The sequence below is a fragment of the Mycobacterium sp. NPDC004974 genome, assembly GCF_053600815.1.
In genome coordinates this window covers 1-199266 of record NZ_JBSGAQ010000013.1, presented here as the reverse complement: position 1 = coordinate 199266, position 199266 = coordinate 1, and the positions used below count along the sequence as shown (strand labels likewise).

179 protein-coding genes, 1 tRNA gene and 1 pseudogene are annotated in these 199266 nt (G+C 67.2%); 70 read left to right on the top strand and 111 right to left on the bottom strand.

Annotated features, from left to right (window positions below):
• Positions 1 to 123 precede the first annotated feature (123 nt).
• Both ACWEFV_RS25395 and ACWEFV_RS25390 read right to left on the bottom strand, forming a co-directional pair.
• Positions 124 to 951, bottom strand: a complete 828-nt coding sequence (locus ACWEFV_RS25395; protein WP_450072214.1) for a carboxymuconolactone decarboxylase family protein — start codon at positions 949 to 951, stop codon at positions 124 to 126.
• Between the two features lie 22 nt (positions 952 to 973).
• Entirely contained in the window at positions 974 to 1879 is a 906-nt protein-coding gene (locus ACWEFV_RS25390; RefSeq protein WP_450072206.1) for an Lrp/AsnC family transcriptional regulator, read from the bottom strand.
• A gap of 272 nt (positions 1880 to 2151) precedes the next feature.
• Here ACWEFV_RS25390 and speB point away from each other — a divergent pair, with 272 nt between their 5' ends.
• The 3 genes from speB to ACWEFV_RS25375 are packed head-to-tail and all read left to right on the top strand — an operon-like array spanning position 2152 to position 6192.
• A complete protein-coding gene (gene speB / locus ACWEFV_RS25385; protein ID WP_135456052.1) occupies positions 2152 to 3099 on the top strand; it encodes an agmatinase in 948 nt (315 codons plus the stop codon).
• Positions 3092 to 4696, top strand: coding sequence for a thiamine pyrophosphate-binding protein (locus ACWEFV_RS25380; RefSeq protein ID WP_450072205.1), 1605 nt, complete (start codon positions 3092 to 3094; stop codon positions 4694 to 4696). Before speB ends, ACWEFV_RS25380 begins: the two co-directional genes overlap by 8 nt.
• Before the next feature lie 14 nt (positions 4697 to 4710).
• The gene (locus ACWEFV_RS25375; RefSeq protein ID WP_450072204.1) at positions 4711 to 6192 is read left to right on the top strand and encodes a sodium:solute symporter; all 1482 of its coding nucleotides are present in this window, start codon (positions 4711 to 4713) and stop codon (positions 6190 to 6192) included.
• On the opposite strand, the gene ACWEFV_RS25370 is transcribed toward ACWEFV_RS25375, so the two are convergent.
• The 4 genes from ACWEFV_RS25370 to ACWEFV_RS25355 are packed head-to-tail and all read right to left on the bottom strand — an operon-like array spanning position 6149 to position 10323.
• Positions 6149 to 6844 carry a YwaF family protein gene (locus ACWEFV_RS25370; RefSeq protein ID WP_450072203.1) on the bottom strand — a complete coding sequence of 232 codons (696 nt, stop codon included), beginning with the start codon at positions 6842 to 6844 and terminating at the stop codon, positions 6149 to 6151. The two genes, ACWEFV_RS25375 and ACWEFV_RS25370, sit on opposite strands and share 44 nt — an antisense overlap.
• 13 nt (positions 6845 to 6857) lie before the next feature.
• On the bottom strand, positions 6858 to 8219 hold the full coding sequence (locus ACWEFV_RS25365; protein ID WP_450072202.1) for a metallopeptidase TldD-related protein: 1362 nt from the start codon (positions 8217 to 8219) through the stop codon (positions 6858 to 6860).
• On the bottom strand, positions 8216 to 9733 hold the full coding sequence (locus tag ACWEFV_RS25360; protein WP_450072201.1) for a TldD/PmbA family protein: 1518 nt from the start codon (positions 9731 to 9733) through the stop codon (positions 8216 to 8218). Before ACWEFV_RS25360 ends, ACWEFV_RS25365 begins: the two co-directional genes overlap by 4 nt.
• Positions 9734 to 9768: 35 nt before the next feature.
• Positions 9769 to 10323, bottom strand: a complete 555-nt coding sequence (locus ACWEFV_RS25355) for an AAA family ATPase (RefSeq protein WP_450072200.1) — start codon at positions 10321 to 10323, stop codon at positions 9769 to 9771.
• A gap of 33 nt (positions 10324 to 10356) precedes the next feature.
• On the opposite strand from ACWEFV_RS25355, the gene ACWEFV_RS25350 reads away from it, so the two are divergent.
• Positions 10357 to 12024, top strand: coding sequence for a sulfatase-like hydrolase/transferase (locus ACWEFV_RS25350; protein ID WP_450072199.1), 1668 nt, complete (start codon positions 10357 to 10359; stop codon positions 12022 to 12024).
• A gap of 150 nt (positions 12025 to 12174) precedes the next feature.
• The gene (locus tag ACWEFV_RS25345) at positions 12175 to 13161 is read left to right on the top strand and encodes an NAD-dependent epimerase/dehydratase family protein (protein ID WP_450072198.1); all 987 of its coding nucleotides are present in this window, start codon (positions 12175 to 12177) and stop codon (positions 13159 to 13161) included.
• A gap of 64 nt (positions 13162 to 13225) precedes the next feature.
• Here the strand turns inward: ACWEFV_RS25345 and ACWEFV_RS25340 are convergent, their stop codons facing one another.
• On the bottom strand, positions 13226 to 14008 hold the full coding sequence (locus ACWEFV_RS25340) for a cutinase family protein (RefSeq protein ID WP_450072197.1): 783 nt from the start codon (positions 14006 to 14008) through the stop codon (positions 13226 to 13228).
• A gap of 198 nt (positions 14009 to 14206) precedes the next feature.
• Between ACWEFV_RS25340 and ACWEFV_RS25335 the strand changes: the two genes are divergently transcribed.
• From ACWEFV_RS25335 to ACWEFV_RS25325, 3 genes are all read left to right on the top strand, one after another.
• On the top strand, positions 14207 to 15079 hold the full coding sequence (locus ACWEFV_RS25335; RefSeq protein ID WP_450072196.1) for a carbohydrate ABC transporter permease: 873 nt from the start codon (positions 14207 to 14209) through the stop codon (positions 15077 to 15079).
• On the top strand, positions 15066 to 15878 hold the full coding sequence (locus ACWEFV_RS25330; protein ID WP_450072195.1) for a carbohydrate ABC transporter permease: 813 nt from the start codon (positions 15066 to 15068) through the stop codon (positions 15876 to 15878). The genes ACWEFV_RS25335 and ACWEFV_RS25330 overlap by 14 nt, the downstream gene beginning before the upstream one ends.
• A 76-nt stretch (positions 15879 to 15954) precedes the next feature.
• Positions 15955 to 17280 (top strand): ABC transporter substrate-binding protein, encoded by a 1326-nt coding sequence (locus ACWEFV_RS25325; protein WP_450072194.1) that lies wholly within the window; start codon positions 15955 to 15957, stop codon positions 17278 to 17280.
• Between the two features lie 56 nt (positions 17281 to 17336).
• Here ACWEFV_RS25325 and ACWEFV_RS25320 read toward each other — a convergent pair whose 3' ends face one another.
• Positions 17337 to 17726, bottom strand: coding sequence for a hypothetical protein (locus ACWEFV_RS25320; protein ID WP_450072193.1), 390 nt, complete (start codon positions 17724 to 17726; stop codon positions 17337 to 17339).
• A gap of 306 nt (positions 17727 to 18032) precedes the next feature.
• Here ACWEFV_RS25320 and ACWEFV_RS25315 point away from each other — a divergent pair, with 306 nt between their 5' ends.
• A complete protein-coding gene (locus tag ACWEFV_RS25315) occupies positions 18033 to 18965 on the top strand; it encodes a DUF4349 domain-containing protein (protein WP_450072213.1) in 933 nt (310 codons plus the stop codon).
• On the opposite strand, the gene ACWEFV_RS25310 is transcribed toward ACWEFV_RS25315, so the two are convergent.
• Both ACWEFV_RS25310 and ACWEFV_RS25305 read right to left on the bottom strand, forming a co-directional pair.
• Entirely contained in the window at positions 18855 to 19697 is an 843-nt protein-coding gene (locus ACWEFV_RS25310) for a CbiQ family ECF transporter T component (protein WP_450072192.1), read from the bottom strand. The genes ACWEFV_RS25315 and ACWEFV_RS25310 overlap by 111 nt on opposite strands.
• Positions 19694 to 21739, bottom strand: coding sequence for an ABC transporter ATP-binding protein (locus ACWEFV_RS25305; protein WP_450072191.1), 2046 nt, complete (start codon positions 21737 to 21739; stop codon positions 19694 to 19696). The genes ACWEFV_RS25310 and ACWEFV_RS25305 overlap by 4 nt, the downstream gene beginning before the upstream one ends.
• 104 nt (positions 21740 to 21843) lie before the next feature.
• Here ACWEFV_RS25305 and ACWEFV_RS25300 point away from each other — a divergent pair, with 104 nt between their 5' ends.
• The 3 genes from ACWEFV_RS25300 to ACWEFV_RS25290 are packed head-to-tail and all read left to right on the top strand — an operon-like array spanning position 21844 to position 24282.
• Positions 21844 to 22320 carry a MarR family winged helix-turn-helix transcriptional regulator gene (locus tag ACWEFV_RS25300; protein WP_135456106.1) on the top strand — a complete coding sequence of 159 codons (477 nt, stop codon included), beginning with the start codon at positions 21844 to 21846 and terminating at the stop codon, positions 22318 to 22320.
• A gap of 18 nt (positions 22321 to 22338) precedes the next feature.
• A complete protein-coding gene (locus ACWEFV_RS25295; protein WP_450072190.1) occupies positions 22339 to 23550 on the top strand; it encodes an MFS transporter in 1212 nt (403 codons plus the stop codon).
• A gap of 54 nt (positions 23551 to 23604) precedes the next feature.
• Positions 23605 to 24282, top strand: a complete 678-nt coding sequence (locus ACWEFV_RS25290; protein WP_286175073.1) for a YoaK family protein — start codon at positions 23605 to 23607, stop codon at positions 24280 to 24282.
• Between the two features lie 107 nt (positions 24283 to 24389).
• Here ACWEFV_RS25290 and ACWEFV_RS25285 read toward each other — a convergent pair whose 3' ends face one another.
• Genes ACWEFV_RS25285 through ACWEFV_RS25275 form a run of 3 tightly spaced genes read right to left on the bottom strand, consistent with a single transcriptional unit; the run spans position 24390 to position 26701 of the window.
• Complete coding sequence (locus ACWEFV_RS25285) at positions 24390 to 24860, bottom strand: hypothetical protein (protein ID WP_450072189.1); 471 nt, start codon at positions 24858 to 24860, stop codon at positions 24390 to 24392.
• Between the two features lie 45 nt (positions 24861 to 24905).
• On the bottom strand, positions 24906 to 25967 hold the full coding sequence (locus ACWEFV_RS25280) for an esterase-like activity of phytase family protein (protein ID WP_450072188.1): 1062 nt from the start codon (positions 25965 to 25967) through the stop codon (positions 24906 to 24908).
• Positions 25967 to 26701 (bottom strand): VIT1/CCC1 transporter family protein, encoded by a 735-nt coding sequence (locus tag ACWEFV_RS25275; RefSeq protein ID WP_135456116.1) that lies wholly within the window; start codon positions 26699 to 26701, stop codon positions 25967 to 25969. The genes ACWEFV_RS25280 and ACWEFV_RS25275 overlap by 1 nt, the downstream gene beginning before the upstream one ends.
• A 108-nt stretch (positions 26702 to 26809) precedes the next feature.
• Here ACWEFV_RS25275 and ACWEFV_RS25270 point away from each other — a divergent pair, with 108 nt between their 5' ends.
• Positions 26810 to 28732: an acyl-CoA dehydrogenase family protein gene (locus tag ACWEFV_RS25270; protein WP_450072187.1), complete on the top strand. Its 1923-nt coding sequence runs from the start codon at positions 26810 to 26812 to the stop codon at positions 28730 to 28732.
• Positions 28733 to 28738: 6 nt separating this feature from the next.
• Here the strand turns inward: ACWEFV_RS25270 and ACWEFV_RS25265 are convergent, their stop codons facing one another.
• Positions 28739 to 29230, bottom strand: coding sequence for an LppP/LprE family lipoprotein (locus ACWEFV_RS25265; RefSeq protein ID WP_450072186.1), 492 nt, complete (start codon positions 29228 to 29230; stop codon positions 28739 to 28741).
• Between the two features lie 135 nt (positions 29231 to 29365).
• Here ACWEFV_RS25265 and ACWEFV_RS25260 point away from each other — a divergent pair, with 135 nt between their 5' ends.
• Entirely contained in the window at positions 29366 to 29680 is a 315-nt protein-coding gene (locus ACWEFV_RS25260) for a hypothetical protein (RefSeq protein WP_135456123.1), read from the top strand.
• Between the two features lie 21 nt (positions 29681 to 29701).
• On the opposite strand, the gene ACWEFV_RS25255 is transcribed toward ACWEFV_RS25260, so the two are convergent.
• A tRNA-Asn gene (locus tag ACWEFV_RS25255) sits at positions 29702 to 29774 on the bottom strand.
• A 140-nt stretch (positions 29775 to 29914) separates the two neighbouring features.
• On the opposite strand from ACWEFV_RS25255, the gene ACWEFV_RS25250 reads away from it, so the two are divergent.
• Entirely contained in the window at positions 29915 to 30178 is a 264-nt protein-coding gene (locus ACWEFV_RS25250; protein ID WP_135456124.1) for a hypothetical protein, read from the top strand.
• Positions 30179 to 30180: 2 nt separating this feature from the next.
• On the opposite strand, the gene ACWEFV_RS25245 is transcribed toward ACWEFV_RS25250, so the two are convergent.
• Both ACWEFV_RS25245 and dnaG read right to left on the bottom strand, forming a co-directional pair.
• Entirely contained in the window at positions 30181 to 30474 is a 294-nt protein-coding gene (locus ACWEFV_RS25245; protein ID WP_450072185.1) for a DUF7155 family protein, read from the bottom strand.
• Between the two features lie 61 nt (positions 30475 to 30535).
• Entirely contained in the window at positions 30536 to 32446 is a 1911-nt protein-coding gene (gene dnaG / locus ACWEFV_RS25240; RefSeq protein WP_450072184.1) for a DNA primase, read from the bottom strand.
• A 60-nt stretch (positions 32447 to 32506) separates the two neighbouring features.
• Here dnaG and ACWEFV_RS25235 point away from each other — a divergent pair, with 60 nt between their 5' ends.
• Positions 32507 to 33631, top strand: a complete 1125-nt coding sequence (locus ACWEFV_RS25235; RefSeq protein WP_450072183.1) for a sensor domain-containing protein — start codon at positions 32507 to 32509, stop codon at positions 33629 to 33631.
• A 34-nt stretch (positions 33632 to 33665) separates the two neighbouring features.
• Positions 33666 to 34634, top strand: a complete 969-nt coding sequence (locus ACWEFV_RS25230) for a sensor domain-containing protein (protein ID WP_450072182.1) — start codon at positions 33666 to 33668, stop codon at positions 34632 to 34634.
• Between the two features lie 13 nt (positions 34635 to 34647).
• Here ACWEFV_RS25230 and ACWEFV_RS25225 read toward each other — a convergent pair whose 3' ends face one another.
• Positions 34648 to 35922 (bottom strand): deoxyguanosinetriphosphate triphosphohydrolase, encoded by a 1275-nt coding sequence (locus tag ACWEFV_RS25225; RefSeq protein WP_135456133.1) that lies wholly within the window; start codon positions 35920 to 35922, stop codon positions 34648 to 34650.
• 59 nt (positions 35923 to 35981) lie between these two features.
• Between ACWEFV_RS25225 and ACWEFV_RS25220 the strand changes: the two genes are divergently transcribed.
• The gene (locus tag ACWEFV_RS25220) at positions 35982 to 38000 is read left to right on the top strand and encodes a TPM domain-containing protein (protein ID WP_135456135.1); all 2019 of its coding nucleotides are present in this window, start codon (positions 35982 to 35984) and stop codon (positions 37998 to 38000) included.
• Between the two features lie 42 nt (positions 38001 to 38042).
• On the opposite strand, the gene ACWEFV_RS25215 is transcribed toward ACWEFV_RS25220, so the two are convergent.
• Positions 38043 to 38495 (bottom strand): winged helix-turn-helix transcriptional regulator, encoded by a 453-nt coding sequence (locus ACWEFV_RS25215; RefSeq protein WP_450072181.1) that lies wholly within the window; start codon positions 38493 to 38495, stop codon positions 38043 to 38045.
• 115 nt (positions 38496 to 38610) lie between these two features.
• Between ACWEFV_RS25215 and ACWEFV_RS25210 the strand changes: the two genes are divergently transcribed.
• Positions 38611 to 39294, top strand: coding sequence for an SDR family oxidoreductase (locus ACWEFV_RS25210; protein ID WP_450072180.1), 684 nt, complete (start codon positions 38611 to 38613; stop codon positions 39292 to 39294).
• Positions 39295 to 39301: 7 nt separating this feature from the next.
• The gene (locus ACWEFV_RS25205; protein WP_450072179.1) at positions 39302 to 39823 is read left to right on the top strand and encodes a DUF302 domain-containing protein; all 522 of its coding nucleotides are present in this window, start codon (positions 39302 to 39304) and stop codon (positions 39821 to 39823) included.
• Between the two features lie 51 nt (positions 39824 to 39874).
• Here ACWEFV_RS25205 and ACWEFV_RS25200 read toward each other — a convergent pair whose 3' ends face one another.
• The gene (locus tag ACWEFV_RS25200) at positions 39875 to 41260 is read right to left on the bottom strand and encodes a glycine--tRNA ligase (RefSeq protein WP_450072178.1); all 1386 of its coding nucleotides are present in this window, start codon (positions 41258 to 41260) and stop codon (positions 39875 to 39877) included.
• A gap of 97 nt (positions 41261 to 41357) precedes the next feature.
• Here ACWEFV_RS25200 and ACWEFV_RS25195 point away from each other — a divergent pair, with 97 nt between their 5' ends.
• Both ACWEFV_RS25195 and ACWEFV_RS25190 read left to right on the top strand, forming a co-directional pair.
• The gene (locus ACWEFV_RS25195) at positions 41358 to 41726 is read left to right on the top strand and encodes an ArsR/SmtB family transcription factor (protein WP_450072177.1); all 369 of its coding nucleotides are present in this window, start codon (positions 41358 to 41360) and stop codon (positions 41724 to 41726) included.
• On the top strand, positions 41723 to 42121 hold the full coding sequence (locus ACWEFV_RS25190; RefSeq protein WP_135456145.1) for a Fur family transcriptional regulator: 399 nt from the start codon (positions 41723 to 41725) through the stop codon (positions 42119 to 42121). Before ACWEFV_RS25195 ends, ACWEFV_RS25190 begins: the two co-directional genes overlap by 4 nt.
• Positions 42122 to 42196: 75 nt before the next feature.
• Here the strand turns inward: ACWEFV_RS25190 and ACWEFV_RS25185 are convergent, their stop codons facing one another.
• The 4 genes from ACWEFV_RS25185 to recO are packed head-to-tail and all read right to left on the bottom strand — an operon-like array spanning position 42197 to position 44759.
• Positions 42197 to 42595 (bottom strand): NUDIX hydrolase, encoded by a 399-nt coding sequence (locus tag ACWEFV_RS25185; RefSeq protein ID WP_450072176.1) that lies wholly within the window; start codon positions 42593 to 42595, stop codon positions 42197 to 42199.
• Positions 42592 to 43035, bottom strand: a complete 444-nt coding sequence (locus tag ACWEFV_RS25180) for a hypothetical protein (RefSeq protein WP_450072175.1) — start codon at positions 43033 to 43035, stop codon at positions 42592 to 42594. Before ACWEFV_RS25180 ends, ACWEFV_RS25185 begins: the two co-directional genes overlap by 4 nt.
• A 40-nt stretch (positions 43036 to 43075) precedes the next feature.
• A complete protein-coding gene (locus ACWEFV_RS25175; protein ID WP_135456149.1) occupies positions 43076 to 43969 on the bottom strand; it encodes a decaprenyl diphosphate synthase in 894 nt (297 codons plus the stop codon).
• A complete protein-coding gene (recO, locus tag ACWEFV_RS25170) occupies positions 43905 to 44759 on the bottom strand; it encodes a DNA repair protein RecO (protein ID WP_135456151.1) in 855 nt (284 codons plus the stop codon). Before recO ends, ACWEFV_RS25175 begins: the two co-directional genes overlap by 65 nt.
• A 63-nt stretch (positions 44760 to 44822) precedes the next feature.
• Here recO and ACWEFV_RS25165 point away from each other — a divergent pair, with 63 nt between their 5' ends.
• The 5 genes from ACWEFV_RS25165 to ACWEFV_RS25145 all read left to right on the top strand — a co-directional run bounded on the left by ACWEFV_RS25165 (position 44823) and on the right by ACWEFV_RS25145 (position 49235).
• On the top strand, positions 44823 to 46310 hold the full coding sequence (locus ACWEFV_RS25165; RefSeq protein WP_450072174.1) for an amidase: 1488 nt from the start codon (positions 44823 to 44825) through the stop codon (positions 46308 to 46310).
• 296 nt (positions 46311 to 46606) lie between these two features.
• Complete coding sequence (locus ACWEFV_RS25160) at positions 46607 to 47794, top strand: EspA/EspE family type VII secretion system effector (protein ID WP_450072173.1); 1188 nt, start codon at positions 46607 to 46609, stop codon at positions 47792 to 47794.
• 18 nt (positions 47795 to 47812) lie between these two features.
• Positions 47813 to 48127, top strand: coding sequence for an ESX-1 secretion-associated protein (locus tag ACWEFV_RS25155; RefSeq protein WP_450072172.1), 315 nt, complete (start codon positions 47813 to 47815; stop codon positions 48125 to 48127).
• 4 nt (positions 48128 to 48131) lie between these two features.
• The gene (locus ACWEFV_RS25150) at positions 48132 to 48791 is read left to right on the top strand and encodes a hypothetical protein (protein ID WP_450072171.1); all 660 of its coding nucleotides are present in this window, start codon (positions 48132 to 48134) and stop codon (positions 48789 to 48791) included.
• 297 nt (positions 48792 to 49088) lie between these two features.
• Positions 49089 to 49235 (top strand): hypothetical protein, encoded by a 147-nt coding sequence (locus tag ACWEFV_RS25145; protein WP_450072170.1) that lies wholly within the window; start codon positions 49089 to 49091, stop codon positions 49233 to 49235.
• A gap of 61 nt (positions 49236 to 49296) precedes the next feature.
• On the opposite strand, the gene era is transcribed toward ACWEFV_RS25145, so the two are convergent.
• From era to hrcA, 9 genes are all read right to left on the bottom strand, one after another.
• Positions 49297 to 50196 (bottom strand): GTPase Era, encoded by a 900-nt coding sequence (gene era, locus ACWEFV_RS25140; RefSeq protein ID WP_450072169.1) that lies wholly within the window; start codon positions 50194 to 50196, stop codon positions 49297 to 49299.
• Between the two features lie 79 nt (positions 50197 to 50275).
• Positions 50276 to 50593, bottom strand: a complete 318-nt coding sequence (locus tag ACWEFV_RS25135; RefSeq protein ID WP_450072168.1) for a cytidine deaminase — start codon at positions 50591 to 50593, stop codon at positions 50276 to 50278.
• Positions 50586 to 51887: a hemolysin family protein gene (locus ACWEFV_RS25130; protein ID WP_135456164.1), complete on the bottom strand. Its 1302-nt coding sequence runs from the start codon at positions 51885 to 51887 to the stop codon at positions 50586 to 50588. The genes ACWEFV_RS25135 and ACWEFV_RS25130 overlap by 8 nt, the downstream gene beginning before the upstream one ends.
• Positions 51884 to 52420 carry an rRNA maturation RNase YbeY gene (ybeY, locus tag ACWEFV_RS25125; RefSeq protein ID WP_135456165.1) on the bottom strand — a complete coding sequence of 179 codons (537 nt, stop codon included), beginning with the start codon at positions 52418 to 52420 and terminating at the stop codon, positions 51884 to 51886. The genes ACWEFV_RS25130 and ybeY overlap by 4 nt, the downstream gene beginning before the upstream one ends.
• A 61-nt stretch (positions 52421 to 52481) precedes the next feature.
• Complete coding sequence (locus ACWEFV_RS25120; protein ID WP_450072167.1) at positions 52482 to 53528, bottom strand: PhoH family protein; 1047 nt, start codon at positions 53526 to 53528, stop codon at positions 52482 to 52484.
• A 140-nt stretch (positions 53529 to 53668) separates the two neighbouring features.
• The gene (locus ACWEFV_RS25115) at positions 53669 to 54430 is read right to left on the bottom strand and encodes a hypothetical protein (RefSeq protein WP_450072166.1); all 762 of its coding nucleotides are present in this window, start codon (positions 54428 to 54430) and stop codon (positions 53669 to 53671) included.
• A 38-nt stretch (positions 54431 to 54468) separates the two neighbouring features.
• Positions 54469 to 55218 (bottom strand): 16S rRNA (uracil(1498)-N(3))-methyltransferase, encoded by a 750-nt coding sequence (locus tag ACWEFV_RS25110; protein WP_450072165.1) that lies wholly within the window; start codon positions 55216 to 55218, stop codon positions 54469 to 54471.
• A gap of 5 nt (positions 55219 to 55223) precedes the next feature.
• Positions 55224 to 56366 (bottom strand): molecular chaperone DnaJ, encoded by a 1143-nt coding sequence (gene dnaJ, locus ACWEFV_RS25105; protein ID WP_135456173.1) that lies wholly within the window; start codon positions 56364 to 56366, stop codon positions 55224 to 55226.
• A gap of 45 nt (positions 56367 to 56411) precedes the next feature.
• Entirely contained in the window at positions 56412 to 57443 is a 1032-nt protein-coding gene (hrcA, locus tag ACWEFV_RS25100; protein ID WP_135456175.1) for a heat-inducible transcriptional repressor HrcA, read from the bottom strand.
• 205 nt (positions 57444 to 57648) lie between these two features.
• On the opposite strand from hrcA, the gene ACWEFV_RS25095 reads away from it, so the two are divergent.
• Positions 57649 to 57963 carry a type II toxin-antitoxin system VapB family antitoxin gene (locus ACWEFV_RS25095; RefSeq protein WP_039322059.1) on the top strand — a complete coding sequence of 105 codons (315 nt, stop codon included), beginning with the start codon at positions 57649 to 57651 and terminating at the stop codon, positions 57961 to 57963.
• Positions 57964 to 57983: 20 nt separating this feature from the next.
• Here ACWEFV_RS25095 and ACWEFV_RS25090 read toward each other — a convergent pair whose 3' ends face one another.
• Genes ACWEFV_RS25090 through ACWEFV_RS25050 form a run of 9 tightly spaced genes read right to left on the bottom strand, consistent with a single transcriptional unit; the run spans position 57984 to position 78764 of the window.
• Positions 57984 to 58196 (bottom strand): MbtH family protein, encoded by a 213-nt coding sequence (locus ACWEFV_RS25090; RefSeq protein WP_135456178.1) that lies wholly within the window; start codon positions 58194 to 58196, stop codon positions 57984 to 57986.
• A complete protein-coding gene (gene mbtG / locus ACWEFV_RS25085) occupies positions 58174 to 59475 on the bottom strand; it encodes an NADPH-dependent L-lysine N(6)-monooxygenase MbtG (protein ID WP_450072164.1) in 1302 nt (433 codons plus the stop codon). Before mbtG ends, ACWEFV_RS25090 begins: the two co-directional genes overlap by 23 nt.
• Complete coding sequence (locus ACWEFV_RS25080) at positions 59472 to 63899, bottom strand: non-ribosomal peptide synthetase (protein WP_450072163.1); 4428 nt, start codon at positions 63897 to 63899, stop codon at positions 59472 to 59474. Before ACWEFV_RS25080 ends, mbtG begins: the two co-directional genes overlap by 4 nt.
• Positions 63896 to 69355: an amino acid adenylation domain-containing protein gene (locus ACWEFV_RS25075; RefSeq protein WP_450072212.1), complete on the bottom strand. Its 5460-nt coding sequence runs from the start codon at positions 69353 to 69355 to the stop codon at positions 63896 to 63898. The genes ACWEFV_RS25080 and ACWEFV_RS25075 overlap by 4 nt, the downstream gene beginning before the upstream one ends.
• A gap of 1 nt (position 69356) precedes the next feature.
• Positions 69357 to 72353, bottom strand: a complete 2997-nt coding sequence (mbtD, locus tag ACWEFV_RS25070) for a mycobactin polyketide synthase MbtD (protein WP_450072162.1) — start codon at positions 72351 to 72353, stop codon at positions 69357 to 69359.
• Positions 72350 to 73678 carry a beta-ketoacyl [acyl carrier protein] synthase domain-containing protein gene (locus ACWEFV_RS25065; protein ID WP_450072161.1) on the bottom strand — a complete coding sequence of 443 codons (1329 nt, stop codon included), beginning with the start codon at positions 73676 to 73678 and terminating at the stop codon, positions 72350 to 72352. The genes mbtD and ACWEFV_RS25065 overlap by 4 nt, the downstream gene beginning before the upstream one ends.
• Positions 73668 to 74414, bottom strand: coding sequence for a thioesterase II family protein (locus tag ACWEFV_RS25060; protein WP_450072160.1), 747 nt, complete (start codon positions 74412 to 74414; stop codon positions 73668 to 73670). Before ACWEFV_RS25060 ends, ACWEFV_RS25065 begins: the two co-directional genes overlap by 11 nt.
• Positions 74411 to 75178, bottom strand: a complete 768-nt coding sequence (locus tag ACWEFV_RS25055) for an AMP-binding protein (RefSeq protein WP_450072159.1) — start codon at positions 75176 to 75178, stop codon at positions 74411 to 74413. Before ACWEFV_RS25055 ends, ACWEFV_RS25060 begins: the two co-directional genes overlap by 4 nt.
• Positions 75179 to 75230: 52 nt before the next feature.
• Positions 75231 to 78764, bottom strand: coding sequence for a non-ribosomal peptide synthetase (locus ACWEFV_RS25050; protein ID WP_450072158.1), 3534 nt, complete (start codon positions 78762 to 78764; stop codon positions 75231 to 75233).
• Between the two features lie 94 nt (positions 78765 to 78858).
• On the opposite strand from ACWEFV_RS25050, the gene ACWEFV_RS25045 reads away from it, so the two are divergent.
• Entirely contained in the window at positions 78859 to 80511 is a 1653-nt protein-coding gene (locus tag ACWEFV_RS25045; protein WP_450072157.1) for a (2,3-dihydroxybenzoyl)adenylate synthase, read from the top strand.
• 43 nt (positions 80512 to 80554) lie between these two features.
• Positions 80555 to 81085 carry an ATPase gene (locus ACWEFV_RS25040; RefSeq protein ID WP_450072156.1) on the top strand — a complete coding sequence of 177 codons (531 nt, stop codon included), beginning with the start codon at positions 80555 to 80557 and terminating at the stop codon, positions 81083 to 81085.
• Here ACWEFV_RS25040 and ACWEFV_RS25035 read toward each other — a convergent pair.
• Positions 81075 to 86285 carry a type I polyketide synthase gene (locus tag ACWEFV_RS25035; RefSeq protein ID WP_450072155.1) on the bottom strand — a complete coding sequence of 1737 codons (5211 nt, stop codon included), beginning with the start codon at positions 86283 to 86285 and terminating at the stop codon, positions 81075 to 81077. The genes ACWEFV_RS25040 and ACWEFV_RS25035 overlap by 11 nt on opposite strands.
• A gap of 169 nt (positions 86286 to 86454) precedes the next feature.
• Positions 86455 to 87654, bottom strand: a complete 1200-nt coding sequence (hemW, locus tag ACWEFV_RS25030) for a radical SAM family heme chaperone HemW (RefSeq protein WP_450072154.1) — start codon at positions 87652 to 87654, stop codon at positions 86455 to 86457.
• A 68-nt stretch (positions 87655 to 87722) separates the two neighbouring features.
• On the opposite strand from hemW, the gene ACWEFV_RS25025 reads away from it, so the two are divergent.
• From ACWEFV_RS25025 to ACWEFV_RS24985, 9 genes are all read left to right on the top strand, one after another.
• Positions 87723 to 88007, top strand: coding sequence for an Ms4527A family Cys-rich leader peptide (locus tag ACWEFV_RS25025; RefSeq protein WP_450072153.1), 285 nt, complete (start codon positions 87723 to 87725; stop codon positions 88005 to 88007).
• A 125-nt stretch (positions 88008 to 88132) separates the two neighbouring features.
• Entirely contained in the window at positions 88133 to 89809 is a 1677-nt protein-coding gene (locus tag ACWEFV_RS25020; RefSeq protein WP_135456204.1) for a nitrite/sulfite reductase, read from the top strand.
• Positions 89806 to 90519, top strand: coding sequence for a phosphoadenylyl-sulfate reductase (locus ACWEFV_RS25015; RefSeq protein ID WP_450072152.1), 714 nt, complete (start codon positions 89806 to 89808; stop codon positions 90517 to 90519). The genes ACWEFV_RS25020 and ACWEFV_RS25015 overlap by 4 nt, the downstream gene beginning before the upstream one ends.
• A gap of 7 nt (positions 90520 to 90526) precedes the next feature.
• Positions 90527 to 91240, top strand: a complete 714-nt coding sequence (locus tag ACWEFV_RS25010; protein WP_450072151.1) for a sirohydrochlorin chelatase — start codon at positions 90527 to 90529, stop codon at positions 91238 to 91240.
• A 144-nt stretch (positions 91241 to 91384) separates the two neighbouring features.
• Positions 91385 to 92764, top strand: coding sequence for an MBL fold metallo-hydrolase (locus ACWEFV_RS25005; RefSeq protein WP_450072150.1), 1380 nt, complete (start codon positions 91385 to 91387; stop codon positions 92762 to 92764).
• A gap of 64 nt (positions 92765 to 92828) precedes the next feature.
• A complete protein-coding gene (locus ACWEFV_RS25000; RefSeq protein ID WP_450072149.1) occupies positions 92829 to 94040 on the top strand; it encodes an NAD(P)/FAD-dependent oxidoreductase in 1212 nt (403 codons plus the stop codon).
• Complete coding sequence (locus tag ACWEFV_RS24995; protein ID WP_450072148.1) at positions 94040 to 94636, top strand: rhodanese-like domain-containing protein; 597 nt, start codon at positions 94040 to 94042, stop codon at positions 94634 to 94636. Before ACWEFV_RS25000 ends, ACWEFV_RS24995 begins: the two co-directional genes overlap by 1 nt.
• Positions 94633 to 95493, top strand: a complete 861-nt coding sequence (locus tag ACWEFV_RS24990) for a sulfite exporter TauE/SafE family protein (protein WP_450072147.1) — start codon at positions 94633 to 94635, stop codon at positions 95491 to 95493. The genes ACWEFV_RS24995 and ACWEFV_RS24990 overlap by 4 nt, the downstream gene beginning before the upstream one ends.
• Before the next feature lie 64 nt (positions 95494 to 95557).
• A complete protein-coding gene (locus ACWEFV_RS24985; protein WP_135456218.1) occupies positions 95558 to 95818 on the top strand; it encodes a metal-sensitive transcriptional regulator in 261 nt (86 codons plus the stop codon).
• Between the two features lie 19 nt (positions 95819 to 95837).
• Here ACWEFV_RS24985 and ACWEFV_RS24980 read toward each other — a convergent pair whose 3' ends face one another.
• From ACWEFV_RS24980 to ACWEFV_RS24955, 6 genes are all read right to left on the bottom strand, one after another.
• Positions 95838 to 96923, bottom strand: coding sequence for a sulfate/molybdate ABC transporter ATP-binding protein (locus tag ACWEFV_RS24980; RefSeq protein ID WP_450072146.1), 1086 nt, complete (start codon positions 96921 to 96923; stop codon positions 95838 to 95840).
• 22 nt (positions 96924 to 96945) lie between these two features.
• Positions 96946 to 97767 (bottom strand): sulfate ABC transporter permease subunit CysW, encoded by an 822-nt coding sequence (gene cysW / locus ACWEFV_RS24975; RefSeq protein ID WP_135456219.1) that lies wholly within the window; start codon positions 97765 to 97767, stop codon positions 96946 to 96948.
• Positions 97764 to 98627: a sulfate ABC transporter permease subunit CysT gene (gene cysT, locus ACWEFV_RS24970; protein WP_135456221.1), complete on the bottom strand. Its 864-nt coding sequence runs from the start codon at positions 98625 to 98627 to the stop codon at positions 97764 to 97766. The genes cysW and cysT overlap by 4 nt, the downstream gene beginning before the upstream one ends.
• Positions 98624 to 99694, bottom strand: a complete 1071-nt coding sequence (locus tag ACWEFV_RS24965) for a sulfate ABC transporter substrate-binding protein (RefSeq protein ID WP_135456223.1) — start codon at positions 99692 to 99694, stop codon at positions 98624 to 98626. The genes cysT and ACWEFV_RS24965 overlap by 4 nt, the downstream gene beginning before the upstream one ends.
• A gap of 131 nt (positions 99695 to 99825) precedes the next feature.
• A complete protein-coding gene (locus tag ACWEFV_RS24960) occupies positions 99826 to 99918 on the bottom strand; it encodes an Ms4533A family Cys-rich leader peptide (RefSeq protein ID WP_353588723.1) in 93 nt (30 codons plus the stop codon).
• Positions 99919 to 100057: 139 nt separating this feature from the next.
• Positions 100058 to 100261 (bottom strand): hypothetical protein, encoded by a 204-nt coding sequence (locus ACWEFV_RS24955; RefSeq protein ID WP_036449190.1) that lies wholly within the window; start codon positions 100259 to 100261, stop codon positions 100058 to 100060.
• A gap of 104 nt (positions 100262 to 100365) precedes the next feature.
• On the opposite strand from ACWEFV_RS24955, the gene ACWEFV_RS24950 reads away from it, so the two are divergent.
• The gene (locus ACWEFV_RS24950) at positions 100366 to 102396 is read left to right on the top strand and encodes a glycoside hydrolase family 15 protein (RefSeq protein WP_135456227.1); all 2031 of its coding nucleotides are present in this window, start codon (positions 100366 to 100368) and stop codon (positions 102394 to 102396) included.
• Positions 102397 to 102571: 175 nt separating this feature from the next.
• On the opposite strand, the gene ACWEFV_RS24945 is transcribed toward ACWEFV_RS24950, so the two are convergent.
• The 4 genes from ACWEFV_RS24945 to ACWEFV_RS24930 all read right to left on the bottom strand — a co-directional run bounded on the left by ACWEFV_RS24945 (position 102572) and on the right by ACWEFV_RS24930 (position 106173).
• On the bottom strand, positions 102572 to 102955 hold the full coding sequence (locus ACWEFV_RS24945) for a hypothetical protein (protein ID WP_450072145.1): 384 nt from the start codon (positions 102953 to 102955) through the stop codon (positions 102572 to 102574).
• Complete coding sequence (locus tag ACWEFV_RS24940) at positions 102952 to 104013, bottom strand: serine hydrolase domain-containing protein (protein ID WP_450072144.1); 1062 nt, start codon at positions 104011 to 104013, stop codon at positions 102952 to 102954. The genes ACWEFV_RS24945 and ACWEFV_RS24940 overlap by 4 nt, the downstream gene beginning before the upstream one ends.
• Entirely contained in the window at positions 104010 to 104534 is a 525-nt protein-coding gene (locus ACWEFV_RS24935; protein WP_210115543.1) for an ArsR/SmtB family transcription factor, read from the bottom strand. The genes ACWEFV_RS24940 and ACWEFV_RS24935 overlap by 4 nt, the downstream gene beginning before the upstream one ends.
• Positions 104535 to 104868: 334 nt before the next feature.
• A complete protein-coding gene (locus tag ACWEFV_RS24930; protein ID WP_450072143.1) occupies positions 104869 to 106173 on the bottom strand; it encodes a thioester domain-containing protein in 1305 nt (434 codons plus the stop codon).
• 304 nt (positions 106174 to 106477) lie between these two features.
• Here ACWEFV_RS24930 and ACWEFV_RS24925 point away from each other — a divergent pair, with 304 nt between their 5' ends.
• Both ACWEFV_RS24925 and ACWEFV_RS24920 read left to right on the top strand, forming a co-directional pair.
• On the top strand, positions 106478 to 107401 hold the full coding sequence (locus tag ACWEFV_RS24925) for a family 2A encapsulin nanocompartment shell protein (RefSeq protein WP_450072142.1): 924 nt from the start codon (positions 106478 to 106480) through the stop codon (positions 107399 to 107401).
• The gene (locus ACWEFV_RS24920) at positions 107388 to 109247 is read left to right on the top strand and encodes a family 2A encapsulin nanocompartment cargo protein cysteine desulfurase (RefSeq protein WP_450072141.1); all 1860 of its coding nucleotides are present in this window, start codon (positions 107388 to 107390) and stop codon (positions 109245 to 109247) included. Before ACWEFV_RS24925 ends, ACWEFV_RS24920 begins: the two co-directional genes overlap by 14 nt.
• A 5-nt stretch (positions 109248 to 109252) precedes the next feature.
• Here the strand turns inward: ACWEFV_RS24920 and ACWEFV_RS24915 are convergent, their stop codons facing one another.
• Positions 109253 to 109843, bottom strand: a complete 591-nt coding sequence (locus ACWEFV_RS24915) for a sensor domain-containing protein (protein ID WP_450072140.1) — start codon at positions 109841 to 109843, stop codon at positions 109253 to 109255.
• Positions 109844 to 110044: 201 nt separating this feature from the next.
• Between ACWEFV_RS24915 and ACWEFV_RS24910 the strand changes: the two genes are divergently transcribed.
• Positions 110045 to 110326, top strand: a complete 282-nt coding sequence (locus ACWEFV_RS24910) for an ANTAR domain-containing protein (RefSeq protein ID WP_135456238.1) — start codon at positions 110045 to 110047, stop codon at positions 110324 to 110326.
• Here ACWEFV_RS24910 and ACWEFV_RS24905 read toward each other — a convergent pair.
• The gene (locus tag ACWEFV_RS24905) at positions 110310 to 110867 is read right to left on the bottom strand and encodes a class I SAM-dependent methyltransferase (RefSeq protein WP_450072139.1); all 558 of its coding nucleotides are present in this window, start codon (positions 110865 to 110867) and stop codon (positions 110310 to 110312) included. The two genes, ACWEFV_RS24910 and ACWEFV_RS24905, sit on opposite strands and share 17 nt — an antisense overlap.
• Before the next feature lie 54 nt (positions 110868 to 110921).
• Between ACWEFV_RS24905 and ACWEFV_RS24900 the strand changes: the two genes are divergently transcribed.
• Entirely contained in the window at positions 110922 to 111836 is a 915-nt protein-coding gene (locus tag ACWEFV_RS24900; protein ID WP_450072138.1) for a zinc-binding dehydrogenase, read from the top strand.
• Between the two features lie 11 nt (positions 111837 to 111847).
• Here ACWEFV_RS24900 and ACWEFV_RS24895 read toward each other — a convergent pair whose 3' ends face one another.
• The 7 genes from ACWEFV_RS24895 to lepA form a co-directional block, all read right to left on the bottom strand.
• On the bottom strand, positions 111848 to 113083 hold the full coding sequence (locus ACWEFV_RS24895; RefSeq protein ID WP_450072137.1) for an acyl-CoA dehydrogenase family protein: 1236 nt from the start codon (positions 113081 to 113083) through the stop codon (positions 111848 to 111850).
• On the bottom strand, positions 113084 to 114085 hold the full coding sequence (locus tag ACWEFV_RS24890; RefSeq protein ID WP_450072136.1) for a GNAT family N-acetyltransferase: 1002 nt from the start codon (positions 114083 to 114085) through the stop codon (positions 113084 to 113086).
• The gene (locus ACWEFV_RS24885) at positions 114082 to 115557 is read right to left on the bottom strand and encodes an APC family permease (RefSeq protein ID WP_450072135.1); all 1476 of its coding nucleotides are present in this window, start codon (positions 115555 to 115557) and stop codon (positions 114082 to 114084) included. The genes ACWEFV_RS24890 and ACWEFV_RS24885 overlap by 4 nt, the downstream gene beginning before the upstream one ends.
• 127 nt (positions 115558 to 115684) lie before the next feature.
• Complete coding sequence (locus ACWEFV_RS24880) at positions 115685 to 117067, bottom strand: LLM class flavin-dependent oxidoreductase (protein WP_450072134.1); 1383 nt, start codon at positions 117065 to 117067, stop codon at positions 115685 to 115687.
• Positions 117064 to 118368 carry an NtaA/DmoA family FMN-dependent monooxygenase gene (locus ACWEFV_RS24875; RefSeq protein ID WP_450072133.1) on the bottom strand — a complete coding sequence of 435 codons (1305 nt, stop codon included), beginning with the start codon at positions 118366 to 118368 and terminating at the stop codon, positions 117064 to 117066. Before ACWEFV_RS24875 ends, ACWEFV_RS24880 begins: the two co-directional genes overlap by 4 nt.
• Positions 118369 to 118448: 80 nt before the next feature.
• Entirely contained in the window at positions 118449 to 119147 is a 699-nt protein-coding gene (locus tag ACWEFV_RS24870; protein WP_450072132.1) for a sensor domain-containing protein, read from the bottom strand.
• Between the two features lie 64 nt (positions 119148 to 119211).
• The gene (gene lepA, locus ACWEFV_RS24865) at positions 119212 to 121086 is read right to left on the bottom strand and encodes a translation elongation factor 4 (protein ID WP_450072131.1); all 1875 of its coding nucleotides are present in this window, start codon (positions 121084 to 121086) and stop codon (positions 119212 to 119214) included.
• Positions 121087 to 121165: 79 nt separating this feature from the next.
• Between lepA and ACWEFV_RS24860 the strand changes: the two genes are divergently transcribed.
• Entirely contained in the window at positions 121166 to 121801 is a 636-nt protein-coding gene (locus ACWEFV_RS24860; protein ID WP_450072130.1) for a type II toxin-antitoxin system PemK/MazF family toxin, read from the top strand.
• Positions 121802 to 121813: 12 nt separating this feature from the next.
• Here ACWEFV_RS24860 and ACWEFV_RS24855 read toward each other — a convergent pair whose 3' ends face one another.
• The gene (locus tag ACWEFV_RS24855) at positions 121814 to 122422 is read right to left on the bottom strand and encodes a GNAT family N-acetyltransferase (protein WP_450072129.1); all 609 of its coding nucleotides are present in this window, start codon (positions 122420 to 122422) and stop codon (positions 121814 to 121816) included.
• 51 nt (positions 122423 to 122473) lie between these two features.
• Positions 122474 to 122905, bottom strand: a complete 432-nt coding sequence (locus ACWEFV_RS24850; protein WP_450072128.1) for a CBS domain-containing protein — start codon at positions 122903 to 122905, stop codon at positions 122474 to 122476.
• Positions 122906 to 123008: 103 nt separating this feature from the next.
• Between ACWEFV_RS24850 and ACWEFV_RS24845 the strand changes: the two genes are divergently transcribed.
• The gene (locus tag ACWEFV_RS24845; RefSeq protein WP_450072127.1) at positions 123009 to 123869 is read left to right on the top strand and encodes a ribonuclease Z; all 861 of its coding nucleotides are present in this window, start codon (positions 123009 to 123011) and stop codon (positions 123867 to 123869) included.
• Between the two features lie 113 nt (positions 123870 to 123982).
• On the top strand, positions 123983 to 125500 hold the full coding sequence (locus tag ACWEFV_RS24840; protein ID WP_450072126.1) for a hypothetical protein: 1518 nt from the start codon (positions 123983 to 123985) through the stop codon (positions 125498 to 125500).
• On the opposite strand, the gene ACWEFV_RS24835 is transcribed toward ACWEFV_RS24840, so the two are convergent.
• Positions 125497 to 126360 carry a TIGR03560 family F420-dependent LLM class oxidoreductase gene (locus ACWEFV_RS24835; protein WP_450072125.1) on the bottom strand — a complete coding sequence of 288 codons (864 nt, stop codon included), beginning with the start codon at positions 126358 to 126360 and terminating at the stop codon, positions 125497 to 125499. The genes ACWEFV_RS24840 and ACWEFV_RS24835 overlap by 4 nt on opposite strands.
• Positions 126357 to 127064, bottom strand: a complete 708-nt coding sequence (locus ACWEFV_RS24830) for a hypothetical protein (RefSeq protein ID WP_450072124.1) — start codon at positions 127062 to 127064, stop codon at positions 126357 to 126359. The genes ACWEFV_RS24835 and ACWEFV_RS24830 overlap by 4 nt, the downstream gene beginning before the upstream one ends.
• An 87-nt stretch (positions 127065 to 127151) precedes the next feature.
• Here ACWEFV_RS24830 and ACWEFV_RS24825 point away from each other — a divergent pair, with 87 nt between their 5' ends.
• Positions 127152 to 127649 (top strand): MarR family winged helix-turn-helix transcriptional regulator, encoded by a 498-nt coding sequence (locus ACWEFV_RS24825; protein WP_135456266.1) that lies wholly within the window; start codon positions 127152 to 127154, stop codon positions 127647 to 127649.
• Here the strand turns inward: ACWEFV_RS24825 and ACWEFV_RS24820 are convergent.
• From ACWEFV_RS24820 to ACWEFV_RS24810, 3 genes are read right to left on the bottom strand one after another with little or no spacing between them, the layout of a single operon-like run.
• The gene (locus ACWEFV_RS24820) at positions 127633 to 128472 is read right to left on the bottom strand and encodes a transglutaminase family protein (protein WP_450072123.1); all 840 of its coding nucleotides are present in this window, start codon (positions 128470 to 128472) and stop codon (positions 127633 to 127635) included. The two genes, ACWEFV_RS24825 and ACWEFV_RS24820, sit on opposite strands and share 17 nt — an antisense overlap.
• Positions 128473 to 129447 carry an alpha-E domain-containing protein gene (locus ACWEFV_RS24815; protein ID WP_135456269.1) on the bottom strand — a complete coding sequence of 325 codons (975 nt, stop codon included), beginning with the start codon at positions 129445 to 129447 and terminating at the stop codon, positions 128473 to 128475. It lies immediately after the preceding gene.
• Positions 129448 to 129460: 13 nt separating this feature from the next.
• Positions 129461 to 130963, bottom strand: coding sequence for a circularly permuted type 2 ATP-grasp protein (locus ACWEFV_RS24810; protein WP_450072211.1), 1503 nt, complete (start codon positions 130961 to 130963; stop codon positions 129461 to 129463).
• A gap of 396 nt (positions 130964 to 131359) precedes the next feature.
• Between ACWEFV_RS24810 and rpsT the strand changes: the two genes are divergently transcribed.
• Positions 131360 to 131620 (top strand): 30S ribosomal protein S20, encoded by a 261-nt coding sequence (gene rpsT, locus ACWEFV_RS24805; RefSeq protein WP_135456272.1) that lies wholly within the window; start codon positions 131360 to 131362, stop codon positions 131618 to 131620.
• 33 nt (positions 131621 to 131653) lie between these two features.
• On the opposite strand, the gene holA is transcribed toward rpsT, so the two are convergent.
• The 4 genes from holA to ACWEFV_RS24785 form a co-directional block, all read right to left on the bottom strand.
• Positions 131654 to 132604 (bottom strand): DNA polymerase III subunit delta, encoded by a 951-nt coding sequence (gene holA, locus ACWEFV_RS24800; RefSeq protein WP_450072210.1) that lies wholly within the window; start codon positions 132602 to 132604, stop codon positions 131654 to 131656.
• A 25-nt stretch (positions 132605 to 132629) separates the two neighbouring features.
• On the bottom strand, positions 132630 to 134162 hold the full coding sequence (locus ACWEFV_RS24795; protein WP_450072209.1) for a ComEC/Rec2 family competence protein: 1533 nt from the start codon (positions 134160 to 134162) through the stop codon (positions 132630 to 132632).
• A gap of 46 nt (positions 134163 to 134208) precedes the next feature.
• A complete protein-coding gene (locus ACWEFV_RS24790) occupies positions 134209 to 135045 on the bottom strand; it encodes a helix-hairpin-helix domain-containing protein (RefSeq protein WP_450072122.1) in 837 nt (278 codons plus the stop codon).
• An 87-nt stretch (positions 135046 to 135132) separates the two neighbouring features.
• The gene (locus tag ACWEFV_RS24785; protein ID WP_450072121.1) at positions 135133 to 135927 is read right to left on the bottom strand and encodes an SPFH domain-containing protein; all 795 of its coding nucleotides are present in this window, start codon (positions 135925 to 135927) and stop codon (positions 135133 to 135135) included.
• Positions 135928 to 136097: 170 nt separating this feature from the next.
• Between ACWEFV_RS24785 and ACWEFV_RS24780 the strand changes: the two genes are divergently transcribed.
• Positions 136098 to 137150: an NAD(P)H-dependent amine dehydrogenase family protein gene (locus tag ACWEFV_RS24780; protein ID WP_135456282.1), complete on the top strand. Its 1053-nt coding sequence runs from the start codon at positions 136098 to 136100 to the stop codon at positions 137148 to 137150.
• Positions 137151 to 137281: 131 nt separating this feature from the next.
• On the opposite strand, the gene ACWEFV_RS24775 is transcribed toward ACWEFV_RS24780, so the two are convergent.
• From ACWEFV_RS24775 to ACWEFV_RS24730, 10 genes are all read right to left on the bottom strand, one after another.
• Positions 137282 to 137770, bottom strand: a complete 489-nt coding sequence (locus ACWEFV_RS24775; protein ID WP_450072120.1) for an SRPBCC family protein — start codon at positions 137768 to 137770, stop codon at positions 137282 to 137284.
• The gene (locus ACWEFV_RS24770) at positions 137770 to 138096 is read right to left on the bottom strand and encodes an ArsR/SmtB family transcription factor (RefSeq protein WP_135456285.1); all 327 of its coding nucleotides are present in this window, start codon (positions 138094 to 138096) and stop codon (positions 137770 to 137772) included. Before ACWEFV_RS24770 ends, ACWEFV_RS24775 begins: the two co-directional genes overlap by 1 nt.
• Before the next feature lie 56 nt (positions 138097 to 138152).
• Positions 138153 to 138995, bottom strand: a complete 843-nt coding sequence (locus tag ACWEFV_RS24765) for a DegV family protein (protein ID WP_135456287.1) — start codon at positions 138993 to 138995, stop codon at positions 138153 to 138155.
• Positions 138996 to 138997: 2 nt separating this feature from the next.
• Entirely contained in the window at positions 138998 to 139762 is a 765-nt protein-coding gene (octT, locus tag ACWEFV_RS24760; protein ID WP_135456289.1) for a diglucosylglycerate octanoyltransferase, read from the bottom strand.
• A complete protein-coding gene (gene gpgP / locus ACWEFV_RS24755; protein WP_450072119.1) occupies positions 139752 to 140429 on the bottom strand; it encodes a glucosyl-3-phosphoglycerate phosphatase in 678 nt (225 codons plus the stop codon). The genes octT and gpgP overlap by 11 nt, the downstream gene beginning before the upstream one ends.
• Positions 140430 to 140436: 7 nt before the next feature.
• The gene (rsfS, locus tag ACWEFV_RS24750) at positions 140437 to 140823 is read right to left on the bottom strand and encodes a ribosome silencing factor (RefSeq protein WP_135456293.1); all 387 of its coding nucleotides are present in this window, start codon (positions 140821 to 140823) and stop codon (positions 140437 to 140439) included.
• Positions 140820 to 141467, bottom strand: a complete 648-nt coding sequence (gene nadD / locus ACWEFV_RS24745; RefSeq protein ID WP_135456295.1) for a nicotinate-nucleotide adenylyltransferase — start codon at positions 141465 to 141467, stop codon at positions 140820 to 140822. Before nadD ends, rsfS begins: the two co-directional genes overlap by 4 nt.
• A gap of 82 nt (positions 141468 to 141549) precedes the next feature.
• On the bottom strand, positions 141550 to 143010 hold the full coding sequence (locus tag ACWEFV_RS24740; RefSeq protein WP_450072118.1) for a vWA domain-containing protein: 1461 nt from the start codon (positions 143008 to 143010) through the stop codon (positions 141550 to 141552).
• Positions 143010 to 143897 (bottom strand): AAA family ATPase, encoded by an 888-nt coding sequence (locus ACWEFV_RS24735; RefSeq protein WP_450072117.1) that lies wholly within the window; start codon positions 143895 to 143897, stop codon positions 143010 to 143012. Before ACWEFV_RS24735 ends, ACWEFV_RS24740 begins: the two co-directional genes overlap by 1 nt.
• A gap of 30 nt (positions 143898 to 143927) precedes the next feature.
• Positions 143928 to 145193, bottom strand: coding sequence for a glutamate-5-semialdehyde dehydrogenase (locus tag ACWEFV_RS24730; protein ID WP_450072116.1), 1266 nt, complete (start codon positions 145191 to 145193; stop codon positions 143928 to 143930).
• Between the two features lie 83 nt (positions 145194 to 145276).
• On the opposite strand from ACWEFV_RS24730, the gene ACWEFV_RS24725 reads away from it, so the two are divergent.
• Both ACWEFV_RS24725 and ACWEFV_RS24720 read left to right on the top strand, forming a co-directional pair.
• On the top strand, positions 145277 to 146137 hold the full coding sequence (locus ACWEFV_RS24725; protein WP_450072115.1) for a ribokinase: 861 nt from the start codon (positions 145277 to 145279) through the stop codon (positions 146135 to 146137).
• Positions 146138 to 146181: 44 nt separating this feature from the next.
• On the top strand, positions 146182 to 147006 hold the full coding sequence (locus ACWEFV_RS24720; protein WP_135456305.1) for an enoyl-CoA hydratase/isomerase family protein: 825 nt from the start codon (positions 146182 to 146184) through the stop codon (positions 147004 to 147006).
• Here the strand turns inward: ACWEFV_RS24720 and ACWEFV_RS24715 are convergent.
• Both ACWEFV_RS24715 and ACWEFV_RS24710 read right to left on the bottom strand, forming a co-directional pair.
• Entirely contained in the window at positions 147003 to 149681 is a 2679-nt protein-coding gene (locus tag ACWEFV_RS24715; RefSeq protein WP_450072114.1) for a S15 peptidase family protein, read from the bottom strand. The genes ACWEFV_RS24720 and ACWEFV_RS24715 overlap by 4 nt on opposite strands.
• A gap of 139 nt (positions 149682 to 149820) precedes the next feature.
• A complete protein-coding gene (locus ACWEFV_RS24710; RefSeq protein ID WP_450072113.1) occupies positions 149821 to 151863 on the bottom strand; it encodes an NAD(+) synthase in 2043 nt (680 codons plus the stop codon).
• 131 nt (positions 151864 to 151994) lie between these two features.
• Here ACWEFV_RS24710 and ACWEFV_RS24705 point away from each other — a divergent pair, with 131 nt between their 5' ends.
• Positions 151995 to 152837: an NAD-dependent protein deacetylase gene (locus ACWEFV_RS24705; protein WP_450072112.1), complete on the top strand. Its 843-nt coding sequence runs from the start codon at positions 151995 to 151997 to the stop codon at positions 152835 to 152837.
• On the opposite strand, the gene ACWEFV_RS24700 is transcribed toward ACWEFV_RS24705, so the two are convergent.
• On the bottom strand, positions 152806 to 154092 hold the full coding sequence (locus ACWEFV_RS24700; RefSeq protein ID WP_450072111.1) for a cytochrome P450: 1287 nt from the start codon (positions 154090 to 154092) through the stop codon (positions 152806 to 152808). The two genes, ACWEFV_RS24705 and ACWEFV_RS24700, sit on opposite strands and share 32 nt — an antisense overlap.
• A gap of 66 nt (positions 154093 to 154158) precedes the next feature.
• On the opposite strand from ACWEFV_RS24700, the gene ACWEFV_RS24695 reads away from it, so the two are divergent.
• On the top strand, positions 154159 to 154794 hold the full coding sequence (locus ACWEFV_RS24695) for a TetR/AcrR family transcriptional regulator (RefSeq protein WP_044522868.1): 636 nt from the start codon (positions 154159 to 154161) through the stop codon (positions 154792 to 154794).
• A gap of 48 nt (positions 154795 to 154842) precedes the next feature.
• Here ACWEFV_RS24695 and proB read toward each other — a convergent pair whose 3' ends face one another.
• The 13 genes from proB to ACWEFV_RS24630 form a co-directional block, all read right to left on the bottom strand.
• Positions 154843 to 155964, bottom strand: a complete 1122-nt coding sequence (gene proB / locus ACWEFV_RS24690; RefSeq protein ID WP_450072110.1) for a glutamate 5-kinase — start codon at positions 155962 to 155964, stop codon at positions 154843 to 154845.
• Positions 155961 to 157409 (bottom strand): GTPase ObgE, encoded by a 1449-nt coding sequence (gene obgE / locus ACWEFV_RS24685; protein ID WP_450072109.1) that lies wholly within the window; start codon positions 157407 to 157409, stop codon positions 155961 to 155963. Before obgE ends, proB begins: the two co-directional genes overlap by 4 nt.
• 90 nt (positions 157410 to 157499) lie before the next feature.
• Positions 157500 to 157766, bottom strand: coding sequence for a 50S ribosomal protein L27 (gene rpmA, locus ACWEFV_RS24680; RefSeq protein WP_003879727.1), 267 nt, complete (start codon positions 157764 to 157766; stop codon positions 157500 to 157502).
• 15 nt (positions 157767 to 157781) lie between these two features.
• Positions 157782 to 158093, bottom strand: coding sequence for a 50S ribosomal protein L21 (gene rplU / locus ACWEFV_RS24675; protein ID WP_135456321.1), 312 nt, complete (start codon positions 158091 to 158093; stop codon positions 157782 to 157784).
• Between the two features lie 165 nt (positions 158094 to 158258).
• Positions 158259 to 161321, bottom strand: coding sequence for an Rne/Rng family ribonuclease (locus ACWEFV_RS24670; protein ID WP_450072108.1), 3063 nt, complete (start codon positions 161319 to 161321; stop codon positions 158259 to 158261).
• Positions 161322 to 161610: 289 nt separating this feature from the next.
• The gene (gene ndk / locus ACWEFV_RS24665) at positions 161611 to 162033 is read right to left on the bottom strand and encodes a nucleoside-diphosphate kinase (protein ID WP_135456325.1); all 423 of its coding nucleotides are present in this window, start codon (positions 162031 to 162033) and stop codon (positions 161611 to 161613) included.
• A gap of 84 nt (positions 162034 to 162117) precedes the next feature.
• On the bottom strand, positions 162118 to 162510 hold the full coding sequence (locus tag ACWEFV_RS24660; protein ID WP_450072208.1) for a DUF4233 domain-containing protein: 393 nt from the start codon (positions 162508 to 162510) through the stop codon (positions 162118 to 162120).
• 23 nt (positions 162511 to 162533) lie between these two features.
• The gene (gene folC, locus ACWEFV_RS24655) at positions 162534 to 163964 is read right to left on the bottom strand and encodes a bifunctional tetrahydrofolate synthase/dihydrofolate synthase (protein ID WP_450072107.1); all 1431 of its coding nucleotides are present in this window, start codon (positions 163962 to 163964) and stop codon (positions 162534 to 162536) included.
• A 7-nt stretch (positions 163965 to 163971) separates the two neighbouring features.
• The gene (locus tag ACWEFV_RS24650; RefSeq protein ID WP_450072106.1) at positions 163972 to 166620 is read right to left on the bottom strand and encodes a valine--tRNA ligase; all 2649 of its coding nucleotides are present in this window, start codon (positions 166618 to 166620) and stop codon (positions 163972 to 163974) included.
• A 100-nt stretch (positions 166621 to 166720) separates the two neighbouring features.
• Positions 166721 to 167341, bottom strand: a complete 621-nt coding sequence (locus ACWEFV_RS24645) for a DUF937 domain-containing protein (RefSeq protein ID WP_135456331.1) — start codon at positions 167339 to 167341, stop codon at positions 166721 to 166723.
• A gap of 115 nt (positions 167342 to 167456) precedes the next feature.
• Positions 167457 to 168707 (bottom strand): saccharopine dehydrogenase family protein, encoded by a 1251-nt coding sequence (locus tag ACWEFV_RS24640; protein WP_450072105.1) that lies wholly within the window; start codon positions 168705 to 168707, stop codon positions 167457 to 167459.
• A 10-nt stretch (positions 168708 to 168717) separates the two neighbouring features.
• Positions 168718 to 170685, bottom strand: a complete 1968-nt coding sequence (locus ACWEFV_RS24635) for an alpha/beta fold hydrolase (RefSeq protein ID WP_450072104.1) — start codon at positions 170683 to 170685, stop codon at positions 168718 to 168720.
• A gap of 74 nt (positions 170686 to 170759) precedes the next feature.
• The gene (locus ACWEFV_RS24630; protein WP_450072103.1) at positions 170760 to 171371 is read right to left on the bottom strand and encodes a hypothetical protein; all 612 of its coding nucleotides are present in this window, start codon (positions 171369 to 171371) and stop codon (positions 170760 to 170762) included.
• 136 nt (positions 171372 to 171507) lie between these two features.
• Here ACWEFV_RS24630 and ACWEFV_RS24625 point away from each other — a divergent pair, with 136 nt between their 5' ends.
• Complete coding sequence (locus tag ACWEFV_RS24625; RefSeq protein ID WP_135456340.1) at positions 171508 to 172656, top strand: FAD-dependent oxidoreductase; 1149 nt, start codon at positions 171508 to 171510, stop codon at positions 172654 to 172656.
• Positions 172657 to 172658: 2 nt separating this feature from the next.
• Here the strand turns inward: ACWEFV_RS24625 and ACWEFV_RS24620 are convergent, their stop codons facing one another.
• The 6 genes and pseudogenes from ACWEFV_RS24620 to ACWEFV_RS24595 all read right to left on the bottom strand — a co-directional run bounded on the left by ACWEFV_RS24620 (position 172659) and on the right by ACWEFV_RS24595 (position 179592).
• Complete coding sequence (locus ACWEFV_RS24620; RefSeq protein WP_450072102.1) at positions 172659 to 173132, bottom strand: transglycosylase family protein; 474 nt, start codon at positions 173130 to 173132, stop codon at positions 172659 to 172661.
• Positions 173133 to 173383: 251 nt separating this feature from the next.
• Positions 173384 to 173617, bottom strand: a pseudogene (locus ACWEFV_RS24615) (transglycosylase family protein); the annotation flags it as partial.
• A 1145-nt stretch (positions 173618 to 174762) separates the two neighbouring features.
• Positions 174763 to 175326 (bottom strand): molybdenum cofactor guanylyltransferase, encoded by a 564-nt coding sequence (gene mobA, locus ACWEFV_RS24610; RefSeq protein WP_450072207.1) that lies wholly within the window; start codon positions 175324 to 175326, stop codon positions 174763 to 174765.
• A gap of 37 nt (positions 175327 to 175363) precedes the next feature.
• Positions 175364 to 176449: a 2-oxoacid:ferredoxin oxidoreductase subunit beta gene (locus ACWEFV_RS24605; protein ID WP_450072101.1), complete on the bottom strand. Its 1086-nt coding sequence runs from the start codon at positions 176447 to 176449 to the stop codon at positions 175364 to 175366.
• Positions 176446 to 178401 (bottom strand): 2-oxoacid:acceptor oxidoreductase subunit alpha, encoded by a 1956-nt coding sequence (locus tag ACWEFV_RS24600; RefSeq protein ID WP_135456345.1) that lies wholly within the window; start codon positions 178399 to 178401, stop codon positions 176446 to 176448. Before ACWEFV_RS24600 ends, ACWEFV_RS24605 begins: the two co-directional genes overlap by 4 nt.
• A 342-nt stretch (positions 178402 to 178743) precedes the next feature.
• Positions 178744 to 179592 (bottom strand): PfkB family carbohydrate kinase, encoded by an 849-nt coding sequence (locus ACWEFV_RS24595; RefSeq protein ID WP_450072100.1) that lies wholly within the window; start codon positions 179590 to 179592, stop codon positions 178744 to 178746.
• Between the two features lie 231 nt (positions 179593 to 179823).
• Here ACWEFV_RS24595 and ACWEFV_RS24590 point away from each other — a divergent pair, with 231 nt between their 5' ends.
• Positions 179824 to 180009 carry a hypothetical protein gene (locus ACWEFV_RS24590; RefSeq protein ID WP_135456348.1) on the top strand — a complete coding sequence of 62 codons (186 nt, stop codon included), beginning with the start codon at positions 179824 to 179826 and terminating at the stop codon, positions 180007 to 180009.
• A gap of 10 nt (positions 180010 to 180019) precedes the next feature.
• Here the strand turns inward: ACWEFV_RS24590 and ACWEFV_RS24585 are convergent, their stop codons facing one another.
• Complete coding sequence (locus tag ACWEFV_RS24585; protein WP_450072099.1) at positions 180020 to 181024, bottom strand: LacI family DNA-binding transcriptional regulator; 1005 nt, start codon at positions 181022 to 181024, stop codon at positions 180020 to 180022.
• A gap of 83 nt (positions 181025 to 181107) precedes the next feature.
• Between ACWEFV_RS24585 and ACWEFV_RS24580 the strand changes: the two genes are divergently transcribed.
• From ACWEFV_RS24580 to ACWEFV_RS24555, 6 genes are all read left to right on the top strand, one after another.
• On the top strand, positions 181108 to 182280 hold the full coding sequence (locus tag ACWEFV_RS24580; protein ID WP_450072098.1) for a phytanoyl-CoA dioxygenase family protein: 1173 nt from the start codon (positions 181108 to 181110) through the stop codon (positions 182278 to 182280).
• A complete protein-coding gene (locus ACWEFV_RS24575; protein ID WP_450072097.1) occupies positions 182277 to 183284 on the top strand; it encodes a Gfo/Idh/MocA family protein in 1008 nt (335 codons plus the stop codon). The genes ACWEFV_RS24580 and ACWEFV_RS24575 overlap by 4 nt, the downstream gene beginning before the upstream one ends.
• Positions 183281 to 184153, top strand: coding sequence for a sugar phosphate isomerase/epimerase family protein (locus ACWEFV_RS24570; RefSeq protein WP_450072096.1), 873 nt, complete (start codon positions 183281 to 183283; stop codon positions 184151 to 184153). The genes ACWEFV_RS24575 and ACWEFV_RS24570 overlap by 4 nt, the downstream gene beginning before the upstream one ends.
• Positions 184150 to 185142, top strand: a complete 993-nt coding sequence (locus ACWEFV_RS24565; RefSeq protein ID WP_450072095.1) for a Gfo/Idh/MocA family protein — start codon at positions 184150 to 184152, stop codon at positions 185140 to 185142. Before ACWEFV_RS24570 ends, ACWEFV_RS24565 begins: the two co-directional genes overlap by 4 nt.
• Positions 185143 to 185277: 135 nt before the next feature.
• A complete protein-coding gene (locus tag ACWEFV_RS24560; protein WP_135456361.1) occupies positions 185278 to 186048 on the top strand; it encodes a TIM barrel protein in 771 nt (256 codons plus the stop codon).
• Between the two features lie 92 nt (positions 186049 to 186140).
• On the top strand, positions 186141 to 186650 hold the full coding sequence (locus ACWEFV_RS24555; RefSeq protein WP_450072094.1) for a nitroreductase family deazaflavin-dependent oxidoreductase: 510 nt from the start codon (positions 186141 to 186143) through the stop codon (positions 186648 to 186650).
• A gap of 47 nt (positions 186651 to 186697) precedes the next feature.
• Here ACWEFV_RS24555 and ACWEFV_RS24550 read toward each other — a convergent pair whose 3' ends face one another.
• From ACWEFV_RS24550 to ACWEFV_RS24535, 4 genes are all read right to left on the bottom strand, one after another.
• Positions 186698 to 187513, bottom strand: a complete 816-nt coding sequence (locus tag ACWEFV_RS24550) for an ATP-binding cassette domain-containing protein (RefSeq protein ID WP_135456365.1) — start codon at positions 187511 to 187513, stop codon at positions 186698 to 186700.
• 4 nt (positions 187514 to 187517) lie between these two features.
• On the bottom strand, positions 187518 to 188576 hold the full coding sequence (locus tag ACWEFV_RS24545; protein WP_450072093.1) for an ABC transporter permease: 1059 nt from the start codon (positions 188574 to 188576) through the stop codon (positions 187518 to 187520).
• A 2-nt stretch (positions 188577 to 188578) separates the two neighbouring features.
• Positions 188579 to 189565, bottom strand: a complete 987-nt coding sequence (locus ACWEFV_RS24540; protein WP_135456369.1) for a substrate-binding domain-containing protein — start codon at positions 189563 to 189565, stop codon at positions 188579 to 188581.
• Positions 189566 to 189789: 224 nt separating this feature from the next.
• Positions 189790 to 190527, bottom strand: coding sequence for a GntR family transcriptional regulator (locus tag ACWEFV_RS24535; protein ID WP_135456372.1), 738 nt, complete (start codon positions 190525 to 190527; stop codon positions 189790 to 189792).
• 197 nt (positions 190528 to 190724) lie between these two features.
• Here ACWEFV_RS24535 and iolC point away from each other — a divergent pair, with 197 nt between their 5' ends.
• The 8 genes from iolC to ACWEFV_RS24495 are packed head-to-tail and all read left to right on the top strand — an operon-like array spanning position 190725 to position 199134.
• The gene (iolC, locus tag ACWEFV_RS24530) at positions 190725 to 191702 is read left to right on the top strand and encodes a 5-dehydro-2-deoxygluconokinase (RefSeq protein WP_450072092.1); all 978 of its coding nucleotides are present in this window, start codon (positions 190725 to 190727) and stop codon (positions 191700 to 191702) included.
• Positions 191695 to 192594: a Cgl0159 family (beta/alpha)8-fold protein gene (locus tag ACWEFV_RS24525; protein ID WP_450072091.1), complete on the top strand. Its 900-nt coding sequence runs from the start codon at positions 191695 to 191697 to the stop codon at positions 192592 to 192594. The genes iolC and ACWEFV_RS24525 overlap by 8 nt, the downstream gene beginning before the upstream one ends.
• Before the next feature lie 2 nt (positions 192595 to 192596).
• Positions 192597 to 193466, top strand: a complete 870-nt coding sequence (gene iolB, locus ACWEFV_RS24520) for a 5-deoxy-glucuronate isomerase (RefSeq protein WP_135460155.1) — start codon at positions 192597 to 192599, stop codon at positions 193464 to 193466.
• A 3-nt stretch (positions 193467 to 193469) separates the two neighbouring features.
• A complete protein-coding gene (gene iolD / locus ACWEFV_RS24515) occupies positions 193470 to 195422 on the top strand; it encodes a 3D-(3,5/4)-trihydroxycyclohexane-1,2-dione acylhydrolase (decyclizing) (protein ID WP_450072090.1) in 1953 nt (650 codons plus the stop codon).
• Positions 195423 to 195441: 19 nt separating this feature from the next.
• Positions 195442 to 196362 carry a sugar phosphate isomerase/epimerase family protein gene (locus ACWEFV_RS24510; protein WP_450072089.1) on the top strand — a complete coding sequence of 307 codons (921 nt, stop codon included), beginning with the start codon at positions 195442 to 195444 and terminating at the stop codon, positions 196360 to 196362.
• An 8-nt stretch (positions 196363 to 196370) separates the two neighbouring features.
• A complete protein-coding gene (locus tag ACWEFV_RS24505) occupies positions 196371 to 197402 on the top strand; it encodes a Gfo/Idh/MocA family protein (protein ID WP_450072088.1) in 1032 nt (343 codons plus the stop codon).
• Between the two features lie 2 nt (positions 197403 to 197404).
• Entirely contained in the window at positions 197405 to 198280 is an 876-nt protein-coding gene (locus tag ACWEFV_RS24500; protein ID WP_450072087.1) for a sugar phosphate isomerase/epimerase family protein, read from the top strand.
• Positions 198277 to 199134 (top strand): sugar phosphate isomerase/epimerase family protein, encoded by an 858-nt coding sequence (locus ACWEFV_RS24495; protein WP_450072086.1) that lies wholly within the window; start codon positions 198277 to 198279, stop codon positions 199132 to 199134. Before ACWEFV_RS24500 ends, ACWEFV_RS24495 begins: the two co-directional genes overlap by 4 nt.
• Positions 199135 to 199266 lie beyond the last annotated feature (132 nt).

Below are 199266 nucleotides of genomic sequence, written 5' to 3'. Positions count from 1 at the left end.
GCCGGCAACGGACCCTCACGGAACGCTTGGCGTCATGGCGCGTCGGGGACCGCGGCCGAGGCTCGAGAATTTCCGCCACCACGTTACGTACGCGGAACTGTGGGACGGCTCGCCGAGCCTGGGCTAGCTGTAGATCGGCTGCCCGTCGGCGCCCAGCCGGTATTCCTCGGTGCCCGCGTCGACGCGCGCGGCATCCGCGCCCAATGCGACAGCGACCTTGTTGCACGCGTTGCGCATCACGTCGAGGGTCAACTCGATCGCCTCGTCCGGCGAAAAGTGTTGACGTAGTTCGTCACCGGACACCTGGGACGGGGTCCAGATGAGTGCGTCGACATAGCGCAGCGCGGCTTTGTGTCGATCGGACAGGTCCGAGTTCTCGAAGTCGTCGATACCGTCGTAGTCGGACTCGGTGGCCCCGGCCTCCAGCGCCGCGGACTCCCGTAGCGACTTGCACAGCCGGCAGTTGTGCTGGCGGGCCCCGCGCAGCCGCACGATCTCGGAGGTCACCGGGTCCAGTTCGCGCATCCGGCCGACAGCGGGAACGAAGGTGTCCAGCACATAGTCCGCCGGATTGGTGTCGTGGTCCCAGTCGACGGGGCCGGCAGGCCAGTCCACGCCCAGGGCGGTCAGCCCGGCGCGCATCCGCGGCACGAAGTCCGCCACATAGATCAGCGTCGTCACCGTGAACACGTCACGCCCGAGAAGATCGGAGAACGCAGCCCGATGCGCGTTGTTGATGCCGGTGACGTCGGTACTGAACTGCTCGGCGAATTCGGTCACCATCGGGTCGACGGCGCCGCCGCGGGTCTCGGCCGGCAGCGGCGGCAACCCCAGCGTCGAGGCACAAACCTCACGCACCGCGGCATTGATAGCGCCCAGCCTCGGCGGCGATACCGCGACCAGACCCGTCAACTCAGTGAGCACATCGGCAGACACACCGGCAGTATCCATCAACACCGGCGCAGTTGTGCGATTACCCGGGCTCCGGTTCCAACACCTCCAGACCGGAGGCGTAACTCTCCTTGACCACGTCCAGATGGACCCAGCTGTCGACGACACCGACGCCGGGCAATGCACGCACGGCATCGAGGATCTCGACCAACTGCGCGGCCGAGAACGCCCGCACCGTGACCAACAGGTCAAACCGGCCCAGCGTGCGGGCCACGAAGATCACCGATCGCATCCCCAGCAGCGCCGACACCACTTCGCCCCCCGCTCCGGTCAGCCGGATACCGAGCCCGAGCGCGCTCTGGCGGTCCTGCCCGGAATGCCGGACCACCGCACCGATGCGCACCACCTGCGATTCGACCAACCGGACCACCCGCCGTCGCGCTCCCGCGGGTGAAAGTCCCACCGTCTCGGCCAGATCCACGTAGGAGGCCCGTCCGTCATCCTGAAGCGCACGCAGCAGGGCCAGATCCAGATCATCCACCTCGACGCTGACATCACCGACCGGACCGACGACGTCACGCAGCACCTCGACGTAGGTGAGCGTGTCGACACCCACGACGCCTGCCATCGCGCGCAACTCGGCGATCACGCCGTCGATGTCCCGGATCGATCCGACCCGCACCTCGGCGATCAACCCGTACGCACCGCTCGTCAGCGACAGGAACGCGACGTCGACGCGCTGCGCCAGCACCCTCGCGATCCGCGCCACCGGTCCGTCGACCATCACGCTGACGTGGGCCAGGGCTCCCCGACCGAGCACCGCCGGATGCACGACACCGCGTATCACCACCTGCCCGCCGTCGATGAGGCGCTGCGTCCGGGCCGCCGCCGCCGATCGTGACAAGCCCACGCGCTGGGCGATATCGCGGTGAGTCAGCCGCCCGTCACCCTCGAGGAGGCTGATGATCGCCTCGTCCACCTCGTCCAACTGGGCACCGCCTGAAATCGGTCGGAAAAATTTTCCTCGCAATTCTACCGGCAGAAAGATCGCCTGATCCATCAGATGCCGAGTCTTGTGCTCTAAACAACACGCGCTCCCGGCATATCAATACTTTTGACCCGGACGTCACGATCGAATCGATTGCATGTCCTGAACTGCGGGTTTACCGTAACGCACATCACATTGACCTCGGGCAAGGATCGTCACGGCCGCAAGTGACGACAGACCTGACCGCACCCCAACACAGAGGAAGTGACAGCATGACCGCCCCGATCGGCCCCGTCGACGCATCGAAGGTCCCGCGCTTCGCCGGCCCGGCCACCTTCGCCCGCCTGCCCCGTCTCGACCAGGTGACCAAAGCGGACGTGGTCGTGGCCGGGGTGCCCTTCGATTCCGGCGTCTCCTTCCGGCCCGGCGCCCGGTTCGGCCCGACTCACGTGCGCGAGTCCTCGCGCCTACTGCGCCCGTACAACCCCGCCATGGACGTGTCCCCGTTCGAGCTCATCCAGGTCGCCGATGCCGGCGATATCGCCGTGAATCCCTTCAACATCCACGAGGCGATCGAGACCATCGAGGGTGCCGCCCGCGACCTCACCTCCGACGGGACCAAGCTGGTGACCATCGGCGGTGACCACACCATCGCGCTGCCGTTGCTGCGCGCCGCCGCGGCCAAGCACGGCCCCGTCGCGCTGGTGCACTTCGATGCCCACCTGGACACCTGGGACACCTACTTCGGCGCCGAGTACACCCACGGCACGCCGTTCCGCCGCGCCGTGGAAGAGGGCATCCTCGACACCGAGGCGCTCTCACACGTCGGCACCCGCGGACCGCTGTACGGCAAGAAGGATCTCGAGGACGACCGTCGTTTCGGGTTCGGCATCGTCACCTCGTCCGACGTGTACTACCAAGGCGTGCGCGAGGTTGTCGACAAACTCCGCCAGCGCCTCGGTAACCGGCCCGTCTACGTGTCGATCGACATCGACGTGCTCGACCCGGCCCACGCTCCCGGCACCGGCACCCCCGAGGCCGGCGGTATGACCAGCCGCGAACTGCTGGAGATCCTGCGCGGGTTCCGCGGGCTGAACCTGGTGGGCGCCGACGTGGTCGAGGTCGCCCCGGCCTACGACCACGCCGAGATCACCGGTGTCGCAGCGTCACACGTCGCCTATGACCTGGTGTCCCTGCTGGCCTTGGGGCCCGATGCGTAACGGCGGCGACCTCGTCGTCGAAACCCTTACCGCGCTAGGTGTCTCGCACGTGTTCGGCATCCCCGGCCAGAACGCACTGGGCTTGTTCGACGCGATCCGGCGCAGTGACCTGACGTTCGTCAGTTCACGGGTGGAGAACAACTCGGCATTCGGCGCCGACGGCTACAGCAGGGTCACCGGCGAGGTCGGCGTGCTGTTCCTGTCCACCGGGCCCGGCGCATTGACCGCGCTCGGCGCGCTGCAGGAGGCCTACGCCACCGGGGTTCCGGTGCTGGTGATCGCCAGCCAGGTCCCGCGATCCGGCATGGGCCTGCGCCGCGGCATGCTGCACCAACTCGACGATCAGAAGGCCAGCGCGGTCAACGTCACCAAAAGCGTTGCCACCGTGCGCCACGCCGCCGAAATCCCCAGCCTCATCGCCGACGCCTACGCGTTGGCACGCTCAGCTCCGGCCGGGCCGACCTGGGTGGAGATCCCGCAGGACGTGCTGCTGGAGCCGACGACGGTGCCGCCGGTGGCGGCGCTCGATGTGACCCCGACGCACCGTGTCCCGCGCCGCGAACTGATCCAGGAGGCCGCGGCGCTGCTGAACTCCGCGCAGCGGCCGGTCATCTTGGCCGGCGGTGGCGTGCGTCGCTCCCCCGGCGGACCGGACACGTTGGTGGCATTGGCCGAAAAGCTGGGCGCCCCCGTGGTTTCCACGGTCGGCGGCAAAGGCGCCATCGACTTCGACCGCCCGCTGTCGGCCGCCTCGTGGATCGAGGACCGCTACACCACCGAGATGCTGGAGAACGCCGACGTGCTGCTGGCCGTCGGCACCGCGATGGGTGAGGTCACCAGTAACTACTTCACATTCGCCCCGAAGGGCCGGCTCATCCACATCGACGCCGAGGCGCGCGTGCTGGAGGCCAACCACCCCGCGCTCGCCATCCACGCCGACGCCGCGCAGGCCATGCGCGCGCTGACCGAGCTGGTCGAATCGCGCGACAACGCCGCGGGTGCTGCCCAGGCCGCCAACTTGCGGAAAGCTGTGCAGGACAGGCTCGCCGGACAGGATGTGGCCACCGAACTGCAGCTGATGGCCGACCTGCGGGCCGCAGTGCCAGCGGGCACCGACACCTTCTGGGACATGACGATCGCAGGCTACTGGGCCTGGTCGGTGTGGGACCCGCAAGGCGGTGGGTTCCATTCCGCCCAGGGCGCAGGGGGTTTGGGTTTCGCGTTCCCGGCCGCGCTGGCCGCGGCGATCGCCACCGGCGAGCGCACGTTCGCGGTGTCCGGTGACGGCGGCGGTATGTACTCCATTGCCGAACTGGCCACCGCCCGCCAGCATGACGCCAACGTCACCTGGCTAATCGTCGACGACGGCGGATACGGCATCCTCCGGGAGTACATGACTGCCGAGTTCGGCACCGCGACCGCCACCGAACTGGCCCGACCCGACTTCGCCCGCCTCGCGGCGAGTTTCGGGATCCCCGCGCACACCGCCACGCCCGACAACGTCGGCGAGATCGTGGCCGCCACATTCGACACCGACGGCCCGGCCGTGGTTGTCCTGCCCGCAGTGCTGAAGATGTTCGCTCCCACTCACCTCTGACCGAAGGAATCATCGTGGGCAAACCAGTCGATATCGCGATCGTCGTGATCTACCTCCTCGCGATGCTCGCCTTCGGGTTCTGGGGTAAGACCCGGACCAAGGACTCCGCTGACTTCCTGGTCGCGGGCCGGCGCCTCGGGCCCACGTTGTACACCGGCACCATGGCGGCCGTCGTGCTCGGCGGCGCCTCGACCGTCGGCGGCGTGGGTCTGGGCTACAAGTGGGGAATTTCGGGCATGTGGCTGGTGGTGGCGATCGCCATCGGCCTGCTGGCGCTGAGCCTGTTCTTCGCCGGACCGATTCAGCGCCTTCGGGTCTACACCGTCGCGCAGATGCTGAGCCTGCGCTACGGCGTCGACGCGACCTCGGCCTCCGGGGTGGTCATGGCCGCCTACACCCTGATGCTGTCGGTCACCTCGACCATCGCCTACGCGACGGTGTTCAACGTGCTGTTCGGCACGGGCAGAACGCTTTCGGTGATCATCGGCGGCGTTGTGGTGATGCTCTACTCCTCGATCGGTGGCATGTGGTCGATCACCCTGACCGACATGGTCCAGTTCGTCCTCAAGACCATCGGCGTGTTCTTCCTGCTGCTGCCGTTCACCTGGCACCGGGCCGGCGGCTTCGACGGCATCCGCGACCGTGCCGGTGACGCCGTATTCAGCCTCACCTCGATCGGGACCGACACCATCATCACGTTCTTCGTGGTCTACAGCTTCGGAATGCTGATCGGACAGGACATCTGGCAGCGGGTGTTCACCGCGCGTTCGCCGCAGGTCGCCCGGTGGGGCGGGACGACGGCCGCGATCTACTGCGTGTTCTACGGAATCGCCGGGGCGTTGATCGGCTTGGCCGCATCGACCTTCATGCCCGACGTCAAGGCCAAGGACGACGTGTACGCCCAGATCGCGGAAGCGATTCTGCCCGTGGGCATCAGCGGCATCGTGCTCGCCGCTGCCGTCGCGGCGATGATGTCGACCGCATCGGGCGCACTGATCGCGACCGCCACGGTGGCCCGCACCGACATCAAACCGATGCTGCTGCGGCTGGCCGGCATGAGCCCCGACAACCAGGACCACGCCGACAACCCAGAGGTGGACGTGCATTCCGACCGGCGCTACGTCGCGGTCCTCGGCGTCATCGTCATCGTCATCGCCGCGTTGCTCAACGACGTGGTCGGCGCTCTGACCATCGCCTACGACATCCTTGTCGGCGGGCTCCTGGTGCCGATTCTCGGCGGCTTCCTGTGGAAGCGCGCCACCGGTGCCGGCGCGTTGGCGGCAATGGCGGTCGGCACACTCGTCACGCTGGGCACCATGGCCGTCGTCGGCGACGTGCTGGCCAACGAGCCCATCTACTTCGGCCTGGTGTCCAGCCTGATCACGTACATCGTTGTCAGCCTGGCGACTCCACGCACTTCCGCGGAGGTGCTCCAGGTGTGGGACGACCGGCTCAACGGCCGCGAGCACTCCGACGCTCCCATGGCCACGTCATGAGCGCCCACACCACAGCCACCAACGCACTGGCCACCAAGACGTAGACCGGCCAGGGCCCCATCAGATCGAGCAACGACGCGGTCGCGGGTTTGGCGTTGAGGAAGCCATAGTTCGTTCCCGCAATACCGTTGAACGCCATGGTGACCCCGGCCCACACCACCGTCACCACCACCACGAGTCGATAGTCACGCCAATGGGGACGCATGCCGCGGCCCCAGGTCAAATAGATGGCCGCCCAGACCACCATCAGGTGAATCGACCAGAACGCCAGGAACTCGTAGTGCGGGAAATCCGGGCTCTTGAGCACCGGTGAGATCAGCGCCTGCGTGCTCAGCACCAGACCCCAGTAATAGGTGAGCACGAATGCCCAGTGCCGCTGCGACCACAGCGCGTAAGCGCCGACGACGGTCGCCAGATCGGTCAGTCGCAACGGCACGGACCGCTCGATCGACGGCGGGATGAGCGTGTAGGCGAGCATCGCGACGTATATCGCGGCTGTCAGCGCGCCCAGGATCCGGCCGAACACCCGTGACTGCCGTTCGTTCTGGCGCCGTCCGAGCCAGACCATCAGCACCGCCCCAACGACGAACACGGCGATCGCGGCCCAGTGCGACGGGCCGTAAACCGTGAATTGCCGTTGGGACAACAACATCGGCCTCCCTAGCTCATTGCGCCTGGCTCACCGAGGACATGTGGAAATCCGGGATCCGCAGCGTCGGCATAGACGCGCGGGTGGCCCAGTCACCCCACTCACGCGGCAGGGTAAACTCGCTGATGCCGGCCTCCGTGGCGCGCCGCAACAGGTCCAGCGGGCTCTCGTTGAACCGGAAGTTGTTCACCGCGGCGCTCACCTCGCCGTCCTCGACCAGGTACACGCCGTCACGGGTCAGCCCGGTCAGCAGCAGCACGGTCGGGTCCACTTCGCGGATGTACCACAGCGTGGTCAACAGCAGTCCACGTTCGGTGCCGGCGATCATATCGGCCAATTCGGTTGTGCCACCGGTCATCAGCAGATTGTCAGCGGGCACCGCAACAGGTGTGCCGTATTCGGCGGCCACGGCCCTTGGATAGGCCAGTGCGTTGACCACCCCGTCGCGGATCCAATCCACCCGGTCGATGTCCATGCCGTTGTCGAATATCGACACCCGCTCCGAGGAACTCGGTACCGCGACGAACGGTTGGCAGGCCAGCGCCTGCGCGAACGGGTCGGAGTACAGCGTCAATCCCAGATCGGTGAGCTGCTCCCCCACCCGGGTCCCGCCGGGTGCCGACAGCGCCGTACGTCCCTCCTGCGCGCCGCGGCCGTCCATCGCCCAGGTCAGATAGATCATCATGTCGGCCACGGTCGAGGGCGGCATCAGCGTCTCGTAGCGGCCGGCCGGCAGCTCGACCGTACGCTGCGCCCACCCCAGCTTCAGCGACAACTCGTCGAGCAGAGAATCCACCCGCACATCAGCGAAATCCGGGGTGCTCACCCCGGCCCAGGCGCTCGCCCCGTCCCGCTTGGCGTTGATCTCCACCGACCCGGTCGGCTGGGTGTAGCGCCGGCGCAGGCCGGTTGAGGTGGCCAGGAACGTCGTCTCCATGACGTGGCGGGCATATCCGTAGAGCTGGTCGGAACCGGCGAACCCCTTGGCCAGATCATCGGCGATGCCGGTGAACACCTGCGCACCGGTGCCCGCGACCGGTGCATCCCAGTCGGCCGGCACCCCGGTGCCCGGCAACGGCGGTGCGGCATCGCGCGCCGCGGGCGACGCCACCGCGGCCCGTTGGGCGGCAGCCACCAGTTCCGGGATCACCGCCGGGTCCACTTCGGTGGAGCGCACCGACCCGACATGTGCCTTGTCACCGCGGCGCACGATCGAGATCACCGCGATGGTACGGCTGACCGTCTCACCATTGGTGGTCATCGAGTTGCCCGCCCACCGCAGCGATGCGTCGGCCCGGTCGGTGACCAGCACGATGGTTTCCGTGCCAGGATCTGCTGCGCCCAAAGCGATGTCGACGACCTGCTGCGCGCCGATCATCGGCCGCCCTCCGTCCGGGTGTTCAGTACGTTGATGCCGCGGAACAGGGCGCTCGGGCAGCCGTGGCTGACCGGTGCCACCTGCCCGGGCTGGGCCTTGCCGCAGTTGAACGCGCCGCCGAGGCGCCAGGTGGACGGCCCGCCGACCGCCTCCATCGCACCCCAGAAATCGGTGGTGGTGGCCTGGTAAGCCACGTCTCGGAGCTGACCGTCCAGCCTGCCGTCGCGGATCCGATAGAACCGCTGACCGGTGAACTGGAAGTTGTACCGCTGCATGTCAATCGACCATGACTTGTCGCCGACGACGTAGATGCCGTCGGACACCCGCGAGATCAGGTCTTGCGTGCTCAGGTCCTCCGGACCGGGCCGCAGTGACACATTGGCCATCCGCTGGATCGGGACATGGTGTGGCGAGTCGGCATACGAGCAGCCGTTGGAACGAGCCTGCCCGAGACGCGGGGCGAACACCCGGTCCAGCTGGTAGCCGACGAAGACGCCGTCCCGCACCAGGTCCCAGCTCTGCGACCGCACTCCCTCGTCATCGAAACCGACGGTGGCCAAGCCGAATTCCACCGTGCGGTCGGCGGTCACGTTCATCACCGGCGAGCCGTAGCGCATGCTGCCGAGCTTGTCCGGAGTGGCGAACGACGTCCCGGCGTAGGCCGCCTCGTAGCCGATCGCCCGGTCGTATTCGGTGGCGTGCCCGATTGATTCGTGAATCGTCAGCCACAGGTTGGACGGGTCGATCACCAGGTCGGTGGGGCCCGCGACAACCGAAGGCGCCTTGGTCTTCTCGGCGAGCAAGGTAGGCAACTCTGCCAGCTCGGACGTCCAGTCCCACACGTCGTCACCGGCCAGTGCTTCCCAGCCCCGCGCCGTCGGCGGGGCCAACGTGCGCATGGTCTCGAATGACCCGGCGGCCGAGTCGACTGCCACCGCCTCCATCGTCGGCATCACCCGCACCCGCTGTTGGGTGATCGAGGATCCGAACGTATCGGCGTAGAAAGTCTGCTCCTTGACCGCATGCACTCCCGCCGACACATGGTTCACGCCGTCGGCGGCCAGTAACCGGCCGGAATATTCGCCGAGCAGACCGATCTTGTCGGCGGCGGGGACGACGAAGGGGTCGACGCCATAGTTCGACACCCAGGTCACGTCGGTGTAGACCGGTTCGCCGGCCAATTCGATGCGCTCGGCGTTCAACGACGCCAGCGTCGTGGCCACCTGCACTGCGCGACGCGCCGTCTCGGCGGCCACCTCGGGCGCCAGCTCGGCGTGGGAGGCGAATCCCCACGCGCCGTCCACGATCACCCGCACCGCCAGGCCGACTTCGCGGTTGACCACGGACATCTCCAACTCACCGTCGCGCAATTGGATGATCTCGGTGGTGATGCGGTGAATCCGCAGGTCGGCGTAGCTGGCGCCGGCGGCGGCTGCCGCGGACAGTGCCGCGTCAGCCAACTCGAACCGGGGCAGCTCCAGAAAATCGGCGTCCACGCGTCGTTGAGCTGTCACGCCCCCACGGTAGCGGCGCCGCGGGGCGACTTGGTTCAGGTGGGAGCAGCGCGGCTCATCCAGGCCTCGACATCACGGTGGCGCGTGAAGCGGACGACGTGCAGATGGGGCACCTGCGATCCCAGCGCAGGGACGGTGTCGCGGAGGTTGTTTCGGGTGCGAAAGCCCCAGCGCAAGATGTGGTCCGGGTCAGTGAAAATTGTGCGCAGCGGCGGTTCGATATTGCCGTTCCACAACTCGACGCGGCCGACGCGTCTGCGAAGGGTGCGACGCGTCAACTGGCGCAGGGCCACCGCGGTCGGTAGGTCAAGCCACAGCAGCGTGTCCGCGCGCGCCACGATTTGGCTGCGCACGGCGCGGTACTGCCATTCGATCACCCAGGAATCCCCCGCGGTGAACTGCTCGACGTCGCAGATGAACGTGGGTCGGGGTTCCCACCCGGGTCCGTGATAGAGGCTGTCGATCTCGACGTACGGAAGGTCGAATTCGTGCGACAGTCGCGTCGCAAGGGTTGTCTTGCCCGACCCCGTTACCCCGGCGACGGCGATGCGCCGCGGCTCCCAGGTCACTGGATCTTGAGCCGTCAACACCCGACCGATCGTAGCGAGGCCTACCGTGAGGACATGGCAGAGCTCAGCAGGCGGACAGTCCTGGGTGGTGCGGCAGTGGCCGCCGGCGCGGCCGCGGTCGGATTCGGCGGCTATGAACTACTGGGCAGACGCGGCCCAGGCACGGCCGGCCAGCCCAACATCCTCGTCGTCATCGTTGACCAGATGCGGGCGCCGCAGTGGTTCCCCGATACACAGCAGCTCGGCGCACTGCTGCCCAACCTCGACCGGCTGCGGTCCCGCAGCACCACGTTCGGTTCGCACTACAGCGCGTCGAACATGTGCACGCCGTCGCGCGGGGTGCTGACCACCGGGCTGTACTCCCATCAGACCGGGTGCCTGTACACCGGTGAAGGCCCCACCGAGTCGACGCTGGCGGCCCGGTTCCCGACCTGGGGGACGATGCTGCGCGACGCCGGCTACCGCACCTGGTGGTGGGGCAAGTGGCACCTGGGCAGCGTGGCCGACAACACCCCCGACGGCCTGGACGTCCACGGCTTCTCCGGCGGCACCTACCCGTCCCCCAACGGCGCACCGAACCAGGGCCTGCAGCAGGACCCGTCGATCGTCGATCAGTTCACCGGATGGTTCGACGCCCATGCCGGCGAGGGCCCGTGGTGCACCACCGTGTCGCTGGTCAACCCGCACGATATCTGCTGGTGGCCGAAAAACCCTCTGCCGGAAGATGTTCCGCACTGGTTCAACGCCAAGCCGGTGAACTTCGAGACCGCCGAGGACCTGCGGCTCCGCGGCAAGCCTCAGCTGCAGATCGACTACATGAACTTCACGTCACCGCTGATGACCGGCGCGATGGACTACACCGGACCAGAGGCAGCCGCGCAGTGGGCGCGGTGCCTCGACATGTACCTGTGGCTGCATCAGCAGGTGGACGCTCAGATCGGCCGGGTGCTCGACACCCTCGCGGCCCGGCCGGAGATCGACGACAACACCGTTGTCGTGTTCACCTCCGACCACGGCGAGTACGCCGGGTCGCACGGCTTGCGCGGCAAAGGCGCAGCGGTCTACGAGGAGAGCATCCGGGTGCCGCTCTACATCCGTGACCCGTCAGGCCGCCTGACACCTGCACCCGGTGACACCCGCACCCAGCTGACTTCCAGCGCCGACCTGGCCCCACTCCTGCTGAGCATCGCGCACGGCGGCTCGGGCTGGCGCACGGACTCTCGCTACTCCTACCTGGGGAGCCGCGCCGACATCGCCGACATCGCTGCCAACGCCACGGCCCCGGGCCGACCGTGGATCGCGCATGCCACCGACGACATGTCCGTGGAGGAAATGGCCGCGCTGCTGAAATCCCCTATCGCGCAGAAGATATTCGGCGCTGCCGGCCCACCGACGAACATCCCGACATCGGCGCCCAGCCACATCGTGGCCGTGCGTACCCCGGAAGCCAAGCTCGGCATGTACACGTACTGGAAGCCCGGCAGCATGGATATCGACACCTCGCGGCCCATCCATCACGAGTTGTACGACTATGCAACCGATTCCGGCGTCCAGGAGCTCGACAACCAGGCCGGCCGCAGCGCCAAGCAGGCCGACCTGCAGGCATTGCTCGACCACGAGGTGCTGCCCGAACTGCGAGCCCGGCTGCCGCACTTCCTCGATGAGGCGCAGGAGCAGGGGTTGGCGAACATGAGGGAACTCGCGACGCTTCGCGGAGGCTGAGCCGACCAAATCAGCACGAGGCTGAGCCGACCAAGCCAGCACGGAGGCTGAGCCGACCCGACAGGCACGGACGCTGAAATCACCTCCCGGCGGCGCCCGACGTACTAGCGTCCTTGCGACAAGTCGTTGGTTCGCTAGGAGGTTGGCGTCATGCGCGTGTTGGTCACCGGCGGTACCGGATTTGTGGGCGGGTGGAGCGCGAAAGCGATTGCCGACGCCGGTCATTCCGTCCGCTTTCTGGTGCGCAATCCGGACCGGCTGCAGACCAGCGTCGCCAAGCTCGGGGTCGATGTCTCCGACTACGCCGTCGGAGACATCACCGACCGCGACTCGGTCATGGGCGCACTCGAGGGCTGCGATGCCGTCCTGCACAGTGCGGCGCTCGTCGCCACCGATCCGAGCCAGACCGCCCAGATGATGAGCACCAACATGGATGGTGCTCGGAACGTGCTCGGCGGCGCCGCAGAACTGGGCCTCGATCCGATCATTCACGTTTCGAGCATCACCGCGCTGTTCAATCCCGACGTGGAGACACTGGATGCGGACCTGCCGGTGTTCGGCGGGACCGACGGCTATGGACGGTCCAAGGCCCAGGTCGAGATCTACGCCCGCGGAATGCAGGACGCGGGCGCGCCGGTGAACATCACCTATCCCGGCATGGTCATGGGTCCGCCGGTCGGCAACCAGTTCGGCGAAGCCGGCGAGGGCGTCGCCGCCGCACTTCAACTCGGAGCGATCCCCGGCCGCAGCGCGGCCTGGACCATCGTCGACGGTCGCGACCTGGCCGCCCTGCATGTCGCGCTTCTGGAGCCCGGACGCGGACCCCGCCGGTATATGGCGGGCGGACATCGCATTCCGGTGGACCAGCTGGCCAAACTACTCACCGAGGTCGGCGACAAGACGATGTTCGCCGTCCCGGTTCCCGACACGGTGCTCCGCGTCGCCGGACAGGTGCTCGACCGAATGGGTCCGTTCTTGCCGTTCCAGACACCGTTCACCGAAGCCGGGATGCAGTACTACACGCAGATGCCGGCATCCGACGACTCACCGAGTGAGCGCGATCTCGGCATCACCTACCGGGATCCACGAATCACGCTGGCCGACACCGTCGCCGGATTTCGAGAGCTCGACGGCTGACAAAGCAACGGCCGGAAGCGGTCCGATGGGACCCACTTCCGGCCGTCGGCCTGTTCGGTTGGTGTCAGTTACCGGTGACCTCGCCCGCGGTCTGCACCAGGGGCGCCGAGGGTGCCGCACCGCCGAGCTGGCGAGCCGCGAAATCAGCTGCCTGGATTGCCATCCCGTTGTCCTTGTAGGAGCTGTGGGCGGCGCGGTTCAGACCCCCGGGGAAGCAGATGGGATCGCCTGGTGCACACATCTGGATAGTCTTGGCCACATAGGGCTGGCCGATGGCGATGGGCGGTGCGCTGCGGTCCGCCAAGCCCAGAACCCACTCGTCAGGCGTCCCGAACAAGGCCACAGCCGCGACATGCGAGGCGACCGATGCAGGCATCGGGCCGCTGATCCCGGCGGGCAGCACGAATCCGGCGGGCACGCTGCCGGCGGTGGTGTAACCGGCCACCGCGGCGCCCTGTGAGTAACCACCGAGCACGATCTTGGTCGCCGGGCAGTTCGCCGCGACCGACTGGATCCGGTTGCTGGCATCGGCGACGCCGTCGGCAGCCTGGCCGAAGTTCAGCGATGCGGGATAGTTCACCCCGTAGACGTCGACCGTCTTGCCGGGCAAGTCGGCGCTGAGTGCGTCGACGAACGCCTGCCCGGTTGCTCCCACACCGGGCGCTTCGTTGGTCCCCCGGGCGAACACGACCTCGACGTCGGCACACCCGTCGTCGGCATTGGCCGAGGCGATCGGGCCTGCCAGCGAGCCAAGGACCAGGGCGGCCGCAGCAAGCACGGTGAAGAGCATGGCCTGTGCCACCCTCGTGATCGAAACGCCCGTTTGGGCACGCTGCGGTGTGCTCATGAGTTGGCCCCCAGTCCGTCTGTCGTTGTTACTTGCTACAAGCGCGAAGCCGGGATTCCGATTCCGAAGCGGTCAAGTGATGTACGTCATCTGAGCAAATTTCCCGCACCGGGATGACCCAGCGGCATTCCGGCGTTGTGGTTGGGCGTTCGGTGCCCGGCGTGGCGTCCGGAGGTCATGACCGGCTTTAATGGCCCCATGGCCACCTCGCGTGTCCGCACCACCGCACTGGGGTACGCGCTTGTCGCCCCCAGCCTGTTCGGCGTAGCCACCTTCCTGTTGCTGCCCATGCTGGTGGTGGTCTGGCTGAGCCTGCAGCGGTGGGACCTGCTCGGTCCGATCGAGTATGTGGGACTGGATAATTGGGCATCGGTACTCACCGATTCGTCGTTCGCCACCTCGCTTGCCGTGACGCTGCTGTTCGTGCTCCTCGTGGTGCCGACCCAAACCGTGCTGGGACTGATCGCAGCATCGCTGCTGGCCCGCGGACTCCCCGGCACCGGCTTCTTCCGCACCGTTTACGTATTGCCGTGGATCTGCGCGCCCCTGGCCATCGCCGTGTTGTGGAAGTGGATCCTGGCTCCCACCGATGGGGCGCTGAGCACTGTGCTGGGCCGGCAGGTGGACTGGCTCACGGATCCGGGCCTCGCGCTTCCGGTGGTGTCGGCCGTGGTGGTGTGGACGAATGTCGGCTACGTGACGCTGTTCTTTCTGGCCGGCATCCTCAACATCCCGGCCGATGTCCACAACGCTGCCCGCACCGACGGCGCCACCGACTGGCAGCGGTTCCGCCACATCACCCTGCCGATGCTGCGCCCGACCATGTTCTTCGTCCTGGTCACCGGAATCGTCAGCGCCGCGCAGGTATTCGACACCGTGTATGCGCTCACCGCGGGTGGGCCGCAGGGCCATACGGACCTGATCGCCCACCGCATCTATGCCGAGGCGTTCGGCGCGGCCGCGGTGGGCCGCGCCTCGGTGATGGCCATCGTGCTGTTCGTCATCCTCGTCGGGATCACGCTCCTCCAGCACATCTACTTCCGCCGCAGGATCAGCTATGACCTCACGTAACGCACTGATCTACGTGGGGCTGCTCCTCGGCGCGGTGATCACCCTGTTGCCCTTCGGACTCGGGCTGCTCACCTCGTTCACCTCGGCCGAGCAGTTCGCCACCGATCCCCCGCCGTCGCTGCCCACGCCGCCGACGCTGGAGAACTACACCGGGCTGGCCGACGCCGGGTTCGGTCGCGCCATCGTGGTCACCGCGTTGATGACCGCCGTCATCCTGCTGGGCCAACTCGTGTTCTCGGTACTGGCCGCCTATGCCTTTGCCCAGCTCCAGTTTCCCGGCCGTGACGCACTGTTCTGGGTCTACATCGCAACGTTGATGGTGCCTGCGACGGTGACCGTGGTGCCGCTGTATCTGATGATGGCCGAGGCCGGATTGCGAAACACCTTCTGGGCGCTGGTGCTGCCGTTCATGTTCGGCTCGCCGTACGCGATCTTCCTGCTGCGCGAGTACTTTCGGTCCATTCCGCGCGACCTGATCAACGCAGCCCGCCTCGATGGCGCTCACACCCTGGACGTGATCACCCATGTGGTGGTGCCGGCCAGCCGGCCGATCCTGGTGACCCTGGCCTTGATCACCGTGGTGAGCCAGTGGAACAACTTCCTGTGGCCACTGGTGATCACCAGTGGCAGCAAGTGGCAGGTGCTCACCGTCGCGACGGCCGGGCTGCAGACGCAGTACAACGCGCAGTGGACGCTGGTGATGGCGGCGACCACGGTGGCGATCGTCCCGCTGATCGTGTTGTTCATCGCGTTCTCGCGCAACATCGTCCGCTCGATCGTCGTGACGGGGATCAAATGAGCGTCGAGATCGACACCAGGGCTGTGAACACACCGCCGCAACGACCCTCACATCGATCTCGCGGTAGGCAGCGGCCATGAGGCGCTCGACGATGGCCGCGATCGGCCTCGCGCTGACCATGGTCGTCCTGCTCGTCGCCGCGGTGCTGCTCGGCCACACCACCGAACCCGAAGGCCGCACCGTCGTCACCGTGCGGTTGTGGGATCCGCAGGTCGCGGCGGCCTACCGGGAGTCCTTCGCCGAGTTCGGCAAGGAACACCCGGACATCGAGGTGCGGGTCAACACCGTCGCGTATTCGGCCTACTTCGACAGTCTGCGCACCGATGTGGCCGGCGGCAGCGCCGACGACATCTTCTGGCTGTCCAACGCCTACCTGGCCGGTTATGCCGACAACGGCCGACTGCTCGACATCGGACAGGCATTGGGCGCCAACGCCGCCCGTGCCTGGGAGCCCTCGGTGGTCAACCAGTTCACCCGCAACGACGCCCTGTGGGCGGTTCCGCAACTGACCGATGCCGGTATCGCGGTGTACTTCAACGCGGACCTGCTCGACGCCGCCGGAGTGGATCTCGCCGAACTGACCACGCTGCGATGGTCGAATGGACCCGACGACACACTGCGATCGCTGGCGGCCCGGCTCACCATCGACGAGCAGGGCCGCTCGGCCGGCACGGATGGTTTCGACATCGGCCGCATCCGGCAGTGGGGCTACAACGCCGCCAACGACCTTCAGGGCATCTATCTCAACTACATCGGCTCGGCGGGCGGCATCTTCAACATCGGTGACCGCTTCGCCTTCGACAACCCGCAGGCCGTCGAGGCGTTCACCTATCTGGTTCGGCTGATCAACGACGATCACGTCGCCCCACCGGCCTCGGCCACCAACAACAACGGAGACTTCTCCCGCAACACCTTCCTGCAGGGTCGGATGGCCCTGTTCCAGTCCGGCACCTACAACCTGGCCGCCATTGCGAATCAAGCCCGGTTCCGGTGGGGTGTGGCGATGCTGCCGGCGGGCCCAAAAGGCCGGGTCAGTGTCACCAATGGCATTGCTGCAGCGGCGAACTCGGCCACCCGGCACCCGGATGCGGTGCGCGAGGTGTTGTCCTGGATGGGCAGCAAGCGCGGCAACGAGTACCTGGGTGTCGAGGGCGCCGCCATTCCGGCCGTACTGGCCGCCCAGCCCGTTTACCACGACTACTGGAAAGCACGCGGAGTCGACGTCAGCCCCTTCTTCCGGGTGCTGCGGGGGCCGCGCATCCCAGCGCCCGGCGCAGCCGGCTTCCCGGCCGGATATCAGGCTCTCAAGCCGTATTTCGATGAGATGTTCCTGGGCCGCCGTGACATCGAGAAGTCTCTGGCCGACGCCCAGTGGGCGGCGAACACGGCCGCCGCACGTTAGGGAACTGCCGACGGCTCTGCCAGGCAGGTGTGCGGACCCCTCCAGTGACCGCGGGATCATGCCGACAACCGACTCGGCACAGGCTCCGGTGCTTCACTCTGGTTGGGCCACCATGCGCGCGGCGCCACCGCCAACTGGCCACGCCGCCGACCGCCGCGATAATTCACGTAGTACTGATCGAGTTCCTCTTGGCTGAGGGGTTCGGCGAAGATGTTCCCGCAATGGAGGGGATGGCGATTCCTTCGGCACTCGGCCAGCTTCAGGACCTGCTTGCGGAAACACATTACGGCTGCGATAAGGGAGCCTCCCAGGGCCACACCGGCGACTGCAGCCCAACCACTTCGGTAGGCCAAGGCCACTTCGAACTGCCCCTGCAGGGCGAACGTGCAAAGCAGAAACACGTATCCCATGAATGCGTATGAAATGTGACGAACAATCTTCAACATCCTGACCTCATAAGACTCTCGTAGCGGCCAACAAGGCGCAGACTTTGCGTCCCTTGTTGATTGGGCATTTCATGCTTTTGATGGTTCGCCGCCCAGCCGGCATTCAAAAGAGGTCTTGACCTTGTGTGGTCACAAAGCTCCCTTGTGCCCAGCACTGCCGGATGCTCTGGTGACCGATCGCTCCACGTCCGGGGCATCAGGAATTCAACACGTGCCTCACAGCACTTCGCCTACATTGGGCTGATGCCCCAGCACACCAGTGCATCCCGCCACCGCCGACTGACGGTGGGACTGTTTGCCGCGGCCATGTTGGCTGCCGCGCCGGCCTGCGCGGCCGGGCACTCCCCCAATTCCTCGGCACCGGCGGCCACTCAGAGCGATGCCGGTTTCGCCCCGGCGGCCCCGGCACCCGAGGCCGGTCCGGGGATGAAGAACGCGCCGATACCCACCGAGGTCAAACGCGACATCGTCAAGACCGCATCGATGTCGATCACCACCGGCAATCCGACTGCGGTTGCGGACAAGGCCGTATCGCTTGCCACCGATGCCGGCGGCCGGATCGACAGCCGGTCCGAGGACGCCGGCTCCAGTTCCGGCCACGCCCACATCTCACTGGCGCTGCGGGTCCCGGCCGCCAAACTCGAAGGCACCCTTGACGAGTTCAAGAAACTCGGCACGGTGCAGACCGTCGAGGTCCGCGCCGATGACGTGACCTCGCAGCGCGTCGACCTCGACGCGCGCATCAAGGCGCTGCAGACCTCGGTGGACCGGCTGCTGGGGATCATGCGGGACGCCAAGGATCCCGAGGCCCTCATCCAGGCCGAGAACGCGTTGTCACAGCGCCAGGCGGACCTCGACAGCCTGCGCGCGCAGCGCACCCAGCTCGGTGACCAGATCGACTACAGCACGGTCAATCTCGATATCACCGCGGAGCAGATCGGCGGCCCCGCGCCGCAGTATCAGGGGTTCTGGGGGCAAGTCGAGCGCGGGTGGCACGGCCTGGTCTCGGTGGCGTCGGGGGCGGTGATGGTGTTCGGCCTGCTCCTGCCGTGGCTGGCGGCCGTCGTCATCGCGGCAGTGATCATCGTGGCCGTCATCCGGCTTCTCCGGTCGCGTCCCGACCGGCCGTCAGCGCCGCGGCAGGCTGGTGGGCAGGACAGTCAGCTCCAAAGCCAGGGCACCGCCGCAGACCAGCACGAGGATGGCGAAGGCGATCCAATCCCGCGCCCGGGGCCCTGACGGTGCCGCCGAGATCTGGCCGGCGCCCCCGCGCGCGGTGATGGCATCACCCATCTCGTCGCCACGGCGCAACGCCACGGTGACCGCGGCCGCCAGCAGATCGATCAGATTGGCGATCCGCTGCCTGCGCCGTGCCCGGAACGTCTCGGCCGGTTCGACGGGGCGCAGCCGGTGCGCCGCATACAGCGTGCGGAACTCGTCGATCAGCATCGGGAAAGCCCGCAGTGCCAACGCAATCGTCACCGCCCAGTCGTGCACGGGGATGCGCAGCGCCCGCAGCGGACGGCCCAGCGTGGCCACCGCCGGGGCGACGTCGGCGACGTTGGTCGTCCACGACACCAGCGCGCCGAGCCCCAGCAGCACGATCGCCAGCGCGGTCACCCGCAGGTAGTTGAGCAGCCCGCCCAGACCGAGTTGCACCGACCCGATGTCGACAAACGGGGAGCCGCCGGCCAGCGCAGCCAGTGCCCCGCCCACGACCAGCAGGATCCACAGGAAGAACGGGATCGACGGCAGGACGCCACGCGGAATGTGCGCCAGTCTCGCGGTCACCAGCACCAGCACCGCGACGGCGCCGATCGGCACCCATCCGGGATAGAAGGTCAGCAGCACACCGATACCCGCCACGGAGAGCAGCTTGGTACCGGCCCACAACCGGTGGATGACGGTGTCGCCGGGCACCGGACGCAACAGCACGACAGGCTTGCGTTGTCCTCGTGTCGGAGCGGTCATCGGGCACCTCCGGCAGCTGTCGGGGCGAGGGCGAGTTCACCGTGATGCAGGTGCAGCGTGCGCGGGCACAGGCCCTCCAGTCCGGTGAAATCGTGCGAGATGACGACGACGGTCAGCCCGTTGTTGCGCCGCAGGTCCTCCAGCAACCGCAGCAGCCCCCGTTGGCTGGCGGCATCCAGTCCGGCCAGCGGCTCGTCGAGGATCAGCGCGCGCGGCGAGCGGGCCAACAATCCGGCCAGTACGACGCGACGCATCTGACCGCCCGAGAGCTGGTCGATACGGCGCTGGGCCAGTGCGGCATCCAGTCCGACCATCTCCAGCGCCCCCGCGACGCGGTCGTGCTCGCGCGCCGAGAAGCCTGCAGCGGAGGCGATTTCACGCCCCACAGTGGGGCGCATCAATTGCAGCCGGGCGGCCTGGAACGAGATCGCCACCGAACCCACCTGCTGCGCCACCGGAACCCCGTCGAGCAGGCAGGCGCCGTAGGTGGGAACCGTCAGCCCGGCCATGATCCAGGCCAGGGTCGATTTGCCGGAACCGTTCAGGCCGTGCACCAGGACTCCGTCGCCCTCGTTGACGGTGAACGTGATGTCACGCAAAGCCGTTTTCGCCCAAGGGGTTCCGCTGGCGTACTCGTGTCCGACACCGGTCAGTTCCAGCACCGGCGCGGCGTTGTGCACGACGGGCGTTGCGGCGACGGGCACCGCGGAGGTCTGCACCATGTCGGTATTGTCTGCGGTGCCGCCGTTGCCGTTGAGCATCACGGTGCGGTCGGCGGAATCGGCCTCGTCGTTGTAGTGCGTGATGTGCACCAACGACATCTGGTGATGATCGGTCAGCCCCGACAAGACGTTCATCAAGGTGTCGCGGCCCTGTTGGTCGACCATGCTGGTGACCTCGTCGGCGATCAGCAGCGAGGGTTCGCGGGCCAGCGCCCCGGCGACGGCCAATCGTTGCAGTTCGCCACCGGACAATCCTCCGGTGTCACGTTCGGCCAGGCCGGACAGTCCCACTTCGGCCAGGAGCCGCTCCACATCGACAGTCGCGCCGACGGGCAGTCCCCACACCACGTCGTCAGCCACCCGGCTCCCGAGTACCTGGCTTTCCGGATGTTGCATCACCACTGCGGTGCCGCCGATGCGACCCAGCCCCACGGCGCCGGCCCGCTCGATGCTGCCCGCGGTGGGTTGGCGCCCGGCCAGCATGAGCATGAGCGTGGTCTTGCCCGAGCCGTTCGGCCCGGTCACCGCGACATGCTCGCCTGGCTGCAATTCCATCGACACCGGGCCCAGCGCGTCGCGCTCGACGCCGGGGTACCGGAACCGCACGTCGATCAACCGGGCCGGGACAGGAGCGATCGGCGCTGCGTCGTCCTCGTCCTCGGCGTCGAGCTTGTGGACGTCGGGGACCCCGAGCAGCCGGGCCAGGATGCGCGAAAGGGCCCACCAGCCGATCATGCTGATCGAGGTGATGCTGGCGATGCCGAGGAACAGCATGAGCACCGGCCAGTAGTCGATCATCGTGGCAAAGATGTTCCTGAGCGGTGCGGCGGCCACGTCGATCACCGGGATGCGCTCGAGCACCTTGGCGATCCCTTCGATGCCTGCGCTCAGCGAGTCGAAGATCAAGCTGCGCAACCTCGTCAACACGGTGAGCGCCACGATGATCGCCGATCCGAACAGCGCCCCGGCCACGATGGCGGCCACGAACGCCGTTCCGGTGCCGCGGCCACGGCGCTTGACCACGCCGGTCAGTCCGCCGATGTAGGCACAGTCGAAGACTGTCATCGCTCCGCCCATGCCGGCGATCAGGAAGGCGATCGTGCCCGCGGCGACGGTGGCCGCGAGCAGCACCCGCAGCCGGTAGCGGTAGGCCAGCAGGCCCATGGGCACCGTTCCGAGCACCGAAAGCCCGCCGGCGAACGGCACCACCACGGCGATGATCGCGGTGGCCGCACAGAGTGCAGCCATCACCGCGGCCTGCGCAAGCTCGCCGGGAGTGAGGCCGCGCCGAGGCGTCGTCGCCGGGGGTATCGCGGTCATCGTTCGATTCTGCCAGCCGCGATCGCGGGTGTCGGGTGCCCGTCATGTGAGCGCGGGCACGCCCGCCGACTAGACTACATAGTAAATCTATGTAATATGGGGGGATGTCGACCCCGACCGAGGATGCCACGGTATCCGACGACACCGAACTCGGCGCTGACCTGTTGGCAGTCGTCGCCCGGTTGAACAGGCTGGCCACCCAGCGCACCCGGCTACCACTGCCCTGGGCTCAGGCCCGGCTGCTGTCCACCATCGAAGATCAAGGCGAGGCACGAATCTCCGACCTCGCCTATCTCGATCACTGCTCCCAGCCGACCATGACCACCCAGGTTCGCCGTCTGGAAGACGCCGGCCTGGTGTCACGCACCACCGATCCCGGCGATGCCCGCGCGGTTTTGATCCGCATCACCGAGCAGGGCCGGCAGACCCTGGAGCAGGCCAGGGCCGATCGCGCCGCCGTGATCAACCCTCGGCTCGAACGCCTGACCGCCGAGGAGCGCAAGACGTTGGCAGCTTCCGTCGACATCGTTCGACGGTTGCTCACCGACGTCGACGAGCATCCACTGCCGCTCAAAAACTAGATAGGAGTTACCGCCCTGATGTGGCGCCAACCCAAGGCCGTATGGGCCGTCGCTTTTGCCTCCGTCGTCGCCTTCATGGGCATCGGACTGGTCGATCCCATCCTCAAACCGATCGCCGACAACCTCGACGCCTCGCCGTCGCAGGTGTCGTTGCTGTTCACCAGCTACATGGCGGTGATGGGCGTGGCGATGCTGATCACCGGCGTGGTGTCCAGCCGCATCGGCCCCAAGCGCACCCTGCTCCTCGGCCTGGTGATCATCATCGCCGGGGCCGGCCTGGCCGGGATGAGCGACACCGTGATGGAGATCGTGGGCTGGCGCGCACTCTGGGGCCTGGGCAACGCCCTGTTCATCGCCACGGCGCTGGCCACCATCGTCAACTCCGCGAAAGGCTCTGTGGCACAAGCCATCATCCTCTATGAGGCAGCGCTGGGCCTGGGCATCGCGGTCGGCCCACTGGTCGGCGGTGTACTCGGCTCGATCTCCTGGCGCGGCCCGTTCTTCGGCGTCTCGGCGCTGATGGCCTTCGCCCTGGTGATCACCGCCTTCCTGCTCCCGGCCACGCCGCGCGCCGAACGCGCCACCACACTTGCCGATCCGTTCCGGGCGTTGCGCCACCGCGGACTGCTCGGCGTCTCGATCACCGCACTGTTCTACAACTTCGGGTTCTTCACCCTGCTGGCCTTCACCCCGTTCCCGCTGGACATGACCGCCCATCAGATCGGGCTGATCTTCTTCGGCTGGGGTCTGGCGTTGGCGTTCACCTCCGTGGTGGTGGCCCCACGACTGCAGCACCGTTTCGGCACGGTGCGGGTACTCATCCTCAACCTGCTCGCCTTCACCGCCGTGCTGGCCGTGATGGCGGTGTGGACGGATTCCAAGACAGTCCTGGCATCGGGTGTGGTGATCGCCGGCCTGTTCATCGGCATCAACAACACGCTGATCACCGAAACCGTGATGAAGGCGGCCCCGGTGGAGCGTGGTGTCGCCTCGGCCGCCTACAGCTTCCTGCGCTTCGGCGGTGCCGCCGTGGCGCCCTGGCTGGCCGGGGTGCTCGGCGAGCAGGTCAGCGTGCACCTGCCGTATTGGGTGGGCGCGGTCGCCGTGCTGGCCGGTGCCGGGGTGCTGACCCTGACCCGTCCGCACCTCGTCGGGATCGATGTCGAAGAGGACGAACTCGACGAGCTGACCGACGAGGCGACTGCGGTCACGGTCGGCTCCGACAGCTGACGCCGGCGGCGAATCCCACCCCGAGCGTCGGCAACGCTCCCCACAATGGGTGACATGTCGCAACAGTTCGACGGCGAGGCCCGGTTGTCATGGGTTCTGGCCGGCCTGGCCGGACTACTGGGGGCAGCGGCGTTCACCCATTCGGCGGGGTACTTCGTCACCTTCATGACGGGCAATACCGAGCGGGCCTTCCTCGGGCTGTTCCAGGACGAGACGTGGCTGGCGATCGGCGCCGCACTGCTGTTGGCATCCTTTGTCGGCGGTGTGGTGATCGCATCGCTGTGCCGCCGCCATCTCTGGGTCAATCACCCGCATGGCGCCACCGTGCTGACGACGCTGGCGCTGGTGGTGTCCACCGTGGTCGACATCCTCGAACGCGGCTGGACCGCCCGCGATGTTCCGTACGTCCCAATCCTGTTCGTGGCCTTCGGCATCGGCGCATTGAACACGTCGTTCGTCAAGGACGGCGAGGTGTCGATCCCGCTCAGTTATGTGACCGGGACGCTGGTGAAAATGGGACAGGGCATCGAACGCCACATCAGCGGAGGCCGGCTGAGTGATTGGCTGGGATATTTCCTGCTCTGGGCCGGATTCGCCGGCGGCGCCGTCGTCGGTGGCCTCATCAGCGTCGTGGTCAGCGGATCCCAGATGCTGCTCGTGGCCACCCTCGTGTGTGGGATCACCGCGGGGTACACGTACTTCTACTTCGATCGTCACGCGTTGTTGAAATAGCGGCCGCTCGCCGAGATTGACGTGAGGGTCGTGATCCGGCGAGATTCACGGCCCTCACGTCAATCTCGATGCGCCACAGACGATCAGACTCCGCGTGTGTAACGCGATCAGGTGTGCCGATGAGTCCAACGAACAGGGTGTCCGAGCGCCGCGCCGACCAGCGCCAGCTTGTCTTCGTCCATCGCGTACACCGGGTCTCGCGCCGCGACCGACCAGGACGCGAAGCCCTGGGGCGCGTCGTACACCAGATCGTTCAATGAAGTCCGAGTGCCATAACACGGCGTCGTCACATCCAGCGGCCAGAACCCCATGGCATCCGTCCACGCACGGTTCAACTGGGCAACCCACCACTCCATGTTCTTCGGGTTCTCGCCCACCAAAGTCCCGCATGCCGGGCAACCGATGGTTTCAAGGCACTCACCGGCGTCCTCCAACACCACCCGGCCGGGCCGGTTCACCTTGATCTCGATATCGCTTCCCATGAGCACCTCGAACACGGCACGCGCGGCGTCCTCGCGATCCAGGCTGGGAACCCATCGCGGATCGGTCGGAAACACGGCATACCATTCGACGCTCACGAAGCAATCGTCCCGCACACCCGAGGCGGGCCAGACCGCGAATTCTCACATCGCGAACAACAGGAACTGCGTCACCTGCGTGGGCGAGAAGTTGTCGTCGCTGACCGCGATCACCGATTGCCGACCGTCGGCAAGCTTGGGCCCCAACGTGATTCCCTCGATGTTGTCCAGCGGCGTCAGGCCTGGCGTGGTGGTCAGATCCGCCAGCAGCGTCTTGGTCATCTCGGTGGAGCCCTCGACGATGCCGGCCCGGTAGATCCGCACCGCCACGTGCGTCCCGAATCCACGCTCGATCACCAGAAAGCTGCTGTCGTCGAGCGCCACCAGATCCGACAATCCGTTGTCTCCGCCCGGCCCGGCGGTGACCGGGTCCAGCGGATAGGTGTACTGGCCGCTGACCGCCCCGGACTCCGCGTCGAAGCGGACGACCCGCGTCACCGCACCGTGCTGCTCATCCGGTGGCGGACCGTCGTCATAGCCGGGCCCCTCCATGGCCGCCCACAGATACCGTCCGTCCGGTGTCAGGGTCAGCCCTTCCAGCGTGCTGTTACGCCGCGGGCCGTGTTCGCCGGCCGACATCCGCAACCCGTCGGGCAACGCGAATTCGCCCAGAAAGCTACCGTCGAGGGCGGCGGTCCGCACCCACGGGTCCAGCAGGATCGGCGCACCCGGCCCCTCGACCCGCCGCTCCCCCTCGCTGGTCCAGTACAACCGTTGTCGGCGGGCATCGAAGGCGATGGCCTCGGGGTCGGGCGGCACCACGGGCGGCTGCACGTTGCTGTTCAACGGGCCGAACGGCTGTGCGTCGCGGTCCAGCCACGGATGGGTGGCGACGAACTCGACGTCACCGATACCGTTTTCCGACAACGTGATCCGCGCAGTGTAGAAGCGCGCCGGCCCCTTCGCGGAACGGTCGTCGCTGATGATGTAGTACAGGTCGTCGGCCGCGTCATAGCTGATCCCTGACAGTCCACCGATCACCGTGCCGTCCAGCACGGCGCCGGAAGCCACCTGAAGCTGACCGAGGTAGTCGAGGCCGGGCGTGGCCTGGGCCGGCCCGCACGCCGACAACACCAGGGCGCCGGCCAGCAGGATTGGACGCAGCATCAGGTGATGACGGCACCGACCAGGATGCCGACGGCGTAGGTGGCCGCGATCGCAACCGCCCCGAACACCAATTGCCGCAGCCCCGCGATGGCCACCGGTTTACGGGTGAACTTCGCCGCCACGCCACCGGCGATCAACAGACCCACCCCACCGCAGGCCAGACCGGCCCACAACGATTCGAAGCCGAGCAGATACGGGATGAGCGGGACGATCGCACCGATCGCGAACAACACGAAGGACGAGCCGCCTGCCACCCACGGCGACGGCTTCTCCGTCGGGTGCACGCCCAATTCCTGCACGAGGTGAAAGTTCAAGGCCCGATTCTGGTCGCGATGGATTTCCTCACTGGCCTTCGTCGCCGTCTCGGCCGTCATCCCCATCTCCTGGAGCATGGCCACCAGTTCGGCCTGCTCTGCCTCGGGATTCTTGCGGAACGACCGCTGCTCAACCTTGACCTCGGAATCGACCTGCTCGTTGGACGTCGTCACCGAGGTGTATTCACCCAGTGCCATCGAGAAAGCACCCGCCAACAGCCCGGCTACACCGCTGAGCACCACAGTCTGAGCCGACGCGCTGGCCCCGACACCGGCGATCAACGCGGTATTGCTGACCAGACCGTCCATCGCGCCAAAGGTCGCCGCGCGCAGCCACCCACCGGTGACATCGGCATGCCGGTGATAGCTCACATGCGGCAACCCGGTGGGAGACAGTGACTTACCGACCGAATCCGGCATGGCGTCAGTCTTTCGCGCCGAGGTCGAGCTTGTCCAGGAAGGCTTGCCTTCCCAACAGATACCGGGTCAACCGTCCTATTACCGCCGCCGCACGCGTTACCGTCGGATATGACCTCCACTGCCGAGCATCTGCGAAACACGCTGGACGGCCGTTGGCGCGACGTCAAGAACGCCATGCGGACCACGTTGTCGGACGAGATCTTCCGGCCGCACTACACCCCCAACACTGCGATCGCCCGGGCCAAGGTGACCGAGCAGCTCAAGATCATGGCGGCGGCCGGCGCAGCCGAGGACGGCTTCCGTAAAGAACACGGCGGCAACGGCGACGTGGGCGCGGCCATCACGCGCATCGAGATGCTGGCCATGAGCGACCTGTCGCTCATGGTGAAGGCCGGGGTCCAATGGGGCCTGTTCGGCGGCGCCATCGAGAATCTGGGCACCGAGCGCCACCACAAGGCTTACGTGCGCCGGCTCATCGACCTGGACCTGCTGGGCTGTTTCGCGATGACCGAGACCGGTCACGGCAGCGATGTGCAGGCACTGGAGACCACCGCCACCTACGATCCGACGACCGAGGAATTCGTCATTCACTCCCCCACCCCCACCGCGCGCAAGGACTACATCGGCGGGGCCGCCGAAACCGCCCGGGTGTCAACTGTTTTCGCACAATTGATCACCCCGGACGGTGAAGGGCACGGCGTGCACTGCTTCGTGGTGCCCATCCGTGACGACGAGGGCAATGACCTGCCCGGTGTGACGACCTCGGACTGCCACTACAAAGGCGGCCTGCCCGGCGTCGACAACGGACGCATCGTGTTCGACCATGTGCGCGTCCCGCGGGAGAACCTGCTCAACCGCTATGCCGACGTCGCCCCCGACGGCACCTACAGCTCACCGATCGAGAACCCTGGCCGGCGGTTCTTCACCATGCTGGGCACCCTGATCCGGGGCCGGGTCACCGTCGCCGGCAGCGCCTCGGCCGCGGCCCGGGTGGCACTGGACATCGCCACCCGATATGCGTTGGAACGCAGACAGTTCGAAGCCCCGAAGAGCAACCAGGAAGTCCTCATCATGGACTACCTGGTGCATCAGCGCCGGCTGCTTCCGTTGATCGCCAAGTCCTACGCGCTGCAGTTCGCACAGAACGAACTGGTGGCCAAGTGCCATGAGTTGCAGACCTCCGACGATCCCGATGCCGAGGAGCAGCGCGAACTGGAGGCCCGCGCGGCCGGACTGAAAGCCGCCAACACCTGGCATGCCAGCCGCGCCATCCAGGAAGCGCGCGAAGCCTGCGGCGGCGCAGGCTATCTCGCGGAGAACCGGTTGATCGCCCTGCGCGCCGACACCGACGTGTTCACCACTTTCGAGGGCGACAACCATGTGCTCACCCAACTGGTGGCCAAAGAGCTGCTCACCGCCTACGCCGACGACATCAAGGGCATGAGCCCGGTCGAATGGGTCCGGTTCGCGGCCAACTACGCCGGTGAGCGGGTGCTGAAACGCACTGCCGCCGAGACCATCATCCAAACCGTCCTGGACACCCGCCAGGACAACGAGGAGGAGGGCAGCCTGTTCAACCGCGGTACCCAGGTCAAGATGTTCGAGGACCGCGAGGAATACATGCTGGCCTCGGTGGCCCGGCGACTGCAGGGCAAGGCCAAGGAGATGTCGGCCTTCGACGCGTTCAACGCCGTCCAGGACCACGTGCTGCATGCCGCGCAGGCGCACATCGACCGCGTCATCCTGGAAGCGTTCGTCGCCGGCATCGACGCCTGCGAGGACGACACCGCACGCGAACTCCTCGACGATGTCTGCGATCTGTACGCGCTGTCGGCGATCGAGCAGGACAAGGCCTGGTTCATCCAGCACCGTTTCCTGTCCACCGAACGTGCCAAGGCCGTGACGCGCGGGATCAACGAACGGTGTCGCTCACTGCGCCCGCATGTCGAAACCCTCGTCGACGGGTTCGGCATCCCCGAGCAGTTGCGCTACGCGGCGATGCTCGACCCCGCCGAGCTGGTCAACGGCTGAGGCGTCTCAGGGCTTCGGAATCGGGTCGACGGCAACCAGTTTGCCGTCGTCCCCGATCCGGAACCGCACGGTGGCGATTCCGGTGGGCGAGGTGGGTGAGTCGTGGCCCTGCTGCCACTGGTAGTTCACCACCACGGTGTCATCGGCATTGGTGACCACGTTGATGTAGGGCCGCGGCTCCGGGGTGGCCGGGCCGAGCGGCGTCTGCCGGTCGAAGAACAGCAGCTGCCCGGCGCTGTTGGGCTCGGGGTTGGTCTGGCCCACCTGGACCCAGTACAGCCGGCAATTGGTGGTGTGTCCGGAGCCGATCTGCGTCCACTGCCTGCCCGCTTCGGGAGCCGGCAGTTTCGCGATCTGGTCGGTGACCGTGTCGGCGCTGGGGCCGTCGGTCGGTGCGCAGGTATCGGGTTTCGGAGGCGGTGCGGATGACGGTTTCCAGCCGCAACCAACCGCGAGGAGACCGACGAAGGCGACGATGGCGATCAGCCGTGAGTGCACCCCCCAAGGGTAGCCAATCAGACCGGCTCAGCGAGTGGGCTGACGGCGGCGCGTCGATAGGCCACACTGTTTGCGATCTCACTCGTGATCGTCGAAGTACCACCGCTCACAACCACTGACCCCAAGGAGACACTGATGGCATGGTTCCTCGCCATGGAAGGCCCCGCCAACAAGGCCGTGCTGTACCAACTGCAGGAATCAGTCAACGTCCAACAGATAGCCGAGGAGATGTCCAGCGCCGCCACCCTCGATCGCGCGGTGCCCGTCCCTGCCGTGCTGGCGAACAACCGGCAACAGGTGACGGTGTACGTGCGGCCGGCGGCCTGGGGCGTGTGGACGTTCTATCAACTGTCCGAAGAGGAGCGGAAAGCTCTCGCGTCGGCGGCCAATCCACTTGTGGAGGCGCTTACCCAGGCGGCCCGTCAGGCTCAGACCCGGCCCCAGTCGTAAGGCTGGGGTTTGGAGAACTTGCTCCCCCGATTGGACTCGAACCAATAACCGCCCGATTAACAGTCGGGAGCTCTGCCAATTGAGCTACAGGGGACTACCTTCCGCGGAAGCCGCGGCCGAGCGTTGACTCTAGCGCATGGACCGCCGCTGCCGCCAACTCGCTCCCAGACGGGCGCGCCGGGGCGTCGGTGAGGCAGGATGGAGGACACAAAGTTGTCGTCTGGGAGGAACGCTGTGATCCGCTATGCCGCCGTGATCGCCGTCGGCTACGTGCTCGGCGCCAAGGCCGGGCGACGCCGCTATGAGCAGATCGCCAGTACCTATCGCGCGGTGACCGCCAATCCGGCCACCAAAGCGGTTCTGGACGCCGGCCGGCGCAAGGTCGCCAAACGGGTGTCGCCGGATCCGCAGTTCCTCACGCTGACCCCCATAGACGCAGAAACGTCGGTGTTCTCCACGAAGGAGAGCACCGACGGTTCAGCGAAATCTCGCTGGTAGAGCTAGCCGATCCCCTGGTTGATCGACGTGCCCGGCAGCAGCGGGCCGGTCACCACGCCGTTTTGCCCAACGCCGACCCACGGCGTGCCGATGTTGGCAGGCGTTCCGTTCGAGTAGGACAGGCACTTGCCGTCCTCCTTGTTCCCGAACCAGGCCAGGCAGGCCGGCTGGGCCGAGACCTCGGGGCCGGGGGCGGACGTCGCGAGGAACGCCGGGGCAGCCGCGGCCGCCCCTGCGACCAGCGCAAATGCGCCGACTGCGGCGTATCGCCGCGTCTTGGAGCTGAACAGTGTCACCGGGTTTGCCTCTTTCGCGTGTAGGGGCCCGACTGCCGTCACCCTATCGCGATGCGGGCAATCACGCAGTCAGGTCGTCCCCGCTGGCCTGTTCGAGCAGGCTGCGCCGGTAGGACTCCATGGCCACCAGGTCACCGAACAGGGCGTGATATTCGTCTCCCTGTTCCACCGGCGACATGCGTTGCAGCTTGGACTTCACCTCGGCGATCTGCCGGCCCACCCAGACTTCCTGGAGGCGGGCCAGCACGCTGCTGATGTATCGCGGCAGGTGCTCGTCGTCCTCGACGTTGATGGCCTCGACGCCCAGTTCGTTGACCAGGCTGGCCGCCGCCGGCGACGTGGTCTGCTCGCGGACGGCCTCGATCCACTGGGCCCCGGATTTGCCCGACGCCATGCCGCCGGCCGCCTCGATCGCCCCACGCACCGCGGCGTACGCGGGGTGGGTGAAGCTCTCGACGGTCAACGAATCGAACACCGGCCCGGCGATCGCCGGATACTGCAGCGCGGCTTTGAGCGCCTCGCGCTGCGGCCACAGTGTCGGATCGCTCGGGTCGGGGCGGCCGACGGGTGCCGGTACCGGGGTCTGCCCGGGTCTCGCCTGTTGCCGCGCGGGCTGACGCCGCGAATCCTTGCGGCCCCCGCTGGCTTCCTCCCGCACCCGGCCGATCACCTGGGCGACGTTGTCCCAGCCGACCCAGCCGGCCAGCTGACGGGCGTACTCGTCGCGCAGCGTCTGATCCTTGATCCGGGCCGCGATCGGCACGCAGCGCCGCAGCGCGGCCACCCGGCCCTCGGCACTGTCGAGGTCATGCTCGGTCAGTGCGCTGCGAATCACGAACTCGAACAACGGAGTTCGCCGCGCCACCAGATCGCGCACCGCGCCGTCGCCGGAGCGCAGCCGAAGATCGCACGGATCCATCCCGTCGGGAGCCACCGCCACGAACGACTGACCGGACAGGTTCTGCTCGCCCTCGAACGCTTTCACCGCGGCAGCCTGGCCGGCGGCGTCACCGTCGAACACGTAGATCAACTCGCCGCGGAAGAAGTTGTCGTCCATCATCAGCCGGCGCAGCATCGACAGGTGCTGCTCGCCGAACGCGGTGCCGCACGACGCCACCGCGGTCGTCACCCCGGCCATGTGCATGGCCATCACGTCGGTGTAGCCCTCGACCACGACGGCCTGATGCCCCTTGGCGATGTCGCGCTTGGCACGGTCAAGCCCGAACAACACCTGCGACTTCTTGTAGAGCACGGTCTCGGGGGTGTTGACGTACTTCGCCTGGTTCTGGTCGTCGTCGAACAACCGGCGCGCACCGAAGCCGATGGTCTCGCCCGAGGACACGCGGATCGGCCACAACAGACGACGATGGAACCGGTCCATCGGCCCGCGCTTGCCCTCCCGGCTCAGTCCGGCCGCCTCCAGCTCCTTGAACTCGAAACCCTTGCGTAGCAAGTGCTTTGTCAACGTGTCCCACCCCGACGGCGCGAACCCACACCCGAACTGGGCAGCCGCGGCGGCGTCGAAGTTGCGCTCGGTCAGGTACTTGCGCGCCTCGGCGGCTTCGTCTGAGGTCAGCGCCTCGGCATAGAACTCCTGGGCCGCGGCGTTGGCGGCCAGCAACCGGCTTCGGCTGCCCCGGTCGCGCTGGACATTGGTGGTCGACGAGCCGGTATAGGTGACGGTGTAGCCGACCCGGTCGGCCAGTAACTCGACCGCCTCGACGAAGCTCACGTGCTCGATCTTCTGGACGAAGGCGTACACGTCGCCGCCCTCGCCACAGCCGAAGCAGTGGAAGTGACCATGGTTCGGCCGCACGTGGAACGACGGAGACTTCTCGTCGTGGAACGGGCACAGGCCCTTCATCGAGTCGGCGCCGGCCCGCCTCAGCTGGACGTAGTCGCCGACGACATCTTCGATTCGGACTTTTTCACGGATGGCCGCGATATCGCGATCTGAAATCCGGCCGGCCACCGGCCTAGTCTATGCGTGCGTGAAAGTCGCGCTGCACAGGTTTGCCTGAGGGAGGCGTCGGTGAGCTTTGGGGGATATGGCGGACCGTCGTCGGATCCATTCGGCGGGCAGCCGTTCGGTGGACAGCCGTTCGGTGGGCAGCCGTCAGGTGGGTGGGCGGGGCCCCAGTCGGGGCCACCTAACTATCAGGTTCCGCCGCCACCGTCGGAGGAGACCAACCCGCTGGCGACGCTGTCGATCGTCTTCGCGTTCGTCTTCGCTCCCGCCGGGGCCGTGCTCGGCCATATTGCGCTTTCACAGATCAAGCGTCTTCATCAGAAGGGCCGCGACCGCGCAATCATCGGGCTGGTCCTGTCGTACTTCATGATCCTGATGCTTGTGATCGGACTGGTGGTGTGGGCCGCGCTGCCCTCGGACACGCCGACGCCGGCCATCGCCAACCCGCCGACCACCTCATCGTCGAGCAGCTCTCCCACCACGGGAGCCACGACCACCACCACTTCGCCACCCACGACCGCGAAACCCAACGTCGTGGCGATGCCGATCACCGGCGCCAACTTCACCGACGTCCTGCTCAACGGCGGCGCCTTGACCACACTGCTCAATCAGAAGTTCGAGGCAGCCGCCAAGGATCGCCAGGTCGGATCGCTCGACACGATGCCCAATGGTTTGGCCAACGAATCCGCAGCCTCACCTCACGAATGCGTTGGTGCCACCAGGGTGGCCCAACGCAGCGTCTTCCAAGGCACCGGCGTCCAGCATTTTGCCTCGGAGAACTGGTGGACCGCCGCTTCCGGACCGGTGATGAAGGTGGAAGAAGCTGTCGTCGTGTACGCCTCCCCCGCCGAGGCGCAAGCAGCGTTCACCGCATTCACCAACCAGTGGCAAGCATGCGAGGGCCGCACCATGACGGTGCTGGCCGGTCAGGCCTCCGACGGCAGCAACTACATCACGACCGCCAACAACGTGCGGGTCACCGATTCGGTTCTCTCCGCCGCACTGGCGTCCGACCGCTCCAGCGGCGGATGGGCCCGTGCCAGCGCACACGCGCTCGGGGTCAAGGGAAACTGCCTCGTCGACGTCGAGGTGGGTTTCTACGGCGTCGCTCCGGGGCAGGACCCGGCGTCGGGTATGAACAACTCAGGAATCGACGTCGCCAAGGCCATGATGGCCCGCATCGCCTGACCGCCGGCCGCGGCTGCCCCAGTAGGATCACGCGATGAGTTACGGGGGATTCGGCGGTCCACACGATCCGTTCGGACAACAGCCAATGGCTGTGCCACCGGTCATTTCGGCGCCCACGCCACCTCCGCCGCAAGCCGAGACCAACACGCTCGCGACTCTGTCGATCGTGTTCGCCTTCATCTTTGCCCCGGCCGGTGCGGTGCTCGGTCATCTGGCGCTCTCCGAGATCAAGAAGCGTCCGCAGAATGGCCGGAGCCAGGCCATCGTCGGTCTCACGCTGTCGTACGTCATCATCCTCGTCGCCGTCGTGGCACTCGTCGTGTGGCTGACCGTTCCCTCGTCGGGCTCGCCGTCACGGGCCGCGCTGCCTGCCGGACCGACCGACCAGCAGTCCGTCCAGCAGTTCCTGCTGACCAAACCCGAGGTCGACCGGGCGATGCAATCGGACTATCAGCTGATGAGCACCCTGACGGACAGCAATGGTGGTCTGCGCCGGGCCAACGTCACCTCGGACGCACCGGAGTGCGCCGGCGTGCCCTTTGCCGCACAAAAATCGAGCTACGAATCCGCACAGGAGAAGGCTTTCGCCGGCTCGGTGTGGCGGTGGGGGCCCAAGATGGGCCCCGCGATGTTCGTGATTCAGAACGTCATCGCGTTGCCCGATGTCGCGTCGGCTCAAACGTTGTTCGATGAGTTCTCCGAAATCTGGAAGCGCTGCGAGGGCAAGACAGTGAACGAGTCGGTGTCCGACCCGAAGCTGAACTCGACCCGCACCATCAACGAGGTGCGGGCCACCCCGGAGACACTGGTGGCGTTCATCGACAACGAAAACAATCTCGATCACACGGTCGACAGCTACAAGCGCGTGACACGTGCGATCGGTCTGCACCGCAACTATCTCGTCGACCTCGAAATCCGCGGCTGGCGCGACAAGGAAACTGAACAGACGGTTGACGACCGCACGACGGCCGTGTTGGACGCGAGCATCGACAAGATCGGCTGATCCAGCCGTCCGCTCAGCCCAACGGCCGGGGCGAGCGCGCCTCGTGCACGCGTTCCAACCGGCTCTCGGTGTAGGACGCAATCTGATCGACCACCACGCGCAGCCGGGCACCATCGTCGGCCGCGAGGTCGAACTCGGGAGCGAATTGCGGGTCGAGACTCCCCGGGGCCTGTGCCCACAGCGCCAGGGCGACTTCGTGGACGAGGGTACGTTGATCGGCCTGGATCTGCAGATGCCGGTGATCGGACATGATGAACTGCAGCGCAAGCATCTTGAGCAGCACCACCTCGGCACGCACCAGCGGCGGCACCGAAAGCTCGGCGTCGAACCGCCGCAGCGGCCCGGCGCCGGCGACTGCCCGGGTCTGGCTGATCGCCGCGTTGGCAAAGCGCCCGACGAGTTCACTGGTCAGGGTCTTCAACGCGACCGAGGAAGCCAGGGTTCCGTCGTAGCGCCCTACCGCGGCCACCACCGGCACCTGCGACAACCGCTCGGCGGCGGCCAACAGATCATCGTGGGTGACGCTGGGAAAGGACCTGGCGCCCAGATCCGCCAGCGAGGCGGCAGCGTCGTGATCGCCGAGCACCCGCAGGTCGATGCGCCCGGAGATCACCCCGTCCTCGACGTCGTGCACCGAATAGGCGACGTCGTCGGCCCAGTCCATCACCTGGGCCTCCAGGCACGGCCGTTCGGCAGGCGCACCGGCTCGCACCCAGGCCGCAGCCTCGGCGTCGTCGTCGTAGAAGCCGTACTTCTTCCGCGTGCCGAAGCTGGGCCACGGATACTTGGCCACCGCGTCCAGCGCGGCCCTGGTCAGGTTGAGCCCAGCCGAACGCCCATCGGCATCAAGAACTTTGGGCTCCAGCCGGGTGAGGATCCGGAAGTTCTGGGCGTTGCCCTCGAACCCGCCGAACGGTTTGGCGATCTCGTCGAGGGCCCGCTCGCCGTTGTGCCCGTACGGCGGATGCCCGATGTCGTGGGCCAGCCCGGCCAGATCCACCAGGTCGGGATCGCAGCCGAGGCCGATCGCCATGCCGCGCCCGATCTGAGCCACCTCGAGTGAATGGGTGAGCCGAGTGCGTGGGGTGTCACCATGCCGCGGGCCGACCACCTGGGTCTTGTCGGCGAGCCGCCGCAGCGCGGCGCTGTGCAACACGCGAGCCCGATCGCGAGCGAAGTCGGTTCGATGCTCGGTGTCAGTTCCGGGCAGCACAGCACCCTTGGGCGCCTCGACCACCAGACGTTGCCGGTCGAAGTCGTCATACCAGGACTGCGTATCCGCGTTCACCGACGCACAGTCTGCCAGGAAGCAACGCGGCAACCCCGCAGCGCATTAGATTGACGGTCATGCGTATCGCCCGTCTGCTGTCCATGCTGCTCGCGATCCTGATGACCGGACTCCTGGTCGCCCCCGGCGCCGCCGCCGAGCCGCCTCTGCGGCTGGCAACCCAACTCACCGACAACGCCGGGGTGTTGTCGGCCGCCCAGCGCGGCAACGTGCAGCGCGCGATCGACCGGCTCTACGACGACCGCCACATCAAGCTATGGGTGGTCTTCGTCGACGATTTCGCCCGGCAGAACCCGGTCGGCTGGGCGCAGAACACCATGCAGCTGAGCGATTTCGGTGACGACGACGCGCTACTGGCGGTCGCCACGGTGGACCGGGCGTTCGCGTTCCAGGTGCCCGACACCATCACCACTTCGGCACGCGCCGACGACATCCGGCGTAACAGCGTCACCCCGGCCCTGCGCCGAGACGACTGGGCGGGGGCAGCGATCGCCGCGGCCAACGGGCTGAACTCCGAACCCGAATCCCCCGCCACACCCGGCGTGTCGTGGCCCGGCATGCTGATCGCCCTCGGCGTGGTGTTGGTGCTGGCCGGGTTGCTGTGGTGGTGGTCGCGCCGCCGCCGGGCCAAGCGACGCCACGCCGAGTTCGAGGCCGCCAAGCGGGTCGATCCGACCGACGCCAACGCGTTGGCCGCGGTGCCGCTGGAGGCGCTCGACGAGCTGTCCCGCTCGATCGTGGTCGACGTCGACAACGCGGTCCGCACCAGTGAGGCCGAGCTCGAACTGGCCGTCGAGGAATTCGGCGCCAATCGAACCGAACCGTTCAGCGCGGCCCTGGAAAATGCGAAAAAGGCTCTGGCCCAAGCCTTCAACGTGCGCCAGACCCTCGACGACGATGCACCCGAGACACCCCTGCAACAGCGTCAGCTGTTGACGCAGGTGGTGGTGTCGGCAGCCAGGGCGGACCGCGAGCTGGACACCCAGAGCCAGGCCTTCGAGCAGCTGCGGGATCTGGTGATCAACGCCCCGGCCCGACTCGACACCATGACCCAGCAGATGGTCGATCTCACCGCCCGCATCGACCCGGCCCGCCAGACCTTGGACAACCTGCACACCCAGTTCGATGCGACCGCCCTGAGTTCGGTGGCGGCCAACGTGGACACTGCCAAGGAGCGGCTGGCGTTCGCCGATCGCAGCATCACCACAGCCCGCAGCCTGGTGTCTCGGCCTGCCACCGATCAGACCGCACTGGTGGACGCGGTGCGGTCGGCCGAGTCCGCGCTCGATCAGACCCGCACCCTGCTCGACGCCGTGGACAGCGCGTCCTCCGACATCAACCGGGCCCTGGCCGGCCTGCCCGCGGCGATCGCCGACATCACCAATGGCATCAGTCAAGCCACCGCTCTGCTCAACGAAGCGTCGACGCCTCAACAGGACGCCCTCACCAAAGCCCGTGACGCCGCCGCCAAGGCGGCCGACGAAGCCCGCTCGGCGGGCGACGCCGATCCGCTGGGCACATTCACCCGGTTGACCAAGGCCGATGCCGACCTGGATCAGTTACTGGCCAGCGTGCATGCGCAGCAGGAGGCCACCGAGCGGCTCGCCCGGGCTCTCGAGCAGGCGCTGTTCACCGCCCAGTCGCGGATCAAGGCGGTGTCGGACTTCATCGAAACCCGGCGCGGCAGCATTGGTCCGGAGGCCCGCACCCGACTGGCCGAGGCGCAGCGGCAGCTTGAGGCCGCCGAAGCCAAGCGGGCCGAGAATCCGAATGAGGCGGTGGCGCACGCGAACGGGGCGTCCACGCTGGCCGCGCAGGCGCAGGGCCTCGCCAACGATGACGTCCGCGCCGCGCAGCGGTCCTACACCTCCCAGTACGGCGGAGGTGGCGGGTCAGATATGGGTGCGGTGCTCGGCGGCATCCTCATCGGCAATGTCCTGCGCGGCGGCGGTGGCGGTTTCGGCGGCGGCTTCGGTGGAGGGTATGGCGGGGGCCGCAGCATGGGCCGTCCGACGTCCTACGGCGGCTCGTCGCATTCGTCGGGCCGCAGCTACGGCGGCGGTGGCGGCCGCTTCTAGTTCGACCCTGCTCGGCAGGAAAGGCTCAGGCGGTAGCGCTCGCTAATCGACTCGGGTCTCGGTGAGAGTGACCTGCCCGGCCGGGACCGCGACGCCGTCAGCGCGGCGGAATCCGATCCGGGTGAGTTCCCCGGTGCCCGTTTCGACGAACCGGTAACCGCTGCTGTGCGGCCGGGCGAGATGTTCGTGACCCCACTGGCCCATGGCCGCCAGAACGGGTACCAGGTCGTGTCCGGCATCGGTGAGAACATAGCGGCTACGGGTGCGATCGCCCGGCTCCCGGTAGTCGACGACATCGAGGATGCCGGCTGCCACCAATTCGGACAGCCGCGTGCTGAGCACGTCGGAAGCCACACCCAGATGTTCGCGGAACTCGGAGAACCGGGACCGGCCCAACAGCGCCTCGCGAATGATCAGGATGGACCACCGCTGCCCCAGCACCGACATCGTGCGGGCGATCGGGCAGGCGGCGTCGGACCACGGTTCTGCGCGCATCCTCACATCATAGCTGGATTGGGAATTCAAACTTAGGCTGCTGCGTTGGCAGACGTGACACCCGGAAGGCCATCGGAGTCGGCCGAGGTCACCGCTCGAATCAAAGGAGTTCGACATGGCAGTAACGGGAACACCGGTCGCGGGTGCAACAGTCGTCGTGACCGGCGGCCAGCGGGGATTGGGCAAGTCGATCGTGGATGAACTTCTGGCGCGCGGGGCCGCCAAGGTGTACTCCACCAGCCGGCGTCCCGACACCGCAGCCGACCCTCGCGTGGTGGTCATTCAAGCCGACGTCACCAAACCCGACGAAGTCGCCCGGCTGGCCGAGGTCGCCGCCGATGCCACCATCGTCGTCAACAACGCCGGCGTGCTCGGTGGCCGATCATTGGCGGCCGACGACCTCGACGAAATTCGGTCAGTACTGGAGACCAACTTCTTCGGCGCGCTACGGGTGACCAGAGCCTTCGCGCCGCGCTTGGCCGGGCGCAACAGCGCGATCGTCAACATCGCATCGGTGCTGTCGTGGCTCCCCGGCTACGGTGCCTACGGCGTCTCGAAAGCAGCCCTGTGGTCGGCGAACAACTCTCTGCGACTGGAACTTCGAGAGCAGGGCACTGATGTGATCGGCGTATATCTCGGCTACACCGATACCTCGATGACCGCCGATCTCGATGTCCCCAAGAACGATCCAGCCGACGTCGCCCGCCAGATCGTCGACGGGATCGTCTCCGGCACACCGGAAGTACTTGCCGACGAACTGACCCGCCAGGTGCACGCGCCCCTGTTCCAGGCCTCGTGACGCCACGATGACGCGGCACAGCGGCACCGTCGACCACTCCAACCGCCGGCTGCTGGTGGCGCTACCCGACAGCTATGAGCAGGCCCGTGAGCGTTACGAAACCCTGGTGCCCGCCTACGATGGCGCAGCATTCGCGGCCGCTTCGAACTGGGACGAGGTACTCGCCATCGCCAAAGTCCAGGCCCCACATGGGTTTCTGCGCTATTTCGGCTTCGACATCGCCCCGAGCATGGCCGGGTCGGGATCCAACGGGCGGGCCACCCAGTATCTGATGGGCAATCACACGATCGCCGAACGCATGTTCCGCCACGATCCCGGTGTCATGTTGCACGCGCCGTTGCGCACGCTGCTCTACGCCGGCCCGGACGGCACCGTGCTCGCCGTCGACCAACCCAGCCTGCTGTTCACCAGCTACGGCAACCCGGCGATCACCGCGGTCGGCGCCGAACTCGATGCCCTACTGGCGACGCTGATCGGCCTGCTCGACGGTGATGTACCCGCACCACTGCTGGGAGAACCCCAACCGTGACGACCATCGCCGCCGCGGTCGACGTCCGCCCCTGAACGGCGCGCGGGAAAACTACGCGCCCTTGAGTCGCACTGCCAGGTAGTCCGACACCTTGTCCAGGGCGATGCGCTCCTGAGTCATGGCGTCGCGCTCGCGGATGGTGACCGCGTTGTCCTCCAGCGTGTCGAAATCGACTGTCACGCAATACGGCGTGCCGATCTCGTCCTGACGGCGGTAGCGCCGGCCGATGGCACCGGCGTCGTCGAACTCGACGTTCCAGTTCTTGCGCAGCTCGGCGGCCAGGTCGCGGGCCTTGGGTGACAGGTCGGCATTGCGCGACAGCGGCAACACCGCAGCCTTGACCGGGGCCAGGCGCGGGTCGAGCTTGAGCACGGTGCGCTTGTCCACACCGCCCTTGGCATTGGGCGCCTCGTCCTCGGTGTAGGAGTCGACCAGAAACGCCATGAGCGACCGGGTCAGGCCGGCTGCGGGCTCGATCACGTACGGCACGTAGCGGGTGTCGGCACCCTGATCGTAGAAGGACAGATCGACACCGGAATGCTCTGCGTGCGTGGACAAGTCGAAGTTGGTCCGGTTGGCGATGCCTTCCAGCTCACCCCACGGGTTGCCGGCGAAACCGAACTTGTACTCGATATCGACCGTGCCATCGGAGTAGTGCGACAGCTTCTCCTTGGGATGGTCGTACAGACGCAGGTTGTCCCGGTCGATGCCGAGGTCGACGTACCACTGCAGCCGGGTCTCGATCCAGTACTTGTGCCACTCGCCCGCGGTGGAGGGCTCGACGAAGAACTCCATCTCCATCTGCTCGAACTCGCGGGTGCGGAAGATGAAGTTGCCCGGCGTGATCTCGTTGCGGAAGCTCTTGCCGATCTGGCCGATGCCGAACGGCGGCTTCTTACGCGAAGTGGTCACCACGTTGGCGAAGTTGACGAAGATGCCCTGCGCGGTCTCCGGGCGCAGGTAGTGCATGCCTTCCTCCGACTCGATCGGGCCGAGGTAGGTCTTGAGCATCATGTTGAAATCACGCGGCTCGGTCCACTGACCCTTGGTGCCGCAGTCGGGGCAGACGATCTCGTCCATCGACACCGAATCCGGGTCATCCAGACCCTTCTTCAGGGCGTAAGCCTCCTGCATGTGGTCCTGTCGATGCCGCTTGTGGCAGTTCAGGCACTCCACCAGCGGATCATTGAAGACGTCGACGTGACCGGAGGCCACCCACACCTGGCGGGGCAGGATGATCGCACTGTCCAGGCCGACGACGTCGTCGCGGCCGGTGACCATGGACTTCCACCACTGCCGCTTGATGTTCTCCTTGAGCTCGACACCGAGCGGCCCGTAATCCCATGCGGACTTGGTGCCGCCGTAGATCTCACCGGACTGGTAGACCAGGCCACGGCGTTTCGCCAGGTTCGCAACGGTATCGATGATGGATGCCACGGTGCATCAGCGTAGCGACCAGCCCGCCGCCAGCGATAATCCGCCGTGGTCACCGGGCCGGTTGACATGCAATATCGCGCATGTATTGTGACCCGTAATGGAAACGATTTCCAATATCAATGCGAATCAACACGACGACGCGCACGAGCACAGCGCAACGCCGGCGTCGGAATTGCCGTCGCGGGAGGTCCTCGACACCGCAGGCGAACTGCTGCGGGCGCTCGCCGCCCCGCTGCGGATCGCCATCGTCCTGCAGCTGCAACAGTCCCAACGGTGCGTGCACGAACTGGTCGACGCACTCGCCGTGCCGCAACCGCTGGTGAGCCAGCACCTGCGGATACTCAAGCAGGCCGGGGTGGTGGCCAGCGAGCGCGCGGGGCGTGAGGTGCTCTACCACCTCGTCGACCATCATCTGGCCCACATCGTCGCCGATGCTGTCGCGCACGCCAGTGAGGAACCGCGGTGACGGGCGCAGTCCGGTCCACCCGGCAGCGTGCAGCGATCGCCGACCTGCTCAACGAAACCGAAGGGTTCCGCTCAGCGCAGGAGCTGCACGACGAGCTGCGCCGGCGAGGTCAGGGCATCGGGCTGACCACGGTGTACCGCACCCTGCAGGCCATGGCCGCCACCGGCAGCGTCGATACGTTGCGCACCGACACCGGTGAATCGGTCTACCGGCGCTGCTCGGAGGACCATCACCACCATCTGGTGTGCCGGGCCTGCGGCGCGACCGTCGAGATCTCGGGCGGCCACGTCGAGGCATGGGCCGCCGATGTGGCCCGCGAGCACGGTTTTTCCGACGTCAGCCACACCATCGAGATCTTCGGCATGTGCCGCGGCTGCGGCGACGGGGTCAACTGACTTGATTTCCGCGTATGAAGCGTGGTGGCGGTCCCAGTGCCGGTTTTCCGCCATAGCGCTTCACACGTGGGGACGCTAAGCCCGATCGCGTGCCAGGGTCAGCACGGGGTCGCGGGTCAACGGGGCAAGCTCGATGTCACCGGGCGTGCGCAGGTCGATCCACGTCATCTCGGCGATCTCGGCCTGCGGCCGCGGTTCACCGTCGAGGCTGATCAGGTAGAGCCACGCATCGACGGTGTGGCCGGGTTCATTGGCGGCGGGTGCGGTGAAGTGGCCGAGTTCTTCGGCCGCCGAAACATCAAAACCGACCCCGAGCTCCTCACGAACCTCCCGGGACAGCGCCTCGATCGGCTGCTCCCCCGGCTCGATCTTGCCGCCCGGCTGCATGAACGCCGTCGTGCCCCGCTTGCGGACCACGAGTAACCGGTTGTCCTCACCGAGCACCACTGCCGCGACGATGCGAATGACCGTCACGACATCAGGTCCCGACGCACGTCGGCGCCGGTGGCCAGAACCATGAGGATCAGCGTGCGCAGCGCGTCGTCGGTGAGACCGGCCGCCGGGAAGTTGTAGCGCAGCATCACGTCGGCGACCTTCTTGGCCGGCCGCTTACGCGTAGCGCCCTTGGGCGTCGCACCGTTGGTGGGCGTCTCGACCAACTTCTCCACCAACACCACCGTGCCCAGCATGGTCTTGCTGGCATGCTCGGACACCCGTTCGCGAATCTTGTTGTTCAGCGGCAGATCCCAGGCCAACGGCTGGGTCAGCGAGACCATTTCCAGGTCCTCGGCGATGGCCACCACCCGCACCGAGGCGACCGAACCATCGACCGTCACGGTCAGCGCGTCGTCGTCTTCCTCGACGACGGTCATCACCTCGCCGAGCGCCGAGGACAACCGTTGCAGCAGTGACATTCCCCGGTCGCTACGCTCCTGCCCGCCGGACCCCGCCATGTCAGGCCCTACCGAATCGACGGTTACGGTTCACGTACTCCTCGCACGCCGCCCACAGGTCGCGCCGGTCGTAGTCGGGCCACAGCTTGTCCTGGAACACGAACTCGGCATACGCCGACTGCCACAGCAGGAAGTTGCTGGCCCGCTGCTCCCCCGAGGTCCGGATGAACAGATCGACGTCGGGGATGTCCGGGCGGTGCAGGTGTTTGGCGAAGGCAGCCTCACTGATCCGGCCCGGATTGATCTTGCCCTCGGCAGCTTCTTCGGCCAGTGCCTGCGCGGCCTCGACGATCTCGGTGCGCCCGCCGTAGTTGACGCAGTAGTTGACCGTGATGACGTCGTTGCCGACCGTCATCTGTTCGGCGATGTCGAACTCCTTGATGACGCTGCGCCACATCTTGGGCCGCGATCCGACCCAGCGCATGTTCACGCCCATGGCGTTCAGGTTCTCCCGGCGGCGGCGCACCACCTCCCGGTTGAAGCCCATCAGGAACCGGACCTCCTCGGCGCTGCGCTTCCAGTTCTCGGTGGAGAACGCGTAGACGCTCAAGTGCTTGATGCCCAGTTCGATGGCACCGCAGGTGATGTCGATCAGCACCGCCTCGCCCATCTTGTGGCCCTCGGTGCGGCCCAGGCCGCGCTGGGTGGCCCACCGGCCGTTGCCGTCCATCACCACGGCGACGTGGTTGGGTACCTGATCGGCCGGGATCCGGGGCGCGACCGCCTTCGACGTGTGTTGGGGCGGGCGCGCAAAGCGGCCGTTGGTGCCGGCCGGGATCTCCGGGAAGACGACGGGCCAGGACGACGTGTCCGGGAAGACCGGATAGTCCTCAGGCGCCGGGGGCAGCTGTGGGTAGGTGGTCTTGCCCTGCTGCTTGTCCCGCTTCAAAACCATGGGTCATATCCTGCCTGACCAGCGTCGCGCGCTGTTCAGCGACTGTCCGATCGATCCGGTACACCCGCTCGACCAGAGGCAATGTCCGCAGCTGACGCTCGAGGTGCCATTGCAGATGCGCCGCGATCAATCCGCTGGCCTGACTGCGATGGCCCGATGAGGAGGCCTCGGCATACTCCCAGTCGCCCTCGTGCAGCGCCGACATCAGCTCCAGCACGGGCTGCGGCGGAGTGCTGGATCCACTGGGCCGGCAGTGCACGCACACGCTGCCGCCGGCCGCGACGTGAAATGCCCGGTGCGGGCCCGGCGCGGCGCAGCGGGCGCACTCGGTCAGCGCCGGCGCCCAGCCGGCGATCGTCATCGCCCGCAACAGATAGGAATCCAGCACCAGTTCGCGGGCCCGGCGACCGTCGGCGATGGCCCGCAGCGCAGCCACCGTGAGCCGGTGCAGGTCGGGCATCGGTGCCCGTTCCTCCCCGGCCAGCCGCTCGGCGGTCTCCAACATTGCGCACGCACTTGTGTAGCGGCCGTAGTCACTGACGATGTCGGCGGCGAACGCGTCGATGGCCTGAACCTGGGTGACGATGTCGAGGTTGCGTCCCGGATGCAGCTGCACGTCGATGTGGGCAAACGGTTCCAGCCGCGCGCCGAACTTGCTGCGGGTACGCCGAACCCCCTTGGCCACCGCGCGCACCAAACCATGGTCGCGGGTGAGCAGGGTGACAATCCGGTCGGCCTCGCCGAGCTTGTGCTGGCGCAGCACCACCGCCCGGTCCCGGTACAGCCGCATCGTGACAGTGTCGCACCATGGCCGGACAGGTTCCGTTACGCACCGCCGATATCCTCGAAAGTGATGGCCAAATCCGCGACTTCCAACTCGACATCGCCTCCGTTCCCCACCCTGACCAACCAGCTCTACCAACTCGCCAGCGGCGCAGTCACTTCTGACGACCTGGTACGTCAGTCTCTGCATGCCATCACCGCAAGCCAGTCCACTCTCAACGCCTTCCGCGTGGTGCTCACCGAGCAAGCACTGGCCGACGCCGCGAAAGCCGACGCGGCTCGCGCAGCCGGCAAACTACTCCCACTCCTGGGAATCCCGATCGCGGTCAAGGATGACGTCGACATCGCCGGGGTGCCCACCCGGTTCGGAATCGACGGCGACGTTCGTGTCGCCCCAGCCGATGCCGAGGTGGTGCGCCGCCTGAAGGCGGCCGGCGCGGTGATCGTCGGGAAGACCAACAGCTGCGAGCTCGGGCAGTGGCCGTTCACCGGCGGTCCGGGCTTCGGGCACACCCGCAACCCGTGGTCACGCAAGCACAGCCCGGGCGGATCCTCGGGCGGCAGCGCCGCGGCCGTGGCTGCGGGCCTGGTGGCCGCGGCCATCGGATCCGACGGCGCGGGCAGCGTCCGCATTCCCGCGGCGTGGACACACCTGGTCGGGATCAAACCGCAGCGCGGACGCATCTCCACCTGGCCGCTGCCCGAGGCGTTCAACGGCATCACCGTCAACGGGGTGCTGGCCCGCACCGTCACCGATGCGGCCCTCGTGCTCGACGCGGCATCCGGCAACGCCGAGGGCGATCTGCACAAGCCGGCGCCGATTCAGGCCGCCGAGCATGTCAGCCGCGCCCCCGGACCGTTGCGGGTGGCCATGTCGACCAAGTTCCCGTTCTCCGGTTTCCCGGCCACGCTGCACCCCGAGATCCGCGACGCGCTGCAGAACATCGCCGATCAACTCGGGCAGTTGGGCCACACCGTGGTCGCCAAAGACCCCAACTACAGCCTGCGGATGTCGTGGGACTTTCTGGCCCGCTCGACCGCGGGCCTACTGGACTGGGCCGACCGGCTGGGCGACGTGCCCTTCGACGAGCGCACGCTGACCAACATGCGAATCGGCAGGCTGTTGTCACAGCACGTGCTGCGCAAGGCCCGCGCACACGAGGCAGCAGCCCAGCGCCGCATGTCCTGGATTTTCAATCTCGTCGACGTCATCATCGCGCCGACGACGGCCCAACCGCCGCCGCTCACACACGAATTCGACCGCCGAGGGTGGTCTGCCACCGAACGCAGCTCGATCGCCGCCTGCCCGGTGACCTGGCCGTGGAACCTGCTGGGCTGGCCGTCGATCAACGTGCCCGCGGGCTTCACCTCCGACGGGCTGCCGATCGGCATTCAGCTGATGGGGCCGGCCGACAGTGAGCCGCTGCTGATCTCTCTGGCGGCCGAACTCGAGGCGATCACCGGCTGGGCCGCCAAGCAGCCCGAGGTCTGGTGGAATGCCCCGTCCCGGACGGACGCATCCCAGGCCGCGGAGGCGATCAACGCGCTCGACGGGTAGGCCGAGAACCGGGGTTCGACCTGGCAAAAAGCTGTCGAATCACTGTGAAAATTGCCGCAATTGACGCCTCATGCTCGTTGTTAGGCTCAAATCCACGGCACGGGGGCCGCAACGAGATTGTTCAAGCTGTCGGGAGGGTCAACAAGCGTGCGCACTGAAGAATCCATGAGCGATACGCGGGCGTCTGAATGACAGGGTCAGAGGGGGATGAGGGAAGCAGGGCGCCCAGCAAAGGCCCCAGCAAGTTCGGTATAGCATCTGCCGCCTGGAGCACCTACGGTGACCTCAAGAAGCTTATGGAAGGCGACCCGCAGGGCGCCGTCGGATTGATCGGCGACGCTGGCAAATGGGCGCAGGCACTCTCGCCCGCAGCGACCGCCACACCGGTGATCAAATGCGGCATGTACACCCTCACGCTAATCAGCCTCACTATGGGCGAGGGAAGCCCGGACGGTGGCGACGACTTCAGCGATGGCGCCAAGTTGTTCCAGACCCACGGAAAAAGCCTCGAAGGTGTCTACCCCACCGAGACATGGTCCGGTTCGGCTTCTGACGCCTATATGTCCCAGAATTCGCACCAGATCCAGCGTGCGACGACCATGCTGGGAGCCGACAACGACATCGTTCGGATCTTGTCTACCCAGGCACAACAGGTGGACCGTGCCCGCAGGGAAGTCGACTGGGCGTCAAAAGGTTTGGCCGCGATGATTCCAGTCGCGCTGGCGTTGGAAGCCTCCGTGTTAGGAGCTCCGGAGTCGATAGCACTCCAGGTCGCTGCGGTGGCTACAGCTCTCACAGCCGCGGGTCTCACGGCAAACAATCTGCGCAACTATGCCAGCGACAATGCCGCCCAAATACAGGAAGCCACAGCCAAGTACCGCGAAGCGGGCGCGGTGAGCACGTCCGGGGCGGGTTCCCCTGCCTCACCGTCCGGCTCCGGCGACCCTGCGGGACCCACAAATCCAGGAAATACGTCCGGACCAGGCAACGCTGATGGCCAGAGCGAACCCACAAGCACTGGGAGCTCAGGTAACCCGTCCGGCGGCGGGTCGGGCGCCGGCAGCAGCGGCGGGTCGGGCGCCGGCAGCAGCGGCGGGTCCGGCGGCGGCGGATCATCGATGCCGCAGATGCCCAGCACCATTGGCACGCCCAGCGGTGCCACGAATGCCGCTAGCTCTGGCGGCGGAATGGGCAGCCTGCCGTCGCTTCCTCAAATGGGCGGCGGTTCCGGTGGTGGCGGCGGCGGGGGGCTCGGCAGTCTCGTGGGCGCGGCCGGCCAAATCGTCGAGACCATGATGCAGGCAGTGGAACAGCCCGATCAGCAAGACCCGAGCGCGCAGAATGGCGAGGCAGGTGCCGCCTCTGAACAGTCCGGCGCGGCGGCGGGTGGCGAATCGCAGGCCGGTCGCGCGCCGATCAATGCTTCGTTCGGCGCCGGCACTGCGAATCAGACTGCACCGCAACGCCACACGACCGAAGTGTAACCACGAAAGGATCAATTCATGTCCGACGAATTGAACGTTCTCACTTCGGATCTCCGAGATATGTCGACCACACATGATGCGGCTGCAGCCGGATTTTCCTCGGCGGGCGATACCACGTCGTTTGTGGAATGGAAAGTGCTGGCAACGCACGGCCCAATCTGCTGGTCGTCGCAACAAGCACTGTGCGAAGCGAACGAAGCCCGCAAATCCGCCTCCGAGGCGATGATGAAAAAGTCCAACGAACTGGCAGAAAACCTGACCACCGCGGCCTCGCAGTACGACCAGACCGACACGCAAGAATCCGGCAAACTCGGCCGGACGATTCACTGCTGATCACATGACCGACCACACCTGGGACGATCACGATCCCGAAGACGAACAGTTCCCGAGCGACCTGGATGCGCTGGGTTTCGACGACGACCAACAAAGCCATGACCACCACGAAGACGACTGGTCGGGGCCTGACGCATTCACCACCGCCGAACAGCGCCCGAGCGGCCTTGATGCACTGGATTTCGGCGACAACCGGCACCTTCACCAGGAGCACGGCGACGTATGGTCCGGGCCTGACGCGTTTCCCGGCGACGAAACTCTCAGCGCCCCAACGGCTGATGGCTCCGCTCCGACCCTGACCGATTACGACGACTCGGACGATGAGTCGTCGGGGCCCGTAACCTTCGGAGTGACCAACCCGGCTGGGACGATCACCGCGCAGGCCACGATCTCGGGCGCGATCAACCGGATCGAGCTGTCCCCGTCGATAACCTCGATGACCGAATCGGACCTCGCACACGACATCATGGCCACTGCCAGGCTGGCGAACTTACAGGGCCGAGCAATTCAGCGCGCGATGGTGCAGAGCCTGCTCATGCATCAGGGGATAGATCAGGACGTCGCAGCGCAGTACATCGACGACATCAGCGATCTGCCTACTCCGGCACAGGCCGAGGCCGCCCAAGTCGAGGCAATGGCGGAGTATCTGCGAGGCGAACGCTGACCGTCAGCAGTTCGTCGGCCAGGTAGGATTTTGCACGCTATCGAATAGGCAAGGGGATGCCGCATGAGCTATCCGGATCCGTACCACCCCCAGCAGCAACCTCCGCCAGGGTCCTACCCGCCAGCGCAGCCTGGACCGTATGGATACGGTTATCCGCCCAACGTCGCACCCAACGGCGGCTACCCGCCCGCTGCACCTTACGCCGCCCAGCCACAGCCCCCGTATAACCCGCCGCCGCCCGTCCCCCCGCAGCCAGAGGCCAAGCGGGACAACGGCAACTCGCGGGGTTGGCGGATAATGGACGCGCTGCTGATTCTCGCCAGCGGCTCCGGGGAGCGGGGCCGTACCGCACGCGACCGTGTCAAGACCCAGCTGATAATCTTCGGCCTCGCTCTTGTCGGGTTCGCGATTCTGATGCTGGTTCTGGTGTTGATCGGCAAATAGCGGGTCACGGCATCGCGCACGAGACCTCCCGATCTACCCAACCGCTGGACTGCTACTCGAGTTAGAACCCCAGCCGCCCCAGCTGCTTGGGATCACGCTGCCAGTTCTTTGCGATCTTGACCCGCAGGTCGAGATAAACCTTTGTGCCGAGCAGCTTTTCGATCTGCGTGCGGGCGGCCGTGCCGACCTCGCGCAGCCTCGCACCGCCTTTGCCGATCACGATGCCCTTCTGGCTGTCACGCTCGACGTAGAGGATGGCGTGCACGTCGATGAGATCGTCACGACCCTCCCTTTCCTCGACCTCCTCGATGACAACAGCCAGCGAGTGCGGCAACTCGTCGCGCACGCCCTCGAGAGCGGCCTCGCGGATGAGCTCGGCCATCAGGACTTCTTCTGGCTCGTCCGTCAGTTCACCGTCGGGGTAATAGGCAGGCCCCTGCGGCAGTTTGGAGACCAGGACATCGGTGAGCACATCGAGTTGTTCGCCCGCGGTGGCCGAGACGGGCACGATGTCGGCATCGGGCCCCAGGAGCTCACTGACGGCCATCAGCTGTTCCGCGACCCGATCCTTCGGCACCTTGTCGATCTTGGTGACGACGGCGATCAACGTGGTCCTGGGCGCCACCGCGCGGATCTGCTGATAGACCCAGCGGTCACCGGGGCCGATGCGCTCATCGGCGGGGATGCACAGACCGATCACGTCCACCTCGGAATAGGTGTCCTTGACCAGGTCATTGAGCCGCTGCCCGAGCAGGGTGCGCGGCCGGTGCAGCCCGGGGGTATCGACCAGGATGATCTGGAAGTCCTCACGGTGCACGATGCCGCGGATGGTGTGCCGGGTGGTCTGCGGCCGGTTCGAGGTGATGGCGACCTTCTGGCCCACCAGCGCATTGGTCAGCGTCGACTTGCCGGTATTGGGCCGGCCGACGAAACACACGAAGCCGGAACGGAATTCACTCATCGCACTCCCCTTGTCACCGACACTGCGGTGAGATCACGATCTGTACCGGAAACGCGATCTGTACGCAGTCTCGGCGGTGTCATAGCGGTGTCCCGGCCCGGTCGGTGACGATCACCGTGGCGGCGGCGGACAGTTCCCGGACCGCGACGACACCGGCGTCGTCGGCCGCACCGCCGACCAGCACCGCGGCCTCCAGCCCGGTGGCACCGCTGGACACCGCGGCGGCCACCGCCGCCTGCAGTGCGGTGAGCTGCAGCGCCGCCAGGGTCACCGGCGCTCCGGCATAGGTACGGCCGTCCTGATCGCGCACCGCCGCACCCGAGGACGCCTCGGCTCGGCCCATCGCGCCTCGCGCCAACACCACGAGCTTGTTGTCTTCTGCGTCGAGCTCAGTCATCGGTACCTCGGGTCTCCTGTTTCTCAGATTCGGCCGGGCTCACCAGAACTGTGCCGATCCGCACCCGCCCACGATGGTCGGAGCCGCCCTCGGCCTGCAACCTCAGGCCGTCCCATGTCACTTCGGCGCCGGGCAGAGGTACGCGGCCCAATTCGAATGCCACGAGACCACCGACGGTGTCCACGTCGAGATTTTCGTCCGCCTCCATCTCGTAGAGCTCGCAGAGGTCTTCGATCGGCAGCCGCGCCGACACCCGGTACCGGCGATCGCCGAGGTCTTCGACCGGAACCACCTCACCGGCGTCGTACTCGTCGACGATCTCACCGACGATTTCCTCCAGCACGTCCTCGATCGTGACCAGGCCGGCGATCGCGCCGTATTCATCGACGAGCAGCGCCATGTGGTTACGGTCGCGCTGCATCTCGTTGAGCAGTTCGTCGAGCGGCTTGGAGTCAGGCACGAACACCGCCGGACGCATCACCTGCGCCACGTTGGTGTCGCGGCCGCCGTTGGTCGAGTAATAGGTCTGCTGGACAAGATCTTTCAGATAGACCACGCCGACAACGTCGTCGACGTTCTCGCCGATCACCGGGATGCGGGAGTGTCCGCTGCGCACTGCCAACGAGGTGGCTTGGCCGGCCGACTTGTCCGATTCGATCCACACCATCTCGGTGCGCGGCACCATGACCTCACGGGCCGGGGTGTCCCCGAGTTCGAACACCGACTGGATCATCCGGCGTTCCTCGTCAGCCACCACCCCCCGCTGCTGGGCCAGGTCGACGACCTCGCGCAATTCGATCTCGGAGGCGAACGGGCCGTTACGGAAGCCACGGCCGGGGGTCAGTGCGTTACCCATCAGCACCAGCAGCCGGCTGATCGGGGTGAGCAACACCGAGATCGCCTGCAGCGGCAAAGCCGACATCAACGCGATGGAATAGGCGTTCTGCCTGCCGACCGTGCGCGGGCCGACACCGATGACCACGAAGCTCGTCACCACCATGATCGCGGCCGAGGCCACCAGTCCCCAGCCCACGCCGAGCAGCCCGTCCAGGAAGGACACCAGCAGGACGGTGGCACTGATCTCGCAGGTGATCCGCAGCAGCACAACAAGGTTGATGTAGCGGGGCCGTTCGGCAACAACCCGGCTGAGCCGGGCGGCGCCGGGACGTTCGTCGCGGACCAATTCCTCGATCCGCGCTATCGAGACAGTGGACAGGGCCGCGTCGATGGCCGCGAACAAGCCACCGAACCCGACCAGCACCACGGCGCCGAGCAGCGGAAGTAATTCGGTCACGGTTCGTCGAAGTATCGGGACTTGTCCAGCAGGCGCTGATCTTTCTGGCTCTGCCGGTCGGCGTGGTACGCCTCGACCTGATCAGCCACCCATTCCTCGAGGAGCTGACGCTGCAGCGCGAACATCTCTTTTTCCTCGTCCGGTTCGGCGTGGTCGTAGCCGAGCAGATGCAGCACCCCGTGCACGGTCAGCAGGGCCAGCTCCTGACCGAGCGAGTGCCCGGCCTTGGTGGCTTGCTGTTCGGCGAATTCCGGGCACAACACGATGTCGCCGAGCATGGACGGACCCGGCTCGGGAGAATCCGGCCGTCCCCCGGGCTCCAGCTCGTCCATCGGGAAACTCATCACGTCGGTGGGCCCCGGCAGGTCCATCCACCGCATGTGCAGATCGGCCATGGCGGCGCTGTCGACCAGCACCATCGACAGCTCAGCCGCCGGGTTCACGTCCATCTTCGCGATGACGAACCGGGCGACGCTGATCAGTTCCTCTTCGGAGACATCGATCCCCGACTCGTTGGATACCTCGACGCTCATGCGGTTCCCTCGCAGGCTCGGGTCCCGGATGCCGTCTGCTGATTTGCTCCGCAAGCGTCGCTCATCGGCGGGGCCGCCCGTTCGACGAACGGCGTTGGGCACGGTTGAGCAATACCGGCTCCTCATGTCGGGCGTAGGCGTCGACGATCTCGGACACCAGCCGATGCCGTACCACGTCGGCACTGGTGAGCTCGGCGAAGTGGATGTCCTCGATCCCGTCGAGGATGCTGATCGCGGCCCGTAGGCCCGACCGCGCCCCACCCGGCAGGTCTACCTGCGTGATATCGCCGGTGACAACGATTTTCGAGCCGAATCCCAGGCGGGTCAGGAACATCTTCATCTGTTCGGCGGTGGTGTTCTGCGCCTCGTCGAGGATGATGAACGCATCATTGAGGCTTCTCCCGCGCATGAATGCCAGCGGTGCCACCTCGATCACCCCGGCGGCCAACAGGTTCGGGATAGCGGCCGGATCCATCATGTCGTGCAGCGCGTCATAGAGCGGCCGCAGATACGGGTCGATCTTCTCGGTCAATGTGCCGGGCAGAAAGCCGAGGCGTTCACCGGCTTCCACCGCGGGCCGGGTCAGGATGATCCGGTTGACCTGCTTGGACTGCAGCGCGCTCACCGCCTTGGCCATCGCCAGGTACGTCTTGCCGGTACCGGCCGGGCCGATGCCGAACACGATCGTGTGCGCATCGATGGCGTCGACGTAGCGCTTCTGGTTGAGCGTCTTGGGCCGGATGGTCTTGCCACGGCGGCTCAGGATGTCGAGCGTCAGCACCTCGGCCGGCGACGCGTCCTCGGTACCCGTGAGGATGGCGACGCTGTGGCGGACCGCCTCGGGTGTCACCGCCTGCCCGCTGGAGGCGACGGCGATGAGCTCGGCGACGACGCGTTCGGCCAGCGCAACGTCAGCGGGCTCGCCGGTGAAGGTGATCTCGTTGCCGCGGGCGTGAATGTCGGCGGTAAGGAGTCTTTCGAGGGCCCGCAGATTCTCGTCGGCGGAGCCGAGCAGGCCCACGATGATGTCGGGCGGAACAGTGATGCTGCTGCGGACCGAGTCCGGTGAGGTGGCCGACGAGTCAGCGGTCGTGTCGCGGGGCGTCACGTGGTGTTTGTGCCTGCTTTCCGTGTTTCCGAACGGCCGGCTGCCGTCGTACTGCTGCCAGTTTACCGCTGGTCAACGACACACCCCAATGGTTAAGCAGGATGGTGGCGCGCCGCAGGTGAGGTGGGTCGCGCCGCCGGTCAGCCGGTGAATCCCGCCAGTTTCGCCGCGACCGCCGCACCGTCCGGCTCGCCGTACAGTTTGTCGGGAACCCAGTCGAAGAACGCCACCGACGGACAATCGCCGGCGGGCCCGTTCACCGTGCCCACATTTCCGATGTACTTGCCCGTCTGGGCTTCGCGGAGCTCGATGTCGTATTCGACGGCGTAGTGATCGATGGTGACGGGCTTGTCCCACGCAGTGGATTCACATTGTCCTGACTTCACCTCAGTGCCGGACTTGCGGGTCAGGCAGGCAACGACGTTTGTTTCAGACACGGCTTCACTGCGCTGGTCGGCCACCTGATACCACGAGCCGTCCTTCATCCCTTGGAAGAAGGACGCGAACTTGTACGGCTTTGCATAGGACCCGGCGTTGCTCACTGAGCCGTCCTTGCACACGACGTCAAATTCGGTCGACCATTCGGCCGTGATCGCGTTCGCCGCACGCTGTTCGTCACTCACCCCACGTCCTTCACCTCCGCCGACCGATTTTGCGACGACAGCCAGGGCGCCGAGAAGCGCGATGACTGCCACGACGACTCCCCCGATGATGAGCCCCGAGTTCTTCGACGGAGGCCGGGGCGGCTGGCCGTACGGCGACCACTGCGGCGGCGGGCCATACGGCGGCGGCGCGCCCGCCTGGCCCTGCCACGGCTGCCCCTGAGGCGGTGGCCAATGCGGGGGCTGCTGCCCGTACGGGGATTGTCCATAGGGCGGCGGGCCTTGCGGCGGAAAACTCACGAATGGAGCGTAATGCCTGGCCAAGGCCGCCGGCGGCGCTAAATCTCCCAGCGCGCCGTCAGCGCACCGATCGCCCCCAACGCCACGGCGGCTGCGGTCGACGTACGCAGCACGGTCGGGCCCAGGCGGACCGCCTTCGCGCCGGCCCCGGTCAGCGCGACGATCTCCTCATCGGCGATGCCGCCTTCCGGACCGACGATGAGCATCAGCGAATCCGCTTGGGCCAGAGGCAGTTCCGTGAGCGGCTCGGTGGCCGACTCGTGCAATGCCAGCACCACCGCTCCGCCGGCGACGGCGTCGGCGACGCGCTGGGTCAGCGCAGACGTCGAGACCACACCGTCGATCACCGGGATGTAGGGGCGCCGTGACTGCCGCGCCGCCGAGCGGGCCACCGCCTCCCAACGCCTCAGGCCCTTGTCCACCTTCGGGCCTTCCCAGCGGGCCACGCACCGAGTCGCCTGCCAGGCAACAAAGCCATCGGCACCGGCCTCGGTCGCCAGCTCCACGGCCAGCTCTGAGCGGTCGGATTTGGGTAGCGCCTGCACCACGGTGACCGGCGGGCGCGGGCCGGCGATGGCGACCCGCTCGGTCACCCGCGCCGACAACCGGCCCTTGGCGGTCTCTTCGACGACACAGTGGGCCAGCGTCCCGGCGCCGTCGCTCAAGTCGATCTGTTCGCCGACGCGGATGCGACGCACGTTGGCCGCGTGGAAGCCCTCGTCGCCGTCGACGACGGCCAGTTCCCCCGCGCCCGGCAGCACGTCGACGTAGAAAAGCGCTGCGCTCACGGGCGTCAGCGGCCGGAGAACGTCTCGCGCAGCCGGCTGAACAGACCGCCAGAACTCGCCGAGGCCTGCGTCGAGCGCACCTCCGCGGCGTCGCGGCTGCGGTTCTCCTTCAGCTTGCGCAGCAGGTCGGTATCGGTGCTGTCGAGCCGCGACGGCACCACCACGTCGATGTGCGCGTGCAGGTCACCACGCACCCCGGAGCGCAGATGTGGCATGCCGTGGCCGCGCAATGTGGTCACCGAACCGGGCTGGGTGCCCGCGGCGATCGTCAGTTCGGTGGGGCCGTCGAGGATCGCGTCGACGGTGACCGTGGTGCCCAGCGCAGCGTCGACCATCGGCACCGAAATGGTGCAGTGCAGGTCATCACCGTCACGGACGAAGATCTCGTGCTGCTTCTCGTGGACCTCGACGTAAAGGTCGCCGGCGGGACCGCCGCCCGGTCCGACCTCGCCCTGGGCGGCCAGCCGGACGCGCATCCCGTCGCCCACACCGGCCGGGATCTTGACACTGATCTCGCGGCGGGCGCGCACCCGGCCGTCACCGCCGCACCGGTTGCACGGATCCGGGATGACCTCACCGATTCCGCCGCAGACCGGGCACGGACGGGTGGTCATCACCTGGCCCAGCAGCGAGCGCTGCACGGTCTGGATCTCACCGCGGCCGTCACAGGTGTCGCAGGTGACCGGCGTGGAATTGCCGTTGGTGCCCTTGCCGTGGCACAGGTCGCACAGCACCGCGGTATCCACACTCACCTGCTTGGTCACGCCGGTCGCGCACTCAGCCAGGTCCAGCCGCATCCGCAGCAGGGAATCGGCGCCGGGCCGCACCCGGCCGACCGGCCCGCGCGATGCGGTGCCGCCGCCGAAGAAGGCCTCGAAGACATCGCCCAGACCGCCGAACCCACTGAACCCGCCGGGCGCACCGCCCACCGACTCCATCGGGTCGCCACCCATGTCCACGATGCGGCGCTTCTCCGGATCCGACAGCACCTCATAGGCGACCTGGATCTCGGTGAACCGGGCCTGCGCTTCCTCGTCGGGGTTGACGTCGGGATGCAGCTCACGTGCCAGCCGCCGATAGGCACGTTTGATCTCCGAATCGCTCGCGCCTTTGCTCACTCCGAGCGAGCCGTAATAATCGCGTGCCACGCTGACCTTGCCTGACCTTTCTGTGCCGGACGTATCCCGGCTGTATTACCGAGTACCTAAGACTTCGCCGATGTACAGAGCAACTGCCGCAACATTGGCGATGGTCCCCGGGTAGTCCATTCGGGTGGGACCGACCACACCCATTCCGCCGTACACCTTGCCCGAACTGCCGTACGTCGTGCTCACCACCGACGTACCCAGCATCTGTTCGGCCTCGGTCTCGTGACCGATCCGCACGGTTACCTTGCCCGCTTCCTGCTGGGCTGCCAACAACCGCAGCACCACCACCTGCTCCTCCAGCGCCTCCAGCACCGACCGCAGCGATCCGCCGAAATCAGCGGTGTTCCGGGTCAGGTTGGCGGTGCCGCCGAGTAGCAGCCGTTCCTCAGTGTGCTCAACGAGTGTCTCGACCAGGACAGTCGCCGACCGCCCGACCGCATCGGCCAGCGCACCGTGGCCGTTGAGATGTGAGGCCAGATCACTCACCGCGATCGAGGCGGCGGTGATCGGCTTGCCTTCGAGCGCCTGCCCCAACGTCTCGCGCAACTTCGACAGCTCATGCTCGTCGATGGCATCGCCGAGCTCCACGATGCGCTGATCCACCCGGCCCGAATCGGTGATGACCACCAGCAGCAACCGCGCCGGGGTCAGCGCCACCACCTCAAGGTGGCGGACGGACGAGGTGGACAGCGTCGGGTATTGCACGATCGCGACCTGTCGGGTCAGCTGGGCGAGCAGCCGCACCGCGCGCCGCAGCACGTCGTCCAGGTCGACCCCGGACTCCAGGAAGGACAGGATCGCGCGGCGCTCCGACGAGGACAACGGCTTGACGTTGTCGATCCGGTCGACGAACTCGCGGTAGCCCTTCTCTGTGGGCACCCGGCCCGAGCTGGTGTGCGGCTGGGCGATGTAACCCTCGGCCTCCAGCACCGCCATGTCATTGCGGACAGTGGCGCTGGACACGCCCAGGTTGTGACGCTCGACGAGGGTCTTGGAGCCGATGGGCTCCTTGGTGGCCACGAAGTCGGCGACGATGGCGCGCAACACCTCGAAACGACGTTCGTCGGCGCTCCCCACCTGTTCACCTACCCTTCGCAGCAGCGATGCGTTTATATTGCTCGGTTCATTTTACTGATCAGCAGCGGGTTTACCGATTCGCGGCGAGCGCCGGGGATCATTGCGCCGAGCGATACCGGCGCAGGCAATAACCCGCGAACGTATTAGCCTGGGCAACTATGCCGATGGCAAGACCGCGGAACACTGCGACGGACGCGGGCCGGCGATGATCTTCAAAGGCGTCCAGGAGGGCAAACCCTACCCGGAGCACGGTCTGTCCTACCGGGACTGGTCCCGCATTCCGCCGCGCCAGCTGCGCCTCGACGAGCTGGTCACCACCACCACGGTGCTCGCCCTGGACCGGCTGTTGTCCGAGGACTCGACGTTCTACGGCGACCTGTTCCCGCACGCGGTGAAGTGGCGCGGCGACATCTACCTCGAAGACGGTCTGCACCGGGCCGTGCGCGCGGCGCTGCGGAACCGCACCATCCTGCATGCCCGGGTGTTCGACATGGACGCGCTCGCGCCCAGCCCGGCGTAACCGCCGTCGCTCAGCTGTCCCTAGTTCGCCATTGCCTCACGCAGGCTGTTGGGCCGCAGATCGGTCCAATTCGCCTCGACGTAGCTCAGGCACTCGGCGCGGCCGGCCTCACCGAAGGCCACCCGCCAGCCGGCCGGCACATCCGCGAACGCCGGCCACAGGCTGTGCTGGTCCTCGCCATTGACCAGTACGTAGAACGTGCCGTTCTCGTCATCGAACGGATTGGAACTCATCGAGTCTCCTCATCGAGGGGTGGGCCAGGTCTGCACCCAGCACCCGGTCGGACAACAGGCCAAGACAGCTCAGGTTCGGGAAGCCCGGGCCCTGGGTGAGCCCGGCCAGCCCCGGAAGGAACAACTTGGGGAAGACGTCGGTCAGCGCCAGGTCGTGGCCGATGTGCTCCTGTAGCGCGTCACCGGTCAGCGGGCCGCCCAGACCCAGCTCGAGCAGATCCAGGGCGTCCTGGCTGAACAACGGGGCGAACCACAACGCATCGGCGCCCGATCCGTCGATCACCAGATCGAAGCCGTGCACGGTCTCGACCGCTTCACCCCCGGTGTTGGTGGACAGCGTCAACCGGATCCGCTCGTCGCGGGCCACCGCGTGGGCGACCCGGCCGCGGAGATGGCGGATCCGGTCGTCGGCCAGCAGCGCATCCTGAACGCGCGCCGAGAACACGCCACGATCGGTGCGGGCCAACGCATCCCGGCGTTCGGCCAGGGTGAGCCCGGTCCATCCGGTCGGATCGGAGAACAGGGTGTTCTCGAAGAATCCCTCGCCTCGGGTGAACAGGGTGACTGTCGGCGAGATCACCGTGATGGTCGAAACCCGGTGGCGGAACAGCTCGTTGAGCATCGACGCGGCGGTCTCACCACCGCCGATCACCGCCACCCGCTCGGCGGTGATGAGCTCGTGCTTGCCGGCCTGGTGCCAGAACTGGGCGATCGACATCACCCGGGGGTTGCCCGGCAGCACCGAGCGTTCGGCCTGACCGGGCCCGGTGACCATCAGACCGTCGGCGCTGACGGTGTCCTCGGCGGTGTGCAGAACCCACCGGCGCGCATCTGCGTCGATTGAGATCTTTTCCACCTCACCGGAAACCACGTTCATCCCGATTCCATCGGCCACCCAGCCCAGATACTGGCTCCAGCGTTTGTGGGTCGGCGCGGGCCTGCCGCGGTCCACCCACTCGGCGAATCCACCGGTGGCGATCAGGTAGGCCTGCCAACTGTGCCGGGTCATGCGCTCGTCGAGTTCGGCGTTGCGCCGCGACACGAGGGACGATCGGTAAGGGAAGCCGACGTCCTTCTCGGGCCCGGTGCCGAGACGATGATTGCCGTCGGTCCAGCCGCCGACGGCCTGCCAGTTGGCGGCCACCCCGGCACGCTCGACGACGACGACGTCGGGAGCCGGCACACCCATCGCCCGCAACTCGGCGGCCTTGGCGGCCACCGAGATGGCCTTGGGTCCGGCACCGATTACGGCCAGCGTGGGGGCCGATGGGGCACTCATTGGGTCACCTCTCGCAACACCTCTCGCAATGCGTCCTGCCACATCGCCTGCAGGGTGGCGATGTCCTCGGCGGACAGAATGTCGGGCAGGGTCCGCCACTGGGTGCCGAGCACGGCTTCCCCGTCGCGGTCGATCACCGCGGCCATGATCGTCAGTTCATGACGCACAGCGACATTCGGTTCTGGCACCGGAGTCACACCCGTCTGCAACGACCGGTCCTGCAGCAGGGCGTGATCAGATGCATCCAGCTCGATCCGACCCAGGTAGTTGAGCAGCACCTGCGGATCCCGATGCGTTCCCAGCCGTTCGGCGGTGTCCTCGCGCAGGTACCGCAGCAGCCCGTAGTCGATCGCGTCGCCCGGGATCGCGGCCACCTGCGCAGCCACCCCGTGGGCGTCATCGGCGGTGAGCCGCAACGGGTAGATCATGCTGAGCAGCCCGGCGGTGTCACCGGTATCGACCTCGTCATGATCTGACACCACCGCATCCGACCGGCCGTGGGTCTCCAGCGCCAGCAACGGCGCCGGGGTCGGCCGGCCTCGGTGACGACGCCAATCGGTCAGGGCGCGCGCCGTTGCCGCGGCCAGCACTTCGGTCACCGGGACCGGTCCGCTCAACAGCCGGGCTGTCACCTCGGGCTCGGCGAAGGCCATCACGATCGTCACGTCGGCCATCCGGTCGATGGTGGAATCGATCCGGCGGGCGCCGATGTCAGGATCGTCGCCCTCGAACTGCTGCTCCCAGAAACCGCACGTGTCGAGTTCGGCCGCCCGATCGGCGAGTAGACGGGACCACTGCCGCAATGGGGTGTGTTCTCGCACCGGCATCAGATCACGCCCGGAAGCCAATGCGTGCCAGGCGTTTTCGAGTTCACCCACCAGGATTCGCCACGATGCCGGGTCCAGCGCCAGCACATGGGCGGTCAGGATCAGCAGACCGCCATCAGTCTGTGGGTGATGCAACCAGACCGCGTCGAGCATCGATCCGTTCTCGGGATCCATACGCTGCACCGAGAGCTCGGCCTGCTCGGCCACCGCGGCGTTGAGATCACCGTCGGCCGTGGCTTCCGACAGCACCTCGCGCGGTGTGTGCGCGACCAAGGCCAGCGCCTCGCGGTCCAGCCGGGTGCGCAGCACCTCGTGCCCGTCGATCACATTGCGCAACAGCGCTTCCAGCTGCGCGCGGGTGACGCCCGCGGGCAGCCGGAACACCTCGGTCTGCGCGAGCCGGCGAGGATCGCCGTACTGGTAGAGCCACCGCCCGTTGGGCAGCAACGGAATCGGGCCCGCCCCTTCGTCGGCCGCATTGTCACCGCGCTCGACGGCGACCGCGTCGGAGTCGATCGCGGCCCCGAGTTCGCGAACGGTCGCGCAATCCAGCATCAACCGGGCCCGCAGCGCCACGCCGCGGCGCCGCACGGCCTGCACGACCGACAGGGCCACGATGCTGTCCAACCCGAGATCGAGAAAGTCGGCGGTGACATCGATACCCGATCCCTCGGGAGTTCCCAGGACTTCGGCCAGCACCTCGGCGAGCACCCGCTCGGTCTCGGTGGCCGGATGCCCGGAGCCCTCGGCAGAGCCGCCGGTGCCGACCGAAGCCAGCGCGGCGTCGTCGACCTTGCCGTTGATGGTCAGCGGGATCTCGTCGACGACGACGATGTGGTGTGGCACGAGATGTCTTGGCAGGGTGGCGGTCAGCATCCGGCGCAACTCGGCGACGTGGGTATCGGTGACCACGTACGCGACCAGTCGCGGCCCGCTGCGGTGCTGACGTACCGCCACGTGGGCACGCCGCACCCCGGGATGGGTGTGCAGTGTCGCGGCAACCTCTCCTGGCTCCACGCGGAATCCGCGGATCTTGACCTGGTCGTCGCTGCGACCGAGAAACTCGATAGCACGCGATTGGGGGTTGCGACGCACCACGTCACCGGTGCGGTACATACGCGCACCCGGCGTGAATGGATCGGCGACGAACCGGCCTGCCGTCTCCCCCGCCCGGCCGAGGTAGCCGCGCGTCAATTGGCCACCGGCCAAATACAGTTCGCCGTACACGCCGTCGGGAACCGGCCGCAGCCAGCCGTCGAGCACATAGGCCGCGGTCGAATCCGTGGGACGACCGATGCACGGTTGCTCGTGGTCGGCGATCGCCGCGACGACGGCTTCCACCGTGGTCTCGGTGGGGCCGTAGCAGTTGTGCGCGGACATCCAGGTGCGCTCGCACTCGGCCTGGATCCCCTGCCAGGTGGCGTTGTCGATGGCCTCCCCGCCGAGCGCGAGCACTGCCAACGGCACCCGGCTGAGCAGCCCGGCCGCGCGCAACGAGGCGAACATCGACGGGGTGGTGTCGATCATGTCGATCGCGAAGCGCCCGATGGTGTCCACCAGCGCCTCGGCGTCGCGCTGTACCTCGTCGGAGACGATGTGCACGGTGTGCCCGTCGAGCAGCGCCGCCAACGGCTGCCAGGCGGCATCGAAGGTGAACGACCAGGCGTGCGCCACCCGCAACGGGCGGCCGAGGCGCTTGGCCGCGGGCTGCAGCACATGGTGGGCGTGATCCGCGGCATAGGCGCGCAGCGCCTGATGGGTTCCGATGACTCCCTTGGGCTTTCCGGTGGTCCCGGACGTGAACACGATGTAGGCGGCCTGGCCGGGCCGAACCCGCGCGGGCCGGTAGTCGGCGTCCGCCTCGGAACCGGCGGATGCCAGGAACGCGTCGTCGACGATGAGCTGTGCGGGCCGGGATGCGCCGATCTGGCGCAGGATCTCGGCAACCCGTTCCTCGGGCATGGCCGGATCCAGCGGCACGATCATCGCGCCCGCCTTGAGCACTGCGAGCATCGCCACCACGTAGTCGGGCCCCCGGCGCGACCGGATGGGGACCGGAGTCTCCGCGCGCACACCACGGCGGATCAGCTCGGCGGCCAGGCGATCGGCGGCATCGTCAAGCTCGCGATAGCTGAGTTCTCCCCCGTCCCAACTCAATGCCACCGAACCGAGCCGCTCCTCGGCGGTCTCACTGAACGCGATGTGAAAGCCCGTCTGGAACCGGTCATCGCCGGCAACGGTTGGCGCCCCGGCCGGCCGCGGATCGTCGTCGAGTGTGACGGCCACCTCGCGCAGCGGACGCTCCCAGCCGTCCAACAGCCGTTGGACGACGGCCAGCACCCGCAGTCCCAGGGCACGCGGATCGAGCAGTCCCAGTGCCCCGTCCAGGGTTTCGACGAGCACCGTGAGCCGGCCGTGGGTCGGATGTGCGGCGATGGTGACCGGGAAGTGCGACAGGCTCTCCAGCGCCGACGGCCGCAGCACCGCCCCGCCGAGATCGAACTCGTCGCTGCCGACCAGCCCGCCGGGCGGGAAGTTCTCGTAGACCAGCAGGGTGTCGTACAGCTCGCCGATGCCGCCGAGCGAACGCAACTCGGTATGGCTGAGGTAGCTGTGCTCACGCAGTTCGGCGGCTTCGCGCTGCAGGGCAAGGCACTGGCTGCCGACCGGCAGGCTGGGGTCGACCCGGACCCGCAGCGGCACCGTGTTGATGAACAGGCCGACCATCGACTCGACGCCCGCCAGCTCGTCCGGACGCCCCGACACCGTGACGCCGTACACCACATCGGTGCGGTCGGTGAAGACTGAAAGGATTGTCGCCCAGGCCATCTGGAACAGGGTGTTGACGGTGACGCCCCGACGCCGGGCTGCCTCGAAGATCGCGGCGGACTGCTGTTCGTCGAGCGTCACCTCGGTGCGCGCGGGCAGGCCCGGCTGGGTTTCCCGCCCGGACAGCACCGGAGACAGCAGTGTGGGCGCATCCATGCCGTACAGATGGGCCTGCCACCGTGCCCGGCTGGCCTGCTGATCGCGCCCGGCCAGCCAGCCGATGTAATCGCGATACGGGCGCACCGTGGACGGCAGCGCGGTGACGTCGCCCTTGGCCCCGTAGAGCGCCAGAAGCTCGCCGACGAAGACCGGCAACGACCAGCCGTCGATCGTGATGTGATGGGCAACGATCACCAGACGCCAATGCAGGCCCGGCTTTTCGATGAGCAGGAAACGGATCAGCGGCCCGCGTCCGAGGTCGAACCGCCGGGCGCGCTCCTCGGCCTCCAGCGTGACCGCCTGCGCTTCATCGGTCTGCACATGCCGCCAGGGCAAGTCGATCGCCGACGGGACCACCGCCACCGGGCGGCTCAGGTTTCCCTGGAAGAAGCTGGCCCGCAGGTTCGGATGACGCACCAGCATCGCCTCGGCGCAGGTCCTCAGCAGCTCGACGTCCAGTGCCCCGTCGACGTCGGCGGCCATCGCGATGACGTACGGATCGGCGCCGTCGTCCCCCTCGGTCAGCCCGGCCAGGGAATACAGCCCCTGCTGCAGCGGGCTGAGCGCCAGGACATCCTCGACGCCGGGCGGCGTTCCAGTTGTCGTCATGTCGAAATCCCCTGGTCCTGGCCCCATCCCGCGGTCAGCGCGGCCAGTTCGTCGGGCGAAAGGCCCGATGCGGACATCGGCGGCTCATGGCGCACGTCGGCCGCTGCAGCGCCGTCGCCCGCCGCGTCGATCGCGGCAGCCAGGTCGGCCAGCCCGGGATGTTCGAACACCATGCGTGCTGTCATCGCCATGCCGGCATCGCGCGCCCGCGCCGCGAGCTGCACGGCCAGGATGCTGTCGCCGCCGAGGGTGAAGAAGTCGTCATACCGCCCCACGTCGGTGGCACCGAGAAGGTCCACCAGCATCGCCGCCAGCGCGTGCTCGGTCGGGGTGGCCGGCGGCTCGGACGGTGCTGAGGCGGTGACTCGCGGACGGGTCAGAGTGGCGGGTTCGATGTCGTCGACCACGGTGAGCACGGCACCGGCGAACTCCTCGGGCAGCGCGGTCCGTGCGTTGTCCAGGAAGGTGTCGGTGTCAGTCACTCCCGGCTCGAGCACCACGTAGCCGGCCAACGTGATGGCGCCACGGCCGTCCCAATGCCTGGTCGCCGCGACCGCCACGCCGTCGAGCGCTTCCAGCGCGGCCTGCAGGCGGGGCTCACCGGTGATGATCGGCTCAAGCCGGCCGTCGGTGGTCCAGCGGCCCCGGTCCCCGGTGCGGTACAGCTGTCCCTCGCCAAAAGGGTTGGGCGCGAAGCGCTGTGCGGCAATCCCGGCGGCAGCCCGGGCGGCCTCGTCCACCGCACCACCGGCGTAGTAGACGTCCCCGGTGACACCGATGGCCGCCGGTTGACGCCACTCGTCGAGCAGGTAGACGCGGTCCGCACCCTCGGTCTGCGGCAGCCCGGCCGGCGGTACCGCCTTGCGGCTCCAGTCATCGACCAGCTGGTCGCGTTCGGCCGCGTCGAGAACCGCAATGTCGCGCACCGTCTGGTCGGCGTCGCAGGCAAAAGCTTCGACGATGCGGTGCAGCCAGCCCACGAGACGCCGCGCGGTGGCCGCCTCGTAGAGCTCGGTGCGGTAGATGACGGTGGCCCGATACCCGGCGCCGGCTTCGGCGAAGAAGTTGAGCGACAGGTCGGCGTGGGCCACATCGAAGGTGGGTTCCAGTGCCGTGAAACGGGTTTCACCGTCAGCACCGGAGTCGATGACCTGCTCGGCCGGCAGGTCCTCACGTACGTGCACCACGACTCCGAACAGCGGGTTGCGCGCCAGCGAACGCACCGGGCTCACCGCGTCGACGACCCGGTCGAACGGCAGGTCCTGATGCTTGTAGGCGGCCAGCGCCATGTCGCGGGAACGGCGCAGCACCTCGCGCAGGGTCGGGTTGCCGGACAGGTCGTTGCGCAGCACCACGATGTTGATGAAGAACCCGATCAGCGCGTCGAGTTCGGGCGCGGTGCGCCCGGCGACCGGGGTGCCCAGCGCGATGTCGCTGCCCTGACCGGCCTTGTGCAGGGCGATGGCGACGGCTGCCTGCAACACCATGAACTCGGTGACTTCGAGTTCACGGCTGAGCTCGACGAGCTTGCCCCGCAGTGCCGCGTCGATGGTGAAGTCGAGTGCCTTGCCCTCACCGGTCGGCACCGGCGGCCTCGGAAAGTCCGGCTGCAGGCCGTTCTCGACGTCCGGCTCCCCCGACAGCCCCGCCAATTGCTTTGTCCAGTAGGCGCGTTGTTCCTCGACACGCTCCTCTGCGCCCGAGAGCACCTCGGCCTGCCAGGCCGCGAAGTCGGCGTACTGCACGGGCAGCGCCGCCCATTCGGGCGCCTGTCCGGCCCGGCGGGCGTGGTAGGCGGTCAGCAGGTCGGTGAACAGCACTGTCCCCGACCAGTGGTCGGCGGCGATGTGGTGCACGATCAGCGAGAGGACATGCGAATCGGGCGTGGACAGCATCGCGGCCCGGACCGGCCACTCGTTCTCCAGGTCGAAGCAGTACCGCCGTTCGGCATCGAGTTCGCCCTGTACCCAATCCTCGCCCGTCCCGTCGGCACGACGCACCGCGACCGGAGCGGCGGGATGGACCACCTGATAAGGCACACCGTCGATCTCGCGATAGGTGGTGCGCAGGATCTCGTGGCGGGCGACCACATCGCTTACCGCGGTCGCCAGTGCCTCGACATCGCAGGGTCCGGTCAGTCGTGCGGCGAAGGGCACGTTGTTGACCGGGTTGGGTCCGTCGATGCGGAACTGGAACCACTGCCGGTGCTGGGCCGCCGACATCTGTGCCGGGCCGTCATGGGTGGTGGCCACGATGGCAGGTAGGCCGGCACCGACGCCCGAGGCGCGCAGTTCGTCGACCTTGGCCGCCAGGCCCGCCACCGTGGCGTTCTCGAACACATCAGCCACGCCGAGTTCGACACCGCAGCGGGCTCGAACGGCGGCAACCAGTTTGGTGGCCAGCAGCGAGTGGCCGCCCAGATCGAAGAACGAGTCGTCAGCGCCGACGCCGTCCCGCTCGAGCAACTCGCCGAACAGTGCGACGATCTCGTGCTCGGTTTCGGTCTCCGGCGCGCGGAATTCGGTGGCCGAGCGGATCTCCGGCTCCGGCAGGGCCCGGCGATCGATCTTGCCGTGCGCGGTGATCGGGATCTCGGCCAGCTCGACGAACGCCGCCGGAATCATGTACTCGGGCAGCGCGGCGGTCACCCTGGCCCGGATGCGGTCGATCTCGACCTGTTCGGCGTCGGCGGCCGGTGTGATGTAGGCGACCAGGCTCTTGCCCAGCGACGGCAGGTCGCTGACCACCACCACGGCCTGCCCCACCGACGGGTCGACGGAGATGGCCGCGGAGACCTCGCCCAGTTCGATTCGGAAGCCACGGATCTTGACCTGCTCGTCGGCCCGGCCGACGAATTCGATGTCACCGTCGGCGTTGCGCCGGGCCAGGTCACCCGACCGGTACATCCGTCCGCCGGGATTGAACGGATCGGCGACGAACCGTTCCGCGGTCAGGCGTGGACGATCGTGATAGCCGTGCGCGACATGCGTTCCGCCGATGTAGATCTCACCGATCACCCCGACCGGAACCGGCTGCAGTGCATCGTCGAGCAGGTGAATCGTGGTGTTGATCTTCGGTGTGCCGATCGGCACGATCCGTGCGCCCTGCTTGCCCTGGACCTTGTAACGGGTGCAGTTGAGCACCGTTTCGGTGGGGCCGTAGAAGTTGTGCAGCAGGGAGTCGAATGTGGCGAGGAACTTGTCGGCGATCTCCCCGGGGAGCGCCTCGCCACCGATCGGGACGCGCTGCAGCGTGCGCCACTCGTTGACACCGGGCAGGGAAAGGAACAGCCCGAGCAGTGACGGGACGAAGTGCATCGACGTGATGCCCTCGTCGCGCAGCAGATCGGTGAGGTACCCGATGTCGCCCAGCCCGCCCGGCTTCGGGATCACCAGGCGCGCACCGGCGGCGAGCATGCCGAAGATCTCGCCGATCGACACGTCGAAGCTCTGCGAGGCCACCTGCAGCAGGCGTTCGTCCTCGGTGACCTGGTAATCGCCGCCGAACCAGACGAAGTACTCCGCGATCGGCCGGTGCGGCACCGGCACGCCCTTGGGCAGGCCGGTGGATCCCGACGTGTAGATCAGATACGCGGTGTTGTCCGGACGCAGCGGCCGGACCCGCTCGGCGTCGGTCGGATCCGTGGCCGGATAGTGCTCCAGGCCGTCGACCGGCTCGCGCAGAACGATTTTCGGATCGGAGTCCTCGAGAATGTAGGTCAGCCGGTCCTCGGGATAGGTCGGGTCGACCGGCAGGTACACCGCACCGGCCTTGACGATGCCCAGCGCCGTGATGACCAGTTCGGGCGACTTCTCCAGCAGCACCGCCACCCGGTCCTCGGTACCGATGCCCTGCCCGATCAGCCAGTGCGCCAACCGGTTCGCCGACTCGTTGATCTCGCGATAGGTGTAGTGGCGGCCCTCGTAGACCACCGCGACGGCGTCGGGGGTACGGGCGGCCTGCTCGGTGACCAGCGCCGCCAACGTGGTCGCCGGCGTCGCGAACTGCTCACCGGTGGACACCGCGCGCACCCATTCGGCGTCCTCGGCGGTGAACAGGTCCAGCCGCGACAGCGGCCGGTCGGGCTCGTCGAGCGCACTGTCCAGCAGCACGACGAAGTGCCGCAGCATCTGTGCGGCCAGCTCGGCATTCATCACCTCGGTGAGATGCTCGGCCTCCACCACTGCACCGGCTGCGTCGAGTTCGATCATGAAACCCAGTGGCAGCTGGGTGTGCTGGCCGCGCAGGTCGGCACGCTCGCTCGTCACGCCCTGCGGGGCGAAACCGCCACCGTCGGGCTCGCGGAACCCGAAGCTCACCCGGGTCATCCGCTCGGCCCCGTGACGGCGGTCCGGGTTGAGCTCGGCCACCACGCGGTCGAGGTTGACCCGTTGGTGCGCGAAGGCACCGATGGCGGTGTCCCGGGTGGACGCGACGAGATCCCGGAACCCCGCCGAGCCCTGCGGTCGCAGCCGCATCGCCACGGTATTGCCGTAATAGCCGACGGTTTCGTCGGTGTCGCGGTTGAGCACCGGGGTGGCGATCAGGAAATCGTCGGTATGGGTGTAGCGGTGGATGAGTGCGCCGAAGGCCGCCAGCAGGACCATGTACGGCGTGGCACCGGTTTCGCGGGCGAGCGCCGATACGCGGGCAACCGTCTCGGCAGACAACCGCACCGCGCTGCGCTGGGACCGAAAACCGTTGGGAACCACCGACCCCGACGGACCGGGCAACTCCAGCGGCTCCGGTGGGTTCGCCAGCACCTCCCGCCAGTACGCCAGGTCCTCGCCGCCGTCCCCGGCGGCGGCCACCGTCACCCGCGGCGTCTCGGCAAGCTGCGCTCCGGAATAAGCCCGGGTCAAGTCTGTGAAGAAGACCCGCCACGATCCGTCATCCCAGGCGATGTGGTGAGCGACGAGCAGCATCACGTGTTCAGCGGGCCCGGTCTTGATCAGCGAGATCCGTAGCGGGGAGTCGCTGCTCAGATCGAAGGCCGTGCCGAACTCGCGCTGCGCCAGCACCTCTAGCCGCAGCATGCGGGCCCGCTCGGATTTGTCGGACAGATCGTGGACCGCCCAGCCCGGGGTCAGGTCACCGTGGACCGTCGCGGTGGGCTCGCCGTTCTCGTCGGCCCGATACGTGGTGCGCAGGATCGGGTGCCGACGTGCCACCGCATTCAGGGCATCGTGCAGCCCCTCGGCGTCGATCACCCCACTGAGCCGGTAGGACAGGCAGATGTTGAGCAGTACCCCGCTCGGGTCGAATCCCTGCACGAACCACATCCGGCGCTGCCCGTCCGTGAGCACAGTCGGATCGACCGGTGCGCCTTCGGAGCCCGAGACCACCTGCCCGGGTTCCGCACCCGACGCCGCCAGGCCCCGTTCGGCAAGCCTGCGCCGCATCAGCTCCAGACGCGCGTCGGAAGTGCGGGGGGCTGCCGAGTCGGCACTAACCATGTCAGTCACGCGAAAATGCTTCCTTTTCAGGTCTTTCCAAATGCTCGATCAATTCGGCAGCGGTGGCGCCACCGAGGATGGTGGCCAGCGGCACTGATCGTCCGGTGGCCTTCTTGAGCTTCTTGCGCAGGTCGATTGCCAACAGTGAATCGACACCGAGATCCAGCAACGACATGTCGAAATCCAGTGCGGTGGTGTCGGCGAGCTTCAACACGGACCCCAGTGCGATCCGCATCGCGCCCGTGGCGTCAGCCCCATCGCTGACGGTTGTTTCGAGGGTGTCGCTGACCGTAACGGCGCGTTCTTCGTTGTCTCCGAGGAACGTCCGCAGCCGGTCGGCGTCGGCGGTGAACACCAGCGGATCGACCGGGTAGTCCCGCAGCCCGGCCTCGACCGCAAGGTCGGCCGGCATGGCTCGCAGCCCGGACCGTTCGACCTTACCGACCTCAGCCGCGTCGATGATGCCGTCGCCGAGCCACAGTCCCCACCGCACCGCGGTGCAGTGCCGGCCCTCGGCCCGCAGCTGCCCGCCGAGCGCGTCCAGCAGCCGGTTGGCGGCCGAGTAGGCGGCGTGGCCGTATCCGCCCCACAGGCCGGATACCGACGAGCACAACACGATCCGGGCGTCCGGGCGCAGCGGCCAGGCGGCCGCCAGGTTGGCCAGCCCGCTCACCTTGGCGGCGAAGGTATCCCGCACCGTCGCGCCGGTCAGCTCGCCGCCGGGGGCGAGGGTGGCGGATGCGGCCGCGTGAATCACCAGCGATGCCGGGCCGATCGCCAGCTCGGCGATGGTTGCGGCGATCTGTGCCGGGTCGGTGAGATCGCATCGGGGCGCGACGATCTCGGTCCTCCCGGCCGCCAGTGCGGCGACCTGCTGATCTTCCAGCCCGCTGCGGCTGAGCAACACGATGCGCCGCGCCCCCTGCTCAGCCAGATGGCGGGCATAGTGCAGGCCCACCGCGCCGGCTCCACCGGTGATGACCACCTCGTCGAAGATCCCCGACTCGGCGGTCCAGGACCGGGCGCCTGAGGTGTCGTCGCGCATCCCCCGCTGCCAGAGGGTTGGCCCGGAACCAGTGTCCCGCAGTGCGATATCGCTCGCGGTGCTGAGGATGGCGGTGATGGCCGCGGCGGCGGCGGCCGCGCCGAGGGTTGTGGGCGGCAGGTCCAGGCGCCGGAAGGTCTGGTCGGGGTGCTCGTAGCCCAGGCTGCGGTGCATCGCGGCCAGGGCGGCGGCCTCGGGCCGCGGCGAGTCCTCGTCGGAGACCTGCTCACCACCGACGGTGACCAGCCACACGTCGCGGGTCTCGGCGGCGATCGCCTCGACATAGCCGATCAGGCCGTCATCGATGCGGCGGCTCAAGGTTTCTGCCGCAGTCACGGTGTCGACCTCGTCTGACACCGGCGCCACCACGACCAGCAGGTCGGCGTCGGCAGGGGCGGCAGCGGTGGTTTCGGTGATCTCCTCGATCGCCCGGTTCAGTGCGGCCGCCGGTCCCTGCCCGGCCGCCAGGTCCAGCACCGCGACGCGGCGCGGCCCGGCCGGTGCGTTGAGCGGGGACACCGTCTCCCAGTGCTCCACACCCACCGTCACGCCGGCGACCGCAGGCAGCGGTTGCGGTGTCGCCCAGAGATGTTCGGCCCGCATCGGCGCGAACGGGAAATCGCGAAGCGATGTGGCGCCGTGGTTCGGGCGGTCGTCCCAGCGGTAGCCGGTGTCGGCCATGGCCACCGTGAGGATGTTGGCACTGAGCCGCTCGGTGATCGGTTCGTCGCGCCGGCCCGACCCGACCATCACCACCGGACCGCCGGTGAGTTCGGCCGCGTCATCGAGCAGATCCCCCATCGCGAACAGCAGCGCCGGATGCGCCGAGAGCTCCACGAAGATCCGGGCCCCGCGCCGGGCTGCCGTCTCGATGGCCCGGTCGAAGCGCACGGTGCTGCGAAGATTCGTGTACCAGTAGTCGGCGAAACCGGTACCGGCCTCGACCACGTCAGCGGTGGCCGAGCCGATGAACTGCACCGGCGACTCACTGAATTGAGCTGCGGGAAGCATCGATTCGAGCTCGGCGCGGGCCGCGTCGAGCGCGGTGGTGTGCGCCGGGAACCACATCTCGATTTCCTTGGCGAACGATCCGCGGCCGGCCACAGCGGCCACGGCAGCCGCCACCGCATCGGTTTCCCCCGACACCGCGACCGATGACCGTGAGTTCACCACCGACAGCTCGAGCCAGCCCGGTGTCTCGGCCACCACTTTCGACGCTTCGTCGGGGGTGATCCCGAGCACCGCGACCCGGTAGGGACCCGTCAACCGGTCGAGTACGGTCGCGCGGGCGACCACCACGGCCACCGCCTCCGGCAGGTTGATGCTGCCGGCCACGTAGGCCGCCCCTATCTCCCCTAGGCTGTGGCCCACGGTGATATCGGGCAGCACACCACAGGAACGCCAGACCGCCGCCAGCGCCACACCGTGGACGAACTGGGCACCCTGAATCTGCACCTGGGAGAAATCGTTGGTGACGGCCCCCGAATCAGGTTCGGCCAGTAGGTAATCCAGCGGGGAGGCCGCACCGGCAGCCTCGAACTCGGCCGCACACTTGTCGACCTCGGCCCGGTAGACCGTCAGCCGGTCGTAGGCCTGCACGCCCATCGAGGGCCACTGGCTGCCCTGGCCCGGGAACACGAACGCGATACGCGCACTCGAACCCGATGCCGCAGACCCGCCCTGTGCCCGGGTGACCAGCGGATGATCGGCGTCCTCGGCCAGTGCACGCAGGCCCGCCGCGAGTTCGTCACGGTCGGCGGCCCGCACGACAGCGCGGTGACGACGCAGACGCCGCGTGGACGCCACGGTGGCGGCGACGTCGGCGGCGCTCACCCCGGGACGCGCATCCAGATAGCGCAGGATGGCGGCGGCATCGGTGCCGATCAGTTCCTCTGCGTGCGCACTGAGCAGGACAGGTATGCGCCCGTCGGGCAGGGCGTCGACTTCGGTCATGCTGCGGCCTCGGGAACCGAGATGATCGCGTGGGCGTTGGTGCCGCTCATCCCGAAGGCCGAGACCGCACCGATGCGCTGCCCGTCGACAGCCGGCCAATGGGTCAGCTTGGTGGCCAACCGCAAACCCTGTTTGTCCCAGTCGATCTCCCGGCTGACCTCGTCGACGTGCAAGGTGGCGGGGATGGACGCATGCTCGGCGGCCAGGATGACCTTGGCCAGGCCAAGCCCGCCCGCGGCGGCCTGCGAGTGACCGACGTTCGATTTCACCGACCCCAGCATGGCGCCGCCACCCGGGGCAGTCGCCCCGTATGTCTGTGCCAGCGAACGTAATTCGGTGCGGTCGCCGAGTCGGGTTCCCGTGCCGTGGCCTTCGATCATGCCGACGTCCTCCGGTCGCACTCCGGCCTGCTCGATCGCCTTGGCGAACAACCGCTGCTGGGCGCCGCCGCTGGGCGCGGTCAGACCGGTGGTCTTGCCGTCCTGGTTCACCGCGGTGGCGCGCACCTCGGCCAGGATGCGCCGACCGTTCCGTAGGGCCGCGGATCGGCGTTGCAGGACGAACATCGCCGCCCCCTCGGCCCACACTGTCCCGCTCGCGTGTGCGCTGTAGGGCCGGCAGTGCCCGTCGTCGGACAACGCGTGCTGTTTGGAGAACTCGACGAAGTACCCGGGTGTGCCCATCACGCAGACACCTCCGGTCAGCGCCATGTCGCAATCCCCCGCCCATACCGCGGCCACGGCGGTGTGAAACGCGGTCAACGCCGACGAACACGAGGTGTCGATGGTCAGCGCCGGGCCGCACAGATCCAGCGTGTAGGCGATCCGGCCGGAAATGACGCCCAGCGAGGTACCGGTGATCAGATGACCGCTGTGGTGGGAGAACTGCGACAGTGCCGGCCCGTACTCCAGGCCCGACGCACCGACGTAGCAGCCCACATCGTGCCCGGCCAGGTCGTCGGGGTTGATGCCGCTGTTCTCCAGTGCGCGCCATGCGATGCGCAGTCCGACGCGTTGCTGCGGATCCATCGCCACCGCCTCACGCGGTGAGATTCCGAAGAACGCGGGATCGAACACTGCTGCACTGGAAAGGAACCCGCCGAGGTCGTGAATCCGCTTGAATCCGTCACGGCGGGAGCCGTCGAACAGCTCGCGCACCGACCAGCCCCGATCGGCGGGAAAGCCGCCGAGCGCTTCACGTTGCTCGGTCAGCAGAGACCAGTAGCCGTCGGCGGTGTCGATCCCGCCGGGAGCCTCCAGCGCCATCCCCACGATCACCACCGGATCGACGGCGTCCAGCCCGGGAAGCTGGTGGCTAGAGCTCATTGACCAGCTCCGCCACATCCTCGAGTTGGGTGTTGAGATAGAAATGTCCGCCGTCGAACATCGAGCACGTGAAGGCCCCGCCGGTGTGAGATTCCCAGCGCCGCAACATGTCCTCGCTGATGCGGTGGTCGCGGTCGCCACCAAGGGCATAGATGTCGGAGGCGATCGTCACGTCGGCCTCACACGAGTACCGGTTGAGCGCCGCGTAGTCGGCCCGCACCGCCATCAGCAGCAGTTCGACGAAATCCTCGTCGGCGAGCAGCGCCTCATCGGTGCCGCCGAGATCGACCATCTCGGCGAGGATCTCGGACTCTGCCATCGGCAGTGCGGGCGCGGCCGCCACGGCCGACGGCGCCTCGCTGGCCGACACCCAGAGGGCGTCGATCGCCACACCGTTGCGTTCTGCGATCCGCGCGAATTCGAAGGCCACCACGGCGCCCATGCAGTGCCCGAACAGCCGGATCGATCCGATGCCGGCCCAATCAGCCGCGTCGAACAGATCTTTGGCGAGATCGCCCACCGTAGGTGCCGCCGGATGCGACAGCCGGTCGCCGCGTTGCGGGTATTGCATGACGTAGGCGTCGGACCCGGCCGCGGCCAGCGCCATCCCGAATCCGCGGTAGGCCACTGCCGCTCCGCCGGCGTGCGGGAAAATCAGTGTGGCTGTTGAGCTTTGAGACCCTGGATAGCGCTTGACCCAGGGTTTGACAGTGATCTGGGTATCCGGCGGCGTCACGACGGCACAGCGGTGTCGAGAGCGGCCACCGCATCCCGATGCCGCACGGCGAGGGCGAAGCCATTCATCCCCCGCTCGAGGTTGCGGCGCGGCGCATCGTCGGCGACGACGACGCCTGCGCCCGCGGTCAGTGCCACCAGCACCATGAGGATCGGAGCCGCAGCACCGGTAGCCGCGAACGCGCCGATGCGGTCTTCGCCGCTGACACCGAGCCGGCCACTGAGTTCCAGGACCGCGTCGCGAGCGGCAGCGTGCGTCACCACCGCATATCCGCTGTCATCGAGCGATCCCAGGAAGGCAGGATCGGCCGGGCCCGAGCGCACCGGGGTGACGTCACCCGCGCGGGCGCCGATCCGCAGTGCTTCGGAGACGGTGAGCGCGGGCAGCCAGTTGGGTGGTCCGTCTCCCGTGAACAGGGCCATGCGCACGCCCGTGTGCTCCAGGATCGGCTCGGCCGGTTCGGCGGTGTCGATCGGAACGCAGACGCCGCCGGCCGCCAGGACGCCCAGCATGGCGATCACGGTGTCCAGGCCGGTGGGCCCCACGACGGCGACCCGGTCTCCGACGCGCACCCCGGCCACCGCGAGCGCGCCGGATACCGACAGCGCCTGCTCACGCAGTTGCCCGTAGGTCCAACGGGTTGTCGGTCCGGTCACCGCGATGTCGTCGGGCGCGACCTGCGCGTGCGCGAAGAACCCCTGGTGCAGCGGGTCGGCCGCCACCGCGTGCATGGTCTGCGTAGTCGTGCGACTCACGGCGTCCACAACGACCTCCTGACGATAAGCAAAGCCTGCCCTAACTGAAGTAACTCTAACCTTAGTTGCCGAACGCGGGTTCTGGGGCCGTGCGTTCCAACTCGGACGCCACATCTGCGCTGTCCATGCCCGCGACCTCGAGATACAGCTCGGAAACCAACTGCAGACGGTCCGATCCCGCCTCCCGGCCGGCCAGCAGCGCGGCCATCTCGGCGACCGTTCGGGCCGCGAAGACATCGGCGACCATGACGGTCGAGGTGTCCAGCCAGTCCCTGATCCGCGCCACCAGCTGAGTACCCAGCACCGAGTCCCCGCCGAGGGCGAAGAAATCGTCGTCGGCACCGACGCCGGACTGCTTGAGAACGTCGCCGACGATCGCGCACAGGGCCGTTTCCAGCGGGTCCGACGGCGCCCGGTACCCCCTGGCCTCGGGGGCGCCGACCGCCGAGAGCATCCGGACTGCCACCGTGCGGTCCGTCTTGCCCCGGGCGTAGGGAATCTCGTCGGCGACCAGAAGCACCTGCGGAACCATGTGCGCGGGTACCAGCTCGGCCAGTGCCGTGCTGATGACCTGAGCGACCGTCTCCGCATCCCTGCCGGCATCCAGGCCGGCCTCGTCCGCCCGCACCACCGCGCCGAGCAGATCGTGGCCGCCCTCGACCGGCACCAGCACCGCCACCGCCGCATCCACACCGGGAACCCGGCACAAGGCGCCCTCGACCTCACCCAGCTCGATACGGAAGCCGCTGACCTTGATCCGGTGATCGGCCCGGCCGACGAATTCCAGTGTGCCGTCGGGCCAGGACCGCACCAGGTCTCCGGTGCGGTACCAGCGGCGCCCGTCGTACTCGACGAACCGTTCAGCGGTCAGGTCAGGACGGCCGCGGTATCCGCGGGCGATGCCGCGACCGCCGACCCACAGCTCACCCGGAACCCAGTCGGGGCAGTCTTGGCCCCGAGCGTCGACCACCCGGCAGCAGTTGTTGGTCAGCGGGACGCCGAACGGCACCGAGGTCCAGTGCGAGGGCAGCGCGTCGTCACCGGATCCGACTTCGAAGATCGTGTTGTGCGTCGCGGTCTCGGTGGCTCCGCCCAGCCCGGCGAAGCGCACCCGCGGCGACGCGGCGCGCAGTGCACGCACCAGGTCCGGACGCACCCAGTCCCCGCCGGTCGGTACCACCCGCAGCGACGACAGGGATTCACGCGCTCCGCCGGCAGCCACGAGCATCTCCAGCCAACCGGTCAGGAGGTGCAGGACGCTGACCTGGTGCTCGTCGATCAGCTTGATCCAGACGTCCGGATCGCGGCGGTGCTCCTCGTCGACGACCACCATCGAGCCACCCGAGCGGAAAGTCCCGTAGACGTCGATCACCGACAGGTCGCACTCCAGGTGGGACAACGCCAGACAGCGATCGGCCGGCCCGATCTCGAAATGGTCGTTGATGAACTCGATGGTGTTCATCGCCGCGTCGTGGGTGATCTCGACGCCCTTGGGCTCGCCGGTGGAGCCCGACGTGAACAACACGTACGCCAGATCTTCCGGCTTGACCTCGATCGGCTCGAAATGTGCCGGATCGCCGATGATCTCGGCGTCGGCAACGGTCAGGTGCGGCAGGTGGGGATGTTCCGACCCCGAACCACAGATCAGCGCGAAGTCGACTCCCCCGGTGTGCAGGATGCGTGCCGCCCGGTCGGCCGGCTGATCCACCCCGACCGGCAGATACGCGGCTCCGACCATCGAGACGGCCAGCAACGCGATGACCTGCTCGACGCTCTTCGGGCCCAGCACCGCGACCACCTCGCCCCGGCACACGCCGCGGGACTGCAGGGCGGCCGCCACGGCCAGCACCTTGTCCTCCAGCTCGCCGTAAGTGAGATTCCCGGCGCTGCTGAACACCGCGGGCGCGTCCGGGGTGGCGGCCGCGTTGGCCAGGAAACCGGTGTGCAGCACATCGCCGCTGGGCGCCGAGGCCGTCGCGTTCAGCTCGGCCCGCACCCGCCGCTGCTGCTCCGAGGCCGCGGGTGCATCAGGGGCGTCCCAGGCCGCGTCGTCGGTGGCCAGGCGGCGCAGTTCGGCCAAGTGGTAAGCGAACATCGCCTCGGCCACGCCGGGTCGGAACGCCTCGACCCGGACGTCCCAGTTGATCATCAGGCCTTCGGCGATGGGGGTGGCCTGAGCGTCGATGAGCACCTGGGGTCCCTGCGAGATGGTCCAGACCGGCGCGCCGAAGTGGTCGGTGACGTCGCCGGCGAACAGATCGCCCAGCCCGAGCGCACTGGTGTAGACGATGGTGGCCAGCGTCTGGCTGCCACGGTGCCGGCTCACGTCGCGCAGCACATCGAGGCCGGACACCGAGGAATGCGCAGCGGTGGCGTGCAGCGTCTCCTGCACCACCCGGGCCCGGGCCGCGGCGGTATCGGCTCCGGTCAGGTCGATGTCGAGCAACAGCGATGAGGTGAAGTCACCGACGAGCTTGTCCACATCGGGGTGATACGGCTCCCTGCCGAACATTGGCAGGTTGAGCAGGAACCGGGACTGGGTCGACCAGTGCGCCAGCGCATTGGCGTACGACGCCCCGACCGCCATGGCCGGGGTGACGCCGCGCCGGTGGGCCGCCGCGAACAATGCGTCGCGGGTCGGCACGTCGAGCGTCTCCCACAGCCGGATGCTGCGGTGCGGGTTGCCCTGATCGGACAGCGGAACCAGTGGCAGCACAGGCGGATCCGGCAGATCGGGCACGCGTTCGGCCCACCACTGCAGATCTTGCTCCGACGGCGGCGGCACCGAAGCCGTCAGCTGGGCCCGGTATTCGCGGTAGGTGTAGTCGAGATCCGGCAGATCGACGCCGCGGTACAACGCGGCCAGATCCGCCATGAAGTTGCGGTAGCTCACCGCGTCCGCGCACTGCATGTCCATGTCGACATGGAGACGGCTACGTCCACCGGGCAGCAGAGACAGGCTCAGCTGCAGCACCTCCTCGTGCAGCATCTGATGGGACTTGGATTCCCTGGTCAGCTCCAACTGCGCTTGTGCCGCAGCCTCATCCAGGTCACGTAGGTCGTACACGGTGACGGGCAGCGGGCGGTCACCGATCCGCTGGGTGCCGTCGGGCAGGATCTCGACCCGCAGCATCGGGTGGCGCGCAGCAAGTTTCGCCGCCGCCGTCTGCAGTCGCTGCGGATCGACACCGGCACCGTCGAATTCGACGTACAGGTGGGCACCGACTCCGCCGAGCTGCTGATCCTGGTTGCGGCCTATCCAGAAGGCGTGCTGGATGGGCGCCAGCGGGAAGGGTTCGCCGTCATCACCGGCGGCCCCACCGATTTCGGGACCGGGGTCCTGGGTCGGGGCGTCCGGGGAATGCTCGGCGACCAGGCCGATCCAGGCGGCGACGGTGGGATTGGCCGCCAGGGCGGCGAATCCGACATTGATGCCCTGCTTACGCCAGCGGCCCGACAGCGACATCATCCGGATCGAGTCGAGCCCGGAGGCGATCAGGTCGGCGTCGGGATCGACATCGTCAGGGCTGACCCCCAGGAGTTCGGCGACCTCGTCGCGGACCGTCCGGGAACTCGTCGCCACCACGCTCACCATCCTTCAAACAATTAGTAAAGGCTGCCCTAACTTAGTGGAGGTTACCCTATATTCGATCTGCCGACACACTTACCCAAGGGGAGTCAGAACACCGATGACCACCGGTTTTGACCACGAACAGGCCGAGCTGGCAAACGGATTCGCACCGTTCCCAGAGGACCGCGCCGAGGTGTACCGCCAGGCCGGGTACTGGCAGGGCAAAGCGCTCGACAGCATCCTGCGCGAGGCCGCGCAGCGTTGGCCGGACAAGCCGGCCGTCGTCGACGCCACCGGTGGCCACACCTTCGCCGAGTTGGACGCACTCGCCGATCGCATCGGCGCGGCACTCGCCGCCCGGGGCATCGCCCCCGGCGACCGCGTCCTGGTACAGCTGCCGAACACGCGCGAATTCGCGGTCGCCGCTTTCGGCTTGCTTCGCGCAGGGGCGGTCCCGGTGTTGTGCCTGCCCGGTCACCGGTCGGCCGAGTTGGGGCACTTCGCCGAGGTCAGCGGAGCCGTCGCACTGGTGATCCCCGACATCATCGCCGGATTCGACCACCGCGAGCTGGCGGCTCAGCTCGTCGCCGAACACCCGCGGTTGCGTCACGTCCTCGTCGACGGCGACCCCGGCAGCTTCCAATCCTGGTCGGCCCTCAAAGATTTCGATGACTCGGGACCGCCGAACGTCACCGTCGACACCAGCGGTCCGGCCGTACTCCTGGTGTCCGGCGGAACGACCGGGCTGCCCAAGCTCATCCCCCGCACCCACGACGACTACCTCTACAACGCCGCGGCGTGCGCACAGGCCTGCGAAATGGTGCACGACGACGTGTATCTGGCGGTACTGCCCGCCGGGCACAACTTTCCGTTCGCCTGCCCCGGCCTGCTCGGCTCCATGACCGTCGGGGCAACGACTGTCTACACCGATGACCCCAGCCCCGAATCCGCCTTCGCTCTGATCAACAGCCACGGCGTCACGGTGACCGGACTCGTCAACGCCCTGGCCAAGCTGTGGACCCAGGCCTGCGACTGGGAACCGATATTGCCGACGTCACTGCGCGTGGTCCAGGTGGGCGGATCACGGATGTCCCCGGAGGAGGCCCGCTTCATCCGTCAGGGGCTGAGCCCGGGACTGCAGCAGATCTTCGGAATGGCCGAGGGGATGCTGAATTTCACCCGGCCCGGCGACCCGGTGGACGTGGTGGAGAACACCCAGGGCCGGCCGATGTCACCGCACGACGAGATGCGGGTGGTCGACGAGGACGGCCATGAGGTTGCGCCCGGACAGGAAGGGGAGCTGCTGGTGCGCGGCCCCTACACACTCAACGGTTATTACCGCGCCGAGGAGGCCAATTCCCGGTCCTTCAGCCCCGACGGGTTCTACCGCACCGGGGACCGGGTCCGGATCTTCACCGACGGGCCGCGCGCGGGCTACGTCGAGGTGACCGGCCGGATCAAGGACGTCATCCACCGTGGCGGCGAGACGGTGTCGGCCACCGACCTCGAGGACCACCTGCTGACTCACCCGGCGGTGTACGCGGCTGCCGCCGTGGCGCTTCCCGACGACTACCTCGGCGAAAAGATCTGCGCTGCGGTGGTTTTCAAGGGCGCACCGATCACCCTGATCCAGCTCAACGAGTTCCTGGACCAACGCGGGGCATCGGTTCACGCCCGGCCCGACGTGCTGGTCCCGATGTCGACGCTGCCCACCACGGCGGTGGGCAAGGTCGACAAGAAGAAGCTCGTGACGTCGCTGCCCCTCGGCTGAAAATGTCTCGCGCCTGGCGCCGCCATGGACGACACTGCCCGACATGACCAGCGAGGTGGTATTCATCGGCGGGCGATCCGGGACCGGCAAGACCAGCACCAGCTTTGAGATGCACGCCCGGTTGAGCGTCGCGGGCGTCTCTCACTGTCTGATCGACGGCGACTTCCTCGACATGGCTTACCCCGCCCCGTGGGAACACAAGCTCGCCGAACAAAACCTCGCAGCGATGTGGGCAAATTACCGCGCACTGGGCTATCGCCGGTTGATCTACACCAATACCGCCTGCGTGCTACCAGACGTCGTCGAACACCTCACCACCGCGATGGGCGACAAACCCACCGTCCTCACCATCCTGCTCACCTGCACCGATACCACAGCCCGAAAACGTCTCAGCCAGCGCGAAATCGGCTCGACACTCGATCAACACCTCGCGTCCAGTTCCCACATGGACGACCGCCTGCGGGCCGGCGCCGCGGCCACAACACACCAGATCCCCACGGACGGTCGCACCGTCTCCGATATCGCCGCGGAAATCATCAGCCTGACAGGCTGGGCGCCCACCGCTACGCCTTGACCTCACAGCCCATCCCAGCCTCCAGCAGCTCGATGATCCTGGCCGTCACGGCGGCTGCGGTGGGATGCTCCCACAACAGGGTCGGCGGCAGCGACAGCCCGGTCTGCTTCTCCAGCTGGCGGCGCAGCCGCACCGTCATGATCGAGTCGACGCCCAATTCCACCAGTGGCAGGTCGACGTTCACGTCGGACTCCGCGAGCCCCAATTGACTTGCCACCGCGGTCAACACATGGGCCGCCACCTGATCGGGATCGAACTCCCCCGTGCTCGACGAGGGCGGCTCCGATGCGTCGTCGGGTTCTTCCTCGGGTGCGACATCCGCAAGGATCGGCACCGCGGCGGCCGCGGGAAGGACCGGTAGCACCACGACGTTGGCCGCATCCTCACGCATCGCCAGGTCGAGCGCGCCCATCGCGTCGTCGGCGCCGACGGTGCCCATGCCGAGTGCATCGAGTTGAGCCGCCACGAACTCCGATGCCGAGCCCATCCCCAGCCCACGCCACGCCGTCCAGGCGACGGCGGTGGTCCGGTCGCCCAGACTGCGCCGGTGCCGGGCCATTCCGTCCAGGAACGAGTTGGCGCAGCCATAGGCGCCCTGCCCCGGGAAACCGGCCAGGTAGCCACATGACGAGAACAGCACCATCCAGTCGAGCTGCTCGGGCGGGAACACCTCGTGCAGCACGAGTGTCCCCTGCACCTTCGGATGCATGGCGGCGGCGAACTGGTCGGATGTCGTGTTCATCAGCAGCGCACCGGCTTCCACGCCGGCGGCGTGGATGACACCGCGCACCGGCGGCAGCGGGCGCAACACGTCCCGCAGGGCGTCGGCCGATCCGGGCGCACCGACGTCGACCGCGGCGACGGTGACCGACACCCCACGATCCTCGAGTGCGGTCACCGCACGGACCGCCGCCGACTGCTCGCCGGCCGACCAGGCCGAACGGTCGCCCAGGCCCGAGCGGGACAGAAGCACGAGACGGCGGGCACCGAGATCGGCCAAACGCTGAGCCATCCGCAGACCGAGCACGCCGGTGCCGCCGGTGATCAGATAGGTGCCTCCCGGTGCGCACCGCATCGGGCTCGCCTGCACCGTCGCGGCCGAACCCGAACCCGAAGCGGAGAGGCGGGCGGCCAACGCCAACCCGTCGCGAACCACCAGCACACCATGTCCGGCCAGCGACCCCAGCGCGTCGAGTGGCAGGCGTCCGTCGGCCACGTCGACGATACCGCCCCACAACTGCGGGTGCTCGGCCGCGGCGACCCGGCCCAGACCCCACAGCGGTGCGTGGGTCACGTTGGCGCCCTCATGGACGCCGACGGTGAGCGCCCACAGCCGCGCCGACAGACCCAGGCGCTGTTGCAGGGCCAACGTCCCGGTCACCAGGTCGACGGCAGCCCCGGGTGAGTCATCGTCGCGCGGCAACACCAGCACGACCGGGGCATCGCCGAGTTCGCTTGGTAATGAGCCGAATTCGATACTCGACTCCAGTTCGGCGGGGTCTTCCACCGCCAGGTAGGGCACGGCGGCCGCGGTCAGGTCGTTGACCGCGGTTTCCAGCCGGTCGACATCTCCGCCGACCAGCACCACCCCACTGGGCGACCGCCCGCCGCGGGCCGACACCGGATGCCACGACACCTGGTGCACGATCCGGCGGACGTCGGTAGCCGACGCAGCGCGCCCCGGATTCTCCAACTCCTCGAAGACCATCCCACCGATCGACAACAGCACCGACCCGGACTCGTCGGTGATCGCCACGTCGGTGGTGGTGGTACCGGGCCTGCGCCGCACCGACAGCATTGCGGTCGCCGGCGGCGCGCCAAGTACGTGCACCCGTTCGATCCGGGCAGGCATCCGCAGCCGCGGCGGGCCGTCGAAGCTCGTCGAGGCGGCCGAGGTGGCCGCGTCCATCAGCGAGGCCCAGGTGCTGGGCTGCGCGCCGTCGGATCCGGAGCTCACCCGGGCCAGCAGTTCGCCTTCACCGCGGCGCAAATCCTTGATGTCCCAACCGAATCCCATGGCGGCAACCCCGAGTTCGGCCAGGGAGTCGATCACATGCCGCGCCGGCAGGGCCTCGGTGCAGCGCGCACGGGCCGCAGCCAGGTCGATGGCCGGTGCGCCACCGTCGTCCGCACCGTCATCGAGGGCGACCACCGCACTGCTGTGCGTCAGCCACCCGCCGCCCTGGTCCTCGGTGGCATCCGCCAACCGCGAGGCCAGGGTCAGCTCGCGGTCGGCCAGCACCACCTGAAGATCGCGGGCGCGGGCCGGGGCCACGGGCGTGCGCAGCCGGATGTCCGTCAGCCCGGCGCCACCACCGGCCGCCGCCAGGAAGGTATTCAGCAGTACTGCGGCAGGCACGATTTCGGTGCCCTGTACCGGGTGGTCGCCGGGGTAGGGCCGATTGTCGAAGTCCAGCCGGGTCTGCCACATCCGGGTGGCGACGGTTCCTGCCACGTCGGTGCGGCCACCCAGCAATGTGTGGCCGGTGGTGTCGTGCACCGCCCGCCCGCCGGGTGCGGCGGACGGCACCCGCCAGAAGTGCCGGTGTTGCCATTGGGTGACCGGGAGGTCGGCGGCCCACGGATCAGTCTCGGCGACACCATGTTCGACATCGGCGCCGTGGCAGTACAGCGAGGCGACCGCGGTCGTGACGGCCGTCGACTCGGGCGCGTCACGACGCAGCAGCGGGATGACGGCGTGGTCGTCGACGCCCAGGTGCAGCAGCGTCTCGACGATCGAGTGCGACACCACGGGATGGGCGGACACCTCAAGGAACAGCCGGTGTCCGTCCTCTGCCGCCGCCGTGACGGCCTCGGCGAACCGGACCTGCCCGCGCAGGTTGCGCACCCAGTAGTCGGCGTCCCTCGACGCAGTGGAGCGGGGATCGGGCAAAGCCGTGGTGTAGAGCGGGATCACCGCATCCCGGGCCGGATCGAGCCCGGCGACGTTCTCGGCCAGGGCGCCGGTCAGATCGTCCATCGCAGGACTGTGGAATGCCACGTCGGTATTCACCCGGCGCACCACGATGCCCTGCTCACCCCAGGACTGGCAGACCTCCTCGACGGCGTCGGTGAGACCCGAGATGACACAGGATTCCGCCGATGCGCTGATGGCCGCCACCACATCGGTGCGGCCGGTCAGCCGCTGCGCGGCCTCGGCGAACGGCAGACGCACCAAAGCCATGGCACCGCAACCCATCACGGATCGGAAGCCGCGGGCCCGGTAGCAGGCCACGGCGGCGCCCTGACGCAACTCGAACACCCCGGAGACCACGCAGGCCGCCACCTCGCCGACCGAGTGCCCGATCACCGCGGCCGGACGCACTCCCCGCTGCTCCAGTACCGCGGCCAGTCCGACCTGCATCGCGAAGGTGAGCGCCTGGATCCGGTCGGTGCCGCCGAGCTCTCCCGTGCTCAACGCCTCGCGCGCGGAGAACCCGAGCTCGCGCCCGAATACCTCGTCGACTTCGTCGATGACACGGGCGAAAGTTGGTTCGGCCGTGAGCAACTCACGGCCCATTCCGGCCCAGTGCGAACCGTGCCCGGAGAACACCCACACCGCGTCGGCGACCTGACCGCCCGGAAGTTCGCCGGTGACCACCCCGGCGCCGGAATCCCCGCGGGACAGTGCGTCGAGGCCGGCGATCAGTTCATGCCGATGTTCGGCGACGACCGCGGCCCGGACCGGTTCGTGCGTACGCCGGGTCCACAATGTGGCGGCCACCGGTGCCAGGTCCTGATGGCCTGCCCGCAGATGATCGGCCAGCGCTTCGGCCTGGCGCGCCAGCCGCTGCGGAGAGCGCGCCGAGATCGGGATGATCACCGGACCGGACGCGTGCCGCGTCATGTTCTGTTGTGCCGGAGCCTCTTCGAGCAGGACATGCGCAATGGTACCGCCGTAGCCGTAACTGCACACCGCGGCCCGGCGCGGGGTATCGGTGCGTGCCCAGGGTTCGACCTCGATGGGCACCCGAAGCCCGCTGTTGGCCCAGTCCACCGCGCCGGTGAGTTGCCGCAGCCCGGCGGTGGGCGGGATCGCCTCATGATGCAGGGCCAGGACCGTTTTGATCAGTCCCATCACGCCGGCGCCGCCCTCCAGGTGGCCGATGTTGGGTTTGACCGACCCGACGCGGCACCGGTCCGCCTCGACCCGCCCGACGCCGTACACCTCGGCAAGAGCCCCCACCTCGGTGGGATCGCCTGTGGGAGTGCCGGTTCCGTGTGCCTCGATATAGCCGACACCGGCCGGGTCGACGCCTGACATCGCGCAGGCGCGGCGGAACATGTCCGCCTGCGCGGCGCCGTTGGGCGACATGATGCCCACCGTGCGCCCGTCCTGAGCCGTGGCACCACCACGCACCACGGCCAGGATTCGGTCACCGTCGCGTTCGGCGTCCGCAAGTCGTTTGAGCACCACCACGCCGGCGCCCTCACCCCGCCCGTAACCGTCCGCGGCGGCATCGAAGGTCTTGCACCTGCCGTCGGGGGCCGTGGCCCCGGCCTCGTCGAGGACCCGGGTCAGGCCCGGGCCGATCAGCGCGCTGACCCCGCCGGCCAGGGCCAGCGACGTCTCGCCGGCACGCAGCATCTGGCAGGCCTGGTGCACCGCGACCAACGAGGCCGCGCATGCGGCGTCCAACGCCACGCTCGGACCACGGAGATCGAGCAGATGCGAGACCCGGTTGGCGATGCCGCACAGCGAGGTCCCGATGCCGGTCCACGCGTCGATCCCGGGCAGGTCTTCCATGATCAATTTGCCGTAGTCGTCGGAGTTGACGCCCATCAGCACCGCGGTGTCGCTGCCGGCCAGCGCCCTCGGCGACACCCCGGCGTGTTCGAGTGCCTCCCAGCTGACCTCGAGCGCCAGCCGCTGCTGGGGGTCCATCACCTCGGCCTCACGCGGTGATACTCCGAAGAACTCGGCGTCGAAGCCGGCCAGATCATCGAGGAAGGTGCCCAGTCGGGTGACCTCGCGCAGCACCGCGGCATTGCGCGGATCACGCCGCAGGTAAGGCTCCCAGCGTTCTTTGGGCACCTCGGTCACGTGGCTGCGCCCCTCGACCAGGAAGTTCCAGAACTCCGCCGGTGTCGCAACATTGCCCGCGACGCGGCAGCCGACGCCGATCACGGCGATCGGTTCCGGAGGCTTGCCGCCGGCGTAGCACCTGGGTGAATGCCGCCCGTCGTGTGTCACGCTCATCCTCAGCGAGCACCCCCGCGGGCAAACCAAGAGTGGCTAGCCTTGCCTAAGTTTTGGAGCGACATGCGCACCATGCTCGCATAACGATGCAAGGCATTGGGACGTCCGCGCGCCTCGCCGGTCCCGGGTGAGCAAGGTCACCCACGGTGCCGCCACACCCGCCCGATGGCTATCCGAGCAGAGTGCGCACCACTCCATCGGCGAGCAGCCTCCCGCGATCGGTGAGAATCAGCCGATCGCCGTGAACTGCCACCAACTCACCGGCGAGCACCTCGGGAACCCGGGAACGCTCATCCTCGGTGAGGTCGGCCAGTGCCAGGCCATGCCGCAACCTCAGCCGCAGCATCACGTCCTCCAGATGCCGGTCGGTCTCGTCGAGCTCCTCAGAATCGGCGATGGGCAATCGCTCATCGGTCAACGCTTGCGCATAAGCATTGGGATGCTTGACATTCCACCACCGGGTGGCACCCAGGAAGCCGTGCGCCCCCGGTCCGGCGCCCCACCACTCGCCACCGTCCCAATAGCCGAGGTTGTGCCGGCACTCCCCACCCTCGCGGCTCCAGTTGGACACCTCGTACCAGTGCAGACCGGCCGCCGCCAGCCGTGCGTCGAGCAGTTCATAGCGCTGCGCGAGCACGTCGTCGTCGGGGCGGGCGATCTCGCCCCGGCGCACCCGGCGGGCCAGCGCAGTGCCGTCCTCGACGATCAACGAGTACGCGGACACGTGGTCCACACCGGCACCCACCGCGACGTCGATCGACCGTCGCAGATCGTCGTCGGTCTCCCCCGGCGTGCCGTAGATCAGGTCGATGTTGACGTGCTCGAATCCCGCGGTCCTGGCCTCCAGCGCCGCCGCAGGCGCCCGGCCCGCGGAGTGCTTGCGGTCCAGCACCGCCAGTACCTGCGGCGCGGCCGACTGCATGCCCAGAGACACCCGGGTGAAGCCGGCCTCACGCAGCGTCGCGAACATTTCCGGGGATGTGGACTCCGGGTTGGCCTCGGTGGTCACCTCGGCGTCGACGGCCAGTTCGAAGTTGTCGCGGACCGCGCCCAGCACCGCGGCGAGGCCGGCACCACCGAGCAACGAGGGGGTGCCACCGCCCACGAACACCGTCTGCACCGGCACGGAACCGACCGTTGCTGCGGCCAACCGAAGCTCGACGCGCAACGCAGCCAGCCAGCCGGCCGGGGTTGCACCCCCGGGCGGGCCGGGCACGTCGGCAGAATCCAATTCGGCCGGCGTATAGGTGTTGAAGTCGCAGTATCCGCACCGAGTCGCGCAAAACGGCACGTGAATGTAGATGCCGAACGGCCGCTCCCGGTCCGACGAAGCCGGCGGTAGGTGGGCCGACTCGGCATGAACCGTCATCCCCCCAGTGTGACTCGGCGGCGGCGGACAGGACCACCCGGATTCCAGCTGGCGGGGTCGAGAAATGGATGACAGCACCAACGACACCGCCGGCGATCCGGGCCACCGTGGGTACCACGAAGTTCCATCGCCCACCCGAGGAGAGCCATGCACACCGGACAACGCCTGTGCCAGGAGCAGCGACGACTTTTGCTCACCCTGAGCGCAAATATGGCCCGGTTAGGGCAGGTGGCGACAATCGTGGCAGAATGTCGGGCGTGACTGCCGCCCACAACAGCTCCACCCGCATTGCGCTGGTGGCTCGTCGGCATGTCGATTTCAAGCGCGTATGTAGCTGTTGCTGTCTGCCTTGATCCCGCGTTGATTTCGGAACCCGCCCGCCCAAAACATTCAGCTGGCCGCCGGATCTGCGCCGCCGGACAGCCCACCCGGTGATCAGCGCATTCCAGCGGCCGGTTCCATAAGAGGAGCCAAAGCCATGACCGAGGTTCAAGCCACACCGCGCCCAGCGAAGACTCGTGATGAGGGCCAGTGGGCGCTGGGTAGCCGCGACCCACTGAACCCCAACGAGGTGTTCAAACAAGAGGACGACGCCCTCAACGTGCGGGCCCGCATCCTCGACGTCTACTCGAAGCAGGGCTTCGACAGCATCGACAAGACCGACCTGCGCGGCCGGATGCGCTGGATGGGCCTGTACACCCAGCGTGAGCAGGGCTACGACGGCACCTTCACCGGTGACGACAATGCCGACCTGCTGGAGGCTCCGTATTTCATGATGCGGGTGCGCTCCGACGGCGGCGCGCTGACAGCGAAGTCGCTGCGCACCCTGGGCGAGATCTCGATCGAGTTCGCCCGCGACACCGCCGATATCACCGATCGGGAGAACATCCAGTACCACTGGATCCGCATCGAGGACGTTCCGGAGATCTGGCGCCGGCTGGAAGAGGTCGGACTGCAGACCACCGAGGCGTGCGGCGACTGCCCCCGCGTTGTCCTGGGTTCACCGCTGGCCGGTGAGTCCCTCGACGAGGTGCTCGACCCGTCTCCCGCGCTCGAGGAGATCGTCCGCCGCTACATCGGCAACCCGCTGCTTTCGAACCTGCCGCGCAAGTTCAAAACCGCGATCTCCGGCCTGCAGGATGTTGCGCACGAGATCAACGATGTGGCGTTCATCGGCGTCAACCACCCCGAGCACGGCCCCGGCCTGGATGTCTGGGTCGGCGGTGGCCTGTCGACCAACCCGATGCTGGCCCAGCGACTGGGCGTCTGGGTGCCGCTGGACGAGGTGCCCGACGTCTGGGAGGGCGTCACCTCGATCTTCCGTGACTACGGCTACCGCCGGCTGCGCAGCAAGGCCCGGCTGAAGTTCCTGGTCAAGGACTGGGGCGTAGAGAAGTTCAGGGAGGTTCTCGAGACCGAGTACCTCAAGCGCAAGCTGATCGATGGCCCTGCGCCCGAGCAGGTGCCCCACAACATCGACCACGTCGGCGTGCAGAAGCTCAAGAACGGCCTCAACGCCGTAGGTGTCGCACCGATCGCGGGCCGGGTGTCCGGCACCATCCTGACCAAGGTCGCCGATCTGGCCGAGGCCGCCGGCTCCGATCGGATCCGGTTGACCCCCTACCAGAAGCTGATCGTGCTCGACGTCCCCGACGACAAACTGGCCGAACTGCGCGCCGGCCTGGATGAGCTGGGGCTGTCCTCGACCCCGTCGCGCTGGCGGCAGAACGTGATGGCCTGCACCGGTATCGAGTACTGCAAGCTGTCCTTCGCCGAGACCCGGGTCCGGGCGCAGAGCCTGGTGCCCGATCTGGAGGAGCGCCTCGCCGACCTGAACTCGACGCTGGACGTGCCGGTGACCGTCAACCTCAACGGCTGCCCGAACTCGTGCGCCCGCATCCAGATCGCCGACATCGGCTTCAAGGGGCAGATGATCGACGACGGCAACGGACCCGAGGAAGGTTTCCAGGTGCATCTGGGCGGCAGCCTCGGCCTGGACAGCGGCTTCGGACGCAAGCTGCGCCAGCACAAGGTGTCGTCCAGCGAACTCGGCGACTACGTCGAGCGGCTCGTTCGCAACTTCGTGAAACAACGCGAGGACGGCGAGCGTTTCGCCCAGTGGGCCGTTCGTGCCGACGAGGCTGATTTGCGATGAGTGCAGAGGTGAGTGGGTTGACTGAGACCGAGCTGAAGGAACTGGCCGAGCAGGGCGCGGCCGAGCTGGCCGACGCCGGCGCCGAGGAGCTGTTGCGCTGGACCGACAAGCACTTCGGTGGCAACTACGTGGTGGCCTCGAACATGCAGGATGCGGTGCTGGTCGAGATGGCGGCCAAGGTGCGCCCGGGCGTCGACGTGCTGTTCCTGGACACCGGATACCACTTCGCCGAGACCATCGGCACGCGTGACGCCGTGGAGCAGGTGTACGGCGTGAACGTGGTCAACGTCCGCCCGGAGAACACGGTTGCCCAGCAGGATGACCTGCATGGCAAGGATCTGTTCGCCCGCGACGCCGCCTCGTGCTGCCGGATGCGCAAGGTCGAGCCGCTGGGCAAGGCACTGGCGGGCTACACCGCCTGGGTCACCGGTATCCGCCGCGTGGAGGCGCCGACCCGCGCCAACGCCCCGCTGATCAGCTGGGACAGTGCTTTCGGCCTGGTGAAGATCAACCCGATCGCGGCCTGGTCCGACGACGAGATGCAGGCCTACATCGAGGCCAACGACATCCTGGTCAATCCTCTGGTCCACGAGGGCTATCCGTCGATCGGATGCGCACCGTGCACGAGCAAGCCGGCGGAGGGCGCCGATCCGCGCAGCGGCCGGTGGGCCGGTCAGACCAAGACGGAGTGCGGGCTGCACGCCTCGTGAGGAAGCCGTGACACTCGTTCTCACCGCACACGGCAGCGCGGACCCGCGTTCGTCGGCGAACGCGCACGCCATCGGCGGACATCTGCGCCGCCTACTGCCGGACACCGAGGTACGGGTCGCGTTCTGCGAACAGAACGCGCCCAACCTCACCGAGGTGCTGCCCGATGTCGAACCGGGCGCCGTGGTGGTGCCACTGCTGCTGGGCAGCGCCTATCACGCCCGGGTCGACATTCCCGAGCTGATCGCCAACTCCGGCGCCGAGGTGACGCAGGCCGATGTGCTCGGCGACGACCCCCGGCTGCTGCAGGTGGTGCGGGAGCGGCTGACGTCGGTGGGTGTGTCCCGGTTCGACGCCGACCTCGGCGTGATCCTGGTCGGGGTGGGCTCGTCCCACCCGGCCGCCAATGCGCGTACCGCCGCCCTGGCCGGTGCGTTGGCCGAGGGCACCCGCTGGGCCGGTACCCAGGTGGCGTTCGCCACAGGGCAGACGCCGGCCCTGCCCGAGGCCGCCGATAGCTTGCGCCGACGCGGCGCCCGCCGCCTGGTGATCGCCCCCTGGTTCCTGGCGCACGGTCGCATCACGGACCGGGTTGCCGAATTCGCCTGCGCCGCAGGCATTCCGATGGCCGAACCACTCGGGCCGCACCGCTTGGTGGCGGCCACGGTGCTGGACCGTTACGAAGAGGCGCTGGCCGCACGCAGCACCGGCTTCGCCGCCTGACCCCGCCATTCTCAGCGCAGTCACGCCCCCGGACACCACCCCGGGGGCGTCTTTGTCGGCTTGACTCCTATACCCCAAGGGGTATATTCGAACTTGTTGGTATACCCCCCTAGGTATGCAGACCGCTCACCGAGGAGTCGAACAATGAAGTTCATCCAGTACTACCTGGACTGCCTGTCGCACGCGTCGTACCTGATCGGCGATGAGTCATCCGGGCGCGCCGTGGTCGTCGACCCGCAGCGCGACGTCTCTGAGTATGTCGCCGATGCCGAGAAGCTCGGCATGCAGATCACCCTCGTGATCGAGACCCACTTCCACGCCGACTTCCTGTCCGGCCACCTCGAGCTGGCCGAAGCCACCGGCGCCAAGATCGTGTACTCGTCAGTCGCCAAGCCGGAGTTCGATCACATGGGGGTCGAAGACGGCCAACGCATTTCACTGGGCGAGGTGGTCCTGGAATTCCGCCACACCCCGGGCCACACCCCCGAGTCGATGAGCATCGTGGTCTACGAGCACGCCGACGACGCAGTGCCCTACGGTGTCCTGACCGGCGACACCCTGTTCATCGGCGATGTCGGCCGGCCCGACCTGCTGGCCTCGATCGGATTCACCCGAGACGAGCTGGCAGACAAGCTCTACCACTCGTTGCACGAGAAGCTGTTGCCGCTGCCCGATGCCACCCGGGTCTTCCCGGCACACGGAGCGGGTTCGGCCTGTGGCAAGAACCTGTCCACCGAGCTGTCGTCCACCATGGGTGAGCAGAAGCAGACCAACTACGCGCTGCGCGCACCCGACAAGGAGTCCTTCGTCGAGTTGGTCACCGCCGGCCAGCCGCCCGCCCCGGGCTACTTCGTGTACGACGCGATCCTCAACCGCAAGGACCGCGCGCTGCTGGACGAGGAGGCCACGCCAGAGGCACTGGACTACGACCGGGCCACCGACGCCGTCGCAAACGGAGCCATGTTGATCGACGGCCGCAGCCCCGAGGACTTCGCGCTGGGCCATTTGCGCAACGCAATCAACATCGGACTCGCCGGGCGCTACGCCGAATTCGCCGGCTCGGTGGTCAAACCCGACGCCGACATCGTGCTGGTCACCGACCCGGGCGAAGAACGTGAAGGCAAAAACCGGCTGGCCCGCATCGGATTCGACCGTGTGCTGGGTTACATCGACAACCCGGAGCGGACGATGTTCGAGCACCAGGACGATGTGACGGTCGCCTCACGGTTGACCGCCACCGCCTTCGGCGAGCGCGCTGCCACGGTCGCGGATCTGCAGATCGTCGACGTGCGCAATCCCGGCGAGACCGAGGCGGGCATGATCCCGGGCGCGGTCAACATTCCGGTGGGCCAGCTGCCGGACCGGACCGGCGAATTGGATCCCGCCCGCCCGACCGTGGTCTACTGCGCCGGCGGCTACCGCTCATCGGTGGCGGCCAGCCTGCTGCGCCGGCGCGGTTTCGCCGATGTCAGCGACATCCTCGGTGGCTACGGCGCCTGGGCGGAAAGCACCCAAACCGCCTGAGCCAACATCCCGCCCAATCTGGATGCAGTACAACCCGTTTGAGAGATAGGAAGACAGAACAGGTATGTCCACCTCACGCAGGCATGAGGTCCTGATCGTCGGCGGCGGCACGGCCGGAATCACCGTGGCGGCCCGGTTGCTGCGCAAGCACTACACCGACGTGGCGATCATCGAGCCGTCCGACAAGCACTACTACCAGCCGTTGTGGACGCTGGTCGGCGGCGGCCAGGCCACGGCCGCCGAAACCGAGCGTGCCGAAGCCTCGGTCATGCCGCGGGGCGCCACCTGGATCAAGAGCGCGGTGACAGCCGTCGATCCGGACGCCAACACGGTCACGTGTACCGATGGTGCGACCTACTCCTACGACGTGCTGGTCGTATGCCCGGGCATCCAGCTCGACTGGGAGCGCACCGAGGGTCTGACCGACACGCTGGGCAAGGACGGTGTGTCGTCCAACTACCGCTTCGATCTCGCCCCGCGCACATGGGAATTCATCCGCAACACCCGGTCCGGCACCGCAGTGTTCACCATGCCGTCCGGGCCGATCAAGTGCGCCGGCGCACCTCAGAAGATCGCTTACCTGGCCTGCGACCACTGGCAGCGGCAGGGTGTGCTCGACAAGATCGACGTGCACCTGGTGGTCCCGACCCCGCGGATCTTCGGCATCCCCGCGATCGCCGACAACCTGGACAAGGTCATCGCCGACTACGGCATCACCCTGCACACCGGAAGCGAAGTGCGGTCCATCGATTCGGCGTCCCGCAAGGTCACGATGACCAGCGTGGCGGATGGCACGGACGCCGTCCTCCCCTACGACGTACTCCACGCGGTCCCGCATCAGTCGGCACCGGACTGGATCAAGACCAGCCCGCTGTCCACGAGCCATGTCGGCGGGGACGCCAACGGGTATGTCGACATCGACAAGCACACGATGCAGCACGTCCGCTACCCGAACGTGTTCGCACTCGGTGATGCGGGATCGTCGCCGAACTCGAAAACCGGTGCGGCCATTCGTAAGCAGGCGCCCGCTGTCGTGGAGAACATCGATGCGGTACTGCGCGGACGCCCGCTCACCGGGTCGTACGACGGCTACGCGTCCTGCCCGATCGTCACGTCCTCACGCGAGATGCTGCTCGCAGAGTTCGACTACGACTTCGCACTCAAACCCTCCTTCCCCCTACTCGATCCGGTCAAACCGCACCGGCCGTACTGGTTGCTGAAGAAGTACGGGCTGCCCGCCATGTACTGGAACCTGATGCTGAAAGGTCTTGCCTGATGTCCGCCTCGTCAATCCTCGATGCCGCCGAACTGAATGAACTCAGGCAGGCCGGTGCCGGCCCGCGGCTGATCGATGTCCGCACCCCCGGTGAGTTCGAAACCGCCCATATCCCGGGCGCCTACAACGTGCCGCTGGATCTGCTGCAGGAACACCGCGACGAGATCGCCCAGCATCTGGACGAGGACGTCGTGCTGATCTGTCGCTCGGGGCAGCGCGCGAGCACCGCCGGGCAGACCCTGCGGGACGCCGGCCTGCCGAATGTCTCGATCCTCGAGGGCGGCATGACCGCCTGGCAGGACAAGGGATTCGGGGTTCGCCGCGGCGCGCAGCGGTGGGATCTGGAACGTCAGGTCCGCCTGGTTGCGGGGTCGATCGTGCTCAGCAGCGTCCTGGGCAGCATTGCGGCACCCAAGCTGAAATGGGTCGCCGCTGCCATCGGGACCGGATTGACGACCGCGGCGCTGACGAACACCTGCGCGATGGGCATGATGCTGGCGAAGCTGCCGTATAACCGGGGTGTTTCCTGTGATGCCCAGAGCGTCGTGGAGCAGCTGATCGGTTCCAAACAAACACCTTCCGGCGCGTTGGCGTGATCGCCGTCGCTGTCGCGCTGGCCGTCCTGGTCGGGGTGTCCCTCGGGCTCCTCGGCGGGGGCGGCTCGATCCTGACCGTTCCGCTGCTGGCATATGTGGCCGGCATGGAGGCCAAGCAGGCGATCGCCACCTCGCTGCTGGTCGTCGGGGTCACCAGCGCGGTCAGCACCCTGTCACATGCGCGCGCCGGCCGCGTGCAGTGGCGCAGCGGCCTGATGTTCGGGGCGGCCGGCATGGTCGGCGCGTACCTGGGCGGGCTGCTGAGTTATGTCGTCGCCGGTTCGGTATTGCTGATCGCCTTCACGGTGGTCATGGCCGCCACCGGGATCGCAATGATCAAGGGCCGCAAGGCGTGCGCACCGACGACGCAGACGATGCCGGTCGCCAAGGTTCTGCTGATGGGGCTCGGGGTCGGGGTGGTGACCGGCGCCGTCGGGGCAGGCGGCGGATTCCTCGTGGTGCCCGCCCTTGCCCTGCTGGGCGGCCTGCCCATGCCCGTCGCGGTCGGAACCTCATTGCTGGTGATCACGATGAACTCGGCCGCAGGTCTGGCCGGACATCTGAGCACCGTGCCGATCGACTGGACGATCGCCGGCGCAATCACCGCCGCGGCGGTGCTGGGCAGCCTGCTGGGCACCCGCCTGACCACGCGCGTCGACCCCGACGCGGTACGCCGGGCCTTCGGCTGGTTCGTGTTGTTGATGGCGTCGCTGATCCTCGGCCAGGAAGTCCACCCCGTCGTCGGGCTCACCGCGGCCGGTCTGACCGTACTGGCCGGCCTCGGCAACCTGACCTGCGCCCGCCTCGGGTGGTGTCCGCTGCGATGGCTTTTCGGTCCACCCGCTACGACAACATGACCATACACACATACCCCCGTGGGTATGATGGTAGTCAACAAGCCCAACTTTGAAGGGGTACAACATGATCTGCGACGAGGAATCGATCTCCGCCATCCTCAACCGGCTGCGCCGTGCCCAGGGACAGCTCTCGGGCGTTATCGCGATGATCGAGCAGGGCCGCGACTGCAAGGACGTCGTCACCCAGCTCGCCGCGGTGTCCCGCGCATTGGACCGTGCCGGATTCAAGATTGTCGCAACCAGTCTGCGCGAATGCATCAACGGCAACAGCGACGAAACCATGGACGTCGCCGAGCTGGAGAAGTTGTTCCTGACCCTGGCCTGACCGGGTGGGCCTGACCGTCTCAGCTGACGGTCAGCGCCTCATCCTCGTCGTTGGTCTTCTCGGAGTCCGTCGATGGCTCTTCGCCACGCGCCGGAATCTGCACGCCCCCGGCAATCTGAGGAACGCGCGTCGCGCGCACATAGACCGTGTCGCCCTCCCGCAGCCCCAGCGCCTCGGCGTCACCGCGGGTGATCTGCGCGGTGAACGGGACATGGGTTGCGGCGCCGGTCAATTCGACCCGCACCTCGAATCCGAGCATCACGATCCGGTCGATGGTGGCCCGCAGCACCCCGGTGGCCTCGGCGGTGCCATCGCCTGCCGCGACGGCCAACTCCGGGTTACGGCCGACACGAATGTCGTGCGGACGCACCAGGATTCCGTTCAGCTCCGACACCGCACCCAGAAACGACATCACGAACGCGTTCGCGGGCTCGTCGTAGACCTCGGTCGGTGAGCCGACCTGCTCGATACGCCCTTTGTTGAGTACCGCGATCCGGTCCGCCACATCGAGCGCCTCGGCCTGGTCGTGGGTCACCAGCACCGTGGTGACGTGCACCTCGTCGTGCAGACGGCGCAGCCAGGTGCGCAGATCGTCACGAACCTTGGCGTCCAACGCCCCGAACGGCTCGTCGAGCAACAGCACCTGCGGATCCACTGCCAACGCCCGCGCGAGCGCCATGCGCTGACGCTGACCACCGGAGAGCTGGTTGGGGTAGCGGGTCTGGAAACCGGCCAGCCCCACCACTTCCAGGAGATTGTCGACCTTCTCCTTGACCTCAGCCTTGGGACGCTTCCGGATCTTGAGGCCGAATGCCACGTTGTCGCGGACGGTCAGATGTTTGAACGCCGCATAGTGCTGGAACACGAACCCGATCCCGCGGCGCTGCGGCGGCACCCCGGTGACGTCGTGCCCGTTGATGGTGATGGTGCCGCTGTCAGGCTGATCCAGGCCCGCGATGGCGCGCAGCAGCGTGGACTTGCCCGAACCACTCGGGCCCAGCAGCGCGGTCAACGAACCTGACGGCACTTCGAAGTCGATGTTGTCGAGCGCCGCAAATTCGCCGTAATGCTTGTTGGCGCCCCGAACCACGATCGCGTCGGTCATAGCTCTTGTCTCCTTCTCGGGCCTACTGCGCGGCCTTGGTTCGGCGTCGGTCGAGGATCACCTGGACAACCAGGACCACCACGGCAACCGCCATGAGCAAAGTCGAGATGGCGTACGCCCCGTACACCGATTCGGCGGTGCCGCGGTTGTAGCGGTCGGCCACCAGCAGGGTCAGCGTCTGGGAGGTGCCCGGCAAGTTCGAGGACACCATGATCACCGCACCGAACTCCCCCAGCGTGCGGGCGATGGTCAGCACGATCCCGTATGTCAGGCCCCACCGGATCGACGGCAGCGTGATCCGCCAGAACGTCTGCCACCAGGTCGACCCCAGCGTCGCGGCGGCTTCCTCCTGATCGGTGCCGATCTCGTGCAACACCGGTTCGACCTCACGGATCACGAACGGGACCGTGACGAAGATGCTGGCCAGCACGATGCCGGGGAAACCGAAGATGATCTTGAGCCCGAGGTTGTTCTCGACGAAGCCGAGCAGTCCCGCTGAACCCCACAGCAGGATCAGCGCGACACCCACGACCACCGGTGACACCGCGAACGGCAGGTCGATGACGGCCTGCAGGGCACTCTTGCCGCGAAACCGGTTGCGCGCCAACACCAGGGCCGTAGGAACGCCGAACAACACGTTCAGCGGCACCACGATTGCCACCACCAGTAGCGACAGTTGCAGCGCCGAGATGGCCGCGGGTGTGCCCACCGATGCGAAGAACGCTCCGACACCAGGGCTGAAGGTCCGCCACAGGATCAGCCCGACCGGGACCACCACCAGCACCGCCACATAAGCCAGGGCCAGAAAGCGCAGCAGGTAACGCACCGACGGTGAGAGCGTCATGCCGAAAGCTCCTGACGTTTGGCCGCACGCGAACCCACCGCGCGCAGCACGAACAGCACCACGAACGAGATCAGCAGCAGCACAATGGAGATCGCCGCGGCACCGGTGCGGTCGTCGTTTTCGATCAGGGTCCGGATCCACTGTGAGGACACCTCGGTCTCGCCCGGTACCGCACCACCGATCAGCACCACCGAGCCGAACTCGCCGATGGCCCGGGAGAACGCCAGGCCCGCACCCGACAGCAGAGACGGCAGCAATGCCGGCAGGATCACCTTCACGAAGATCACCCGGTTATTGGCGCCCAGCGAGGCGGCCGCCTCTTCGGTCTCCTGGTCGAGCTCGATCAGCACCGGCTGCACCGAGCGCACCACGAACGGCAACGTGACGAACAGCAACGCGACGCCCACACCCCATTTGGTGTGCTGCAGGTGCAGCCCGACCGGGCTGGCCGGGCCGTACAGCGCCAGCATCACCAGGCTCGCCACGATCGTCGGCAGGGCGAACGGCAGGTCGATCACCGAGTCGACCAACCGCTTACCGGGGAAGTCATCGCGAGTCAGCACCCAGGCCACCACCAGCCCGAAGAACAGGTTCACCACGGTGACGCCGGCCGAGATGGTCAGCGTCACCCGGAAAGATTCCATCGCCGCGTTGGACGTGACGGCCAGCCAGAAGGCGTTCCACCCGCCACCGGCCGCCTGCCACAGGATGGCCGCCAACGGCAGCAGCACGATGACGCTCAACCAGATCGAAGCTGCACCCACGCGCAGTGAGGTGCTGCCGTAGCGGCCGGGCCGCGCGCCGGGGGTGGAATCCCCCGGCGCGGGCACAGCCGAATCGGGCTGGGCTACAGAAGTCATCCAGTCGCCTGCTTGTAGATCTTGGTGATCGAGCCGTTTTCCTTGTCGAACAACGCCGGGTCGACCTCTTTCCATCCGCCGAGATCAGCGATGGTCCACAGCTTCTCCGGCGTCGGGAAGTCCTTGGCGAAGTCCGCCGCCACCGCGGGGTCGATCGGACGGAATCCGGCCTCGGCCCACAGCTTCTGCCCCTCGGGGGTGAGCAGGAAGTTCGCCAGCGCCTTGGCCTTGTCGGCGTGAGGACTGGTCTTGACGACGGCCACCGGGTTTTCGATCTTGAAGGTCTGAGGCGGATTGATGTGCTCCACATCCTTGCCCTGCCGCTCGACGTTGATCGCCTCGTTCTCGTAGCTGATCAGCACGTCGCCGGTGCCCTGCAGAAACACGTCGGTGGCCTCTCGGCCCGAACCCGGACGGGTCTTGACGTGCTCGGTCACCAGCTTGTTGACGAAGTCGAGACCGGCCGCGGAGTCCTTGCCTCCGTTGCTCTTTGCCGCGTACGGCGCCAGCAGGTTCCACTTGGCCGAACCCGAACTCAGCGGGCTCGGGGTGACCACCTCGAGCCCGGGCTGCAGCAGGTCATCCCAGTCCTTGATGCCCTTGGGGTTACCCTTGCGCACCACTAATGACACCACAGAACCGAACGGGACGCCCTTGGTGTTGCCTGCGCTCCAGTCGTCGGCCACCTTGTCGGCCTTGACCAACCGGGTGACGTCGGGCTCCACGGAGAAGTTGACGATGTCGGCCGGCTTGCCGTCGGCCACGGCCCGGGACTGGTCGCCCGAGGCGCCGTACGACGTCCGCACCGCGACGCCCTTGCCTTCTTCGGTGGCGGCGAATGCCGGGATGATCTTGCTCCAGCCCGGTTCGGGCACTGCGTAGGCGACGAGCGTCAGCGTGGTGTCGGCACCTGCGGCGCCCTGGTCACCGCCGGCGACATCGCTGGCACCGCCGCCGCAGCCGACGGCGAGCACGCCGGTGGTGGCGAGGACGGTGGCAGTTCGCCAGAGCCCCGCACGCGAGGAGGACCGTAGGAACCGGCTGAGGTTGGATCTGTAAACGGGCACTGATGACCTTTCTTGCGGACAGCGGACATTGCGAGGTCCGTCAGGCGGAAAGGCAATGGAGGCGAGGGAGGCAAGAGAGGAGCATCCGGGCACAGAGCCGCCACCGACACCAAACCGCGGACGGGTTGGAGTCAGCGACAACAGGCGACGTCAGCAACAGCGCGTGAACCCACGGCAATGAGAGCCAAGACATGGCTCTCAGTCTTGCCGGACGCTGAATGCATGGCGCGAAGAATAACAGAATTCCGGCGTCGCGCCCGTCGAGCGATGTGTCTCGCGGCTAGCGGGTCAGCAACCACATCACGATGACCAGGACGACCAGCAGAATCAAGATCAACGTGACACGTGAGCGCGGCATACCGTTCACTCGGACTCCACCTCGTCTGCCGGGGCGTGGCGCAGCCGGTGCAACCCCGTGATTCCCCAGCCCAGCGCGCCGTCGAGCACCACTGCGCTGCCATAAGCCAATGCCAACACCACCGGCATCACCACAGCGGTCTGTACGACGAACGGCAGCCCGGTCAGCCACAGTTCGACGCCGTCCCACCAGTTCAGGATTGCCGCCATGGGGCAAGCCTAGGCGATCACCTGATCGGCCCCGTCCCGCCCGTAACATTCGACACGCGTCGCTTGGGTAGACGACACCTGTATCCGCAGATGATGATGTTCGGATGGTCCTGCAACACACCGAGCCCACGGATGTCGTCGCGGCACTCGACAAGACATCTGACACTCCCAAGGCACCCGAGGCACCGCTGACGGTGACCGCCCCGGTGCCCTACACGTCGGCCGGGTCGCTGCGGAACCCGTTCCCGCCGATCGCCGACTACGGCTTCCTGTCCGACTGCGAGAACACCTGCCTGATCTCCTCGGCCGGCTCGGTGGAATGGCTGTGTGTCCCCCGGCCAGACTCCCCCAGCGTGTTCGGCGCCATCCTGGACCGCAGCGCGGGCCACTTCCGGCTCGGTCCCTACGGTGTGACCGTTCCCTCGGCGCGGCGCTACCTGCCGGGCAGCCTGATCCTGGAGACCACCTGGCAGACCCACACCGGCTGGCTGATCGTGCGCGACGCGCTGGTGATGGGCCCATGGCACGACATCGACTCCCGCTCACGCACGCATCGGCGCACCCCGATGGACTGGGACGCCGAGCACATCCTGCTGCGCACCGTGCGCTGTGTCAGCGGCACCGTCGAACTCGTGATGAATTGCGAACCCGCGTTCGACTACCACCGGGTCGGTGCGTCATGGGAGTACTCCGGCCCGGCCTACGGCGAAGCCATCGCGCGCGCCAGCCGCAACCCAGATTCACACCCCACGCTGCGGCTTACCTCCAATCTGCGGATCGGTATCGAGGGCCGTGAGGCCCGTGCCCGCACGCGGCTCACCGAGGGCGACAACGTGTTCGTCGCGCTGAGCTGGTCCAAGCACCCGGCCCCACAGACCTTCGACGAAGCCGCCGAGAAGATGTGGAAGACCAGTGAGTCGTGGCGGCAGTGGATCAACATCGGCGACTTCCCCGATCATCCGTGGCGGTCGTACCTGCAGCGCAGCGCGCTGACGCTCAAGGGCCTGACCTACTCGCCGACCGGAGCCCTGCTGGCCGCACCCACCACGTCACTGCCGGAAACCCCTCAGGGCGAACGTAACTGGGACTACCGCTACTCGTGGATTCGCGACTCCACATTCGCACTGTGGGGCCTGTACACGCTCGGACTGGACCGGGAAGCCGACGATTTCTTCTCGTTCATCGCCGATGTGTCCGGTGCCAACAACGGCGAACGCCACCCACTGCAGGTGATGTACGGGGTCGGTGGCGAGCGCAGCCTCGTCGAAGAAGAACTGCACCACCTGTCGGGCTACGACAACGCCCGGCCGGTGCGGATCGGCAACGGTGCCTACAACCAGATGCAGCACGACATCTGGGGCACCATGCTCGATTCGGTGTACCTGCACGCCAAATCACGGGAGCAGATTCCCGAGGCGCTGTGGCCGGTGCTGAAGAACCAGGTCGAGGAAGCCATCAAGCACTGGAAGGAACCCGACCGCGGCATCTGGGAGGTGCGTGGCGAACCGCAGCACTTCACCTCCAGCAAGATCATGTGCTGGGTGGCGCTGGATCGCGGTTCGAAGCTGGCCGAGCTGCAGGGCGAGAAGAGCTACGCGCAGCAGTGGCGGGCGACCGCCGAGGAGATCAAGGCCGACATCCTGGCCCGCGGGGTGGATTCCCGCGGCGTGCTCACTCAGCGCTACGGCGATCCCGCGCTGGACGCGTCGCTGCTGCTGGCGGTGTTGACGCGGTTCCTGCCCTCGGACGACCCCCGGGTGCGGGCCACCGTGCTGGCGATCGCCGACGAGCTCACCGAGAACGGCCTGGTGCTGCGCTACCGGGTCGAGGAGACCGACGACGGCCTGTCCGGCGAAGAGGGCACCTTCACCATCTGTTCGTTCTGGCTGGTGTCCGCGCTGGTCGAGATCGGCGAGGTGAGCCGGGCCAAGCACCTGCTGGAGCGGTTGCTGTCGTTCGCCAGCCCGCTGCATCTGTACGCCGAGGAGATCGAGCCGCGCACCGGTCGCCACCTCGGCAACTTCCCGCAGGCGTTCACCCACCTGGCCCAGATCAACGCCGTGGTGCACGTCATCCGCGCCGAGGAGGAATCCGACAGTTCCGGGGTCTTCCAGCCCGCCAACGCGCCGATGTAGGCCGGAGGCCTACGTTCTACAGATGTGGGCGGCTAGCTGTCGTGACCTGACACGTTGTTGTCAGGCGCACGCATTCGCCATCCTGGCCCGGCATTCCGAATCCTGTTGGGCCACAGCTAGATGGGAGCCTGGCGGTGTAACCATCGTCGCTGCCCGCTAGTCACCAGGAGACGGCTCAGCTTACGGTCAGCGCGAGGAGTGCAATCGAAATCACAGCGGTTGTCGCAATTTTGGCAAGCCGCCAGCTGGAATGCCGTGCGACCCAGGGCAGATCCGGCAGGCGCCGAATCCTGCCGGCGGCCCCGAGCGCAAGGGTGGCCACGGCGCCGATCCAGATTGCTACGGGCAACTGACTCCAGTCGGCCTGGGCGCGCGCCAGCGCCAGGAGGGCGACGGCGGCGCTGCTCGTCGTAAGCACAGTCAACCGGTCATCGGTGCCGCGTCGGTTTCTCTGTTCGCGCGCGCGTTCGCGCCAGGCGGTGAGGGTGTATGCCGCGGGGATCGCCAGCAATGAGGCCGCTACGGCGAGGTTTACCACCACGGTGACGGTATCTGTCATGCCGCATCGACCAGGATGCGGATGGCGATCTCATCTACGCCGACGGCACTGTTCGCCAGGACGACCACCGCCGCGGCGTGCTCGCGGTCGAGGGCGAGCATGCTGGAGAACCCTGCTGTGCCGCCGTCGTGCCAAGTGAGGTCCACGTCGCCGAACCGGTGAGTGAACCATGCGCGGCCCACCCGGATGTCATTGCCCACCTCCCAGCGTGGGTCGAGCGCACTGAGGCCCGGTGCGCGGCGGTCGAGCAGGGCCTGTGCGTAACGCGCCATGTCCGCCGGTGTCGAGCGCACCCCGCCGGCGGGCGCGTACGCGTTCAGGGGCCACGCCTGCTCGGGTTGGCCTTTCGCGCTCCAACCGGTCGGCGCATCCGAGGACAACTCTGATGCGGAGAGTGGGGTGAAGGAGCGTGTCATCCCGAGCGGTTGGAACAGGTGGCGGTCGAGCATTGCCGGGTAGTTGGTCCCGGCGTGCTCGGCGAGCGCCTCGCCGAGCAGGGCTACGCCCAGGTTCGAATACGAAAAGGAGCCGCGCCCAGAGAGATTCGCTGAGCGCGCCTGGGTGAGCAGCGTCGCGGCGTCGGCTGTGTAGGGATTGCGGTGCCGCAGCACGGCAAGACTGGCGCCGGCCAGATCTCGCGGCCGGTTGGCGATCCGCGGCAGGCCCGACCGGTGGCTGGCAAGTTCCTCGAGCGTTACGTCGGCTACCGCACTGCCGCCCAGGTCGAGCAGGCTCCCCAGCGGGGTGTCGGGTGTCAGCTCACCCGCCTCCACGGCTTCTGCAAAGACCAGAGAGGTCATGGTCTTCGTGATCGATCCGATCTCGTAGACGGTGTTCGAATCGGCGCCGAAGTGTGCCTCTGTCAATGCACGGTCGCGGATGTACACGACGCTAACGCGGTCGCGCAGCCCGTGCAGGAGCGATGCAACCCGGGCGATGAGTTCGGGGTCGCCAGTGGCCGGACCGAGTGTGGGCGGGGTGGGACGGCTGACGATTCCCACCGCGAGGACGATCATCGCGCCGAGGGCGGCGGCACACGTGCGCGGCGGCAGTCTCATGCGATACCCCGCGCCGCGGAGAGGATCACGAGTAGCGGTACCACCCGATCTGCCGGCACCGTGTACCGACCTCGTGTGCTCTGGATCAGCCATCCAACGGCGACCAACGCGTTGAGGTGGTGGTAGACCTGTCCGGTCGTGCCGATCCCCTCCTGCCCGGTGAGATCGGCCACGGTCTCATGGCCTGCCCACACCAACTGGAGCAGCTTCAGTCGTACGGGGTTGCCCAGCGCATCGAACCGCTCTGCAAGAGACGTCCAGTCATTCTCCTCGAGGTCAGTGAGGGTGTGACCGAACTGCCACTGCAACGGCTGCCCGCCGCGTTCGATCCAGCCGGCATAGGTCACACCGCCGGGCGGGTCGAGTCGCGATTTGAGGTCCTCCAGCGCTGCGAGCGCACCCGGTCGGGTGCGCTCCTCCTCCCTGGCGGACCCGTCGGCGACGCGCTCCACAACGACGCGCTCCTCGATGACGGCGAGACGTTGCTCGATGCGTGCGAACCGTTCTTCGAAGCTCTCCACGCAAGTGACGGTAGTACATAATTACGTAATAACGGATATCTGCTGGTAGGCGGCTCACCATGATGACGACGCGATCCGCTGCGCCGCGATGAGCGCACCGACTGGCCAGTGATGGGGTCGATCGCAGACAAATGCGGTACCTGGTGACGGGCCAGGATCCTGCCAACCGTTGAGGGATTGAGACCGAGTTCAGCGGCGAGCGAACAGATTGGTGCGGGCGTTAGCGTGAGACACGAGGACTTCCTACGGGTGAATGCCAGACACATCCACTCCGTCAGGAGGTCCTCCCACTTTCAAGCAGGCACGCCGTCAACAACCTCCCGGGTCACGACAGCTAGGCGCTACGGGTCAGCGGATCCGCCCAGGCGGCGTCGAACTGGACGTCGAACTCGACCTCCAGCTGGGCCGGGGTCACCAGGACCACCGGGGTGAGTCCGCTCGTACCGCCCTGGGCGACTCCGGTGATCACGCGGCCGCCGAAGCCGGCCGGGGTGGCCGGGACGCGCACGGTCACCGTGAGCTGACCGACGCCCGGGGGCACCCGCAGAAAGAACTCGTCACCGGGTTGCACCGCGCCGCTCAATTCCCGACCGGCGGGATCGACGACCGACCCGTGCGACACCGCGAGCGCCGCACTGTCGGTGGCCCGCAACCGGAACGGCCCGATCAGCCCGGCCTCGACCACCGCGTCGTCGGCCGACAGTGCGGTGGGCGCCGTGGCGCGCCGGGCCGCCCTGGCCCCGGCGGTGAGGTAGTTGTACAGGTGCACGACGCGGTCGGAGTTGGCATACACGCCAGATCCGTTGAGCCAGAACCGAATATCAGTGAACCGAACCAGCGCGCCACGGTCAGCCAGGACGGCGAGCCGGTAGTACCGGTAGCCCTGTTGGCCACGGCCGGGCCGGGTCGAGGACACGGTGCTGCCGACCCCGAGGGTCCTTCGATGTGTGCCACGGCCCGCGGCGACATTGAGTCCCGAGGCCGCCACGTCCTCCCACCGCTCGCGGTCGTGCGACTTCTGCAGCACCAACGACACCGCGGCGGTCGATTCCAATTCGACCGTGTAGCCGCCCAACTGGGGGGCCCCGTCGAACTCGAACACGATGGCGTCGGCATCGGGGTAAGCCCTCGTCGGTTCGTTGCGCGGCCGGTTGTCCAGCGCCAGTCCGTTCGTGAACAACCAGATGGCCGCCTGAGTGGCCGCGATCGCCTCGTGTTCGGCCAGGTTGGCCGCTCCCAGCGGCACCCCGGCCGCCCGCACCCGGCGGCTCAGTTCAGCCGTGCCGAGGGTGGGAAACGAGTTGCGGACGATCCAGTCCACCTCGGCCTCATAGGACCGGGCGCGCAGGTTGGGCACAGCTGACCAGGTGGCGGCCTCATACCGCGACGGCCGGGTGGGCGCGATGCCGGCGAAGTCCAGCGAGTAGGCCTCGACATTTGGATTCAGCCTGATCAGGTCGGTGCGCGCCGAGGTTCCGTCGGTGAAAACCACGGTGTCCACGGTGTGCGAATAAGTGCCACCGCGGTAACGCGTCATCGGCGTCGGGTCGGTCCGGCGGGGACGGATCCGCGTGCGCACGGCGACCGGGCCGGACGCCGGGAGTTCGACTCGGGAATCAGCTACAGACAGGACAGACATGACGGGTTGACTTTCTTGAAGGCCGGATACGCGCACATCAACGCACCGCGAGAAAGCGGGCGGACGACGCAGAGGAGGGCGTCAGAAAATCAACAACAACAACGCACGTCGAGGCAGCGCACGATGGCGGCGCGCAGCGATTCGACCTGTTGCATGCGGCCCACCATACGGCAAGTGGGCAGCAATGCCCAGTTCACACATTGGTGACGAGTTTGAATCGTCCACGCGCTAAACACTGTCGTGGATACGTTTCGGCCGTATCGTTGCCGCCCACACCCACTTTGACCGGTTGGAGGTTGGACCCGTGACGTCCGCACAGAACGAATCACAGGCACTCGGCGATCTCGCCGCCCGTCAGCTGGCGAATGCGACCAAGACCGTTCCCCAGCTCTCCACCATCACCCCGCGGTTTCTGCTGCATCTGCTGAGCTGGGTGCCGGTCGAGGCGGGCATCTACCGGGTGAACCGGGTGGTCAACCCCGACCGGGTGGCGATCCACTCGGAGGAAGGCGCGGGTACCGAAGAGCCGCTGCCCGAGACCTACGTGGACTACGAGACCAGTCCGCGCGAGTACACGCTGCGCTCGATCTCGACGCTGCTCGACGTGCACACCCGGGTGTCCGACCTGTACTCCAGCCCGCACGACCAGGTGGCCCAGCAGCTGCGGCTGACCATCGAGACGATCAAGGAGCGCCAGGAGTTCGAGCTGGTCAACAACCCCGAGTACGGGTTGCTGTCGCAGGTGACGCCGGAGCAGACCATCCAGACCCTGCGCGGCACTCCCACCCCCGACGACCTGGATTCGCTGATCACGAAGGTGTGGAAGACCCCGGCGTTCTTCCTGACCAATCCACTGGGCGTGGCGGCATTCGGCCGCGAGGCCACCCGCCGCGGCGTGCCCCCGCCAGTCGTCAGCCTGTTCGGCGCCCAGTTCATCACCTGGCGCGGCATCCCGATCGTGCCCTCGGACAAGGTCCCCGTCGAGGACGGCAAAACCAAGTTCATCCTGGTGCGCACCGGTGAGGAGCGCCAGGGGGTGGTCGGCCTGTTCCAGCCGGGGCTGGTCGGTGAGCAGGCCCCCGGCCTGTCGGTGCGGTTCACCGGCATCAACCGGTCGGCGATCGCGTCCTACCTGGTGACCCTGTACTCGTCGCTGGCTGTGCTCACCGACGACGCGCTGGCGGTCCTCGAGGACGTCGGAGTGGACCACTTCCATGAGTACAAGTGAGTACAGATCGGTAGACGCCGAAGGTGACCTGCCGATCAGCGCGGCCGAGTTGACCGCGCTGGCGTCACAGCTGTTCGCGACGAGCTTCCGGCCGGGTCCAGACAGTCCACCTGCGACGAGTCAGGTCGCCCCGCGCGGGGTGGCGCCGGATACGACCTCGGCGTCATCAGCGGGCGCCGCTGCGGCCGGCTTGGCCCATCCGGCGACTCCGGCCGAATTCGTGTCGGTGCCGGAGGTCTTCGTACCGGCACCGAGTACGCCTGAGCCGGAAGGTATTCCGGGTGTGGTCCCGGTCGCGCCCCGAGGTAGTGCGGCCAGTCCTATCGCACCCATCGGCGGCCTGGAGGCGTTCGCGGTCCCCACGGGTCTGGTCCCGACGGTGCCCGGCGTGCTGGCAAGCGCTCCCCCGCCGGCACCGGTGGCACCCACTCCCTCCCCGTCGCTCCGCTCGCCCCGGGAACGCCGGTCGGCTCCGACCTGGCCGGGCGCGGTCCCCGCGGTGCCGGATCTGGGCTGGTCGGGATCGCCGGCACCATCGGCGGATGCGGGGAGCTACTACTTCCTGCAGGCTCCTGCAACCGATCCTGTTGCAGCCGAGCCGGTTCCGTTCGTGCGTGATGACCACGAGATCTTCGACGTCAACGCGATCCGCGCGGATTTCCCGATCCTGCGTGAGACCGTCAACGGCAAGCCGCTGATCTGGTTCGACAACGCGGCCACCACCCAGAAGCCCCAGTCGGTCATCGACCGGCTGTCGTACTTCTACGCGCACGAGAACTCCAACATCCACCGCGCTGCCCACGAACTGGCGGCCCGCGCCACCGATGCGTACGAAGATGCGCGCGAAGCGGTGCGCCGCTTCATCGGGGCGTCGAAGGCCGAGGAAATCATCTTCGTCCGCGGCACCACCGAGGCGATCAATCTGGTGGCCTACGCGTGGGGCGGCAAGCATCTGGGCCCGGGCGACGAAATCGTCATCACCCACCTCGAGCACCATGCCAATATCGTTCCGTGGCAGCTGATCTCACAGCAGACCGGCGCAGTGCTGAAGGTGGCGCCGGTGGACGACGCGGGCAACCTGCTGCTCAGTGAGTTCGAGGATCTGCTCGGGCCCCGCACGAAACTCGTTGCCGCCACCCAGGTGTCCAATGCGCTGGGCACGGTGACCCCGGTCAAGACCATCGTCGAACTCGGCCACCGCTACGGCGCCAGAGTGCTGATCGACGGGGCCCAGTCCATCCCGCACATCCCGATCGACGTGACCGAACTCGGGGCCGACTTCTTCGTGTTCTCCGGCCACAAGATCTACGGCCCCACCGGAATCGGCGCCCTGTACGGCCGCGAGGACGTGCTCGCCGAGACCCCGCCGTGGCAGGGCGGCGGCAACATGATCGCCGATGTCACCCTGGACCGGTCGCTGTACCAGGGCCCGCCGAACAAGTACGAGGCCGGCACCGGCAACATCGCCGACGCGGTCGGGCTCGGTGAGGCACTGCGCTACGTGGAGCGGGTCGGCATCGAACGCATCGCGGCCTACGAACACGCCTTGCTGGAGTACGCCACCCCGCGACTGGCTGCCATTCCGGGCGTGCGACTGGTCGGAACCGCCGACGAGAAGGCCAGCGTGTTGTCGTTCGTGCTGGCCGGGCATGAACCGCTGGAAGTCGGCAAGGCACTCAACGCCGAGGGCATTGCGGTGCGGGCCGGGCATCATTGCGCCCAGCCGATCCTGCGCCGTCTAGGTCTGGAAGCCACGGTGCGGCCGTCATTCGCGTTCTACAACACCTTCGAGGAGATCGACGTGTTCATCGATGCGGTGCGCCGGATCGCCGAGGGGAGCGCCTAGACCAGCTACCGGGCCGCCGCCCTGTTCGCCAGTTGTATGGCCATGGCGGCGGCCTGGTAACTGATGCCCACTCCGCACGCCCAGGTTTCGAATACGAGATTCGAGGCAACGGCGAGCGCGTGATCACATGGCCACTCGGGCTGCTCCTGTGCGGACGAGAACTGTGTGAACAGCGACTCCTCTGCGACGACGTCAGCGATATCCCAACGCGTCTCCGCGATTCCGGTACCGATCGAGATGGTGCGCCCGCTACAGGATTGCCAGTTCTGCCTCGCCGAGTCGAAGAAACTGCGAGCCGCCTCACCCGACGGATACAGCACCACCGTCTGTTCCACAGACTGCCTGGATTGCGGCGTCGTCAGCACCTGATCACGCACGCCAGTCCAACCTGAACCCGCGTACACCGCCTCCTGTGCCCCGAAAACCGCTGCGCGACAATCCTCGTCAGACACCTCATTGACATTCACGTTCATCGTGTCGCTGGTGTCGCGGGATTCCATGGGTTCCAGTCCGGTCACACCGATGACCTCATCAGCTTCACCGGTCGGCATCAGGACATCCTCGAGGCCGGAATCGGTGAAGGTCTCGTCGACCACAGGGACAGAGTTCTGTGCTCTCACCGCGCTCCCGTCCGCCATCTGTGCGCATCCCGCCGTCAGCACAGACACGGTGGCCACTACTGACATCGCGGTTCGGCAGGACATATCACCATTGTGGCCGACCGGCGACACTCGGCGGACACAATCACGGTGCGCCGATCTCTGGATCCGGCGGCGGCGCGCGAGCACCATCGGACCATGAGCTACAACCGCCTCCGCGCAGACGACACTTCACGCATCAAGATCGACGTGGCGATCGGTGTTCTGGTCGCCCTGCGCGGTTGCGCGCCGGATCAGGCCTTCGCCGAGCTGGTGCGGGTGGTGCAGCGCACCGGCATCGGAATCGGCAGCATCGCAAGGGCTTTGGTCGACCTCGCCGGCGGCAGTTCGGGGACATCGGCCGAATACGCCGAGGCGTTCAACGCCTGGGGCGAGCTGCTCGCACAGGCGCGTCGGGTGCCCGTCAACGCCGCGCCGTAGCGGGCGCCCGAGCGACCAGCCAGGCCTGGCCGTCCCCCTCGGAGGCGGCCAGCGTCTCAAGACCGGCAAAGGCCGTCTCCAGTTCGCCCGCAGCGGCGCGGAATCGACCCACCTCCGCGCCGACTTCGCTCAGGACACAGATGGCCAGCAGGCCGCCCGGTCGCAGACGGGCGGCCAGTGCCGGGTAGAGCCCGGGATCGCGGAAGCGATGGCACAGCACCACGTCGACCGGAGGTCCGGCCGGCAGACCCTGGTCGAGATCCCCGACATCGAAACGGCAGCGTTCCGCCACCCCATGGCGGACGGCCGACTGTCTCGCCTGGGCGATCGCCACGGCGGACACGTCGAGGCCCCACACGTGTAGCCCACGCTGAGCCAGCCACACCGCGCCCCGGCCGGTTCCGCATGCGACGTCAAGTGCCGAACCTGCCACGGGAAACCGGTCAGCCTGGCCGCTGAACACCTGCGGCAGGGCCGGCTCCGCTTCCGACTCCCTATCGGCATAGGCCGCGTCCCACCGGATGCGGTCCTTCTCGCTCACGTGCGCCACCTTATGGGAGGGAATAGCGGAACACCCTCCGGGGTTAGCCCCTTCATGCGAGCCCTCGTCTACGACCCGCACGCTCCTGCCAATCTCCGGTTCGACGACGTCGCCGAACCTTCGGCCGCCGAATCGCAGGCCCTGATCGACGTGCACGCGATTGCGCTGAATTTCGGTGAGCTGCATTTCATCGACCAGATGCGCCGTCCGGGCGAGGTTCCCGGCTGGGACAGTGCGGGCGTCGTGGTGCGGGCCGCCGCCGACGGCTCCGGACCCCCGGTCGGTGCCCGGGTGGTCGGATTCAGCGGCGAGGCCGGCTGGGCCGAACGACGCGTCGTCGCGACCGACAATCTGGCCGAGCTGCCCGAGTTCGTCGAGTTCGAGGAGGCTGCCGCGCTGCCGGTTGCCGGGGTGACGGCCCTGCAGGCACTGCGGGCGCTCGGCCCGGTGGTGGGGCGACGGGTTCTCATCACGGGCGCCTCAGGCGGCGTCGGACGATTCGCCGTGCAGCTGGCCGCCCGGGCCGGCGCTCACGTGGTGGCCGCGGTCGGCAGCCCGGCCCGGGGTGAGGGGCTCGAGGAGCTCGGCGCGGCCGAAGTCGTGGTCGGCCTCGATGCGGTAACCGAACCGGTGTTCGGCGTGCTCGACAACGTCGGCGGGAGACTCTTGGCGCAGGCCTTCAGCCTGGTGTCCGACGGCGGCTCGGTGCAGTCCATCGGGATGGCCTCCAACGAGCCCACCACGATCAACTTCGAGCAGGAGCGCCGCATCGGCAACCGGAAACGGTTGGAGCCGTTCACCGTCCGCGCACCCTTCCAGGCCGATCTGCATTACCTATTGACCCTGTTGGCCGATGGTGAACTCGATCCGCAGATCGGCCTGCGGGACTCGTGGGAGAACACCGCCGACGCCGCCCTGGCGTTGTTGGGCCGCAAGGTCGCCGGCAAGGCGGTGCTACAGGTCGCCTGACCCCGGCGGGCTCAGTTGCCCTGCCCGCCGCGCCCCCGTGACACCAGGTCGGCCACCGGATCCTTGTCGTTGATGAACCAGTCACCGAGGATGCGCGCCTTGTAGACCACCGGATTGTGCGAAGCCAGCGTGCGGGCGTTGCGCCAATGCCGATCCAGGCCAAGCTCTTCGGAGACGCCCGAGGCGCCGAGCGCGTCGAACACCCGCGTGGTGGCCCGCAGCGCCGCGGCCACGATCACCAACTGCGCCTGGGTGACGGCCACCTCGGCGTCGACGAGCAACTGGCGGGCCTGGCCGTCACTGCCCGCGAGCCGGCCGGCCACGATCCGATCCAGGCTGCGTGCGCTCTGCCCCAGTGCGGCCGTCGCGCCGAACGCCTCCGCCGACACCTCACCGATCACCTGCAGCAACTGCGGATCCGCGGCCGGCACCTCGGCCAGCCCCTGCGGGTAATTGCGCTGCCGGGCCGTCAGCGCTGCCGAGCCGTCCCGCTGTGCCGCTCTGATGATTCCGGTCAGCACCGCGAGCATGGCGATCTGGTAGAAGTGCGCCTGGTAGGTGAAGCGTTCGGTCGCCGGGAACACGTTGCCGCGCTCGGCCCGGGCCCGCTCGTAGCGGGCCGAACCGCTGCCCGTCGTGCGCTGGCCGAACCCGCGCCAGTCGTCGATGAGAGTGACGCCGGGATCATCGGCACGCACCAGAGCCGTCCACAGCTCGCCGTCCTCACCGCGACCGAGAACATCGAGCCAGTCGGCGTAAAGACTGCCGGTCGCATAGTATTTCGAGCCGGAGACCAACCAGTGCCCGTCCCCCTCGGTCACCGTCGTAGCCAGATTGGCCAGGGTCAGATTGTTGGCCTCGGTCCAGCCACCGCCGACGAACTCGCCGGCCAGAAACCGCTTGATCCAGGTGGTGTTGTCCTCCGACGCCGGCGCATTGAGCCGGTCCTCGACGAAGGCCAGATGGTTGCGCCAGATGTGGGCGACGTTGGGATCGGCCTCCCCCAGGTCCGCCAGCAGCAGGAAGGTCTGCTCCAGCGACGCACCGAAACCGCCCTGTTCTGCCGGGATCCGCAAGGTGCCGAATCCGGCGTCGCTCAGCCAGCGCACCTGCTCGTGCGGGAACACCCGGTCGGCCTCGCGCTGCCGATTCCCCTCGGCGATCTGCTCGAAGATCGGCCCGAACACCGAGCGCAATTCGGCGTCATAACCTGTGGGGCGCTTCAGATATGTGGTTTCGGTGGACATTTAAGAGTTCTCCTCGGCGTCGATCCGGTACGCGTACTCGTCGCGGACAGTGCGATACCCCAACCGGGCATAGAGCAGATGGGCATTGCTGACATTGGCGATGTCGGTGCCCAACGAGGCATGGGTGAAACCCCGCCGCAGCGCCGCCAGCCAGAGCTTGCGCAGCAGCAGCTCCGCGGTTCCGGCCTTGCGGCGGTCCGCGCGCACACCGATGTAGTCGGTGTGGGCGCTGCGGATCTCGTCCGCACCGGTTCCCGAGGTGTAGGTGGAACCGAGCACATAGCCGACCACCACACCGCCGTCATCCACGGCGGCCAGGCTGAAATCCGGGGCGAATGCCCGGCTGGCCAGATGATGTTCCCAGCGCTGCGGGGTTTTCGACATGTTCCCGAAGTGCTCGCGGAACGTGTCGAATTGCACCTGCCTGACCTGTTCGGTGAGACCTTCCGCTACGACCTCGGGCCACGACAGGATCGTGATCGACTCGATCCGGGCATCGGCCAGAGCGACGGCATCCTCGTTACGCAATGACTTTCGGGTGCTGGAGAATTGGCGTTCCCGGTGGGCTCCGCGGGTAGCCAGCGCATCGATCGCCACGTCCTGATCGGCACCGATGAAAACCCGCAGGTATGCGCCGGGCACGGCCACCCGGCCGAACCGTTCGACACTGTCGCCGACGATCGCCCGCACCGCCTCCGTCGGGGCATTGGGACCGAATACGAAGTTCCCCAACACCTCCGGTTCGGCACCGTCCGGCCGGTGCAGGGCTGCGTATCCGGCCACCGCGCCGACCTCGTCGAGGAGAACGACGGCCGAGCCGGGGTACACACCGCCGAGTTGTTCTGCGATATCGCGGGAATCGGCGGCGAACTTGCGACCGCCGAGCCCCGGCGTGGTGGCCAGGAAGTCGGCGATCAGCGGGTGGTGTCGTGGGGCTACCTCGGCGACGGTCCAACCGGTCACGTCCGACGCCGCAGTCAACGCGTCCTGGGTCAGCGTCACGGCGTCACACCCGCATCGAGCAGCCGCTGCTGTTCCTCATCCGAGATGCTCTGGATGGTGCCGATGCGCTTGGCCACCTCGGGCCGGGTCCGCTTGAGGTACCAGTACCAGGACAGTCCGGCCAGCAGGATGGCGCCGAACACGAAAGGCAGGATGTTGAACGGGAACTCGGGCACCGGGTAGAAGTTGCTGACGATCACGTACCCCAGGCCGATGGTGGCCGCGACCGCCACGGCGAGTCGCTGCGGCGTCAGGGCGCCGATCTTGCGCAGCCAGATCGGCGTGGCGATGACCACCAGCAGATAGCTCACCAGGAAGCCCCAGTTGGCCACGTAGCCGCCGTAGACGTCGAACACCAGCCGGCCCGCGGAGCTGAACGTGGCCGTGATCGAGAACGCGAGGGCAAGGATCCCGACGAACACCACACCGGCCCACGGCGTCTTGTAGGTCGGGTGCACCTTGGTGAACACCTGCGGCAGCGCGCCTTCGTGGGCGAAGGTGAACAGCGAGCGCGCGGCGGCGGTGGTGACCGCGGTGACGAACACGATGAATGCGATCGCGACAGCACCGCTGACGATCTGGTTCACCCACTCCACCCCGACACTGGTGGCCAGCTGCGGCAGCACCGCCTTGTCACCGTCGATCTCGCCGAAGTGCAGGATCTGGGGGTATGTCGCGAAGATGTACAGGGCGCCGATCAGGATCACCACGCGCAGCAGGGATCTGGCGATGTTGCGGTGGGCGTCCTTGGCCTCGGCCCCGAGCGAGGCCACACTTTCAAAACCGGCATAGGAACCCACGGCGGTGACCGCCGCGATGAACGTGGCACTGGAGCCGAGGTGCTGGGGGTTCCACTGCTCCCAGTCGATGCGGAACCCGTAACCGATGTAGGAGGCCACGATGATCACCAGGATCGACGCGATGGCGAGCAACTCGAAGGCCAGTTCGTACTTCGCGGCCAGTGAAACTCCCCGGTACGGCAGGTACACCGCGACCCCGACCACCACGATCACCAGCAGCAGGCGGAACCAGACTGCCTGGGAGCCAAGGCCGATCGACTCCAGGAACGCATCGAGGTACAGCACGCCGCCGAGGGTTCCGGTGGTGGCGAAACCGATGTAACCGAACAGCAGGCTGAACCCGGCGGCGAAAGCGAAGCCAGGTCCCAGACCGTTACCCGTGTAGGTGCCCAGCGATCCGGAGGACACCGTGCGCTTGGCTTGGAAACTGATCGTGATGGCGACCAGCACCACGATGGACAGACCGATCACCGCCGCCCACGCCGCGCCCTTGCCCGCCGCCACGAACAGCGAGAACGGCACCACGGCGAGGGCCACACTGGGTGCGGCGGCCGCCAGGCCCTGGGCGAACACTCCCCACGGGCCCAGCGCCCCTGATTCCAGCCCGGTCGATTCCGCCGAGATCAGGGTGCGGCCGGTAGCCGTCGTCTTCGGATCGTCTGTAGTAGTCACGGCAATGTCCCTTTCTGGACCGCGACGCCTCCCGTCCGGGAACCGGTACGGGTGGTTGATATGTCGGTATGTAGTGCCACACTGCCGCAATCGGATTCGCGCCGTCAGCTATGGAATCGGCGGGATTCTATTGCGAATGAACGGAATTCCTGCGAAATGCGGCGGCCGGGTGCCCGGCAGCCAGTAAACCGTCGTCGCCGCCGAACAGCTTCTGCCGCAACGTGGTCGAATCGGAAGCCTCGCGGGCGCGGCCACGCCGGCGCAGCTCCGGGATCAGGTACTCCGCCACGTCGGCGAAACTGCCGGGCGTGAGGTGATAGGCGATGTTGAACCCGTCCACCCCGGTCCGGTGCGCATACGCGTCCAGGGCATCGGCCACCGTGGTGGCCGACCCGACGAACAACTCGCCGCCGAACCCGCCGAGTCCCCCGACGTAGTCCCGCAACGTCAGGCGCTCACGGACGCCGGAATCGGTGACCGCGGCCAAGATCGACCGGCTGGCGTCGGTGTCGAACTGTCCGATCGGGCGGTCCACCCCATACGTCGACCAGTCCACACCGGACAGTGCCGACAGAAGCACCAGCCCGCCCTCCAGGTCGTGGAAGTCGGCGAGCTCGCGCGCCTTGGCCCGGGCCGCGGAATCGGTACTGTCCGTGACAATCTCGACCGAGGTGATGAACTTGAGCGATTGTGGGTCGCGGCCGTGCCCGGCCGCCCGGCGCCGGATGTCCTCGATGTGGTTGCGCAGGACCTCAGGCCGCGGATCGCTGACGAACACCAGTTCTGCGTTGCGGGAAGCGAACTCCCGGCCGGCCGGTGACGTACCCGCCTGGAACAGCACCGGGGTGCGTTGCGGCGACGGTTCGACCAGGTGCGCCCCGGGCACGGTGAAGTACCGGCCGTGGTGGCCGATGTCATGGACCTTCGCCGGGTCGGTGTACACCCCGCGCTCGGCGTCGCGCAGCACCGCGCCCGGCTCCCACGAACCTTCCCAGAGCTTGTACGTGACCTCCACGAATTCCTGTGCCATCGCGTAACGCTCGTCGTGCGGGATCTGCCGGTCGCGGCCGATGATGTTGCGCGCCGCGCTGTCGAGCAGAGAGGTGACGACGTTCCAGCCGATCCGGCCGCCGGTGAGGTGGTCCAGGGTGCTGAACTTGCGGGCCAACAGGTACGGACTCTCGTAGGTGGTGGACACCGTGATGCCGAATCCCAGGCGCTGGGTCGCCGCGGCCATCGCCGATACCGCCAACAGCGGATCGGTCACCGGCGTCTGCACGGCCCGCGCGAGTGCGGCACTGGCGTCACCGCCGAACACGTCGAGTTGCCCGACCGCATCGGCGATGAACAGCACGTCGAATCCGCCGTCGTCGAGCAGCTTCGCCAGTTCCACCCAGTACCGGACATCGGTGTAGTCGGCCGTGCGGTCCTGCGGGTGGCGCCACAGCCCGAAATTGCCGTGCGACACCGTCGACATGGTGAACGCCGACAGCACATACGGTTCGGTCATGACAGCTGCCGCTGCGGTACGTCGAGACCCAGATGGGATCGCAGTGTGGCGCCGGCATATTCGTGGCGGAACAGCCCGCGCTTGCGCAGCACCGGCACCACCTGCTCGACGAAAAGCTCGTGCTGGCCGGGTAGCCCGGAATCCCGCAGCACGAACCCGTCGGCGGCACCGCTGGTGAACCACTGCTCGATCTCGTCGGCGATCTGCTCGGGCGTGCCCACCACCGCCGCGCCCCAACCGTTGACCGTGCGGTACAGGAACTCTCGCACCGTCGGGTTTCCGTCAGTGGCCAGCAGCCGGTAGCCGGCCAACGCGGTCTGGTGGGTCTCGGTGTGCACCGGAAAGGCCGACTCCGGAACCGGACCGTCCAGGTCCGCGCCGGTGACGTCCACGTCGACCTCGAGCAGCCAACCGGTCTGGTACTGCGGGCTGAAGTACTCGTACTCCTGCTGCTGCGCACGCCGGGCTTCGTGCTCGGTGGAGCCGACCAGATACCGCAGCGACGGGGTGATCAGCGGCGGCCTCGCTCGTCCCGACCGCCGTGACTCCTCGTGGATCTGGGTGTAGAACTCCTGCGCCCGCGCCCGGTTGCCGTGGCTGGTGAAGATCACCTCGGCGTGCCGAGCCGCGAAACCCCTTCCGGTTTCCGATGATCCGGCCTGGAAGATCACCGGCTGACCCTGCACCGACCGGGCCGCACCCAGCGGACCGGCCACATCGAAGTAGCGCCCGTGGTGATCGGTCGGTTGAATTCTGGTGACGTCGTTGAATATCCCCGCAGCGCGGTCTTCGACGATCGTGTCCTCGCCCCAGCCGTCCCACAGCTTGCGGACCACCGCGAGCGCTTCCTCGGCAATCCGGTAGCGCTCGTCGTGGGCCACCACACCGCGGGCACTGAAGTTGTCGGCGGCAGCCTGCGCGAAGCTGGTCACCAGATTCCAGCCCGCCCGACCACCGCTGAGGTGGTCGAGTGAAAGCAACTGGCGGGCAAGGTGATACGGATGGGCCAGAGTAGCCGACCCGGTGACCACCAGCCCGATCCGGTCGGTCACCGAGGACAGCGCGGCCGTCGCGGTGAGCGGTTCGAAGTCCTCGGTGATCTTGTACGGCCACGTCGCCGGCGGGCCGTAGTTCAGGCCGTCGGCGAAGAACAACGCGTCGAACGTACCGGCCTCGGCGGTCTGCGCATAGCTGATCAGCCGACGGCGCACCCCCGCAGGGCTGTTGTCGATGTCGGGATGCCGCCACGGGCCGGCGGATCGAGTGTTTCCGAACGCGAGAAGGTGAAGCTCTCTTGGCACTCCGCCGACGGTACGGTCCGGTCACCTCCCGGCCCAGGATTGCGCTCAGCCCGAGAAAATGGGGAGGCCGTTCGTCACGGTCAGTTGTTCTCGATGTTGGCGACCATCTCACCGGTGATGGCGGTTCCCTCGTCGACCACGGAGTCGCTGCAGGCCCATGCCTCGACCACCACGTTGGACACCACGGACATCGCATGGTGGCAACCACCGCTCCGAGCGTCTTCCGGGGTGGACATCTGACTGATCGTGGACCCCTCGGCGGTCACCTCGTCAACTGTCCATTCCAATGGCGTGGCGTTCGCGTCGTACGTGACGAGCGAGCCCACACAACTGTCCCAGGTCGCCCGTGCGGCGTCGAAGACGTCGCGAGCATCCTCGCTCGTGGAGTACAACACCACCACCTGTTCGAGCCAGGACGCGTTGTCGTCACCCGGTTCGCGCAGGATCTGGTCGCGCACTGCGGTTGCCAGCTCTCCGAACACCACCTCCTGGGCGCCGAAAGCCGCGCCCACGCAGTCCACATCGGATACGGCGTCGAAACTGTCGACGAGGTCGTCGAGGTCGGCGGACACCTCAAGGCCGGATGTGCCCATGATGTCGTCGAGCTCATCAGGCGGCAACAGCACGTCGTCGAGGTCAGCCTCGGTCAGCGTGGTCTCCGGCCGCGGCGCGCCCGGATCACGCTGCGCCGAACCCCCCACTGTGGTCACGCACCCCGACAACAGGCCGGAGGCGACCACGACGACACCGGTCGCAACAAGCCGCCTCCACGTGGTCATCATCGGACCATTGTCACTGAACCGGCCGGGGTTTGCTGGAATTGCCCCGGCGCCACGCCGTCGCCTACTTCTTGGGCTTGTCCGAGGCCGCGTCGGTGGACAGCGCGGCGACGAACGCCTCCTGAGGAACCTCCACGCGACCAATGGTCTTCATGCGCTTCTTGCCCTCCTTCTGCTTCTCCAGCAGCTTGCGCTTACGGGTGATATCACCGCCGTAGCACTTGGACAGCACGTCCTTGCGGATCGCCCGGATGTTCTCGCGGGCAATGATTTTCGATCCGATCGCGGCCTGCACCGGGACCTCGAACTGCTGGCGCGGGATGAGTTCCTTGAGCTTGGTGGTCATCTTGTTGCCATAGGCGGACGCCGAATCCTTGTGCACGATCGCGCTGAATGCGTCGACGGCCTCACCCTGCAACAGGATGTCGACCTTGACCAGGTCGGCTTCCTGCTCGCCGGCCTCCTCGTAGTCCAGGCTGGCGTAGCCGCGGGTGCGCGACTTCAGCGAGTCGAAGAAGTCGAAGATGATCTCGCCCAGCGGCATGGTGTAACGCAGTTCGACGCGCTCGGGCGACAGGTAGTCCATGCCGCCCAACTCGCCGCGACGCTGCTGACACAGCTCCATGATGGTGCCGATGAACTCGCTGGGCGCGATCACCGTGGTCTTCACCACCGGCTCAAAGACGCTGCGCACCTTGCCTTCTGGCCAATCCGACGGATTGGTGACGACCATCTCGGAGTTGTCGTCCTTGATCACCCGGTACACGACGTTGGGTGAGGTCGAGATCAGGTCCAGGTTGAACTCGCGCTCCAGGCGCTCGCGGGTGATCTCCATGTGCAGCAGACCCAGGAAGCCGCAGCGGAACCCGAAGCCCAGCGCCACCGACGTCTCGGGCTCATAGGTCAGCGCGGCGTCGTTGAGCTGCAGCTTGTCCAGCGCCTCACGCAGCACCGGATAGTCCGAGCCGTCCACCGGGTACAGGCCCGAGTAGACCATCGGCCGGGGTTCGCGGTAGCCGGTCAGCGCCTCGGTGGCACCGTTGCGGGCCGAGGTCACGGTGTCGCCGACCTTGGACTGGCGAACATCCTTCACACCGGTGATCAGGTAGCCGACCTCACCAACTCCCAGCCCGTCCGAGGCCTTCGGCTCCGGTGAGACGATGCCGACCTCAAGCAACTCGTGCGTCGCCCCGGTCGACATCATCTTGATCTTCTCGCGCGGGTTGAGTTTGCCGTCCACCACACGCACGTAGGTGACCACGCCGCGGTAGATGTCATAGACCGAGTCGAAGATCATCGCCCGCGCGGGCGCGTCGGCGTCACCGACCGGCGCCGGGATCAGTCGCACGACCTCATCGAGAAGCGCCTCCACGCCCTCGCCGGTCTTGCCGGAGACCCGCAGCACATCACTCGGTTCGCAGCCGATGATGTGGGCGATCTCGCCGGCGTAGCGCTCCGGATCGGCAGCGGGCAGGTCGATCTTGTTCAGCACCGGAATGATGGTCAGGTCCCGGTCCAGCGCCAGATACAGGTTGGCCAGCGTCTGCGCCTCGATGCCCTGGGCGGCGTCGACCAGCAGCACGGCGCCCTCACAGGCCTCCAGCGCGCGCGACACCTCGTAGGTGAAGTCGACGTGGCCCGGGGTGTCGATCAGGTGCAGCACGAAATCTTCGCCGTTGACCTGCCACGGCAGCCGCACGTTCTGGGCCTTGATTGTGATGCCGCGCTCGCGCTCGATATCCATCCGGTCCAGGTATTGGGCCCGCATATCGCGGTCGGCGACGACGCCGGTGATCCCCAGCATTCGGTCGGCCAGCGTCGACTTGCCATGATCGATGTGGGCGATGATGCAGAAGTTCCGGATCTGCGCCGGCGCAGTGAACGTCTTGTCGGCGAAGCTGCTGATGGGAATCTCCTGGTGAGCGTGGTTGTCAAGCATGTGCTGTGCTCCTCCAGGGTATCGAGCAAGCACCGTCACGACACAATCGCCAGGGGTTCACTGACCTATGCTCGACACCATGGCGTCGCAATGGAAGGCGTTCCAACAGGTTTTCAAGGACGTCATGGACGGCGCCGGGAACCTGGTGTTCAACGAGGGACCGAAGTTCGTGCGCCAGCTACAGACCACGGACAACGTGCCGCGCACCGTGCAGCAAGGCATCCAACAGGGCCTTCAGCAGGGTCTCAAGCTGGGCCTGGGCGTGCTCGCCGGTGCCACCGCCCCGCCGCCCCAGGCGATCACCGCCGGCCGGCCGGTATCGAAGAACAGCGCGCCCACCGCACACCGGGCCCGCAAAGTCGTCTACGCCCCCGACCTGGACGGGCAGGCCGATCCCGGGGAGATCGTCTGGACCTGGGTGGTCTACGAGGACGATCCGACCCGGGGCAAGGACCGTCCCGTCCTGGTGGTGGGCCGTGATCAGCGCACCCTGCTCGGTTTGATGCTGTCCAGCCAGGACTACCACCGCGATGATCCGGACTGGATCGCCATCGGCACCGGCACCTGGGACTACGACGGCCGGCCCAGCTGGGTCCGGCTGGACCGGGTGCTCGACGTGCCCGAGGAGGGCATCCGCCGCGAGGGCGCGATCCTGGACCGCAGCCGGTTCGAAGCGGTCGCGGTCCGCCTGCGCGCTCAGTACTCCTGGAGCTGACCGGCGCAGCCGTCAGCGCGGCGCCCGCCACATCGGTGTCATCGTCGGACCGCCGTCCGGCAGCACGATCTCCCCGGTGACCTCGAACCCGAAACGCAGGTAGTACGGGACGTTGTCGGGGTTGCTCGACTCCAGGTACGCCGGCGCATGTTCGGCGTCCACCCGATCAAGGCGCGATTGCATCAGGGCATGCCCGAAACCGCCGCCACGCACCGTGGGATCGCTACCGATCACCGCCAGATACCAGTGCGGCTCCTCGGGGTGATGCTTCTTCATGAGCTCGACGACCCGCTGACCTCGTCGCATATCGCGGCCGAATGCGCGAACCATCGTGGGCAACATGCGCAGTTCCTCACCTGGCTTCTGCCGCCAGCAGCCGGGACCGTCCCACAACGCCGCCGCGCCGATCTGGCCGCCCCGGGCGGCCACCTCGGCACCACCGCCGGCGAGAAAATGGTGGCGCGTGATCGCCGCGAACAACCGAGGCAGCGCCTTCGCGCGGCGGGCGTTGTCGGGCAGGATCCACGACATCACCGGGTCGTCGTGGAAGGCCCGGCCCAAGACCGCGGCGAGCCGCAACACGTCAGACTTGTTCGGAGGACGGACATCGACGGCAGCCACTCGCCCACCATCGCACACGCCTCACGCCGCGAAATTACGGTTCTCGGCGTTTCAACGGCTCTGGGTGATGTAGGCCTGCAGCTGTTCCTGCTCGGCCTCGAGTTCTTCCATCCGGGTCTTGACGATGTCGCCGATGCTGACGATGCCGGCCAGCCGGCCACCGTCGAGCACCGGGATGTGGCGCACGCGGTTCTCGGTCATCAGCGCACTCAGGTGATCCACGGTGTCGCGTGGCGTGCAGGTCGCCACCACCGTGGTCATGATCTCTGACACCGGCTGCGCCAACAGGCTGCTGCCCCGCTCGTGCAGCTTGCGCACCACATCACGCTCCGAGACGATCCCGGCCAGCCCACCCGGACCGATGACCACCATGGCACCGATGTTCAGCTCGGTCAGCCCGGCCAGCAGTTCGGACACCGTCGTCTCCGGCGAAATCGTCACCACCGCCGTGCCCTTGTTTTTCAGCACGTCCGCGATTCGCATCGGCAGCCTCCGATCGTGATCCACCTCACATAAGGCTAGGTCGGTGTTGGTCAGTAAGAAAGAAGCCACGCCTGTCTGTCGGGGGACGGGTAGGAATAAGGCCATGATCGAGGTCACGCTGCTCGGCACCGGTAGCCCGATCCCTGATCCGGAGCGGGCCGGCCCGTCCACCCTCGCGCGCGCGGGCGATCAGATGTTTCTGATCGACTGCGGCCGCGGGGTGCTGCAGCGCCTGGCCGCCGTCGGCTCGGGCGCCAATCAGCTCAGCGCGCTGCTACTGACCCATCTCCACAGCGATCACATCGCCGATCTGGGCGACGTGATCATCACGCGCTGGGTGAGCACGTTCACTCCCGAGGCACCGCCCCTGCCGATCATCGGGCCGCCGGGAACCGCCGAGGTGGTCGACGCGACGCTGCGCGCATTCGGACACGACATCGGCTACCGCATCGCCCACCACGCCGACCTCAGCGGCCCACCGCGGGTGGAGGTCCACGAGTACACCGATGCGGTGGTGTGGGACCGCGGCGGTGTGCAGATCCGTGTCGCCCCCACCGATCACCGGCCGGCGACACCGACCATCGCCTTCCGGATCGAACACGGCGGAGCCTCGCTGGTGGCTGCCGGCGACACCGTGCCGTGCCCCAGCCTGGATGCGCTGGCCGAAGGTGCGGGAGCGTTGGTGCACACGGTGATTCGCAAGGACCTGATCGACAAGCTTCCGCAGCAGCGGATCCGCGACATCTGCGACTATCACTCCTCGGTGCAGGAGGCAGCGGCCACCGCGACCCGCGCCGGCGTCGGGATCCTGATCCTCACCCACTACGTGCCCGGGATCGCCGCGGGCACCGAGGACGACTGGCGCGCGCTGGCCGCTTCGGAGTTCGACCGCCAGATCGAACTGGGCGACGACCTGCACCGGGTCGAAGTTCATCCCGGGGTGTGCACCCGACCACGCAGCTGATCGGCCGCGTGGGCCACGATCGCGCAGCTGATCGGCCGCGCGCGCCGCGAAATCCGATGGCATCGACCGGTCGTTGCGCTCACACTGAACCGCACCAAGCGGGAAGGGGCGCGATGGTGATGCAGGTCCGGCGATCCGGGGACGGCGATGCACTGGACGACCTGGCCTCCGCCGTCGCGGACGCGGACCGCGGAGGCAGCCTCGGCGCGGCCGCGTACGCCCTGGCACAGCTTGCCCTCGAACGGATTGAGCCCGACGAGGTAATGCGGGTGTTGTCGGCCGTACGCCCACGCACGTGGCTTCGGCTGGACGCCGAGCTGCGGAAGGTCCGCCGTCCGGGCTACCGGTGGAGACGGATCACCGACGCCGCGTGGGGCAGATCCGATTCCGTCACCGTGCTGCTCAGCGCCTGCTCCAGAGACGGACGCCGGCGGCAACGTTCCGTGAAGTCGCGGCCGATGCGCCGCGATCCGCGGCTGCTTCCGCTGTTGTTGATCCGCACCGCCGACTGGGTGGAACCGGTTCGGGTCGACGCCATGCGGGCACTCCCCGCGGCGCTTGCCACCGCTGATGCGGGCGCGTTGATTCGGGCGGCCGGCGTGGCGATGGCGATGCGGGACTGGCGTCGCGGCGAGCATGCCGTCGCAGCGGTGACCGAGGCGTTGCGCACGCGGTCGGACGGAACGCTCGACGCGGCCCGCATGAGCGACGAGCTTCACGTGCGCAGGCTGGCTTACCGGGTGTGGCTGGAGCCGGGACGTGCCGACTCGACTGCGGTCGTCGAGGCGGCCCTGACCGAGCGAGACAACGTCTCCCAGAGCCTGTGCGTTGACGCGGCGGTCCGTACCGCTGTACGCCACCGGCAACAGGACACGTTGGAACATCTGCTCGGCGCCCGCTTCTCGCGCGTACGTGTTGCGGCGCTGACCGGGCTGGCCCAGATCGGGCACCCGGAGGCAGGAGAAGCAGCCCTCGCGGGCCGGTCGGCCGCGCTGCGGGCCACCGCGCAGTGGGCGATGCGATGCGCCGGCCGGGACCCGGCCGAGCGCTACCGGGAAATGCTCCTCTCCGTTGACGATTCACAACTACGTGGCGCCGTCACCGGGCTCGGCGAGTGCGGCACGGTCGCTGACGCGGAGCTGATCTCCGGCTTTCTGCGGCACGATCGCCCACGGGTACGAGCCGAAGCGGTACGGGCCGTGCGCCGACTCGGCGGCCCCCTCGACCGGATCGCGGGCATGCTCGCCGACCCGGCTCCGGTCGTGGTGCGCGTGGCGCTGGGGGCACTACGTGGACAGCCAGACCTGCCGCCGACGGATCTGTTGTGGGAATTGCTGCGTGCGGACCAACCACCACACGTACGGCGCGCCGCGTTCGGCCTGCTGATCGCCGGGGATACATGGATACGGGTCGAGGCGGACCTCTGGGGCGTCGCCGATTTCGACCAGACGCTCCGCGTCCATGCCAGATCGGATCTCACCGGATGGCTGGACCGCGACGCCTCCACTGCTTACCAGATGCCGCACTCGTCCACCCTCGATCGCCTGAGCCTGCTCATCGATGCCGCAGAACCGAACATCGGCGTCCCCGAGGCCCGCCTCCTCCGCTGGCACTGCGGCCTGTCGGATTAGGCGGCGAGCTGATTCGCGGCGCCCGCAACACAATTGAGGTCGGTGTCGGTCAGCGGTCGGCCGCGGGCGATCACCACGACATGCTGGATCCCCAGATCGGCCAACGCATGGCAGCGCTCAACCAGCCGTGCGACCGGTTCGCCCGGTTCGAGCCCGGTGGTCACCGTGCGGTGCACGGCCTCGGCCGGTCGACCGACATCCGCGCAGTGCCGGTCCAGCACCTCGAGCTGACGGCGGACGGTCCGGCCACCGTCGGGAACATCGAAGAGGTTGCACGCGTCGCCGTACTGCGCGACGAGCCGCAGCGTCCGGCGCTCACCGGTTCCGCCGATCAACACCGGAGGGTGCGGCACGGTGACCGGACGTGGGCTGCCGATCGGTTGCTTCAGTGCCAAATGTTGCCCCAGGAAGGCAGATTCGTCGCCGCGCCACATGTGGTGCGCCAGCTGCAGCAGCTCGGTCATCCGCTCGAACCGTTCCGCGGTACCAGGCAGGAACAATCCCATCGCGGTCGCTTCAGCCGCGTTGTAGCCCGCACCGAGGCCCAGCCAGGCACGGCCATTGGAGAGGACGTCGAGCGTCGTCACGGCCTTGATCAACAACGCCGGCGCGCGGAAGGTCGCCGCTGTCACCATGGTGCCCAACCGGATCCGGCTCGTCGCCGCGGCGAGGAACCCCAGCGCGGTATACGCCTCCAACATCGGTTCGTCGATGGGACTGGCGGGGTCGGCTTGCAGCAGATGATCGGCCACCCACAGCGTGTCGACAGCGGTGCCGTCGAGAAAGCTCGCGATGGAGGCCAACCGCGCGTGAATCGGGTCCGGCCACGAGTAGTTGGTGACGCTCACGCTCAGTTTCACGACCGGCTCCGCGCGGCCCGACGCGCCGGCAGGAGTGCGCCGACGACGATGAGCCAGATGAGACCCGTGAACCGCGCGATCGGCAGGATCACCGCGGATTCCGGCCAGATCAACACCAACGTGGCCAGTTCGGCCAATGCGGCGATCGCCAAGCCGGTCCAGGCCACCGGCCGCGGCAGCAGCCCGAGGATGAGGCCGGGCACCGCGATCCCGGCGAGCAGCAAGCCGAGCGCGACGATGTGCCCGACACCGCCGGTGAGGAACACCAGGTAGTACAGCGCACGGATCAGACCGTCGTCGACGACCACCTCGGCCCGAGACATGGTCCAGCAGATCAGCCCGGACAACGCGAGTGCCCCGGCCGCCAGAATGCCGCCCGCCAGGGCGATCGTGGCGCCGGGCGCCGTCACACCCAGTTGTCGTAAGCGGGTGCTCACGGTCGCGGCGTAGATCGCCAGCGGTACCGAGGCGGCGAACGTGCCCACCGCACTGGCCTGCACCGCGGAGTGGTTGTCGTGGATGTATCGGACGATCTCGGCCGCCTCGCCGTAGGGCAACGGCATCACCCCGCCGAGTGCAACACCGACGGCAAGTCCGGCCAGCAGAAGCGTCAGGGATACGGCCGCTACGGCGGCCAAGGGCGGTCCACTCTGCCTTCCGGTCGCTCGGTCGGTGCGAATTCGATCTCCCGTTGAATCGTTCATGACTTGAACGATATGCCCGGTCGGCATCGAACTCAACCCTCTGAATATTTTCATTTTTGAACGATTTCGCCGTGATACGGTTTGACCGTGGAGAACGGACGGCCCGACACCGTGGCATTTCTGTTGGCGCAGCTCGGCCACCGGGCCGCGACGCAGTTCGCCGAGCAGATGGCGACGATCGAGCTCACGCCGCCGCACGCCGGAATCCTGCGCGCCATCGGAGCGCAACCCGGGCTCAGCCAGCAGTCGCTGAGCACCCAACTGAGCCTGTTACCGAGTCGCGTCGTCAGCTATGTAGACGATCTGGAGGACCGCGGCTACGTCGAGCGCCGCCGCAACCCCGACGATCGGCGCCTGCACGCGTTGTTCCTCAGCGCCGCAGGCAAGAAGGCGTTACGCCGCATCGGAGAGCTGGCGCGTCGGCACGATGACGGCATGACCGCCGGTCTCGACGCCGGACAACGCGACGAGCTACACGCCCTGCTCCAGATTCTCGCCGATCAGCAGGGGCTGACACCGCACGTGCACCCCGGCTTCCGCAACCTGGGCCGCACGGGCAGCGGCCGCGTCAAGCCAGGCGGGTGACCTCCACGACCACGTCGAGATCGGTCGACCCCTCGCCCGAATAGATTCCCTTGAGCGGGGCCACATCCGAGTAGTCCCGGCCCACGCCGACACTGATGTACTGCTCGGTGATCTCGCTCTCATTGGTCGGGTCGTAGTGCCACCAGCCACCGGTCCACGCCTGAATCCAGGCGTGGCTCTGCCCGTCGATCGTGTCCCCCACCACCGCCTCGCGCGAAGGATGCAGATAACCCGACACATATCGGGCCGGAATCCCCATGGACCGCAACATGATCAGCGAAAGATGGGCGAAGTCCTGGCACACCCCTTTGCCCTCGCGCAGGGCGTCCAGACCCGAGGAGTGGACCCCGGTGGTCCCCGAGACATAGTCGAGCTCGCTGCGCACCCACTGCGCCACGGCCGTCACCGCCTCGAACGGGTCATGTTCCTTGGCGATCCGCTGCCCCACGCGCGCGATGCGCCTGCTGCGCGGGGTGTAGTGCGTCGGGCTGAGCACCTCGTCGAACCGGTCGATCACCGCCTCCGAACGCAGATCATCCCAGCTCACCAGCTCCTCGGGTTTCTCGGCGACCTCGGTCTCGACCACCGAGGACCCCGACACCTCCAGCTCGGTGTGCGGGGCGTGCAGATCGAATGCCGTCACCGCCGTGCCCCAGTAGTCGACATACCGATAGGACCGCGTGGCCGGGATGGTCTCGACCCGGTTCAGGATCACGTTCTGGCGCGAGTCCGAACGCGGCGTCAGCCGTGCCTCGTTGAAGGACGCGGTCACCGCCGACTTGTAGGCGTATCCCGTGGAGTGCACCACCCGTAGCCGCCACATCTAGACCTCACCCTCCTCGATGACAACCGCATCCCGGTGCCCGGCATCGGTCCAGGCCACCCACGGCGCGGAGTGGAAGTACTGCAGCGCCAACGCTTCTCCGACGTCCCGGCAGGTCTTCTGCAGCCCGGCCAGCCGGGCGTCCAGGGATTCCAGCACCGCGCCCGGCTGCAGGAACTCCAGCTCGCTGCGAGCCCGGCCCAGCAGCCGTTGTGCCTCGGCGGTGGCCCCGAGCCGGCTGTGCGGCCGGTTGAGCAACTCGTCGAGACTGTGTTCGGCCAACCGCAGCGAATAGAAGATCGACCGCGGGAACAGCCGGTCCAGCAGCATGAACTCGACCACCCGACCGGCCTCGAGCACGCCGCGGTAGGTACGCAGGTACGTGTCGTGGGCCCCGGCCGAGCGCAACAACGTGACCCAGGCCGGCGACGACCCGCTGTCCCCGACCCGCGACAGCAGCAACCGCACGGTCATGTCGACCCGTTCGATCGCGCGGCCCAACACCATGAAGCGGTAACCGTCGTCGCGGCTCAACGTCGAATCGGCCAGCCCGGCGAACATCGCCGCGCGCCCCTCGACATACGACAGGAACTCATGGGGGCCCAGACGTTTGGCCGCACGCTCCCGCTCGGCCAGCGCGTTGTAGGTGGTGTTGAGACACTCCCAGATCTCCGTCGACGTGACTTCGCGGGCGCCGCGGGCGTTCTCGCGCGCAGCCGATATCGAGTCGACGATCGAATTGCCGCCGCTGCCACGGCTGAACGCCACGATGTCGGTCAATGACCACACGTCCAGGCGCCGCGTGGGCGGTTCGATACCGAGCACCCGCAGCAGCGTCCGCGACGCGACATCCGGGTCGATGCTGGAGTCCTCCAACAACTGATGCACCGTGACGTCGAGGATCCGTGCGGTGTCGTCGGCCCGCTCCACATAACGTCCGATCCAGTACAACGACTCGGCATTGCGCGCCAGCATCTAATCCCACCCCCTACTGCTGTTGTTGCGACGACGAACCATCAGGCGCGCCATTGGCTTTGGGCCCCTTGGCGGATTTGGGCAGCGACCGCACCACCTCGGCCGCGGCCAGCTCGCGATCCGCCGCCGATGTCCGCGACGCCAGCACCCAGGTGTCCTTCGATCCGCCGCCCTGGCTGGAGTTCACCACCAGGGACCCTTCCGGCAGAGCCACCCGGGTCAGCCCGCCGGGCAACACCCAGACGTCGTTGCCGTCGTTGACCGCGAACGGCCGCAGGTCCACGTGCCGCGGCGCCAGCTTGTTGTCGATCTGGGTGGGGACCGTGGACAGCTGCATCACCGGCTGGGCGATCCAACCGCGGGGGTCGGCGCGGATCTTCTTGGCGGTCGCCGCCAACTCCTTCTCCGAGGCGTCCGGGCCGAACACGATGCCGTAGCCGCCCGAGCCCTCGACCGGTTTGATGACGAGCTCGTCGATGCGGTCGAGCACTTCCTCGCGTTCGGTGTCCAGCCAACAGCGGTAGGTGTCGACGTTGGCCAGGATCGGCTTCTCGCCCAGGTAGTACTCGATGATGGTCGGCACGTAGGTATAGACGAGCTTGTCGTCACCGACCCCGTTGCCCACCGCACTGGAGATCACCACGTTGCCCGCGCGGGCGGCGTTGAGCAGCCCGGCCACCCCGAGGACCGAGTCCGGGCGGAACTGCATCGGGTCCAGGAATGTGTCGTCGATGCGGCGGTAGATCACGTCGACCTGGCGCTCGCCTTCGGTGGTGCGCATGTAGACGGCGTTGTCGCGGCAGAACAGATCGCGGCCCTCGACCAGCTCGACGCCCATCTGCCGGGCCAGCAGCGAGTGTTCGAAGTAGGCGGAGTTGTAGACGCCCGGCGTGAGCACCACGACGGTGGGGTCGGCGACGTTGGTGGGCGCGGCGTTGCGCAGCGCCCGCAGCAGGTGCGAGGAGTAGTCGCCGACGGCACGCACCCGATGGGTGGCGAACAGGTTCGGGAAGACGCGCGCCATGGTGCGCCGGTTCTCCATCACGTAGGACACCCCCGACGGCGATCGCAGGTTGTCCTCGAGCACCCGGAAGTCGCCCTTGTCGTCGCGGATCAGGTCGATACCCGCGACGTGGATGCGCACGCCATTGGGCGGGACGATGCCGGCGGCCTCACGGTGGAAGTGCTCGCACGAGGTGACCAGTCGGCGGGGTATGACGCCGTCGCGCAGGATCTCCTGTTCGCCGTAGATGTCGTCCAGATACATCTCGAGTGCCTTGACCCGCTGGGTGATGCCACGTTCCAGCCGGGACCATTCCGCCGCCGAGATCACCCGTGGCACCAGGTCCAGCGGGAACGGCCGTTCCTGGCCGGACAGCGAGAACGTGATGCCCTGATCGATGAACGCCCGGCCCAGCGCGTCCGACCGCGACCGCAGCTCCGACGCGTCCGACGGAGCAAGCTCGGCAAAGATGCCCTTGTACGGGCCGCGGACGTTGCCGGCGGCGTCGAACATCTCGTCGTATGCCTCCGAGTAACGGCCCAGCTGGTTGTAGCCGTCGAAGATGCCCTGATGTTTGACGCGTCGCGCCGACCCGGCACCTTGGCCGGCCCGCCTCGACCCGTTCGACTCGGCCCCTTGCGTACGGACAGTTCTCAGGCTCACCCTCATCATGCTGCCGCACCTGGCCGGGTTTCGCCGGGTCAATGATCGAGCCCGTTTCAGCAGGCCAAAGGGCGGATGAGGTGGTATTGGAGTCGAAAAACGGCGCATCGGCGCCTGGGGTTTTGGCTGCACCGCTTTGGGAGTTCAGACGTCTCGCTGGTACCCTGAACAGTCGCTGCCCGCAGTGCGGGTGTGCGCACCCAGACTTCGGTAACCCCAGCTAGAGAATTACGAAGGAATTTTTACGTGGCCAACATCAAGTCGCAGGAAAAGCGCATCCTCACCAACGAGCGTCGTCGGCTGCGTAACCAGTCCGTGAAGTCGTCGCTGCGTACGGCTGTGCGCAGCTTCCGCGAGGCCGTCGAGGCGGGCGAGAAGGACAAGGCCGCCGAGTTGCTGGCGACCACCAGCCGCAAGCTCGACAAGGCCGCCAGCAAGGGCGTCATCCACGCCAACCAGGCCGCCAACAAGAAGTCGGCCCTGGCCCTGGCGCTGAACAAGCTCTGATCCCCCGGTTCCACCCGAAGTAGTTTTCCCGGTTCACCGGGTGGCGAGTTCCGCCACCCGGCGTACCGCTGTTTCAAGGGCGTAGTCGGCATCTGCCGCTGCGCCCTTTACGTCTGCATTGAGGGTGGCGACCACCCGCATGGCCTCGGCCACCGAGTCGCGCGACCATCGGCGCGCCTGCTTCTGCGCCTTCTGCACCCGCCACGGCGGCATCCCCAGTTCACCGGCCAGCCGGTACGGATCCCCCGACAGCGGCCCCACCCGCGCGATCGTGTGCACCGCCTCGGCCAGCGCGTCGGCCAACACCACGTGCGGCTCACCGGCCAGCATCGCCCACCGCAACGCCTCGGCGGCCCCCGCGACATCTCCGGTGACCGCCTTGTCGGCGATGTCGAAGCCCTTCACCTCGGCCTTGCCGCTGTGATAGCGACGCACCGCGACCGCGTCGACCTGTCCGGCGGTGTCGGCCACCAACTGTGAGCACACCGCGGCGAGCTCCCGGATGTTCGATCCGACCGCGTCGAGCACCGCGGTGACCGTGTCATCGGAGACCTTGACCCGCAGTGCGCGGAACTCGGCACGCACGAAATCCGCGCGCTCGGCGGGCTTGGTGATCTTCGCGCACGGATGCACTTGTGCACCAATCTTTTTCAGCTGATCAGCCAGCGCCTTGGCCCGCCCGCCACCGGAGTGGATTACCAGCAGCACCGTGCCGGGCGGCAGATCGGCTGCGGCCGAGGCGATCAGGGCCACGGCATCCTTACCCGCCTCGGCGGCCGCCTCCAGCACCACCAGACGCTCCTCGGCGAACAACGACGGGCTCAGCAGCTCGGCGAGCTCGCTGGTGCTGACCTCGCCGGCCCGCATCCGGTCCACCGGGACGTCGTCAGATCCCGCCTGCTGGCGCAGCGCCCGCAGCACCGCCCCTACCGCTCGTTCGACCAGCAGTTCCTCATCGCCGAGAACCAGGTGCAGACCGTCGATCTGTTGAGTCACACCGATGATCGTGTCACGCCGACCCGACAGCTCCGACCACCTGGCCCGCCAGCGTCCAGGCCAGCAGGCCGAACACCAACACGGCCAGCCCGCGGCGTACCAAGGGCAGCCGCCACAGCACCGTCAATGCCACACCGCCGAGGGCCACCGACACCACACCGGCCAGGCCCGAGGGCGACGGCAGCGCGGCCGCCGGCCACGCCGACGCCCACCGCGCCACCGACAGCAGCCACCACAGCTCGGGCCCGGTGAATCGGATCAGCAGCTGCGCCCCGCCCGGCCAGATGTCCGCACACACCGCGGCCGCCGTGCCGAGAATCGTGATCGGCGGAATCACCCCGGCCACCGCGAGGTTGGCGCCCACCGCCACCAGGCTGACGGTTCCCGAGATCCCGGCCACCAGCGGGGCCGTGACCAATTGGGCCACCACCGCGACACTGACCGCCGCCGCCACCGGGCGCGGCCAACCCCGGTCCTGCAGCCGGCGCGACCACACCGGAGCCAGGACGACGATGCCCGCCGTGGCGCACACCGACAGCGCAAACCCGACGTCGACCGCGAGTTCGGGGGCGGCGATCATCAACGCGATCACGCTGGCTGCCAGTGCAGGCACCGCTTGCCGCCGCCGGTGGGTCAACACCGCGAGCAGCGTCACCGCGCCCATCACCGCGGCCCGCAACACACTGGCCGAGGGCTGCACGACGATGACGAAGCCGACCAGACCGGCCCCGGCCAGGACCGCTGCCACCCTCGGCCCGACCAGTGCGGCGCTCAGCAACAGCGCGCCGCACACGATCGTCACGTTGGCCCCCGACACCGCGGTCAGATGTGTGAGACCCGCTGTGCGGAACTGCGCGGTGGTCGTACCGGTGACCGCCGAGGTGTCCCCGAGCACCAGCGCAGGCAGCATGGCGGCCTGATCGGCGGGCAGCACCGCACGTGCCGCCTCCGCGAAGCGCGAACGCGTCTGCGCCGCAACACGTTGCACGGCTGAAGCCTCCCCCAGCGACAGCTGACCCGATGCCGCCAGCACCGCCACACTCAGATCCTTGCGGTCCTGGCGTCTCACAGTGGCCCGGAACCGCACCGGAATCCCCGGGCCGGCCTGACCGAACGACGATGGGGCGAACACCAGGACCCGACCCGACATCGGGACCTGGTCAACCTCACGCAGCGCGGCGCGGAACATCAGCCGACCCCCTTTGATCACCCGCGGGGTCTCCCCGGGAACCACCTCGACCGTCACGGCCGCGCCGTAGAGCCGGCCGATCGGGTGATGCTCGACCTGATGCACACGTAGTCCGACCGCCATGGCGAACCCGGCCGCCACGGCCGCGACAGCCACAACCGCGGCCGCGATCGGCTGAGGGGCCGCCGGGTCATGCCTGCCGCCCCATCGCGCGGCCAGCCAGGTCAACCCCACCGCGCCGAGGCCCACCACGACCGCGGCACCGGGGTGCCAGACGATTCCGGCCGCCGAGACCGACCACGCGGTCAGGGCGGCCGGGACGATCCGCAGATCCAGGGACTGCCCCTCAGCCCACACATCGCCGACCGGGCCGTCACTGCCGGAACCATCCCCGCTCTGACCATTACGCCCGGACCAGCCCACGCAGTTTCTCCAGCCGCGCCGGCCCGATCCCGTCGACGTCGCCGAGCTGATCGACACTGTCGAACCGGCCGTGCGCAGCCCGCCAGGCCACGATCGCCTCGGCGGTCACCGGGCCGACGCCGGGCAGCGCGTCAAGGTCCTCGACGGTGGCGGTGTTGAGGTCCACGGGCCCCGACGGCGCGCCGGACGCAGGAGCGGGGGCACCACGCGAAGGGGACACCGGAGCCTCACCGGCGACCGAGCTGCCCATGGTTGCCGGTTGACCAGGTGGCGCGTCGATGCCGACCACGATCTGTTCACCGTCACCGACCCGGCGGGCCATGTTCAACCCGATCAGGTCGGCTCCGTCGAGCGGCCCGCCGGCGGCCTCCAGCGCGTCGGCGATCCTCGCCCCGGACTGCAGGGTCACCAGGCCCGGTTTGTGCACCAGGCCGACCACGCTGACCACCACCGGCCCTCCGGGGGCGTTACCCGGCGGTGTCGGGGCAGCTGACGAAATCATCTGTACCGGTGGAAGATTCGCCGAGGCGACCGGTGGTGGCCGCTGGCGGATCAGGGCGAAGACAGTGATCAGGATCGCCAGTACCCCGACGCCGGCCAGCGCCAGCGCCCCGGCGCGGCCGGGATCGGCGCGCACCCCGGCCAACCACCCAGGCCCGTCCCCCGGGGACGTATCGGGCAGCCATCTCGACAGCGCACTCTCAGACGCGGTGTCCCGGTCTGACCTGTCCTCGCCCTCGGCGTCGCGATCATCCCCGTCGTCCGGTCGGCCGCCACGCAGGCGACGGAGCCGCTCCACCGCCAAATCGGTACCCATGCCCGCGACGGTAGGTGCCGTTCACGACGGTTCCAGGCTTCCGAACCTTCGGCACCGGCCGGCTGTGGATGAATCTCGCGCTGTGGATTACTTATCCGCTGCACCGTTGGGGGACGGAGGCGGCGTGGCCCGCTCCAGGAAGCGCAGCAGTTCCACCGGGAACGGCAGCACCACAGTGGAGTTCTTCTCCGCGGCCACTTCGACGACCGTTTCCAGCAGCCGCAGTTGCAGGGCCGCCGGCTCAGCCGCCATCACATCGGCAGCCGCGGCGAGCTTTTCTGACGCCTGAAGTTCGCCGTCCGCGGTGATGACGCGGGCCCGCCGTTCCCGCTCGGCCTCGGCCTGACGCGCGATCGACCGCTTCATCGAATCCGGCAGTACGACATCTTTGATCTCGACCCGGTCGATGTGTATCCCCCAGCCCACCGCAGGGTTGTCGATGAGCAGTTCCAGGCCTTGATTGAGCCGCTCCCGGTTGGACAGGAGGTCGTCCAGATTGCTCTTGCCGATGATCGACCGCAGCGAGGTCTGGGCCACCTGGCCGATCGCCGACATGTAGTCCTGGACGTCGACCACGGCCCGCACCGGGTCGATCACCTTGAAGTAGATGACCGCGTCGACGCGCACGGTGACGTTGTCGCGAGTGATGCCATCCTGGGCGGGGATCGGCATCGTGATGATCTGCATGTTGACCTTCTGCAACCGGTCGGCGACCGGAATCAGCATCGTCAGACCGGGTTGCCTGACGTTGTCCCGGACCCGGCCCAACCGGAACACGACGCCCCGCTCGTACTGTCTGACCACGCGGATGTTGCTCACGCCGAGCCAGAACAGGGCGATGGCGCCGGCACCCATTGACGCGACCACGTAGAGCATGTCCATGATCCGACCTCGATTCATGGCTTCGCCGGGGCGAGCGTGCCCCGTACTTCGATTGTGCGACGGCGGTCCGCCTCCCGCCAGAACGGCGACCGGGCGGTGTGCCTACCGGTGGTGAACAAATCCCCGATAGTGTCTAGAGTCCAGCGCAGGGCTCAGCGAGGGAGGCGATCATGACCGCAGCGGGTAAGCCGATTCGGGTCATCCAATGGACCACCGGCAACATCGGACGACGCTCGCTGCACGCGATCATCGGCCGCGACGACATGGAACTGGTCGGCGTGTACGCGTACGGCGCCGAAAAGGTCGGAGTCGACGCCGCGGAACTCGCCGGCTGGCCGGAACCCACCGGCATCAAAGCCACCAACGACATCGACGAACTGATCGCGCTCAAGCCCGATGCCTGTTGCTACAACCCCATCTGGCCCAGCGTCGACGAACTCGTCGCGCTGCTGGAAGCGGGGGTGAACGTGTGTTCCACCGCGGCCTGGATCACCGGCGGCAAGCAGACCCCCGAGGACCTGGCACGCATCCAGAAGGCGTGTGAGGCAGGTAATTCCACGATCTTCGGCAGCGGCGCACACCCCGGCCTGACCAACATGATGGGCATGGTGCTGTCCAGCGCATGCGAGAGCGTCGACGAAATCCGTATCACCGAATCGGTCGACTGCGGGGTGTACGAATCGGCCGGAACCATGGCTGCGATGGGTTTCGGCCAGGACCCCGCCACCCCGGGGCTGGCTGAGAACGTCCGCCTGGAAAGCGAAGTGTTCGCCGAGTCGGCGGCGATGATGGCCGACGCCATCGGCGCCAAGCTGGACCGGATCACCTTCGACGTGGAGTTCACCGCCGCCACCGACGACAGCGATCTCGGTTTCATGCAGATCCCCAAGGGCACGGTGGCCAGCGTGTACGGCTACCACCGCGGCTGGGTGGGCGACAAGAACGTCGTCAGCGTCGGGTTCAACTGGATCATGGGAAATCACGTCACCCCACCGAAGCCGGTGGCGCACGGTCACGTGATCCAGGTGTTCGGCGTCCCCAACATGCGCACCGTCGTTTACTGCCTGCCGTCGAAGGACTGGAGCGAAGTCAGCCTCAACGGGCTGGGCATGATCTACACCGCGCTGCCGGTCACCAATGCGGTGCCCGCGGTCGTTGCCGCCGCACCTGGGATCGTCACGCTCAAGGACCTGCCGCCGATCACCGGCCGCTTCGCCGGCTAGAACGCGCGCCCATGGTTTTCAGGGGCGCAGCCGCTGCGCGAGCCGTGGCAGACCCGGCACAGAGTCGGGCCGTTTCCATTGCCCGTCCTCCACGGTAATCCGGGCACCGACCGCGCCGCCGGCACCGGAAGTCATTGCGGTGCAGTGCTGATGGCGCAGCGAACGAAAGCGTCGAGGATCGCGGTCCAGCCATCGGGCGAGTCCAGTGCTGACCGGATCTCCGCGGCACGGTCTCCGTAGCGGTCGAGGTTCCGGTGTGTCAGATCGAGTCGGGTGCGCCCCGGTTCCAGCTCGCTGAAGGTCACTTCGACCTCGGTTTCGAAGTCGGGATCGAACTTCCAGTCCGCGTTTATCTGCCACAGCAGCACCAGACGACTCGGCGGCTCCCACACCGCGACCCGACCCCAGTCACATTCGCTGCCGTCCTCGCCGAGCTCGAAACAGCGGCCACCCACCCGCGGCTCGATCACCATGTCTCCTCGTGGCACGGTCGCGATGGAATGCTCACGCGGCCAGTACTCGCCCATGCGGGTGGCAAACAGTTCGAATGTTCGCTGGCGACTCAACGGCACGGTCACCGACCGCACTACCTGTGACTCAGCAGCTGATTGGGTGTCCATCAGTTCTCCTCCCGGCTCTTCTCGGCCTCGGCCTCGGCCAGCAGTGCGAAATTGTCGAGCGTGGTTTCCCAGAACCGGTCCAGGTAATTGCGCACCACCGCTAATCCGCCCGGGTCTATTCGGTATAGCCGACGGGCGCCCACGACAGACTCCAACACCAGCTCGGCATCCTTGAGTACCCGCAGATGCTGGGAGACAGCAGGTCGGGAGACCGGTAGCTGGTCGGCAAGCACCCCAACCGCCATCGGCCCCTCGAGGAGGATCTCGAGAATGGACCGACGGGTGTGGTCCCCGAGTGCATCGAGCACCGAGGCAGCAGATGCCATATCGGTAAGTGTAGACTTACCGATATTCACGGTCAACGGTAGTTTGGACTACCGGTTCACTCGGGCTCGTCGACCGATACGCACGCACCGACCGCGCCACCACCCACATGAACGGCCAGCACCGCGCCCATGTCGGTCACCGACAGCGACCGCAGGTGCGGCAGGCGGCCGGTGAGCGCCGCGGCGATCTCCTCGGCCCCGTCCGGGTTGTCGACATGGTGGACCACGACGCTCACAGCGCGGTCGCCCGCCGCGTCGACGATCTGATCGACAAGTGCCGCATGTGCTTTCGATATCGTCCGGATACGTTGCGAGAGCACCAACCGGCCATCGACATCCAGGCGCAGCAGCGGTTTGAGCGACAGCGCGGTGCCCAGCCACGATGCCGCCGCACCGATCCGGCCACTGCGCCGCAGGTTGTCGAGACGGTGCACGACGATGAACGCCTGCCCTCGCGGTACGGCGGCACGAGCCGCGGCCTCGACAGCGTCGAGTGTTCCTCCGCCACGGGCTGATTCGGCGGCGGCCAGAGCGACGAAGCCCACCCCCATTGCTGCCGCTCGGGAGTTCACCACCCGGACGGCCTGCCCGATCTCGCGGGCCACAGCAGCAGCCGTGCTGTAGGTACTCGAGAGCGCGGCCGAAATATGCACTGCGACAACACCATCACCGCCGCTGTCGGCCAGCGCCTGCCGATAGGTGTCGGCGAGGTCGGCCGGCGAGGCCCCCGACGTGGTGACCCGCGCCCGCTCATAGATGCCCGACGGCATCGGATCAAGACCTTCGCGCCAGTCATTGCCGTCGTCGAGGATGTGCAACGGCACCTGCCGGATTCCCCACTGCTCACACAACTCAGGCCGCAACCGCGACGTCGAGTCGGTCACTACCATGACCGCCATCGTCAGTCGGTGGAATCCAGTTGTGGCACACCAGCAGCGGCCAGCCCCTTGAGCATCAACTCGGCCACCGCCCGGTGAGCTTCGAAATTCCAGTGGATGCCGTCGGGATTGCCCCGCCCGCTGAGCACCTCGTCCGCCACGGCGGCCTTGAGATCCACCAACGGCACGTCATGCTCCTGGGCCCAGGCCGAGATCGCCTTGACCGTGGGCTCACGCCCGTGATGGGCCTTGCCGTAGGTGTCGGCGATGTGCACAGAGGGCAGCGAGGCCACCACCGGAATACCCGGCCGGTTGAAATCGATGGCGTTGCGAGTCATCTCCAGGTACTCGACCGTCACATGCGGTGGCAGCGCCGCGCGGGCGACAGGCGACAACCGCGGTTGGATCCAGCCGTAGCCGTCCCGTGCCCAGCGCCGCAGCCACGCCGGCCGCACATACCGGATCAACTCACGCAGCGCCGTCGGCAGCGGCGAGGGCAGCGAATCCATTCCGCTGGTGGCGAATACCACCGCGCCGGCACGCGGCAAGGCCGCCCACGCCCGCGGATCCTGGGTCGAAGCCCACCAGACGTCACGGGTGGTCCAGCCGATGCGACCGATGAGCTCGACGTCCCAGCCCAACTGCTCGGCCACGATGTTGGGCCAGATCCGCGGATCGTCGGACGGTAGACCGCCGGTCGGGCCGAAATACGAAAGAGAATCACAGAACACGAGCAGTGTCGGGCGGCCGTTACGCGAGGACGCTGACGGCTCGTGATCAGAGGACATCGTTGGCCACCTGTGCCGAGGCATTCCAGACATCCAGCCGCCAGCGGATCGCATCCATATCCGACTCGTCGGCGGTGTCTCCCGAATGTCCGGACAGCTGAACCCAACTGGCGTTCCCCATGCCGCCGAGCACCGGCCAGTTGTCCACCGGCAGACCGAGAAGGCCCGCGGTCAGCGCCGCGATCAACCCGCCGTGAGCGACCAGCACGACGGGGCGGTCTGAACCATCCAGACCCCATTCCGGCTGTCCGGCAACAAGTTCGGCTACCACCGGAACACTGCGGTCGGCCACGTCGACCCGGCTTTCACCACCGTGCGGTGCCCACCGCGCATCCTCGCGCCAGGCTTCGCGAGCGCCCGGTACCATCGTGTCGACTTCCTGGTGGGTCAGGCCCTGCCAATCCCCCAGGTGCGTCTCACGCAACCGCTTGTCCACCTGTACCGGGATCCCGGCACGATCACCGAGGGTCACCGCGGTATCGAGGGCGCGCTTGAGGTCCGAGGACACGATCAACAGCGGCTGACGCTTGGCGAGCACCTCGGCAGCCGCGGCGGCCTGGTCGCGGCCGAGATCGGACAGCTCGGTGTCGAGCTGACCCTGCATCCGGCTGCCCGCGTTGTACTCGGTCTGGCCGTGGCGCAACAGCACCAATCGACGGACCTTCATCGCGCCCTCATTCCGCCAACTCCGGGTCCGCCGGCCCACCAAGCTCGACCGGAACCGTCGGGCAGTCCCGCCACAGCCGTTCGAGGGCGTAGAACTCCCGCTCGTCCTGGTGCTGGATGTGCACCACGATGTCGACGTAGTCGAGCAGCGTCCAGCGCCCCTCGCGGGTGCCCTCGCGGCGCGCGGGCTTGTACCCGGCCAGCCGCATCTTGTCCTCGACCTCGTCGACGATCGCGTTGACCTGGCGTTCGTTGGAGGCTGACGCGATGACGAAGCAGTCGGTGATCACCAACTGGCCCGACACGTCGATCACCACCACATCGTCGGCCAACTTGGCCGAGGCAGCCTGGGCGGCCACCGTCGCCATTGCGACGGCCTCGTCGGTCGCGCTCATCGAACCGGCTCCATGATGTGTTCACCCTTCCCGTCTGCGGAGTACAACCCGCGTTTGGTCACGTACTGGACCACGCCGTCGGGCACCAGGTACCAGATCGGCCGGCCTTCGGAGGCGCGCTTACGGCAGTCGCTGGAGGAGATCGCCAGTGCAGGCACCTCGACCAACGTCAACGCTTCCGGTGGCAGCTCACGCAACGCCGCCTCGATATGGTCACCGTCGAGCTCGTAGCCCGGCCGGCTGACACCGACGAACCTGGCCATGGAGAAGAGGTCTTCCCAGTTCTGCCAGGACAGGATCGATGCCAGGGCATCGGCTCCGGTGATGAAGTACAGGTCGGTGTCGGCATTCAGATCACGCAGGTCACGCAGGGTGTCCTTGGTGTAGGTCGCCCCGCCCCGATCGATGTCGACCCGGCTGACCGAGAAACGCGGGTTGGACGCGGTCGCGATCACCGTCATCAGATACCGGTCCTCGGCGGCGCTGACCCGCCGGTCGTGTTTCTGCCACGGCTGACCGGTCGGGACGAACACCACCTCGTCGAGCTCGAACAGGTCCGCGACCTCACTCGCCGCGACCAGGTGCCCGTTGTGGACGGGATCGAATGTCCCGCCCATCACGCCCAGCCTGCGCCGTCTTGCCACAAAGAGGCAGCTTACGGGAGCGCTGACGTCGGCCGGCACCCGCGCGAACCCAGCCGGCACAGGGGCGATGCGATGCGCGGGCTCAGACCGGCAGCAACCCGTCGATCACCGCGGCGAGCTGCTTGGCCGAGCGGCACTCGTGCATCGGGATCGTTTCGAGGTATTTCGGCACCGCGGAATCCCCGCTGCCCCACAGGTGCTTGGGCTCCGGGTTGAGCCAGTGCGCGTGACGGCTGGCCGACACCATGTGTGCCAGCAGCGCCGTCTCGGGGTTGCGGTAGTTGTTCCGACCATCGCCCAACACCAGCAGCGAGCTGCGCGGCGACAGCACGTTGGGGTACTTGTCCAGGAATGACACGAAGGCGTGGCCGTAGTCCGAGTGCCCGTCGCGGGTGTAGACGCCCGCCTCACGGGTGATGCGCTGCACCGCCACCGCCAGATCGGCCTCCGGCCCGAACATGTCGGTGACCTCGTCGGTGGTGTCGATGAAGGCGAAGACGCGCACCCGGGAGAACTGCTGGCGCAGCGCCGAGACCAGCATCAGGGTGAAGTGGCTGAACCCGGCCACCGACCCGGATACATCGCAGAGCACCACGAGCTCGGGACGGGCCGGATGCGGTTTCTTGAGCACCACGTCGATCGGCACACCGCCGGTGGACATCGACTTGCGCAGCGTCTTGCGCAGGTCGATCTCCCCGGACCGGGAGCGGCGGCGCCGGGCCGCCAGCCGGGTCGCCAACGTGCGGGCCAGCGGCTGCACGGTCTTGCGCATCTGACGGAGCTGCTCACCGGAGGCGCGCAGGAACTCGACGTTCTCGGCCAGCTGCGGCACCCCGTACATCTGCACGTGGTCGCGGCCCAACTGCTCGGCGGTGCGGCGCTTGGTCTCGGACTCGACCATCTTGCGCAGCTGGGAGATGCGCTGCGCGGCCAGGGCCTTGGCGATCTCCTCCTGGGTCGGCGTGGGCTCGTCGCCGTAGGGGGCGAGCAGCCCGGCCAGCAGCCGACCCTCGAGATCGTCGAGGCTCATGGCCTTGAGCGCCTGATACGACGAGTACGACGGGCCACGGCTGGAGTTGTAGCGGCCGTAGGCCTCGACGATCCTGGCGATCATCGCCGCCATCCGGTCGTCGAGGTTGGCCAGGTCCTCGTTGTCGGCCAGCATCTTCACCAACGCGTCGCGCATCGCCTCGATGTCCTCGGGCGGCAGCTGCAGCCGATCCTCACCACCTGTGTCGCCCTCGTCCTCGTCCTCGTCCTCGAGCACGGTGCGTGCGCCCAGCGCAGCCGGGAAGAACAGGTCGAACATCGCGTCGTAGGTCTCGCGGTGGTCGGGGCGCCGCAGCACCGCGCACGCAATGCCCTCGCGCAGCGCTTCACGATTGCCCAACCCGAGCACGGTGATCACCCGACCGGCATCCACGGTTTCCGACGGTCCGACCGAGATTCCTTGCCCGCGAAGGGCTTCGACGAACTCGACGAGGTGCCCGGGCAGGCCGTGCGGGGCCAGCGGCTGGGGCGGTCGAACCCGGCGCGGGGTCATCAGTTGAGCCTGAGCTCGCCGGCAGCCTTGACCTGGTCGGACTGGTGTTTGAGCACCACACCGAGGGTGGCGGCGATCATCTCGTCGTCGATGGTGTCCAGGCCCAGGGCCAGCACCGTGCGGCCCCAGTCGATGGTCTCGGCGACCGACGGCACCTTCTTGAGCTGCATACCGCGCATCACGCCGATGATCTTCACCAGCTCTCCTGCTATGTGCTCGGGTAGTTCGGGCACCCGGGACAGCAGGATGCGGCGCTCCAGGTCCGGATCCGGGAAGTCGATGTGCAGGAACAGGCAGCGACGCTTGAGCGCCTCGGAGAGCTCACGGGTGGCATTCGAGGTGAGCAGCACGAACGGCGGCCGCTCCGCGGTGATCGTGCCGAGTTCGGGAACGGTCACCGCGAAATCGGAGAGCACCTCCAGCAGCAGGCCCTCGATCTCGATGTCAGCCTTGTCCGTCTCGTCGATCAGCAGCACCGTCGGGTCGGTGCGCTTGATCGCGGTGAGCAGCGGGCGGGTCAGCAGGAACTCCTCGCTGAATACGTCCATCTTGGTCTGGTCCCAGTCGCCGCCGTTCGCGTTCTGCCCGGCCTGGATCCGCAGGATCTGCTTGGCGTGGTTCCACTCATAGAGGGCGCGGGCCTCGTCGACGCCCTCGTAGCACTGCAGGCGGACCAGTTCGGAGCCGGTGGTCGCTGCCACCGCGCGGGCCAGCTCGGTCTTGCCGACACCCGCGGGCCCCTCCACGAGCAGCGGCTTACCCAGCCGGTCGGCGAGGAAAACCGCTGTGGCGGTAGCGGTATCGGGCAGGTATCCGGTCTCCGCCAGGCGCCGCGCGACATCATCGATGTCGGCGAACAACGGAGCGGGGCGAGCGGGCACGCTCATGTGGTCTCCTGGTCTCTGTCTGGTCGGCGCCTAGGCCGGGCGGGTCTGACCGTCTCCCCACACGATCCATTTGGTCGAGGTCAGTTCGGGCAGGCCCATGGGTCCGCGGGCATGCAGCTTCTGGGTGGAGATGCCGATCTCTGCGCCGAAACCGAACTGCTCTCCGTCGGTGAACGCGGTGGACGCGTTGACCATCACCGCGGCCGCGTCCACCTGTTCGGTGAAGCGTTGGGCCGCAGCAAGATCCGTTGTCACGATGGCCTCGGTGTGACCCGTGCCGTACTCGTTGATGTGGGCGATCGCGGCATCGATCCCGTCGACCACCGCGACGGCGATGTCCATCGAGAGGAACTCGGTGTGCAACTCCTCGTCGGTGGGGTCGGCGTGCACGGTCACCCCGGCCTCGCGCAGCGCGGCGGTCAGCCGGGGCAGCGCGGTGGCCTCCAGCGCCTTGTCCACCAGAAGCGTCTCGGCGGCATTACAGACGCTGGGACGCCGGGTCTTGGAGTTCAGCAGGATCTTCTCGGCCACGTCGATGTCGGCCGAGGAATGAACGTAGACATGGCAATTGCCGACGCCGGTCTCGATGGTGGGCACCTGGGCGTCCCGCACCACGGCCTCGATCAGGCCGGCTCCCCCGCGCGGGATCACCACATCGACCAGTCCGCGGGCCTGGATCAGGTGGGTGACACTGGCGCGGTCATGGCTGGGCAGCAGTTGCACGGCGTCCAGCGGCAGGCCCTCCGCTGCCAGCGCAGAACGCAGCGCCGTCACGAGTGCCTCATTGGAACGGACCGCAGACGAACTGCCGCGCAGCAGAGCGGCATTGCCCGATTTCAGGGTGAGCCCGAAGGCATCGACCGTGACGTTGGGCCGGCCCTCGTAGACCATACCGACGACGCCGAGCGGTACCCGCTGCTGACGCAGTTGCAGGCCATTGGGCAGGGTGCGGCCGCGCAACACCTCGCCGACCGGATCGGGCAGCCCGGCGACCTGGCGCAGACCGGCGGAGATGCCGTCGACCCGCTGCGGGTTGAGCGCCAGGCGGTCCAGGATCGACTCAGGGGTCCCGGCCTCACGCGCGGCCTCGACATCGGCGGCGTTGGCGGCCAGGATCTCGTGAACATGGGCGAGCACGCTGTCGGCGGCGGCATGCAGCGCGCGGTTCTTGGTCTCGGCGCTCAGGGTGCCCAGGACGCGGGCGGCGACTCGCGCCCGACGCGCCGCCTCGTGCACCTGATCGCGCAGGTCGGCGTGCGGCACCGCAGTCGTCGGAGACTCTGTCTGAACGCTCATCTAGCCAGCGTATCGGAGGAGTTGACGTCCTTCGACAGGTGTCAGCCGCCACTGACGGCCCGGCCCGGTTAGCCTTTTTATCTATGGCCGCAGCGCGGGTTTGCGTCGTCGGGAGTATCAACGCCGATCTCACGTTCACCGTCGGTGCGCTGCCGCGCCCAGGACAGACGGTGCTCGCGTCGTCGCTGTCGTCGGCGCCCGGCGGCAAGGGCGGCAACCAGGCGGTGGCCGCCGCGCGGGCCGGCGCCGACGTCGAGCTGGTGGCCGCGGTGGGTGACGACCCAGCCGCCGCGATCCTGCGCCGTCATCTCCAGACAAACGGAGTCGGCGCCGATGCCGTGGCGTGTGTGCCCGGCCCGAGCGGGTCGGCCGCGATCCTCGTCGACACTGTCGGGGAGAACTGCATCGTGGTGGCGCCGGGCGCCAACTCGCGGCTCGAGGTGGATTCCGCGGCGGCCCGTTCGGCCATCGTCTGGAGCGAGGTCACCTTGATCCAGTTGGAGATCCCGGTGACGACGGCGATCGCCGCGGCCAAGCTGGCCCGGGCAGCCGGGGCGGTGGTGATGCTCAACGCATCGCCGGGAGGGACGCCGGCCCATCATCTGCTGGCGTTATCGGAACTGGTCGACGTGGTGGTGGTGAACGAGACCGAGGCGTCCGACTGGCACTGGCCGGTGCGGCATCTGGTGATCACCCGGGGCGCACGCGGAGCCAGCTATCTGGGCGACGACGAACGCTTCGATGTGCCGTCCCCGTCGGTGCGGGCGCTGGACACCGCCGGGGCCGGTGACGTGTTCGCCGGGGTGCTGGCCGCGGGGTGGACCGCCGGCCACGAGCAGGCCCTGCGCCGCGCATGTGCGGCCGGAGCACTGGCCACCTTGGTGCGCGGGGCCGGCAACTGCGCGCCGTCGGCCGCTGACATCGATGCCGTCCTGACACACTGATACGAGCAACTGAAGGCGATACCGTTGGCGTTATAGTCGCCAGCATGACTCAGGGACTGACCCCACGACCGCCCGAAGGCGACTGGCTGGGCACGCCGTATCTGAAGTTCGAGCGGCAGGGCCCGTTCGGCGTGGTCACCCTGGATCGCCCCGAGGCCCGCAATGCGATGACCCCGGCGATGTACTTCGGCATCCGGTACGCCGTCACCCACGTCGAGGCGGACCCGGACCTGGCCGGACTGCTGATCACCGGTACCGGGGACGTGTTCGCCCCCGGCGGTGATCTCGGCGGCGGCAACGGCGTCGATGACTGGATGAGCTTCGGTGCGGCCCTCTCGATGGACGTCACCCCGTTCGAAACCCTGCGCCAATCGGTCAAGCCGGTGGTGAGTGCGGTCAACGGGCTGTGTCAGGGCGGTGGCCTGCAGATCGCGATCTGCAGCGACATGGCCGTGGTCAGCGACCGCGCCACGTTCCGGGTGCCGGAGTTGTACCGCGGCATCGCCGACACGTATTACAGCCAGATGCTGGCCCGTCTGATCGGCCCGGTCCGCACCCGCGACCTGATGTTCACCGGGCGCACCCTGACCGCGCAGGAGGCGGTCGACTGGGGCATGGTTGCCAGGGTCGCGCCGCACGACGAATTACTCTCTGCCGCAACCGAAGTGCTCACCCAATGCTGTCGGACCGCACCCCGGGCCCGCGGAGTGGTCAAGTCCAGCCTGGACAGCTACATGGGCCTCTACGACCGGATCGGCATGAAAGCCAGCTACAGCGGCGACGAGGCGATGGAGGGATTCCAGGCGTTCAAGGCGCGTCGCTCACCCGAATGGGTGCATCCGGACCTGCGTGGTGAGGGCCGACTCTAGACGCTCACCACCTCCTGAGCGGCGTCGGCCGCAGGCTGCACGTTGGCGCCGGGCCCGGCGGTCGGCAGGGACACCTGAACATTGGAAATGTTGATCGCGCCGAACTGGGTGAAGTTGAGGAACGACGTCGCCGAGGTGGTGATCTGCACCGTGGCGGTGTGGCCGGGTTCCAGCGTGTAGGCCACCGCCTCCATCGGAATGGTGACGGTGTGCTCCTTGCCGTCGAGGGTGACCGGAATCGGTGTGACGATATTGCCGATCACCTGTCCGGTCTGGTCATCGACGATCTGGGCGTAGACGTGGCGGCTCGTGCCGATCCCGGAGTAGGTCATCGTCAGTTGGGGCGCGCCGACGACCTGAGTCGGGGTGTCCGACGACGCGGTCACCTTGATGTTCACCGCGTTGGCGGCCTTGGTGCCGTCACCGAGCCCGAACGGGATCCCTGCGGCGCCCGGTCCGGAACCGCCGAGGATCGGCACGATTCCGAGTACGCCGCCGCTGCCCGACGCAGTGACCGGAGTCCCGGTGAAATTCGGGTCGGTCGGCAGGAGGTCGGACGTGTAGTGGTCGCCGTTCTGATCGATCCACTGGAACTTGGGCAGGCCGTCGTCGACGGCTTCGCCCTTGTGCTTGACGTAGGTGTCCAGCCAGGCCATCGTCGCGGTCTCGACCATCTCGGTGCTGTCACCGGCCGGAGTTTCGCAGTTGCCGTGGCCGCCGCAGAACCAGACCATCTTCACCGGCACGCCGTTGGCGTCCAGGATCTGCGCATTGTCCATCGCCTGCTGCAGCGGGAACAGCACGTCGACCGTGCCCTGGATAATCAGTGTCGGCGCGGTGATCTTGTTGACCAGCACGGTCGGTCCGCTACTGGCCAGCAGGGCTTGCTGCTCGGGGGTCAGAATGCCGAGCAGTCCGCCGGTCAGGATCCCGCCATACAGCTGTGAATTGATGTTCGCTCCCGATGTCACCAACGACAGCAACAGCAGCCCGGCGTACGACGTCTTGAACGCCTCGTTGGGGTAGAGCGAACTGTTCAGCGAATTCCACGCGATCGTCGGGACGATTGCGTCGATCCGGTTGTCGGTACCGGCGGCCACCCACTGAATGCCGCCGCCGTACGAAGGGCCCACCATGCCCATCCGCGGATCATTCACATCGTCGAGCTGCGTGCTCGACTGCTTTGCGACGTAGTCGATCATGGCGGACACATCACGGCCCTCATAGAACGGGCTGTCCAGCTGAAGGATTCCACCCGAGTCGTGCTCGCCGCGCGAATCCCAGGTGACGACGTTGTAGCCGGCGTTACGGAACGTGCCGACACCGGTGGCGCCGCCGGAGTACGGGTTGGTGTCACCCGCGCTGGACAGACCCGCGCCGCTGAAGATGGTCGGCGCCTTGTCCCCTTCCTGGAGGCCCGACGCCGGGAAGTAGTTCATGCTGATCTGTGCGCCGTCGAAGGACGTCACCTTGACCGTGTAGGCCACCGGGGTGCCCGCCGGTGCCAGCTCACCGACGTCGACGTTGACGTCCACCACCTCGGACTTGCCGATGAGCGGCGCCAACACGTCGTTCACGATCGGTATCTGATGCACGATCACCAGCACCTGCGGCACGAACGAGCCCACGATCGGGATCTGTTGCAGCGCAGCATCAAACGCCGTGGTCTCGGCGACCAGGACGGTGAACTTCTCCTTGCCGCCGCTGTCGACGACCGTCGCGTAGGGCAGGAACGTGAAGGTGCCGTTGGCCGAACTGAGCCGCACCTTGCCGCCTCCACTCGGATCACCGATCACGGTGTAGGTGAGCGGCAGTCCGCTGGAACTGGTGGCCCCCGTGGTGCCGTGGATGATGCCGTCGGTGATACCGACCGACGGGGCCGCGGTGATCCCGCCGGTGGCACCCACGGTGGGCGACACTGCGGCGGTGGAGAACTCCCGACGCGCGGCAGCCAGCAGAACCCACTCGGCGGGCGAATCCGTCCTGGGCGCGGTAGGCGAGTTTCCGGCCAGTGTCCTGGCGATGTCATTGACCACGGTCTCGATCAGGCCCCGCACGGGAGCCGCCGCGGCAGGCGCCTGTTGTCCGGCCTTCACCGTCGCGATGAGGGCCGGTTTCGTTGCGGGCTCATCACCGACGGTGGTTTCGACGGCCTCGATCGTGGGCTCTTCATCGACCGCACCCGGCTCCGGGGTCTGAGCGTGATCGCCCAGCGGCCGGGGCAGTTTCGGCTTGGCCGAAGCCAGGCCCCGCAACGTCTCGGCAGGCTTGGTGACCTTGAGTTTCTCGGCCGCCCCGGCGGCGGGGTCTGAGTCGCTGCCATGACGGGTCAGGCCGGCCTCGACCTTCGCCTGGACCTCCGACAGCCGGTCGTTGATCGATTGCACGACGTCGGATTTCGGCGTCGTCGAACTCACGCGGTGACGGCCGGATTCACCGAGCGTGGCCGCGCGGTCCTTGATCGCCGCGCGTACCGCCGCCTGCCGCAACGAGCGGGCACTCTGCCGGTCCTTGGCTGGGCCCTTCTTGGCCGCCGGCGCGGATGGGGACTCAGCCGACGTGTCACTGGAACCGGGCGACGCCGAGACCACCGGGGCGCCCAGGACGACAGCCGACCCGACCCCGAGTGCGATTGCCAATCCCCCTACCCGACCGACGTACTTCGCAGCACCCAACGCAACCTCCTCGACCCGGTATCCGGCACCGCCGGACTGTGACCCGACGCACATTAGCGCGGCGATGCGGGCCAGAAGGTTAGCTTGTCAATTTTTTGCGTCGTCAATTGAGCGAACCGGCCATTTCGGCCGTCGAGACCTACTGTTCGGGAACGCTCCGCTCGATCTCGTCGAGCCAGATCCGCGCCGACATGTCCGACGGCGCCCGCCAGTCGCCACGCGGCGACAGGGAACCGCCGTGCGACACCTTGGGGCCGTTCGGCAGCGCGGAACGTTTGAACTGGGAGAACGAGTAGAACCGCTTCGCGAACACCTGCAGCCAGTGCCGGATCTCCTTGAGCGAGTACGCCGGGCGCTTGTCCTCGGGGAACCCGGCAGGCCAGTCACCGTGGGCCGCGTCATGCCATGCATGCCAGGCCAGGAACGCCACCTTCGACGGGCGGAATCCGTAGCGCAGCACCTGGAACAACGAAAAATCCTGCAGCGCATAGGGACCGACCTTGGCCTCGCTGCTCTGGATCTCCTCATCCTCGCCGGTGGGTACCAGCTCCGGGGTGATCTCGGTGTCCAGCACCGATTGCAGGACCTCGTTCACCTCAACGCCGAACTGGTCCGAGGAGATCACCCACCGGATCAGATGCTGGATCAGGGTTTTCGGCACCCCGCCGTTGACGTTGTAGTGCGACATCTGGTCGCCGACCCCGTACGTCGACCAGCCCAGCGCCAGCTCGGAAAGGTCACCGGTACCGAGCACGATGCCGCCACGCTGATTGGCCAGCCGGAACAGATAGTCCGTGCGCAGACCGGCCTGGACGTTCTCGAAGGTGACGTCGTACACCTTCTCACCGCGACCGAACGGGTGGTCCATCTCGGTGAGCATCAACTCGGCGGTTTTCTTGATGTCGATCTCGGCGAACGTCACGCCCAGCGCCCGGCTCAACCGGACCGCGTTGTTCTTGGTGTGCTCACCGGTGGCGAAGCCGGGCATCGTGAACGCGAGAATGTCGCTGCGCGGACGGTTTTCCCGGTCCATCGCCCGGGCCGCCACGATCAGGGCATGGGTGGAATCCAGGCCGCCGGACACCCCGATCACCACCTTGGGGTAGCTCAGGGCCCGCAGTCGCTGTTCCAGACCGGAGACCTGGATATTGTACGCCTCGTAGCAATCCTGTTGCAGCCGTGCAGGATCCGCAGGCACGAACGGGAACCGCTCGATCTCGCGCCGCAGTCCGATGTCACCCGTCGGCGGGTCGAGCTGAAACTCGATGCGACGGAACGAATCCACTTGGGCGCCGTGATGCCTGGCGTTGTCATCGAACGTGCCCATCCGCAGCCGCTCAGAACGGAGCAACTCCAGGTCCACATCGGCCACCGAGCGTCGTTCACCGCGCGGAAAGCGCTCGCTCTCGGCGAGCAGCAGCCCGTTCTCCCAGATCATCGTCTGGCCATCCCAGGCCAGGTCGGTGGTCGACTCCCCTTCGCCGGCAGCGGCGTACACGTAGGCGGCCAGACAGCGTGACGAGGCCGAACGGGCCAGCAGCGCACGGTCTTCGGCGCGGCCGACGGTGATCGGGCTGCCCGAGAGGTTGGCCAGCACCGTCGCACCGGCCAGCGCCGCCTGCGCACTGGGCGGCACCGGCACGAACATGTCCTCACAGATCTCGACGTGCAGGACCAGCCCGGGAAGGTCGGAGGCCACGAACAGCAGGTCCGGCCCGAACGGCACCTGGGCACCGGCCACCTGGATGGTGCCGCTCACGCCGGCGCCGGTTGCCATCTGCCTGCGCTCGTAGAACTCCCGGTAGGTCGGCAGGTAGGACTTGGGTACCACGCCGAGCACCGCGCCGCGGTGGATCACCACCGCCGCGTTGTAGATCCGGTGCCGGTGCCGCAGCGGTGCGCCGACCACCAGCACCGGCGTCAACACCACCGAGGCTGCGACGATTTCGATGAGCGCCTGTTCCACCGACTCCAGCAGGGCATCCTGCATCAGGATGTCGTCGATCGAGTAGCCCGACAAGGTCAGCTCGGGGAACACTGCGACGGCCACGCCGTCGTCGTGGCAGGCCTGTGCCAACCGGAGCACCGATTCTGCGTTCGCCGGCGGATCCGCCAGCGCCGTGTGATGGGTGCAGGCGGCAACCCGCGCGAATCCGTGGTGGTAGGCGCTGTAGAAATCCATCCCGCCCATTGTGACCCGAAAAGTATCGATATCGGGCCACCGGGTACCAATTGACGCACGAGCGATACCGCCCCGGTGGTTGCGGACAGGCTCGACACCCGCCTCCCGACGGGCGGCCTATCCTGGCGAGGGTGGATGCCCCCGAGCTCGTCGCCCTACTTCAGGGACGCCGCCTCGCGGTGTTGACCGGGGCCGGGATGTCGACCGATTCCGGCATCCCCGACTACCGCGGCCCCGATTCCCCACCGAGCAATCCGATGACGATCCGGCAGTTCACCTCCGATCCGGCATTCCGGCAGCGGTACTGGGCCCGCAATCACGTCGGCTGGCGCCACATGGACGAAACCATGCCCAACGCCGGGCACCGTGCCCTGGCCGCGCTGGAGTTCGCCGGTGTGGTGAACGGACTGATCACCCAGAACGTGGACCTGCTGCACAGCAAGGCCGGCAGCCGGTCGGTGGTCAACCTGCACGGCACCTACGCGCAGGTGATCTGTCTGGATTGCGGCGGGACCATGGGCCGCGACGAGTTGGCCGCGCTGCTGGAGGCGGCCAATCCCGGCTTCGGCGAACGCGCCGAGTCGGTTGGCGGCATCGCGGTGGCACCCGACGCCGACGCCGTGGTCGCCGAAACGGATTCGTTCACCATCGTGGACTGCCCGGTGTGCGGGGGCATGCTCAAACCCGACATCGTCTACTTCGGCGAGAGCGTTCCCAAAGACCGTGTCGAACAGGCTTATTCGATGGTTGAGGACGCCGAGGCGCTGTTGGTCGCAGGGTCCTCGCTGACCGTGTACTCCGGCTACCGATTCGTCCGGCACGCGGCCGCCCACAACATCCCCGTGGGGATCATCAACCGCGGCCCCACCCGCGGCGACGAGCAGGCCACGGTCAAGGTCGAAGCGGGATGTTCGGAGATGTTGACCCTGTTGGCCGGCGAGCTCAGGAGAACGTGCACGGCATCGACCGGATAGCGTGCACGAAGTTGCCCGCCAGGTAGGCGGGCTCTCCCGCGGTGATGTCGGGCAGCTGGTGCAATAACTCACCGAAGATCGCCCGCAACTGCGTCCGGGCGACATGCGCACCCAGGCAGAAATGACGGCCGCCGCCACCGAATCCCAGGTGCGGGTTGGGCTTTCGGCTCAGGTCGAATACCTCGGGCCGGTCGAACACCTCGGCGTCCCAGTTGCCCGAGGCGTAGAACATCACCACCTTCTCCCCCGCCGCGATCTGCTGCCCACCGAGTTCGACGTCGACGGCCGCGGTACGGCGGAACGTCATCACCGGCGTCGCCCACCGGACGAACTCCTCGACCGCACCGCCGATGCGGTCGTCGAAATCCGCCATGAGCCAGGCCCGCTGCTCGGGGTGGTCGGTCAGCGCCTTGAGCGCGTGGCTGGTGGTCTGGCGCGTGGTGTCGTTGCCCGCCACCGCCAGCAGGACGAAGAACGCCGCTACCTCGGCATCGGTGAGCCGGTCTCCGTCAACTTCGGCGTGGACCAGCGCGCTGATCAGATCATTGCCCGGGTTTTCCCGGCGTTGCGCCGCAAGCGCATTCGCCACCTGATGTAGGTACATCTGGTTCTGCAGCAGCACCTCCAGCGGGTTGCGCCCGGCCAGGTAGACCGGGTCCGCCCAGGACACCAGCGCGTCGGCGGCATGTGCCACCCGCTGCCGTTCGGACTCGGGGATCCCGACCATGTCCGACAGCGTTCTGATGGGCAGTTCCTTGGCGCACTGGTCCACGAAGTCCACCCCGCTGCCGACTTCCTTGAGCTCGGCCACGATCTCGCGTGCGTTCTCCTTGATCGAGTCTTCGATGCGGGCCACCTGCCGGGGCGTGAACGCGGCGTGGACCAGTTTGCGGATCAGCGTGTGCCGCGGCGCGTCCATCGCCAGGAACGACTGTGACGCCTCGAGTAGCTCTTCCGGAACGGATTCGAACAGCACCCCCTTGCCCGACAGGAATGTCTCGCTGTCTCGGCTGACCGCCACGATGTCGGCGTGCCGCGTCACCGCCCAGAACCCGCGATCGTCGGGATCCTTCATGAGGGCGTCCTCGACGGGCGGATGCCAGCTGACCGGGCGTGAGGTGCGCAGTTCGGCGAACGTGACCTCACGATCGGCGGCCGTGGTGGCCCAGAACTTCCGCGACGACAGGTCGATCGGGTCGTAGGGGCGTGCGGCGGAAGGCCACGAGGGGGCTGATGTGATGGGCGACACAGTCATGCCGGTGACAATAGGTCTAGACAGTCTGTCTAGTCAAGGTGTGACGAATGCCGATACGCTGAGGGCATGCCATCGGTAACGCGAAAACCGCAGGCCAACCGAGAGGAACGGCGCGAGCGGATCGAACGCCAACTGCTCGATGCCACCGACCGGCTGATGGCCGACGGCACCAGCTTCACCGAGCTCAGCGTTGACAAACTGGCCACCGAGGCCGGGATCTCCCGGGCCAGCTTCTACATCTACTTCGAGGACAAGGGCCACCTGCTGCGCCGGCTGGCCACCCAGGTGTTCGGCGATCTGACCCAAGCCGCCCAACAATGGTGGAGCGTCGCCGGACGCCGCGACCCCGCCGACGCCCACACCGCCATGTCGGGCATCGTCGCCAGCTATCGGACCCACCAACCGGTGCTGATCGCGCTCACCGAGATGTCGAGCTATGACCCACTCGTCGCACAGACTTACCGTGAGCTGCTGGCCGGAATCTCCGATCAGCTCACCAAGGTGATCGAGGACGGGCAGTCCGACGGGTCGATCCGGCCGCAACTGCCTGCCGCCGCCACCGCGAGCACGCTGACCTGGATGGTGGAGCGGACCTGTCATCAGAATCTGCCGTCGCAGCCGCCGTCCTACGACGCCGAGCTGGCGAACACGATCACCCAGATCGTCTGGGGTGCGCTGTATCTGGAGTCCCCCAAGCTGTGATTTGTGGAGTTTTTGCCGCACTCGGCGCGGCCGGGACTCCACAAATCGCTAGGTGGCGACCAGGTCGTCGGCGTGCACCGCGGGCCGGCGCAGCTCGGCCGGCAGATCCGGCGTCGAGCGGCCGATGATCGCGGCCAGCTCCGACGCCTCGTAGGCCACCACGCCACGCGCGACCGTCTGCCCGTCAAGCCCCCGCAGATCCACCACGTCACCACCGTGGAAACGTCCCGTGACCTCGGTGATCCCGGCCGGCAGCAGCGAGCGGCGCTGTTTGACGACCGCACGCACCGCACCGTCGTCGAGGGTCAACGCCCCATGGGACTCCGCGGCATGGCGAACCCAGAACCGCCGCGCCGACATCCGCTCGGGCCGTGGCGCGAACACGGTGCCGACCGAGGCATCACTCAGTGCCGCACCGGCATCCGCCGCGGCGGCCAGCAGCACCGGCACCCCGGCATCGGCGGCCAACAGCGCCGACGAAAGCTTCGAGGCCATGCCGCCGGTGCCCAGATGGCTACCCCCGCCGGCCACCACCCCGTCGAGATCCCCCTGTGCGGCGACCTCAGGAATGAAGCGCGCGTTACCTTTTCGGGGATCAGAGTCATACAGGCCGTCGATGTCGGACAGCAGGATCAGCGCGTCGGCGCCGACCAGCTGAGCCACCAGCGCCGACAGGCGGTCGTTGTCACCGAACCTGATCTCGTTGGTGGCCACGGTGTCGTTCTCGTTGACGATCGCCACCGCATGCAGGGCGCGCAACCGGTCCAGGGTGCGCTGCGCGTTGTTGTGTTGCACCCGCATCGCGATGTCGTGCGCGGTCAGCAGCACCTGCCCCACCGTGCGGTTGTAGACGGCGAACGCCGAACTCCAGGCATTGACCAGCGCCACCTGCCCGACGCTGGCGGCCGCCTGCTTGGTGGCCAGATCCGTTGGGCGCTTGGACAGTCCGAGCGGCTCGATTCCCGCGGCGATGGCACCGGAGGACACGATCACCAGATCGGAACCGGCTTTCATCCGGCCTTCGATGGCCTCGACCAGGACCGCGAGCCGGCGGGCGTCGAACACCCCGGACGGAGTGGTCAGCGCGGTGGTACCGATCTTGACGACGACGCTGCGTGCGGTCCGAATCGCCTCGCGATGTGCGGAGGGCGCCGAGCCTGCGCTCGTCACTCGTCTTCACTCCCGGGATGGCGCCGTTCACGCCGCGCCGCCTTGCGTTCGGCCGCACCCACCCGGTCGGTCTGCTCGAGCCGGATGTCGGTGCCTCGACCGGTCAGCGGCATGTCCACGCCGGCTGGGGTCTGAGGCTCCCAGTCGAAGGTCATATCGCCGATGGTCACGGCGCAACCGGGCTTGGCGCCCTTTTTCCACAACGCGTCCTCGACGCCCAACCGGGCCAGCCGGTCACCGAGGTAACCGACGGCCTCGTCATTGTCGAAGTTGGTCTGCGCGATCCAGCGCTCGGGACGGGTACCGCGCACGATGAACCCGCCGTCTCCATCGGTCTCGACGGTGAAGCCGCTCTCGTCAACAGCGATCGGCCGGATCACCGGACGCCTCGGCACCACCTCAGGCTGCGCGTCACGGTAGGCCTTCACCATCTCCCACAACGCAAAGATCAACGGGCGCAAACCATCACGGCTGACCGTCGAGATCTCGTACACCGGCCAGCCGAACTGCGACTTCACTTCTTCACGCACGAAGTCGGCCAACTCCCGGGCATCGGGAACGTCGATCTTGTTGAGCACCACCGCACGTGGCCGCGACGCCAGGTCGCCCAGGGTGGAATCGCCTTGCAGAGTCGGGGTGTAGGCCGCGAGTTCGGCCTCCAGCGCCTCGATGTCGGAGATCGGGTCACGCCCGGGTTCCATGGTGGCGCAGTCCACGACGTGCACGAGCACCGCGCAGCGCTCAAGGTGCCGAAGGAATTCCAGGCCCAGACCCCGGCCCTCGGACGCGCCGGGAATCAGGCCGGGAACGTCGGCGACGGTGAAGGTGTTCTCACCGGCGGACACCACGCCCAGGTTGGGCACCAGCGTGGTGAACGGATAGTCGGCGATCTTGGGCTTGGCCGCCGAGATGGTCGACACCAGAGACGATTTACCCGCCGATGGGAAACCGATCAGGCCGACATCGGCGACGGTCTTGAGTTCGAGCGTGAGGTCTCGGGTCTGGCCCTTCTCGCCGAGCAGGGCGAAACCGGGAGCCCTGCGGGCCCGGGAAGCGAGTGCGGCATTGCCGAGCCCACCCCGACCACCTTGCGCGGCTTCGAACCGGGTGCCGGCACCGACCATGTCGGCCAGCATCCGGCCGTTCTCATCGAGCACCACCGTGCCGTCCGGAACGTGCACGATCAGATCGTCGCCAGCGGCACCGTCACGATTGCTGCCCGCACCCTGCTTGCCCGAAGGTGCGACGACATGGGGATGGAAGTGGAAGTCCAGCAGGGTGTGAACCTGTGGATCCACGACCAGCACGATGCTGCCGCCGCGACCACCGTTGCCGCCGTCAGGACCGCCGAGGGGTTTGAATTTCTCGCGGTGCACCGACGCGCAGCCGTGGCCGCCGTTTCCTGCACTCGCATGGATGACGACGCGGTCAACGAACCGGGGCATCGGACATCCTCTCCGTCGAATGTGAAGCTATTGCGATAGTCCTATCGAGAACTCGCAGCTGCTTCACATTCGCGGAGAATCCTCGGAGTCTCAGGCCTCCGGGCGCGGCACGGGAACGATGTTCACGTGCTTGCGGCCGCGCTTGGAACCGAACTCCACGGAGCCGGGTGCCAGCGCGAACAGCGTGTCATCGCCGCCACGACCGACGTTCACGCCGGGGTGGAAGTGGGTGCCGCGCTGGCGGACGAGGATCTCGCCTGCCTTGACGACCTGACCGCCGAACCGCTTCACGCCGAGCCGCTGTGCTGCGGATTCACGACCGTTGCGCGAGCTGGAAGCGCCCTTTTTGTGTGCCATTAGTACGCTCCCTCGCTACTTGATACCGGTGACCTTGAGCACGGTCAGCTGCTGACGGTGCCCCTGGCGCTTGTGGTAGCCGGTCTTGTTCTTGAACTTGTGAATGCGGATCTTGGGACCCTTGGTGTGCTCAAGCACCTCGCCGGTCACGGCGACCTTGGCCAGGTCATCAGCCTTGCTGGTGACCTTGGCGCCGTCGACCACCAGGGCGACTGGCAGCGATACCGACGCGCCGGGCTCGGTCTCGAGCTTCTCAACCTTCACCACGTCACCGACGGCAACCTTGTACTGCTTGCCGCCGGTCTTGACGATTGCGTATGTCGCCATCGTGTCCTCTGCTCTGCTGCTCTCTGCGGGCGCGCGCTACCGGTCGGTGCGTGCGCGGGTCTTGGGTGGCGGGATGCCCCGCCGTCACCGGCCTGCGACTACTACAGGCACCGGAGACAACTGGTCAAGGGTACTTGACCAGCGGGTAGAGGGTCAAACCGCCCTCTACTCTGGGCTGGGCGGCCCCGCGGGCCTGGCTGCGGCACGTCGACGGGTACGGCCGCGACTAGGCTGCGCCTCGACGACCACGGGCTCCGGGGCCTGGTAGACGTCCTCTTCGGACTCGTCTGAGTCCTCGGAGTCGCCGTACTCGTCCGACTCGTCGTCCGAGTCGGCCTCATCAGACTCGTCATCCTCATCCGAGTCGTCGTCGATGTCGTCATCCAGATCGTCATCGTCGTCATCATCGAGGTCGTCATCGTCGTCGAGGTCGATCTCGTCCTCGTCTTCGTCCCCATCCGAACCATCGTCGGATTCATCGGACTCGTCGACGTCCTGCGCGTCGAACTCACCGTCGGTGGAACCGGTGGACACCTCCGCGAGCTCGAGCGTGGCCCGATCGTCAGCCTCGCCTTCGGGGACCTCGTCGGCGACGTGCTCCTCGAAGTCCTCGTGGCCGTCATGGCCTTCGTGGTCTTCGTCGGGGCGCCCATTGGCCGCAGCCATTGCCCTGAACATCGGGTGTTCGCCGGCCGGATGGTCGGGCACCTTGACGACTGGCAACTCTTCGGGCTCGGGACGGGCATTGCCCCTCTTGCCCCGCTTGCTGCGACGCCCGCCGCCGGTGGATTCGGTCTTGCGGCCGGCATTCGACGACGAGGCCGTGTCGACCGGGTCGCCGTGCAGCACGATGCCGCGGCCGGCGCAGTGCGTGCAGGTGGTCGAGAACGCCTCGACCAGACCGGTTCCCAACCGCTTTCGGGTCAGCTGCACGAGGCCCAGTGAGGTCACCTCGGACACCTGGTGGCGGGTGCGGTCCCGGCCCAGCGCCTCGGTCAGCCTGCGCAGCACCAGATCCCGGTTCGACTCGAGCACCATGTCGATGAAGTCGATGACCACGATGCCGCCGATGTCGCGCAACCGCAGTTGCCGCACGATCTCCTCGGCAGCTTCCAGGTTGTTGCGGGTGACGGTCTGTTCGAGGTTGCCGCCGGCACCGGTGAACTTGCCGGTGTTGACGTCGACGACCGTCATCGCCTCGGTGCGGTCGATGACCAGGGTTCCGCCCGAGGGCAGCCACACCTTGCGGTCCAACGCCTTGGCCAGCTGCTCGTCGATGCGGTGTACAGCGAACACGTCGGGAGCATCAGCGCCGCCCGCGGGTTCGTACTTGGTGAGCCGGCCCACGAGATCGGGGGCGACGGTGTTCACGTAGGAGTTGATCGTGGCCCAGGCCTCGTCACCGGAGACGATCAGACCCGAGAAGTCTTCGTTGAACAGGTCCCGGATGACCTTGACCAGCACGTCGGGCTCTTCGTAGAGCGCAACGGCCGCGCCGGCCTTCTTCCCGGTGACCTCGGTGGCCTTGGCGTCGATCTCGGTCCAGCGCTGCTGCAGCCGCTCGACGTCGGAACGGATGTCCTCTTCCTTGACGCCCTCCGAGGCGGTGCGGATGATCACACCCGCATCGGCAGGCACGACCTCTTTGAGGATTTCCTTGAGCCGCTGGCGTTCTGTGTCGGGCAGCTTACGGCTGATCCCGGTCGACGACGCGCCCGGTACATAGACCAGATAGCGGCCGGCCAGCGACACCTGCGTGGTGAGTCGAGCACCCTTGTGCCCCACCGGGTCCTTGCTGACCTGGACCACCACATAGTCGCCCGGCTTGAGCGCCTGCTCGATCTTGCGGTTCGACCCACCGAGCCCGGCGGCCTCCCAGTTCACCTCACCGGCGTAGAGCACACCGTTGCGGCCGCGGCCGATGTCGACGAACGCGGCTTCCATCGAGGGCAGCACGTTCTGCACGATGCCCAGGTAGATATTGCCGACCAACGATGCTGAAGCAGCCGAAGTTACGAAGTGCTCGACGACGACGCCGTCCTCCAGAACGGCGATCTGGGTGTAGCGGGCGCCCTCGTGCGGCGGCTCGGTGCGGACCTTGTCGCGCACGATCATGGTGCGCTCGACAGCCTCGCGGCGGGCCAGGAACTCTGCCTCGCTCAGGATCGGCGGGCGACGGCGACCCGCGTCCCGACCGTCGCGGCGGCGCTGACGCTTCGCCTCCAAGCGAGTCGATCCGCTGATCCCCTGGATCTCCGAATCATCGCTGCTCTTGCCGGCCCGCTCGGCCCGCGGGGCGCGCTCGTGCACGACGGTGTTGGGCGGGTCATCCGGGGAGCCCGCATCATCGTTGTCACCCGAGCCGGACTTTCGCCGGCGACGACGCCGCCGACGACGGTTGCCGCCGTCGCTGCCCGCGGTGTCCTCGTCGTTGCCCTCGTCCGACTCGTCGGAGTCATCATCGGAATCCTGGTCGGATTCGCTCTGGTCATCGACGGTGTCGGTGTCGGAATCGGGACCCGAGTCGGGCCCGTTGTCGTCACTCTGCTCACCGCGACCACGACCACGTCCACGGCGGCCCCTGCGGCGCCGGCGCGCGGCGGGACGATCCGCCTGCTCGTCGTCGCTGTCGGAATCGGCATCGATGGTGTCGTCATCGTCGTCGTCGTCTTCGTCGTCATCCTCATCGACGTGCACTGGCACGAAGCTGACGGGCTGCGGCGCCACGAACAGCGGCAGGTAATCGGCACGCTCGGTGTGCGCCTCCCGCACCGAGGGAATGTTCGCCGTCTCCAGGATCAACCGGGACTCGGGTTCGTCGCCGACCAAGACGGCCTCGGCGTCGGCCTGCGGGGCATCGACCGCAACGGGTTCAGATTCAGCCGGAGCAGCCTGCGGAGCCTCGGCCGAACTCTCGACCGGAGCCGCGACGGACTCGGCCTCGGTGACGGCCTCGACCTGTTCTGCCGGCACAACCTCTGCCTGCGCAACAGGAGCAGCGTCGGTCGACCCTGCGGCCAGTGCGTCACGGACCCGCTCTGCATCGACCTTGTCGATCGTGGAATGCGCACTGCGCCGACGCCCGTCGAACTCCGCCAGGGCATCGAGCACGCGCCTGCTGGTGGTGCCGAGCACCCGCGCCAGAGAGTGGACTCTCAGCCGCTCGGGCAGTCCCTCCTGTTGCGGAGTCTGGGTTGATAGGTCGTCATTCTGGGCATCTTCGGCCACGAATTCTCCTCAAGCCCCCGGGCGCGTCGTATCGACGCGGCCACGCGAGGGCTTCCGCTATTGGCCCGGGACACTTTCCCCGGACTTGTTGTGGTCTCGCTCCGGGCGGTTCGCTACCGAACCCACCCGGTGCCTGGCTGAATGATGGCTGGACGGCCCGCGCCGCACCGGATTGCGGTGGTCGCGCTCGTCGAAGTCTTCATTCGGGTGTTCAGCCCCGGTTGAGGCTGGCTACCCGCAACCAGTATCCCACATCACTGACGCGGTACTGACCAGACTGCGAGAAGGTTTATCGACCGGAGGCTTCGCCAGGGAACCACAGGGCGATCTCGCGGGCCGCCGACTCCGGCGAATCCGACCCGTGCACGAGGTTGTCCTGGGTCACAAGCGCCAGGTCACCACGGATGGTGCCGGGCACAGCCTTCTCCACCGGATCGGTGCCGCCGGCGATCTGACGGAACGCCGCGATGGCGCGCGGTCCCTCCACGATGGCCGCGACAACAGGTCCGGAGGTGATGAACTCCAGCAGCGAATCGAAGAACGGCTTGCCGTCATGCTCGGCGTAGTGCTGCTTGGCCAGCTCAACGCTGACGTTCTTCAGTTCCAGCGCCGCCAGGGTCAGGCCCTTGCGCTCGATCCGGCCGAGGATCTCCCCGACCAGGTGGCGCTGCACGCCGTCGGGCTTGATCAGGACAAGGGTCTGCTCAGTCACGGCTGAGAGCGTACCGGTCGGTAACGGCGCCCCGCCATCGCGGGGCCCCGACCGAGCCCGCACTGTGGCCCAGCTATCACCGCGCTATTCGCTGGGCGGTTGCTGGCCAGGCAGGAGGCCACGATCCTGCCTGCGTTTGACCTCACCCCGCAGATACACGATCAGCAGCCAGACCACGGCGAAGATCACGCCGATGAAGCCGATTGCCCCATGAATGAGCGCACCGGCGATCACCACCAGCTGGATGCCCAGGTTCGCCCAGATGGCCCAGGGCCTGCCCTGGATCCCCGACATCAGGATCAGCACGATGGCCAGCCCGACCACGAATCCGCCCGAGGTCCAGGTCAGCCCGGCGCCGCTGACACCCACCACCGGCAGAGCCAGCAATACGACGATGGCTTCGAGGATCAGCGTCCCCGCCATCACCCCGCGGAAACTCTTCCACGGGTCCGGGGGTGCCGGCTTGTCACCTGGCATCTGATCATCAGGGGTCTGATTGCTCACTGTGGGTCCCGTCCGAACAGGGTCCGGGCCTCGCCGGCGGTCACCACCGAACCGGTGATCACCATGCCGGACCCGGACAGTCCTTCGTCGGCCCCGGACTCCTCGACCAGGGCGGTGGCGGTCTCGATGGCATCCGGCAGCGTCACGGCGGTGATCACGCGATCCTGCCCGAAACGCTCTTCGGCCAGCGATGCCAGCGACTCGACGTCCATCGCCCGCGGTGAACCGTTATGGGTGACCACGATCTGATCGAACACGGGCTCCAGGGCGGTCAGGATGCCGCCGGCGTCCTTGTCCCCCATCACCGACACCACTCCGACCAGGTAGCGGAAGTCGAACTCCTGCTGCAGGGTCTGCGCCAGCGCCGAGGCTCCGGCCGGATTATGTGCTGCATCAATGAAAACCGTTGGTGCACTTCGCATACGCTCCATGCGGCCCGGGCTGCTCACTGCCGCGAAGCCGGCCCGGATCGCGTCGACATCGAGCTGCCGGTCCGCTCCCGCACCGAAGAACGCCTCGACCGCGGCCAGGGCGAGAACGGCGTTGTTGGCCTGATGTTCACCGTGCAGCGGCAGGAAGATTTCGGGGTACACGCCGCTCAGGCCCTGCAGCTCCAGCACCTGGCCGCCGATGGCGACCTGCCTGCTGAGCACCGCGAACTCGGAGTCCTCGCGGGCCACCGCCGCGTCGGCGCGCACCGCCTCCGCCAGCAGGACCTCCATGGCCTCGGGAGCCTGCTTCCCGATGACCGCAACGGTGTCGGTTTGCACCAGGTCCTCGGGCTGCCGGGTGATGATGCCCGCCTTCTCCCCCGCGATCTCGGCGATCGTGTCACCGAGATAGTCGGTGTGGTCGATGCCGACCGGGGTGATCACCGCGACCGGGGCGTTGACGACGTTGGTGGCGTCCCAGCGTCCACCAATCCCCACCTCGATGACCGCGACGTCGATGGGCACGTCGGCGAAGGCTGCGAAGGCCATCGCGGTGAGGACCTCGAACTTGCTCATCTTCGGCCCACCGGCAGCCTCGGACTGCCGGTCCACCAGTTCCACGAACGGTTCGATCTCGGTATACGTATTCACGTATTGCGCTGGCGTGACGGGCTTTCCGTCAATCGAGATGCGCTCCACCGCGGACTGCAGATGCGGGCTGGTGGTGCGTCCCGTCCGCCGGTGCAGGGCGATCAGCAACGCGTCGATGATGCGCGCCACCGACGTCTTGCCGTTGGTCCCCGCGACATGGATGGACGGGTAGGCCCGCTGCGGTGAGCCCAACAGCTCCAGTAGGGCGGAGATCCGCGCCGTGCTGGGGTCCAGCTTGGTCTCGGGCCATCGCTGATCGAGCAGGTGCTCGACCTGCAGCAGTGCGGCGATCTCGTCCGGGGAGGGAATCGGGTTGTTCACCTGGATTCTCGGCTCTTCGCGCAAGCGCTCATCACAGCGCTGCCAGGCGTGCGGTGATGCGCTCGACCTCTTCGCCGGCCAACTGCTGACGACCGCGGATCTTGTCGACGACGTTCTCGGGCGCCTTGGCCAGGAAAGCCTCGTTGCCGAGCTTGGCCGTCGTGGTGGCCAGCTCCTTTTGCGCCGCGGCCAGATCCTTCTCCAGCCGGCGCCGCTCGGCCGCGACATCGACGGTGCCCGAGGTGTCCACCTCGACGAGGACCGTGGCCTGCGTCAGACGCACCTCGACCGAGGCCGACGGGGTGAACCCGTCACCGGCGTCCGTCAGCCAGGCCAGCGCGGTAACCGCGGGCAGCTGTTCGGTCAGACCGGCCTCGGTGACCGCGGACAACCGGGCCGGAACCCGCTGCCGGTCGGCCAGGCCCTGGTCGCTGCGGAAGCGGCGCACCTCGGTAATCAGCTTCTGCATGTCGGCAATGTGTTGTGCCGCAATCTGATCCAGCGCGATGCCGGATGCCTGCGGCCACTGCGCGATGACGATCGACTCGCCGTCGGTCAGCGCCTTCCACAGCGTCTCGGTGACGAACGGCATCACCGGATGCAGCAACTTGAGCAGAGCGTCGAGGACGAAGGCCAGCACTCCCGTGGTGTGAGCCACACCCTCGCCGAGCTGAACCTTGGCCAATTCCACGTACCAGTCGCAGAACTCGTCCCAGGCGAAGTGGTACAGCGATTCGCAGGCCCGGCTGAACTCATAGCTGTCGAGTGCCGCATCCACTTCGGCGCGAACCTCTTCGAGGCGGCCGAGGATCCAGCGGTCGGCGTCGGTGAGTTCGGCCGCGGCGGGCAGCGGGGCGGGGGCCGCACCGTTCATCAGCGCGAAGCGGGTCGCGTTGAACAGCTTGGTGGCGAAGTTACGCGAGGCCCTGGCGTGGTCCTCACCGATGGACAGGTCACCGCCGGGGCTGGCGCCGCGCGCCAACGTAAATCGCAGCGCGTCGGCACCGAACTTCTCCACCCAGTCCAACGGATCGATGCCGTTGCCGCGCGACTTGCTCATCTTTCGGCCGAACTCGTCGCGGATCAGGCCGTGCAGGAAGACGTTTTTGAAGGGAACCTGCGGACCGCGGGCGCCGTCGAACGTGATCGCCGGATCGTCGCCGACGAAGGTACCGAACATCATCATCCGCGCCACCCAGAAGAACAGGATGTCGTAGCCGGTGACCAGGACCGAGGTCGGATAGAACTTCGCCAGGTCCGGAGTGTGGTCGGGCCAGCCCATGGTGGAGAACGGCCACAGTGCCGAGGAGAACCAGGTGTCGAGGACGTCGGAGTCCTGCTCCCAACCGGCCGGCGGGGTCTCGTCGGGACCGACGCACACCGTCTCGCCGCCCGGACCGTGCCAGATCGGGATCCGGTGGCCCCACCACAGCTGCCGGGAAATGCACCAGTCGTGCATGTTGTCCACCCAGTCGAACCACCGCGGCTCCAGGCTCGGCGGGTGAATCACGGTGTCGCCGTTGCGCACCGCATCACCGGCCGCCTTGGCCAGGCCGTCCACCTTGACCCACCACTGTAGGGACAGGCGCGGCTCGATGGGCTCGCCACTGCGCTCGGAGTGCCCGACGCTGTGCAGGTAGGGCCGCTTCTCGGCGACGATCCGGCCCTGCTCGGCCAGCGCCTCCCGCACCTTGACCCGGGCCTCGAACCGGTCCATGCCGTCGAATTGCGTTCCGGTTTCGGCGATCCGACCCTTGGTGTCCATGATCGTGGGCATCGGAAGCTGATGGCGCAGCCCGATCTCGAAGTCGTTCGGGTCGTGCGCGGGCGTGACTTTGACTGCGCCGGTACCGAATTCGGGGTCGACGTGAGTGTCGGCGACGATGATCATCTCGTGCTCGACGAACGGGTGCGGCAGCGTTGTGCCGACCAGGTGGCGGTATCGCTCGTCGTCGGGATGCACCGCGATCGCGGTGTCACCCAGCATGGTCTCCACCCGGGTGGTGGCCACGATGATGTGGGGCTCGTCGTCCTTCATCGAGCCGTAGCGGAACGAGACCAGCTCGCCTTCGACGTCCTCGTATTTGACCTCGAGGTCGCTGATCGCGGTCTCCAGCACCGGTGACCAGTTGACCAGCCGCTCGGCCTGGTAGATCAGGCCCGCATCGAAGAGTCGCTTGAAGATGGTGCGCACCGCCCGCGACAGGCCCTCGTCCATGGTGAAGCGGTCGCGGCTCCAGTCCACGCCGTCACCGAGGCGGCGCATCTGCCCGCCGATGGTGCCGCCGGATTCGCGCTTCCAGTCCCACACCTTCTCGACGAACAGCTCGCGACCGAAGTCTTCCTTGGTCTTGCCGTCGACGGCGAGCTGCTTTTCCACCACGGTCTGGGTGGCGATGCCGGCGTGGTCCATACCGGGCAGCCACAGCACCTCATAGCCCTGCATGCGCTTGCGGCGGGTGAGGGCGTCCATCAGGGTGTGGTCGAGCGCGTGGCCCATGTGCAGGCTGCCGGTCACGTTGGGCGGGGGCAGCACGATCGAGTACGGCGGCTTTTCGCTGGCCGGATCGGCGGTGAAGTATCCGGCATCCACCCAGCCCTGGTACAGGTCGGCTTCTACCGCAGCGGGATCCCAGGATTTGGGGAGGGCATCGGCGCGATTGTCAGGGGTGGGGGTCACCGAGCCATTCTAAGAAGGACGTGCCCGAATACGCGAAAGCCCCCGATGCCCGGTGCGTTCGCTGGGCGTCGGAGGCTTTCGAGCAGGGGTATGCGGGGAGCTACTTCTTGCCGCCGAGCAGGCCGCCGAGGATCTCGCCGATGGCATTGCCCTGGCTGCCACCGCCGCCGAGCACGCTGCCCAGAATGCTGCCCAGCGGGTTGTTGGCGGCAGCACCGCCACCTGCCGCGCCGCCGAGGATGCTGCCGAGGATGTCCCCGAGCCCGCCGCCTCCGGAAGCCTGAGCCTGGGCCTCGCCCGCGGGTGCGGCGTTCTTCTGGGCGAACTGCTTGCCGATGTAGGCCAGCACGATCGGCGCCAGGATCGGCAGCAGCTTCTTGACCAGATCACCGCCACCGGCGCCCGTCCCCGCCAACGCCGAGGCGACCTGATTGCTGTCGTTGCCGCCGAAGATCTTCGCGACGTACTGGTTGCCCTCGCTCGGGTCGACCTGGTCGACGCTCACGCCACCGTCGAGCAGGCCGCTGGCGCCCTGCGCCGCGACCGCGGACTCGAGGTCACTCGAATCGATGTTGTCCGCTTGTACGTTCTCCGCCACACCGCCGACCAGGGCCGGAACCAGGGTCTTGATGGCGGCGTTCACCTCGCCTTCATCTGCGCCGAGCTTGCTTGCGATATCCGCCACCGGGATCTGCGCGAACAGATCATCGAGACCGGCCATTTTTCATCCCACCTTCGTTGCTGGCGTACTGGAAGTCCTCGGCATCGACACTAGTCGAATCTGATCTTGTCCCACAGGTGTTCGACGCACGCCGATCGATTCATGCCGCGCCGGCTCAGCTCAGGGCGGTGGTTTCCAGCGACACCCCGGCAGCTGGTAGCCGGGTGAGCAGTACATCCCCCATCGCGGCCACCGGTGTCAGCACGCCGCGTCGTTCCGACAGCGCGTCACGGTCGGTTGCCAGCGCGAGCCCGCACTCGCCGAGCAATACCGCGGTCGACTTGTATCCGGGATCGCCTTGCTGGGCCATGCTTGTCACGTACCGCGCGCCTGTTGTCGTGGTGGTGTACGTCTCGACGCGGTAGTGCCCCCGCTCGCGGGCTCGCTCGCTGGGGCCGGTTCCCGGCTTTGGGGCCAACTTCGCTACCAGGCCGCCGGGCAGCCGGTTGAAATAGCGGCCGCCGACACCGAGCGTGAAGGCGTTGACTCCGGTCACCGCGGCTGCCGCCAACGGCGCCGCGGGCGAGCGGCCCAGGCTCATCTGCTCGGCGTACTCGAAGCGCCGTCCATAGGCGTAGTTCAGTAATGCGTTGCTGCGCCGCACGATTCGAGTGTTCGGCGCGGCCATGGCAAACGCGCCGGTCCAGAGGCCGGCCAGCTCGGGAGCGATCTCACCGCCGCGGCGCCACCGCACGTCGGGCTGAGCGCCGAGTTCGGGCTCGGCCCCGCGGTCGGGGCTGAGCGTGTACGGATCGTTCATCAGTGCTCGTGCCTCTGGATCCGAGGACAGCGTGTCCAGCAGTTCCAGCATCGAGGCGACGGTGCCGCCAGACACGCCACCGGCGAAACTGCGCACCACCAGGTTGGTGTCACCGAGTTCCCCGGCGCCGTCTGCGAGCGCCCGCTGGTACAGCGCGTACACCGTGAGATCGGATGGCACCGAATCGAATCCGCACGAATGCACGATCCGCGCACCGGTGTCGACCGCCTGCTTGTGGTGCAGGTCGATGCTGTCCCGGATGAATGTCGTCTCACCCGTGAGGTCGGCGTAGTCGGTGCCTGCCGCGGCACACGCCGCGACCAACGGCATGCCGTAGCGGGCGTAGGGACCCACCGTCGTCACCACCACCTGGGTGCGTGCGGCCATCGCATCGAGAGAGGCCGGGGAGGTGGCGTCAGCGGTCACCAGCGGCCACGACTGCGCGCCGGGCGCCAGACCGTCACGAATGGCCCGCAAGCGCTCCTCGGAACGACCGGCCAGGGCGATCCGGGCCGATCCCCCGGCCCTGGCCAAGTACTCGGCAGTCAGTTTTCCGGCGAATCCCGTCGCGCCGTACAGCACCAGATCGAACTCACGCTGCGTCACGATCTCGACGCTACCCGAGCAGTTCGGGCAACTGCACCGGTTCGCCTCGCAGGTGATCTCCCAGGAATGCCGTGACCACCTGGTACCAGATCTTGGCGTGCTGCGGCGACAGCACCCAGTGGTTCTCCGTCGGGTAGTACAGGAACCGGTGCGGGCTTTCGCCGTTCGCGTCGGCGGGCAGCCCCGAATCGCTGAGTAGCTCGTACCACAGCCGCAGCGCCTCGCCGATCGGTACGCGATAGTCCTTGTCGCCGTGGATGACCAACATCGGGGTGGCGATGTCGGCGACGAACCGGTGTGGTGAATTGCGCTGGGCCATATCGGGCGTCATCTCCCGGGCCCACCAGTACGCACCGTCGGTGGTGGGGCCGAACTGGTCCAGCGCCCACAGGCTGGCATGCGTGACGATGGCGCCGAACCGATCGGTGTGCCCGGCGATCCAATTGGCCATGTAGCCGCCGAACGACCCGCCCATCGCAGCGGTGCGCGAGGCATCGACGCGTGGATGCGCGCATGCGGCATCTGTCGCCGCCATCAGGTCGGTGTACGGATCGCCGCCCCAGGCGCCCCAACCGCGTGCGATGAAGTCCTGGCCGTAGCCGGTGGACAGCCCCGGGTCCGGCATCAACACGGCATACCCGCGGGCCGTGAGCAGCCACGGGTTCCACCGCCAGTGCCAGCTGTTCCAGCTGCCCAACGGGCCGCCGTGAATCCACAGCACGAGCGGAGCCGGCTCGTCACCTTCGGGCAGGGTGAGCCAGGACCGGATCGGCGTGCCGTCGGCGGCGGTCGCCGTCACCTCGGTCACCGTGCCGGGCAGTTCGGGTGCCTCGAGGCACGGCAGCGCGGTGACCGTGCCGTCCCGGTCGATTCGGACCGGATGCGGCGGCGCGGCATACGAGCTGCGCAACGCATAGATCACCCCGCCGGGCGCGGGACACACATCGGTGTAGGTGAAGTCATCGTCGGTCAGCTGGGTGACCGCACCGGATACGGGGTCGACGGAGAAGATCGGGCCACGGCCGCCGTCGTCGGCCGTCACGATCAGCGCCGACGAATCCGGTGCCCAGGCCACCGAGGACGGCCAGCGGTCCCAGTCGCCGGTCAACTCCACGGGATCCTCACCGAACTGCATGCAGCACAACGTGATCCGCGGCGGCGCGGCGGGAGTGGAATGGGTTTCCCTGGTGAAGGCCACCGCGCTGCCGTCCGGAGCGATCGCGGGGCGTTCCAGGTCCGCGCCGGGTTCCTGGACGATGGTGGTGCGTTCGCCGGTGACCCGGTCGATGCGCACCAGGACCACCCGCAGGGCGGTGCCCGGGCCCGGCTCCTGCCAGGACGTCACCACGAATCCGCCGTCGGCGCTGAGATCGAAGGTCGTCTCGCGCAGCGCCGCGCCCGGGTCGGCGGTCAGGTCCTGTTGTCCGTCGGCGTCGAAGAGGTGGGGTTGGTCCGGGCCGAGGTCGTGATCCCAGTGCCGGACCGGGTAGCCGGTGTGCAGGATCGCCGACACCTTGGTGTCCTTGCGCGCGTCGCGCTTGGCCTTGTCGTCGTCGACTCCGGCCGACGACGGCAACAGGGGTGCGGCCACCACGGTGGCGTCGGCTGCCCGGGCGCTTGCCGCGCCCGCGACACCACCGGGCATCGTCAGCACCTCGTATGCCTCACCGCCGGTCGCGGGAAGGCGCCACAGTGCCGCCGGCGGTTTGTCCTCGCCGTCCCCGGGGCGCACCGCGAGGAACAACACGTCACCCCCGGCGGTGAACACCGGCGCGGACTCCCCCTTGACCCCATGCGTCAGCCGGCGCGCGGGTTCGGCTCCGGCGGGATCCAATTCCCATATGGCGCTGAGGAATTCGGTTTTCTTTTCGTTGAGAGTGCTGACCGTCGTGGCCAGCCGCGAGCCGTCGGGCGAAACCGCGAGACCAGATACCCGGGGCAAGGCGAGGTAGTCGTCGAGATCGTCAAACACCGTCATGGCTCCCCACCGTAACGGCGCGGCCCGCACCGGAGTCCGGTACGGGCCGCTTGTCCTGCTCATCCCAGTCTGGTTCAGGACACCTTGATGACCTGGCCGGTGACGTCGGTGCGCACCTGCTTGCTGCTGCGCTCACCCTTGACGTTGATGAAGATGATGACGTTCGCGTCGAACGGGATGTTGCGTTTGATGCTCACCGTCTGGACCTCACCATCCTTGATCTCGCTTGCCGCCACCGCGCCGTCGATCGCCGTGGCGATCGCGCTCGTGGGCACGTCTGTGATGGCGAACAGATTCTGCTGCAGCGCCTCGGTGTCCTCGTCGTAGTCGATCGGCCGAGACGGCCCGACCGTACCGGAGGTGTAGCTCCACTGATTGAGTTCGGTCGGGGCATTCGGGTCGATGGCCTCGACGCTGAGCACACCCGGCGCGATGCTGACCTCGACGACCTGCATCGGGTTCGCACCGACCTTGTCCGCGATCGCCGCATACGCGTTGTCGATGCCCTCGGCGGTGAACAGGTTGCCCGACACCGCTTCGGTGATCTTCTCCGTGCCCGAGGTGACGACCTTCTCGGCCGCACCGGCGGCCGCATCCCTGATCTCGGTGACCTTCGAGCAACCGCTCAATGCGGACACGGCAAAGACAGCTGCGCCCAGCGCGATACCGAAGCGGTTGAGTTTCATGGGACCTCTCATTCATTCCATCCGGGCACCTTCAGCACCGGGAACCTGTGCAAAGACTGTGCAGACGCTGGAAGGCTACCGATCCCAACTCCGATCACGGCGAGCCACCTCACCTGGCCCCGGCTAGATTCGAGCGATGGCACAGTCCGTCCTCGTCATCGGCGCGGGTATCACCGGCCTGGCTACCGCAGTCGCATTGCAGCAGCAAGGGTTCGACGTCCGCGTGGCCGAGGCACGCCGGGACGTCACCCCCGGTGCGGGAATCAGCCTCTGGCCCAACGCGTTGGCCGCACTCGATGAGATCGGGCTCGGCGATCAGGTGCGCGATGCGGGCGGCCGGGTGACCACGGGAGCGCTGCGTCGGTCCGGCGGAGCCTGGTTGCGCCGGCCGGCGGCGCAACGGTTCACCCGGGCGCTGGGCGAACCGCTGGTGGTGATCAGACGCGCAGCCCTGACCGAGATCCTCGCCGGCGCGCTGGCTCCGGGCACGGTCCATTACGAGCTCACCGCCGACACGATCGACATCGGCGCCTCGGACGTGCGGGTCACGTTCACCGACGGCACGGTCCGCGAGGCGGCCGGTCTGGTCGGCGCCGACGGTGTCGACTCCGTGGTGGCCCGACATCTGAATGGGCCTCTGCCCCGTCGCTACACCGGCTACACCGCGTGGCGCGCGGTGGCCGCCTGCCCGCTCGATCCCGATCTGTCAGGCGAAACACTGGGCGCCGGCTCACAGGTCGGGCACGTGCCGCTCGGCGACGACCACACGTATTGGTTCGCCACCCAGCGCGTACCACGCGGACAGACCACACCCGATGGGGAGTTGGCCCACCTGAAACGGCACTTCTCATCATGGTCGGAGCCGATCCCGACGCTACTGGCCACGACCGATGCCGATCAGGTGCTCCGAAACGACCTCTACGACCGCGCCCCCGCCCGCACCTGGGCCCGCGGTCCCGTAGTGATCGCCGGGGACGCCGCCCATCCGATGCGCCCACATCTGGGCCAGGGCGGCTGCCAGGGACTCGAAGACGCCGCCATCCTGGCCGCCCTCGCGGCCAGAGGCCCGGATCTGGGGCGCGCGTTCTCCCGGTTCGCGGCCCTGCGCCGCAAGAGGGTCATGACGATCGTGCGGGAGGCACAGTTGGTCGGCCGGGTGGTGAACCTACGTCCGCCGGCACTCGGTGCCGCGGCCACCCGGGCTTCCGTACTGGTGCCCGAGTACGTGTTGACCCGGCACCTGGCCTCGATCGCCGGGCGCGGGGCTTTCACCCCGGTGCGCTGAGCTCAGTGCGGCACGCCGAAGGCTCCCAGCGGGTCCAGGAAGGTCGTGCAGATCCGGCGTAGGTCGAAAATGCCCAGCACCGCGCCGGGACGTACGGCCTGGCAACCGGTCGGTGCACCGGGCGCCGCCCAACCTGCCGGCACCCCACCTCGGACGCCGCACTTGGGCCAGGCCCCGATCCCCTGGGTGGCCAGGACGTTCTCGGCCACCCGTATCTGCTCCTCACGGGAGGCCGAGGCGGGCGATCCGATGCCGCCGTGCGAGGCCCAGGTGGTGGGCTTGAACTGAAGACCGCCGTACTGGCCGTTGCCGGTATCGGTGGACCAGTTGCCACCCGATTCGCAGTCCGCGATCGCATCCCAGTTCACCGTGTCCGCACCGGCGGTCGCCGTGACGGCGAACGTGGGTGCCAGCATGAGGCCCGCCGACGTCGCAGCAAGCCAGAAAGCCCTGGTTAACGCCATTCGTATGGTCATCTCACGGCCCTTCCCCGACCTTTGACACCAAGGACCACTGCAGATGCCGATCACGTTCATGCAACTGTGCGGTCACTAATGGGTTCGTGTGACCAACGTCACCCGTTACAGGGGAGGCTGAAGTTTCTTCGGAGGTTGTCGGGGCGGGAGTAACCGGAGGGCCTTCTGATGAAACAGAAGCGGTGCCGGGCAGAGGCCCGGCACCGCTTCGTATCAAGTTGTCAATTGCTCACGCGGTGAGCAGCCCGGTACTAGCCGCGCTTGCCGCACACCGGCCAGGCACCGATGCCCTGGCTGCGCAGCACGTTCTCGGCAACCCGGATCTGCTCCGAGCGCGAGGCCTGATGCGGCGAACCCGAGCCGCCGTTGGCGCGCCAGGTGCCCATGTTGAACTGCAGGCCACCGTAGTACCCGTTACCGGTGTTGATCGCCCAGTTGCCGCCCGACTCGCAGGCGGCGACGGCGTCCCAGTTAACGCTGTCCGCATTGGCGGTACCGGCACCCAGTGCCACGGGAGCCACAGCCAGTGCTCCAGCAATGATGCCCAGCCCAAACGTCTTGCGGATGTTCTTCACTTGATTCCTCTCGCCAAGCGCGCACCATCAACACCCGCCCAGGCGGGTGCGGAAGCCTGAATCCAGGCCGGAGGGGTTGGTTCGCGCCGTCTCGGTCAGGCACGAAAGGGAGGGCCACAGTGCCCGGCCCGGGATCAGACCCAGGCCCCCGCGTCGGGCGTAATCGCCACCGCGGCCCCACTCACACGCAGGTTCTTGGTGTTGAAATTATTTGCTCCGTGTCGGAGACGCTTTGGACCGTACAAAGGTCTCGAAGAGAAGTCATCCCGATGTAGAAGCGATCGCGGAAAGATCACGGACAGATAACGAGACACTGAACGAATCGTTTGCGCAGGTCAACGCAGGGCTACCGCCGTTACCGTTTCGTGATCGGTGTAAACGGAACGTGAGCGAGATCACGCATTTTTTGTGAGCTGGCCCACTTGATTTGGGTACAGCAACACCGTCACCAATGGTCGGCGATGACAAAAAGCGCTGGTAGATGCCATCGGCGAGTGTCATCAAGGACCGCAGCGCGCGAATCCGTTCGCTACGGCTCCCCACCGCCCCGAAACCAGAACATGATCCAAATACACTGGAACACAACGACTATCGCGCATGTCAGGCGCTGCAACCAGGCTGGGCCGCAGTGGGCCCAACGCCTACGATGTCGACGCGGCGGAGTCCAAAATGACTCCGCCACAATTAATCTCACCAGGCCGCCGAGAAGCGTCAGACCGCCCAGCCAACCCGGTTCCGTCTCAGGTAATCCATAGGTTTCGGCAAAGCATGCGGTCAGGGGAATTTTGTCGGGAATTCAGCACGGCCGGGCGCACGCATCAGCGAATAGCGCGCAACATTTCGACAGCCGGCGCGAGACCGAATCATCCTGGACACCAGTGGATTTCGCGCGCCAGTCGGGCTCCTCCATCGCTGACGGTTCCCGAATTCACCCCGCTTCCAGGGCCCCGAATAGGGGGAAATAATCGATCAATTATCTCGAAACGATAAATTGGGCCCAGTTCGCGCGTTAATTCACAATTTGCTGCGCCCGAGATGACCGAATAGGCCGGCGCTCAAGGCAGGTCGGCCGCGGTGTTGACGTTGGTCAGTGCGCGCTGCGGCGCCATCACGATCCGTTGCGTGTCGACAGACTCGGCCAGCGACCGCATGCTGCGCCGGCCGTCGCGCACCAGGGCGGCAATCCGTTCGGTGAGCGAGCTGCGGTAGATCCCCGCCAGATAGTGGTCCCTACCGTCCCACGGCAGCACGATATCGGCAGGTAACCGCTCTGCGGAGGCCGCCAGGGTGTCGATCAGATCCGCCGACAGATACGGCATGTCCACCGCGCACACGAAGGCGCGGTCGAGGCCGGCCTCCGCGACGGCACGCAGCCCGCGACCCGTCGCCACCAGCGGCCCGACACCAAGCACCTCGTCGCGCAGTATCTCGGCGCTCAGTGCGGGTAGCGGCTGACCGGGCGCGGCGATGACGAAAACCGGTGAGCAGCGCGTGCTCACCGCGGCGACCACATGCTCGACCATCGTCGAGCCGTCGAACGGCAGCGTCGCCTTGTCACGCCCCATACGACGCGAAGCCCCGCCCGCCAGAACTACCGCGGCGAGCGGGGCTGTACTCAGGTTGCTTCTGTGAGCAGGGTCAGTGCGATTAGCGCAACTAGTCGACGGTCCACGTGTCTTTGCCACGCAGCAAGGATTGCAGAGCTGCGGTGTCGTGGGGCTTGGATTCGATGGCCGTGTTGACCTGCTGACGCGCGGCGTCGTCGTAGGTGGGTCGGCTGACCTTGCGGAAGATACCCATCACCATGTGATCGAGGTTCTGCTCGCTCAACCGCGACAGCGCGAATGCGTAGGCAGGGTCATCGATCTCGGCGTTGTGCACCACGATGTCGTCGGCCGCGACGTCTGCGGTCTTGGCGACCTCCAGGCCGTACCCGGACTTGACCACGCAGTACTCGCCATCGACACCGAACTTGATCGGCTCCCCGTGGCTGACGTTGATCAGCCGCTCCTCGGCGCCTTCCTTGCGGAGCGCGTCGAACGATCCGTCGTTGAAGATCGGGCAGTCCTGCATGATCTCCACCAGTGCGGCACCGCGGTGCTCGGCTGCGCCGCGCAGCACCTCGGACAGACCCTTGCGGTCGGAGTCCAGCGCACGGCCGACGAACGTGGCCTCGGCACCCAGCGCCAGCGACACCGGGTTGAACGGGTAGTCCAGTGAGCCCATCGGGGTCGACTTGGTGACCTTGCCGACCTCGGAGGTGGGCGAGTACTGACCCTTCGTCAGGCCGTAGATCCGGTTGTTGAACAGCAGGATCGTGATGTTGATGTTGCGGCGCAGCGCGTGGATCAGGTGGTTGCCACCGATCGACAGCGAGTCACCGTCACCGGTGACGACCCACACCGACAGGTCCGGACGGGCCAGCGCGAGTCCGGTGGCGATGGTCGGGGCGCGACCGTGGATCGAGTGGAAGCCGTAGGTCTCCAGGTAGTAGGGGAACCGGCTGGAGCAGCCGATGCCGCTGATGAACGCGATGTTCTCGCGCTTGAGACCCAACTCCGGCAGGAAGTTGCGGATGGTGTTGAGGATGACGTAGTCACCGCAACCCGGGCACCAGCGGACCTCCTGGTCACTGGTGAAGTCCTTGCCCTTCTGCGGCTGGTCGGTGGTGGGGACCAGGGCGTTCTTGGTCAGAGGAGTCAGGCCCAGGTCTTGATGGTCTGTGCCGATCAGATCAGTCATGCGTTCGCTCCCACACCGCTCGCGTCAGATGCTTCAACCTCGATGGTGGCCGCCGCCAACCGGGCGAATTTGGCCTTGTCGTTTTCCTTCTCACCGAGCGTGCCGTCAAGGGCCGCGTCGATGATGCCCTCCACCTCGTCGGCGAGGAAGGCCATGCCCTCCACCTTGGTCACCGACTGAACGTCGACCAGGTACATGCCGCGCAGCAGCAGCGCCAACTGTCCGAGGTTCATCTCCGGTACCACCACCTTCGGGTAGCGGCGCAGCACCTCCCCGAGGTTGGCCGGGAAGGGGTTGAGGTGGCGCAGATGGGCCTGGGCGACCTTGATGCCCTTGCGCCGGGCCCGCCGGCAAGCCTCACCGATCGGTCCGTAGCTGCTACCCCAACCCAGCATCAGCAGTTCGGCATCGCCGTTGGGGTCGTCGACCTCCAGATCGGGCACCTTGATACCGCCGATCTTCTCCTGGCGCAGCCGCACCATGAGGTCGTGGTTCTTGGGCTCGTAGGAGATGTTGCCCGAACCGTTGGCGGCCTCAAGGCCACCGATCCGGTGCTCCAGGCCCGGCGTGCCGGGCACCGCGAACTGGCGGGCCAGGGTCTCGGGATCGCGCGCGTAGGGAGCGAACGGCTCGCCGGACTTGGCGAACTTGTGCTCGATCGGCGGGTAGGTGCTGATGTCCGGGATCTGCCAGGGCTCAGAGCCGTTCGCGACCGCACCGTCGGACAGGATGATGACCGGGGTGTGGTAATCGACCGCGATGCGCGAGGCCTCCACGGCGATGTCGAAGCAGTCCGACGGCGACTTCGGCGCCAGGATCGCGACCGGTGACTCGCCGTTGCGGCCGAACAGCGCCTGCAACAGGTCGGCCTGCTCGGTCTTGGTCGGCAGACCAGTCGACGGGCCGCCACGCTGCACGTCGATGATGAGCAGCGGCAACTCGGTCATCACCGCCAGGCCGATGGCCTCGGACTTGAGCGAGACACCGGGACCGGAGGTGCTGGTGACGCCCAGCGCGCCGCCGTAGGAGGCGCCGATAGCCGCGCCGATACCGGCGATCTCGTCCTCGGCCTGGAAGGTCAGGACGTTAAAGTTCTTGTGCTTGGACAGCTCGTGGAGGATGTCCGACGCCGGGGTGATCGGGTAGGTACCCAGCACCACCTGGATCTGGGCCAGATGTCCGGCGGCCACGATGCCGTAGGCCAGCGCGGTGTTACCCGAGATCTGACGGTATTCACCCGACTTCAGCTTGGCCGGCGACACCTCGTAGGTGGTGGCGAATGCCTCGGTGGTCTCGCCGTAGTTCCAGCCGGCCTTGAGCGCCAGGACGTTGGCCTCGGCCACGTCGGGCTTGCGGGAGAACTTCTCCCGGATGAACGCCTCGCTGTGCTCGAGCTCGCGGCCGTACATCCACGAGAGCAGACCGAGGGCGAACATGTTCTTGGCGCGCTGGCCGTCCTTCTTGGTGGCACCGATCGCCTCGACGGCGCCCAGGGTCAGCGTCGTCATCGCGACGGACGTCACCACGTAGTCGGACAACGTGTCATCCTCTAGCGGATTGTTGTCGTATCCGACCTTGGCGAGGTTGCGCTTGGTGAACTCATCGGAGTTGGCGATGATCAGACCGCCGCGGGGCAGATCCGAGACGTTGGCCTTGAGCGCTGCCGGGTTCATCGCCACGAGCACGTCGGGACGGTCACCGGCGGTGAGGATGTCGTAGTCGGCGATCTGGATCTGGAACGACGAGACCCCGGGCAGGGTGCCCTGTGGCGCGCGGATCTCGGCGGGATAGTTCGGCTGGGTAGCCAGGTCGTTGCCGAACAGCGCAGCTTCAGAAGTGAAGCGGTCGCCGGTCAACTGCATACCGTCGCCGGAGTCGCCGGCGAAGCGGATGACTACCTTCTCGAGCTTCTGCCGCGGCGCGGCGCCATTGCCGTTGCCGTTCTCACCCACGGCTACCGCCTTTCACACGTACTTTGACCACGTCTTTCCGGGCCGCTGCCATGTGACGCGCTGCCGGATCGAACGTCCACCGAATTTTGATGTCACTACCAGTACCGATTATTGCACTGCTCTTAGGCTGCACTTCACCGCGCCGTCCCTCGACACGCGGGTGGGTTCTCGATGAAGGTGCTGTTCGTGGGCGTGAAGAAGCCCCTTTTGAGACAAAACTGTGGTTTTCGTCACGTTTAGGAGAACGTCATTCTCTAAGGAAAATGCTACCGGCCGGTAGCTCTCTGCTAGCACCGGCAAGCGCGTACTTGACACTTGTCGAGTTTAGGCCCCGACGTGCGCTTACGCCCGGTCGGGTGTCCCGGCGTGAACCCGCTTGTCCAATTCCCTGGCTACCAGTTCGCTGGCCGATTCCGCGGCGCGGTGCGGATCGCGGCCTGCCGCACGGTGCGCGACATAGCAGGCGGTGAACATGTCCCCCGCCCCGGTGGTCTGGACATCCAGAACCCGCCAGGCGGCCGGCACGCGCTCCACCGCACCCTCGATATATATGTCGCACCCCTCTGAGCCGTAGGTCACCAGGATCTCCGCGACGCCGAGTCGCTCCGCCGTCGACGCGTCGAACGCGCCGTCGGCCACGATCACTGCCTCGTCCTCGGCAAGCTTGAGGATGTCGACATCGGCCAGCAGGTCCGCGGGAAAGTGACGATCCTCGACCAGCGGCCCCAAGCGGTCGGCGCGCACCAGCCCCTGCCCGTCGTAGGCGACCCGGTGACCTCGTGCCGACAGCGCGGCCAGCGTGCCGGCCGGGAAATCGGTGCGCAGCAACGGGGCCAGGTGCACCCACGTCGTCGCCGGATCAGCAGCTTCGACGTCCGCGGCGGTCCACACCGGGCCGATCGCCTGCACCCCCATGTGCCGGTGATCAGTGTCGTCGTAGTCGAGGCTGAACGAACTCGTCACGTCCGAGGGCAGGATCTGCACCAGCGACCCGAACCGCGCGCGCAGCCCGTCGAACAGGGCGTGATCGCGTTCGGCGCCCATCGCGATGATCCGACCGGGCCCGCCCGCCGCCTGCAGCGCCACTCCGGCGAACGACGCGCATCCCCCCGGGCTCGGCGGCGCCCCGTTGATGATGTCGATCGCGAGGTTGCCGAGCACGGTTACCCCAGGGACTAGCTCTCGTGGCATGGATGAAGTCTCCCGGTCTGGGCGATCGCCGCGCGCCCCGACCCCGCCCGATCCCGCACCCGTCATCTAAATGTGATGCATGTCACACATCGATATGTGGAATGCCACGGCCCGGATCCGCCTTCAAATCACATAGATAGTCAATGTTGTGACGAAGGGTTTTGCGAAATGCGTGTGGATTCGAGAACGAGACTTCTCCTCTGTACCGCCGGCTCGGCAGCCGCGGCAATCATGGCGGTACTGGGGCTCCAAACGAACCAGATCGACAGCACACTCGACATGTCCGTGCCCGCGGCCGAACCCACCATGCACTTCGGCGAGACCGTGACCCAATCCGCACCGCCATCACAGCCCGATACTCCTGCTGCCACACCGCCGGTCAAGGCCACGCCGGCCCCCACCGCCGAGCCCGGATAAACCGAAGTGCTCACGCCGGCAGGTTGTACGGCGTGATCACCTGAATGGGTACGGGGCGGACCGGCTCCCCCGGCAATGCACCGTGCTGCTGCAGGATCAACCGCATGGCGAGTCGCGCGTCGGCCCGCAGGTCGTTGTGCAGCACCACCGAGATCCTGCCTTCCCGCAGCAATCTGCGGTTGTCGGCATCGAGATCGTGGGCGACGAAGACCCGACACTGTCGTCCGAGTTTCTCGAACGCCGCGACCGTGGCCGCGTTGCCGCCGCCTGGCGAATAGACCGCCTCCACCGACGGGTGACGCTCCAGCGCGTCGAGCACCAGCCGTTCGTTGGTCGCGTCGATGCCGTCGCTGTCGGTGACCTCGACGACCACACGGCCCGAGCCGCGCAGCCCCGACCGGAATCCGACCTCGCGCTCGCCCTCACCACGAAACACCGTGCGGCTCAGGGTGATCAATACCGCCGAGGGGGTGGGGCCCAACCATTGCTCGATCAGGTAGGCCGCGGTCGCACCGGCTCCGTGGTTGTCGATACCGACGTACGCACTGCGGGCGCTGGCGGGAATGTCGGTCGTGTAGGTCACCACCGGAACCCCGGCGGCGACGAGGTGGTCCACAGCCTCGGCCACCTCGGGTTCGTCGGCCGCCTTGAGCACCACCCCGTGGCTGCCGCGAATGCCCGCCAAGGTGTCGACCATCTGAGCGGTCGACCCGGATTCCCAGAGGTGGAAGCGGGCCCGCAACATGGCCGGCGCGAACGTGGGCAACTCGGCCTCGACAGCCGCCCGGAACGCGTCGGAGAACCGCCGGGGGGTCTGCATGACCACGTCGATCAGATAGCGACGCCCGTTGAGCCGCAACTGTGCCCGTTGCTTGTCCAGGTCGGCGATCGCTTGGCGCACCTCGGCTCGGGTGTTCTCACGCACACCCGGGCGGTCGTTGAGCACCCGGTCCACCGTGGCCTCACTCAAGCCACACTGCTGAGCGATCTCACGGACCTTGTATCGGTGCGCCACCTGCGACCTCCCGCGCCTGCTGATGGTTTTTTGATGGCTTTTTGCCGTTGATTGTGCCACAAGACACAGCAAGACTAGCTGCCATGACCACGACATTGCGGACATCGCGCACCGGGCACCGGGCCTGGATCGAGGAGGCGGACTGCTCACTCGACGACTTCCGCGCCCGGGTGTCCCGCACCACCGACCCCGCCGACTACCCGCTGGCCGCTGATATCCGGCACAACGTCCCGGTGTACTCGGCCGCGACCATCGCCGACGCCGACCGCCGTGGGCTGCAGGCCGAGTTGATCAGCGTGTTGGCCGACGGCCCGGGCGTCGTGGTGTTCGAGGGTGCCTTCGATGAGGACGTCGTCGACCGGGCCGGCGCCGCGTTCGCCGCGCTGATCCAAGCCCAACGCGCCGAAGGCGCCGCCGCAGGCGACCATTTCGGCAAGGCCGGCGCCAACGACCGCATCTGGAACGCCGCCCAGAAGCTGGCCCTGCACTCCCCCGACGTGTACGCCCACTACTACGCCAACGACGCGCTCGCACTCGTCTCACAGGCCTGGCTGGGCCCGCGCTACCAGGTCACCTCCCAGGTCAACGTCGTCAATCCCGGTGGCGCCGCGCAAGTTCCGCACCGCGACTACCATCTCGGTTTCGTCACCCTGGACCAGCTGGCCGACTACCCCGCACACCTGCACCGGCTGTCGCCGGCGATGACGCTGCAGGGCGCGGTCGCGCACTGTGACATGCCGCCGGCCAGTGGGCCGACCATGCTGTTGCCCTACTCGCAGACGTTCGAGGCCGGGTACATCGCGTTCTACCGGCCGGAGTTCATCGAGTTCTTCGCCACTCACCAGGTTCAGGTGCCGCTGGCCAAGGGTGACGCGGTCTTCTTCAATCCGGCGCTCTATCACGGCGCGGGCACCAACACCTCGACCGATATCCGGCGGATGGCCAACCTGCTGCAGATCTCCTCGCCGTTCGGACGCGCGATGGAAGCACTCGACCGCACCTCCATGGTTCGCGCCGTGTACCCCGCCCTCCTGGCGATGAAGGCCGCGGGCCGCTCCGAGCGAGAGCTGGCCAACGCCGTCAACGCCACCGCCGAGGGTTACGCGTTCCCGACGAATCTCGACCGGGACCAACCCATCGGCAGCCTGGCCCCGCCCAGCCAGGTCGACACCGTGCTGGCCGCACTGGCCGGCGACCTGACCCCCGAACAACTCGACACCATCCTCGATCAGCAGCAAGAACGGAGAACCCCATGACCACACTCGGCGTTATCGGACTGGGCCGCATCGGCGCGTTCCACACCGAAACACTTTCCGCCCTCGATGGTTTGGACGGGCTGGTGATCACCGACGAGCGCACTGACGTAGCCGCCGCGGTGGCCGCCAAGCACGGCGCCAAGGCCGTCGACACCGTCGAGGAACTGTTGTCCTCGGGCGTGGACGGAGTGGTGGTGGCCGCCGCCACACCGGCGCACGCCGAGCTGACATTGGCCGCCGTCGAGCGCGGCATCCCGACCTTCTGCGAAAAGCCGATCGCCTCCACCGCCGTGGAGAGCGCGCGGGTGGCCGAGACCATCGCGCGATCCGGTGTGCCCGTGCAGGTCGGATACCAGCGCCGCTTCGATGCCGCCTTCGCCGCGGCCAAGCGTGCGGTCGACGACGGGTCGCTGGGCATCCTGCACACGGTGCGCAGCACCACGATGGACCCGGCTCCCCCGCCGCTGGACTACATCAAGGGCTCCGGCGGAATCTTCCGTGACTGCGCCGTACACGATTTCGACATCATTCGCTGGATCACCGGCCAGAACGCGGTCGAGGTGTACGCCACCGGATCCGTTCAGGGCGACCCCCTGTTCGCCGAGTACGGCGACGTCGACACCGCCGCGGTGATCGTGCGGTTCGACGGGGGCGCACTGGGCGTCGTGTCGAATGCCCGCTACAACGCCCGCGGATACGACTGCCGCCTTGAGGTGCACGGGTTCAACGACAGTGTGGCCGCCGGCTGGGACCAGGGTGTGCCGATCCGAAATGTGGATCCGGCCAACACATTCCCGGCCGGTCCCGCGCACAATTTCTTCATGGACCGCTTCACCGAAGCGTTCCGCACGGAGCTGGCCGGCTTCGTGGAAGTAGCCAAGGGCGCACCGGTCGCCGGCGCCACCGTGGCCGACGCCGTCGAGGTGGCCTGGCTGGCCGAGGCCGCCACCGAGTCCCTGCGCCGGGGCGCCCCGGTGCGCATCGAGGAGGTTCGCAACGCATGAGCGCCACCATCAAAATCGCCGGAGCGCCGATCTCGTGGGGCGTGTGCGAGGTTCCCGGCTGGGGTCATCAACTCGATCCCGAACGCGTGCTCACCGAGATGCGCGACACCGGCCTGACCGCCACCGAACTGGGCCCGGAGGGCTTCCTGCCCGCCGACACCGCCGAACTTCAATCCGTGCTGACCCGGCACGGGCTGGCCTGCGTGGGCGGGTTCGTCCCGGTGGTGCTGCACAACGCCGATCACGATCCCGCCGATGACCTTGCCGGACCGCTGGATTCGCTGGTGGCGGCCGGCGCCGGGGTCGTGGTGCTGGCCGCGGCCACCGGATCCGACGGCTACGACTCCCGGCCAGTGCTCGACGATGACCAGTGGGCGATACTGCTGTCCAACCTGGACCGGCTGGCCGCGATCGTCGCCGCGCGCGGCCTGCTCGCGGTGCTGCATCCGCATGTGGGAACCATGGTCGAAACCCGCGACGACGTCGACCGGGTGCTGGCCGGCTCGGCGATCCCACTGTGTCTGGACACCGGGCACCTGTTGATCGGCGGCACCGATCCGCTCGAGCTGGCCAAGGCCGTGCCGAACCGGATCAAGCACACCCACCTGAAGGACGTGGATGCCGTCCTCGCCGCGAAGGTGCAGTCCGGTGAGATCAGCTACACCGATGCCGTAAGGGCCGGGATGTACACGCCCTTGGGCACTGGCGATGTTGACATCGCGGGCATCGTCTCGGTATTGCGGGACAACGGTTTCGACGGATGGTTCGTGATGGAGCAGGACACCATCCTGGATGGCGCACCGGCCGGTGATGGTCCGGTCGCCGACGTGCGCACCAGCGTGGCGTACCTGAAGTCTGTGACCTCGTGACCGGATTGCGCATCGGTGTTCTGGGCGCTTCCCGGATCGCCGAGAAGGCCATCGTCGGACCGGCGTACGAACTCGGCCATCGCTTGGTGGCCGTGGCCGCCCGTGATCCGCAGCGCGCGGCGGCTTTTGCCGAGAAGTACGGCGTGGAACGCGCCGTGGACTCTTACACCGACGTGATCGACGATGCCGAAGTGGACGTCGTCTACAACCCCCTGGCCAACGGATTGCATGCACCGTGGAATCTGGCGGCGATCGCGGCGGGGAAGCCTGTGCTCAGCGAGAAACCTTTCGCGCGCAACAGATCCGAGGCTGCCACGGTTGCCCGGGCCGCCGAAACCGCAGGGGTCACGGTCCTGGAGGGGTTTCATTACTTCTTCCACCCGGTGACACAGCGGGCCTTCAGACTGGCCGCCAGCGGCGAGATCGGCCGACTCACCCGGGTCGAGGTGCGGATGGCGATGCCCGCCCCGGACGACGATGACCCCCGCTGGTCACTGGAACTGGCCGGCGGCGCCCTGATGGACCTCGGCTGCTACGGCATGCACGTCCTGCGGTCGCTGGGCCGTCTGGACGTCGACGGGCTTCGCGGTGCACCGTCCATCCTCGCTGCCCGCGCCGAGCAACGCTCGGCCGATGTCGATGCGACGTGCGATGTGGAGGTGGACTACCCGGGTGGCGCGACCGGGTTGAGCACCAATTCGATGGTGGCACCAGAGTATTCGTTCACCATCAGAATCGTCGGCAGTGAGGGTGAGGTGCTGGTTCACGACTTCATCCGGCCCAACGACGACGACCGGGTCACTGTGCGGACGGCCGCCGGTGAACGCGTCGAGCGACTCGGCACCCGGGCCAGCTACACGTATCAGCTGGAGGCGTTCACCGACCACGTGCAGAACGGCGCGGCACTGCCATTCGGGCTCACCGATGCGGTGACCAACATGGCCTATGTCGACGCCGCGTACCAGGCCGCGGGACTACCGACGCGTTAGTGCCGCGGCGCCGACCGCATTGGTTTTGTCAGACCTGGAACGTTCTAGTGAATCAGGAGTCCTCATGTCGGATCAGCTGATCTGCGGCCACATCGGCACCGGTGCACCGGTCTCGCTCGCGGATGCGGTGCGGTCATGACCTTCGAACTGGCAGTGTGTGCCGAGATGGTGTTCACGGACCTCGACATCATCGAGCGGGCCCGATGCATCTCCGATCTGGGCTTCTCGGTGGAGATCTGGAGTTTTCACGATAAGGACCTCGGTGCACTGGCCGCCACCGGAGCCCGGTTCTCGTCGATGACCGGATACCTGCATGGCGACCTCTACGCTCCCGACGGTGCCCGCGAGGTGGTGCGTACCGCACAGGAGGCCATCAAAGCGGCTGAGATCCTTGGTGTTCCGCGGCTGGTCGTGCATCCCGGCGAGCTGGTCGACGGCCAGGCAGCCCGCCCGCAGTACCGGGCCACCGGCGAGATGTGGTTCTCGGCGATGCGGGGTCTGGAGGCTCTGGGCGAACTCGGCGCCGAGGCCGGCGTCACGTTCTGCCTGGAGAACCTCAACACCATCGTCGACCATCCCGGGGTGCCGCTGGCCCGCGCCAAGGACACCCTGGCACTGATCGAGGCAGTGGGGCATCCCAACGTGAAGATGATGCTCGACCTCTACCACGCCCAGATCGGTGAAGGGAACCTGGTCGAGCTGGTGCGCCGAGCCGGATCGGCGATCGGTGAGATCCAGGTCGCCGATGTTCCCGGCCGCTGCGAGCCCGGCACCGGCGAGATCCACTATCCGGCGGTGGCAAAGGCATTGCGGGACAGCGGCTACACCGGACCGATCGGTATGGAGGCGTACGCCGCCGGCGACAGTGTGGCCGCGCTGGAGGCCTTCCGCGCCGCATTTTCCTGACGCCCCCTCACCAGCTCACCAGCACCGCGAGCGCGCGTGTCGGTTTTGGCGATGCGCCGCATTCCCGGGTGCGCCGTGCGCACAATTGCGGCATGTCCGAGGCATCCTTTCCACACGGCAACTGGGGGCGTGACGACGTCTCATCGTTGTTCAAGCCGGTGTTCGCGTTCGCCGCATCCTCATTCGGCTCCAAGGTGATCCGCGCGATGGTGCCACTCGACAGGCGGGTGGTCGACCGCACCAAGGGCCGCTTCTCGTTGTTCGGTCCGCTGTCGATGCCCGAACTGCTGTTGACAGCGAAGGGCCGAAGATCAGGCCTGCCGCGCACCTCCGTGCTCAGCTATGTGCACGAAGGTGACCGCCTACTGGTGATGGGCAGCAACTTCGGCCAGCAGCACCATCCCTCGTGGTCGACCAATCTCGTCGCCGAACCGCAGGCTTCGATATCGATGGCAGGCCAGGACATCCCGGTCGTCGCGGCCGTGCTCTCCGGCGTCGAGCGCGACGCCGCTCTGCAGCGGTTTCTGGCCTACCCGATGTACCGGGCCTACCGGACGCGCACCAACCGGGACATGCGGGTGTTCGCACTGACCCGTAGATAGCGCAGTGCCCCGCCGGCCGGACAGCCGACGGGGCACTGCTGCACTGATCAGCGGCGGAGTTCGTGGCTGAGCGCCTCCAGCTCGTTACCGCCGGCCATCTCCTGGGTGAGATGTTCCAGCGTGATCTCGTCGTAGGTGCAGTCCAACTTCTGCCGCCCGCGGTTCAGCAGCACGAAATGGTCACCGACCATGTGCGCGTGGTGCGGGTTGTGGGTGATGAAGATGACCCCGAACCCCTGTTCCTTGGCGGCCGTGATGTAGCGCAGCACCATGCCGGACTGCTTGACGCCGAGCGCCGCCGTCGGCTCATCGAGGATCAGCACGCGGGCGCCGAAGAAGATCGCCCGCGCGATCGCCACACACTGGCGCTGACCACCCGACAGCGAGCCGATCGGCGCGTCGACATCGGGCAGGTCGATACCCATCTTGTTCAGCTCGGAAATGGTGGTCGCGCGCATCGCGGAAATGTCCAGCGACGGCAGGATGCCCTTCTTGCGCAACTCGTTGCCGAGAAAGAAGTTGCGCCACACCGGCATCAGCGAGACCACCGCGAGGTCCTGGTACACGGTCGCGATTCCGGCCTTGAGCGAATCCTTGGGTGAGTTGAACACCGTCGGCGTGCCGTCAATCAGCAACTCACCCTCGGTGGGCTTGTGCAGGCCGGCGATGATCTTGATCAAGGTGGACTTGCCTGCACCGTTGTCACCCAGCACGCCGGTCACCTCGCCGGCACCCACCCGAAGGTTGATGTCCTTGAGCGCGATGATGTTTCCGTAGCTCTTGCCGACGTGTTTGAGTTCGACCAGCGGCACCGCGCCGCCCGACGGTGTCTCCGCGATCGGGGCTTCAGCAGTTGTGCTCATCTACTTACCTTTTCGCTGCGTAGTTACGGACGACGTTGTTGGCGATCACCGCGAACAGCAGCATCCCGCCGAGGAAGAACTTGAACCAGTCGGGGTTCCACCCGGCATAGACGATGCCCTGGTTGGTCATGCCGAAGATGAAGGCACCGATCAGCGTGCCGACCGCGGTGCCGTAGCCGCCGGTGAGCAGGCAGCCGCCGACGACCGCGGCGATGATGTAGAAGAACTCGTTGCCGATGCCCTGACCGGACTGCACGGTGTTGAACGCGAACAACAGGTGCATGCCGACGAACCAGGCGCAGAAGCTCACCACCATGAAGAGGCCGATCTTCACCTTCGTGACCGGCACACCGACCGCACGGGCGCTGTCCTGGTTGCCTCCGACGGCGAAGATCCAGTTGCCGATCTTGGTCTTGAACAGCACGTAGGTGGCGATGAGGACGAACAGGATCCACCACAACACGGTGACGCGAACCGACACCCCGAAAATGCTGAACGACGAGGCGAATACGGCTCGGCCGGAATCGAATCCCTCCATATCCGACACGCTCGGGGTCGCGACCTGGCCGGACAGCAGCTTGGTCACCGCCAGGTTGATGCCGGCGAGCATGAAGAAGGTGCTCAGCGTGATCAGGAACGACGGGATCTTGGTCTTCATCACCATGTAGCCGTTGAAGAAGCCGATCGCCAGGGCCATCACCAGCGCCAGGACCGCGCCCGTCCACAGATTCAGATGCAGGTTGTACGACAACATCGATGCCGCCAAAGAAGCGGTGGTGACTGCGACACCCGACGACAGATCGAACTCACCGCCGATCATCAGCACGCCCACCCCGACAGCCATGATGCCGATCGTCGAACTGGCATAGAGCACCGTGGCCAGGGCCTCCGGCGTCCGGAACGGCGGAGCCACGATCAGGAACAGCACGAAGATGCCGATCGCACCGATCGCCGCACCCATCTCGGGGCGGATCAGTAAGCGCTGCAGCTTGTTCTGTTCCTTGACCCGCTCGTCCCGGACGACTTTGTGCGTTTCGAGATTGAGGTCTGCCTGGGTACTCATGTCTAGCGCGTTCCGTTCTTCGCGTACTCGGCGATCGCATCGATGTTCGTCTTGTCGATGAACGACGGACCGGTCAGCGTCGGCTGATTGCCGCCGATGACGTTGCCGTTGTTGAGGTAGAGCCACAGTGAGTCGACGGCGAGGTAACCCTGCAGGAACGGTTGCTGATCGACGGCCCATTGGACGTCGCCGTTCTTGATCGCGTCGACGAGTGCGGCGTTCGTGTCGAACGTGCCCACCTTGGCAGAGCTACCGGAATTGCGTACGGACTGCACGGCGGTCGGCGCGAACGGCGCACCGAGCGTCACCACGTAGTCGATCGACCGGTCCTGCTGCAGCTTGGCGGTGATGGTCGACTCGACCGACGGCATGTCCTTGCCGTTGACGTTGAGCGTCTCGGTCGCGGGGAAGGTGTTCTTGACGCCGGCGCAGCGGGCCTCGAGGTCGACGTGGCCTTGTTCCTGGATGACGCACAGAACCTTCTTGGCGCCTTCCTCGGTGAGCCGCCGGCCGGCCTCCTGTCCCGCGATGTATCCGTCCTGACCGAAGTACTCCTTGACACCGACCTTCTGCCAGGAATCGAGACCGGCGTTGAACGCGACCGTGGGAATGCCCTTGCCCGTGGCATTTTCGATGGCGGCCTTCATGGCGTCCGGCTTGGCCAGCGTTACCGCGATGCCCTGCACGCCGCTGTCCACGGCGGTCTGTACCAGGTTGGCCTGATTGGGCGCCTCCGGGTCCGAGGAGTACCGCAGTTCGATGTTGTCTTTCTTGGCAGCGGTCTCGGCGCCCTTGCGCACCAGATCCCAGAAGGAGTCACCCGGCACCTCGTGGGTGATCATCGCGATGGTGGCCCGCGGGGTGTCGACGGTTCCGGCGCCCATTCCACCACCATTGCTCTGCGGCTTTCCGCCGGTGCTGGAGCACGCGCCGGCGCCCATGACCAGCACACCCGCCGCAGCTACCGCCGCGAGCCGACTGAACCTCATTGCTTCTCCTTGCCATCGACGTCACCGCGGTGCTTGTACGTCTGGTGACAAGCGACACGGCCTCGCAGTCGATGTAATACCGCTCACATCCGAATGTCAAGACTTTGTTCGGACATTAGGACTGCATATCAAACGTCCGGCAGCATCGCGGCGACACCCATACGACGGGACAAGTGCCACGGCAAGCCACCGAAACCTGCAGGGAGAAAATACTTTTGGAAACGCTAACGATCCACGAGGGTGGTATCGAAGTAGTACCGCGACGCGCGGTAGGCATGGCTCCCGTACTCGACTACGCGTCCGGAATCGTCGAACGCCGTCCGCTCCATCACCAGCAGCGGGGCCTTCGGCTTCTCGTCGAGCAGCTTGGCCTCATCCCGCTCGGCAGCCCTGGCGCCGATGCGCTGCTGGGCCAACCGAATGTGCACCCCGCGGGCGCGCAACGACTGATACAGGCCGATACGCTCGAGGTCATCGCGATCCGGCGCGATCGCCGCAGGAAGATAGTTCGTCATCAACGCCAACGGCTGACCGCCGGACGTACGCAGCCGGCGCATCATCACCACCTCACTGCCCGCTTCCAGGTTGAGCCGTTCGGCAATCTCGCCGGACGCCGGACCCAGCGCGTACTCCAGAACTCTGGTGCCCGGCTCCTGACCGGCCCGTGCAAGATCGTCGAACAGACTGGTGAGCTTGACGGGGCGATGAACCGGGGTCTGCACCACCTGAGTGCCCACACCGCGTTTGCGGACCAGCAGCCCCTTGTCGACCAGTTCCTGAATCGCACGGCGCGTTGTCGGCCGAGACAGACTGAGCCGGCTCGCCAGCGCCAACTCGTTCTCGAAACGGTCCCCCGGCTTGAGTTGCCCGTCCAGGATTGCCTTTTCGAAGACCTGCGCCACCTGGAAATACAGCGGAACCGGACTCGAACGATCGAGCTCCACGGACAACGTCGGGGTCACGCGCACTCCAATCCTCGTGTCCTCCGCGCGCAGTTCGCCGGGAGTGATTGTTCAGAATACCTGCTTATGACTGAAAGTAAGAATGTCCGAACAAAGTCTTGACAGCACATGGTGACGGGGAGCACAGTCGACACCGACACCAGGCGCGCTCGTCGTCGCCGGAACGCAAATACGCACATCGCACTCGGGAGTCAGTCGTGACCGATAACGCCAGCCAGCCATTCGACGTCATCGCCATCGGACGTAGCGGCGTCGACGTGTACCCGCTGCAGGTCGGGGTGGGGCTTGACCAGGTGGAATCGTTCGGAAAATTCCTCGGCGGCAGCGCCGCCAACGTGGCCGTCGCCGCGGCGCGCCTGGGCAATCGCACCGCGCTGATCTCCGGAGCCGGCGACGACCCCTTCGGCCGGTTCGTCCGCGACGAGCTCGCCCGGCTCGGTGTCGACAACCGCTTTGTCCGCACCCACGGCGAGTATCCGACTCCCGTGACATTCTGCGAGATATTCCCACCCGACGATTTCCCGCTGTACTTCTACCGCAAGCCGTCAGCGCCGGATCTGCAGATCAGTCCTGCCGAACTGGACCTGGACGCCATCCGCGCCGCGCGCCTGTACTGGTCGACGGTGACGGGCCTGTCCGAGGAGCCCAGCCGCAGTGCGCATTTTGCTGCGTGGGAGGCCCGCTCGGGAGCCCCATTGACGGTTCTCGATCTCGACTACCGGCCGATGTTCTGGGAAACCCCGGCAGCGGCCACCGAACAGGTGCAACGCGCCCTGCAGCATGTCACCGTCGCCGTGGGCAACCGTGAGGAATGCGAGATCGCCGTCGGCGAGTCCAACCCGCACAAGGCCGCCGACGCCCTGCTCGAGCTCGGAGTCGAGTTGGCGATCGTCAAACAGGGTCCACGCGGCGTGCTGGGCAAGACCAAGCACAGCTCGGTCACCGTTCCGCCCAACGAGGTTGACGTGGTCAACGGGCTCGGTGCCGGAGATGCCTTCGGCGGCAGCCTGATTCACGGCCTGCTGAACGACTGGCCGTTGGAGAAGACCCTGCGCTACGCCAATGCGGCGGGAGCCATCGTCGCGGGCCGTCTCGAATGCTCGACCGCCATGCCGACCGCCGCCGAGGTCTCCGATCTCGCCGAACAGACCGCTGTGGAGGCTGCAAATGTCTAGCGCACTTGGCTCGAAGTCCGCGATGTGCAAAACCTACGCGGAGATCACCGAACTGCGGGCCGGCGAACCCGCAGCGGTCGCGACGGCCTGGCGCAACCGGACCACCCGTCCGACGGTGCGCGGAGACGGCAAGCTGATGATCGTCGCCGCCGACCATCCCGCCCGTGGCGCGCTGGCCGTCGGATCACGGCCGACCGCGATGAACAATCGCATCGATCTGCTGGACCGGCTGCGCACGGCACTCGCCGATCCAGGGGTGGACGGGGTGCTGGCGACCGCCGACATCCTCGACGACCTCGTCCTGCTCGGCGCACTGGACGACAAGGTGGTGTTCTCCTCTTTCAACCGGGGCGGGCTGGCCGGCTCGTCGTTCGAGCTCGACGACCGGATGACCGGCGCCACCGCGGTCTCGACCGCGGCCGCGCGGATGAACGGCGGGAAGATGCTGTGCCGCATCGATCTTGGCGATCCGGGTACGGTGTCCACCCTCGCAGCGTGCGCGCGGGCCGTCGATGAACTCGCCGCCAACGGGCTGATCGCCATGCTGGAGCCGTTCCTGTCCACTCGCGTCGACGGCAAGGTCCGCAACGACCTGTCCCCCGATGCCGTGATCAAGTCGGTGCACATCAGCCAGGGACTCGGCTCCACGTCGGCCTACACCTGGATGAAGCTGCCCGTCGTCGCTGATATGGACCGGGTGATGGAGTCCACCACGATGCCGACGTTGCTGCTCGGCGGTGATCCGACCGATCCCGACGAGGCGTTCGCGTCGTGGGCGAAGGCGCTGACATTGCCATCGGTGCGGGGCCTGATCGTGGGCCGCACTCTGTTGTACCCCGGCGATGACGATGTGGCCTCGGCCGTCGCGACCGCCGTGAAGTTGGTGAGGTGACAGTGAACAGCAAGTGGTACATCCCCGCGCACAGTGCCAAGGCGCCCTACACCGTTGACATCACCCCGGAATCCGCAGGCTGGGCGGAGTCGTCGCTGCAGGTGGTCGAGCTCGGTACGTCCGGCTCTGTGACCCGGCAGACCGGCGAGACGGAGGTGATGATCCTGCCGCTGGCCGGCGGCGGGACTGTCGAAGCCGGCGACGAGACCTTCGAATTGTCGCCGCGCGCATCGGTGTTCGACGGTCCGGCCGACATGGTCTACCTCGGAATCAACCAGGAATACACGCTGACGGGCCACGGCCGTATCGCAATCTGCGGCGCACGCGCAAACCGGAGCTTTCCCAACCGCCGCGTCGCCGCCGCCGATGTCGCCGTCGAACTGCGCGGGGCCGGCAACTGCAGCCGGCAGGTGCACAACTTCGGCACCGCGACGGCCTTCGAGGCCGACTCGCTGATCGCCTGCGAGGTCATCACCCCGGGCGGCAACTGGTCGAGCTACCCCGCGCACAAGCATGACGAGAACACCGAGGTGGAGACCCAGCTGGAGGAGATCTACTACTTCGAGATCGATGACAGCCCCGCTGGGACACCGGGATTCGGCTACCACCGGGTCTACGGCACCCCACAGCGTCCGATCGAGGTGCTCGAGGAGGTGCGCAGCGGTGATGCGGTGCTGGTGCCGCACGGCTACCACGGCCCATCCATCGCCGCTCCGGGACACCACATGTACTACCTCAACGTGATGGCGGGCTCAGGGCCGAACCGAGCCTGGCTGATCTGCGACGACCCGAACCACACCTGGCTGCGCGACAGCTGGGAACACCAGGCCGTCGATCCGCGACTGCCCCTGCACCAGAGCCGAGGAGCCTGACCGATGGTTTCCACCGCACCGAAGTCGACCGAGAAGCTCGTCGACACCGAGTCCACTGTGCGACTCACGGTGGCACAGGCCACCATTCGGTTCCTGGCCAACCAGTACGTCGAGCGTGACGGCGAGCGCCACAAGTTCTTCGCCGGCTGCTTCGGCATCTTCGGCCACGGCAACGTGGCGGGTCTCGGTCAGGCCTTGCTGCAGGACGAGACGGAAGCACACGAGGCCGGGCGCGAACCGGGACTCAAGTACGTGCTGGGCCGCAACGAACAGGCCATGGTGCACAGCGCGGTGGCCTACGCACGGCAGAAGGATCGGCTGCAAGCGTGGGCGGTCACCACCAGCGTCGGCCCCGGCGCCACCAACATGCTCACGGGCGCCGCGCTGGCCACCATCAACCGGCTGCCGGTGCTGCTGCTGCCCGCCGACACGTTCGCCACCCGGGTCAGTTCACCCGTATTGCAGGAGCTGGAACTGCCGTCCTCCGGCGACGTCACCGTCAACGACGCGTTCAAGCCGCTGTCCCGCTACTTCGATCGGGTCTGGCGGCCCGAACAACTGCCCGCGGCACTGCTGGGGGCCATGCGGGTGCTCACCGACCTGGTTGAGACCGGTGCGGCGACAGTCGCGATCCCGCAGGACGTCCAGGCCGAGGCCCACGACTGGCCGGAATCGCTGTTCGCCGAGCGCACCTGGCATGTGGCCCGGCCGTTGCCCGAACGGTCGGTGATCGCGCGCGCCGCCGAGATCATCGCGTCGGCCCGCAAGCCACTGATCATCGCGGGGGGCGGGGTGCACTACTCCGGTGCCGAAGGAGCTTTGGCCGCACTGGCGTCTGGTACCGGTATCCCGGTCGCCGAGAGCCAGGCCGGCAAAGGTTCGCTGCGGTTCGACCATCCGCAGGCGGTCGGGGCGATCGGTTCCACCGGCACCACGGCCGCGAACGCGCTGGCGTCGGAAGCCGACGTCGTCATCGGGATCGGTACCCGATACAGCGATTTCACCAGCGCCTCACGGACCGCGTTCAACAACCCCGACGTCCGGTTCGTCAACATCAACGTGGCGTCACTGGATTCGGTGAAGCAGGGCGGCGTCAGCGTGGTCGCCGACGCCGGCGAGGCGCTCGAGGCACTGAGCGCCGCGTTGGTCGACTACGCCGTCAGCGACGAATACCGCTCCCGAACAGCCGAACTCGCCAAGGAGTGGGACGACACGGTGTCGGCGGTGTACGCCATATCGGACGATTGCGCCGCGCTGAACCAGAACCAGGTGATCGGCCTGGTCAATACCCGGTCCGAGCCGCGTGATGTGGTGGTCTGCGCAGCCGGGTCGATGCCCGGCGACCTGCACAAGCTGTGGCGCACCCGGGACCGCAAGGGCTACCACGTCGAATACGGATACTCCTGCATGGGATACGAGATCGCCGGCGGTATCGGCGTGAAGATGGCCGACCCGGACCGTGACGTGTTCATCATGGTGGGCGACGGCTCCTACTTGATGATGGCAACCGAACTGGTCACCGCCGTCCAGGAGGGCATCAAGGTGATCCCGGTTCTGGTGCAGAATCACGGATTCGCCTCCATCGGCGGGCTTTCGGAATCAGTGGGCTCCCAGCGGTTCGGCACCGCGTACCGGTACCGCAGCGCCGATGGCCGCCTTGACGGCGCGAAGCTACCGGTGGATCTGGCTGCCAACGCGGCCAGCCTGGGCGCCGACGTCATCAAGGTCAGCAATGCCGCAGAATTCACCGACGCGGTCAAGGTCGCCAAAGCTGCCGAGAACACCACCGTCATCCATGTGGAAACGGACCCGCTGGTGTTCGCCCCGGACAGTCAGTCCTGGTGGGATGTTCCGGTGTCGGAGGTCTCCACGCTGGAGTCCACCCAGAGCGCCTACGCGCGGTACGCGGACTGGAAGAAAGTCCAACGCCCCCTGATCAATCCGTCCGACCGCTGAGTGCCAGGAAAGAAGCACCATGCCCACAATTTTGGTTGGATCCGCCCCCGACTCCTGGGGCGTCTGGTTCCCCGATGACCCGCGGCAGACCCCGTACACCCGGTTCCTCGACGAAGTGGCCGCATCGGGTTACCAGTGGATCGAGCTGGGCCCCTACGGTTACCTGCCGACCGACCCCGAACAGCTGCTGGACGAGCTCGGGTCCCGAAACCTGAAACTGTCCGCCGGGACCGTGTTCGAGCATCTGCACCAGTCCGAGGCTCCCGGGGACGACTCATGGAACTCGGTCTGGAAGCAGATCGAGGATGTCGCGAAACTGACTGCGGCCGTGGGCGGTAAGCACGTTGTGGTCATCCCGGAGATGTGGCGCGACCCCGCCACCGGGGCGGTGCTGGAGGACCGCACTCTCACACCCGAGCAGTGGCGCAAGAAGACTCAGGGCATGAATGAGCTGGGCAAGGCGATGTTCGAGAAGTACGGGGTGCGTGCCCAGTACCATCCCCACGCCGACAGCCACGTCGACACCGAGGAGAACGTCTACCGATTCCTGGACGGCACCGACGGCGAGTTCGTCAACCTCTGCCTGGATACCGGGCATATCTCCTACTGCGGCGGGGACAACATCGCCATCATCGAGCGCGCACCGGACCGCATCGGCTACCTGCATCTCAAGCAGGTCGACCCGGAGGTGCGGGCCAAGGTCGAGGCCGAGGACCTGCCGTTCGGCGAGGCAGTCAAGCTCGGCGCGATGACCGAACCCCCGCGCGGAATCCCCGAGATGCCACCGCTTCTCAGTGCGATCGAGAAGCTCGGCATCGATGTGTTCGCGATCGTCGAGCAGGACATGTACCCCTGTGAGGTCGATGCTCCCCTGCCCATCGCCCAGCGCACCCAGAAGTACCTGGGGTCCTGCGGTGTCCCGTCCGTTCGTTTCAGCTAGGAGCACCCATGTCTGATCTTCGTGTCGCCGTCCTCGGCGTCGGCATCATGGGCGCCGACCACGTCGCGCGCCTGACCAGCCGGATCTCCGGCGCCCGCGTCGTCGTGGTGAACGATTTCCTCACCGAGAAGGCCGAGGCGATCGCCGCAGGCATCCCGGGCTGCCGGGCCGTTACCGATCCACTCGACGCCATCGCCGACCCGGAGGTCGATGCCGTCGTACTCGCCACGCCTGGGCCGACCCACGACAAGCAACTGTTGGCCTGTCTGGAGCACGGTAAGCCGGTGCTGTGCGAGAAGCCGCTGACCACCGATGTCGAGTCGTCTCTTGAGGTGGTCAAACTCGAGGCCGGGCTCGGAAAGCGGCTCATCCAGGTCGGTTTCATGCGCCGCTTCGACGAGGAGTACATGCAGCTGAAGGCCCTGCTGGATGCCGGTGAGTTCGGCCGCGCGCTGGTGCTGCACTGCGTGCACCGCAACCCGGCCGTACCGCCGAGCTTCGACAGCTCCATGATCGTCAAGGATTCCCTGGTTCATGAGGTCGATGTGACCCGGTTCCTGTTCGGCGAGGAGATCGCCTCGATCCAGATCATGAAGCCGGCGGTCAATCCCGGTGCCCCCGAGGGCATCCAGGACCCGCAGATCGCCATCATGCGCACCGTGTCCGGCAAGCACGTCGACGTTGAATTGTTCGTCACCACCGGGGTGGCCTATGAGGTGCGCACCGAACTGGTCGGCGAAAAGGGTTCGGCCTTCATCGGACTCGATGTCGGGCTGATCCGCAAAGGTGCACCAGGCACCTGGGGAGGCACCATCGCCCCAGGTTTCCGGGAGCGCTTCGGCCGGGCCTACGACATCGAGTTCCAGCGCTGGGTCGACGCAGTTCAGCGCGGCACCACGACCGGGGATTACACCGATGGCCCCACCGCGTGGGACGGCTACGCCGCGGCCGCAGTGTGTGCGGCGGGTGTCGAGGCACTGCAGACCGGCCTGCCGGTGGAGGTGAAGATGGTGTCCCGCGAGTCGATCCCGGGAGCGTGAGCGTGAAGATCGCGCTGGATCCGACGCCGTTCCACCACGACCATGGTCTGCTCGAATTTCCGCGCCTGGTAGCCGAACTCGGCTACGAGTATCTGCAGCTCACCCCGCACCGGGACTTCATCCCGTTCTTCAACCATCCTCGCGCCGACGATGATCTGGTGGGCAAGTTCCGCAAGGCCTGCGCCGACGCAGGCGTCGGGATCGCCTCGGTGCTGCCGGTATTGCGTTGGTCCGGACCGGACGAGGACGCACGGGAAGCCGCGGTGCGCAACTGGAAACGCGTCATCCAGATCACCGTCGACCTCGGCGTCAACGTCATCAACACCGAATTCTCGGGTCGCCCAGAGAAAGCCGAGGAATCCGAACGCGCGTTCTTCCGGTCCATGGAGGAACTCCTCCCGATCTTCGAACGCGAAGGCATCGACGTCCGGATCGACCCGCACCCAGATGATTTCGTCGAGGGCGGCCTCGAAGCCGTGCGGATAATCCGCGGGCTCAACTCCTCCAACGTCGGCATGGTGTACGTGGCATGCCACACATTTCACATGGGTTCGAACATGACCGAGATAATGCGTGCCGCTGGCCACAAGCTTCGCCTGGTCCATGTCGCCGACACCATGGACCACCACCGCAGCCACGGCCTGCGCTACATCACCAACCCGCCGGGCAACCCGGTGCGGGTACATCAGCACCTGAAAATCGGTGACGGCGACATCAATTGGGACGAGTTCTTCGGCGGCCTGGCCGAGATCGGCTTCTACGATTGCGACGACACGGTCATGGTGTCGTCGGTCTTCGCCGAGGACGAGAACGCCCATGAGGTGTCGCGCTACCAGCTGAAGACGATGACCGGGTACGTCACGAAGTACCGCGGATGACGTCGCCTCGCCTCGTGGCGACCGCCTGGACCAGTGCAGGCAACACCTCGCCGGTGAACCGTCCCGCCACAAGTCCGGTACCCATCACCGAACGTGTTGCCGCCGTGCGCGATGCGGGTTACAGCGGTATGGGGTTGGTCGCCGACGATCTGGCGGTCATCCACGGGTCCATCGGGTTCGCCGGGTTGCGCGACCTGATCGCCGATGCCGGACTCACCCACGTCGAGATCGAACTGATCGAACGCTGGTGGATTCCCCGCGGGCAGCACGGGAATTCCTACGCTGTACGGGATCTGCTTTTCGAGGCCGCCGACGTGCTCAAGCCGGCATTCGTCAAGATCGGCTCCGAATTGGGGCCACGAACAACGCATCCCGAGACACTGGTGGAGCCACTCCGCGAGCTGGCCGACCAGGCCGTCGCGTACGGCACCCGCATTGCCATCGAGACCATGCCGTTCTCGATCATCGAAACGGTGCCTATGGGCGCTGAGCTCATCCGAGATACGGGCCATCCCGGGGTGGGACTACTCATCGACGCCTGGCACGTCTTCCGGGCCGGGACAACGCTCGACGCGCTCGCCGCCACCGTGGCACCGGAGATGATCTTTGGAGTCGAACTTGACGACGCTGCCGCGCATGTTGTCGGGACACTCTTCGAAGACACCGTCAACAACCGCTTGTTGTGCGGGGACGGCACTTTCGACCTGACCCGACTGGTCGACACCCTGCGCGATCTCGGTTTCGACGGGCCGTGGGGCGTGGAGATTCTGTCCGATTCGTTCCGCACACTTCCCGTGCGCGAAGGGCTCAAGCTGGCGGCTGAATCAGCCTGCTCGGTGCTGCGAACCGGTTAGCTCCCCAGAGCACCCTGGTTGTCACGTAACGTCCGACTTGTCGGTGGTCGAATGTATGTTCGAGTTATGGAGGCGGGTGCGGTCCAGGCGGTAGCGGCATTGCGGGCCGCTTACGACGCGTTCGCCGCCTGC

What these genes read in the sequence shown, in the direction of transcription:
- ACWEFV_RS24730 (WP_450072116.1), bottom strand. Translation starts at nt 145,193, where the DNA reads ATGAGCGTTCAGACAGAGTCTCCGACGACTGCGGTGCCGCACGCCGAC.
- ACWEFV_RS24735 (WP_450072117.1), bottom strand. Translation starts at nt 143,897, where the DNA reads ATGAGCGTGCCCGCTCGCCCCGCTCCGTTGTTCGCCGACATCGATGAT.
- mbtD (WP_450072162.1), bottom strand. Translation starts at nt 72,353, where the DNA reads ATGACCGAAGTCGACGCCCTGCCCGACGGGCGCATACCTGTCCTGCTC.
- ACWEFV_RS25145 (WP_450072170.1), top strand. Translation starts at nt 49,089, where the DNA reads ATGGACGCGCTGCTGATTCTCGCCAGCGGCTCCGGGGAGCGGGGCCGT.
- recO (WP_135456151.1), bottom strand. Translation starts at nt 44,759, where the DNA reads ATGCGGCTGTACCGGGACCGGGCGGTGGTGCTGCGCCAGCACAAGCTC.
- ACWEFV_RS25305 (WP_450072191.1), bottom strand. Translation starts at nt 21,739, where the DNA reads ATGACCGCGATACCCCCGGCGACGACGCCTCGGCGCGGCCTCACTCCC.
- octT (WP_135456289.1), bottom strand. Translation starts at nt 139,762, where the DNA reads ATGTCCTCTGATCACGAGCCGTCAGCGTCCTCGCGTAACGGCCGCCCG.
- ACWEFV_RS25155 (WP_450072172.1), top strand. Translation starts at nt 47,813, where the DNA reads ATGTCCGACGAATTGAACGTTCTCACTTCGGATCTCCGAGATATGTCG.
- ACWEFV_RS24560 (WP_135456361.1), top strand. Translation starts at nt 185,278, where the DNA reads ATGACCTTCGAACTGGCAGTGTGTGCCGAGATGGTGTTCACGGACCTC.
- ACWEFV_RS25295 (WP_450072190.1), top strand. Translation starts at nt 22,339, where the DNA reads ATGTGGCGCCAACCCAAGGCCGTATGGGCCGTCGCTTTTGCCTCCGTC.
- ACWEFV_RS25195 (WP_450072177.1), top strand. Translation starts at nt 41,358, where the DNA reads ATGGAAACGATTTCCAATATCAATGCGAATCAACACGACGACGCGCAC.
- ACWEFV_RS25050 (WP_450072158.1), bottom strand. Translation starts at nt 78,764, where the DNA reads ATGGTGAGCGTGGTGGCGACGAGTTCCCGGACGGTCCGCGACGAGGTC.
- ACWEFV_RS24980 (WP_450072146.1), bottom strand. Translation starts at nt 96,923, where the DNA reads ATGACCGACGCGATCGTGGTTCGGGGCGCCAACAAGCATTACGGCGAA.
- ACWEFV_RS25365 (WP_450072202.1), bottom strand. Translation starts at nt 8,219, where the DNA reads ATGATCGGCGCGCAGCAGGTCGTCGACATCGCTTTGGGCGCAGCAGAT.
- lepA (WP_450072131.1), bottom strand. Translation starts at nt 121,086, where the DNA reads ATGCTTGACAACCACGCTCACCAGGAGATTCCCATCAGCAGCTTCGCC.
- gpgP (WP_450072119.1), bottom strand. Translation starts at nt 140,429, where the DNA reads ATGAAGGTCCGTCGATTGGTGCTGTTGCGCCACGGCCAGACCGAGTAC.
- ACWEFV_RS25090 (WP_135456178.1), bottom strand. Translation starts at nt 58,196, where the DNA reads ATGAGTTCCAATCCGTTCGATGACGAGAACGGCACGTTCTACGTACTG.
- ACWEFV_RS24580 (WP_450072098.1), top strand. Translation starts at nt 181,108, where the DNA reads ATGACCACGACATTGCGGACATCGCGCACCGGGCACCGGGCCTGGATC.
- ACWEFV_RS24945 (WP_450072145.1), bottom strand. Translation starts at nt 102,955, where the DNA reads ATGACAGATACCGTCACCGTGGTGGTAAACCTCGCCGTAGCGGCCTCA.
- cysW (WP_135456219.1), bottom strand. Translation starts at nt 97,767, where the DNA reads ATGACGCTCTCACCGTCGGTGCGTTACCTGCTGCGCTTTCTGGCCCTG.
- ACWEFV_RS24900 (WP_450072138.1), top strand. Translation starts at nt 110,922, where the DNA reads ATGCGAGCCCTCGTCTACGACCCGCACGCTCCTGCCAATCTCCGGTTC.
- ACWEFV_RS25065 (WP_450072161.1), bottom strand. Translation starts at nt 73,678, where the DNA reads ATGAGCTCTAGCCACCAGCTTCCCGGGCTGGACGCCGTCGATCCGGTG.
- ACWEFV_RS24790 (WP_450072122.1), bottom strand. Translation starts at nt 135,045, where the DNA reads ATGGGTACCGATTTGGCGGTGGAGCGGCTCCGTCGCCTGCGTGGCGGC.
- ACWEFV_RS24850 (WP_450072128.1), bottom strand. Translation starts at nt 122,905, where the DNA reads ATGCGAATCGCGGACGTGCTGAAAAACAAGGGCACGGCGGTGGTGACG.
- ACWEFV_RS25095 (WP_039322059.1), top strand. Translation starts at nt 57,649, where the DNA reads ATGATCTTCAAAGGCGTCCAGGAGGGCAAACCCTACCCGGAGCACGGT.
- ACWEFV_RS24870 (WP_450072132.1), bottom strand. Translation starts at nt 119,147, where the DNA reads ATGACCACGTGGAGGCGGCTTGTTGCGACCGGTGTCGTCGTGGTCGCC.
- ACWEFV_RS24630 (WP_450072103.1), bottom strand. Translation starts at nt 171,371, where the DNA reads ATGAAACTCAACCGCTTCGGTATCGCGCTGGGCGCAGCTGTCTTTGCC.
- ACWEFV_RS24540 (WP_135456369.1), bottom strand. Translation starts at nt 189,565, where the DNA reads ATGAGGTTCAGTCGGCTCGCGGCGGTAGCTGCGGCGGGTGTGCTGGTC.
- ACWEFV_RS24550 (WP_135456365.1), bottom strand. Translation starts at nt 187,513, where the DNA reads ATGAGCACAACTGCTGAAGCCCCGATCGCGGAGACACCGTCGGGCGGC.
- ACWEFV_RS24950 (WP_135456227.1), top strand. Translation starts at nt 100,366, where the DNA reads ATGGTCCTGCAACACACCGAGCCCACGGATGTCGTCGCGGCACTCGAC.
- ACWEFV_RS24545 (WP_450072093.1), bottom strand. Translation starts at nt 188,576, where the DNA reads ATGAGTACCCAGGCAGACCTCAATCTCGAAACGCACAAAGTCGTCCGG.
- ACWEFV_RS24920 (WP_450072141.1), top strand. Translation starts at nt 107,388, where the DNA reads ATGAGTACAAGTGAGTACAGATCGGTAGACGCCGAAGGTGACCTGCCG.
- ACWEFV_RS25040 (WP_450072156.1), top strand. Translation starts at nt 80,555, where the DNA reads ATGACCAGCGAGGTGGTATTCATCGGCGGGCGATCCGGGACCGGCAAG.
- ACWEFV_RS25230 (WP_450072182.1), top strand. Translation starts at nt 33,666, where the DNA reads ATGAGTTACGGGGGATTCGGCGGTCCACACGATCCGTTCGGACAACAG.
- ACWEFV_RS25025 (WP_450072153.1), top strand. Translation starts at nt 87,723, where the DNA reads ATGACAGCACCAACGACACCGCCGGCGATCCGGGCCACCGTGGGTACC.
- ACWEFV_RS24810 (WP_450072211.1), bottom strand. Translation starts at nt 130,963, where the DNA reads ATGTTCGACGCCGCCGGCAACGTCCGCGGCCCGTACAAGGGCATCTTT.
- ACWEFV_RS25045 (WP_450072157.1), top strand. Translation starts at nt 78,859, where the DNA reads ATGACCACCGGTTTTGACCACGAACAGGCCGAGCTGGCAAACGGATTC.
- ACWEFV_RS24840 (WP_450072126.1), top strand. Translation starts at nt 123,983, where the DNA reads ATGGTGATGCAGGTCCGGCGATCCGGGGACGGCGATGCACTGGACGAC.
- mbtG (WP_450072164.1), bottom strand. Translation starts at nt 59,475, where the DNA reads ATGAGTGCCCCATCGGCCCCCACGCTGGCCGTAATCGGTGCCGGACCC.
- ACWEFV_RS24765 (WP_135456287.1), bottom strand. Translation starts at nt 138,995, where the DNA reads ATGGCGGTCATGGTAGTGACCGACTCGACGTCGCGGTTGCGGCCTGAG.
- ACWEFV_RS25205 (WP_450072179.1), top strand. Translation starts at nt 39,302, where the DNA reads ATGACGCGGCACAGCGGCACCGTCGACCACTCCAACCGCCGGCTGCTG.
- ACWEFV_RS25300 (WP_135456106.1), top strand. Translation starts at nt 21,844, where the DNA reads ATGTCGACCCCGACCGAGGATGCCACGGTATCCGACGACACCGAACTC.
- ACWEFV_RS25260 (WP_135456123.1), top strand. Translation starts at nt 29,366, where the DNA reads ATGGCATGGTTCCTCGCCATGGAAGGCCCCGCCAACAAGGCCGTGCTG.
- ACWEFV_RS24985 (WP_135456218.1), top strand. Translation starts at nt 95,558, where the DNA reads ATGATCTGCGACGAGGAATCGATCTCCGCCATCCTCAACCGGCTGCGC.
- cysT (WP_135456221.1), bottom strand. Translation starts at nt 98,627, where the DNA reads ATGACTTCTGTAGCCCAGCCCGATTCGGCTGTGCCCGCGCCGGGGGAT.
- ybeY (WP_135456165.1), bottom strand. Translation starts at nt 52,420, where the DNA reads ATGAGCGTCGAGGTATCCAACGAGTCGGGGATCGATGTCTCCGAAGAG.
- ACWEFV_RS24660 (WP_450072208.1), bottom strand. Translation starts at nt 162,510, where the DNA reads ATGCCAGGTGACAAGCCGGCACCCCCGGACCCGTGGAAGAGTTTCCGC.
- ACWEFV_RS25270 (WP_450072187.1), top strand. Translation starts at nt 26,810, where the DNA reads ATGACCTCCACTGCCGAGCATCTGCGAAACACGCTGGACGGCCGTTGG.
- ACWEFV_RS24695 (WP_044522868.1), top strand. Translation starts at nt 154,159, where the DNA reads ATGCCATCGGTAACGCGAAAACCGCAGGCCAACCGAGAGGAACGGCGC.
- ACWEFV_RS25395 (WP_450072214.1), bottom strand. Translation starts at nt 951, where the DNA reads ATGGATACTGCCGGTGTGTCTGCCGATGTGCTCACTGAGTTGACGGGT.
- rplU (WP_135456321.1), bottom strand. Translation starts at nt 158,093, where the DNA reads ATGGCGACATACGCAATCGTCAAGACCGGCGGCAAGCAGTACAAGGTT.
- rsfS (WP_135456293.1), bottom strand. Translation starts at nt 140,823, where the DNA reads ATGAGCGCGACCGACGAGGCCGTCGCAATGGCGACGGTGGCCGCCCAG.
- obgE (WP_450072109.1), bottom strand. Translation starts at nt 157,409, where the DNA reads ATGCCCCGGTTCGTTGACCGCGTCGTCATCCATGCGAGTGCAGGAAAC.
- ACWEFV_RS24860 (WP_450072130.1), top strand. Translation starts at nt 121,166, where the DNA reads ATGGCGTCGCAATGGAAGGCGTTCCAACAGGTTTTCAAGGACGTCATG.
- ACWEFV_RS25020 (WP_135456204.1), top strand. Translation starts at nt 88,133, where the DNA reads ATGACCGAGGTTCAAGCCACACCGCGCCCAGCGAAGACTCGTGATGAG.
- ACWEFV_RS25220 (WP_135456135.1), top strand. Translation starts at nt 35,982, where the DNA reads ATGCGTATCGCCCGTCTGCTGTCCATGCTGCTCGCGATCCTGATGACC.
- ACWEFV_RS24725 (WP_450072115.1), top strand. Translation starts at nt 145,277, where the DNA reads ATGGCCGCAGCGCGGGTTTGCGTCGTCGGGAGTATCAACGCCGATCTC.
- ACWEFV_RS24910 (WP_135456238.1), top strand. Translation starts at nt 110,045, where the DNA reads ATGAGCTACAACCGCCTCCGCGCAGACGACACTTCACGCATCAAGATC.
- ACWEFV_RS25135 (WP_450072168.1), bottom strand. Translation starts at nt 50,593, where the DNA reads ATGACTGAGCTCGACGCAGAAGACAACAAGCTCGTGGTGTTGGCGCGA.
- ACWEFV_RS24595 (WP_450072100.1), bottom strand. Translation starts at nt 179,592, where the DNA reads ATGCCACGAGAGCTAGTCCCTGGGGTAACCGTGCTCGGCAACCTCGCG.
- ACWEFV_RS24930 (WP_450072143.1), bottom strand. Translation starts at nt 106,173, where the DNA reads ATGTCTGTCCTGTCTGTAGCTGATTCCCGAGTCGAACTCCCGGCGTCC.
- ACWEFV_RS24605 (WP_450072101.1), bottom strand. Translation starts at nt 176,449, where the DNA reads ATGACTGATCTGATCGGCACAGACCATCAAGACCTGGGCCTGACTCCT.
- ACWEFV_RS24645 (WP_135456331.1), bottom strand. Translation starts at nt 167,341, where the DNA reads ATGGCCGGTCTCGATGATCTGTTCGCGCAGATCCCGGTGGCGGATATC.
- ACWEFV_RS24700 (WP_450072111.1), bottom strand. Translation starts at nt 154,092, where the DNA reads ATGACTGTGTCGCCCATCACATCAGCCCCCTCGTGGCCTTCCGCCGCA.
- ACWEFV_RS25005 (WP_450072150.1), top strand. Translation starts at nt 91,385, where the DNA reads ATGAAGTTCATCCAGTACTACCTGGACTGCCTGTCGCACGCGTCGTAC.
- ACWEFV_RS25175 (WP_135456149.1), bottom strand. Translation starts at nt 43,969, where the DNA reads ATGGTTTTGAAGCGGGACAAGCAGCAGGGCAAGACCACCTACCCACAG.
- ACWEFV_RS25340 (WP_450072197.1), bottom strand. Translation starts at nt 14,008, where the DNA reads ATGAGCACACCGCAGCGTGCCCAAACGGGCGTTTCGATCACGAGGGTG.
- ACWEFV_RS24710 (WP_450072113.1), bottom strand. Translation starts at nt 151,863, where the DNA reads ATGGATTTCTACAGCGCCTACCACCACGGATTCGCGCGGGTTGCCGCC.
- ACWEFV_RS24895 (WP_450072137.1), bottom strand. Translation starts at nt 113,083, where the DNA reads ATGTCCACCGAAACCACATATCTGAAGCGCCCCACAGGTTATGACGCC.
- ACWEFV_RS25165 (WP_450072174.1), top strand. Translation starts at nt 44,823, where the DNA reads ATGGCCAAATCCGCGACTTCCAACTCGACATCGCCTCCGTTCCCCACC.
- ACWEFV_RS24555 (WP_450072094.1), top strand. Translation starts at nt 186,141, where the DNA reads ATGTCCGAGGCATCCTTTCCACACGGCAACTGGGGGCGTGACGACGTC.
- ACWEFV_RS25080 (WP_450072163.1), bottom strand. Translation starts at nt 63,899, where the DNA reads ATGACGACAACTGGAACGCCGCCCGGCGTCGAGGATGTCCTGGCGCTC.
- ACWEFV_RS25330 (WP_450072195.1), top strand. Translation starts at nt 15,066, where the DNA reads ATGACCTCACGTAACGCACTGATCTACGTGGGGCTGCTCCTCGGCGCG.
- iolD (WP_450072090.1), top strand. Translation starts at nt 193,470, where the DNA reads ATGGTTTCCACCGCACCGAAGTCGACCGAGAAGCTCGTCGACACCGAG.
- ACWEFV_RS24740 (WP_450072118.1), bottom strand. Translation starts at nt 143,010, where the DNA reads ATGACCCCGCGCCGGGTTCGACCGCCCCAGCCGCTGGCCCCGCACGGC.
- ACWEFV_RS24815 (WP_135456269.1), bottom strand. Translation starts at nt 129,447, where the DNA reads ATGCTGGCGCGCAATGCCGAGTCGTTGTACTGGATCGGACGTTATGTG.
- ACWEFV_RS25000 (WP_450072149.1), top strand. Translation starts at nt 92,829, where the DNA reads ATGTCCACCTCACGCAGGCATGAGGTCCTGATCGTCGGCGGCGGCACG.
- ACWEFV_RS24720 (WP_135456305.1), top strand. Translation starts at nt 146,182, where the DNA reads ATGACTCAGGGACTGACCCCACGACCGCCCGAAGGCGACTGGCTGGGC.
- ACWEFV_RS25075 (WP_450072212.1), bottom strand. Translation starts at nt 69,355, where the DNA reads ATGGTTAGTGCCGACTCGGCAGCCCCCCGCACTTCCGACGCGCGTCTG.
- ACWEFV_RS24830 (WP_450072124.1), bottom strand. Translation starts at nt 127,064, where the DNA reads ATGAACGATTCAACGGGAGATCGAATTCGCACCGACCGAGCGACCGGA.
- ACWEFV_RS25160 (WP_450072173.1), top strand. Translation starts at nt 46,607, where the DNA reads ATGGAAGGCGACCCGCAGGGCGCCGTCGGATTGATCGGCGACGCTGGC.
- ACWEFV_RS24575 (WP_450072097.1), top strand. Translation starts at nt 182,277, where the DNA reads ATGACCACACTCGGCGTTATCGGACTGGGCCGCATCGGCGCGTTCCAC.
- ACWEFV_RS25370 (WP_450072203.1), bottom strand. Translation starts at nt 6,844, where the DNA reads ATGTTGTTGTCCCAACGGCAATTCACGGTTTACGGCCCGTCGCACTGG.
- ACWEFV_RS25275 (WP_135456116.1), bottom strand. Translation starts at nt 26,701, where the DNA reads ATGCCGGATTCGGTCGGTAAGTCACTGTCTCCCACCGGGTTGCCGCAT.
- ACWEFV_RS25350 (WP_450072199.1), top strand. Translation starts at nt 10,357, where the DNA reads ATGGCAGAGCTCAGCAGGCGGACAGTCCTGGGTGGTGCGGCAGTGGCC.
- ACWEFV_RS25315 (WP_450072213.1), top strand. Translation starts at nt 18,033, where the DNA reads ATGTTGGCTGCCGCGCCGGCCTGCGCGGCCGGGCACTCCCCCAATTCC.
- ACWEFV_RS24880 (WP_450072134.1), bottom strand. Translation starts at nt 117,067, where the DNA reads ATGACCGAACCGTATGTGCTGTCGGCGTTCACCATGTCGACGGTGTCG.
- ACWEFV_RS24590 (WP_135456348.1), top strand. Translation starts at nt 179,824, where the DNA reads ATGGCGGTACTGGGGCTCCAAACGAACCAGATCGACAGCACACTCGAC.
- ACWEFV_RS25320 (WP_450072193.1), bottom strand. Translation starts at nt 17,726, where the DNA reads ATGTTGAAGATTGTTCGTCACATTTCATACGCATTCATGGGATACGTG.
- ACWEFV_RS24620 (WP_450072102.1), bottom strand. Translation starts at nt 173,132, where the DNA reads ATGACCATACGAATGGCGTTAACCAGGGCTTTCTGGCTTGCTGCGACG.
- ACWEFV_RS24570 (WP_450072096.1), top strand. Translation starts at nt 183,281, where the DNA reads ATGAGCGCCACCATCAAAATCGCCGGAGCGCCGATCTCGTGGGGCGTG.
- ACWEFV_RS25215 (WP_450072181.1), bottom strand. Translation starts at nt 38,495, where the DNA reads ATGCGCGCAGAACCGTGGTCCGACGCCGCCTGCCCGATCGCCCGCACG.
- ACWEFV_RS25180 (WP_450072175.1), bottom strand. Translation starts at nt 43,035, where the DNA reads ATGTCACTGCTGCAACGGTTGTCCTCGGCGCTCGGCGAGGTGATGACC.
- era (WP_450072169.1), bottom strand. Translation starts at nt 50,196, where the DNA reads ATGAGTGAATTCCGTTCCGGCTTCGTGTGTTTCGTCGGCCGGCCCAAT.
- ACWEFV_RS25335 (WP_450072196.1), top strand. Translation starts at nt 14,207, where the DNA reads ATGGCCACCTCGCGTGTCCGCACCACCGCACTGGGGTACGCGCTTGTC.
- rpmA (WP_003879727.1), bottom strand. Translation starts at nt 157,766, where the DNA reads ATGGCACACAAAAAGGGCGCTTCCAGCTCGCGCAACGGTCGTGAATCC.
- ACWEFV_RS25280 (WP_450072188.1), bottom strand. Translation starts at nt 25,967, where the DNA reads ATGCTGCGTCCAATCCTGCTGGCCGGCGCCCTGGTGTTGTCGGCGTGC.
- speB (WP_135456052.1), top strand. Translation starts at nt 2,152, where the DNA reads ATGACCGCCCCGATCGGCCCCGTCGACGCATCGAAGGTCCCGCGCTTC.
- ACWEFV_RS24785 (WP_450072121.1), bottom strand. Translation starts at nt 135,927, where the DNA reads ATGGACATGCTCTACGTGGTCGCGTCAATGGGTGCCGGCGCCATCGCC.
- hemW (WP_450072154.1), bottom strand. Translation starts at nt 87,654, where the DNA reads ATGACGGTTCATGCCGAGTCGGCCCACCTACCGCCGGCTTCGTCGGAC.
- ACWEFV_RS24770 (WP_135456285.1), bottom strand. Translation starts at nt 138,096, where the DNA reads ATGGCATCTGCTGCCTCGGTGCTCGATGCACTCGGGGACCACACCCGT.
- ACWEFV_RS24775 (WP_450072120.1), bottom strand. Translation starts at nt 137,770, where the DNA reads ATGGACACCCAATCAGCTGCTGAGTCACAGGTAGTGCGGTCGGTGACC.
- ACWEFV_RS24995 (WP_450072148.1), top strand. Translation starts at nt 94,040, where the DNA reads ATGTCCGCCTCGTCAATCCTCGATGCCGCCGAACTGAATGAACTCAGG.
- ACWEFV_RS24510 (WP_450072089.1), top strand. Translation starts at nt 195,442, where the DNA reads ATGCCCACAATTTTGGTTGGATCCGCCCCCGACTCCTGGGGCGTCTGG.
- ACWEFV_RS24505 (WP_450072088.1), top strand. Translation starts at nt 196,371, where the DNA reads ATGTCTGATCTTCGTGTCGCCGTCCTCGGCGTCGGCATCATGGGCGCC.
- ACWEFV_RS24940 (WP_450072144.1), bottom strand. Translation starts at nt 104,013, where the DNA reads ATGAGACTGCCGCCGCGCACGTGTGCCGCCGCCCTCGGCGCGATGATC.
- ACWEFV_RS25015 (WP_450072152.1), top strand. Translation starts at nt 89,806, where the DNA reads ATGAGTGCAGAGGTGAGTGGGTTGACTGAGACCGAGCTGAAGGAACTG.
- ACWEFV_RS25290 (WP_286175073.1), top strand. Translation starts at nt 23,605, where the DNA reads ATGTCGCAACAGTTCGACGGCGAGGCCCGGTTGTCATGGGTTCTGGCC.
- ACWEFV_RS24955 (WP_036449190.1), bottom strand. Translation starts at nt 100,261, where the DNA reads ATGGCGGCAATCCTGAACTGGTGGGACGGCGTCGAACTGTGGCTGACC.
- ACWEFV_RS24625 (WP_135456340.1), top strand. Translation starts at nt 171,508, where the DNA reads ATGGCACAGTCCGTCCTCGTCATCGGCGCGGGTATCACCGGCCTGGCT.
- ACWEFV_RS24525 (WP_450072091.1), top strand. Translation starts at nt 191,695, where the DNA reads ATGTCTAGCGCACTTGGCTCGAAGTCCGCGATGTGCAAAACCTACGCG.
- ACWEFV_RS25210 (WP_450072180.1), top strand. Translation starts at nt 38,611, where the DNA reads ATGGCAGTAACGGGAACACCGGTCGCGGGTGCAACAGTCGTCGTGACC.
- ACWEFV_RS24845 (WP_450072127.1), top strand. Translation starts at nt 123,009, where the DNA reads ATGATCGAGGTCACGCTGCTCGGCACCGGTAGCCCGATCCCTGATCCG.
- ACWEFV_RS25325 (WP_450072194.1), top strand. Translation starts at nt 15,955, where the DNA reads ATGAGGCGCTCGACGATGGCCGCGATCGGCCTCGCGCTGACCATGGTC.
- ACWEFV_RS25150 (WP_450072171.1), top strand. Translation starts at nt 48,132, where the DNA reads ATGACCGACCACACCTGGGACGATCACGATCCCGAAGACGAACAGTTC.
- ACWEFV_RS24635 (WP_450072104.1), bottom strand. Translation starts at nt 170,685, where the DNA reads ATGACGGTGTTTGACGATCTCGACGACTACCTCGCCTTGCCCCGGGTA.
- ACWEFV_RS24820 (WP_450072123.1), bottom strand. Translation starts at nt 128,472, where the DNA reads ATGTGGCGGCTACGGGTGGTGCACTCCACGGGATACGCCTACAAGTCG.
- ACWEFV_RS25380 (WP_450072205.1), top strand. Translation starts at nt 3,092, where the DNA reads ATGCGTAACGGCGGCGACCTCGTCGTCGAAACCCTTACCGCGCTAGGT.
- ACWEFV_RS24960 (WP_353588723.1), bottom strand. Translation starts at nt 99,918, where the DNA reads ATGCATTCAGCGTCCGGCAAGACTGAGAGCCATGTCTTGGCTCTCATT.
- ACWEFV_RS24495 (WP_450072086.1), top strand. Translation starts at nt 198,277, where the DNA reads ATGACGTCGCCTCGCCTCGTGGCGACCGCCTGGACCAGTGCAGGCAAC.
- ACWEFV_RS25310 (WP_450072192.1), bottom strand. Translation starts at nt 19,697, where the DNA reads ATGACCGCTCCGACACGAGGACAACGCAAGCCTGTCGTGCTGTTGCGT.
- ACWEFV_RS24780 (WP_135456282.1), top strand. Translation starts at nt 136,098, where the DNA reads ATGACCGCAGCGGGTAAGCCGATTCGGGTCATCCAATGGACCACCGGC.
- ACWEFV_RS25035 (WP_450072155.1), bottom strand. Translation starts at nt 86,285, where the DNA reads ATGAGCGTGACACACGACGGGCGGCATTCACCCAGGTGCTACGCCGGC.
- ACWEFV_RS25345 (WP_450072198.1), top strand. Translation starts at nt 12,175, where the DNA reads ATGCGCGTGTTGGTCACCGGCGGTACCGGATTTGTGGGCGGGTGGAGC.